Origin of the sequence: Streptomyces ortus (genome assembly GCF_026341275.1) — a bacterium.
Classification (GTDB): Bacteria; Actinomycetota; Actinomycetes; order Streptomycetales; family Streptomycetaceae; genus Streptomyces; species Streptomyces ortus.
This window is the reverse complement of the sequence record NZ_JAIFZO010000002.1, coordinates 306,860-528,950: the sequence shown is the minus strand read 5'-3', so window position 1 is coordinate 528,950 and position 222,091 is coordinate 306,860. Positions and strand designations below refer to the sequence as shown.

251 protein-coding genes, 3 rRNA genes, 6 pseudogenes and 2 riboswitches (1 of these 262 only partly in view) are annotated in these 222,091 nt (G+C 70.5%); of the genes and pseudogenes, 191 read left to right on the top strand and 69 right to left on the bottom strand.

Annotated features, from left to right (window positions below; genetic code table 11):
• From pyrF to K3769_RS05520, 7 genes are all read left to right on the top strand, one after another.
• Positions 1–114, top strand: the final stretch of a protein-coding gene (gene pyrF / locus K3769_RS05550; protein ID WP_267025336.1) for an orotidine-5'-phosphate decarboxylase. Its footprint begins 756 nt before the window's first position; 114 of the gene's 870 nt are visible here — the last part of the coding sequence; its start codon lies beyond the left edge, outside the window; the stop codon is at positions 112–114.
• A 255-nt stretch (positions 115–369) separates the two neighbouring features.
• Positions 370–693, top strand: coding sequence for an integration host factor (locus tag K3769_RS05545; RefSeq protein ID WP_005319887.1), 324 nt, complete (start codon positions 370–372; stop codon positions 691–693).
• A 38-nt stretch (positions 694–731) separates the two neighbouring features.
• Entirely contained in the window at positions 732–1,325 is a 594-nt protein-coding gene (gene gmk, locus K3769_RS05540) for a guanylate kinase (RefSeq protein WP_267025335.1), read from the top strand.
• A gap of 50 nt (positions 1,326–1,375) precedes the next feature.
• Positions 1,376–1,648, top strand: a complete 273-nt coding sequence (rpoZ, locus tag K3769_RS05535) for a DNA-directed RNA polymerase subunit omega (protein WP_005319902.1) — start codon at positions 1,376–1,378, stop codon at positions 1,646–1,648.
• Between the two features lie 136 nt (positions 1,649–1,784).
• Complete coding sequence (gene coaBC / locus K3769_RS05530; protein WP_267025334.1) at positions 1,785–2,987, top strand: bifunctional phosphopantothenoylcysteine decarboxylase/phosphopantothenate--cysteine ligase CoaBC; 1,203 nt, start codon at positions 1,785–1,787, stop codon at positions 2,985–2,987.
• A 258-nt stretch (positions 2,988–3,245) separates the two neighbouring features.
• A complete protein-coding gene (gene metK / locus K3769_RS05525) occupies positions 3,246–4,469 on the top strand; it encodes a methionine adenosyltransferase (protein WP_267025333.1) in 1,224 nt (407 codons plus the stop codon).
• A 275-nt stretch (positions 4,470–4,744) separates the two neighbouring features.
• Complete coding sequence (locus K3769_RS05520; RefSeq protein WP_267025332.1) at positions 4,745–6,982, top strand: primosomal protein N'; 2,238 nt, start codon at positions 4,745–4,747, stop codon at positions 6,980–6,982.
• Between the two features lie 332 nt (positions 6,983–7,314).
• Here the strand turns inward: K3769_RS05520 and K3769_RS05515 are convergent, their stop codons facing one another.
• Positions 7,315–7,872, bottom strand: a complete 558-nt coding sequence (locus tag K3769_RS05515; RefSeq protein ID WP_267025331.1) for a hypothetical protein — start codon at positions 7,870–7,872, stop codon at positions 7,315–7,317.
• Between the two features lie 246 nt (positions 7,873–8,118).
• On the opposite strand from K3769_RS05515, the gene fmt reads away from it, so the two are divergent.
• Both fmt and K3769_RS05505 read left to right on the top strand, forming a co-directional pair.
• Positions 8,119–9,165 (top strand): methionyl-tRNA formyltransferase, encoded by a 1,047-nt coding sequence (gene fmt / locus K3769_RS05510; protein ID WP_267025330.1) that lies wholly within the window; start codon positions 8,119–8,121, stop codon positions 9,163–9,165.
• Between the two features lie 232 nt (positions 9,166–9,397).
• A complete protein-coding gene (locus K3769_RS05505; RefSeq protein WP_267025329.1) occupies positions 9,398–10,822 on the top strand; it encodes an RsmB/NOP family class I SAM-dependent RNA methyltransferase in 1,425 nt (474 codons plus the stop codon).
• Between the two features lie 48 nt (positions 10,823–10,870).
• Here the strand turns inward: K3769_RS05505 and K3769_RS05500 are convergent, their stop codons facing one another.
• Positions 10,871–12,937: an MMPL family transporter gene (locus K3769_RS05500; protein ID WP_314415942.1), complete on the bottom strand. Its 2,067-nt coding sequence runs from the start codon at positions 12,935–12,937 to the stop codon at positions 10,871–10,873.
• 433 nt (positions 12,938–13,370) lie between these two features.
• Here K3769_RS05500 and rpe point away from each other — a divergent pair, with 433 nt between their 5' ends.
• The 9 genes and pseudogenes from rpe (at position 13,371) to K3769_RS05455 (ending at position 22,449) form a co-directional block, all read left to right on the top strand.
• A complete protein-coding gene (gene rpe, locus K3769_RS05495) occupies positions 13,371–14,057 on the top strand; it encodes a ribulose-phosphate 3-epimerase (RefSeq protein ID WP_267025328.1) in 687 nt (228 codons plus the stop codon).
• A 78-nt stretch (positions 14,058–14,135) separates the two neighbouring features.
• Positions 14,136–15,179: a sugar-binding transcriptional regulator gene (locus K3769_RS05490; protein WP_267025327.1), complete on the top strand. Its 1,044-nt coding sequence runs from the start codon at positions 14,136–14,138 to the stop codon at positions 15,177–15,179.
• An 87-nt stretch (positions 15,180–15,266) separates the two neighbouring features.
• The gene (locus K3769_RS05485; RefSeq protein ID WP_267025326.1) at positions 15,267–15,725 is read left to right on the top strand and encodes a guanyl-specific ribonuclease; all 459 of its coding nucleotides are present in this window, start codon (positions 15,267–15,269) and stop codon (positions 15,723–15,725) included.
• Positions 15,722–16,096, top strand: a complete 375-nt coding sequence (locus tag K3769_RS05480) for a barstar family protein (RefSeq protein WP_267025325.1) — start codon at positions 15,722–15,724, stop codon at positions 16,094–16,096. Before K3769_RS05485 ends, K3769_RS05480 begins: the two co-directional genes overlap by 4 nt.
• A gap of 119 nt (positions 16,097–16,215) precedes the next feature.
• Complete coding sequence (locus K3769_RS05475) at positions 16,216–17,658, top strand: GuaB1 family IMP dehydrogenase-related protein (RefSeq protein ID WP_267031253.1); 1,443 nt, start codon at positions 16,216–16,218, stop codon at positions 17,656–17,658.
• A gap of 35 nt (positions 17,659–17,693) precedes the next feature.
• Positions 17,694–18,143 (top strand): Lrp/AsnC family transcriptional regulator, encoded by a 450-nt coding sequence (locus K3769_RS05470; RefSeq protein WP_267025324.1) that lies wholly within the window; start codon positions 17,694–17,696, stop codon positions 18,141–18,143.
• 412 nt (positions 18,144–18,555) lie between these two features.
• Positions 18,556–19,746, top strand: a pseudogene (locus K3769_RS05465) (MFS transporter); the annotation flags it as partial.
• Positions 19,747–19,889: 143 nt separating this feature from the next.
• Positions 19,890–20,678: a carbon-nitrogen hydrolase family protein gene (locus K3769_RS05460; protein WP_267025323.1), complete on the top strand. Its 789-nt coding sequence runs from the start codon at positions 19,890–19,892 to the stop codon at positions 20,676–20,678.
• Between the two features lie 64 nt (positions 20,679–20,742).
• A complete protein-coding gene (locus K3769_RS05455; RefSeq protein ID WP_267025322.1) occupies positions 20,743–22,449 on the top strand; it encodes a flavin monoamine oxidase family protein in 1,707 nt (568 codons plus the stop codon).
• A gap of 22 nt (positions 22,450–22,471) precedes the next feature.
• Here the strand turns inward: K3769_RS05455 and K3769_RS05450 are convergent, their stop codons facing one another.
• Entirely contained in the window at positions 22,472–23,203 is a 732-nt protein-coding gene (locus K3769_RS05450; RefSeq protein ID WP_267025321.1) for a DUF5995 family protein, read from the bottom strand.
• 172 nt (positions 23,204–23,375) lie between these two features.
• Here K3769_RS05450 and K3769_RS05445 point away from each other — a divergent pair, with 172 nt between their 5' ends.
• The gene (locus K3769_RS05445; protein ID WP_267031252.1) at positions 23,376–24,509 is read left to right on the top strand and encodes a glycoside hydrolase family 6 protein; all 1,134 of its coding nucleotides are present in this window, start codon (positions 23,376–23,378) and stop codon (positions 24,507–24,509) included.
• Here the strand turns inward: K3769_RS05445 and K3769_RS05440 are convergent.
• Both K3769_RS05440 and K3769_RS05435 read right to left on the bottom strand, forming a co-directional pair.
• Positions 24,491–25,945 (bottom strand): uracil-xanthine permease family protein, encoded by a 1,455-nt coding sequence (locus K3769_RS05440; protein WP_267025320.1) that lies wholly within the window; start codon positions 25,943–25,945, stop codon positions 24,491–24,493. The two genes, K3769_RS05445 and K3769_RS05440, sit on opposite strands and share 19 nt — an antisense overlap.
• Positions 25,946–26,041: 96 nt before the next feature.
• On the bottom strand, positions 26,042–27,271 hold the full coding sequence (locus K3769_RS05435; RefSeq protein WP_267025319.1) for an MFS transporter: 1,230 nt from the start codon (positions 27,269–27,271) through the stop codon (positions 26,042–26,044).
• A 169-nt stretch (positions 27,272–27,440) separates the two neighbouring features.
• Here K3769_RS05435 and K3769_RS05430 point away from each other — a divergent pair, with 169 nt between their 5' ends.
• From K3769_RS05430 to K3769_RS05385, 10 genes and pseudogenes are all read left to right on the top strand, one after another.
• On the top strand, positions 27,441–28,850 hold the full coding sequence (locus K3769_RS05430) for an ROK family transcriptional regulator (RefSeq protein WP_267025318.1): 1,410 nt from the start codon (positions 27,441–27,443) through the stop codon (positions 28,848–28,850).
• Between the two features lie 324 nt (positions 28,851–29,174).
• Positions 29,175–29,305: riboswitch (FMN riboswitch) on the top strand.
• Positions 29,306–29,458: 153 nt separating this feature from the next.
• Entirely contained in the window at positions 29,459–30,067 is a 609-nt protein-coding gene (locus K3769_RS05425) for a riboflavin synthase (RefSeq protein WP_267025317.1), read from the top strand.
• Positions 30,064–30,708: a nicotinamide mononucleotide transporter family protein gene (locus K3769_RS05420; protein ID WP_267025316.1), complete on the top strand. Its 645-nt coding sequence runs from the start codon at positions 30,064–30,066 to the stop codon at positions 30,706–30,708. The genes K3769_RS05425 and K3769_RS05420 overlap by 4 nt, the downstream gene beginning before the upstream one ends.
• Positions 30,705–32,003, top strand: a complete 1,299-nt coding sequence (locus K3769_RS05415) for a bifunctional 3,4-dihydroxy-2-butanone-4-phosphate synthase/GTP cyclohydrolase II (RefSeq protein ID WP_267025315.1) — start codon at positions 30,705–30,707, stop codon at positions 32,001–32,003. Before K3769_RS05420 ends, K3769_RS05415 begins: the two co-directional genes overlap by 4 nt.
• 28 nt (positions 32,004–32,031) lie before the next feature.
• Complete coding sequence (gene ribH / locus K3769_RS05410) at positions 32,032–32,517, top strand: 6,7-dimethyl-8-ribityllumazine synthase (RefSeq protein WP_267025314.1); 486 nt, start codon at positions 32,032–32,034, stop codon at positions 32,515–32,517.
• 34 nt (positions 32,518–32,551) lie between these two features.
• Positions 32,552–32,824 carry a phosphoribosyl-ATP diphosphatase gene (locus K3769_RS05405; protein ID WP_107019637.1) on the top strand — a complete coding sequence of 91 codons (273 nt, stop codon included), beginning with the start codon at positions 32,552–32,554 and terminating at the stop codon, positions 32,822–32,824.
• An 86-nt stretch (positions 32,825–32,910) separates the two neighbouring features.
• A complete protein-coding gene (gene hisG / locus K3769_RS05400) occupies positions 32,911–33,768 on the top strand; it encodes an ATP phosphoribosyltransferase (RefSeq protein ID WP_267025313.1) in 858 nt (285 codons plus the stop codon).
• Between the two features lie 56 nt (positions 33,769–33,824).
• Positions 33,825–34,313, top strand: a complete 489-nt coding sequence (locus tag K3769_RS05395) for a PH domain-containing protein (RefSeq protein WP_267025312.1) — start codon at positions 33,825–33,827, stop codon at positions 34,311–34,313.
• A 199-nt stretch (positions 34,314–34,512) separates the two neighbouring features.
• On the top strand, positions 34,513–35,883 hold the full coding sequence (locus K3769_RS05390) for a hemolysin family protein (RefSeq protein WP_267025311.1): 1,371 nt from the start codon (positions 34,513–34,515) through the stop codon (positions 35,881–35,883).
• Positions 35,880–36,944 (top strand): annotated as a pseudogene (locus K3769_RS05385) (hemolysin family protein); the annotation flags it as partial. The gene K3769_RS05390 and the pseudogene K3769_RS05385, both read left to right, overlap by 4 nt.
• A 235-nt stretch (positions 36,945–37,179) precedes the next feature.
• On the opposite strand, the pseudogene K3769_RS05380 reads toward K3769_RS05385, so the two are convergent.
• Both K3769_RS05380 and K3769_RS05375 read right to left on the bottom strand, forming a co-directional pair.
• Positions 37,180–39,042: pseudogene (locus K3769_RS05380) on the bottom strand (AAA family ATPase); the annotation flags it as partial.
• Positions 39,043–39,475: 433 nt separating this feature from the next.
• Positions 39,476–40,102: a uridine kinase family protein gene (locus tag K3769_RS05375; protein WP_267031251.1), complete on the bottom strand. Its 627-nt coding sequence runs from the start codon at positions 40,100–40,102 to the stop codon at positions 39,476–39,478.
• Positions 40,103–40,356: 254 nt separating this feature from the next.
• Between K3769_RS05375 and K3769_RS05370 the strand changes: the two genes are divergently transcribed.
• The 3 genes from K3769_RS05370 to K3769_RS05360 all read left to right on the top strand — a co-directional run bounded on the left by K3769_RS05370 (position 40,357) and on the right by K3769_RS05360 (position 42,904).
• Complete coding sequence (locus K3769_RS05370; protein ID WP_267025310.1) at positions 40,357–41,736, top strand: C39 family peptidase; 1,380 nt, start codon at positions 40,357–40,359, stop codon at positions 41,734–41,736.
• Between the two features lie 287 nt (positions 41,737–42,023).
• On the top strand, positions 42,024–42,170 hold the full coding sequence (locus tag K3769_RS05365) for an SCO1431 family membrane protein (RefSeq protein WP_267025309.1): 147 nt from the start codon (positions 42,024–42,026) through the stop codon (positions 42,168–42,170).
• A gap of 74 nt (positions 42,171–42,244) precedes the next feature.
• Positions 42,245–42,904: a TetR/AcrR family transcriptional regulator gene (locus K3769_RS05360; RefSeq protein ID WP_267025308.1), complete on the top strand. Its 660-nt coding sequence runs from the start codon at positions 42,245–42,247 to the stop codon at positions 42,902–42,904.
• Positions 42,905–42,963: 59 nt separating this feature from the next.
• On the opposite strand, the gene K3769_RS05355 is transcribed toward K3769_RS05360, so the two are convergent.
• On the bottom strand, positions 42,964–44,253 hold the full coding sequence (locus K3769_RS05355) for a glycoside hydrolase family 18 protein (RefSeq protein ID WP_267025307.1): 1,290 nt from the start codon (positions 44,251–44,253) through the stop codon (positions 42,964–42,966).
• Between the two features lie 329 nt (positions 44,254–44,582).
• Here K3769_RS05355 and K3769_RS05350 point away from each other — a divergent pair, with 329 nt between their 5' ends.
• The 3 genes from K3769_RS05350 (at position 44,583) to K3769_RS05335 (ending at position 48,622) form a co-directional block, all read left to right on the top strand.
• A complete protein-coding gene (locus K3769_RS05350; RefSeq protein ID WP_267025306.1) occupies positions 44,583–45,755 on the top strand; it encodes an acyl-CoA dehydrogenase family protein in 1,173 nt (390 codons plus the stop codon).
• A 557-nt stretch (positions 45,756–46,312) separates the two neighbouring features.
• Positions 46,313–47,437, top strand: a complete 1,125-nt coding sequence (locus K3769_RS05340; RefSeq protein WP_267025305.1) for an Rv3169 family protein — start codon at positions 46,313–46,315, stop codon at positions 47,435–47,437.
• A 66-nt stretch (positions 47,438–47,503) separates the two neighbouring features.
• Positions 47,504–48,622: a phosphotransferase family protein gene (locus K3769_RS05335; RefSeq protein ID WP_267025304.1), complete on the top strand. Its 1,119-nt coding sequence runs from the start codon at positions 47,504–47,506 to the stop codon at positions 48,620–48,622.
• A 60-nt stretch (positions 48,623–48,682) separates the two neighbouring features.
• Here the strand turns inward: K3769_RS05335 and K3769_RS05330 are convergent, their stop codons facing one another.
• Positions 48,683–49,120 carry a hypothetical protein gene (locus K3769_RS05330; RefSeq protein WP_267025303.1) on the bottom strand — a complete coding sequence of 146 codons (438 nt, stop codon included), beginning with the start codon at positions 49,118–49,120 and terminating at the stop codon, positions 48,683–48,685.
• Positions 49,121–49,384: 264 nt separating this feature from the next.
• Between K3769_RS05330 and K3769_RS05325 the strand changes: the two are divergent.
• From K3769_RS05325 to fxsA, 4 genes and pseudogenes are all read left to right on the top strand, one after another.
• Positions 49,385–49,820 (top strand): annotated as a pseudogene (locus tag K3769_RS05325) (Lrp/AsnC family transcriptional regulator).
• Positions 49,821–49,869: 49 nt separating this feature from the next.
• Positions 49,870–51,558 carry an amidohydrolase gene (locus tag K3769_RS05320; RefSeq protein WP_267025302.1) on the top strand — a complete coding sequence of 563 codons (1,689 nt, stop codon included), beginning with the start codon at positions 49,870–49,872 and terminating at the stop codon, positions 51,556–51,558.
• A gap of 537 nt (positions 51,559–52,095) precedes the next feature.
• Positions 52,096–52,863 (top strand): polyprenol monophosphomannose synthase, encoded by a 768-nt coding sequence (locus tag K3769_RS05315; RefSeq protein ID WP_267025301.1) that lies wholly within the window; start codon positions 52,096–52,098, stop codon positions 52,861–52,863.
• A 97-nt stretch (positions 52,864–52,960) separates the two neighbouring features.
• Positions 52,961–53,557, top strand: coding sequence for an FxsA family membrane protein (gene fxsA / locus K3769_RS05310; protein WP_267025300.1), 597 nt, complete (start codon positions 52,961–52,963; stop codon positions 53,555–53,557).
• Between the two features lie 218 nt (positions 53,558–53,775).
• On the opposite strand, the gene K3769_RS05305 is transcribed toward fxsA, so the two are convergent.
• The 4 genes from K3769_RS05305 to yczE all read right to left on the bottom strand — a co-directional run bounded on the left by K3769_RS05305 (position 53,776) and on the right by yczE (position 57,255).
• A complete protein-coding gene (locus K3769_RS05305) occupies positions 53,776–54,150 on the bottom strand; it encodes an RNA polymerase-binding protein RbpA (protein WP_003977404.1) in 375 nt (124 codons plus the stop codon).
• Between the two features lie 255 nt (positions 54,151–54,405).
• Positions 54,406–55,767: an MFS transporter gene (locus K3769_RS05300; RefSeq protein WP_267025299.1), complete on the bottom strand. Its 1,362-nt coding sequence runs from the start codon at positions 55,765–55,767 to the stop codon at positions 54,406–54,408.
• Between the two features lie 61 nt (positions 55,768–55,828).
• Positions 55,829–56,596, bottom strand: coding sequence for a glycerophosphodiester phosphodiesterase family protein (locus tag K3769_RS05295; RefSeq protein ID WP_267025298.1), 768 nt, complete (start codon positions 56,594–56,596; stop codon positions 55,829–55,831).
• A complete protein-coding gene (gene yczE, locus K3769_RS05290; RefSeq protein WP_442481022.1) occupies positions 56,593–57,255 on the bottom strand; it encodes a membrane protein YczE in 663 nt (220 codons plus the stop codon). Before yczE ends, K3769_RS05295 begins: the two co-directional genes overlap by 4 nt.
• Positions 57,256–57,370: 115 nt before the next feature.
• On the opposite strand from yczE, the gene K3769_RS05285 reads away from it, so the two are divergent.
• Positions 57,371–58,870, top strand: coding sequence for an SCO1417 family PLP biosynthesis transcription factor (locus K3769_RS05285; protein WP_267025296.1), 1,500 nt, complete (start codon positions 57,371–57,373; stop codon positions 58,868–58,870).
• A 153-nt stretch (positions 58,871–59,023) separates the two neighbouring features.
• Here K3769_RS05285 and K3769_RS05280 read toward each other — a convergent pair whose 3' ends face one another.
• On the bottom strand, positions 59,024–60,619 hold the full coding sequence (locus tag K3769_RS05280; protein WP_267025295.1) for a P-loop NTPase family protein: 1,596 nt from the start codon (positions 60,617–60,619) through the stop codon (positions 59,024–59,026).
• 37 nt (positions 60,620–60,656) lie between these two features.
• Positions 60,657–60,851 (bottom strand): hypothetical protein, encoded by a 195-nt coding sequence (locus K3769_RS05275; protein WP_041991757.1) that lies wholly within the window; start codon positions 60,849–60,851, stop codon positions 60,657–60,659.
• Between the two features lie 329 nt (positions 60,852–61,180).
• Here K3769_RS05275 and K3769_RS05270 point away from each other — a divergent pair, with 329 nt between their 5' ends.
• Complete coding sequence (locus K3769_RS05270; protein ID WP_267025294.1) at positions 61,181–61,573, top strand: ankyrin repeat domain-containing protein; 393 nt, start codon at positions 61,181–61,183, stop codon at positions 61,571–61,573.
• Between the two features lie 300 nt (positions 61,574–61,873).
• On the top strand, positions 61,874–63,292 hold the full coding sequence (locus K3769_RS05265) for a HEAT repeat domain-containing protein (protein ID WP_267025293.1): 1,419 nt from the start codon (positions 61,874–61,876) through the stop codon (positions 63,290–63,292).
• A gap of 103 nt (positions 63,293–63,395) precedes the next feature.
• On the opposite strand, the gene K3769_RS05260 is transcribed toward K3769_RS05265, so the two are convergent.
• From K3769_RS05260 to K3769_RS05240, 5 genes are read right to left on the bottom strand one after another with little or no spacing between them, the layout of a single operon-like run.
• Positions 63,396–64,274 carry a 5-oxoprolinase subunit C family protein gene (locus K3769_RS05260; protein WP_267025292.1) on the bottom strand — a complete coding sequence of 293 codons (879 nt, stop codon included), beginning with the start codon at positions 64,272–64,274 and terminating at the stop codon, positions 63,396–63,398.
• Positions 64,274–64,888, bottom strand: a complete 615-nt coding sequence (gene pxpB / locus K3769_RS05255; RefSeq protein ID WP_267025291.1) for a 5-oxoprolinase subunit PxpB — start codon at positions 64,886–64,888, stop codon at positions 64,274–64,276. Before pxpB ends, K3769_RS05260 begins: the two co-directional genes overlap by 1 nt.
• Positions 64,885–65,691, bottom strand: a complete 807-nt coding sequence (locus tag K3769_RS05250) for a LamB/YcsF family protein (RefSeq protein WP_267025290.1) — start codon at positions 65,689–65,691, stop codon at positions 64,885–64,887. The genes pxpB and K3769_RS05250 overlap by 4 nt, the downstream gene beginning before the upstream one ends.
• A 42-nt stretch (positions 65,692–65,733) precedes the next feature.
• The gene (locus tag K3769_RS05245; protein ID WP_267025289.1) at positions 65,734–66,564 is read right to left on the bottom strand and encodes a putative hydro-lyase; all 831 of its coding nucleotides are present in this window, start codon (positions 66,562–66,564) and stop codon (positions 65,734–65,736) included.
• The gene (locus tag K3769_RS05240; protein WP_267025288.1) at positions 66,561–67,880 is read right to left on the bottom strand and encodes an MFS transporter; all 1,320 of its coding nucleotides are present in this window, start codon (positions 67,878–67,880) and stop codon (positions 66,561–66,563) included. Before K3769_RS05240 ends, K3769_RS05245 begins: the two co-directional genes overlap by 4 nt.
• Positions 67,881–68,094: 214 nt before the next feature.
• Here K3769_RS05240 and K3769_RS05235 point away from each other — a divergent pair, with 214 nt between their 5' ends.
• From K3769_RS05235 to K3769_RS05220, 4 genes are all read left to right on the top strand, one after another.
• Positions 68,095–68,787, top strand: coding sequence for a GntR family transcriptional regulator (locus K3769_RS05235; RefSeq protein WP_267025287.1), 693 nt, complete (start codon positions 68,095–68,097; stop codon positions 68,785–68,787).
• 42 nt (positions 68,788–68,829) lie between these two features.
• Positions 68,830–70,356, top strand: coding sequence for a hypothetical protein (locus K3769_RS05230; protein WP_267025286.1), 1,527 nt, complete (start codon positions 68,830–68,832; stop codon positions 70,354–70,356).
• A gap of 100 nt (positions 70,357–70,456) precedes the next feature.
• Positions 70,457–71,335, top strand: a complete 879-nt coding sequence (locus K3769_RS05225; RefSeq protein WP_267025285.1) for a hypothetical protein — start codon at positions 70,457–70,459, stop codon at positions 71,333–71,335.
• 66 nt (positions 71,336–71,401) lie between these two features.
• Complete coding sequence (locus K3769_RS05220) at positions 71,402–76,108, top strand: coiled-coil domain-containing protein (RefSeq protein WP_267025284.1); 4,707 nt, start codon at positions 71,402–71,404, stop codon at positions 76,106–76,108.
• A gap of 55 nt (positions 76,109–76,163) precedes the next feature.
• Here K3769_RS05220 and K3769_RS05215 read toward each other — a convergent pair whose 3' ends face one another.
• The 8 genes from K3769_RS05215 to K3769_RS05180 form a co-directional block, all read right to left on the bottom strand.
• Positions 76,164–77,714: a GMC family oxidoreductase gene (locus K3769_RS05215; protein WP_267025283.1), complete on the bottom strand. Its 1,551-nt coding sequence runs from the start codon at positions 77,712–77,714 to the stop codon at positions 76,164–76,166.
• A 58-nt stretch (positions 77,715–77,772) separates the two neighbouring features.
• Positions 77,773–79,380: an APC family permease gene (locus K3769_RS05210; protein ID WP_267025282.1), complete on the bottom strand. Its 1,608-nt coding sequence runs from the start codon at positions 79,378–79,380 to the stop codon at positions 77,773–77,775.
• Positions 79,381–79,603: 223 nt separating this feature from the next.
• A complete protein-coding gene (locus K3769_RS05205; RefSeq protein WP_267025281.1) occupies positions 79,604–81,070 on the bottom strand; it encodes an aldehyde dehydrogenase family protein in 1,467 nt (488 codons plus the stop codon).
• On the bottom strand, positions 81,012–82,214 hold the full coding sequence (locus K3769_RS05200) for an aromatic ring-hydroxylating oxygenase subunit alpha (RefSeq protein WP_267025280.1): 1,203 nt from the start codon (positions 82,212–82,214) through the stop codon (positions 81,012–81,014). Before K3769_RS05200 ends, K3769_RS05205 begins: the two co-directional genes overlap by 59 nt.
• Before the next feature lie 12 nt (positions 82,215–82,226).
• Complete coding sequence (gene solA / locus K3769_RS05195) at positions 82,227–83,381, bottom strand: N-methyl-L-tryptophan oxidase (RefSeq protein ID WP_267025279.1); 1,155 nt, start codon at positions 83,379–83,381, stop codon at positions 82,227–82,229.
• A gap of 118 nt (positions 83,382–83,499) precedes the next feature.
• The gene (locus K3769_RS05190; protein WP_267025278.1) at positions 83,500–85,947 is read right to left on the bottom strand and encodes a GcvT family protein; all 2,448 of its coding nucleotides are present in this window, start codon (positions 85,945–85,947) and stop codon (positions 83,500–83,502) included.
• Positions 85,944–87,029, bottom strand: coding sequence for an S-(hydroxymethyl)mycothiol dehydrogenase (locus K3769_RS05185; RefSeq protein WP_267025277.1), 1,086 nt, complete (start codon positions 87,027–87,029; stop codon positions 85,944–85,946). The genes K3769_RS05190 and K3769_RS05185 overlap by 4 nt, the downstream gene beginning before the upstream one ends.
• Before the next feature lie 295 nt (positions 87,030–87,324).
• Entirely contained in the window at positions 87,325–88,143 is an 819-nt protein-coding gene (locus tag K3769_RS05180) for an IclR family transcriptional regulator (protein WP_267025276.1), read from the bottom strand.
• Positions 88,144–88,359: 216 nt separating this feature from the next.
• Here K3769_RS05180 and K3769_RS05175 point away from each other — a divergent pair, with 216 nt between their 5' ends.
• Genes K3769_RS05175 through K3769_RS05165 form a run of 3 tightly spaced genes read left to right on the top strand, consistent with a single transcriptional unit; the run spans position 88,360 to position 90,055 of the window.
• Entirely contained in the window at positions 88,360–88,680 is a 321-nt protein-coding gene (locus K3769_RS05175; protein WP_267025275.1) for a bifunctional 3-phenylpropionate/cinnamic acid dioxygenase ferredoxin subunit, read from the top strand.
• A complete protein-coding gene (locus tag K3769_RS05170; protein WP_267025274.1) occupies positions 88,677–88,868 on the top strand; it encodes a hypothetical protein in 192 nt (63 codons plus the stop codon). The genes K3769_RS05175 and K3769_RS05170 overlap by 4 nt, the downstream gene beginning before the upstream one ends.
• Positions 88,865–90,055 carry an NAD(P)/FAD-dependent oxidoreductase gene (locus tag K3769_RS05165; RefSeq protein ID WP_267025273.1) on the top strand — a complete coding sequence of 397 codons (1,191 nt, stop codon included), beginning with the start codon at positions 88,865–88,867 and terminating at the stop codon, positions 90,053–90,055. Before K3769_RS05170 ends, K3769_RS05165 begins: the two co-directional genes overlap by 4 nt.
• 4 nt (positions 90,056–90,059) lie before the next feature.
• Here K3769_RS05165 and K3769_RS05160 read toward each other — a convergent pair whose 3' ends face one another.
• Positions 90,060–90,551, bottom strand: a complete 492-nt coding sequence (locus tag K3769_RS05160) for a hypothetical protein (RefSeq protein WP_372515138.1) — start codon at positions 90,549–90,551, stop codon at positions 90,060–90,062.
• 923 nt (positions 90,552–91,474) lie between these two features.
• On the opposite strand from K3769_RS05160, the gene K3769_RS05155 reads away from it, so the two are divergent.
• The 4 genes from K3769_RS05155 to K3769_RS05140 all read left to right on the top strand — a co-directional run bounded on the left by K3769_RS05155 (position 91,475) and on the right by K3769_RS05140 (position 95,950).
• Positions 91,475–94,441, top strand: a complete 2,967-nt coding sequence (locus tag K3769_RS05155; protein WP_267025272.1) for a sensor histidine kinase — start codon at positions 91,475–91,477, stop codon at positions 94,439–94,441.
• The gene (locus tag K3769_RS05150; protein WP_267025271.1) at positions 94,438–94,878 is read left to right on the top strand and encodes a roadblock/LC7 domain-containing protein; all 441 of its coding nucleotides are present in this window, start codon (positions 94,438–94,440) and stop codon (positions 94,876–94,878) included. The genes K3769_RS05155 and K3769_RS05150 overlap by 4 nt, the downstream gene beginning before the upstream one ends.
• Positions 94,879–94,887: 9 nt before the next feature.
• A complete protein-coding gene (locus K3769_RS05145; RefSeq protein WP_267025270.1) occupies positions 94,888–95,283 on the top strand; it encodes a DUF742 domain-containing protein in 396 nt (131 codons plus the stop codon).
• A 61-nt stretch (positions 95,284–95,344) separates the two neighbouring features.
• A complete protein-coding gene (locus K3769_RS05140; RefSeq protein WP_267025269.1) occupies positions 95,345–95,950 on the top strand; it encodes a GTP-binding protein in 606 nt (201 codons plus the stop codon).
• A gap of 70 nt (positions 95,951–96,020) precedes the next feature.
• Here K3769_RS05140 and glpK read toward each other — a convergent pair whose 3' ends face one another.
• From glpK to K3769_RS05120, 4 genes are all read right to left on the bottom strand, one after another.
• Positions 96,021–97,529: a glycerol kinase GlpK gene (gene glpK / locus K3769_RS05135; RefSeq protein ID WP_267025268.1), complete on the bottom strand. Its 1,509-nt coding sequence runs from the start codon at positions 97,527–97,529 to the stop codon at positions 96,021–96,023.
• 103 nt (positions 97,530–97,632) lie between these two features.
• Positions 97,633–98,358, bottom strand: coding sequence for an MIP/aquaporin family protein (locus K3769_RS05130; protein ID WP_267025267.1), 726 nt, complete (start codon positions 98,356–98,358; stop codon positions 97,633–97,635).
• Positions 98,359–98,808: 450 nt separating this feature from the next.
• Positions 98,809–99,999: a lipid-transfer protein gene (locus K3769_RS05125; RefSeq protein WP_267025266.1), complete on the bottom strand. Its 1,191-nt coding sequence runs from the start codon at positions 99,997–99,999 to the stop codon at positions 98,809–98,811.
• Positions 99,996–100,442, bottom strand: coding sequence for a Zn-ribbon domain-containing OB-fold protein (locus tag K3769_RS05120; protein ID WP_267025265.1), 447 nt, complete (start codon positions 100,440–100,442; stop codon positions 99,996–99,998). Before K3769_RS05120 ends, K3769_RS05125 begins: the two co-directional genes overlap by 4 nt.
• 371 nt (positions 100,443–100,813) lie before the next feature.
• On the opposite strand from K3769_RS05120, the gene K3769_RS05115 reads away from it, so the two are divergent.
• Positions 100,814–101,635: a M15 family metallopeptidase gene (locus K3769_RS05115; protein WP_267025264.1), complete on the top strand. Its 822-nt coding sequence runs from the start codon at positions 100,814–100,816 to the stop codon at positions 101,633–101,635.
• A gap of 58 nt (positions 101,636–101,693) precedes the next feature.
• Positions 101,694–102,230, top strand: a complete 537-nt coding sequence (locus tag K3769_RS05110) for an NUDIX domain-containing protein (protein ID WP_267025263.1) — start codon at positions 101,694–101,696, stop codon at positions 102,228–102,230.
• A gap of 31 nt (positions 102,231–102,261) precedes the next feature.
• On the opposite strand, the gene K3769_RS05105 is transcribed toward K3769_RS05110, so the two are convergent.
• Complete coding sequence (locus K3769_RS05105; protein ID WP_267025262.1) at positions 102,262–104,631, bottom strand: glycoside hydrolase family 31 protein; 2,370 nt, start codon at positions 104,629–104,631, stop codon at positions 102,262–102,264.
• 213 nt (positions 104,632–104,844) lie between these two features.
• Between K3769_RS05105 and K3769_RS05100 the strand changes: the two genes are divergently transcribed.
• Together K3769_RS05100 and K3769_RS05095 are read left to right on the top strand one after the other, a co-directional pair.
• The gene (locus tag K3769_RS05100) at positions 104,845–106,812 is read left to right on the top strand and encodes an acetoacetate--CoA ligase (RefSeq protein ID WP_267025261.1); all 1,968 of its coding nucleotides are present in this window, start codon (positions 104,845–104,847) and stop codon (positions 106,810–106,812) included.
• A gap of 99 nt (positions 106,813–106,911) precedes the next feature.
• Positions 106,912–107,808, top strand: coding sequence for a DUF8829 domain-containing protein (locus K3769_RS05095; protein ID WP_267025260.1), 897 nt, complete (start codon positions 106,912–106,914; stop codon positions 107,806–107,808).
• A gap of 93 nt (positions 107,809–107,901) precedes the next feature.
• On the opposite strand, the gene ptsP is transcribed toward K3769_RS05095, so the two are convergent.
• Both ptsP and K3769_RS05085 read right to left on the bottom strand, forming a co-directional pair.
• Positions 107,902–109,572, bottom strand: a complete 1,671-nt coding sequence (ptsP, locus tag K3769_RS05090) for a phosphoenolpyruvate--protein phosphotransferase (protein ID WP_267025259.1) — start codon at positions 109,570–109,572, stop codon at positions 107,902–107,904.
• Positions 109,573–109,651: 79 nt separating this feature from the next.
• Positions 109,652–110,101: a PTS sugar transporter subunit IIA gene (locus K3769_RS05085; protein WP_267025258.1), complete on the bottom strand. Its 450-nt coding sequence runs from the start codon at positions 110,099–110,101 to the stop codon at positions 109,652–109,654.
• A 584-nt stretch (positions 110,102–110,685) separates the two neighbouring features.
• On the opposite strand from K3769_RS05085, the gene K3769_RS05080 reads away from it, so the two are divergent.
• The 13 genes from K3769_RS05080 (at position 110,686) to K3769_RS05020 (ending at position 126,179) form a co-directional block, all read left to right on the top strand.
• Positions 110,686–112,213: ribosomal RNA gene (locus tag K3769_RS05080) — 16S ribosomal RNA — on the top strand.
• A 319-nt stretch (positions 112,214–112,532) separates the two neighbouring features.
• Positions 112,533–115,655 (top strand): 23S ribosomal RNA (locus K3769_RS05075).
• Between the two features lie 98 nt (positions 115,656–115,753).
• A 5S ribosomal RNA gene (rrf, locus tag K3769_RS05070) occupies positions 115,754–115,870 on the top strand.
• Together the 16S, 23S and 5S rRNA genes form the textbook arrangement of a ribosomal RNA operon.
• A gap of 149 nt (positions 115,871–116,019) precedes the next feature.
• Complete coding sequence (gene clsA, locus K3769_RS05065; RefSeq protein ID WP_107018623.1) at positions 116,020–116,652, top strand: cardiolipin synthase ClsA; 633 nt, start codon at positions 116,020–116,022, stop codon at positions 116,650–116,652.
• Positions 116,653–116,741: 89 nt separating this feature from the next.
• Positions 116,742–119,237, top strand: a complete 2,496-nt coding sequence (locus K3769_RS05060) for a mannose-1-phosphate guanyltransferase (RefSeq protein WP_267025257.1) — start codon at positions 116,742–116,744, stop codon at positions 119,235–119,237.
• Between the two features lie 92 nt (positions 119,238–119,329).
• A complete protein-coding gene (locus tag K3769_RS05055) occupies positions 119,330–120,232 on the top strand; it encodes a DUF881 domain-containing protein (RefSeq protein ID WP_267025256.1) in 903 nt (300 codons plus the stop codon).
• Positions 120,229–120,561, top strand: coding sequence for a small basic family protein (locus K3769_RS05050; protein ID WP_046587749.1), 333 nt, complete (start codon positions 120,229–120,231; stop codon positions 120,559–120,561). Before K3769_RS05055 ends, K3769_RS05050 begins: the two co-directional genes overlap by 4 nt.
• A gap of 5 nt (positions 120,562–120,566) precedes the next feature.
• Complete coding sequence (locus K3769_RS05045; protein ID WP_267025255.1) at positions 120,567–121,445, top strand: DUF881 domain-containing protein; 879 nt, start codon at positions 120,567–120,569, stop codon at positions 121,443–121,445.
• A gap of 61 nt (positions 121,446–121,506) precedes the next feature.
• A complete protein-coding gene (locus K3769_RS05040) occupies positions 121,507–122,478 on the top strand; it encodes a zinc-ribbon and FHA domain-containing protein (RefSeq protein WP_267025254.1) in 972 nt (323 codons plus the stop codon).
• A gap of 43 nt (positions 122,479–122,521) precedes the next feature.
• Positions 122,522–123,256, top strand: coding sequence for a transcriptional regulator FtsR (gene ftsR, locus K3769_RS05035; protein ID WP_267025253.1), 735 nt, complete (start codon positions 122,522–122,524; stop codon positions 123,254–123,256).
• 99 nt (positions 123,257–123,355) lie between these two features.
• The gene (locus K3769_RS05030; RefSeq protein ID WP_006123076.1) at positions 123,356–123,829 is read left to right on the top strand and encodes a bifunctional nuclease family protein; all 474 of its coding nucleotides are present in this window, start codon (positions 123,356–123,358) and stop codon (positions 123,827–123,829) included.
• Between the two features lie 214 nt (positions 123,830–124,043).
• Positions 124,044–124,676, top strand: a complete 633-nt coding sequence (locus tag K3769_RS05025) for a MerR family transcriptional regulator (RefSeq protein ID WP_267025252.1) — start codon at positions 124,044–124,046, stop codon at positions 124,674–124,676.
• Between the two features lie 90 nt (positions 124,677–124,766).
• The gene (locus tag K3769_RS05020) at positions 124,767–126,179 is read left to right on the top strand and encodes a DNA polymerase IV (protein WP_267025251.1); all 1,413 of its coding nucleotides are present in this window, start codon (positions 124,767–124,769) and stop codon (positions 126,177–126,179) included.
• Positions 126,180–126,185: 6 nt separating this feature from the next.
• Here the strand turns inward: K3769_RS05020 and K3769_RS05015 are convergent, their stop codons facing one another.
• Entirely contained in the window at positions 126,186–126,590 is a 405-nt protein-coding gene (locus tag K3769_RS05015) for a PRC-barrel domain-containing protein (RefSeq protein ID WP_267025250.1), read from the bottom strand.
• A gap of 104 nt (positions 126,591–126,694) precedes the next feature.
• Positions 126,695–126,790: riboswitch (glycine riboswitch) on the top strand.
• A 184-nt stretch (positions 126,791–126,974) separates the two neighbouring features.
• Between K3769_RS05015 and gcvP the strand changes: the two genes are divergently transcribed.
• Entirely contained in the window at positions 126,975–129,860 is a 2,886-nt protein-coding gene (gene gcvP / locus K3769_RS05010; RefSeq protein WP_267025249.1) for an aminomethyl-transferring glycine dehydrogenase, read from the top strand.
• A gap of 176 nt (positions 129,861–130,036) precedes the next feature.
• Here gcvP and K3769_RS05005 read toward each other — a convergent pair whose 3' ends face one another.
• Complete coding sequence (locus K3769_RS05005) at positions 130,037–130,240, bottom strand: DUF5999 family protein (RefSeq protein WP_282566107.1); 204 nt, start codon at positions 130,238–130,240, stop codon at positions 130,037–130,039.
• A gap of 400 nt (positions 130,241–130,640) precedes the next feature.
• Entirely contained in the window at positions 130,641–131,231 is a 591-nt protein-coding gene (locus K3769_RS05000) for a hypothetical protein (protein ID WP_267025247.1), read from the bottom strand.
• Positions 131,232–131,906: 675 nt separating this feature from the next.
• Here K3769_RS05000 and K3769_RS04995 point away from each other — a divergent pair.
• Entirely contained in the window at positions 131,907–133,427 is a 1,521-nt protein-coding gene (locus tag K3769_RS04995) for a glutamate-cysteine ligase family protein (protein ID WP_267025246.1), read from the top strand.
• Positions 133,428–133,449: 22 nt separating this feature from the next.
• Here the strand turns inward: K3769_RS04995 and K3769_RS04990 are convergent, their stop codons facing one another.
• Positions 133,450–135,219, bottom strand: coding sequence for a substrate-binding and VWA domain-containing protein (locus K3769_RS04990; protein WP_267025245.1), 1,770 nt, complete (start codon positions 135,217–135,219; stop codon positions 133,450–133,452).
• A 196-nt stretch (positions 135,220–135,415) separates the two neighbouring features.
• On the opposite strand from K3769_RS04990, the gene K3769_RS04985 reads away from it, so the two are divergent.
• Complete coding sequence (locus K3769_RS04985) at positions 135,416–136,240, top strand: CPBP family intramembrane glutamic endopeptidase (RefSeq protein ID WP_372514866.1); 825 nt, start codon at positions 135,416–135,418, stop codon at positions 136,238–136,240.
• Positions 136,241–136,372: 132 nt separating this feature from the next.
• Here K3769_RS04985 and K3769_RS04980 read toward each other — a convergent pair whose 3' ends face one another.
• Entirely contained in the window at positions 136,373–137,191 is an 819-nt protein-coding gene (locus tag K3769_RS04980) for a PhzF family phenazine biosynthesis protein (protein WP_267025244.1), read from the bottom strand.
• Between the two features lie 184 nt (positions 137,192–137,375).
• Here K3769_RS04980 and K3769_RS04975 point away from each other — a divergent pair, with 184 nt between their 5' ends.
• On the top strand, positions 137,376–138,035 hold the full coding sequence (locus K3769_RS04975; RefSeq protein ID WP_267025243.1) for a PadR family transcriptional regulator: 660 nt from the start codon (positions 137,376–137,378) through the stop codon (positions 138,033–138,035).
• Positions 138,036–138,167: 132 nt separating this feature from the next.
• Here K3769_RS04975 and K3769_RS04970 read toward each other — a convergent pair whose 3' ends face one another.
• Both K3769_RS04970 and K3769_RS04965 read right to left on the bottom strand, forming a co-directional pair.
• Complete coding sequence (locus K3769_RS04970) at positions 138,168–138,596, bottom strand: type II toxin-antitoxin system Rv0910 family toxin (RefSeq protein ID WP_267025242.1); 429 nt, start codon at positions 138,594–138,596, stop codon at positions 138,168–138,170.
• A 106-nt stretch (positions 138,597–138,702) separates the two neighbouring features.
• Positions 138,703–138,870, bottom strand: coding sequence for a hypothetical protein (locus tag K3769_RS04965; protein ID WP_267025241.1), 168 nt, complete (start codon positions 138,868–138,870; stop codon positions 138,703–138,705).
• 220 nt (positions 138,871–139,090) lie between these two features.
• Here K3769_RS04965 and K3769_RS04960 point away from each other — a divergent pair, with 220 nt between their 5' ends.
• The gene (locus K3769_RS04960; protein WP_372514865.1) at positions 139,091–139,657 is read left to right on the top strand and encodes a Clp protease N-terminal domain-containing protein; all 567 of its coding nucleotides are present in this window, start codon (positions 139,091–139,093) and stop codon (positions 139,655–139,657) included.
• 125 nt (positions 139,658–139,782) lie between these two features.
• Positions 139,783–140,868: an EamA family transporter gene (locus K3769_RS04955; protein ID WP_267025239.1), complete on the top strand. Its 1,086-nt coding sequence runs from the start codon at positions 139,783–139,785 to the stop codon at positions 140,866–140,868.
• A 77-nt stretch (positions 140,869–140,945) separates the two neighbouring features.
• Here K3769_RS04955 and K3769_RS04950 read toward each other — a convergent pair whose 3' ends face one another.
• Complete coding sequence (locus K3769_RS04950; protein WP_267025238.1) at positions 140,946–141,623, bottom strand: pyridoxamine 5'-phosphate oxidase family protein; 678 nt, start codon at positions 141,621–141,623, stop codon at positions 140,946–140,948.
• A gap of 104 nt (positions 141,624–141,727) precedes the next feature.
• Between K3769_RS04950 and K3769_RS04945 the strand changes: the two genes are divergently transcribed.
• Positions 141,728–143,059, top strand: coding sequence for an aminotransferase class I/II-fold pyridoxal phosphate-dependent enzyme (locus tag K3769_RS04945; RefSeq protein ID WP_267025237.1), 1,332 nt, complete (start codon positions 141,728–141,730; stop codon positions 143,057–143,059).
• A gap of 196 nt (positions 143,060–143,255) precedes the next feature.
• Here K3769_RS04945 and K3769_RS04940 read toward each other — a convergent pair whose 3' ends face one another.
• Positions 143,256–144,227, bottom strand: a complete 972-nt coding sequence (locus K3769_RS04940) for a DMT family transporter (protein WP_267025236.1) — start codon at positions 144,225–144,227, stop codon at positions 143,256–143,258.
• A 74-nt stretch (positions 144,228–144,301) separates the two neighbouring features.
• Here K3769_RS04940 and K3769_RS04935 point away from each other — a divergent pair, with 74 nt between their 5' ends.
• On the top strand, positions 144,302–145,204 hold the full coding sequence (locus K3769_RS04935) for a LysR family transcriptional regulator (RefSeq protein ID WP_267025235.1): 903 nt from the start codon (positions 144,302–144,304) through the stop codon (positions 145,202–145,204).
• Positions 145,205–145,259: 55 nt separating this feature from the next.
• On the opposite strand, the gene K3769_RS04930 is transcribed toward K3769_RS04935, so the two are convergent.
• On the bottom strand, positions 145,260–145,727 hold the full coding sequence (locus K3769_RS04930) for a pyridoxamine 5'-phosphate oxidase family protein (RefSeq protein ID WP_267025234.1): 468 nt from the start codon (positions 145,725–145,727) through the stop codon (positions 145,260–145,262).
• A 175-nt stretch (positions 145,728–145,902) separates the two neighbouring features.
• Between K3769_RS04930 and K3769_RS04925 the strand changes: the two genes are divergently transcribed.
• Positions 145,903–146,553, top strand: a complete 651-nt coding sequence (locus K3769_RS04925) for a cysteine hydrolase family protein (protein ID WP_267025233.1) — start codon at positions 145,903–145,905, stop codon at positions 146,551–146,553.
• Here K3769_RS04925 and K3769_RS04920 read toward each other — a convergent pair.
• Positions 146,540–146,998: a Rieske (2Fe-2S) protein gene (locus tag K3769_RS04920; RefSeq protein WP_267025232.1), complete on the bottom strand. Its 459-nt coding sequence runs from the start codon at positions 146,996–146,998 to the stop codon at positions 146,540–146,542. The genes K3769_RS04925 and K3769_RS04920 overlap by 14 nt on opposite strands.
• A gap of 122 nt (positions 146,999–147,120) precedes the next feature.
• Positions 147,121–149,325, bottom strand: a complete 2,205-nt coding sequence (locus K3769_RS04915; protein WP_267025231.1) for a S9 family peptidase — start codon at positions 149,323–149,325, stop codon at positions 147,121–147,123.
• Between the two features lie 312 nt (positions 149,326–149,637).
• Here K3769_RS04915 and K3769_RS04910 point away from each other — a divergent pair, with 312 nt between their 5' ends.
• From K3769_RS04910 to K3769_RS04880, 7 genes are all read left to right on the top strand, one after another.
• Positions 149,638–150,438: a HipA family kinase gene (locus tag K3769_RS04910; protein WP_267025230.1), complete on the top strand. Its 801-nt coding sequence runs from the start codon at positions 149,638–149,640 to the stop codon at positions 150,436–150,438.
• Positions 150,439–150,491: 53 nt separating this feature from the next.
• Positions 150,492–150,884 carry a DUF3037 domain-containing protein gene (locus K3769_RS04905; protein ID WP_267031247.1) on the top strand — a complete coding sequence of 131 codons (393 nt, stop codon included), beginning with the start codon at positions 150,492–150,494 and terminating at the stop codon, positions 150,882–150,884.
• A 158-nt stretch (positions 150,885–151,042) separates the two neighbouring features.
• Complete coding sequence (gene fabG / locus K3769_RS04900; RefSeq protein ID WP_267025229.1) at positions 151,043–151,804, top strand: 3-oxoacyl-ACP reductase FabG; 762 nt, start codon at positions 151,043–151,045, stop codon at positions 151,802–151,804.
• Between the two features lie 16 nt (positions 151,805–151,820).
• Positions 151,821–152,579: an SDR family oxidoreductase gene (locus tag K3769_RS04895; RefSeq protein ID WP_267025228.1), complete on the top strand. Its 759-nt coding sequence runs from the start codon at positions 151,821–151,823 to the stop codon at positions 152,577–152,579.
• Positions 152,580–152,821: 242 nt separating this feature from the next.
• On the top strand, positions 152,822–154,411 hold the full coding sequence (locus K3769_RS04890) for an ABC transporter substrate-binding protein (protein WP_267025227.1): 1,590 nt from the start codon (positions 152,822–152,824) through the stop codon (positions 154,409–154,411).
• Between the two features lie 89 nt (positions 154,412–154,500).
• Positions 154,501–155,184 (top strand): uracil-DNA glycosylase, encoded by a 684-nt coding sequence (ung, locus tag K3769_RS04885; RefSeq protein WP_267025226.1) that lies wholly within the window; start codon positions 154,501–154,503, stop codon positions 155,182–155,184.
• Positions 155,185–155,431: 247 nt separating this feature from the next.
• Positions 155,432–156,127 (top strand): hypothetical protein, encoded by a 696-nt coding sequence (locus K3769_RS04880; protein WP_372514864.1) that lies wholly within the window; start codon positions 155,432–155,434, stop codon positions 156,125–156,127.
• Between the two features lie 128 nt (positions 156,128–156,255).
• Here K3769_RS04880 and K3769_RS04875 read toward each other — a convergent pair whose 3' ends face one another.
• Both K3769_RS04875 and K3769_RS04870 read right to left on the bottom strand, forming a co-directional pair.
• Complete coding sequence (locus K3769_RS04875; RefSeq protein ID WP_267025225.1) at positions 156,256–156,732, bottom strand: hypothetical protein; 477 nt, start codon at positions 156,730–156,732, stop codon at positions 156,256–156,258.
• 138 nt (positions 156,733–156,870) lie between these two features.
• Positions 156,871–157,383, bottom strand: coding sequence for a DinB family protein (locus tag K3769_RS04870; RefSeq protein WP_267025224.1), 513 nt, complete (start codon positions 157,381–157,383; stop codon positions 156,871–156,873).
• 214 nt (positions 157,384–157,597) lie between these two features.
• On the opposite strand from K3769_RS04870, the gene K3769_RS04865 reads away from it, so the two are divergent.
• The gene (locus tag K3769_RS04865; RefSeq protein ID WP_267031245.1) at positions 157,598–158,521 is read left to right on the top strand and encodes a Gfo/Idh/MocA family protein; all 924 of its coding nucleotides are present in this window, start codon (positions 157,598–157,600) and stop codon (positions 158,519–158,521) included.
• Here K3769_RS04865 and lnt read toward each other — a convergent pair.
• The 3 genes and pseudogenes from lnt to K3769_RS04850 all read right to left on the bottom strand — a co-directional run bounded on the left by lnt (position 158,427) and on the right by K3769_RS04850 (position 161,002).
• Positions 158,427–159,947: an apolipoprotein N-acyltransferase gene (lnt, locus tag K3769_RS04860; protein ID WP_267025223.1), complete on the bottom strand. Its 1,521-nt coding sequence runs from the start codon at positions 159,945–159,947 to the stop codon at positions 158,427–158,429. The two genes, K3769_RS04865 and lnt, sit on opposite strands and share 95 nt — an antisense overlap.
• Positions 159,948–159,966: 19 nt before the next feature.
• A pseudogene (locus tag K3769_RS04855) lies at positions 159,967–160,341 on the bottom strand (nuclear transport factor 2 family protein); the annotation flags it as partial.
• A gap of 52 nt (positions 160,342–160,393) precedes the next feature.
• Positions 160,394–161,002: a TetR/AcrR family transcriptional regulator gene (locus K3769_RS04850; protein WP_267025222.1), complete on the bottom strand. Its 609-nt coding sequence runs from the start codon at positions 161,000–161,002 to the stop codon at positions 160,394–160,396.
• A gap of 220 nt (positions 161,003–161,222) precedes the next feature.
• Between K3769_RS04850 and K3769_RS04845 the strand changes: the two genes are divergently transcribed.
• Positions 161,223–161,603: a nuclear transport factor 2 family protein gene (locus K3769_RS04845; protein WP_369016280.1), complete on the top strand. Its 381-nt coding sequence runs from the start codon at positions 161,223–161,225 to the stop codon at positions 161,601–161,603.
• Positions 161,600–162,481 carry an NmrA family NAD(P)-binding protein gene (locus tag K3769_RS04840; protein WP_267025221.1) on the top strand — a complete coding sequence of 294 codons (882 nt, stop codon included), beginning with the start codon at positions 161,600–161,602 and terminating at the stop codon, positions 162,479–162,481. Before K3769_RS04845 ends, K3769_RS04840 begins: the two co-directional genes overlap by 4 nt.
• 208 nt (positions 162,482–162,689) lie before the next feature.
• Here K3769_RS04840 and K3769_RS04835 read toward each other — a convergent pair whose 3' ends face one another.
• Together K3769_RS04835 and K3769_RS04830 are read right to left on the bottom strand one after the other, a co-directional pair.
• Positions 162,690–162,869, bottom strand: coding sequence for a hypothetical protein (locus K3769_RS04835; RefSeq protein WP_267025220.1), 180 nt, complete (start codon positions 162,867–162,869; stop codon positions 162,690–162,692).
• A gap of 158 nt (positions 162,870–163,027) precedes the next feature.
• Positions 163,028–163,303 carry a winged helix-turn-helix transcriptional regulator gene (locus K3769_RS04830; RefSeq protein WP_267031243.1) on the bottom strand — a complete coding sequence of 92 codons (276 nt, stop codon included), beginning with the start codon at positions 163,301–163,303 and terminating at the stop codon, positions 163,028–163,030.
• Positions 163,304–163,506: 203 nt separating this feature from the next.
• Here K3769_RS04830 and K3769_RS04825 point away from each other — a divergent pair, with 203 nt between their 5' ends.
• Positions 163,507–164,067, top strand: coding sequence for a carboxymuconolactone decarboxylase family protein (locus tag K3769_RS04825; RefSeq protein ID WP_267025219.1), 561 nt, complete (start codon positions 163,507–163,509; stop codon positions 164,065–164,067).
• A 263-nt stretch (positions 164,068–164,330) separates the two neighbouring features.
• Here K3769_RS04825 and K3769_RS04820 read toward each other — a convergent pair.
• From K3769_RS04820 to K3769_RS04810, 3 genes and pseudogenes are all read right to left on the bottom strand, one after another.
• A pseudogene (locus tag K3769_RS04820) lies at positions 164,331–164,462 on the bottom strand (undecaprenyl-diphosphatase); the annotation flags it as partial.
• Positions 164,453–165,862 carry a site-specific integrase gene (locus tag K3769_RS04815; RefSeq protein WP_267025218.1) on the bottom strand — a complete coding sequence of 470 codons (1,410 nt, stop codon included), beginning with the start codon at positions 165,860–165,862 and terminating at the stop codon, positions 164,453–164,455. The pseudogene K3769_RS04820 and the gene K3769_RS04815, both read right to left, overlap by 10 nt.
• A 417-nt stretch (positions 165,863–166,279) precedes the next feature.
• The gene (locus K3769_RS04810; RefSeq protein ID WP_267025217.1) at positions 166,280–166,648 is read right to left on the bottom strand and encodes a hypothetical protein; all 369 of its coding nucleotides are present in this window, start codon (positions 166,646–166,648) and stop codon (positions 166,280–166,282) included.
• Between the two features lie 251 nt (positions 166,649–166,899).
• Here K3769_RS04810 and K3769_RS41075 point away from each other — a divergent pair, with 251 nt between their 5' ends.
• The 25 genes from K3769_RS41075 to K3769_RS04690 all read left to right on the top strand — a co-directional run bounded on the left by K3769_RS41075 (position 166,900) and on the right by K3769_RS04690 (position 179,598).
• Positions 166,900–167,145, top strand: a complete 246-nt coding sequence (locus K3769_RS41075; protein WP_372514863.1) for a helix-turn-helix domain-containing protein — start codon at positions 166,900–166,902, stop codon at positions 167,143–167,145.
• A 2-nt stretch (positions 167,146–167,147) separates the two neighbouring features.
• Positions 167,148–167,429, top strand: a complete 282-nt coding sequence (locus tag K3769_RS04805; RefSeq protein WP_267025216.1) for a hypothetical protein — start codon at positions 167,148–167,150, stop codon at positions 167,427–167,429.
• A gap of 103 nt (positions 167,430–167,532) precedes the next feature.
• Positions 167,533–168,342, top strand: coding sequence for a phage antirepressor N-terminal domain-containing protein (locus K3769_RS04800; RefSeq protein ID WP_267025215.1), 810 nt, complete (start codon positions 167,533–167,535; stop codon positions 168,340–168,342).
• Positions 168,339–168,701 carry a hypothetical protein gene (locus K3769_RS04795; protein WP_267025214.1) on the top strand — a complete coding sequence of 121 codons (363 nt, stop codon included), beginning with the start codon at positions 168,339–168,341 and terminating at the stop codon, positions 168,699–168,701. Before K3769_RS04800 ends, K3769_RS04795 begins: the two co-directional genes overlap by 4 nt.
• Positions 168,698–169,180, top strand: coding sequence for a hypothetical protein (locus tag K3769_RS04790; protein WP_267025213.1), 483 nt, complete (start codon positions 168,698–168,700; stop codon positions 169,178–169,180). Before K3769_RS04795 ends, K3769_RS04790 begins: the two co-directional genes overlap by 4 nt.
• Positions 169,177–169,353 carry a hypothetical protein gene (locus tag K3769_RS04785; protein WP_267025212.1) on the top strand — a complete coding sequence of 59 codons (177 nt, stop codon included), beginning with the start codon at positions 169,177–169,179 and terminating at the stop codon, positions 169,351–169,353. Before K3769_RS04790 ends, K3769_RS04785 begins: the two co-directional genes overlap by 4 nt.
• Positions 169,350–169,685 carry a hypothetical protein gene (locus K3769_RS04780; RefSeq protein ID WP_267025211.1) on the top strand — a complete coding sequence of 112 codons (336 nt, stop codon included), beginning with the start codon at positions 169,350–169,352 and terminating at the stop codon, positions 169,683–169,685. The genes K3769_RS04785 and K3769_RS04780 overlap by 4 nt, the downstream gene beginning before the upstream one ends.
• Positions 169,682–169,873, top strand: a complete 192-nt coding sequence (locus tag K3769_RS04775) for a hypothetical protein (protein ID WP_267025210.1) — start codon at positions 169,682–169,684, stop codon at positions 169,871–169,873. Before K3769_RS04780 ends, K3769_RS04775 begins: the two co-directional genes overlap by 4 nt.
• Positions 169,870–170,079: a hypothetical protein gene (locus tag K3769_RS04770; protein WP_267025209.1), complete on the top strand. Its 210-nt coding sequence runs from the start codon at positions 169,870–169,872 to the stop codon at positions 170,077–170,079. The genes K3769_RS04775 and K3769_RS04770 overlap by 4 nt, the downstream gene beginning before the upstream one ends.
• A gap of 109 nt (positions 170,080–170,188) precedes the next feature.
• Positions 170,189–170,581 carry a hypothetical protein gene (locus K3769_RS04765; protein WP_267025208.1) on the top strand — a complete coding sequence of 131 codons (393 nt, stop codon included), beginning with the start codon at positions 170,189–170,191 and terminating at the stop codon, positions 170,579–170,581.
• A gap of 112 nt (positions 170,582–170,693) precedes the next feature.
• Positions 170,694–171,203 (top strand): hypothetical protein, encoded by a 510-nt coding sequence (locus tag K3769_RS04760; RefSeq protein WP_267025207.1) that lies wholly within the window; start codon positions 170,694–170,696, stop codon positions 171,201–171,203.
• The gene (locus K3769_RS04755; RefSeq protein WP_267025206.1) at positions 171,200–171,607 is read left to right on the top strand and encodes a hypothetical protein; all 408 of its coding nucleotides are present in this window, start codon (positions 171,200–171,202) and stop codon (positions 171,605–171,607) included. The genes K3769_RS04760 and K3769_RS04755 overlap by 4 nt, the downstream gene beginning before the upstream one ends.
• Positions 171,608–171,733: 126 nt before the next feature.
• Complete coding sequence (locus K3769_RS04750) at positions 171,734–172,066, top strand: hypothetical protein (protein ID WP_267025205.1); 333 nt, start codon at positions 171,734–171,736, stop codon at positions 172,064–172,066.
• A complete protein-coding gene (locus K3769_RS04745) occupies positions 172,063–172,917 on the top strand; it encodes a PD-(D/E)XK nuclease-like domain-containing protein (protein ID WP_267025204.1) in 855 nt (284 codons plus the stop codon). The genes K3769_RS04750 and K3769_RS04745 overlap by 4 nt, the downstream gene beginning before the upstream one ends.
• A complete protein-coding gene (locus tag K3769_RS04740) occupies positions 172,914–173,774 on the top strand; it encodes a hypothetical protein (protein ID WP_267025203.1) in 861 nt (286 codons plus the stop codon). Before K3769_RS04745 ends, K3769_RS04740 begins: the two co-directional genes overlap by 4 nt.
• Before the next feature lie 71 nt (positions 173,775–173,845).
• Complete coding sequence (locus tag K3769_RS04735; RefSeq protein ID WP_267025202.1) at positions 173,846–174,088, top strand: hypothetical protein; 243 nt, start codon at positions 173,846–173,848, stop codon at positions 174,086–174,088.
• A gap of 67 nt (positions 174,089–174,155) precedes the next feature.
• Positions 174,156–175,247, top strand: coding sequence for a DUF5131 family protein (locus K3769_RS04730; RefSeq protein WP_267025201.1), 1,092 nt, complete (start codon positions 174,156–174,158; stop codon positions 175,245–175,247).
• A complete protein-coding gene (locus K3769_RS04725) occupies positions 175,244–175,639 on the top strand; it encodes an ASCH domain-containing protein (RefSeq protein ID WP_267025200.1) in 396 nt (131 codons plus the stop codon). The genes K3769_RS04730 and K3769_RS04725 overlap by 4 nt, the downstream gene beginning before the upstream one ends.
• A complete protein-coding gene (locus K3769_RS04720) occupies positions 175,636–176,043 on the top strand; it encodes a hypothetical protein (RefSeq protein ID WP_267025199.1) in 408 nt (135 codons plus the stop codon). Before K3769_RS04725 ends, K3769_RS04720 begins: the two co-directional genes overlap by 4 nt.
• Positions 176,040–176,447: a hypothetical protein gene (locus tag K3769_RS04715; protein WP_267025198.1), complete on the top strand. Its 408-nt coding sequence runs from the start codon at positions 176,040–176,042 to the stop codon at positions 176,445–176,447. Before K3769_RS04720 ends, K3769_RS04715 begins: the two co-directional genes overlap by 4 nt.
• A complete protein-coding gene (locus tag K3769_RS04710; RefSeq protein ID WP_267025197.1) occupies positions 176,447–177,982 on the top strand; it encodes a DNA methyltransferase in 1,536 nt (511 codons plus the stop codon). Before K3769_RS04715 ends, K3769_RS04710 begins: the two co-directional genes overlap by 1 nt.
• Positions 177,979–178,113: a hypothetical protein gene (locus tag K3769_RS04705; protein ID WP_267025196.1), complete on the top strand. Its 135-nt coding sequence runs from the start codon at positions 177,979–177,981 to the stop codon at positions 178,111–178,113. Before K3769_RS04710 ends, K3769_RS04705 begins: the two co-directional genes overlap by 4 nt.
• The gene (locus K3769_RS04700; RefSeq protein ID WP_267025195.1) at positions 178,113–178,331 is read left to right on the top strand and encodes a hypothetical protein; all 219 of its coding nucleotides are present in this window, start codon (positions 178,113–178,115) and stop codon (positions 178,329–178,331) included. Before K3769_RS04705 ends, K3769_RS04700 begins: the two co-directional genes overlap by 1 nt.
• Entirely contained in the window at positions 178,328–179,374 is a 1,047-nt protein-coding gene (locus K3769_RS04695) for a hypothetical protein (protein ID WP_267025194.1), read from the top strand. The genes K3769_RS04700 and K3769_RS04695 overlap by 4 nt, the downstream gene beginning before the upstream one ends.
• On the top strand, positions 179,371–179,598 hold the full coding sequence (locus K3769_RS04690) for a WhiB family transcriptional regulator (protein ID WP_267025193.1): 228 nt from the start codon (positions 179,371–179,373) through the stop codon (positions 179,596–179,598). The genes K3769_RS04695 and K3769_RS04690 overlap by 4 nt, the downstream gene beginning before the upstream one ends.
• A 62-nt stretch (positions 179,599–179,660) precedes the next feature.
• Here the strand turns inward: K3769_RS04690 and K3769_RS04685 are convergent, their stop codons facing one another.
• On the bottom strand, positions 179,661–179,834 hold the full coding sequence (locus K3769_RS04685) for a hypothetical protein (RefSeq protein WP_267025192.1): 174 nt from the start codon (positions 179,832–179,834) through the stop codon (positions 179,661–179,663).
• A gap of 200 nt (positions 179,835–180,034) precedes the next feature.
• On the opposite strand from K3769_RS04685, the gene K3769_RS04680 reads away from it, so the two are divergent.
• The 24 genes from K3769_RS04680 (at position 180,035) to K3769_RS04565 (ending at position 191,348) form a co-directional block, all read left to right on the top strand.
• Entirely contained in the window at positions 180,035–180,739 is a 705-nt protein-coding gene (locus K3769_RS04680; protein WP_267025191.1) for an HNH endonuclease, read from the top strand.
• Positions 180,739–181,887, top strand: a complete 1,149-nt coding sequence (locus tag K3769_RS04675; protein ID WP_267025190.1) for an HNH endonuclease — start codon at positions 180,739–180,741, stop codon at positions 181,885–181,887. Before K3769_RS04680 ends, K3769_RS04675 begins: the two co-directional genes overlap by 1 nt.
• Complete coding sequence (locus K3769_RS04670) at positions 181,884–182,645, top strand: zinc finger domain-containing protein (RefSeq protein ID WP_267025189.1); 762 nt, start codon at positions 181,884–181,886, stop codon at positions 182,643–182,645. Before K3769_RS04675 ends, K3769_RS04670 begins: the two co-directional genes overlap by 4 nt.
• Positions 182,642–182,980, top strand: a complete 339-nt coding sequence (locus K3769_RS04665) for a hypothetical protein (protein WP_267025188.1) — start codon at positions 182,642–182,644, stop codon at positions 182,978–182,980. The genes K3769_RS04670 and K3769_RS04665 overlap by 4 nt, the downstream gene beginning before the upstream one ends.
• On the top strand, positions 182,977–183,264 hold the full coding sequence (locus K3769_RS04660; protein WP_267025187.1) for a hypothetical protein: 288 nt from the start codon (positions 182,977–182,979) through the stop codon (positions 183,262–183,264). Before K3769_RS04665 ends, K3769_RS04660 begins: the two co-directional genes overlap by 4 nt.
• On the top strand, positions 183,261–183,566 hold the full coding sequence (locus tag K3769_RS04655) for a zinc finger domain-containing protein (protein ID WP_267025186.1): 306 nt from the start codon (positions 183,261–183,263) through the stop codon (positions 183,564–183,566). Before K3769_RS04660 ends, K3769_RS04655 begins: the two co-directional genes overlap by 4 nt.
• Positions 183,563–183,796, top strand: coding sequence for a hypothetical protein (locus K3769_RS04650; RefSeq protein WP_267025185.1), 234 nt, complete (start codon positions 183,563–183,565; stop codon positions 183,794–183,796). The genes K3769_RS04655 and K3769_RS04650 overlap by 4 nt, the downstream gene beginning before the upstream one ends.
• The gene (locus K3769_RS04645; protein ID WP_267025184.1) at positions 183,793–184,065 is read left to right on the top strand and encodes a helix-turn-helix domain-containing protein; all 273 of its coding nucleotides are present in this window, start codon (positions 183,793–183,795) and stop codon (positions 184,063–184,065) included. The genes K3769_RS04650 and K3769_RS04645 overlap by 4 nt, the downstream gene beginning before the upstream one ends.
• The gene (locus K3769_RS04640) at positions 184,062–185,015 is read left to right on the top strand and encodes a DNA cytosine methyltransferase (RefSeq protein WP_267025183.1); all 954 of its coding nucleotides are present in this window, start codon (positions 184,062–184,064) and stop codon (positions 185,013–185,015) included. Before K3769_RS04645 ends, K3769_RS04640 begins: the two co-directional genes overlap by 4 nt.
• Positions 185,016–185,114: 99 nt before the next feature.
• On the top strand, positions 185,115–185,474 hold the full coding sequence (locus K3769_RS04635; RefSeq protein ID WP_267025182.1) for a hypothetical protein: 360 nt from the start codon (positions 185,115–185,117) through the stop codon (positions 185,472–185,474).
• A gap of 69 nt (positions 185,475–185,543) precedes the next feature.
• Positions 185,544–185,945, top strand: coding sequence for a hypothetical protein (locus tag K3769_RS04630; protein ID WP_267025181.1), 402 nt, complete (start codon positions 185,544–185,546; stop codon positions 185,943–185,945).
• Positions 185,942–186,472: a DUF1643 domain-containing protein gene (locus tag K3769_RS04625; protein WP_267025180.1), complete on the top strand. Its 531-nt coding sequence runs from the start codon at positions 185,942–185,944 to the stop codon at positions 186,470–186,472. Before K3769_RS04630 ends, K3769_RS04625 begins: the two co-directional genes overlap by 4 nt.
• A 42-nt stretch (positions 186,473–186,514) precedes the next feature.
• The gene (locus tag K3769_RS04620; protein WP_267025179.1) at positions 186,515–186,907 is read left to right on the top strand and encodes a hypothetical protein; all 393 of its coding nucleotides are present in this window, start codon (positions 186,515–186,517) and stop codon (positions 186,905–186,907) included.
• 77 nt (positions 186,908–186,984) lie between these two features.
• Entirely contained in the window at positions 186,985–187,668 is a 684-nt protein-coding gene (locus K3769_RS04615) for a hypothetical protein (protein ID WP_267025178.1), read from the top strand.
• 1 nt (position 187,669) lies between these two features.
• Positions 187,670–187,975 (top strand): hypothetical protein, encoded by a 306-nt coding sequence (locus tag K3769_RS04610; RefSeq protein ID WP_267025177.1) that lies wholly within the window; start codon positions 187,670–187,672, stop codon positions 187,973–187,975.
• Complete coding sequence (locus tag K3769_RS04605) at positions 187,972–188,295, top strand: hypothetical protein (RefSeq protein ID WP_267025176.1); 324 nt, start codon at positions 187,972–187,974, stop codon at positions 188,293–188,295. Before K3769_RS04610 ends, K3769_RS04605 begins: the two co-directional genes overlap by 4 nt.
• Positions 188,296–188,479: 184 nt before the next feature.
• Positions 188,480–188,896 carry a hypothetical protein gene (locus tag K3769_RS04600; RefSeq protein WP_267025175.1) on the top strand — a complete coding sequence of 139 codons (417 nt, stop codon included), beginning with the start codon at positions 188,480–188,482 and terminating at the stop codon, positions 188,894–188,896.
• Between the two features lie 56 nt (positions 188,897–188,952).
• A complete protein-coding gene (locus tag K3769_RS04595; RefSeq protein WP_267025174.1) occupies positions 188,953–189,276 on the top strand; it encodes a hypothetical protein in 324 nt (107 codons plus the stop codon).
• 37 nt (positions 189,277–189,313) lie between these two features.
• Positions 189,314–189,490: a hypothetical protein gene (locus K3769_RS04590; protein ID WP_267025173.1), complete on the top strand. Its 177-nt coding sequence runs from the start codon at positions 189,314–189,316 to the stop codon at positions 189,488–189,490.
• Positions 189,487–189,729 (top strand): helix-turn-helix domain-containing protein, encoded by a 243-nt coding sequence (locus K3769_RS04585; protein WP_267025172.1) that lies wholly within the window; start codon positions 189,487–189,489, stop codon positions 189,727–189,729. Before K3769_RS04590 ends, K3769_RS04585 begins: the two co-directional genes overlap by 4 nt.
• Positions 189,726–190,466 carry a hypothetical protein gene (locus K3769_RS04580; protein WP_267025171.1) on the top strand — a complete coding sequence of 247 codons (741 nt, stop codon included), beginning with the start codon at positions 189,726–189,728 and terminating at the stop codon, positions 190,464–190,466. The genes K3769_RS04585 and K3769_RS04580 overlap by 4 nt, the downstream gene beginning before the upstream one ends.
• A complete protein-coding gene (locus K3769_RS04575; protein ID WP_267025170.1) occupies positions 190,463–190,696 on the top strand; it encodes a helix-turn-helix domain-containing protein in 234 nt (77 codons plus the stop codon). The genes K3769_RS04580 and K3769_RS04575 overlap by 4 nt, the downstream gene beginning before the upstream one ends.
• On the top strand, positions 190,693–191,175 hold the full coding sequence (locus K3769_RS04570) for a hypothetical protein (RefSeq protein ID WP_267025169.1): 483 nt from the start codon (positions 190,693–190,695) through the stop codon (positions 191,173–191,175). Before K3769_RS04575 ends, K3769_RS04570 begins: the two co-directional genes overlap by 4 nt.
• Positions 191,172–191,348 (top strand): hypothetical protein, encoded by a 177-nt coding sequence (locus K3769_RS04565; protein ID WP_267025168.1) that lies wholly within the window; start codon positions 191,172–191,174, stop codon positions 191,346–191,348. The genes K3769_RS04570 and K3769_RS04565 overlap by 4 nt, the downstream gene beginning before the upstream one ends.
• Positions 191,349–191,449: 101 nt before the next feature.
• Here K3769_RS04565 and K3769_RS04560 read toward each other — a convergent pair whose 3' ends face one another.
• Positions 191,450–191,632 carry a hypothetical protein gene (locus K3769_RS04560; protein ID WP_267025167.1) on the bottom strand — a complete coding sequence of 61 codons (183 nt, stop codon included), beginning with the start codon at positions 191,630–191,632 and terminating at the stop codon, positions 191,450–191,452.
• Positions 191,633–191,784: 152 nt separating this feature from the next.
• On the opposite strand from K3769_RS04560, the gene K3769_RS04555 reads away from it, so the two are divergent.
• Positions 191,785–191,985, top strand: coding sequence for a hypothetical protein (locus tag K3769_RS04555; protein ID WP_267025166.1), 201 nt, complete (start codon positions 191,785–191,787; stop codon positions 191,983–191,985).
• Positions 191,986–192,054: 69 nt separating this feature from the next.
• Here the strand turns inward: K3769_RS04555 and K3769_RS41070 are convergent, their stop codons facing one another.
• The 3 genes from K3769_RS41070 to K3769_RS04545 form a co-directional block, all read right to left on the bottom strand.
• On the bottom strand, positions 192,055–192,495 hold the full coding sequence (locus K3769_RS41070) for an HNH endonuclease signature motif containing protein (RefSeq protein WP_372514862.1): 441 nt from the start codon (positions 192,493–192,495) through the stop codon (positions 192,055–192,057).
• A 118-nt stretch (positions 192,496–192,613) separates the two neighbouring features.
• Positions 192,614–192,904 carry a hypothetical protein gene (locus K3769_RS04550; RefSeq protein WP_267025165.1) on the bottom strand — a complete coding sequence of 97 codons (291 nt, stop codon included), beginning with the start codon at positions 192,902–192,904 and terminating at the stop codon, positions 192,614–192,616.
• Between the two features lie 326 nt (positions 192,905–193,230).
• Positions 193,231–194,145 (bottom strand): GntR family transcriptional regulator, encoded by a 915-nt coding sequence (locus K3769_RS04545; protein ID WP_267025164.1) that lies wholly within the window; start codon positions 194,143–194,145, stop codon positions 193,231–193,233.
• Between the two features lie 242 nt (positions 194,146–194,387).
• Between K3769_RS04545 and K3769_RS04540 the strand changes: the two genes are divergently transcribed.
• Positions 194,388–194,642 carry a hypothetical protein gene (locus K3769_RS04540; RefSeq protein WP_267025163.1) on the top strand — a complete coding sequence of 85 codons (255 nt, stop codon included), beginning with the start codon at positions 194,388–194,390 and terminating at the stop codon, positions 194,640–194,642.
• Between the two features lie 45 nt (positions 194,643–194,687).
• Here the strand turns inward: K3769_RS04540 and K3769_RS04535 are convergent, their stop codons facing one another.
• The 3 genes from K3769_RS04535 to K3769_RS04525 all read right to left on the bottom strand — a co-directional run bounded on the left by K3769_RS04535 (position 194,688) and on the right by K3769_RS04525 (position 196,116).
• Positions 194,688–195,107 carry an NUDIX hydrolase gene (locus K3769_RS04535; RefSeq protein WP_267025162.1) on the bottom strand — a complete coding sequence of 140 codons (420 nt, stop codon included), beginning with the start codon at positions 195,105–195,107 and terminating at the stop codon, positions 194,688–194,690.
• Positions 195,104–195,739, bottom strand: coding sequence for an NUDIX hydrolase (locus tag K3769_RS04530; protein WP_267025161.1), 636 nt, complete (start codon positions 195,737–195,739; stop codon positions 195,104–195,106). Before K3769_RS04530 ends, K3769_RS04535 begins: the two co-directional genes overlap by 4 nt.
• A 137-nt stretch (positions 195,740–195,876) precedes the next feature.
• Positions 195,877–196,116, bottom strand: a complete 240-nt coding sequence (locus tag K3769_RS04525; protein WP_267025160.1) for a hypothetical protein — start codon at positions 196,114–196,116, stop codon at positions 195,877–195,879.
• Between the two features lie 240 nt (positions 196,117–196,356).
• Between K3769_RS04525 and K3769_RS04520 the strand changes: the two genes are divergently transcribed.
• The 14 genes from K3769_RS04520 to K3769_RS04455 all read left to right on the top strand — a co-directional run bounded on the left by K3769_RS04520 (position 196,357) and on the right by K3769_RS04455 (position 204,141).
• Positions 196,357–196,833, top strand: a complete 477-nt coding sequence (locus K3769_RS04520; protein ID WP_267025159.1) for a hypothetical protein — start codon at positions 196,357–196,359, stop codon at positions 196,831–196,833.
• Entirely contained in the window at positions 196,833–196,997 is a 165-nt protein-coding gene (locus K3769_RS04515) for a DUF8839 family protein (RefSeq protein ID WP_267025158.1), read from the top strand. The genes K3769_RS04520 and K3769_RS04515 overlap by 1 nt, the downstream gene beginning before the upstream one ends.
• Positions 196,994–197,158, top strand: coding sequence for a hypothetical protein (locus K3769_RS04510; protein WP_267025157.1), 165 nt, complete (start codon positions 196,994–196,996; stop codon positions 197,156–197,158). Before K3769_RS04515 ends, K3769_RS04510 begins: the two co-directional genes overlap by 4 nt.
• Before the next feature lie 124 nt (positions 197,159–197,282).
• A complete protein-coding gene (locus tag K3769_RS04505; RefSeq protein ID WP_267025156.1) occupies positions 197,283–197,546 on the top strand; it encodes a hypothetical protein in 264 nt (87 codons plus the stop codon).
• The gene (locus tag K3769_RS04500; protein ID WP_267025155.1) at positions 197,546–197,683 is read left to right on the top strand and encodes a hypothetical protein; all 138 of its coding nucleotides are present in this window, start codon (positions 197,546–197,548) and stop codon (positions 197,681–197,683) included. Before K3769_RS04505 ends, K3769_RS04500 begins: the two co-directional genes overlap by 1 nt.
• 75 nt (positions 197,684–197,758) lie before the next feature.
• Entirely contained in the window at positions 197,759–197,923 is a 165-nt protein-coding gene (locus K3769_RS04495) for a hypothetical protein (protein WP_267025154.1), read from the top strand.
• 329 nt (positions 197,924–198,252) lie between these two features.
• On the top strand, positions 198,253–198,549 hold the full coding sequence (locus tag K3769_RS04490; RefSeq protein WP_267025153.1) for a hypothetical protein: 297 nt from the start codon (positions 198,253–198,255) through the stop codon (positions 198,547–198,549).
• A 14-nt stretch (positions 198,550–198,563) separates the two neighbouring features.
• The gene (locus tag K3769_RS04485; protein ID WP_267025152.1) at positions 198,564–199,004 is read left to right on the top strand and encodes a hypothetical protein; all 441 of its coding nucleotides are present in this window, start codon (positions 198,564–198,566) and stop codon (positions 199,002–199,004) included.
• Entirely contained in the window at positions 199,004–199,207 is a 204-nt protein-coding gene (locus K3769_RS04480) for a DUF4236 domain-containing protein (protein WP_267025151.1), read from the top strand. The genes K3769_RS04485 and K3769_RS04480 overlap by 1 nt, the downstream gene beginning before the upstream one ends.
• Positions 199,208–199,209: 2 nt before the next feature.
• Positions 199,210–199,419, top strand: coding sequence for a hypothetical protein (locus tag K3769_RS04475; RefSeq protein WP_267025150.1), 210 nt, complete (start codon positions 199,210–199,212; stop codon positions 199,417–199,419).
• Between the two features lie 21 nt (positions 199,420–199,440).
• Complete coding sequence (locus tag K3769_RS04470) at positions 199,441–200,772, top strand: hypothetical protein (RefSeq protein ID WP_267025149.1); 1,332 nt, start codon at positions 199,441–199,443, stop codon at positions 200,770–200,772.
• Positions 200,769–202,772, top strand: coding sequence for a hypothetical protein (locus K3769_RS04465; RefSeq protein WP_267025148.1), 2,004 nt, complete (start codon positions 200,769–200,771; stop codon positions 202,770–202,772). Before K3769_RS04470 ends, K3769_RS04465 begins: the two co-directional genes overlap by 4 nt.
• Positions 202,773–202,981: 209 nt before the next feature.
• Positions 202,982–203,596 carry a hypothetical protein gene (locus tag K3769_RS04460; protein ID WP_267025147.1) on the top strand — a complete coding sequence of 205 codons (615 nt, stop codon included), beginning with the start codon at positions 202,982–202,984 and terminating at the stop codon, positions 203,594–203,596.
• Positions 203,597–203,619: 23 nt separating this feature from the next.
• A complete protein-coding gene (locus K3769_RS04455) occupies positions 203,620–204,141 on the top strand; it encodes a hypothetical protein (protein ID WP_267025146.1) in 522 nt (173 codons plus the stop codon).
• Here the strand turns inward: K3769_RS04455 and K3769_RS04450 are convergent.
• From K3769_RS04450 to K3769_RS04440, 3 genes are read right to left on the bottom strand one after another with little or no spacing between them, the layout of a single operon-like run.
• Positions 204,138–204,338 carry a hypothetical protein gene (locus K3769_RS04450; RefSeq protein ID WP_267025145.1) on the bottom strand — a complete coding sequence of 67 codons (201 nt, stop codon included), beginning with the start codon at positions 204,336–204,338 and terminating at the stop codon, positions 204,138–204,140. The genes K3769_RS04455 and K3769_RS04450 overlap by 4 nt on opposite strands.
• Positions 204,339–204,382: 44 nt before the next feature.
• The gene (locus K3769_RS04445; RefSeq protein WP_267025144.1) at positions 204,383–204,823 is read right to left on the bottom strand and encodes a DUF6221 family protein; all 441 of its coding nucleotides are present in this window, start codon (positions 204,821–204,823) and stop codon (positions 204,383–204,385) included.
• Entirely contained in the window at positions 204,820–205,050 is a 231-nt protein-coding gene (locus K3769_RS04440; RefSeq protein ID WP_267025143.1) for a type II toxin-antitoxin system prevent-host-death family antitoxin, read from the bottom strand. Before K3769_RS04440 ends, K3769_RS04445 begins: the two co-directional genes overlap by 4 nt.
• Before the next feature lie 174 nt (positions 205,051–205,224).
• Here K3769_RS04440 and K3769_RS04435 point away from each other — a divergent pair, with 174 nt between their 5' ends.
• The 36 genes from K3769_RS04435 (at position 205,225) to K3769_RS04260 (ending at position 221,882) form a co-directional block, all read left to right on the top strand.
• The gene (locus K3769_RS04435) at positions 205,225–205,416 is read left to right on the top strand and encodes a hypothetical protein (protein WP_267025142.1); all 192 of its coding nucleotides are present in this window, start codon (positions 205,225–205,227) and stop codon (positions 205,414–205,416) included.
• Between the two features lie 71 nt (positions 205,417–205,487).
• Entirely contained in the window at positions 205,488–205,826 is a 339-nt protein-coding gene (locus K3769_RS04430; RefSeq protein ID WP_267025141.1) for a hypothetical protein, read from the top strand.
• Between the two features lie 28 nt (positions 205,827–205,854).
• Positions 205,855–206,064, top strand: a complete 210-nt coding sequence (locus tag K3769_RS04425; RefSeq protein WP_267025140.1) for a hypothetical protein — start codon at positions 205,855–205,857, stop codon at positions 206,062–206,064.
• Between the two features lie 40 nt (positions 206,065–206,104).
• Positions 206,105–206,353, top strand: a complete 249-nt coding sequence (locus tag K3769_RS04420; RefSeq protein WP_267025139.1) for a hypothetical protein — start codon at positions 206,105–206,107, stop codon at positions 206,351–206,353.
• 18 nt (positions 206,354–206,371) lie between these two features.
• Positions 206,372–206,632: a hypothetical protein gene (locus K3769_RS04415; RefSeq protein ID WP_267025138.1), complete on the top strand. Its 261-nt coding sequence runs from the start codon at positions 206,372–206,374 to the stop codon at positions 206,630–206,632.
• A 9-nt stretch (positions 206,633–206,641) separates the two neighbouring features.
• Entirely contained in the window at positions 206,642–206,956 is a 315-nt protein-coding gene (locus tag K3769_RS04410; RefSeq protein WP_267025137.1) for a hypothetical protein, read from the top strand.
• A complete protein-coding gene (locus tag K3769_RS04405; RefSeq protein WP_267025136.1) occupies positions 206,953–207,354 on the top strand; it encodes a hypothetical protein in 402 nt (133 codons plus the stop codon). The genes K3769_RS04410 and K3769_RS04405 overlap by 4 nt, the downstream gene beginning before the upstream one ends.
• Positions 207,351–208,097: a hypothetical protein gene (locus tag K3769_RS04400; RefSeq protein WP_267025135.1), complete on the top strand. Its 747-nt coding sequence runs from the start codon at positions 207,351–207,353 to the stop codon at positions 208,095–208,097. Before K3769_RS04405 ends, K3769_RS04400 begins: the two co-directional genes overlap by 4 nt.
• 615 nt (positions 208,098–208,712) lie before the next feature.
• Positions 208,713–209,534 carry a hypothetical protein gene (locus tag K3769_RS04395; protein ID WP_267025134.1) on the top strand — a complete coding sequence of 274 codons (822 nt, stop codon included), beginning with the start codon at positions 208,713–208,715 and terminating at the stop codon, positions 209,532–209,534.
• Positions 209,531–209,926 (top strand): hypothetical protein, encoded by a 396-nt coding sequence (locus tag K3769_RS04390; protein ID WP_267025133.1) that lies wholly within the window; start codon positions 209,531–209,533, stop codon positions 209,924–209,926. Before K3769_RS04395 ends, K3769_RS04390 begins: the two co-directional genes overlap by 4 nt.
• Positions 209,923–210,156 (top strand): hypothetical protein, encoded by a 234-nt coding sequence (locus K3769_RS04385; RefSeq protein ID WP_267025132.1) that lies wholly within the window; start codon positions 209,923–209,925, stop codon positions 210,154–210,156. Before K3769_RS04390 ends, K3769_RS04385 begins: the two co-directional genes overlap by 4 nt.
• A complete protein-coding gene (locus tag K3769_RS04380) occupies positions 210,153–210,749 on the top strand; it encodes a DUF6221 family protein (protein ID WP_267025131.1) in 597 nt (198 codons plus the stop codon). The genes K3769_RS04385 and K3769_RS04380 overlap by 4 nt, the downstream gene beginning before the upstream one ends.
• Positions 210,746–210,946 (top strand): hypothetical protein, encoded by a 201-nt coding sequence (locus K3769_RS04375; protein WP_267025130.1) that lies wholly within the window; start codon positions 210,746–210,748, stop codon positions 210,944–210,946. Before K3769_RS04380 ends, K3769_RS04375 begins: the two co-directional genes overlap by 4 nt.
• Complete coding sequence (locus K3769_RS04370) at positions 210,943–211,200, top strand: hypothetical protein (protein ID WP_267025129.1); 258 nt, start codon at positions 210,943–210,945, stop codon at positions 211,198–211,200. Before K3769_RS04375 ends, K3769_RS04370 begins: the two co-directional genes overlap by 4 nt.
• Before the next feature lie 121 nt (positions 211,201–211,321).
• Positions 211,322–211,555 carry a DNA-binding protein gene (locus K3769_RS04365; RefSeq protein ID WP_267025128.1) on the top strand — a complete coding sequence of 78 codons (234 nt, stop codon included), beginning with the start codon at positions 211,322–211,324 and terminating at the stop codon, positions 211,553–211,555.
• A 317-nt stretch (positions 211,556–211,872) separates the two neighbouring features.
• Positions 211,873–212,271, top strand: a complete 399-nt coding sequence (locus K3769_RS04360; RefSeq protein WP_267025127.1) for a phage tail fiber protein — start codon at positions 211,873–211,875, stop codon at positions 212,269–212,271.
• A 20-nt stretch (positions 212,272–212,291) separates the two neighbouring features.
• On the top strand, positions 212,292–213,734 hold the full coding sequence (locus K3769_RS04355) for a hypothetical protein (RefSeq protein WP_267025126.1): 1,443 nt from the start codon (positions 212,292–212,294) through the stop codon (positions 213,732–213,734).
• Positions 213,728–214,015, top strand: coding sequence for a hypothetical protein (locus K3769_RS04350; RefSeq protein WP_267025125.1), 288 nt, complete (start codon positions 213,728–213,730; stop codon positions 214,013–214,015). The genes K3769_RS04355 and K3769_RS04350 overlap by 7 nt, the downstream gene beginning before the upstream one ends.
• Positions 213,946–214,413, top strand: coding sequence for a phage tail fiber protein (locus tag K3769_RS04345; RefSeq protein ID WP_435369363.1), 468 nt, complete (start codon positions 213,946–213,948; stop codon positions 214,411–214,413). Before K3769_RS04350 ends, K3769_RS04345 begins: the two co-directional genes overlap by 70 nt.
• 12 nt (positions 214,414–214,425) lie before the next feature.
• Complete coding sequence (locus K3769_RS04340; protein ID WP_267025123.1) at positions 214,426–215,262, top strand: hypothetical protein; 837 nt, start codon at positions 214,426–214,428, stop codon at positions 215,260–215,262.
• The gene (locus K3769_RS04335; RefSeq protein ID WP_267025122.1) at positions 215,253–215,561 is read left to right on the top strand and encodes a hypothetical protein; all 309 of its coding nucleotides are present in this window, start codon (positions 215,253–215,255) and stop codon (positions 215,559–215,561) included. Before K3769_RS04340 ends, K3769_RS04335 begins: the two co-directional genes overlap by 10 nt.
• 14 nt (positions 215,562–215,575) lie before the next feature.
• Entirely contained in the window at positions 215,576–215,887 is a 312-nt protein-coding gene (locus tag K3769_RS04330) for a hypothetical protein (RefSeq protein WP_267025121.1), read from the top strand.
• 12 nt (positions 215,888–215,899) lie between these two features.
• Entirely contained in the window at positions 215,900–216,610 is a 711-nt protein-coding gene (locus K3769_RS04325) for a glycosyltransferase family 2 protein (protein ID WP_267025120.1), read from the top strand.
• Positions 216,607–216,909, top strand: a complete 303-nt coding sequence (locus K3769_RS04320; protein WP_267025119.1) for a hypothetical protein — start codon at positions 216,607–216,609, stop codon at positions 216,907–216,909. The genes K3769_RS04325 and K3769_RS04320 overlap by 4 nt, the downstream gene beginning before the upstream one ends.
• On the top strand, positions 216,906–217,514 hold the full coding sequence (locus tag K3769_RS04315; RefSeq protein WP_267025118.1) for a class I SAM-dependent methyltransferase: 609 nt from the start codon (positions 216,906–216,908) through the stop codon (positions 217,512–217,514). Before K3769_RS04320 ends, K3769_RS04315 begins: the two co-directional genes overlap by 4 nt.
• A gap of 217 nt (positions 217,515–217,731) precedes the next feature.
• Entirely contained in the window at positions 217,732–218,610 is an 879-nt protein-coding gene (locus K3769_RS04310; protein WP_267025117.1) for an NAD-dependent epimerase/dehydratase family protein, read from the top strand.
• Positions 218,607–218,801, top strand: coding sequence for a hypothetical protein (locus K3769_RS04305; RefSeq protein ID WP_267025116.1), 195 nt, complete (start codon positions 218,607–218,609; stop codon positions 218,799–218,801). Before K3769_RS04310 ends, K3769_RS04305 begins: the two co-directional genes overlap by 4 nt.
• 26 nt (positions 218,802–218,827) lie before the next feature.
• A complete protein-coding gene (locus tag K3769_RS04300) occupies positions 218,828–219,094 on the top strand; it encodes a hypothetical protein (RefSeq protein WP_267025115.1) in 267 nt (88 codons plus the stop codon).
• Complete coding sequence (locus tag K3769_RS04295) at positions 219,091–219,444, top strand: hypothetical protein (protein WP_267025114.1); 354 nt, start codon at positions 219,091–219,093, stop codon at positions 219,442–219,444. The genes K3769_RS04300 and K3769_RS04295 overlap by 4 nt, the downstream gene beginning before the upstream one ends.
• On the top strand, positions 219,441–219,689 hold the full coding sequence (locus K3769_RS04290; RefSeq protein WP_267025113.1) for a hypothetical protein: 249 nt from the start codon (positions 219,441–219,443) through the stop codon (positions 219,687–219,689). The genes K3769_RS04295 and K3769_RS04290 overlap by 4 nt, the downstream gene beginning before the upstream one ends.
• 18 nt (positions 219,690–219,707) lie before the next feature.
• Positions 219,708–220,085, top strand: coding sequence for a hypothetical protein (locus K3769_RS04285; RefSeq protein WP_267025112.1), 378 nt, complete (start codon positions 219,708–219,710; stop codon positions 220,083–220,085).
• Between the two features lie 21 nt (positions 220,086–220,106).
• Complete coding sequence (locus K3769_RS04280; RefSeq protein ID WP_267025111.1) at positions 220,107–220,298, top strand: hypothetical protein; 192 nt, start codon at positions 220,107–220,109, stop codon at positions 220,296–220,298.
• Positions 220,298–220,951: a hypothetical protein gene (locus tag K3769_RS04275; RefSeq protein ID WP_267025110.1), complete on the top strand. Its 654-nt coding sequence runs from the start codon at positions 220,298–220,300 to the stop codon at positions 220,949–220,951. The genes K3769_RS04280 and K3769_RS04275 overlap by 1 nt, the downstream gene beginning before the upstream one ends.
• A complete protein-coding gene (locus K3769_RS04270) occupies positions 220,944–221,147 on the top strand; it encodes a hypothetical protein (RefSeq protein WP_267025109.1) in 204 nt (67 codons plus the stop codon). The genes K3769_RS04275 and K3769_RS04270 overlap by 8 nt, the downstream gene beginning before the upstream one ends.
• A 301-nt stretch (positions 221,148–221,448) precedes the next feature.
• On the top strand, positions 221,449–221,649 hold the full coding sequence (locus K3769_RS04265; RefSeq protein WP_267025108.1) for a hypothetical protein: 201 nt from the start codon (positions 221,449–221,451) through the stop codon (positions 221,647–221,649).
• A gap of 2 nt (positions 221,650–221,651) precedes the next feature.
• On the top strand, positions 221,652–221,882 hold the full coding sequence (locus tag K3769_RS04260; RefSeq protein ID WP_267025107.1) for a hypothetical protein: 231 nt from the start codon (positions 221,652–221,654) through the stop codon (positions 221,880–221,882).
• The last annotated feature ends 209 nt before the right edge of the window (positions 221,883–222,091 follow it).

Here is a 222,091-nt window from a genome sequence, read left to right as displayed (position 1 = left end):
GTGGTGCCGAACGTCAGCCGGGGTGTCCTGCGGCACGGACCGGACCTCGGCGCGCTACGCGCGTCGTCGGACCGCTTCGCGGACGAGGTCAGGGCGGCGGTCGAGGGGGCGTAGCGGCTTCGGCGCGCGTCTTCCGGACGCCCAGCGTCTGAATACATGCTCAAATCCGGGGAGTTTTGTCGTAAATGTCGGACTCGACAGAGGCTGACCAGGACTTTTCCTCTGTTCTCGCTGACTCCGGCGGACTTGCCCGCTAGTCTCCGACCAGAGTCAACGGGCAGAAGTGTTGTTCGTTGCTCGCCAGGTGTGGGGCGATTAGGTTCCTCACCGGTCCGTATCCGACAGTTCGACATCCGAGGTGACGTAGGCGTGGCTCTTCCGCCCCTTACCCCTGAACAGCGCGCAGCCGCGCTCGAAAAGGCCGCCGCGGCTCGCCGGGAGCGGGCCGAGGTCAAGAATCGACTCAAGCACTCCGGCGCCTCGCTCCACGAGGTCATCAAGCAGGGTCAGGAGAACGACGTCATCGGAAAGATGAAGGTCTCCGCTCTCCTGGAGTCCCTGCCGGGCGTGGGCAAGGTCCGCGCCAAGCAGATCATGGAGCGTCTCGGGATCTCCGAGAGCCGCCGTGTGCGAGGTCTTGGCTCCAATCAGATCGCCTCCTTGGAGCGCGAGTTCGGCGGCGGTGCGGCCTGACGTTCTCAGGCACCCCTGAGAACCTGGATAATCACCGCATGGCTGCAACACCCCGGGGGACGACCCCCGTATCCCCGGACGTAGGTCCGCGGCTGACCGTGCTCTCCGGCCCTTCCGGGGTCGGCAAGAGCACGGTCGTCGCTCATATGCGCAAGGAACACCCCGAGGTCTGGCTCTCGGTGTCGGCGACGACCCGCAGGCCGCGCCCCGGGGAGAAGCACGGTGTCCACTACTTCTTCGTCAGTGACGAGGAGATGGACAAGCTCATCGCCAACGGCGAGCTTCTCGAATGGGCGGAGTTCGCGGGCAACCGCTACGGGACACCCCGCGATGCCGTGCTCGAACGGCTGGAGTCGGGCGAGTCGGTCCTCCTGGAGATCGATCTCCAGGGTGCCCGGCAGGTCCGCGAGTCCATGGCCTCCGCCCTGCTGGTGTTCCTGGCTCCCCCTTCCTGGGAGGAGCTGGTGCGTCGGCTCACCGGGCGGGGAACCGAGCCGCCCGAAGTGATCGAGCGCCGGCTGGACGCCGCCAAGACCGAGCTGGCGGCCGAGCCGGAGTTCGACACCACCCTGGTCAACACCTCCGTCGAGGACGTGGCGCGCGAGCTGCTAGCCTTGATGGAAGTTGTTTGATCTTTCAGGATCACCTTTAAGGTCGATTTCCACCTTTCGGAAGGCAGAGCGTGTCCTCTTCCATCACCGCGCCCGAGGGCATCATCAACCCTCCGATCGACGAGCTCCTTGAGGCTACCGACTCGAAGTACAGCCTGGTGATCTACGCGGCCAAGCGTGCCCGCCAGATCAACGCGTACTACTCGCAGCTCGGCGAGGGCCTCCTCGAGTACGTCGGTCCCCTCGTGGACACCCACGTCCACGAGAAGCCGCTGTCGATCGCCCTCCGGGAGATCAACGCGGGTCTGCTGACGTCGGAAGCCATCGAGGGCCCGGCTCAGTAGTATTTTCTGCTTTCAGCTCGTTTATCCACAGGCCCGGCAGCGCCCCTGCCGGGCCTGTGGTGTGTGATGGGGCGTACGGGACGGAGCCGTCAGGCGTCGTCGGTTTTCCGAGGTGCCGGGCGAGACGAGGAGCGACGTGGACAAGCCGAAGGTCGTGCTGGGGGTCAGCGGTGGCATCGCCGCCTACAAGGCGTGCGAGCTGCTGCGCCGACTGACCGAGTCGGGACACGACGTGCGGGTCGTGCCGACCGGGTCCGCGCTGCACTTCGTCGGCGCCGCGACCTGGTCCGCGCTGTCCGGACACCCCGTGTCGACCGAGGTCTGGTCGGACGTGCACGAGGTCCCGCACGTGCGGATCGGCCAGGGGGCCGACCTGGTGGTCGTCGCTCCCGCCACCGCCGATCTGCTGGCGAAGGCCGCGCACGGCCTGGCCGACGACCTCCTGACGAACACCCTGCTCACCGCCCGCTGCCCGGTCGTCTTCGCGCCCGCCATGCACACCGAGATGTGGGAACACCCGGCCACCCAGGAGAACGTGGCGACCCTGCGCCGCCGGGGCGCCGTCGTCATCGAACCCGCCGTGGGCCGGCTGACCGGCGTCGACACCGGCAAGGGCCGGCTGCCCGACCCCACCGAGATCTTCGAGACCTGCCGCCGCGTGCTCGCCAGGGGAGCGGCCGAACCGGACCTCGTCGGCCGCCACGTCCTCGTCAGCGCGGGCGGCACGCGCGAGCCGCTCGACCCCGTCCGCTTCCTGGGCAACCGCTCCTCCGGGAAGCAGGGGTACGCCCTCGCGCGCACCGCCGCCGCCCGGGGCGCCCGGGTCACGCTGATCGCCGCCAACACCGCGATGCCGGACCCGGCGGGCGTGGACGTCGTCCAGGTCGGGACGGCCGTGCAGCTGCGCGAGGCCGTGCTCAAGGCCGCCCCGGACGCCGACGCCGTGGTGATGGCGGCGGCGGTGGCGGACTTCCGGCCCGCCGCATACGCGTCGGGAAAAATCAAGAAGAAGGACGGGCAGGAACCGGAGCCGATCGTTCTCGTTCGTAATCCGGACATCCTCGCGGAGATCTCGGCGGACCGCGCCCGCGCAGATCAGGTCGTCGTGGGCTTCGCCGCGGAGACCGACGACGTACTGGCCAACGGCCGGGCGAAACTCCTGCGCAAGGGCTGCGACCTCCTCGTCGTCAACGAGGTCGGCGAGCGCAAGACCTTCGGCTCCGAGGAGAACGAGGCGGTCGTGCTGGGCGCAGACGGAAGCGAGACCCCGGTGCCGTACGGGCCCAAGGAGGCACTGGCCGAGATCGTGTGGGATCTCGTGGCGCGCCGACTGGGCTGAACGGCCTGGCGACTTCCGGAGACCCCTTTATCACTTCCGCCCACCCCTTTTCACCGGCGCACCCGGGTGTGGGAACCTGGCGGAGACGGTGAATCGTGTCGCAGAATGCCCGTGCCGCAGGTCACAGCGCTTCCGAGAGGCGAGACAGTGACCCCGCGACGGAGTGCGACCGATAAACTGTTCTCGGACGACGCCGGGCGCAGCTCCCGGCCGTCCGCCAATGATCAGCCAGCAGCCGCTGCAACCACAGGGAGCGTTGTGTCCCGTCGCCTGTTCACCTCGGAGTCCGTGACCGAGGGTCACCCCGACAAGATCGCTGACCAGATCAGCGACACCATCCTCGATGCGCTTCTGCGTGAGGACCCGTCGTCCCGGGTCGCCGTCGAGACGCTGATCACGACCGGCCTCGTGCACGTGGCCGGCGAGGTCACGACCAAGGCCTACGCGCCGATCGCGCAGCTCGTGCGCGACAAGATCCTCGAAATCGGCTACGACTCCTCCAAGAAGGGCTTCGACGGCGCCTCCTGTGGCGTGTCCGTGTCGATCGGCTCCCAGTCCCCGGACATCGCGCAGGGCGTGGACACCGCGTACGAGAAGCGGGTCGCGGGTTCCGGCGCGGGTGCGGAAGAGGACGAGCTCGACAAGCAGGGCGCCGGCGACCAGGGCCTGATGTTCGGCTACGCGACGGACGAGACCCCGGAGCTCATGCCGCTCCCGATCCACCTCGCGCACCGGCTCGCGCGCCGCCTCTCCGAGGTCCGCAAGAACGGCACCATCCCGTACCTGCGCCCCGACGGCAAGACCCAGGTCACCATCGAGTACGACGGCGACAAGGCGGTCCGCCTGGACACCGTCGTCGTCTCCTCGCAGCACGCCTCCGACATCGACCTGGACTCGCTGCTCGCGCCCGACATCCGCGAGTTCGTGGTGGAGCCCGAGCTGAAGGCGCTCCTGGACGACGGCATCAAGCTGGAGACCGAGGGCTACCGCCTGCTGGTCAACCCGACCGGCCGCTTCGAGATCGGCGGCCCGATGGGTGACGCCGGTCTGACCGGCCGCAAGATCATCATCGACACCTACGGCGGTATGGCCCGCCACGGTGGCGGCGCGTTCTCCGGCAAGGACCCGTCCAAGGTCGACCGTTCCGCCGCGTACGCCATGCGGTGGGTCGCCAAGAACGTCGTCGCGGCGGGCCTCGCCTCCCGCTGCGAGGTCCAGGTCGCCTACGCGATCGGCAAGGCCGAGCCCGTCGGACTCTTCGTCGAGACCTTCGGCACCGCCAAGGTCGACGCCGAGAAGATCGAGACGGCCATCTCCGAGGTCTTCGACCTCCGCCCGGCCGCGATCATCCGCGACCTCGACCTGCTGCGGCCCATCTACTCCAAGACGGCCGCGTACGGCCACTTCGGGCGCGCGCTCCCCGAGTTCACCTGGGAGAAGACGGACCGGGTGGACGCGCTGCGCAAGGCGGCGGGCCTCTAGCCTCCCGTTCTCGCGCGTTCGCGCATCACGGCGGAGGTCCAGCGCCCCCGCTCCAGCGCACCTACCGAGGCCCGGCCCCCCGTTCATGGGGCGCCGGGCCTCGGCCTTTCACGGTGCGGCGCCGGGGTGGGTTCCCCAGAGGGCCGGGGGTCCGGGGCGTCGTCGGCGGGCCGATGAGCGCCGCGCGACAGCGTGCGGCCGGAGGGGCCGGGCCGAACCAGGCGGGCAGGTCCGGGCGGGCGGCGGTGTCAGTGCGGTCTGGTAGGAATGCTGCTGTGAGCAGCGACGACGGGCAGAGGGGTGGCGGGGCCGACGGGGCGCCGCCCGAGCAGCTCGCCCTGATCCGGGACGCCGTGCGCAAGGCGCCGCGGGCCAAGCCGCGGACCTGGCGCGGGGCCGCGGTCGCCGAGCATCTGCCCGTCGCGCGGGTGCTCGTGGACAAGGGCGTGCTGCACCTCGACCGCTACTTCGACTACGCCGTGCCCGCCGAGCTGGACGCCGACGCCCAGCCCGGGGTGCGGGTGCGCGTACGGTTCGGGGCCGGACGGCACCGGGTGCGGGAGGGGCGGCGCGAGGGCGGCGGGCTGATCGACGGCTTCCTCGTCGAGCGGCTGGCCGAGTCCGACTATTCGGGCCCCCTGGCGGCACTCGCCCAGGTCGTGTCACCCGAGATCGTGTTGAGCGAGGAGCTGCTGGGCCTCGCCCGCGCCGTCGCCGACCGGTACGCGGGAAGTCTGGCCGACGTCCTGCAACTGGCCGTCCCGCCGCGCAACGCCCGCGCCGAAGGAAAGCCGTCCCCCGAGCCGCTGCCCGTGCCTGGCGTGCCGGCCGTGGGGTCCTGGGGCAGGTATCCGCGCGGGCCCGCCTTCATCGAGTCGCTCGCGGGCGGCGGGGCACCCCGGGCCGTGTGGAACGCGCTGCCGGGGCCCGGCTGGGCCGAGGAACTGGCGCGGGCCGTCGCAGCGACGCTCGCCTCGGGGCGCGGCGCGCTCGTCGTCGTGCCCGACGGGCGGGCGGTCAGCCGGGTGGACGCGGCGCTCACCTCGGTGCTGGGGGAGGGGCGGCACGCCGTGCTCACCGCGGAGGCCGGGCCCGAGAAGCGGTACCGGCAGTGGCTGGCCGTGCGGCGCGGGTCCGTACGGGCCGTGGTGGGGACCAGGGCCGCCATGTTCGCACCCGTGCGGGATCTGGGGCTGGTGGCCGTCTGGGACGACGGGGACGGCAGCCACAGCGAACCGCACGCCCCGCAGCCGCATGCCCGCGAGGTGCTGCTGCTGCGGGCCGCCCATGACAAGTGCGCCTTCCTGCTGGGGAGTTGGAGCTGCACCGTCGAGGCCGCCCAGCTCGTCGAGACCGGCTGGGCGGCGCCGCTCGTCGCCGAGCGGGCACAGGTGCGCGCGGCGGCTCCGCTCGTACGGACCGTCGGCGACCAGGATCTCGCGCGTGACGAGGCGGCACGGGCCGCGCGGCTGCCCACCCTCGCCTGGCAGGCCGTGCGCGAAGGGCTGAAGCACGGGCCCGTACTCGTACAGGTTCCGCGGCGGGGTTACGTGCCCCGTATGGCCTGTGCGCGGTGCCGGGCGCCCGCGCGGTGCCTGCACTGCGCCGGGCCGCTGGAGGGGCAGGACGCCGGGGTCCTGCGGTGCGGGTGGTGCGGCCGGGAGGAGGAAAGGTGGCACTGCCCCGAGTGCGGCGGGTTCCGGCTGCGGGCCCAGGTCGTGGGGGCGCGAAGGACCGCCGAGGAGCTGGGGCGCGCGTTCCCGGCCGTCCCCGTGCGGACCTCGGGCCGCGAACAGGTGCTGGACACGGTGCCGGGGTCGCCCGCGCTCGTCGTGAGCACGCCGGGCGCGGAGCCGGTGGCCGAGGGCGGCTACGCGGCGGCGCTGCTACTGGACGGCTGGGCGATGCTCGGTCGGCCGGACCTGCGGGCCGGCGAGGAGTCGCTGCGGCGGTGGATCGACGCGGCGGCGCTGGTGCGGGGGCAGGGGGACGGCGGGACCGTGGTGGTCGTGGCCGAGCCGACGCTGCGGCCCGTGCAGGCGCTGGTGCGCTGGGACCCGGTCGGGCACGCGGTGCGCGAGCTGGCCGAGCGGGCCGAGCTGGGGTTCCCGCCGGTGTCGCGGATGGCGTCCGTGTCCGGGACGGCGGAGGCGCTCGCCGCGTTCCTCGCCACGGTGGAACTGCCCGGCGAGGCCGAGCTGCTGGGACCGGTGCCGGTGCCTCCGGCGGACCCCGGCAGGCCGCGGCGGGCCGGGGCACCGCCTGCGGGCGAGCCGTGGGAGCGGGCGCTCATCCGGGTGCCCCCGGGAAAGGGAGCGGCACTGGCCTCCGCGCTCAAGCATGCGCAGGCTGCGCGGATGGCTCGCGGGGGGAGCGCGCGCGGCGGGAGTGGGGGTGGCGGAGCTGGTGGGGGCGGCCGGGGAGGCCCGGGAGGGCCGGGCGGCCGGGGTGGCCTGGGCGGCGGCGGGGGCGATGCGGTGTGGATTCGGATTGATCCGCCGGATATCGGGTGACCTGCCGGTCCGCTGACCTGCCGATTCGCCGACCCGCCGACCCGCCGACCCGCTGGCCCGTTGACCTGCCGACCTGCCGACCTGCCGACCTGACGACCCGGCGATCTGTCGGCTCAGCGGCTTCCCTGCCCGCTGACCTGCCTGCCCGCTGACCTGCCGGCCGGCCGGCCGATCTGGTCTGCCGACCCGCCGGTCCGGCGATGTGTCGGCCCATCGGCTCTCCGAGCCACCTCCGGAAGGGCGGGGGAGAGTGGCGACCGGAGACGTGCGTCTGCCCCCGACGTTTCTCGGGGGCAGACAAGGAACCGCTTCGGGGCCGCTCGGTGTGGGCGTCAGCCGTTGCGTGGGCCGGGGAACGCGTTCGGCCTGGTCTCCTCGCGGAGGGTGGGGCTGCCCGCCGTCGGCTGGGTCGGCAGCGGCATGGGCATCGGCATCGGCATGGAACGGGCCGCCGGGACCGTGGGGATGCCGGTGTTGACGCCGACCGGCCGGGCTCCCGACGGCTCGGTCGCGCGCTCGGCCTCCGCCGCGGCCTGGGCGGTCGCCCGGCGCGCGCCGTAACGGCGGTGCACCGCCTGCTTGGTGACACCGAGAGCCGAGCCCACCGCGTCCCACGAGAAACCCAACGAGCGGTCGAAGTCCACGGCGGCCGTGACCAGGGTCTCGACGCTGTCCCGCAGCTCCTGGGCGAGGCGGACGGTCGGAGCGGGAGCGCGTCCGTAGACGACGAAGCCCGTGGAGGGGCCCGAGCGGCGCGGGCGGTAGACGTTGCCCAGCTGGGCTGTCAGCGTGCGCAGTGCGTCCACCTGCCGGCGGACCCGCTCGATGTCCCGCACCAGCAAGTGCAGGCTGGCCCGCGCCTGGGCGTCGTGAGTTGCGTGGTCGGCCATGAACAAGCCTCTCGAACCGGCGGTGAAAAGGACCGGGCCGCGAGTGCGGCCCGTTTAGGTCAACTCTTTCTTGACCAACGCGTTTCGCGGTGAGTGGTCACGCATCAGGGGCGTGGAGGTGGATCCGTACGCCCCCGGCGGTCGGGAGGGCGCCACTCCGTGGCCGGCCGGGGAGCCTCCGGGACCGCGCCCCATAGACTGGTGCGCTGCCCGTTGTGAACTCGCCCGAGAGGCCGACTGCCACCCATGAAGCTCGTCTTCGCCGGTACCCCCGAGGTCGCCGTTCCCGCTCTGGACGCCCTGATCGCCTCCGGGCGGCACGAGGTGGCCGCCGTCGTCACGCGGCCCGACGCGCCGGCCGGACGGGGGCGCAGGCTCGTCGCCAGCCCCGTCGCCCAGCGTGCCGAGGAGGCCGGGATCGAGGTGCTCAGGCCGGCCCGGCCGCGCGACGAGGACTTCCTGGCTCGGCTGAGGGAGATCGCCCCGGACTGCTGCCCCGTCGTCGCCTACGGCGCGCTGCTGCCCCGGGTCGCGCTGGACATCCCCGCCCACGGCTGGGTCAACCTGCACTTCTCGCTGCTGCCCGCCTGGCGCGGGGCGGCGCCCGTGCAGCACGCGGTCATGGCGGGGGACGAGATCACCGGCGCGTCCACGTTCCTCATCGAGGAGGGGCTCGACTCCGGGCCGGTGTACGGGACCGTCACCGAGGAGGTGCGGCCCACCGACACCAGCGGGGATCTGCTGACGCGGCTCGCCTTCGCCGGGTCCGGGCTGCTCGCGGCGACCATGGACGGGATCGAGGACGGCACCCTGAAGGCCGTGCCGCAGCCTGCCGACGGTGTCACCCTGGCCCCGAAGATCAGCGTCGAGGACGCGCGGGTGGACTGGGCCGCGCCGGCGCTGCGGGTCGACCGGGTCGTACGGGGGTGCACGCCCTCGCCCGGGGCGTGGACCGTCTTCCGCGGGGAGCGGCTGAAGCTGATCCAGGTCGTGCCGGTTCCCGGGCGGACGGAGCTTGCGCCGGGGGCGCTGGAGGTCGGGAAGAACAACGTGTACGTGGGTACGGGGTCGTACGCCGTCGAGTTGGTGTGGGTGCAGGCGCAGGGGAAGAAGCCGATGCAGGCAGGCCGACTGGGCGCAGGGGTTCGTTGCCTCGGTGGCGAAGGTGGTGGGGGGGGGCTGAGGGGCGTGCGCCTCCGGCGAAGGCCGTCGGGGATGTGGGGCCGAGGCCAGGGCCCCGGGGCCAGGAGTGTGGGGGCCTGCCGTAGCGGACGTGCCGTTGCCCTGGAGTGATGGGGCTGAGGCGGGGTCTGAGGTGTGCGGGTCGCTCGGTGTGGGAGTCGCGCAGTTCCCCGCGCCCCTGGAGGTGGTGGGGGTGGGAGCGGGTCTGAGGGTGTGGGGGCCTGCCGTGGTGGGCGTGCGCAGTTCCCGCGCCCCTGGAAAGTGGGAGTGGGCCCGGGGGCTGGGGGGCGTTAAAGGCGCGTAACCTGGAGGGGTATCTACCTTGAGCCGGAGCACCTTTTTCGTGAGTGAGCAGACTCGTCGGCCCCGTCAGCAGGGCAAGCCCTACCGTCGTCCGAAGCAGGACCCGGTCCGCATGCTTGCCTTCGATGCTTTGCGGGCGGTGGACGAGAGGGACGCGTATGCGAATCTCGTACTGCCGCCCCTCCTGCGCAAGGCGCGGGAGCAGGGCGACTTCGACGGCCGCGACGCCGCGCTGGCCACGGAGCTGGTCTACGGAACACTGCGCAGACAGGGGACGTACGACGCCGTCATCGCCGCCTGCGTGGACCGGCCGCTGCGCGAGGTCGACCCGCCGGTCCTGGACGTCCTGAGCCTGGGCGCGCATCAATTGCTCGGGACACGGATCCCGACGCACGCCGCCGTGTCCGCGACCGTCGACCTCGCGCGGATCGTGCTCGGCGACGGGCGGGCGAAGTTCGTCAACGCCGTGCTCCGCAAGATCTCCCGGCAGGAGCTGGACGCCTGGATCGAGCAGGTCGCCCCGCCCTACGACGAGGACGCCGAGGACCACCTCGCGGTCGTGCACTCGCATCCGCGGTGGATCGTCTCGGCGCTGTGGGACTCGCTCGGCGGCGGACGCGCCGGCATCGAGGATCTGCTGGAGGCCGACAACGAACGGCCAGAGGTGACCCTGGTCGCCAGGCCCGGTCGCGCCACCGCCGACGGGATCCTCGGCGAGGTCGGCGCGGAGGCCGCGCTGCCGGGCCGCTGGTCGCCGTACGCGGTGCGGCTGTCCGAGGGCGGCGAACCGGGCGCCATCGACGCCGTACGCGAAGGACGGGCCGGCGTCCAGGACGAGGGCAGCCAGCTCGTGGCGATCGCTCTCGCGAACGCGCCCCTCGACGGACCCGACCGGGCATGGCTCGACGGATGCGCAGGACCGGGCGGCAAGGCGGCCATGCTCGCCGGGCTCGCCGCCGAGCGTGGGGCCGTGCTGCTCGCCTCCGAGAAGCAACCGCACCGGGCCAAACTGGTCGCGAACGCGCTCGCCGGAAACCCCGGGCCGTACCAGGTGATCGCCGCCGACGGGACCCGGCCGCCGTGGCGCCCGGGGACCTTCGACCGCGTGCTGATGGACGTGCCGTGCACCGGGCTCGGTGCCCTGCGGCGGCGGCCCGAGGCGCGCTGGCGGCGGCGGCCCGCCGACCTGGACGGGTTCGCCCCGTTGCAGCGCGGACTGCTGCGCACCGCGCTCGACTCGGTGCGGGTCGGCGGTGTCGTCGGGTACGCCACCTGCTCGCCGCACCTCGCCGAGACCCGGGCCGTGGTCAACGACGTACTCAAGGAGAAGGACGCCGAACTCATCGACGCCCGCCCGCTCTTCGTGGACGTCCCGTCCCTGGGCGAGGGCCCGGACGTTCAGCTCTGGCCGCATGTGCACGGGACGGACGCCATGTATCTGGCGTTGATCCGCCGGACCGGCTGATCGGCCCGCGGCTTTTATCGCGCGGCCCGCAGGGGGCGGTCGGTCCGGTCAGTCGGAAGGGCCGGCCGCGGGGGTGTGGCCCGTCTCCTGGGACAGTCGGTTCGGCCACCAGATCCTCGGGCCCACGTCCAGGAACAGGGACGTCACGAGGACCGAGCGCACGATGAACGTGTCGAGCAGGACGCCGAGGGCGACCGTGAACCCGATCTCGGCGAAGGCCACCATCGGCAGCGTCCCGAGGACGGCGAACGTGCCCGCCAGGACCAGCCCCGCCGACGTGATGACCGCGCCGGTGGCGGCGAGGCCCGTGACCACCCCCGGGCGCGTGCCCTGTCGGCCGGCCTCCTCGCGGATCCGGGTGGTCAGGAAGATGTTGTAGTCGATGCCCAGCGCCACCAGGAAGACGAAGACGAACAGCGGGAAGTCCGTCGTCTCACCCGCGTAGTCGAAGAGGTGCCGGAACACGAGCGCGCTGATCCCCAGCGCGGCGGCGAAGGACAGCACCACCGTGCCGATCAGGAGCAGCGGGGCGATCAGGGCGCGGAGCAGGGCGCACAGGATCAGCAGCACCACGAGCAGCACCAGCGGGATGATCAGGATGTTGTCGTGGGTCGTCGCCCTGTCCATGTCCAGCAGAGCCGCCGTACCGCCGCCGACCTCGGCGTTCGCGTCCGGGACCGCGTGCACGGCGTCCCGTACCCGCTCCACCGTGCGTTTGGCGGCCTCGCTGTCCGCCGGGGCGGTCATGGTCGCCTCGAAGAGGACCCTGCCCTCGAACTCCGGTTTCGTGCCGGGCGGCAGGCCGAGGGAGTCCGGTACGACGCCCCGGGTGTCCGCGACCGCCCGCCCGACCTCCGTTGCCTGTCCGCGGTCGCTGACGACGACCAGTGGGTCGCCGCTGCCCGCAGGGAAGTACCGTGCGGACACCTCCTGGCCGATGATCGAGTCGGGCTTGTCGGTGAAGGAGTCGGCGTTGCTGATGCCCTCCGCGCGCAGTTGGACGAGGCCCAGCGACAGCAGCGCGAGCGTCGCCGCCGTGATGACCCAGACCAGTCGGGGGCGGTGCGAGAAACGGTTGCCCATTCGGGCCCAGACACCGTGCTCGGTCGGGTCCTCGGAGCCGAAGTGCGGAATCAGCGGCCAGAAGATCCAGCGACCGCAGATCACCAGCAGGGCAGGGAAGAGCGTCAGCATCGCGACCAGCGCCACGGCGACGCCGAGGGCGGCGACCGGGCCGAGGCCGCGCGTCGAGTTCATCTCGGCGGCCAGCAGCACCAGCATGCTCAGGACGACGGTGGCGCCGGACGCGACGACGGCCGGGCCCGCCCGGTGCAGGGCCAGTGCCATGGCCTCGTGGCGGTCCTCGTGGCGGCGCAGCTCCTCCCGGTAACGGGCCACCAGGAGCAGGGCGTAGTCCGTTCCGGCGCCGAAGACGAGGACCGTCAGGATGCCCGCGCTCTGCCCGTTCACGGTCAGCCCCGCGTGCTCCGCGAGGAGATAGACCAGCGCCTGCGCGGTGAACAGCGCGGCGACCACACCGATCAGCGGGACCAGCAGCAGGGTCGGGCTGCGGTAGGTGAGCAGCAGCATCACGACGACGACGGCCATCGCCGAGAGCAGCAGGGTGGAGTCGATGCCCTCGAAGGCCTCGGAGAAGTCGGCCGACGTACCGCCCGGCCCCGTGATGTGCACGGCGAGGCCGTCCCCGCCCTTGCCGACGTCGTCACGGATCGCGTCGACCGCGGGCGCGATGCGCTCCCAGCCCTTCTCGTCCATCGTGATCGGCACGGAGACCTGGGCCGCCCGCGGGGCCGGCCGCCGGTCGAACACGGGGCCGCGGGTCTCCGCACCGCGGATGCCGTGCTCGCTCAGTGCCCTGAGCTCCCGTACGTCCCGGGCGATCCGTGTCCGGTCCTGTGCCGTGAGGCCGTCGGCGCGGGCGTACACGACGATCGCCGGGATCTGTTCCGGCCTGAAGTCCGCGGAACTCTGCAGGACTTGGGTGGACTCGGCGGAACCGGGCAGCCAGGAGGCCGCGTCGTTGTCCTGGGCGTCGGTGAGCTTCTGGGCGAAGGGAGCCATGGCCACGAGCAGCACCAGCCACAGTCCCACCACGAGCCACTTGGACCGCCGGCCGCAGACCAGCCGCCCGAGCCCCCGCCGCCGCGGCCCCCCGGACCCCGACCCCTGAGACCCCTGCGATCCCTGAGGCCTCTGAGAGTCCTGCGATCCCTGGGACGACTGAGAGGTCGGAGAGGTCGGAGAGATCGGAGAGGTCGGAGAGCTTTGAGGTTCTTGCGATCCGTGAGCGTCCCGGGATCCCTGAGATTCCCGAGAGTCCCGAGAGCCTTGAGGTTCCTGTGTTCCCCGCGTTCCCTGTGCGTCCGTCATGGCCATCCCCGTAGCCGTTTATGGAGCCGGTGGGCCGACAAGGATGGCATGGCCGTCCGGCCGGTGCAGCCCCCCGACCCGAACGAGTTGGTACATACCGACCGGTCCGGCCCGGGACCGGGGAGGCAACCGGCTCCGGGCATGGCAGGCTTGTGGCATGGCCGCGCAGATCAACCCCAGCATCCTCTCCGCCGACTTCGCCCGCCTTGCCGAGGAGGCAAAGGCGGTGGAAGGGGCCGACTGGCTGCATGTCGACGTGATGGACAACCACTTCGTCCCCAACCTCACGCTCGGCGTGCCGGTCGTAGAGTCCCTGGCACGGGCGACGGACACCCCGCTGGACTGCCATCTGATGATCGAGGACGCCGACCGGTGGGCGCCCCAGTACGTAGAAGCGGGTGCCGGTTCCGTCACCTTCCACGTCGAGGCCGCCGCGGCACCCGTGCGGCTGGCCCGCGAGATCCGGGCCAAGGGCGCCCGTGCCTCGATGGCGCTGAAGCCCGCGACCCCCATCGAGCCGTACGAGGATCTGCTGCCCGAGCTCGACATGTTGCTGATCATGACCGTCGAGCCGGGCTTCGGGGGCCAGGCGTTCCTCGACATCATGCTTCCGAAGATCCGCCGTACCCGTGAGCTGATCAACAAGCACGGTCTCGAACTGTGGCTGCAGGTCGACGGCGGGGTCTCCGCCTCCACCATCGAGCGCTGCGCCGAGGCGGGAGCCGACGTCTTCGTCGCCGGCTCGGCCGTCTACGGCGCCGCCGACCCCGCCCAGGCGGTACGTGCATTGCGCACGCAGGCCGAGGAGGCGACGGCCCAGGCAGCATGGGCATGCGGCCACTGAGCCAAGGGAACGTGAACGCCGCCCCTCAGGGCTGATCAAGTACGCCGGATCTGCAAGGATGAACGGCGAATCCAGAGTGTGAACAGCAGTGAGGAGATCCCCGTGTCGGGTATGTCGGCGGGCCGGTCAGCCATGCGGATGGGACCCGCTGAGCTGGTGCAGGCGGCGGCCATGGCCCGCCGCTTCTACCTTGAGGGCAAGTCCAAGATCCAGATTGCCGAGGAGTTCGGCGTCAGCCGCTTCAAGGTGGCCCGGGTCCTGGAGACCGCCCTCGAACGGGATCTCGTGAGGATCGAGATCCGTGTCCCCGCGGAGCTGGACGCGGAGCGCTCCGACGCGCTGCGCGCACGCTACGGGCTGCGGCACGCCGTGGTCGTCGAGTCCCCGGCCGAGGCCGAGGAGTCGCCCGACCCGGAGAACCTCGGCGAGGTGGCCGCGGACCTGCTCGGTGAGCTGGTCGCCGAGGGCGATGTGCTGGGTCTCGCCTGGGGCCGCTCCACCATCCACATGGCCGCGGCGCTCGACCGGCTGCCGCCGTGCACGGTGGTGCAGCTGACGGGTGTCTACGACGCGGGGACGGCCGAGCGCGGTTCGGTCGAGGCCGTCCGCCGGGCCGCCCAGGTCTCCGGCGGCGACGCCCACCCCATCTACGCGCCGATGCTCCTGCCGGACGTGGCCACCGCCGCCGCCCTGCGGAGCCAGACGGGGATCGCGCGGGCCTTCGAGTACTTCGACAAGGTCACGGTGGCCTGTGTGTCCATCGGGTCCTGGGAGGCCGGGATCTCCACGGTGCACGACATGCTCACCGAGGAGGAGCGCGCCCACTACGCCTCCCTCGGGGTCGAGGCCGAGATGTCCGCGCACCTCTTCGACGTCGAGGGCCGCAGGGTCGGGCGTGACCTGGGGGAGCGGTGCATCACCGTCGAGGCCGACCGGCTGCGGCGCATCCCCGAGGTCGTCGCGATCGCCGGCGGGCAGCGCAAGTCGGGCGCCATCGACGCGGTGCTGCGGTCGGGGCTCGTGACCAGTTTGGTGACGGACACGGCCGCGGCGGACGCCCTGATGTCGACGGGTCCCGCGCCGCGCCCCGCCCTGGACCGGGCGGACCCCGACGGGCTCTGAGCCACCCCGGCCCAGGTGTCGTCCGGGGTGATCCGCCCGGCGTTCGGCAGCGTGCCGTGAGGGGACGGCCGTGGCAGCATCTACGACATGCCGCTCCGGTCCGTCCCCCGTCCGTTCCACCTGTTCCACCTGTTTCGCGGGCTGCTGGTGTGCCTGGTGGCCCTGCTGGCGGCCGGCTGCTCGTCGGCGGAGACGGCCGGCGGAACGGCCGGGGAGACCGGGAGAGGCACGGCCACCGCGGCGGCCTCCGCACCCGGCTGGGCCGACGGAATGGGCACGGTCCGTCAGGCCGAACTGCCCGCCGAGGCCCGCCGCACGCTCGCCCTCATCGACGCGGGCGGCCCCTTCCCGTACGCCAAGGACGGCAGCGTCTTCGGGAACTTCGAGCGCGAGCTGCCGCGGCGGGAACGCGGGCACTACCACGAGTACACCGTACGGACGCCCGGCGAGCGGGATCGCGGGGCCCGGCGCATTGTCACCGGGCGGGACGGCGAGGTGTACTACACCGATGATCACTACAACTCGTTCAGGGCGGTGCTGAGATGACGCACGACATGCCCGCACGGAACCGCCACGTGGTCACGCTGGACCTCGACGGGGTCACCGGCAAGGCGGACTTCATGGAGCGCTGCGTACGCGCCCTGGACCTGCCGGAGTGGTTCGGCCGGAACTGGGACGCGCTCGCCGACAGCCTCAGCGACCCCTCCGTGTGGCCCGCGGCCGTCGGCGAACGGGGACCGCTGCTGGTCGTCGTCACCGGCTGGCGGGCGTACGCGCGCACGCGGCCCGACGAGTGGGAGACCGCCGAGGACGTCTTCGCCCAGGCGGCCGACCGCACCCCCGCGCTCACCGTGGCACTGGCGCTGGGAACCGAGGGGGCCCACGGCTCTGGGAGGATCCCACCAACGGGCCCCTGACCAGCCTGGATGATCGGCCCAGGGCGTGAACGGCCCCGCACATGGGACAATGAAGTACGTGCTCTCCCTCGGGCTGTCCTGTCCGGGGGCCGCCTCTGATCGACTGGGATGTGCAGCACGTGCGTTTCCTCAACGACATCCAGCCCGCGTACGACCTGACGTACGACGACGTCTTCATGGTGCCGAGCCGTTCCGCGGTCGGCTCGCGGCAGGGCGTCGACCTGGCTTCGCCGGACGGCACCGGCACCACGATTCCCCTGGTGGTCGCCAACATGACCGCGATCGCGGGCCGCCGGATGGCCGAGACCGTGGCCCGCCGCGGCGGGCTCGTCGTCATCCCGCAGGACATCCCGATCGAGGTCGTCACCGAGGTCGTCTCCTGGGTCAAGAGCCGGCACCTCGTGCTGGACACCCCGATCGTCCTCGCCCCGCACCAGACCGTCGCCGACGCGCTGTCCCTGCTGCCCAAGCGCGCGCACAACGCCGGTGTCGTGGTGGACGGCGAGGGCCGGCCCGTCGGCGTGGTCACCGACGCCGACCTGAACGGCGTCGACCGCTTCACCCAGCTGTCCGAGGTCATGGCCCGGGACCTGCTGCTGCTCGACGCGGACATCGAGCCGGGGGAGGCGTTCGACCGGCTCGACCACGCCAACCGCCGGTACGCCCCCGCCGTGGACGAGGAGGGCCGGCTGGCCGGCATCCTCACCCGCAAGGGCGCCCTGCGGGCCACGCTCTACACGCCCGCCACCGACGCGGACGGCAGGCTGCGCATCGCCGCCGCGGTCGGTATCAACGGCGATGTCGCGGGCAAGGCCAAGCAGCTGCTCGCCGCGGGCGTCGACACGCTCGTCGTGGACACCGCGCACGGCCACCAGGAGTCGATGCTCTCCGCGGTGCGGGCCGTCCGCGGGCTCGACCCCCAGGTGCCGATCGTCGCGGGCAACATCGTCGCCGCCGAGGGCGTACGCGATCTGATCGAGGCCGGCGCGGACATCATCAAGGTCGGTGTCGGACCGGGCGCCATGTGCACCACGCGCATGATGACCGGAGTGGGCCGCCCGCAGTTCTCGGCCGTGCTGGAGTGCGCGGCCGAGGCGAAAAAGCACGGCAAGCACGTGTGGGCCGACGGCGGGGTGCGGCACCCGCGCGATGTGGCCATGGCCCTGGCCGCGGGCGCATCGAACGTGATGGTCGGCTCGTGGTTCGCCGGTACGTACGAGTCGCCGGGCGACCTCCAGCAGGACGCGAACGGGCGGCTGTACAAGGAGTCGTTCGGCATGGCGTCCGCGCGCGCGGTGCGCAACCGTACGTCGGAGGAGTCGGCGTACGACCGGGCCCGCAAGGCGCTGTTCGAGGAGGGCATCTCGACGTCCCGGATGTTCCTCGACCCGTCCCGGCCGGGGGTCGAGGACCTGGTCGACTCGATCATCGCGGGCGTGCGGTCCTCGTGCACGTACGCCGGTGCCAACTCTCTCGCGGAGTTCGCGGAGCGGGCGGTCGTCGGGGTGCAGAGTGCCGCGGGCTATGCGGAGGGCCAGCCTCTGCACGCCAGCTGGAGCTGACCGGTGCGAACAGCGAAGAGAGTGATCCACCCGCAGTGCTGAACGATCTCGACGCACGTATCGTGCGCGCCCTCGCCGCGGACGCCCGGCGCTCCTACGCCGACATCGGGCACGAGGTCGGGCTGTCCGCGCCCGCCGTGAAGCGGCGGGTGGACCGGTTGCGGTCCAGTGGGGCCATCACCGGGTTCACCGTGCGGGTGGATCCGGTGGCGCTCGGGTGGGAGACCGAGGGGTTCGTCGAGATCTACTGCCGCCGGAACACCTCGCCGGAGACGATCCAGCGAGGGCTGGAGCGGTATCAGGAGGTGGTGGCCGCTTCCACCGTCACGGGGGAGGCGGATGCGGTGGTGCAGGTGTTCGCCTCCGACATGCGGCACTTCGAGCGGGTGCTTGAGCGGATCGCGGGGGAGGCGTTCGTCGAGCGGACGAAGTCCGTGTTGGTGCTTTCGCCGTTGCTGCGGAGGTTTTCGGCGGGGCGCCCTTGAGAGTGAAAGGACTGCGCCGTTCCCCGCGCCCCTGAAAAGCCAAAACATTGCGCCGTTCCCCGCGCCCCTGGGTGGGTGAAGGGTTGCGTCGTTCGCCGCGCGCCCGGCAGGCGCAAAGACTGCGCCGTTCCCCGCGCCCCTGAAAAGCCAAAAGATTGCGCCGTTCCCCGCGCCCCTGGGTGGGCGGAGGGTTGCGTCGTTCGCCGCGCGCCCGGCAAGCGCAGAGACTGCGCCGTTCCCCGCGCCCCTGGAAGGGCGGCGCCCCGGGAAAGGCTGGTCCCCGGTGGGAGTCGTGGGGTTAGCATTTGGGGGTGAAGTGGCGACATTGAGTTAGACGTTGTGCCTCCCGAGGGCCGCCTCGGATGCCGTGGTTTCGGTGTCCGAGCTCTTGTGGTTCTTTCGGGAAGGCCCCATGACACTCTCCTCCGCGCGGCGGCTGACCGCCGTGCTGTACGGCTACGCGTTCCTCGACGACTTCGTGCTGCTCTATCCCGTGTACGCGCTGCTGTTCGCCGACAGCGGGCTCACGGTCTGGCAGATCTCCTCACTCTTCGCCCTCTGGTCCGTCACCGGCGTCGTGCTGGAGATACCGTCCGGCGCCTGGGCCGACGCCGTCTCACGGCGGCTGCTCCTGTGGGTCGGCCCGCTGCTCACCGCCGCCGGATTCACGCTCTGGGTGCTCGTGCCCTCGTACTGGGCGTTCGCTCTCGGGTTCGTGCTCTGGGGCATCAAGGGAGCGCTCGGGTCCGGCGCGCTGGAGGCGCTGGTGTACGAGGAGCTCGACCGGCTCGGCGCGGCCGACCGCTACGGACGTGCCATGGGCCGGGCCCGGGCGGCGGGCCTCGTGGGGGTGATGGCGGCCATGGGCCTGGCAGGACCGGTCTTCGCGTACGGCGGCTACCCGCTCGTCGGGGCCGCCAGTGTGCTGGCCTGTCTGCTGACGGCCGCCGCCGCGACCCGGTTCCCCGAGCACCGGACGGCGGACGCGGGGGCCGAGCCCGGTGAGGGGTGGGCCGGTCCGTTGCGGGCCGGCCTCGCCGAGGCCCGCGCGGACCGGTCCGTACGCGCCGCCCTGCTGCTCGTACCGGCCGTCACGGCGGTGTGGGGCGCGCTCGACGAGTACACGCCGCTGCTCGTCCGGGACACGGGGGTCGGCGAGAACGCCGTGTCGCACTGGCTGCTGCTGATCTGGGCGGGGGCGACGGCCGGCGGGCTGCTGGCCGGCCCGGCTCAGCGGCTGGGCAGGGGCGGGTTCGCCGGGATCCTGGCGGGCTCCGCGCTGGCGCTCGCCGTGGGCGCGGTGACGCGGACCCCGGCCGGGATCGGCCTGGTCGCCCTCGCCTTCTGCGGGTTCCAGCTGGCGAGCGTCCTGGCCGACGCCCGGCTGCAGGAGAGCATCGAGTCGACCGGCCGGGCCACCCTGACCTCCGTCGCCGGGGTCGGCACCGACCTGGCCACCGTCGCCGTGTTCGGTGCCTACGCGGTGGTCGGGTCGGCGGCCTCGCACGCCACCGCCTTCGCGCTGTCGGCGGCGCCCTACCTGGTCACGGCGCTGCTCCTCGCCAGGGGCGGGAGGGCCTTTCCGGCCCGGAGCGCGCAACGAATCGCCGCCGAAGCGCCGGTGGACGCAATGATTCGCACAGCAGCGCGCAACGGCTCCTCCTTGTCCCCCGATACCCCTGCCCGTACCGTCGATCTGGCCGCCGGTCCGGCCCCCACAGTCCTTCCGCCCGATGAGGAATCCGCATGCGCACCGCCCTGCTCCAGAGCTCCGGCCGCCCCGGATCCGTCGTCGGGAACCTCAAGGTCCTCGACGAGGCCGCGGGCCGCGCCGCCGCCGCGGGCGCCGGGCTGCTGATCGCCCCGGAGCTGTTCCTCACCGGCTACGCGATCGGCGCGGACGTGCGCCGACTCGCCGAACCCGCCGACGGGGACTCCGCGGACGAGATCGCCGAGATCGCCGGCCGGCACGGTCTCGCCGTCGTCTACGGCTACCCGGAACGCGCGTCGGACCTGGTCTTCAACTCCGCGCAGCTCATCTCCGCCGACGGCACGCGCCTCGCGAACTACCGCAAGACCCACCTCTTCGGCCGCTTCGAGCGGGAGTGGTTCACCCCCGGGGACGAGCCGGTCGTCCAGGCCGAGCTGGACGGTCTCCGTGTCGGGCTGATGATCTGCTACGACGTGGAGTTCCCGGAGAACGTCCGCGCGCACGCCCTCGCCGGCACCGACCTGCTCGTGGTGCCCACGGCCCAGATGCACCCGTTCCAGTTCGTCGCCGAGTCCGTCGTACCCGTGCGGGCCTTCGAGAACCAGCTGTACGTCGCGTACGTGAACCGGGTCGGCACGGAAGGGGAGTTCGAGTTCGTCGGGCTCTCCGCCCTGGCAGGACCCGACGGCGGCGCCCGGGCCCGCGCGGGCCGCACCGAGGAACTCGTCCTCGGTGACGTGGACCCCGCGTTCCTCGCCGCCTCGCGCGAGGCCAACCCGTACCTGAGGGACCGCCGCCCCGGCCTCTACGGGTCTCCGGCCTGACACCCCCGCCCCACGAAGAAGTACAAGCCCCGCCCCGAGTTTTCGCGCAAGGAGTCCGTACCCCATGACGTCCACGGTGCCCCCCGCCGTCCCGCACACCGACGCGCAGCCGCCGATCACCATGTTCGGCCCGGACTTCCCGTACGCGTACGACGACTTCCTCGCGCACCCCGCGGGCCTCGGCCAGATACCCGCGACCGAGCTGGGCGCCGAGGTGGCCGTCATCGGCGGTGGCCTCTCCGGCATCGTGGCCGCGTACGAGCTGATGAAGATGGGCCTCAAGCCCGTCGTGTACGAGGCGGACAGGATCGGCGGGCGGTTGCGGACGGTCGGGTTCGAGGGCTGCGACCCCTCGCTCACCGCCGAGATGGGCGCGATGCGCTTTCCGCCGTCCTCCACGGCGCTCCAGCACTACATCGACCTGGTCGGGCTGCGGACCGAGCCGTTCCCCAACCCGCTCTCCGAGTCGACGCCCTCGACCGTCGTCGACCTCAAGGGCGAGTCGCACTACGCGAAGACCCTCGCCGACCTGCCGCAGGTCTACCGGGACGTGGCCGCCGCCTGGAACGCCTGCCTGGAGGAGGGCGCCGACTTCTCCGCCATGAACAGGGCGATGCGCGAGCGCGACGTCCCGCGCATCCGGGAGATCTGGGCGAAGCTCGTCGAGAAGCTCGACGACCAGACCTTCTACGGGTTCCTCTGCGACTCCCCGGCGTTCAAGTCCTTCCGGCACCGCGAGATCTTCGGGCAGGTCGGCTTCGGCACGGGCGGCTGGGACACCGACTTCCCGAACTCCATCCTGGAGATCCTGCGCGTCGTCTACACCGAGGCCGACGACCACCACCGCGGCATCGTCGGCGGCAGCCAGCAACTCCCGCTGCGCCTGTGGGAACGCGAGCCCGAGAAGATCACGCACTGGGCGTACGGGACCTCGCTGGCCACGCTGCACAGCGGTGAGCCCCGGCCGGCCGTGACCCGCCTCCACCGCACCGCGGGCAACCGGATCACCGTGACCGACGCCTCCGGCGACATCCGTACGTACCGGGCGGCGGTCTTCACCGCGCAGTCCTGGATGCTGCTGTCCAAGGTGGCCTGCGACGACGCGCTGTTCCCGATCGACCACTGGACGGCGATCGAGCGCACCCACTACATGGAGAGCTCGAAGCTGTTCGTGCCGGTCGACCGGCCGTTCTGGCTCGACGAAGCCACCGACGACCGAGGCGTTCCCACGGGGCGGGACGTCATGTCGATGACGCTGACGGACCGTATGACGCGGGGTACGTATCTCCTCGACAACGGCCCGGACCGGCCCGCCGTCATCTGCCTCTCCTACACCTGGTGCGACGACAGCCTGAAATGGCTGCCGCTGTCCGCCAACGAACGGATGGAGGTGATGCTGAAGTCGCTCGGCGAGATCTACCCGAAGGTCGACATCAGGAAGCACCTCATCGGCAGTCCGGTCACCGTGTCCTGGGAGAACGAGCCCTACTTCATGGGGGCGTTCAAGGCCAACCTGCCCGGTCACTACCGCTATCAGCGGCGTCTGTTCACGCACTTCATGCAGGACCGGCTGCCCGCGGACAAGCGGGGCATCTTCCTCGCGGGTGACGACATCTCATGGACGGCCGGGTGGGCCGAGGGGGCCGTGCAGACCGCGCTCAACGCCGTGTGGGGCGTCATGCACCACTTCGGCGGCGGGACCGATCCCGCGAACCCCGGCCCCGGTGACGTCTACGACGAGCTCGCTCCGCTGGAACTCCCGGAGGACTGAGGCCGCCCGGCCCGTGGGCGGCTCACCGGCCGGGCGGCGCGGTGTGCCATGGAGGTCCCAGAGGGGTGAGGAGGCAGCGGCCCACCAGACCGACCCCCGAGTCCAGCCGCTCGACGAACTCCCCTGCCAGGTCCGGGAGTCCGCGGAAGGCCCAGAGTCCCCGGGCGGCGGACCACGCCGCGTCCCGGGCCCGTTCCAGACTCCACGCCCCCAGCAGATGCGTCAGCGGATCGGCGATCCGGAGGAGGTCGGGCCCCGGCGTCAGATCCTCGCGGATCCGCTCCTCCAGCGTGATCAGCACCTCGCCCACCCGGTCGAACTCGCCCTCCAGGTCCGCCGGTTCGCAGCCGAGCGTACGACACGCGTCCACCACCGCGAGCGCCAGATCGTGCCCGATGTGCGCGTTGATACCGGCGAGGGCGAACTGCAGCGGACGTACCCCCGGATGTCCCCGCAGCTGGAACAGCGGTCGCCAGCACGCGGGTGGCCGGCGGTCCCGGGCGACCGCGTCGACGGCCCCGAGATAGCGCTCCGCGAACCGCACGTCCAGGGTCGCCGCGGCGCGTACGTCGCTGAAGTGCCCCGCGTCCAGGCCTCTGCCGACCTCCTCGGTGACGGCGAGGTACACCCGGTTGAAGACCGCGACCCCGTCCCGCTCCGGCCAGAGCGCGTCCAGCGCGCGCATACGGCGTACCACCGCGTCGACGCCGTGGACGAGGACCGTGTCTTGCGCGAAGCGCTCCAACCGCACCATGGGGGCAGGTTCCCAGGCCTAGGCTGTGCCGAGGGCCGCCGGGCCGGTCGCTTCCCCAGAACGGGGGACTACGCGGGGCCCGGAGGAGGGGGAGCACCACGTGTCAGTCCGACGTGCCGAGCGCCTGGCCGCCCGCCGTGCGGAGCGCCGACGCGCAGCCCAGCGCGGTGCCATGGTGGCGCTCGCCTCCGTCGTCGTCGCGGCCGGCACCGTGACGGGGGTGCTGTCCGCGCTGGACGACGGCCGGGGCGGCGACGAGGCCCGACCGGACGTGTCCGGCACACCGTTCCCGCAGCCGCTGCCCTACCTCCCCACCCCCTCGTCCTCGCCCTCGGCGACCTCCGGCTCCCCGTCGCCCTCGGCGTCCGCGTCCGCACCGAAGACGAGGCCGAGCCCGACACCGTCGAAGTCCGCGGCAACGAAGCCGAGGACCGGGCCGGCGTCCGTGCGGCTGTACCGCCACGGCGACTCCCAGGTCCTGGACTGGGTCCGGGCCAACCCCGACGACCCGCGCCGCCCGCTCATCGAGTCCCGGATAGCCGACCGGCCCGCCGCGGTCTGGTTCGCGGACTACACCCCGTCGACCATCACGGCCCGGGTCCGGGCGGTCACCTCGGCCGGGGCGGCGAAGGGCGGCGTGCCCGTCGTCGTCCCGTACGCGGTACCGGACCGTGACTGCGGCGGGGCCTCGCAGGGCGGCGCGCCCGACCTCAGCGCGTACGACGGCTGGATCGGGAAGTTCGCCGCGGGCCTCGGCAGCCGCGAGGTCGTGGTGATCCTGGAGCCCGACGCGATCGCCCAGTCGGACTGTCTCTCCGAGGGGGAACGGACGGCCCGGTTCGACGCGTTGGCCCGTGCGGGCCGTGTCCTGAAGGCGGCGAATCCTCAGGCGCGGGTCTACTTCGACGCGGGCCACTCGGACTGGAACGCGCCGCGGAAGCAGGCCGGGCTGCTGCGCCGGGCCGGTGCCGCGTCCGCCGCGTCCTCGGACGGGATCTTCAGCAACGTCTCCAACTTCAACCGCACGGGGGACGAGGTCGCGTACGTCCGCCGGACCCTCGCCGCGCTCGGCGGCCCCGCGAGCCTGGGCGCCGTCATCGACACCAGCCGCAACGGCAAGGGCGCCCCGGCCGACGGCGAGTGGTGCGACCCGGCGGGCCGCAAGCTCGGACAGGCGCCGACCCTGAGCACCGGGGAGGCCCGGATCGACGCCTACCTGTGGGTGAAACTGCCGGGCGAGTCCGACGGCTGCCGGGGCAGGCCGGGGACGTTCACGCCGGACTACGCCTACGACTTGGCGCGCTGACCGCCCGCGGAGCCGTCCGTCCGGCCGCCCGCGGAGTCGCCCGCCGAGTCCAGCTCGGGGGCGCCGTCGGAGGCGTACGAGGACGTGCCCTCGTCCAGCAGCGGTTCCTGCGACTTCAGGTGCGCGGGGGCCATCGCCCGCAGCGCGTGGTAGCCGGTGATGACGACGAGGGTGCCGAGCGCGATACCGCTCAGCGAGAACGTGTCGGTGAACTTCATCGTGACGTCGCCGACGCCGATGATGATGCCCGCCGCGGCCGGTACCAGATTCAGCGGATTGCGCAGGTCCACCCCGGCGTTGAGCCAGATCTGCGCGCCGAGCAGGCCGATCATGCCGTACAGGATGACGGTGATCCCGCCGAGCACCCCGCCCGGGATGGCGGCCACGACCGCGCCGAACTTCGGGCAGAGGCCGAAGAGGAGCGCGAAGCCGGCGGCGGCCCAGTAGGCGGCCGTGGAGTAGACGCGGGTCGCCGCCATGACGCCGATGTTCTCGGAGTACGTGGTGTTGGGCGGGCCGCCCACGGCGGTGGAGAGCATCGAGCCGACCCCGTCCGCCGAGATCGCGGTGCCCAGCTTGTCGTCCAGCGGGTCGCCGGTCATCTCGCCGACGGCCTTCACATGGCCCGCGTTCTCGGCGACCAGGGCGATCACGACGGGCAGGGCAACCAGGATCGCCGACCACTCGAAGGACGGCCCGTGGAACGCCGGCAGCCCGATCCAGTCCGCCGAGCCCACGCCGGAGAGGTCGAGCCGCCAGTGGTCGGTGACCCTGCCGCTCGCGTCGGCCGAGTGGATCCGGCCGAAGGCGAGGTCGAGGAGCCACGAGATCCCGTACCCGAAGACCAGGCCCAGGAAGATCGCGATCCGTGACCAGAAGCCGCGCAGGCACACCACCGCCAGACCGGTGAACAGCATCACGAGCAGCGCCGTCCACTGGTCCTGCGGCCAGTACGTGGCGGCGGTGACCGGGGCCAGGTTGAACCCGATCAGCATGACGACCGCGCCCGTCACGATCGGCGGCATCGCGGCGTGGATGATCCGCGCCCCGAACCGCCGCACCGCGAGGCCGACCAGGAACAGCGCGACGCCCACGACGAACACGGCGCCGGTCACGGTCGCGCTGGAGCCGCCCTGCGCCCGGATCACCGCGGCGACACCCACGAAGGAGAGCGAACAGCCCAGATAGCTGGGCACCCGGCCGCGGGTCGCCAGCAGGAAGATCACCGTCGAGACGCCCGACATCATGATCGCGAGGTTCGGGTCCAGACCCATGAGGACCGGCGCGACGAACGACGCCCCGAACATCGCCACCACGTGCTGGGCACCGAGGCCGGCCGTCCGGGGCCACGAGAGCCGTTCGTCGGGGCGGACGACCGCTCCGGGTGCGGGCGTGCGCCCGTCACCGTGCAGTTTCCAGCGCACGCCGAGGTCCATGGTGGTATCCGCTTTCTCTGCACCTCGGACGCGTGTCCGGGATTCCTTACGTGAAGATCAGCGCCATGGTAGGGGGGAGCCGGGGGAGCGGCCGGTTCAGGGCCGCGAATCGGGGACCTTCGCGTCCGTCACCTCGCCGCGCGCGCCCGGGACCTGGGCACTCGACGTACGGCCGCTGGTCCGCAGGACGCCCGCGAACGCGGCAAGCCCGAAGGCCAGCACGGTCACCAGGACGAAGGACGTCACCAGACTCGTCGCGTCCGCAACGGTTCCGATGGCGGACGGCGCGATCAGCCCCGAGGTGTACGTGATGGTGGCGACGCCCGCGATGGCCTGGGCCGGGTTGGGCCCGCTGCGGCCCGCCGCGGCGAAGCAGAGCGGTACCACGACGGCGATGCCGAGGCCCAGCAGCGCGAAGCCGGTCATGGCCAGGACGGCGTTCTGCGCCAGTACGACGAGCAGGGCGCCGGCGGTGGCGAGGAGGCCGCTGACCCGTACGGTGCGCACCGGGCCGAAGCGGTCGACCACCGCGTCACCGGCGAGCCGCGCGACCGCCATGGTGAGGGTGAAGGCGGTCGTGCACGCGGCGGCGAGCCCCGCCGAGGTGCCGATGACGTCCCGCAGATAGACCGCGGACCAGTCCAGGCTCGCCCCCTCCGCGAACACCGCGCAGAAGCCGATCGCGCCGATGAGCAGCGCCGACCTCGGCGGCAGCGCGAAACGCGGGGGCGCCTCCTCGTCCTCCGTGGCGCGCAGGTCCAGAACGCCCTGGCAGGCCGCCGTCCCGAGCACGGTGAGCGTCAGCGCGGCGAGCGCGTGGTGCAGCCGGGCGTCCGTGCCCAGGTGTGCGGCGAGCGTGCCGGCGGCCGAGCCGATCAGGGCGCCCGCGCTCCACATGCCGTGCAGCCCGGACATGATCGACTTGTCCAGGCGGTTCTCGACCTCGACGCCGAGGGCGTTCATCGCCACGTCGGCCATGCCGGCCGTCGCCCCGTAGACGAAGAGGGCCAGGCACAGGGTGGGCAGGTTCGGGGCGAGCGCCGGGAGGACGAGGGAGAGCGTCCACAGCGCCATGAGCCCGCGCAGCGCCGTGCGGGCGCCGAAGCGGTGGCTGACGCTGCCCGCGAGCGGCATCGCGAGGGAGGCGCCGATGGCGGGGAAGGCGAGTGCCAGGCCGAGTTGGCCCGCGCTCACCGACGCGTGGTCCTGGATCCACGGGACGCGGGTCGCGAACGAGCCGGTGACGGCGCCGTGCACGGCGAACACCGCCGCGACGGCGTACCGGGAGCGCGTCACCTCGCGCCGGTCGTAGACCACTTCGCTCATTCTCCCGGCTCCTGTCCGTCGACCCCGGTGGTCGTGTCGACCCGGTGCTCGTCCGTCGTCTCTGCGTTCTGCGGGCGTAAACTATCAGGCACCCTGCCTGATAGATAGATTGTTTTCGCGCCCGCCGCAGTCGCCGCAGCCGCCTGTTCCGATCTGGAAGGATCCCGGCATGCCCGCATCACCGAGTACCGCCCGGGCCATCAATGACCGGCTCGCCCTGCGGCTGCTGCAGCGGGAAGGCCCTCTGACGGCCGGGCAGTTGAAGAAACTCACCGGACTGTCCCGGCCCTCGGTCGCCGACCTCGTGGAACGCCTCGCCGAGGCCGGGCTGATCGGCGTGGTCGGGGAGTCCGGCGAGCAGCGGCGCGGCCCGAACGCCCGGCTGTACGGGATCGTCGCCGACCGGGCTCATCTGGCCGCCCTCGACGTGCGCACCGAGGGGGTGGCCGTGGTCGTCGCGGACCTGCTGGGCGCGGTGCTGGCCGAGGCGTCGGTGCCGATCGCGGACGAGACGGACACGGTGCCCGCGGTCGAGCGGGCGGTCGCGCTGGTGGAGCACACGGCGAAGGAGGCGGGGGTCGAGCGGCTGCACACCGTCGGGGTGGGGGCTCCCGGGCTGATCGACCCCGCGACGGGTGAACTGCGCGACTCCACGGGGCTGCCCGAATGGCACCGGCGTCTTGCCGCGGCCCTTCAGGAGCGGTTCGCGGCGCGGGTCGTCGTGGAGAACGAGACGAACCTCGCGGCGCTGGCCGAGCAGCGGGAGGGGGCCGCGCGGGATCGCGACACCTTCGTGCTGCTGTGGCTCGGGCACGGGATCGGGGCGGCGGTGGTCCTGGACGGGGTCCTGCGGCGGGGTGCGTCCGGGGGGACCGGGGAGATCGGCTTCCTGCCGGTGCCGGGGACGGGCGGGATGCCGTCCGCGACGGGATGCGAGGGTGGGTTCCACTCGCTCGCGGGGGCGGCGGCGATCGTCGAACTGGCGCGGGAGTACGGGGTGAGTGCTTCGGTGTCGGCGCATGAGCCGTATGCGGCGGCGTTGGTGCGGGAGGCGGTGGCGCGGGTGTCGGGGGCGGCGCGTGGCGCCACCGCGACACCTGTCTCGCCCTCGGCGCCGGCTCCCGCGCTGACGCCCGGGTCGACTCCCGGGCCCCGCTCGGCCCCGGTGGCCCCAGCGCCTGCCGCCGCTTCGGTGTCCGCGTCGGCTCAGGGAGTCGGGGGTCGCGTTGATTCCTCTGCGGGCAGCGAGGGGTACCCGCGCAGTTCCCCGCGCCCCTTCGGGGGCGGGGGAGATCAGGGGGCCTCGGGGTTTCTTGATGTGCTGGCTGATCGGGTGGCTCTCGGGGTTGCGTCCGTGATTGCCGTGTTGGATCCGGGGTGTGTGGTGCTGTCCGGGGAAGTCGGGCGCGCGGGCGGGGAGACGCTTGCCGCCCGGGTGCGGGAGCGGCTCGGGCGGATGACGCCGCTGCCCACCGAGGTGCGGGCCGGGACCCTGGGCGGCGGCGCCGTTCTGCGCGGCGCCCTGCTGATGGCCCGCGACGGCGCCCAGGACGAGCTGTTCGCGCCGCCGGAGCGGTGAACCCGGGCCTGTGACGGGAACGGAGACCCGGCGGCGGGGCAAGGGCCTCCGTCACCGCCGCCGGGTCGATCTGGGCGGGTCGGCGAACGCGGACCCGGAGAGGCGCCGGTGAACGCAGACCCTAGAGAGGACTAGACCAAAGCGTCAATAGGTATGGACCACCAGCGAGACGCTTGATCACCAAGAAGATCCCCAAGAAGTTGATCAAAGCCTGGCGCCTTACGGGTGTCCCGTGAAGTCCATCGGTACACCTTGTGAGCCACCCCACAGAATTCACCCGCATGGGCGCCGATCAGGCGTGGCACACTGAACCTGTACCAGTAGCAGCGCACTCCGGGGTCGGTGAAAGTCCGAACCGGCGGTTACAGTCCGCGACCCGGTCGCTTCCAGCGGCCGGTTGACCAGGTGAAACTCCTGGACCGACGGTTAAAGTCCGGATGGGAGGCAGTGCGCGGCGGGCGAGCATTCGTGCGCGCCGCCGTCTGTTTCGACGTGTCCCACGGACACGTCGTCCCACGCGGCGTCGCCCCCGGTGTTCCGCTCGTTCACCTCTGTCGTCATCGACAGGCCCCGGAGTCCGTGCCCCAAGAGGCAGGAGGACCCGGGAAGTGTTCACCGGAATCGTTGAAGAGCTGGGTGAAGTCACCGCCGTCGAGAACCTCGGCGATGCCTCACGTTTCCGACTCCGTGGCCCTGTGGTCACCGAAGGTGCACGTCACGGGGACTCCATCGCCGTCAACGGCGTCTGTCTGACGGTCGTCGAGCACGCGGACGGCGAGTTCACCGCCGATGTCATGGCGGAGACCCTGAACCGCTCCAGCCTCGGCGCCCTCACCGTCGGCTCCCGCGTCAACCTCGAACGGCCCATGGCCGTCGGCGAACGGCTCGGCGGCCACATCGTGCAGGGCCATGTGGACGGCACGGGCGAGGTCGTCGAGCGCAAGCCGTCCGAGCACTGGGAGATCGTGAAGATCTCGCTGCCCGCTGACCTCGCGCGCTACGTCGTGGAGAAGGGCTCCATCACCGTCGACGGCATCAGCCTGACCGTCGTCGACGCCGGACCCGACTTCTTCACCGTCAGCCTCATCCCGACCACCCTCGACCTGACCACCCTGGGCCGCAAGCAGCCCGGCGACCCGGTCAACCTAGAGGTCGACGTGATCGCCAAGTACGTCGAGCGGCTGCTCGGCCCGCGGAGCCAGGGAGCGACACGGTGAACTGGCTCAACTCCGAGGCGTTCACACTCTTCGGCCAGCACATCAAGTGGGCCGACATGATCGGCAACGTGATCGGGCTGATCGGCCTGGCTCTCGGCTGGCGTCGCTCCATCTGGACCTGGCCCGTCCAGTTCCTGTCCGGCGCCATCCTCCTCGCCGCCTTCGCCACCGCCCATCTCTCGGGCAGCGCGGGCAAGCAGCTGGTGGTCATGGCCGTCGCGGTCTGGGGCTACCGGCAGTGGAACCGCGGCCGGGGCGGCGCGCAGGACGGCTCCATCGCCGTCCGGTTCGCCACCTGGCGCGAACGCGCGTACCTCCTCGGCGCCGCGGCCGTCGGCACCGTCGCGGTCGCGAGCCTGTTCACCGCGTACCCGTCGCTGTCCTGGGACCCCTGGCCCGACGCCTACATCTTCGTCGGCACGGTCGTCGCGATGTACGCCCAGGCGCGCGGCATGGTCGAGTTCTGGTTCGCCTGGCTGCTCGTCGACCTGGTGGGCGTGCCGCTCAACTTCGCCAACGGCTTCGCGTTCTCCGGATTCGTCTACATCATCTACGGCGCGCTCGTCCTGTGGGGCATGCGCGACTGGTGGCTGCGCTCCCGCAAGGCCGGGCAGCCCTTCCTGGAAGGAGCCCCGGCATGACGGCAACACCGGTTTGGTACAGCACGGGTCACGACGAGGACGCCTCGGACTTCGCCCTCGACCCGGTCGAGAAGGCGATCGCGGACATCGCCGCGGGCCGCCCGGTCGTGGTCGTCGACGACGAGGACCGTGAGAACGAGGGCGACCTCGTCATCGCCGCCGAGAAGGCGACCCCCGAGATCATCGCCTTCATGATGAGCGAGTGCCGCGGTCTGATCTGCGCACCCATGGAGGGCGACGAGCTCGACCGCCTCCAGCTCCCGCAGATGGTCGAGAACAACACCGAGTCGATGCGCACCGCCTTCACGGTCTCCGTCGACGCGGGCCCCGCCTCCGGCGTGACCACCGGCATCTCCGCCGCCGACCGCGCCACCACCCTGCGGCTCCTCGCCGGAGGGCAGGCGGGAGCGGCCGACTTCGTACGCCCCGGCCACATCTTCCCGCTGCGCGCCAAGCCCGGCGGTGTGCTCGTCCGCAACGGCCACACCGAGGCCGCCGTCGACCTCGCCCGGCTCGCGGGCCTGCGGCCGGCCGGCGCCATCGTCGAGATCGCCGGCGAGGACGGGCGGATGCTGCGTCTGCCCGAGCTGATCCCGTTCGCCCGCAAGCACGGGCTGACGATCATCTCCATCGAGGACCTGATCGCCCACCGCCGTACCGCCGAGCCCACGGTCCGCCGCGAGGCGAAGACGCAACTGCCCACCGCCTTCGGCGAGTTCACGGCGTACGGCTACCGCTCCACCGTCGACGGCGTCGAGCACGTGGCGCTGGTCCACGGCGAGATCGGCGATGGCGACGACATCGTCGTGCGCATCCACTCCGAATGCCTCACCGGGGACGTCTTCCACTCGCTGCGCTGCGACTGCGGCCCCCAGCTCGAAGCCTCCCTGCGGCGCATCCAGGCCGAGGGCCGCGGCATCGTCGTCTACCTCCGCGGCCACGAGGGGCGCGGCATCGGGCTGCTGTCCAAGCTGCGCGCGTACGAGCTCCAGGAGCGCGGCCGGGACACCCTGGACGCCAACCTCGAACTCGGCCTGCCCGCCGACGCCCGCGACTACGCGGCCGGGGCGCAGATCCTCGAGGACCTCGGGGTGCGCAGCCTGCGGCTGATGACCAACAACCCCGACAAGACCGACGCGCTCGTCCGCCACGGCCTGAAGGTCACCGAGCGCGAGCCGATGCCCGTGACCGCGGGCGAGCACAACCTCCGGTACCTGCGCACCAAGCGGGACCGGATGGGGCACGACCTGCCCTGGCTGGACACGACCGCCGTGTCCGCCTGCGGCAACCAGTAACGGCACAGCACGTCAAGGAGACAAGTACATGAGCGGCAAGGGCGCACCCGAACTGTCCGTACGCAACTGCGGTGACCTGCGGGTCGCCGTCATCGCGGCCCAGTGGCACGAGAAGGTCATGGACGGACTCGTCGACGGCGCGCTGCGCGCCCTGCACGAGCTGGGCATCGACGAGCCGACCCTCCTGCGGGTCCCCGGCAGCTTCGAACTGCCGGTCGTCGCGAAGGTCCTCGCGGGCCGCGGCTACGACGCGATCGTCGCGCTCGGCGTCGTCATCCGCGGCGGCACCCCGCACTTCGAGTACGTGTGCCAGGGCGTCACCCAGGGCCTCACCCAGGTCTCCGTCGAGACCGGGGTCCCCGTCGGCTTCGGCGTGCTGACCGTCGACACCGAGGAGCAGGCGCTGGACCGCGCGGGCATCGAGGGCTCGAACGAGGACAAGGGGCACGAGGCGGTGACGGCGGCCGTGGCGACCGCGGCCACCCTGCGCTCGGTATCCGAACCCTGGCGCTGACGTAGGCCCGCGACCGCGTAGGGTGAGGACCACCATGTCCAAGAAGACTTTCGAGGAGCTCTTCACCGAGCTCCAGCACAAGGCAGCCACCGGCGACCCCGCCACCTCCCGCACCGCGGAACTGGTCGGCAAGGGGGTCCATGCCATCGGCAAGAAGGTCGTCGAAGAGGCCGCCGAGGTCTGGATGGCCGCGGAGCACGAGGGCAAGGAAGCAGCCGCCGAGGAGATCTCGCAGCTGCTCTACCACGTCCAGGTGATGATGGTCGCCCGCGGCATCAGCCTGGACGACGTGTACGCCCACCTCTGAGCCGCCTCCGCGCCCTCACGCCGACCGCCGTATCCGCCACCGCATCCGCACGCACTCGCACCGCACGAACGAAGGAAGCCGACCTCATGCTGCGCATCGCCGTCCCCAACAAGGGTTCCCTGTCAGGCCCCGCGGGGGAGATGCTGCATGAGGCCGGCTACCAGCAGCGCCGGGAGGCCAAGGAGCTGCGGATCGTCGACCCGGAGAACGAGGTCGAGTTCTTCTACCTCCGCCCCCGCGACATCGCGATCTACGTCTCCTCCGGCCGCCTCGACATCGGTATCACCGGCCGTGACCTGCTGATCGACTCCGCGGCCCAGGCGGAGGAGATCCTGCCTCTCGGCTTCGCCCGCTCCACCTTCCGCTTCGCCTCCAAGCCCGGCACGGCCAAGGCACTCGACGACCTCGCGGGCAGGACCGTCGCCACCTCGTACGAGGGCATCGTCGCCAAGTACCTCGCCGACCAGGGCGTCGACGCGTCCGTCGTGCACCTCGACGGCGCGGTCGAGACGGCCATCGAACTCGGTGTCGCCGAGGTCATCGCGGACGTCGTCGAGACCGGTACCTCGCTGCGCAACGCGGGCCTCGAGGTCTTCGGCGACCCGATCATGAAGTCCGAGGCGGTCGTCATCCGCCGTACCGGCGCGGAGACCACCGGGGACGCCGAGCCCAAGATTCAGCAGTTCCTGCGCCGTCTCCAGGGCGTCCTCGTGGCCCGGACCTACGTGATGATGGACTACGACTGCCGCGTCGAGCAGCTGGAGAAGGCCGTCGCGCTCACCCCGGGCCTCGAGTCGCCCACCGTCTCGCCGCTCCACAACGAGGGCTGGGTCGCCGTACGCGCCATGGTCCCGTCCAAGGAGGCCCAGCGGATCATGGACGACCTGTACGAGATCGGCGCGCGGGCCATCCTGACCACGGCCATCCACGCCTGCCGCCTCTGACACCGAGCACACCTCAGACACCGAGGACACCGAGAACTTCGAGGAACCGCTTCGCCATGCCGGACACCACCGAGCCGCCCGCCCTCCCCGTGACCTTCAGGCCCGGGCGCACCCGAGCGGTCCTGCTGACCGCCGGTGCCACGATCTTTGTGGTCATCACCACGGTCGCGCTGCTGCTGGAGAACCTCGGACCGGGGGAGCGCCTCAGCTTCGTCCTCACCGCGGCACTGCTCTTCGGCGTCCTCGTACTGCTGGCCCGCCCGAAGGTCGTCGCCGACGAGTCCGGGGTCACCGTCGTCAACATCGCCAGCAGGCGGCGGCTCGCCTGGGCGGAGATCGTGCAGGTCAACCTCCGTCCGGGAGACCCCTGGGTCTTTCTGAACCTGAGCGACGGCACCAGCCTGCCCGTGCTCGGCATCCAGCCGGGCATCGCCAAGCAGCACGCCATCAGCGACGCCCGCGCGCTGCGCGCGCTCGTCGAGGCCCGCTCCCCCGGCGGGCCGGACGGGCCGTCCGACGGCCCGCACGACGAACATCACGGCTGACTCCCGGCCTTCCACCCTGCCGTACGGGCCCAGGTCTTGATTAATCTGTTGGCGGAGGCGTTTTCGTTGCGCCTCCGCCGCTGACTTCCCACCCGGAACCCGGCGGCCCCCTGCTATTCGAGGAGTGACTCCCTCCAGCGATGGACGGATCGTCCTGTAGTACCTGCGCCGCCCCCTCCCGACCCATCGAGGCGGCGGCATGACCATCCCCCTGCTGCTCCTCGGGGCGGCGTTCCTGTTGATCCTCGCCAACGGCTTCTTCGTGGCGGCCGAGTTCGGCCTCGTCACGGTGGAGCGCCCCGAGGCCGAGAAGGCGGCGGCCGAAGGCGACCGGCGGGCCCGTACCGTCGTCAGTTCCCTCAAGGAACTCTCCTTCCAGCTGTCCGGCACCCAGCTCGGCATCACCATCACCTCGCTGGTCGTCGGCATGCTCGCCGAACCCGCGCTCGCCGAGCTGCTGCACGGCCCGTTCACCGCCGTCGGCGTCCCCGAAGGCGCCGTGTCCGGTGTCGCCGTGATCGTCGGCATGCTGCTGGCCTCGGCCGTGCAGATGGTGATCGGCGAACTCGTGCCCAAGAACTGGGCGGTCTCCAGGCCACTGCAGGTCGCGCGGTTCGTCGCGGGCCCGCAGCACGTCTTCTCGACCCTGTTCCGGCCGGTGATCGCCGCGCTGAACTCCGTCGCCAACCGGCTCGTACGCGCTCTGGGCGTCGAACCCACGGCGGAGCTGGCCTCCGCGCGCACCCCCGGCGAGCTCGTCTCCCTGGCCCGGCACTCGGCCCAGGCCGGCGCGCTGGAGCAGGACACCGCCGACCTCTTCGTCCGTACGCTCTCCCTGGGCGACCTCACCGCGCAGCACGTGATGACCCCCCGGGTGAAGGTCAGCGCCCTCCAGTCCTCCGCGACCGCCGAGGACGTCGTCAACCTCACCCGTGCCACCGGCCTCTCCCGCTTCCCCGTCTACCGGGAGCGGATCGACGAGATCGTCGGCATGGTGCATCTCAAGGACGCCCTCGCGGTGCCCTCGCACGACCGGCTGCGCACGCCGGTCACCCGGATCGCCCAGGCCCCGCTGCTCGTCCCGGAGACACTGCCGGTGCAGCCCCTCCTGGAGCGGCTGCGCAACGAACAGCCCATCGCCGTCGTCGTCGACGAGTACGGCGGCACGGCGGGGGTCGTCACCCTGGAGGACATCGTCGAGGAACTCGTCGGCGAGGTCCGCGACGAGCACGACGGCCAGGACGTGCCGGAGCTCGCCGCCGCGCCGCCCGAGGACGGCCGGCCCGCGTGGGACGCCGACGGCAGCTGCCGCGTCGACATCCTGCGGCGCATCGGCCTGGACGTCCCCGAGGGCCCGTACGAGACGGTCGCCGGCCTCGTCGCCGACCTCCTCGGACGCATCCCGGCCCCCGGTGACCGGGCCGAGCTGCCCGGCTGGCGCCTCTCGGTGCGCCAGGTCGGCCACTACCGCGCGGAGCGGGTCAGGCTGGTCAGAACGGCCGAGGCCGGCACCATCCCTGTCCCGGGTTCCGCTTCCGTCCCCGTCTCCGCGGCGGAGGCCGTCCGATGAGCGTGCTCCAACTCCTGTTCGCCGGCCTGCTCGTGCTCGCCAACGGCTTCTTCGTCGGAGCCGAGTTCGCCCTGGTCTCCGTACGGCGCAGCCAGATCGAGCCGCTCGGCACGGCACGGGCCCGGCAGGTCATGTACGGCCTGGAGAACCTGCCGCACATGATGGCCGCCGCCCAGTTCGGCATCACCATGTGCTCGCTGACCCTGGGCGCGGTCGCCGAGCCCACCGTGGCGCACCTCCTGGAGCCGGTCTTCCACGCCGCGCACCTGCCCGAGGGCATGATCCACCCGCTCGGGTACGTGATAGCGCTCGCCGCTGTCGTCTTCCTCCACCTGGTGGTCGGCGAGATGCTGCCGAAGAACCTGGCGATGGCCGCCCCCGAGAAGACCGCGCTGTGGCTCAGCCCCGGGCTGGTGGCCTTCGCCCGCCTCTGCAAGCCGGTCACCGTGGCCCTCGGTGCCTGCGCCCGCGTCATCCTGAAGCTCTTCGGGGTCGAGCCCAGGGACGAGGTCGAGGCGGTCTTCACCAGCGAGCAGCTCAACCGGCTCGTCGAGGACGCCGGCCAGGCCGGTCTGCTCGACCCCGGTGAGCAGGAGCGCCTGGAGGACGCGCTGGAACTGGGCTCCCGTCCCGTCACGGACGTCCTCCTGGGGCGCGAGTCGCTGATCACCGTGGGCCCCTCGGTCACACCGGGCCAGGTCGTAGCCCTCACCGCCCGCACCGGCTTCTCCCGGTTCCCGGTGGTCGCGGAGAACGGCGCCTTCATGGGCTATCTGCACGTGAAGGACGTACTCGACCTGGAGGAGTCCGAGCGGGCGGTGCCGCAGCAGGTCTGGCGGCCCATGACGACGCTCAGCGCCGAGCTTCCGCTGGACGACGCCCTGACCGTGATGCGCCGCGCCGCGACGCACCTCGCTCAGGTCGCCGACGCGTCCGGCCGGGTCCTGGGCCTGGTGGCCCTGGAGGACGTCCTGGAACTCCTGGTCGGCGAGGTCCGCGACCCGGCCCACCGCAACCGTCCGGCCCCCCGGGTGAACGAGCCCCGCTCACCTCGCCCCGAGCTCGCGGAGCCCCACAGCAGGCCCTGGCGAGCTGAAGGACAAAAGACTGGCAGTTCCCCGCGCCCCCAAGCAGGGCGCGGGTTGACTGTTTCGCTTTCAGGGCGCGGGGAACGGCGCAGTCTTTGCTTTTGGGGCGCGGGGAACCTGCGCGACAAGCCACGACGGCGCCGCACCCGTGACACGTCAGCAACCCACCGAGCCAGTGGGCGCACCCAACCCCGGAGATGCCGGGCGCGGCCGACTGGCCACGCCCCGGACGGCCTGCGCCCCGAGAACCTCTGTACGCCTGCATCAGATCAGCCAACCGAAGCGTCGCCAGATCATCCCGCGTGAGATCTCCCGGATACCCCGAGAGCCGCAGATCCCGATAGGCGCAGCTCTTCTCGTACAACGTACGCAGGAACCGCCCGTTCCCCAGCTCGTCGATCCACCCCTGGTCCACGACGTGCCCACTGATGGAGCGCAGCTCGTCGAGCGCCTCCTCGTCCCACACGTCCCCGTTCTCCCCCGCCAGCACCTCACCGATCGAGGTCAGTTCGAGGGGCCGGTACGAGGGGAAGTCGACCCGGGTCGTGAACCGGGACGACAGCCCGGGATTGGCGGCCAGCAGCCGGTCCATGCCCTCCGGATACCCCGCGAGGATCACCACCAGGTGATCCCGGTTGTCCTCGGCCCGCTTCAGCAGCACCTGCAGCGCCTCGTCCCCGTACGCGTCCCCCTTGCCGTACCCGGAGTTGGACAGCGAATAGGCCTCGTCGACGAAGAGCACCCCGCCGATCGCGGAGTCGATCAGTTCGTTGGCCTTCACCGCGGTCTGGCCGAGATACTCGCCCACCAGATCGGCCCGCTGCGCCTCGACGAGATGGTCGCCGCCGAGCAGCCCGAGCGCGTAGAAGACCCGGCCGAGAATGCGTGCCACGGTGGTCTTGCCGGTGCCGGAGGGCCCGGAGAAGACGAAGTGCCGTTTCGGCGGCTGGACCGGCAGCCCCTGCCCGGCCCGCAGCCGGGCCATGTTCAACTGCGCGGAGAGCGCCTTCACCTGGCGTTTCACCGGTTCGAGGCCGACCATGCCCTCCAGCTCGGCCAACGCCTCTTCGAGGAGCGCGGGATCCGTGGGCCCGGTCGGCAGCTGCGGGGGCAGCACCGGCACGATGGCCTTCTCCCGGACCCGGTCCGACGCGGACGGCAGCGCGCCGGGCGGCGGCTCGGGCTCGGACAGCTTCAGGTCCCGGCCCTCGGTGCCGAACAGCGGATCCACGCCGTCGGGGCCGTCGAGGATGTCCTGCCCGACGCCCGTGAGCGTGATCGCCGCGAGGTCGGCCGTCTCGTCGTACCCGTCGCCCTCGGAGATCGCGGCGAGCCGGGCCGAGGTGTCCATGAACGCGGGATCGACCCGGTGCACCGCCCGGTACAGGGGGAGGGCAGCCGCCGAGCGGCCCGTGCCCTCGTGCGCCCGAGCCAGCCAGTACCGCAGCTCCTTGCGCTGCGGCTGCTCGCTGCGGCAGCGCATCAGGGCGGACGACAGCAGCGGCTCGGCCTGCCCGTACATCTCCAGCCGTACCCGGGCCATCCCGCCGAACAGGCCCGCCTCGATGCCCAGCATCGGATCGTCGGTCAGCGGGTCCGTGTGGCGGACCAACTGCTCCCAGTCCTTGACGAGATAGGCCCGGCAGGCGTGCAGGAACCGGACCTGGGCGTCCGCGTCCACCGGGGGCAGGCCCGCCAACGCCCGGTCGAGCTCCGGGACATGACGTCCGTCGAGCCAGTGCGAGGAGTGCGCGAGCAGCAGATCGCGGGGTGACTCCAGCACCGGCTGCACCCACCAGCCCAGCCAGTACCAGGAGTTGAGCGTGCGTCGATGTCTGGTGCGCTGCTCGCCGAAGCGTTCGCGGTGCCGGAACATCCGCAGCAGCGCGGTCGTCGTGTCGATGCGCAGCGCGTGCAGTCCCAGCCAGCCGTCGGCCATCCCCGGATCCATCCGGACCGCGGCGCGGAACTCCTCCTCCGCCTGCGGATAGGCGCCCATGGTGTAGGCATCCACACCTCGCAGCCAGGCGAGGTCGGCCGGGGCCTCGGGGCCCTGCGTGCCGAAGTCCATCACGTCCCCCACATACCGTGCCCCCGTTGATCACCGGGCGGGCCGGTGCCCGTCGGCAGTCTTCGTCGAACCGCTGTGCCGCGGACGGGAGTTGCGCGCGGTGCGGAGAGCAGCCGTCCGAAGGTCGCACCAAGAGGCATCGTACCTGCGGGGGAGCGCCGGACCGTAGGGTGCCGCACGACGCATTCTTCGAGGTGGGAGCCGACGCGACGCACTCAGGACGGTCACGGAGAGTGAATAAATCGCGCCTCGGGGCGTCCGGAAACCGCTTGAGGACAGAACGAAGCCCCCGATCACGGGGGAACAACCGGGGGCCTCGCGTCCGTGGGGCGGCCCCGAGGGCCGCTTCTTGAGAACGTAAGACCTGTACGGCCCCTCGGTCAAGCCGAGTTGGGACACTCAGGCAACTTCTCGGACACCGGTCTTCACGAGTTCAGCACACAGAAGCAGGGCCGTCACGGTCGGTGACCGAAAGTGTTCCCACCGACGTCTCGGCAGGTCCTGGGAGTACCTCATATCCGTCTGAACACTGTCGTACCAAGAGACCGGCGAACGGCTCCGAAGGGTCCTCGGCGAAGTGCCGGCGCTCCGCGGGGACCCACCCTGCCCAGAAATCGCTCTGCGCCGAACCGTCCCGCTGACGTCCGCGGGCCCACGCGTCCTCGTGGGGCATCTCCATCCACAGCAGTTCCGCCAGTCGCGGCCGGACCGCCCGACGGCCGGCGCCGACGCCCTCGACGAGGATCACCGGGGCTGGCGGCAGGGTGCGGGCCGGCCCGAAGTCGCGCAGCCGCCAGTCGTAGGGGCGGTAGCGCGCGCTCTCCCCGCGGGCCAGCGGCCCGACGACCTCGCGCAGCAGCCGATCCGTCCACGCGAACAGTTCCTCGTGCGTGGCGATGTCGTCCAGGTGCAGGACGGGGGCGCCGTCCAGCGCCCCGGCCAGCCGCTCGGCGAAGGTGGTCTTGCCGGAGCCCGCGTGCCCGTCGACGCCGACGAGCCGGACGGGGCCGCAGGAGGGCGGCAGTCGGCGCAGCCGGTCGGCGAGGGTGCGGAGGTGGATGGGGGTTCCCTTGGTGCGGAGGTGGGCCGGGGCGTGCGTATTCCGGTGGAACACTCTACCGAGACCGATATGGACTGAATCGCGCTGCCCGCCCCATCAGTGGTCTCGACCAATATTGGTCGGCGCCGCGACGTCCGAAGTGCTGGCAGAAGCCGTGATCGCGTTCCATAGTGGGCCCACATGCGCACGTTCGTGCCCACGCCTCACCCACGCACTGGACCAGCCCGTTGCGGACACCTGGGGGTCTTCCGTCCATGACCAGAGCCGAACAGCCGTCCCGCAGAACCCTCCTGGCCGCGGCGGTGGCGGCGGTCGCCGCCGGAGCGGCGAGCCCGGCCGCCGCCGCGAGCCCGCCGGCCCGTACCCCGGCAGGACCGGCCGCCCCTACGCCGAAAGCGCCCTCCGCTCTCGTGGACAACCATGCCTGGACCTCGTACGCCGACTGGCGCGGCGGCACGGCGGAAGGGACCCGTGCCGTGCAGGGGTCCCGCCCCGGCCTGGAGATCCGGACCCCCGAGGGCCGCACCGACTACACGGACCCGCACACGAACACGACCGCCACCTGGGAGTACGCCCGCTGGACCTCCCCGCTGCACCGCCTCGCCGTCCCCTCCACCGAGGTCATCGCCTCCTGGAACGCGCGGACCCCGGCGGGCACCTGGCTGCAGATCGAGCTGACGGGCACGTACTCCGACGGCACGGACACCCCCTGGTACGTGATGGGCCGCTGGGCGGCCGGCGACCAGGACATCCGGCGGACCTCGGTCGACGACCAGAGCGACGGGAAGAGCTCGGTCTGGACCGACACCTTCGCCGTCGACGACGCGGCCTCCGGGCTGCGCCTGGTGTCGTACCGGCTGCGGCTGACCCTCTACCGCAAGCCCGGCACCAAGGCCACGCCGACCGTGTGGCGGCTCGGCGCGATGGGCTCGGACGTCCCCGACCGCTTCACCGTCCCCGCGTCGGCGCCCGGCCTCGCGCGGGAACTGAGGGTGCCGCGCTACTCGCAGGAGATCCACGTCGGCCAGTACCCCGAGTACGACAACGGCGGCGAGGCCTGGTGCAGCCCCACCTCCTCCCAGATGATCATCGAGTACTGGGGGCGGAAACCCACCGCCGAGGCGCTGGCCTGGGTCGATCCCGCATACGCGGACCCGCAGGTATGCCACGCGGCGCGCTACACCTTCGACTACCAGTACGACGGCTGCGGCAACTGGCCCTTCAATGCCGCGTACGCCGCCACGTACAAGGATCTGCAGGGTGTGGTGACGCGGCTCCACTCGCTCACCGACCTGGAGACGCTGATCGCCGCCGGTGTGCCCGCCATCACGTCCCAGTCGTTCCTCGCGTCCGAGCTGACCGGCGCGGGGTACGGCACGGCCGGGCATCTGATGACGGTCATCGGCTTCACCGCCGACGGCGACGTGATCGCCAACGACCCGAACTCGCCCGACAACGACGCGGTACGACGTGTCTACAAGCGGCGTGAGTGGGAGAACATCTGGCTCAGGACGAAGCGGTACAACGCCGCCGGGAAGGTCGTCTCCGGCACCGGCGGGGTCTGCTACCTCTACTTCCCGGCCCGTCCCACGGACACCCAGCGCAAGGCTCTGGCGGCGGTGGGCGTGCGCTGAGCCCGGAGGCCGGTACGGCACAGGCACAGGACCCGGACACCGGTACGGCACAGGACCCGGACATCGGTACGGCACAGGACCCGGACATCGGTACGGCACAGGGGCGGCTCCGCGCGGCGGAGCCGCCCCTGTGGCGCGTGCCACACCGGCCGGCCGCGGGTGACCAAGCTCTCCCCCGCAAAAGCCCGATCCGGTGGCAAGGTGGACGCACCGGGGGGACAAGTCCGTCCGAACCGGCGGGGGAGTCCCTCGCAAGCCGACCGCACACCGACCGTGAGTGAGCCGCCATGACCACGACCACTGCCACCGCCGGACACCTCCGCGCCCGGACGGGCGGTCCCAAGGACGACGGTCCGAAGATCCTTGAGCACGTCATGGGCTGGACCTTCGTGCTGGTGCTCGCGATGTTCGTGACGCAGCTCGGCCTCGTCTGAGACTCGAACAGACTGCTCGTACGGCTCTGCCATACTGCGGAAGTCCCGCTCGCGGTTGGAGACCAGGTCCGCAATTGACTGACAGTCCACAGCGCGGTGCCGACCGCCCCGGAGCGCGCGGCACCGACCGTTCCCTGGCGCGCCGTGCCGAACTCATCGTCATAGGGCGGAAGTTGTTCGCCGACACGTCCTACGACGCCCTGTCGATGGACGACATCGCCAAGCAGGCGCGGGTCGCCAAGGGGCTGATCTACTACTACTTCCGGTCCAAGCGCGGCTACTACCTGGCGATCGTCGAGGACTCGGTGGCCGAACTGGTCTCCCGGGCGGGCAGCGGTCTCGAACTGCCCCCGGAGGAACGGGTGCACCGCACCATCGACGGCTATCTGCGTTACGCCGAGCACAACCAGGCCGCGTACCGGACCATCATCAGCGGCGGTGTCGGCTTCGACGCCGAGGTGCACGCCATCCGCGACGGCGTCCGGGAAGCCATCGTCGAGACGATCGCCGAAGGGGCGTACGGGCGGCGGAAGGTGGGCCCGCTGCCGCGCACGGCACTGCTGGGCTGGCTGTGCAGTGTGGAGGGGGCCACCCTCGACTGGATCGCCCACCGCGGCCTGTCGCGCGATCTGATGCGTGAGCTGCTGGTGAGGATGCTCGGCGGCACGATGCGGGCCGTCGAGGAGCTGGACGTCTCCTACCCGGCCCCGCAGGCCGCGCGCCGCACGACCTGATACGTCGGTCGGGGCGGGACCGTTGCCGGCTGCCCGCCCCGACTGCCTTACCGGCGCGGCTAGTTGATCGCCTTGATCAGTTCGCCGTTCGCCGTGTCACCGCTCAGCTCCCAGAAGAACGTGCCGCCCAGACCCTGCGCGTTCTTGTAGCCCATCTTCCCGGCGATGGTCGACGGGGTGTCGTAACTCCACCAGTCGCTACCGCACTTGGCGTAGGCGGTACCGCCCACCGTGCCGGTGACCGGGCACTTCGTCTTGAGCACCTTGTAGTCGTCGATGCCCTGCTCGTACGTACCCGCCGCCGGTCCGGTGGCCGAGCCGCCGGGCGCCGCCTGGGTGACCCCCGTCCAGCCGCGTCCGTAGAAGCCGATGCCGAGCAGCAGCTTCGAGGCCGGTATGCCCATGCCCTTGAGCTTGGCGATGGTGGCCGAGGTGTGGAACTCCGCCTTCGGGATTCCCGAGTAGGAGTTCAGCGCGGAGTGCGGAGCCGTCGGACCGGTCGCGTCCCAGGCACCGAAGAAGTCGTACGTCATCGGGTTGTACCAGTCGACGTACTGGGCCGCGCCCGCGTAGTCCGCCGCGTCCAGCTTGCCGCCCGCGGTGGCGTCGGCCGGGATCGCCGAAGTGACCAGCGCGGAGCCGCCGAACTTGGCGCGGACGGCCGACATCAGGTTCTTGTACGCGGCCCGCCCGCTGGTGTCACAGCTGAGACCGCAGCTGTTGGGGTACTCCCAGTCGATGTCGATGCCGTCGAAGACGTCGGCCCACTTGGAGTTCTCGACCAGGTCGTAGCAGGACTGGGCGAAGGCCGCGGGATTCCTGGCCGCCTCGGTGAAGCCGCCGGACCAGGTCCAGCCGCCGAAGGACCACAGGATCCTGAGGTTCGGGTGCTTCTTCTTCAGCTCGCGGAGCTGGTTGAAGTTGCCGCGCAGGGGCTGGTCCCAGGTGTCCGCGACGCCGTCGACCGACTCGGCCGCGGTGTGGGTCCGCTCGGTGGCCGCGTAGGAGTCGCCCATCGCGCACTTGCCGCCGGTGACGTTGCCGAAGGCGTAGTTGATGTGCGTCAGCCTGGCCGCGGAGCCGGATGTCTCCACGTTCTTGACCAGGTACTTCCGGTCGTAGGTGCCCCATTCGGTGAAGTAGCCGACGACCTTGGAGCCGGCCGCCGCGGCGGTGGCCGCTGTGGGGGTGGCGGCCTTCCCTGCCGAAGCGGTGGTGGCCGCCGGGGCCGACGTACCGGCCGCGGTGGCGGTGCCCGCGCCGGCGAGCAGCCCCGCGCCGAGGGCGGCGCAGCACGCGGCGGACAGGAGCGCCCGGAAACGGACCCGGGGGCGGAGTGAGCTGAGCATCGGACTCCTCGTGGGGGAGAGGGGACATGCGCCGATTGGCATGAACGCGGTGAAGCGTTGGAGCGAAACAGTAGGAGGACTAGACCAGTCGGTCAATGGTTCGGACCAATTCCCCGCAGGAATTCCATAAGGAGTTCTTTACTCTTGAGTAAGCGGTCGTTAACTGGTGACTCCATGCCTCCGATCGGGCATACTCACAGCGCACAGCCGCTGATCAGGCGCTTCCGCGACCCGGAGACGCGAGCATCACCGGTGCTCAGTGAGACCCGGCGGCGCGGCCCCACCCAGGCGTGCGTCCGCCGATGTGCCCGACAGGGAGGATCGTCGCCATGCCCGACCGCGCGCCGCAGCCGGTGGACCGTCAACTGCCCACGGACGAGGCCCGGGATCTGATCTCGCTCGTCCGCGACATCGCGCAGCGTGAGATCGCCCCGAAGGCGGCCGAGGAGGAGGACGCCGGACGCTTCCCCCGGGAGGTCTTCACCCTGCTCTCGGAGTCGGGACTGCTCGGCCTTCCGTACGACAGCGAGTACGGCGGCGGAGACCAGCCGTACGAGGTCTACCTCCAGGTCCTCGAAGAGCTCGCCGCCGCCCGTCTCACCGTGGGGCTCGGGGTCAGCGTGCACTCGCTCGCCTGCCATGCCCTCGCCAACTACGGCAGCAAGGAGCAGCAGGTCGAGCACCTCCCGGACATGCTCGGCGGCGGCCTCCTGGGGGCCTACTGCCTCTCCGAGCCGGCGTCCGGCTCGGACGCGGCGTCCCTGCGGACGAAGGCCGTGCGGGACGGCGACGACTGGGTGCTCACCGGGACCAAGGCCTGGATCACGCACGGCGGGGTCGCGGACTTCTGCACCGTGCTGGCGCGGACCGGTGCCGAGGGTGCGCGGGGCATCACCGCGTTCCTGGTGCCCGGTGACGCCGAGGGCCTGAGCGCGGCGGCGCCCGAGAAGAAGATGGGCATGAAGGGCTCCCCCACGGCGCAGGTGCACTTCGACGGGGTGCGGATCCCCGACAGCAGGCGTATCGGCGACGAGGGGCAGGGCTTCGCGATCGCGCTGTCGGCGCTGGACTCCGGGCGGCTCGGCATCGCGGCGTGCGCCGTCGGGGTCGCCCAGGCCGCCCTTGACGAGGCGGTCGCCTACGCGACGGGGCGCGAGCAGTTCGGCCGGCCGATCGCGGACTTCCAGGGCCTGCGCTTCATGCTCGCGGACATGGCGACGCGGATCGAGGCGGGCCGTTCGCTCTATCTCACCGCGGCCCGGCTGCGGGACGCGGGACGGCCCTTCGCCCGGCAGGCGGCCATGGCGAAGCTGTTCTGCACCGACACCGCGATGCAGGTCACCGTCGACGCCGTGCAGGTGCTCGGTGGGTACGGCTACACCGCGGACTTCCCCGTGGAGCGGTACATGCGCGAGGCCAAGGTGCTGCAGATCGTCGAGGGCACCAATCAGATCCAGCGGATGGTCATCGCCCGTCACCTCGCGGGTCCCGAGTCGCGCTGAACCGTCCGTACGCGTACATCGCCGAGGGGGCCACCAGCCTGGCCCACTCCGGATCGTGGTGACCGGGCAGGGTCCGGCCGCGGTCGGACCAGGCGCGCATCATGGCGGTGTAGATGGGCGGGTCCACGGGTTGGTGGGGCCCCTGTGGTCCCTGGGATCCCGGATGCCCCTGTGAGTCCTCGGGCATCTGCAGCACGCGCGTCCACCGCGTCTCCTGCTGTGCCGGGCGTTCCTGGGGCTGCTGGCTCCTCTGGATCCCCTGAGCCCGCTGGGTGCCCTGGGGTTGCTGCGCTCCCTGAGTCTCCTGAGTCCCCTGGGGAACCGATTCCGCCGAGGGAGGGAGAAACCCGCGACGACGGCCCGTCTCGGCGTATGTCTCTGCGTACGAAGGGGTCATACCGGGCCAACGCGCACCGGGGCGGGCAGGTCACCGACTGGCGGAATCGCCTGTGCGTTCGCGGGGGTTCCGGAGCGGCGAAGGGCTGCCGTGCCCTGGCCCCCCACGCCCATCTGACGTACCGTCAACTCGCCGCGCCACGCGCCCCGGGAGGCAGCCGATGCCCGACGACCGTCCCGTAGCCCTCGACGAGTACCCCGTGCACCAGGTCCCCCTCTCGATGAAGCACGTGGCCACGGGGGACCGGAACGCCTACGACCGGTGCATCTTCCATGTCTTCGACCACCGGGGCAGGGCGCTGCTCGTCCTGGGGCTCGGGGTGTATCCGAACGTGGGCGTCATCGACGCGTACGCGACCCTGCGCGTCGGGGACACCCTGCACGCCGTGCGCGCCTCGGACGCCCTCGACGACGACGAGCGGATGCGCCTGTCCGTCGGGCCGCTGCGCATCCACGTCGAACGGCCCCTGAAGGACTTCGTCCTGAGCTGCGCGGCCGACCCCGACGATCCGGACGGACTGTCGTACGAGATCAACTGGTCCGCGGCCTTCCCCGCCCTGTGGGAACCGCATCATCTGCAACGCCGGGGCGCCCGCCTCACGTTGGAGGGCCGGCGCTTCGTCCAGGCGGGCCGGTGCGAGGGCTGGATCCGGATCGCGGGGGAGGAGACCCGGCTGTCGGGCGACGGCTGGACCGGCACCCGCGACCGCAGCTGGGGCACCCGTCCGCTGCCCGGCGAGGAGGGCGGCCGGCTGGCCGAGGAACACCGGACCGAGGGCTTCCACTGGCTCTGGTGCCCCGTCCGCTTCGAGGACCGTTTCCTGATGGTCGTCACCCAGGAGGACGCCGACGGCCACCGGACCCTGAACGACGCGACAGTCGTACGGGCCGGGGAGCGCGACCGTCAACTCGGCTGGCCGCGGGCGGAGATCGCCTACCGGAGCGGCACGCGCCACCCGGAGCGTGCGATCGTCCACGTCGGCGACCCTCGCAAGCCGCTCGAACTGGGCGTCGAGATCCTGGCCTCCTCCCCGCTCGCCGTCGGCGCGGGCTACCCGCCCGCCGAGGACTGGCAGCACGGCACCTGGCAGGGCAGGGGCTGGACCGACCGGCGCGTGTACGACCTCTCGGACCCGGCCGCGCTCGGACTCGCCGCGTACGGGGTGACCGACCACGCGGCCCGCTTCACCCTCGACGGGCGTACGGGGTACGGGATCTTCGAGCACGGCTCGTTCGGGCGGCACGACCCGAGCGGGTTCACCGGGTTCGACTCGGTCGCCCCGTGAGGACCGTGCACGTGCCGGCCGCGGAGGAGCGGGCTTCGAAGGGGCGGGCCGCGAGGGAGTGGTGGCATGGCTGAGGCGCCTCGTCCCCGTACGACGACCCGTGACCCCGAGGAGATCGCTCGGCGGCTGACCGCGTGGCTCGCCGCACGGCTGCCCGGCGCCGAGGCGGTCGACGTCCGCGTCCCCACGTCCAACGGAATGTCGAGCGAGACCCTGCTCTTCGACATCGAGCACCCCGAACCACCGCTCCGGGCCTGCGCGTTGAGACTCGCGGCAGACCCGGCGGCGTACACCGTCTTCCCGGTCTACGACCTGCCGCGGCAGTGCCGCACCATGCGGCTGGTCGCGGACCGCACGGACGTCCCGGTGCCCCGCGTGCTGTGGCTGGAGGAGGACCCGGGGCCGCTCGGTGCCCCGTTCTTCGTCATGGAGCGGGTGGAGGGGCGCGTACCGCCCGACGTCATGCCTTACACGTACGAGGGCAACTGGCTGCACGCCGCGAGCGGGGCCGAACGCGAACGGCTGGAGGCGGCGTCGGTCGCCATCCTCGCCCGGCTGCACGACCAGGTCCCGGTGGAGGAGGCCTCGTTCCTCGCGGCGCCCGGCGCGGAGGACCCGTCACACAGCTCTTCGCCGAGCCCCTTGCGGGCCCACGTCGAAGCCCAACGGGCCTACTACGCCTGGGTGGTCGACGGGCTGTCGCGCTCGCCCCTCATCGAGGACGCCTTCGACCGGCTCGACGCGCTCTGGCCGGACGACGAGGGCGCGACGGTGCTCAGCTGGGGCGACGCCCGCATCGGGAACGTCGTCTACGACGGCTTCGAGCCCGCCGCCGTCCTCGACTGGGAGATGGCGGCACTGGGCCCGCGCGAGGTCGACCTCGGCTGGATGATCTATCTGCACCGCTTCTTCCAGGACCTCACGGAGCGCTTCGGGCAGCGCGGACTGCCCGGCCTCCTGCGCAGGGACCGGGTCGAGGCGCGCTACGCCGACCTCACCGGACACACGCCACGCGCCATGGACTTCCACATCCTGTACGCCGCGCTGCGGCACGCCGTCGTCATGCTGCGGGTCGCCTACCGGCAGGTGCACTTCGGCGAGAGCGACGTCCCGGCGGATCCGGACACGCTGATCCTGCACCACGACAGCCTGCGAGCCATGGTGCAGGGCGATTACGGGGATTGAGGACCCCTCGGGCGTTCCGGCGCCCCGGCGGGGTCCGGGCCGTGCTCGACCGGCCGGGTCCTAGGCGGCCAGTCGCCGCAGCACAGGCACCCGCATGGGCCGCGAGCCGGGCCCTCCCACGTGCGAGAAGGGCTGGGTCCGCCAGTCGAGCCCCTGAGGGAGCGTCAGCAGCAGGGCGGTTTCCTGCTCCTGGACCTCCATCGTCTCGTCGGCGGGCTGGGCGTCGGCCGCCGCGCGGCCCGTACCGGCGCAGACCGTGAGCCCGAAGGGGTTCCACGGTGAGGCGCAGAGCGCGTGCTCCGGCAGACGCTCCTCGTCCGCCAGCAGCGCGATGGGCTGCGCGCAGTCCGGGCAGATCACCCGGTACATCTCGAAGGTGTCGTACGCGTCGAGCTCCTCACCGTCCAGGGCGTCCGGTTCGACGCCCTCCGGCTCGGGTTCGAAGACCGACTGCTGCCGCTTGGGCGCGGTACGTCCAAGACGCTTGAGACTCTGCATGGGTTACTCCCCCTCGGATGGGCCGACAAAATGCTGCGACCTCGGCCACAGCAAGCACTTCCCGCCCCGTCTCCGCGGTAATCACGAGAGCATCACGGAAGCGGGCGGTGTCATGTGGCGTTCGTCACATGCTGACCGCAGGTGCCCGACCCGGCCGGTTCGTCCCCCGTCCGCGCCGTCCGGTGGGTCCGGCCGCGGCGCGGGGCGGGTATGACCTGCGCCGCCGGTTCCCGGGGGGATCAAGGGCACTGTAGGTTCTCCGCCATGGAGGAGCTGGACCGCCATCATCGTGCAGCTGCTCGTCGAAGACGCGGATGAGCTACGACCGACCCGCGCGCACGGCCTGTCCACGTCGGCCGTGCACCAGCGGGTGCGCCGGCTGGAACAGCGCGGCGTCATCCGCGGCTATGCCGCGGTCGTCGACCCGGAGGCGGTGGGGCTGCCGCTGACGGCGTTCATCTCGGTGAAACCGTTCGACCCCAGCGCGCCCGACGACATCGCCGAACGGCTGGCGGGCGTGCCGGAGATCGAGGCCTGCCACAGTGTCGCCGGCGACGAGAACTACATCCTGAAGGTCCGCGTCGCGACGCCGCACGAGCTGGAGGAGCTCCTCGCGCGGCTGCGCTCGCTGGCGGGGGTGTCCACACGGACGACGGTGGTGCTGTCCACGCCGTACGAGGCCCGGCCGCCGAAGATCTGACGGCGGGCCCGCGCGGCGGCCGGGACCGGCCAGGGGCGAGACTGGTGGCATGAGCGACAGCACCACCGATTCCGTGCCGAACCGCATCCACTCAGGGACTCCGCGAACGGCACCGCCCGGTCCGGACGGCCCGTCCCGCGACGCGCGGACCTTGCTGCTGCGGGGCGGTGAAGTGCACAGCCCCGCCGACCCGTTCGCCACCGCGATGGTCGTGGAGCGCGGACAGGTCGCCTGGGTCGGTTCGGAGGGCGCCGCCGACGCGTTCTCGGACGGCGTGGACGAGGTGGTCGACCTCCGGGGGGCGCTCGTCACCCCGGCGTTCACCGACGCCCACGTGCACACCACGGCCACCGGCTTCGCGCTCACCGGCCTCGACCTCTCCGCCGCCCGCACCCTCGACGACGCGCTGGCCCGTGTACGGGACTTCGCCGCATCCCGCCCCGGTGACCGGGTGCTCCTCGGCCACGGCTGGGACGCCTCCCGCTGGCCCGGCCGGCGGCCCCCGCGGCGCGACGAGCTGGACGAGGCCACCGGCGGCCGTCCGCTCTACCTCAGCCGGATCGACGTCCACTCCGCCGTCGCCACCACGGCCCTGCTGGACATGGCGCCGGGCGTACGCGGGGCGGCCGGCTTCCAGGACGGCGAACCGCTCACCCGCGACGCCCACCACGCCGTACGCGCCGCCGCCCTCGCGGCCGTGACCCCCTCGCAGCGTACGGAGGCCCAGCGAGCCGCCCTGTGGCACGCCGCCTCGCTGGGCATCGGATCCGTGCACGAGTGCGCGGGCCCCGAGATCTCCTCCGAGGACGACTTCACCGCACTGCTGCGGCTCGCCGCCGAGGAGGCCGGCCCCCGGGTCGTCGGCTACTGGGCCGAGCAGGACGTGGCGAAGGCCCGCGCCCTGGGAGCGGCCGGCGCCGCGGGCGACCTCTTCGTGGACGGCGCCCTCGGTTCGCACACGGCCTGTCTGCACCGGCCGTACGCCGACGCGCGGCACACGGGCACCGCCTACCTGGACACGGCCGCCGTCGCCGCCCACGTCGTGGCGTGCACCGAGGCGGGGCTCCAGGCGGGCTTCCACGCCATCGGGGACGCCGCGGTGGCCTCGGTGGTCGACGGCGTGCGCGCAGCCGCCGAGAAGGTCGGCCTGGCCCGCGTACGAGCCGCCCGGCACCGCGTCGAGCATGCCGAGATGCTGACGCCCGGGACCATCGCCGGATTCGCCGACCTCGGGCTCACCGCCTCCGTCCAGCCGGCCTTCGACGCGCTGTGGGGCGGCGAGGAGGGCATGTACGCCGAACGCCTCGGCGCCGAGCGCGCCCGCACGCTCAACCCCTACGCCGCCCTGCTGCGCGCCGGCGTGCCCCTCGCCTTCGGTTCCGACAGCCCCGTCACCCCGCTCGACCCCTGGGGCACGGTCCGTGCCGCCGCCTTCCACCGGACGCCCGAACACCGGGTGTCCGTCCGCGCCGCCTTCACGGCGCACACGCGGGGCGGGTGGCGGGCGGTCGGCCGGGACGACGCGGGGTCCCTGGTGCCGGGCGCGCCCGCGGACTACGCCGTGTGGCGCACCGAGGAACTCGTGGTCCAGGCCCCGGACGACCGGGTGGCCCGCTGGTCGACCGACCCCCGCTCCGGGACCCCGGGGCTGCCCGACCTGTCACCCGGCGCGGACCTGCCGGTCTGTCTGCGCACCGTGGTGGACGGTCGAACCGTATTCGTACGGCCGGACGAGTGATGTCCCGGGGTGGCGCGGTGAGGATCATGGTCCGACGGGCTGTCGCGCGACCTGCGCATCCTCGGCGCTGACCAGGCGTTTCTTGGAAAACCCGCAGGTGGAACGACTGTTGACAGTGAGCGGCAGGTGGCCGGTAGGTTCGGCCGGGTCCACCACCGGACGTCCGGCCGGTGAACTTCCGCGCAGTCGCCGCAGCGCAGTTGGGTCAGGGGTGGTGTGCCGCACCGGCGCACCACCACTGGGAGCCAGGCCCAGCGTCCGCGCCACGGGGCGAGGGAACGTTCCGGCCGGATGGTGCGACCCGGGTGGGGCCCGGCAGCTCAGTAGACAACGGCTTTCGGTCGACCCGCAGCCAGCGGGTCCCAGGTCGGCCCGAAGGGCGCCGGGCCCCGATCCGCAGTTCCGCTTCCCCCGTGCGACCCCTTTTCCCCTCGTACGACCCCGTTGTGCGACTTTTCAAGTCGGCGCCTTACCTGCGGGAAGAGCGGCGCTCGCTATGGTGGAGCCCCTCTCGCACGGAAGTTTTAAGGGGAAGCTGTGAACGACGGCGTTGAGCGACGGTTCGGTCCGCTCGGCACGACCTTGGTGATCATTCCGACCTTCAACGAGGCGGAGAACATCAAGAGGATCGTCGGCCGGGTGCGGGCGGCCGTACCCGCGGCGCACGTCCTGATCGCCGACGACAACAGCCCCGACGGCACCGGCAAGCTCGCAGACGAGCTGGCCGTCGAGGACGAGCACGTCCACGTACTGCACCGCAAGGGCAAGGAAGGCCTCGGCGCCGCCTACCTCGCCGGTTTCGGCTGGGGCCTGGAACAGGGGTACGGCGTCCTGGTCGAGATGGACGCCGACGGCTCGCACCAGCCCGAGGAGCTGCCCCGGCTGCTGACCGCGCTCAAGGGCGCCGACCTGGTGCTCGGATCCCGCTGGGTGCCGGGCGGCAGGGTGGTGAACTGGCCCAAGTCCCGGGAGTTCCTCTCGCGCGGCGGAAGCCTGTACTCACGTGTCCTGCTCGATGTGCCGATCCGCGACGTCACCGGCGGCTACCGGGCCTTCCGGCGCGAGACCCTGGAGCGCCTCGGCCTCGGAGAGGTCTCCTCGCAGGGGTACTGTTTCCAGGTCGACCTGGCCCGCCGGGCCGTGCGGGCCGGCTGCCACGTGGTCGAGGTGCCGATCACCTTCGTCGAGCGTGAACTGGGCGACTCCAAGATGAGCCGCGACATCCTGGTGGAGGCGCTGTGGCGGGTCACCACGTGGGGTGTGGGGGAGCGGGCGGGGCGCGTGCTGGGGCGCAAGAAGCCCTGAGGCGCTTCCTCGTCGCACAGGGCGCCCCGATCGTCGCTTCCTGATCGCCTCTTTACGCTTTATGTCGTACTGAGCCCTGGCCAGGCACACTGGAGGCATGACGACTGGCGCACCGATCCCGCCCTCCTCCGCCCCCGGTTCCACCTCCCGCCGGCCCCGGCGCTCACGGCTGCTGAGGTTCCTGCCCCTGGGCGTGGCCGCGTGGCTCGTGCTGGAAATCTGGCTGCTGACGGTGGTGGCGGGCGCGGCGAGCGGTTTCGCGGTCGTCCTGCTGCTGATCGGTGGGTTCGTCCTCGGCTCCGTGGTCATCAAGCGGGCCGGCCGCCGGGCCTTCCGTGCGCTGAGCGAGACGCTGCAACAGCAGCAGAGCGGGGCGGGGCCGCAGGGCAGGACCAACTCCGAGGGCAACGGCCTGATGATGCTCGGCGGGCTGCTCCTGATGCTGCCCGGGCTCATCTCCGACGTGCTCGGGCTGCTTCTGCTGGTACCGCCGGTGCAGAAGGCGGTCGGGCGGTATGCGGAGCGGACGTTCGAGCGGAAGGTCCGGGAGGCTTCGGGGTCCTTCGGGAGCGCGTTCCAGCAGGCGCGCATGCAGCGGCCCGACGGGAAGGTCGTGCAGGGTGAGGTCGTCCGCGACGACGCGGCGCGCGACCGCGAGGACGGCCACGGTTCGCGCCCGCCGCTGACCGGCTGAGGCACCTCGGGGGCTCCGCCCACGGCCCCCCGCTCCTCAAACGCCGGAGGGGCTGTGTTTTCAGGGGCGCGAGGAACTGCGCAACCCCAGCCCCAGCGGACCCGCACGACGCAGAAACCCGAGTCCACGTAAACGCACAGAACCGCGGGAACCGTGTCCGAAGACACGGTGCCCGCGGTCGCGTGCGTGCGCTGTATGCCGCCCAGCCCCCGGAGGGGTTACGCGGACTTGCGGCTGTCCCGAGGGTGGACCGCGATGTTCATGGCCCCGGATCGAAGCACGGCCAGGCGCTCTTCGAGGACCTCTTCGAGCTCCTCTCGCGTACGCCGTTCCATCAGCATGTCCCAATGCGTACGCGCGGGCTTGGCCTTCTTCTCTTCAGGGCCGTCGCCGTCCACCAGGAGTGCCTGGGCCCCGCAGACCTTGCACTCCCACTCCGGCGGGATCTCCGCCTCCACCGAGAAGGGCATCTCGAATCGATGGCCCTTCTCGCATGCGTACTCCACGGCCTGGCGCGGGGCCAGGTCGATGCCGCGGTCCGTCTCGTAGCTAGTCACCACGAGGCGCGTGCCGCGAAGAGCTCGCTCACTCATGAATCGTGCCTCCCGGGCTTGTCGCCCACAGGACAGGTGTCGCTGTCGTCGTCATCCGGTCAACGTCCGGTCGGCGGTAAAGATTCCCGCTCCGGGACATGCGTCGCCGTCGTAGCCGCTCGTTGTTGTACCCACCTGCGCCCGGTATGCCACATCTGACAGCAGATGTCACCCGGTGTTGCGGCATCTTTGACGCGCAGTAACGGTACGCCTGGCAGGCCAAACGCGTACACTACCGCCCTTTGGCGCTGAGCGCTAAATCCTCGCCGGAACGGGGTTGCCCGCGTCGCGCACCGCCCGGCGCACCGGGACCCGCGCGAGCAGCACGAATCCCAGCACGAAGAAGGCCACGAGCGAGATGATGGCGTTCCGGTAGCTGCCCGTCAGTTGGTAGGTCACACCGAACAGGAGCGGTCCCAGCCAGCTCATGCCGCGGTCGCTCATCTCGTACGCCGAGAAGTACTCGGCCTCCTTGCCGGGCGGCACCAGATGCGAGAACAGGGACCGGGACAGGGCCTGGCTGCCGCCGAGGACGAGTCCGATGCCCGCGGCGAGGGCGAAGAACCAGCCGGGCGCTCCCGCGGGCAGGAAATATCCGGCGGCCAGCGTGAGGGTCCAGGCGACCAGGGACCCGAGAATGATCCGTTTGGCGCCGTAGGTCCGGGCCAGTCGGCCCATTCCGAGCGCCCCGGCCACCGCGAGGAGCTGGACCAGAAGCACGGCCACGATCAGCGTCGACTGGTCGAGGCCCAGTTCCTCGGACCCGTACACGGAGGCCTGTGAGATGACCGTCTGGATGCCGTCGTTGTAGACGAGGTACGCGAGGAGGAAGGCGAGGGTGAGCGGCTGGCGGCGCATCTCGCGCACGGTCGCCGCCAGCTGCCGCCAGCCGCGTCCGGGCCCGCCCGGCGACCCCGCGGGGGAGTCCGCCGTACGGCGGTCGCGCAGCCGCTTGAGCGGTACGAGGGTGAAGACGCCCCACCAGACGCCCGCCGAGGCCAGGCAGATGCGGACCGCCGTCGCCTCCGAGACACCGAAGCTGTCGTGCGCGCTGTAGAGCACCAGGTTCGCCACGAGGACCAGCGAGCCCGCCGCGTAGCCGAACGCCCAGCCCCGTGACGAGACGGCGTCGCGTTCCTCGGGCGGGGCGATCTGCGGCAGATACGAGTTGTAGAGCACCATCGAGACGGCCAGTGAGGCATTGGCCACGAGGAGCAGCAGGCCGCCCAGCAGATAGCGGTCGCCGTCCAGGAAGAACATTCCCGCCGTGGCCGCGGCGCCCAGGTACGCCGACAGCGCGAGGAGCGGCTTCTTACGGCCGCCGCGGTCGGCCGCCGCGCCCGCCAGGGGCATCACGAAGATCGACAGGATCACGGACGCGGACACGCTGTAGGCGAAGAACGAGCCCGCGCGCACGGGGATCCCCAGCGGGTGCACGAATCCGTCCGCGTCCGCCGCCGCCTTGGCGACCGACGTCAGATAGGGGCCGAGGAACACGGTGAGCACGCTCGTCGAGTAGACGGAGCAGGCCCAGTCGTAGAAGTACCAGCCGCGCTGCTCGCGCCGCCGTTCGGCGGCCCCGTCGGCGGCCCGTTCCCGCACGGTGTCGGTGCCCACCCGTGCCCTCGCTTCCCCGTCGTGTCCCCGCGCGAGGACGCCACGCGGTGCGGCCGGCCCGTCAGGCCCAGGTGCCGCGGTCCCGCAGGACCCCGCGCAGCGTCTCGATGTGATCGGTCATGATGCCATCGACTCCCAGGTCCAGAAGCCGGTGCATCCGCTCGGGTTCGTTGACCGTCCACACGTGGACCTGCAACCCGCGCGCGTGGGCCGCGCTCAGGAACCGGCGGTCCACCACCGGGATCCCCGACTGGGCCTCGGGAACCTGCGCGCAGACCGCCGACTCACGCAGGGCGGCGGGCAGACCCCAGGACCGCAGGCGCAGCCCGAGGACACCCCGGATGCCGTACGAGGTGGCCAGGCGCGGGCCGGCCGCACGCTGGGCCCGGGTGACCCGCGCCTCCGAGAAGGAGCCGACGCAGACACGGTCCCAGGAGCCGGTGCGGCGGATCAGGTCGAGGAGCGGACCCAGCGCGGGCTCCGCCTTGACGTCGACGTTCCAGCGGACATCGGGGAAGGTCTCCAGCAGCTCTTCGAACAGGGGGACCGGTTCGGCGCCCGCCACGCGCGCGTGCCGTACGTCGTCCCAGGGGAGGTCCGCTATCCGGCCCGCCCCGTCGGTCACCCGGTCAAGCGTCGCGTCGTGGAAGGCGGCGAGTTGTCCGTCCTTCGTGGCGTGTACGTCGGTCTCGATGTACCGGTAGCCGGCCTCGACCGCCCGGCGGAACTGGGCCACCGTGTTCTCCAGGCCGTCGGCGGCCCCGCCCCGGTGGGCGAAGGCTATGGGGCCGGGATGGTCGAGGTAGGGGTGGCGTATGCGCGGGATCACTCGCGCAGTATCGCCCGCTCCGGTGGCCCCGCGGCAACCACCGTGCTGCCGCCCGGTGTTCCCCCGGGGACGGCGAACACCCGCAGGAACAGCTGGGCCAGCGGCCCGATGGACAGCGCGTACAGGACCGTACCGGCCCCGACCGTGCCGCCCAGGACGAAGCCCGTCGCCACCACGGTCACTTCCAGGGTCGTGCGCACCAGGCGCACCGAGCGGCCGGTGCGCCGGTGGAATCCCGTCATCAGGCCGTCGCGCGGGCCCGGACCGAGGCGGGCCGCTATGTAGAGGCCGGTCGCCGCACCGTTCAGGAGGATGCCCGCCACCATCAGCGGGACACGGACCGGGAGGCTGTGCGCGGCCGGCAGCAGGGCGAGCACGCCGTCCATGGCGATACCGACCACGAAGACGTTGGACACCGTGCCGAGGCCCGGCCGCTGGCGCAGCGGGATCCACAGAAGGAGGACGACGGCCCCCACGATGATCGACACGACACCGATCGTCAGCCCGGTCCGCTCGGCGAGGCCCTGATGCAGCACGCCCCAGGGCTCAAGACCCAGGCCCGCCGCCACGAGGAGGGCGGAACTCGCCCCGTAGAGGGCCAGCCCCACGTAGAGCTGGAGGAGTCGGCGGGTGAGGTGCCTCGGCGGCGGGCTGGACAAGGTGGCTCCCTGGCGGCGCGGTGGTGCGGTGGTGACGGTGGACTGACTCGTGACACTCTGTGGCGTGGGGAGAAACCTCTTCCATGGCCAATTCGGGGAAGGTGGACTGGTAATCATGGCGCAGTGGACCTCGGCGGTGGGGGCCGCCCAGCTCGCCCGGCTGCTCAACTCCCAGCAGGAGCGCCCCGCAGGCCCCGGCACGCGCCGCCCGCCCGCCTACCGCGCCCTCGCCGACGGTATCCGGCTGCTCGTCCTCGAAGGCCGGGTCCCGGTGGCCGCGCGACTGCCCGCCGAACGCGAACTGGCCCTCTCCCTGTCCGTCAGCCGCACCACCGTGGCCGCCGCCTACGAGGCACTGCGCGCCGAGGGCTTCCTGGAGTCCCGCAGGGGAGCGGGCAGCTGGACCGCCGTCCCGGCCGGGAACCCGCTGCCCGCGCGCGGCCTCGAACCCCTGCCGCCCGAAACCCTCGGCTCCATGATCGACCTGGGCTGCGCGGCCCTGCCCGCCCCCGAGCCCTGGCTCACCCGCGCCGTCCAGGGCGCCCTGGAGGAGCTGCCGCCGTACGCCCACACGCACGGCGACTATCCGGCGGGGCTGCCCGCGCTGCGCCAGACCCTCGCCGACCGGTACACCGCGCGCGGCATTCCCACCATGCCCGAGCAGATCATGGTGACCACCGGGGCCATGGGTGCCATCGACGCCATCTGCCACCTCTTCGCCGGCCGCGGGGAACGCATCGCCGTCGAGTCGCCCTCGTACGCCAACATCCTCCAGCTGATGCGGGAGGCCGGGGCCCGGCTGGTGCCGGTCGCCATGGCCGAGGGGCTGGCGGGCTGGGACGTGGACCGCTGGCGGCAGGTGCTGCGGGACGCGGCGCCCCGGCTCGCCTATGTCGTCGCCGACTTCCACAACCCGACCGGCGCGCTCGCCGACGAGGACCAGCGCCGGCAGCTCGTCGACGCCGCGAGGTCGGCAGGGACCGTGCTGGTCGTGGACGAGACCATGAGCGAGTTGCATCTGGACGAGGGGCTCGACCTGCCGCGGCCGGTCTGCGGGTTCGACCCGGCCGGGTCGACGGTCGTCACGGTCGGTTCGGCCAGCAAGGCCTTCTGGGCCGGCATGCGGATCGGGTGGGTCCGTGCCGCGCCCGACGTGATCCGCAGCCTTGTGGCGGCGCGCGCGTACGCCGACCTCGGCACGCCCGTCCTGGAACAGCTGGCCGTGAACTGGCTGCTCAGCACGGGCGGCTGGGAGCAGGCCGTGGATGTACGGCGCGAGCAGGCCCGGGAGAACCGGGACGCGCTGGTGGGGGCGTTGCGCCGGGAGCTCCCCGACTGGGAGTTCGACGTGCCGCGCGGTGGGCTCACGCTGTGGGTGCGCACGGGGGGTCTGTCCGGGTCGCGGCTGGCGGAGGTGGGCGAGCGGGTGGGGGTGCGGGTGCCGTCCGGGCCCCGGTTCGGGGTGGACGGGGCGTTCGAGGGGTATGTGCGGCTGCCGTTCACCGTCGGCGGTGCGGTGGCGGACGAGGCGGCGGCGCGGTTGGCGGCGGCTGCGCGGTTGGTCGCGTCCGGCGCCAACGGGGGAGCGGAGGCGCCCCGCACGTTCGTGGCGTGACGCCACCCCGTCCGGAGCCGGTCGCGCAGTTCCCCGCGCCCCTTTTAGGGGCGCGGGGAACTGCGCAATCTTTTGTCTTTGGGGGCGCGGGGAACGGCGCAGTCTTTTGGGGCGTGGGGGACCGCCGGGCCGCGCCGTGGTGTCAGGGCGCGCTCAGGCTTCCGCGGTCGCGCCCACCGGACCCGGCGCCGTGACGCGCACCGGGTCCGCCGGTGGCGCCGGCGCCGCCTCCGCGGCGGCAGGCGTGTGGCCGGGAAGCAGCGCCAGCACCGCCCGCCGCTGCGCCTCGCTCGTCGCCTCGTCGTACGGATCCGGCGTCGCCGGCACCTGCAGCCGGTGCACGGGACCCGCGCCCAGCCGCGCATACCCCCGCCCCGCCGGCACCTCGGGCGTGGGCGTCGTGTGCGGCGGCACCCCCAGCACCGCTTCGAGCTGACCCGCCGAAGCCGCCCCGAGCACGACACGCGCGCGTGTGTGCCCCAGTACCGTCTCCCCGAGCGCCTCCACGGCGTCGAACTGCTCAGCCACCACCACCGTCACCCCCGCCGCACGGCCGTGCCGCAACGGCACCTGGAGGAGATCCTGCGGAGTACTGCGGCTGTCGGCCGCCGCGAGGTGGCCGAGCGCGGTCGGCCGGTCCAGCAGGATCCAGAGGGGGCGCCTCGTGTCCTCCGGCGGAGTCAGCCCCGCCTGCCGGGACCGGTTCGCCGCGATGAGGCGCCGCTCCGTCTCGTGCGACGCCCATTCGAGAGCCGCCAGCGCGCCCGACAGACCGCACTCGATGCCCAGGACGCCGTCGCGCCCCGTCAGACACGCGTACTCGCCCGTACCGCCGCCCTCCACGATCAGTACGTCGCCGTGCCGCAGGGCCTGCAGCGCGATCGAGCGCAGGAGTGTGGTCGTGCCGCTGCCGGGGCCGCCGACCGCGAGCAGATGCGGCTCGGTGGAGCGCACGCCCGTGCGCCAGACCACCGGGGGGACGTCCCGCTGTTCCTGGCCGAAGTCGAGGGGGAGCGTGCGCTGGACGCCGGCCGGGTCGGTGAAGCCGAGGACGGTCTCGCCGGGGGCCGTGACGAACCGCTGGGCGGCGATGTCGGTGGGGAGCGGCGGCAGGACGGCGACCGAGAGCTGGTTGCTCTCCTCGTCCCACGCGAAGCGGTACTCCCGGCCGCGGCCCGACTTGGCGTGCAGCAGCTGCTCGATCCGGGCCCGGGAGCCGGCCTCCCCGTCCGGGAAGTAGGCGGGGTAGCGCAGGGACAGCTGCGAGACCCGGCCGGTGTCGTCGAACTCGTACGCGTCGAAGGCCTTGCCCCACTCGCCGCCGTGGGCGTAGAGCGGGGCGGGGTCCTCGGGGACGGAGAAGTACGGGACCAGCGCCTCGTAGAGGGACTCCAGGCGCTTGCTCTGCGCGTCGTCGGGCCCTGTCGGCGCGGCGGGGGTGCGGTCCCTGCCCTGCCACGCGGCCGCCGCCATGAGGGTGATGACGGCGAGCAGCGGCCCGTACGGGACGAGGGCCACGATCAGGACGACCGAGGCCACCAGGAACAGCAGTGGACCGCGCCGGTCCTTGGGGGTGTCCGCCCATTTGCGCCGGCCGGCGGCCGCCAGCCGGCGCAGTCCACGGCTGATGGTGATCAGCGGGTGGAGGACGTCGGTGGCGCTGTCGGCGGCCGTCCGGGCCAGGTCCCGGCTACGGGCGATCTGCGCGCTGCCGGTACTCAGAATGCGGGGGAGGGGGCGCCGGGCCACTGCTGTCTCCTGGAGGTGCGTGCGAACGGGGTGGGGGTCAGAACTTGATCCCGCCGAGCAGCCCGGCGAGGCTCGCGCCGCCCGCCGTGATGCTCGGGGCGATGGCCGTGCCCGCGAGGTAGAACCCGAAGAGGGCGCTGACCATCGCGTGCGAGGCCTTGAGGCCGTCCTTGCGGAAGAAGAGGAAGACGATGATGCCGAGCAGGACCACGCCTGACATGGACAGGATCATGATTGTTTCTCCTGGATCGATGGGGACAGTCACCGTGAGTACTTCCAGGCTCACAGGATGTATCCATACGATAAAAGGTGCAACTGGGTGAAATTCTTCTTATTTCACCCCGATGGGCCCGCTCGGCAGGGCCCCTCGGTGGCCCCGTCGTTGATTTGTCGGTTTCGTGGTGATCTTTGCCTCGGCTGAGCCAGGTCATGTGCCCGCGAAGCCAGTACTCTGGCGATTCACCCGTACGGTCGCACCGCTGACCGCCGCAGGTTCCCGCAGTCCCGTTCGTCACCGCACCGTCCCCGCGGTGCGAGTCCCCCTGAGAGGCGGTCCCGTCGATGAGTGAAGCGCCCGACCCCGAGGTCGTGGAGCTGGCGACCAAGATCTTCGATCTGGCCCGCCAGGGGCAGACCGAAGCGCTCGTGGCGTACGTCGACGCGGGTGTTCCGGCCAACCTCACCAACGACCGCGGCGACTCGCTCGTGATGCTCGCCGCCTACCACGGTCACGCCGACGCCGTCAGCGCCCTCCTGGCGCGCGGCGCGGAGGCGGACCGTATCAACGACCGGGGCCAGACTCCGCTCGCCGGAGCCGTCTTCAAGGGCGAGGACGCCGTCATCCGCGTCCTCCTGGGCGCGGGCGCGGACCCCTCGGCGGGGACGCCCTCCGCCGTCGACACGGCCCGTATGTTCGGCAAGGCCGAACTGCTCGACCTGTTCGGAGCACACTGAACCATCCGCCCTGACCAGGCGAAACAGCTTTTTTGGGGGAGGCGGAACGGGGCCGCCGGAAATGCGGTCGCGGCAGCGAGAACCGCTGGGTCATCATGACGTCGTGATTCACGGACGCGATGGCTGGGCAGGTGTTGCCGCACCGCGCGGACCGTGACACGGCCCGCACGGGCCACCGACGAGAGGCAGAGGAAGATGGTCTACAGCAAGCAGGAAACGGCGGGCGCCCCGACGTGTTGTCACGCGGCCAGGTAGAGCAGGACCCCGGTTGCGTCGACGCTTGATGTGAGGCTGTTTCCCATGTTCGATCCGGTCATAGCGCCCAGCGGTACGCTGCTCGGCCTGCTCCAGAGGGGCCGCGGCGACGGCACGCTGCACGCGCTCACCGCACCGCGGGCCGAAGCGCTCGCGGCACTCAACCACTGTGTGCTGAGCGACCCCCGCCACGACTGGCAGGTGGAGAACCGCTCGCTCTACTACGCCCGTCTCCACCTCGACCTGGGCGGAGGCCTCGACGAGATCGAGGCCCACCTCTTCGACGCGGCGGACGTGCTCGACACCGACGAGTCACGCACGGGCCTCGCGCTCGCCGTCCTCGGCCACCTCGCCTCGTACGGCCGGCGGGACGCCCTGGAGCTGCTGCGGCGGTACGCCGCCCACGGCGCCAACTGGGCCTGGGCCCTCGACGAGCTGGCGCTGCGCGACGACGACGCCGGCCTGCGCGCGCTCGCGGCCCCCGTGCTCGACCGGTTCGCCACCGATCCCGAGGGCGAGGCCGAGCTGGCCGCCGTCGTCCGGGACTCCTTCGAGCCGCGGCCCTGGCGGCTGTGGGCCGACGACCCCCGCGAAACCGTCGGCACGCGGGTGCGTGCCGCCCGGGAAAGCGGTTCCTTCGACCGCTGGCAGCAACAGATGCGGCCGTCCGGGCCCCGCCCCGGATGGAGCGTGCGGGCCGTCTTCGAATGGGCCCAGCAGGGCATCGAGCGCGGAGCCGCGCTCCATGTGCCCGCCGCGCGCTGCCTCACCGCCGTCGCCGGACCCGAGGACCGCCCCGAGATCGTCGAGGCCGCCCGCACCGGGGACGACGGCGCACGCTGTACCGCCCTGCGCTATCTCGCCGACAGCCACGATCCCGACGTACTCGATCTGGTCGAAGCCGCGCAGGACTCCGGCTCGACCCTCGTGGTGGAAGCCGCCGTGGACGCCTTCGAACGGATGCGGAGCGTCGCCGCCGTGCAACGGGCGCGCGGCTGGGCCCACCGGCCCGACGCCCTCGGAGAGGCCGCCGGACGCGTCCTCGCCTGCCGCGGCGGCGCACAGGACAGCGAACTGGTCCTGGCCGCCCTGCGCGAGGCCGTACGGGGCGAGGGGCCCGACGCGCAGACCCTGTGGACCCTCGTCGACGGCGCCGGACGGCTCGGCATCGCGGGGGCGGCACCCGTTCTGCGGCATGTCTACCGCGAGACCGCCTCCTCCCATCTGCGCGGCCGGGCGGCTCGCGCCCTGGCCGCCACCGACCCGTCCTTCGCCGCGGGATTCGCCGTCGAATGCCTGTGGGACTGCGAGGAGACCACCCGCGAAGTGGCCGCACGGCACGCCGAGACGGGGGACGCCCGCGTGGTCGAGCAGCTCCGCCGGCTGGCCGCCGACCCGGCCGAGGAGGCCGACGTGCAGACGGCGGTCCGCAGCCGCATCGGACCGGACGCGTCCGCCGTGTGACACCGCGCGCGGTGAGCCCTGAGCGTGCGGTGTGAGATCGAACTCCTGAGGGTGCCGTTCCCCGCGCCCCTGAAGGGCGGACGGCACGCCGTTCTCCGCGCCGCTAACCGGTTGGTGGCGTGTGGGGCGGTACGAAGCGTACGGGGGTGCCCGGGGTGGCCTGGGCCGTACTGGGGATGTCCTCGGGGTGGACCACTGCGATGACCGGGTAGCCGCCCGTGGTGGGGTGGTCCGCCAGGAAGACCACCGGGCGGCCGTCCGGGGGGACCTGGACCGCGCCCAGGACCATGCCCTCGCTGGGCAGTTCGCCGCCGACCGCCCGCTCCAGGGCGGGCCCCTCCGTGCGCAGGCCGATGCGGTTGCTCGCCGAGGACACCCGGTAGGTGTGCGTGGCGAAGGTACGGAGAGCCGCCGCCGTGAACCAGTCGTCGCGTGGGCCCGGCGTCACCCGCAGGACCAGTTCGGCCGGCGGGGACGGCTGCGGAACGACGTCCACGCGCGCGGGGGCGCCGTACGGCTTACCCAGGGGAAGCACCGTGCCGTCGGTGAGGGGCGGCGGGCCGAGGCCCGACAGCAGGTCCGTCGACCGGCTGCCCAGCACCGGCTCGACGGTCACCCCGCCCGCCACGCCCACGTAGGCGCGTACTCCGGAGACCGCTGTCGCGACCGACAGCAACGCTCCGGCGGGCACGTGCACCGGCGCGCCCCAGGCGGCCGGGCGGCCGTCCACGGAGACGGCGCACGGGGCGCCCCCCACGGCCACCGTGACCGCCGAACGCGGTCGCAGGTCGCAGCCGTTGAGGGTCGTCTCCAGGAGGGCGGCTTCGGGCGGATTGCCGACGAGCCGGTTCATCAGGGCGGCGGCGGGCGCGTCCAGCGCGCCCGAGCGCGGTACGCCCAGGTGCGCGTGGCCCGGCCGCCCCCGGTCCTGCACCGTGGTCAGCGCCCCGGCCCGTACGACGACCAGCGCGCGGTCCGTCATCAGGAGTCCACCGGTACGAAGCGAACCGGTGTGCCGGGCGACAGCAGTGCGGCCGGCACGCGCGCGTGGTCCCACAGGACGGCGTCCGTCGTACCGATCAACTGCCAGCCGCCCGGCGACGAGCGCGGGTACACGCCCGTGTACGGGCCCGCGAGGCCCACGGAACCCGCGGGGACGGTCGTACGGGGTGTCGCGCGCCGTGGCACGCCGTAGCGGGCCGGGAGGCCGGTCAGATAGCCGAAGCCGGGGGCGAACCCGCAGAAGGCGACCCGGAACTCGGCCGCCGCGTGGATCCTCACCACCTCGTCCGGGGACACGCCCCAGAGTCCGGCGACGTCCGCCAGGTCGGGGCCGTCGTAGCGCACGGCGATCTCCACGACCTCCGCGACCGGCGGAGGAAGGGACGGGAGCCGCATGCCGGACAGCTGGGCGGCCAGCCGGGACGGCTCCTCCAGGCCGTCCAGGAGCACCGTGCGGGCCGCGGGGACGATCTCGCGCACGGAGAGTGAGCCCTCCGCGCGACGGCGGAGCAGATCGGCGTGCAGGGCCTGTGCCTCCTCGTCCGTGGACACCTCGACGAGCAGCGCGCGGTCGCCGACCGGCAGTGCCCTCATCCGAACGCCTCCACGCGGACGCCCGCCTCCTCCAGCCGTGCCCGGACCCGGCGGGCCAGGTCCACCGCGCCGGGCGTGTCGCCGTGCAGGCACAGGGAGCGGGCCCGTACGGCGATGTCACGGCCCGAGTGGGACGTGACGACACCAGAACGGGCGAGCCCCAGCGAGCGTTCCACGACGTCGTCCGCACGGGTGATCACCGCCCCCTCCCGGCCACGCGGCACGAGCGTGCCCTCGTCGGTGTACGCGCGGTCCGCGAACGCCTCGGTGACGACCGGCAGCCCGGCCTTCGCGGCCACGGCGAGAAACCGGGAGCCGGGCAGCCCGAGCACCGGCAACGTGGCGTCGGCGAGCCGTACCCCGGCCACGACCGCGCCCGCCTGTTCCTCGTCGTGCACGACGCGGTTGTAGAGCGCGCCGTGCGGTTTGACGTACGCCACGCGCGCCCCCGCCGCGCGCGCGAAGACCTCCAGCGCACCGATCTGGTACGCCACCTCGGCCGCCAGTTCGCCGGACGGCACGTCCATCGCGCGCCGCCCGAAGCCCGCCAGGTCCCGGTAGGAGACCTGGGCGCCGATCCGTACCCCGCGTTCGGCGGCGAGGTCGCACACCCGCCGCATGGTGGCGGCGTCCCCGGCGTGGAAGCCGCAGGCCACGTTGGCGCTGGTGACGACGGACAGCAGCTGTTCGTCGTCGGTCAGGTGCCAGCGGCCGAACCCTTCGCCGAGATCGGCGTTGAGATCGATGGAGGTGCCGCCGGGGGTACGGCCGGGGGTACCGCCGGGGTTACCGGTGGAGGTCATGAAGTGTCCGTTCTCCGGTCGGGCGACGCAGGTGACGGTGGCTCAGGCGACGCGGTACTGCTCGTCGCGGGCGTCGGTGACGAACATCTGGCCGGGCGCGTGGGTGATCGCGAACGGCGGGCGGGAGGCCATCACGGCGGCCTGCGGCGTCACACCGCAGGCCCAGAACACCGGGATGTCGTCCGGCTCGAAGTCCACCGGATCACCGAAGTCGGGGCGGGCCAGGTCCTCGATGCCGAGGGCGCCCGGATCGCCGCAGTACACCGGGCTGCCGTGCACCGCGGGCAGCAGACTGGTCTCCCGGATCGCCACGGGCAGATGCTCGGGCGGCACCGGCCGCATGGACACCACCATCGGCCCGTGCAGCCGTCCGGCGGGCCGGCATTGGCGGCCGGTGACGTACATGGAGACGTTGCGGCCCTGCTCGATGTGGCGCATCGGGACACCCGCCGCGGTCAGCGCCCACTCGAAGGTGAAGCTGCACCCGATGAGGAACGACACGAGGTCGTCGCGCCAGTGCGCCACCACGTCCGTGGGCTCCTCCACCAGCTCGCCGTGCTCCCACACCCGGTAGCGCGGCAGGTCGGTGCGCAGATCGGCGCCGTCGGCCAGGACGGTCGTCCAGGAACCGGCGTCGGTGACGTCGAGCACCGGGCAGGGCTTCGGGTTGCGCTGGCAGAACAGGAGCATGTCGTACGCCCAGTCCGCCGGCACCGAGATCAGGTTCGCCTGGGTGTGGCCCGCCGCGCAGCCCGCGGTGGGACCCGACACGCCCGCACGGAAGCGGGAACGTGCCTCTGCGGGGCTCCACGCGTGCGCGTGGTCGTCGAGGAGGCCGAGCGGGCGGTGCCGTGTGCTCTGGGACCTGGTCACAGGAGTTCCTTCCCACGGGTCTCGGGCAGACCGATCAGGGCCAGTGCCGCGAGGCCGTATCCGATCGCGCCGAAGACCAGCGCGCCCCCGATGCCCCAACTGTCGGCCAGGAAGCCCACCAGGGTCGGGAAGACCGCGCCCACGGCACGGCCCGTGTTGTACGTGAAGCCCTGTCCCGTACCGCGTACCGCCGTCGGATACAGCTCGCTGAGGAACGAGCCGAAGCCGCTGAAGATCGCCGACATGCAGAACCCGAGCGGGAAGCCGAGTACGAGGACGAGGGTGTTGGCGCCGCTCGGGATGTTCGCGTAGGCCAGGATGCAGATCGCCGAGAGGATCGCGAAGAGCAGGATGTTCCGCTTGCGGCCCAGCTTGTCGGTGAGATAACCGCCGGTCAGGTAGCCGATGAAGGCTCCGGAGATCAGGAACGCGAGGTAGCCGCCGGTGCCTACGACGGACAGTCCGCGGTCGGTCTTCAGGTACGTCGGCACCCAGGTGGCCAGCGTGTAGTAGCCGCCCTGGACGCCCGTGGAGAGCAGCACGGCGAAGACCGTCGTCTTCAGGAGGCCGGGTCCGGCGGTCGTGCCCGGCTTGAAGATGGCGGCGAAGGAACCCTTCTCGGGGCTTTCCTTGCGGCGCTCGGCCGCCTCGGGGGCGTCCTTGACCTGACGGCGTACCCAGACGACCAGCAGTGCCGGCAGGGCACCGGTCCAGAACATCACGCGCCAGGCGATGTCGTCGTCGAGGAACTGGAAGACCAGCGTGTAGACGACCACGGCGAGTCCCCACCCGACGGCCCAGGCGCTCTGGACCGCGCCGAGCGTACGGCCGCGGTGCTTGGGGCTCGCGTACTCGGCGACCAGGATCGCGCCGACCGCCCACTCACCGCCGAAGCCGAGGCCCTGAAGGGCGCGGAAGACCAGCAGGGTCTCGTAGTTGGGCGCGAAACCGCAGGCCACGGTGAAGACCGCGTACGTGATGACGGTGATCATCAGGGCCTTGACGCGCCCGATCCGGTCCGCGACGACACCCGCCGCGGCGCCGCCGACGGCGGACACGACGAGCGTGACGGTCGTGAACAGCCCGGTCTGGCCGCTGCTGAGACCGAAGTACGCGGCCAGGGCCACCATGCTCAGCGGCAGGGTGAAGTAGTCGTACGAGTCGAGGCCGTAGCCGCCGAACGCGCCGCCGAAGGCGCGGCGGCCACGCGGTCCGAGGGCCCGCAGCCAGGCGAACGCGCCCTCGTCGGCGGTGGGTCCGCCCGCTCCGGGGCGCGTTTCGGCGGGCGGGGCCTGCGGTGGAGGGGTCGTGCTCATGGGCACCTCGCAGATGAGGGACGGGAGGGTGCTCGGGGAGTGAGCCGTGCCATGCCGTGCGGAGGCAGTGCGGAACCGGTGCGGAAGCCGTCGGCGCCCGGACGAGCGGTTGGTGCCCGACGAGCCCGGCGCCTGATAAGCAAGGTAGAGGATCGTTGAACGATCCTTCAATACCCATGTTGTTTCGTTCTTGTATCTGCGATTGAATTCGGGCGTGGCCGAACTGAACGGACTGGCGGACGACCGCGCGCTGCTGGGCCGCACCAGCACCGCCGAGCGGGTCTCGGACATCCTGCGGAGCCGGATCGCCGACGGGTACTTCCCGCCCGGCAAGCGCCTGTCCGAGGACAGCATCGGTGGCGCGCTCGGCGTCTCCCGCAACACCCTGCGCGAGGCGTTCCGGCTGCTCACCCACGAACGGCTGCTGGTCCACCAGCTCAACCGCGGTGTCTTCGTGCGGGTGCTGACCGTCGAGGACGTCGAGGACATCTACCGCACCCGCAGCCTCGTCGAATGCGCGGTCGTCCGCGGACTCGGCAGGCCGCCGTACGCGGTGGACGGCCTCGCAGGGTCGGTCGCGGACGGACGGCGTTCGGCCCACGAGGGCGACTGGAAGGGCGTGGGCACGGCCAACATCCACTTCCACCAGGAGCTGGTGGCCCTCGCCGCCAGTGCCCGCACCGACGAGCTGATGCGCAGCGTCTTCGCCGAACTCCGCCTCGCCTTCCACCTCGTGGACGACCCGAAGCGCCTCCACGAGCCCTACCTGGCCCGCAACGGCCAGATACTCCAGGCGCTCCAGGACGGCGACCGCGCGGCGGCGGAGAGTCTGCTGGCGGTCTACCTGGACGACTCCCGCAGACGGGTCACGGAGGTCTACGGCAACCGGGTGGCGGAGGAGGCCTAGCGTTTTGGGTGGTTGTCAGACCCAGCGCCTAGTCTGTGCTCCGTGACTTCGCCTGCATCGACGGACAGTGCTCCGCCCCAGCTCAGCGCGGGGCCGCGCCCCGCGACGGGCCCGGCCGCCGACGAGGGCCTGGCGCGGCGGCTGCGCGCGCTCGCCTGCACCGCGCCCCTGCACGACCTCGACGTGCGCAAGGCGAACCTCGCGGGTGAGTACTCGGTGTACGGCATGGCGGAGGTGGCCCTCGCCTCCATCGACCTGATCACCCTGAACATGGACTTCGACACGGGCGCCGACCACGACCAGATAGTGGCCAGGCTCATCCCGCGCATCGCCGCCCAGGCCCCGCGCCGGCCCGTCGCCGAGCACGAGCGGGTGGCCCGCTGGGTCCTGGAGAACCTGATCAACGTCGGCAGCGTCGACCGCGGCTTCCGCGCCGTCTACGGCACCTTCGCGCCCGACGGCTCGTACGTGCGCCGCGACTACGACTTCAAGCTGATCGAGGAGGTCGCGGGCCACGGCGGGAGTGTCTACCTCCGTACGACGGACGAGGCGGTCAACGTCCTCGTGGGCGCCCTGGACACCGACGTCACCAGCGCGCAGATCGCCGCCGAGGTCAAGCTCGAGGTGCTGATCAGCCGGGGCCGCCTCGCGGACGCCCAGCTCGCCGCCGAGCAGGCCCGCTACCGCACCGTGCAGTACTCGGAGACGCTCCGCAGGGCCCTGGACGCGACCCGGCGCAACGTCCGGGCGGTGGACTGGCTGCAGGCCGTGCCCGACATGATCGCCGAGGCCCTGGACCACGTGGCGGACCGCTACCGCCACGAGAACGCGATCCTCACCAACATCCGCAGGGCGCGGGACGAGTCGGAGGACCCCGAGCAGAAGCGCCGGGCCGCCGAGCTCGTCGACATCGTCAAGGACTGCATCCGGCGCCACACGCAGTTGCAGTCCAGGCTGCTGGAGGCCGGGCCGCTGTTCCGCGCCGAGCAGGACCGGCAGGCCTTCGCGACCCCGATGACGACCTCCGGGATAGACCTCTACGGCCATCTCGTGGCCCCCGTGCTGCCGCTGCCCCTGGAGGGGGCGCTGCGGGTGACCGACGCCTTCTTCGCGCGCGGGACGGGACTTCGCACCCCCGCCTCCGTCCGGGTCGGCGACCTGGTCGACCTGCTGCTGACACCGCCGGTCGAGCGCGAGCACCTCGGTGCGGAGATGCCCGAGCCCGACCTGATCGCCACCCCGGACGACAGCCGGTTCAGCGAGGAGCAGCTCGCCGCCGCCATGGAACTGCTCGACCTGCCGGCCGACGCGCCGCGCCGGCTGTCCGGGCTGCTCGCCGACGCGCGGCGGCAGGATCCCGAACTGCCGTATCTGGTCGCCCTGCTGGCGGTCCACGCGGCCAGCCCGCCCGTCGGTACGGCGTACCGGCAGGGCGAGGAGCGGCTGCTGTTCGCCGTGGACGACGGGGTCGAGCTGGACGATCCGGAGTTCGGCGGAGCGGACCTGATCGTGGGAATGGCTCTGCTGGATGTGGTCGGGATGACCGCGGGCCGGTCGGAGGTCGCGTGAGCGGCTGCCCGAGCGGGACGGCGTACCGCGGGCGGGTCGGCGGGGCGCCCGCCTTCGGCCCCGCCCATGAGTCGAATGAGTCGAAGGAGCTGCAGCAGTCGTGAGTGAGCAGGCCGAGTGGAGTGAGCCGGAGGCGGTCGCCGCGGCGGTGAGCGCCCCCGTCACCCCCGCCGACACCGCGGACGCGGCCCGGCTCGTGGCCTTCGGGCTGCAGCCCAGGACGCAGCCCGCGCGGGACCAGGAGTACACCGAACTGCTGCGGCGGTACCGCGAGGATCCCCCCTTCGCGCGGCTCGCCGACGCCGTGGCCACCGGACTCGGACTCGTCGTCCTAGAGGTGTCCCCACGGGCCGGCATGGCGGTGACCGCCGCCGAGGACTCGGTGTTCGCCGTGCGCATGGGCGACTACGCGCGCCGGGCGTCCGCCGACTCGGGTGACCGGTTCCTGCACGGCCTCGCCCACCTCGCCGTCGCCGCGCTGGCCTTCCCGAGACCCGAGGACCTGGCCGACGACGGCTACGTCGGGCGCGTCTCGGTCAACGGCGTCGACGCGTTCGTCCGCCAGGCGTGCCGGCGCCTGGAGGAGCGGGCCGAGCAGCAGGGGGAGAACACCGACCCCGCCACGGACGCGCCCGGGCTTGAGGCCGCCTGGCGGATCTGGGCGCGGCGCAGCTCCGCCGGGGCCACCAAGGACGCGCGCAGACTGGCCGGTTCCACCACCGGCATCGTCGGCAAGGCCGCCGCGTTCCTCACCGAGTCCGGGTTCCTGCAGCGCACCGGGGACGACGCCGGGGGCACGTACCGCACGACCGCCCGCTATCAGCTCCAGGTGCGGGACATGGCGGGCAGCGCCGCCCTGGCCGAGCTGCTGGAGCTGGGGGTCGTGCCGGTGACCGACGGCACCGCGAGCCTGATGCCCGCCGAGGACACCGACGATCTGGAGCTGGTCGCAGACGCCGGGCTGCCGTTCCACTCGTAACCGCCCGACCCCTTTCACGTTCAACCCGTCACCTCCCCCCACCGCTCACGACTACGAGAGTCCGCCATGTACGAGCTGTCCCGGGTCCGCCTCTACTCCATCGGGCCGGCCGGTGCGCGTTACGCCGACACCGTGCTGGACCTGCGCGGAGTCGGCGGGCTCGTGCCCGATCCCGCGCCCACGCAGGCGGAGTTCTTCGAGGAGGAGCCCGTCGGGCCGCCGCGCCGCCCCGCGCCCGCCGGCGTGCTCTTCCTGGAGAACGGCGGCGGCAAGTCCGTACTGCTCAAGCTGATCTTCTCGGTGATGCTGCCCGGCCACCGCAACACCCTCGGCGGCGCCAGCTCCGGTGTGCTGCGCAAGTTCCTGCTCGCGGACGACTGCGGGCATGTGGCGCTGGAGTGGCAGCACACGCTCACCGGCGAGTGCGTCGTGGTCGGCAAGGTCAGCGAGTGGCGCGGGCGGCAGGTCTCCAACGACCCGCGCAAGTTCGCCGAGGCCTGGTACTCCTTCCGGCCGGGACCCGGGCTGAGCCTGGACAACCTGCCGGTCGCCGAGTCCACCGCCGTCCGGCCGCCCGTCGAAGGCGCCTCGGGCGCGCAGGGCCGGCGCCGCACCATGAAGGGCTTCCGGGACGCGCTCACCGACGCGGGCAAGGCGTACCCGCACCTCGAAGTGCACTGGGAGGAGATCCACGACCGGTGGATCGAACACCTCGGCGACCTGGGCCTCGACCCCGAACTCTTCCGCTACCAGCGCGAGATGAACGCCGACGAGGGCGAGGCCGCCGGTCTCTTCGCCGTCAAGAAGGACTCCGACTTCACCGATCTGCTGCTGCGCGCGGTCACCGACACCAGGGACACCGACGGCCTCGCCGACCTGGTGGGCGGCTTCGGCAACAAGCTGGGACGACGGGCCGAACTGATCGCCGAGCGGGAGTTCACCGCGGGATCCGTGGACCTGCTCGGACGGATCGTCGAGGCGGCCGGGGCGCGCTCCCACGCGCGCGACGTCCACACGGCCGCCGAGCGGCGTACGCGCACGCTGGCCAGGCGGCTCTCCGCGCGCGCCGCGCTGGAGCGGGGCCGCACCGGCGACCTGGCCCAGCAGGTCACCGCCGCCGCCCACCGCGCCACCGAGGCGGAGGGCTCCCGGGAGCGCAGTGCGCTGATCGCGGCCGAACTGGCCTACCGGCACGCCTCACTGGCGCTCGCCGCGGCCGAGAAGGGCGCCGCCGCGCAGAAGAAGGAACTCGCCGACGCGCGCACCCTGCACTCCGCGTGGCAGGCCGCGGAAGCCGTGCTGCGCCACCGCGCGGCGGCCGACCGCTCCACCCGTGTGGCCGCCGCGATCCTGGAGGCCGAGCGGGACGCCGCACCCGCGCTCGCCGCCCGGGCCAGGGCCGCCGTCGACCTCGTACGCGCGCTGCACGCCGCCGCCGAAGGGGCCGAGGCGCTCGCCAACGAGCAGGAGGAGCGCTCCAGTTCGCTCCAGGAGGTCGGTGAGGCCGCCCACCGGGACGCGACGTCCGCCGCCACGGAGGCGCAGCGCGCCCGCAGCGAGGTCGGCCATCTGCGCCAGCGGCTCGGCGAGGTCGAGCAGGAGACCGCCGAGGCGGTGCGGGCCGGCTGGCTCGACGACACCGCCCCCGACGCCGACCCGGCCCGCGCCGCGCTCGCCGCCAGCGACGCCGAGAAGACGGCCGTCGCCGCCTGGGACACCGCGCGCGAGGCGTCCCGCCGCACCGCGGACCACGCCCGGGACGCCGCGTCCGCCGAGTCCCGGGCCGAGCTGACGGCGGCCCGCGCGGCCGACGCGGCGACCGCGGCCGAGCACGCGTACGACGCGGAGCGGCGGACCGCCCAGGCCCTGGCGGAGGAGGAGCGGCTCGCCGAACTGCTCGGCCTGCCCGGGAGCTCCGGCGCTCAAGGAGCCTTTGGCGGTCCGGGACGCGCTGGGCGCCCGACGTTGCCCGGGCCCCGGCACTCGGCCCCCACGGACGCGAGCGCCGACGGCAGGGGGATCACCACCACGGCGGATTCCGACGACAGCGCTGCCGACGGCCCCCTCACCCCCCAGCAGCTGGACCACTACGCCGATGAGCTCCGACAGCTCCTCGACGACACCGTCACCTCCGCCGAACGGCAGCTCTTCGAGTTGCGGACCGCCGCGGCCGACGACTCACGGATCCTCGGCGCCCTCGGCGACGGCGGACTGCTGCCGCCCGGCCCCGACGTGCTCGCCACCGTGGAGTACCTGGGCGAGCACGGCATCCCCGCGCTGCCCGGCTGGCGCTACCTCGCACAGGCCGTCGACCCCGTCGACCACGCGCGCGTACTGGCCGCCCGGCCCGAACTGGTCGACGGCGTGATCATCACGGACCCCGACACCCACGCCCGGGCCCGCGACGCACTCACCGACGCCGCGCTGCTCCCGCGCTCCACCGTGGCCGTCGGTACGGCCGCCGCGCTGCTCGCCCCGACCCCGGCCCCCGACGCGGGCGGGGACGACGTCTTCCTCGTACCGCCGAACCCGGCCATGCACGACGAGCACGCCGCCGACGAGGAACGGCAGGCGCTGCGCAGGCGCGCGGCCGAGCGGGACGACGAGATCCGCGAGTCGGCGGCCCGGCTCGCCAAGGACCGGGAACTCGCCGCCCGGCTCGCCTCCTGGCGCACGGGCTGCCCGGCGGGACGCCTCACCGAACTGGCCACGGCGGCCGGCGACGCGCGCGCGTTCGCCGAGGAGGCCGAGGCCGAGCTCGCCGAGGCACGCGCCGTACGCACCGAGGCCGACGAGGCGGCGGCCGAGGCGGCCCTCGTACGCGACGAGCGGCAGGAGGCCGCCCAGCGGGCCCGACGCGCCGCCGACGCACTCGCCGGACTCGCCTTCCGGCTGCGCGAGCGCGCCGGCTGGCAGGTCAAGGTGCGGGAACTCGCCGACGAGGCGGCCGAGTCGGAGGCCCGCGCCCAGGCCTGTCTGGAGCGGGCGCGCGCAGCCGACGAGGACCGGCGCGGCACCCAGCGCGCCGCCGACGACGCCCGGCGCACGGCCCGGGCGCTGCGCGCCGAGCGCGCGGAGATCGCGGGCGCCCCCGACGACCTGCCGGAGGAGGAGCCGGGAGCCGCGAAATCGTCGCTCCCCGCCCTCCGCGAGGCCTACCGGGCCGCCTCCCAGCTCTACGAGAAGGTCGGCGTCGGCGCCGACCTGCGCGCCGAACAGGCCCGCGCCGAGAGCGACGAGAGCACCGCGCTCACGGAGCTGAACCGGCTGACCAACAAGGTGCGCACCCGCGCCGCCCAGCTTTTGGAGTCCACCGACGGCTCCGACGGCCCGTCCCGGCAGGCGGCCGTGGCCCGCGCCGAGGAGTTGGTCCAGCTCCTCGAAGGCCGGGTGTCGACCGCGAGCGAACAGCTCGGCCGGCTGCGCGGCGAGGCCGAGCGGCACGCGCCCGAGGACGCCGACGCCCACACCGAGCTGCCCGACGACCTCGTACCGCGCGACGCCGAGCACGCCCAGGGCCTGCTGCGCACCGCCACCGGGGAACTCGCCACCCGCACCGACGCGCTGGGCCAGGCGCGCGCCGCGCACACCGAACTGCTCGACGCCCACCACGCCGCCGAGGACGCGGCCGGCGGCTTCGACGAGACGGCCGCCCTGCTCCGGGACCTCCTGCGGGAACACACGGACGACGAGCAGGAGGAGACCGAGCCCTACCCCGGCACGCTCGAAGAGGCCAGGCAGTCCGCCGCCGAGACCCGCCGCTCCCTGCGCGGCTGCGCAGCCGACCTCTCCGCCGCCGAGGCGGCCGTGCGCGAGGCGAGCGACATCCTCGTCCGGCACGCCAACTCCACACGCTACGAGCAGGTGCGCACCCCCGCGCGTCAGCAGATCCGGGAGCTGCCCGCCTCCGCGCTGCCCGAACACGCGCAGAAGTGGGCGGACGCCTTCGCACCCCGGCTGCGGGTCCTCACCGACGAGCTGGCACAGCTGGAGCGCAACCGCGACTCGATCGTGGACCGCCTGCGCGGCCTGGTCGAGTCCTCGCTCGCCACGCTGCGCTCGGCCCAGCGGCTGTCCCGGCTCCCCGAAGGGCTGGGGGAGTGGTCAGGGCAGGAATTCCTCCGCATCCGCTTCGAGGAACCCGACCAGGCCAGCCTCGCCGAACGCCTCGGTGAGGTCGTCGACGAGGCGACCAGGGCGGCCGTCAAGAAGAACTCCGACCTGCGCCGCGACGGGATGTCCCTGCTGCTCAGGGGGGTGGCCGCGGCCCTGCAGCCCAAGGGCGTCGCCGTCGAGATCCTCAAGCCGGACGCCGTCCTGCGCGCCGAGCGCGTCCCCGTCGGACAGATGGGCGACGTGTTCTCCGGCGGCCAGCTGCTCACCGCGGCCATCGCGCTGTACTGCACGATGGCGGCCCTCCGGTCGAACGACCGCGGCCGGGACAAGCACCGCCACGCCGGCACGCTGTTCCTGGACAACCCCATCGGGCGCGCCAACGCCACGTATCTGCTGGAGTTGCAGCGGGCCGTCTCCGACGCGCTCGGTGTGCAGCTCCTGTACACCACGGGCCTGTTCGACACGACCGCGCTCGCCGAGTTCCCGCTGGTCATCCGCCTGCGCAACGACGCGGACCTGCGGGCGGGCCTGAAGTACATCAGCGTGGAGGAACACCTCCGGCCGGGCCTCCCGAGAGAGGTCCCGGCCGGGGAGGCGGCCCACACGGAGATCACCGCGACCCGCATGTACAAGAGGCCCGCACCCAGTACCCCTTGAGGGGCGCGCACCGACTGCCCCTGAGGGAGCACGCCCTACCCTGAGGGAGCACCCCCTACGCGTCCTCCCTCAACAGGTCCGCGCACTTCTCGCCGATCATCATCGTCGTGATGCACGGATTCACGCTGATGAGGTCCGGCATCACCGACCCGTCGGCGACCCGCAGCCGCTCCACCCCCTTGACCCGCAACCGCGGGTCGAGCGGAGCGGAGGCGTCCCCCTCCGCACCCATCTTCACCGTGCACGACGGGTGGTAGACGGTGTTGTGGGTCTTGTGGATGTAGTCGAGCAGCTCGTCGTCCGTCCGGACGTCGGGCCCCGGCGCCAGCTCTGCCCCGGCCCAGCCGCTCAGCGCGGGCTGCGCGGCGATCCGCCGGGCCAGCTTCAGCCCGTACGTCATCACGCGCGCGTCGTGCTCGTGCGTGAAGTACCGCGGATCGACCCTCGGCTTGTCCCGGTAGTCCCGGGTGCGCAGCCGCACCGTGCCGCGCGACTTCGCGCGGGTGACGTTCGGCGTGAGACAGAACGCGTTCTCGGAGGTCGGATAGCCCCACCGCGCGGTGTTCATGTCGAACGGCACCGACCCGTAGTGGAACATCAGGTCGGGCCGGTCGAGACCCGGCTCGGTGTCGTAGAAGATGCCGGCCTCCCACCACTGGCTTGAGGTGGTCGTCATGGGCCGCTCGGCATTCCACATGATGACGCCCTCGGGATGGTCCTGGAGGTTCTCGCCCACGCCGGCCGCGTCCACCACCACGTCGACGCCGACCTCGCGCAGATGCCCGGCGGGTCCGATGCCCGACAGCATCAGCAGTTTCGCGCTGTCGATCGAGCCGCAGGACACGATCACCTCGCGCCTGGCCCGTACCGTCCGGGTGTGGATCAGGTCGGGGTCCAGGTACTCGGCGCCCACGCAGCGCCGCCCGTCGAGCACGAGCTTCTTGGCGCGCACCCCGGTCCGTACATCGAGGTTCGGACGCTTGCCGAGGACCGGGTGCAGATACGCGACCGACGAGGACTGCCGGATGTTGTTCTCGTCGGAGTTGATCTGGAACCAGTTGGCGCCCCGGACGACGGTCCTGCCCGAGTTGAAGGGCGTCGTCGGGATGCCCTCCTGGGCGCAGGCCTCCAGCAGGGCGGTGCCGCACGGGTCGTCGCTCTTGAGCGTACGCAGCTTCACCGGGCCGGTGCGGCCGTGGTGCTCACCGGGTGCGTCGTTGTTCTCCAGCCGTCGGTAGAGCGGGAAGAGCTCCGCCGCACTCCACCCCGTACAGCCCGCGGCGGCCCAGTCGTCCAGGTCCTCGGCCGGTGCCCAGAAGGCGATGCAGGAGTTGTGCGAGGAGCAGCCGCCGAGCACCCTGGCGCGGGCGTGCCGCATGAAGCTGTTGCCGCTGACCTGCGGCTCGACCGGATAGTCCCAGTCGTAGCCGGACTCCAGCAGCCCCATCCAGCGCTCCAGCTTCATGACGGCGTCGTCGCCGACATCACTGGGGCCGGCCTCCAGGACGCAGACCGTGACGGCCGGGTCCTCGGAGAGCCGGGCCGCCACCACATTGCCCGCGGTGCCCCCGCCCACCACGACATAGTCGAACTCGTCTTCTCCCATGGTGACTTGACCTCCTTGACGTCCTGGAGCCGGTTGTTTTCCTGACGGTCGCGGGTGTTCAGTCGCCCGTGGGCGTGGCCGCGGGCGATGCGGGCGGAAGCGGCGTGTCGGCGGCCGTGTACCGGTGTTCCGCGAGCACCCCGGTGCGGTGGCGCTGCACGAACCAGTAGTAGGCGAAGCCGCCGCCCATCACGATGCCGACGAACAGGACGGCACCCCACCGCAGATACCAGTGGTACGGGGCGGACGCGTTGTAGACCGCGGCGCGTGGCCAGATCAGGTTGATCATCATGGCCGTGCCCCACACGACGGCGACGATGTTGACGGGCAGTCCCCAGCGGCCGAGCGAGAACCTGCCCTCGCCCGCCGGCTGCCACCGGCCGCGCAGCCTGGCCACCAGCATGGGCCCGGTGACCAGCAGATACGCGAGATAGATCAGGATGATGCCGATACTGGTGACCACGGTGAAGATCTGCGGCTGGCGGATGTTGACCACCAGGATCGCCAGCGCCAGGAAGCCGATGATCACCGCGGGCAGGATCGGGGTCTGGAAGCGCGGATGGACCTTGGCCAGCTTGGCGGAGGCGGGCAGGTTGTTGTCCCGCGCCATCGCGAAGGCCAGCCGGATCGCCGCGGTGTGCACGGCCAGGGCGCACACGGTGACCGCGATGAACACGCACCACAGCATGGCCTTGCCCGCGTCCTCACCGAGCACGTTGAGCACGACGTACTGCAGCCCGTCCGTGGAGAGCCGGTCGCCCTTCAGGCTGGACACGCTCATCAGCGCGAGCAGCAGGACGAGCCCGCCGAGGACGAACGAGGCGACGATGGCGCGGATGATCGCGCGCGGCGCGTTGCGCGACGGGTCCAGGGACTCCTCGCCGAGCGAGGCGGCCGTGTCGAAGCCGTACATCACGTACGCGGACGCCAGTGACGCCACCAGGAACGCGCCGAAGTAGCCGCCGGGCTGGCCCGCGCCCGTGCCGTTCGTCTCCAGCACGACCCCCGGACCACGGGTGATGTGCACGGCGAACAGCACGATCAGGACGACGGTGGCGATCAGCTCGATGAAGACGCCCGCCGTGTTGATGCGGGCCATCAGCTTCACACCGAGGGCGTTCACCAGAGTGGTGAAGACGATCAGTACGGAGGCCAGCAGCACGGCGTTGGTGGCCACGTCGTACTTGCCCGTGCCGTCGCCCACGAACTGGAAGGCGGAGGAGATCTGCGGAAGGGTCAGCTGGTAGGCGAGGGCCACGGCCGCGATCGACACCACCGAGGCGATCAGCATGGTCCAGCCGGCCAGCCAGCCTATGTGCGGATTGCCGATCTTCTTGGACCAGTTGTAGACCGAACCGGCCACCGGGTAGCGGGCGGCGAGTTCGGCGAAGCAGAGCGCGACCATGAACTGGCCGATGAAGACCATGGGCCAGGACCACCAGTAGGCGGGCCCGCCGCTGCCGTAACCGAAGTAGAAGAGCTGGAAGGTGCCGGTGAGGATGGAGATGTAGCTGATGCCGGCGGCGAACGTGTGGAAGTTGCCGAGCGTGCGCTTCAGCTCGGGCTTGTAGCCGAACTCGTTGAGTTCGGTGTCGTCGTGACCATGCTTGTCGTCGTGACCGTGCTGACCGGCCGGTTGCTCCGGTGGTTGCTCGGTGGTGGTCATGAGCGGCCTCCTGGGAAGGGGGAGTTCTCCCGGGCGGGAGGGGGAGTGCGGCTCGTGCGGGGTCGTCGGTGAAGACTGGATCTTATGGCGCCGGAGGCCGGATCCGTACGGTGAAGTGCGGTGGATTCTGCGGTGGTTGTCGGCAGCCCCCTGAGTCGGCCGCGACAGTCGGCCGCGACAGTCCGCTGCGGCAGTCACCCGCAGCCGCGGTCGCCACGTCCCGTCAGGAGAACCAGCCCTGTGGACTCGGGTTCGTGGTCCGCCAGATGTGCTTGGTCTCGCGGTACTCGGCGAGGCCCGCAGGTCCCAGTTCCCGCCCGAACCCGGACTGCTTGTACCCTCCCCACTCGGCCTGCGGGACGTACGGGTGGTAGTCGTTGATCCAGACCGTTCCGACGCGCAGCGCCGACGCGACGCGCTGTGCCCTCGCCTCGTCGGACGTGAAGACACCGCCGGCCAGGCCGTAGATCGTCGCGTTGGCCAGCCGTACCGCCTCCGCCTCGCCGGTGAACCGCTCCACGGTCAGGACGGGCCCGAAGGACTCCTCCTGGACCACGGACATCCCCGCGGAGCACTCGTCGAGCACGGTCGGCGGGTAGTAGAAGCCCTCCGGGTGCGGGGGCTCGGCCGGCCGCGCCCCTCCGCAGCGCAGCACCGCCCCCTCCTCCAGCCCCTTGGCCACGTACGCCTCGACCTTCGCCCGGTGGGCCGCCGAGATCAGCGGCCCGGTCTGCGCCCGCTCGTCGAACGGGCCGCCCAGCCTGATCAGCCGGGCCCTGCGGACGACCTCGTCGACGAACCGGTCGTGCAGGGAGTCCTCGACCAGCAGCCGGGCCCCGGCTGAGCAGACCTGCCCGGAGTGCAGGAAGACGGCGGTCAGCGCCATGTCGACGGCCGTCTCGAAGTCGGCGTCGGCGAAGACGATGTTCGGGTTCTTGCCGCCCAGTTCGAGGGCGACCTTCTTGACCGTGCCGGCCGCCGCGGCCATGAGCCCGCGGCCGGTCCGCAGACCGCCGGTGAAGGAGACCAGGTCCACGTCCGGATGGTCGCCCAGCGGAGCGCCCGCCTCCGGTCCGGCGCCGAGAATCAGGTTCGCCACCCCGGCGGGCAGCCCCGCCTCCTCCAGGAGGCGCGTCAGATGGATCGCCGTGTGCGGGGTCAGCTCGCTCGGCTTGAGGACGAAGGTGTTGCCCGCGGCCAGCGCCGGGGCGACCTTCCAGGCGGTCTGGAGCAGCGGATAGTTCCAGGGGGTGATCAGCGCGCAGACCCCGACCGGTTCGTGTACGACCCGGCTGTCGACGCCCTCCGTGCCCGTCTCCACGACCCGGCCGGACTCGGCGGCGACGAGCCGCCCGAAGTAGCGGAAGCAGTTCTCGATGTCGTCGATGTCGTACTCGCTCTCCACCAGGCGTTTGCCGGTGTCGAGGGACTCCGCCCTGGCGAGTGCGTCCTTGTCGCGGGCGAGCAGGTCGGCGACGCGCAGCAGCAGGTCGCCGCGTTCGTTCACGGGGGTCCGCGGCCAGGGTCCTTCGTCGAAGGCGCGGCGCGCCGCCGCGATCGCGGCGGCGGTGTCCTCGCCGCCCGCCTCGTCGACGACCGCGACGAGCGATCCGTCGGCCGGACAGCGGATCTCACGGGTGCGTTTCTCCCGCGCGCTCGTCCAGGTGCCGCCGATGTAGAGATCCGCCATCCCTGCCTCCCAGCATGCCGATGAGCCACTCGTGGAACATCCCGATGTGGTGCTCGGTGGGCACCAGCACCCCGCCCGCGCGGTAGGCGCGGGACGCCATGGCGGGCTGCGTTCGCTCGCACGCCTCGAAGTCCTGGGTGTTGACCCGGTGGAAGAGTTCCACGGACCTCGACACATCGGCGCCCGACTCGACGACCTCGGGGGCGTAGAGCCAGTCGCACTCCACGATCGTGCGGTCCTCGGCGAGCGGGAACATGCGGTGCAGGATGACATGGTCGGGAACGAGATTGATGAACACCGTGGGTTTGACCGTTATCGCATAATAACGGCGGTCCTGTTCCTCGGCGACCTCGGGCAGCCGCCCGAATCCCTCGCTCCCGTCGACGGTGAACCCCTTGACCTCGTCGCCGAACTCGGCGCCGTGGCCCACGTAGTACTGCGCGGCATAACCGTCCGCGAACTCCGGCAGCACCTCGGTGAGTTCGGGGTGGATCGTCGCGCAGTGGTAGCACTCCATGAAGTTCTCGACGATCAGCTTCCAGTTCGCCCGCACGTCATAGGTGACGCGCCTGCCGAGAGCGAGGTTCTGCGTGCCGTAGTGCTCGATGGCCGCGACGTTCCCGAGCCGTTCGACGGCCGCGCCCATCACCGTCTCCTCGAAGGACGGCGGTTCGTCGGCCAGACACACCCAGGCGTACCCGAGCCACTCCCGCAGCGCGACGGTGACCAGCCCGTACGTCGTGCGGTCGACGTCCGGCATCCTCACCAGGTTCGGTGCCGCGATCAGCTTCCCGTCCAGTCCGTACGTCCACGCGTGGTACGGGCACTGGAGGGTGCGCCGGACCTCGCCGGCCTCCTCGGTGCAGAGCCGGGCCCCGCGGTGCCGGCAGATGTTGAGGAAGGCCCGCAGCTCACCGGTGCGCGTCCGGGTGACCAGGACGTTCTCCCGGCCCACCTGGACCGTGCGGAACGCGCCGGGCCGGGCCAGATCGGCGCCGCGGACCGCGCAGAACCACATCGACTCGAAGACGTGCTCCTGTTCCTGCCGGAAGATCTCCGGATCGGTGTAGTAGCGCCCCGGCAGGGTGCTGATCAGGCTCGGGGACGGCTGGGCGGAGGCGTGGGGCACGGGGGTCGTCGGCACGAGGGGGCCTCCTCAGGCGGGCGCAGCGGCGAGGCGGTGGGGGTCGAACAGGCCGATCGGGTGGGGGGTGGTCCCCGTCAGGGCCAGATCGGCGAGGATCTCGCCGACGACCGGCACGAACTTGAAGCCGTGGCCCGAGAAACCGCAGGCCACGGTCACGGACTCGGGATGCGCGGGATGCCGGGCGATGACGAAGTGTTCGTCGGGGGTGTTGGAGTACATGCAGGTGGCGGCCTTGAGGAAGGCGCCGGGCAGGTCGGGGACACAACGGGCCATGTGATCCGCCATCGCCCGGATCTCGTCCTCGTGGACCGTGCGGTCGATGGTCTCCGGGGTGCACACCTGCCCCTTGCGGAAGAAGGCGACCTTGGCGCCCAGCTCCGGCCCGTCGATGGCCGGGAAGCCGTACACCTGGACGTTGTCCGCGTCCTCCCAGATGTAGATCGGGTGGTTCTCCGGCAGGAAGGGCCGGACCCCGCCCCTGGGCCGGAACCAGTACATGACCTGCCGCTCGATGGTGAACGGCACCCCGAGGTCGGTGAGCAGCCGCGGCGCCCAGGCGCCCGGACAGATCACCAACTGGCCCGCCGTGTAGGTGTCCTCGGCCGTGTGCACGCGTACGCCGTCCCGGTACGGCTCCCAGTGGGTCATCGGCTCGTCGAAGTGCAGGTCCGCGCCCTGCCGGGTGGCGAGCTGGAGATGAGCCGCGACCATGTTCTCGGGTCGGACGAGGCCGGCCTTCCTCTCGAAGAGACCGACCTCGTCGTCCTGCGGAGCGAGGGTGGGGAAACGGCGGCGGATCTCGGCCGCGTCGAGCATGTCGTGCGGCAGGTCCCACTGCGTGGCCGAGCGCAGCGAACCGGAGACGGTCAGCGAGTCGGGCCGGCCGATCATCACACCGCCGCACAGGGTGGCGATGTCCCGCCCGGTGGCCCGCTCCACGTCCTCGTACAGCTCGTAGGCGCGCAGCAGCAGCGGTACGTACGCCGGGTCCTCGAAGTAGGACTGCCGGGTGATCCGCGAGCCCCCGTGACTGGAACCGCGCTGGTGCACGGGCCCGAACTTCTCCAGCCCGAGCACCCGCGCACCGCGCGAGGACAGATGATGAGCGGCGGCACTGCCCATACCGCCGAGACCGATGACGACGACGTCGTAGGTGGGGGACACGGGGACCTCCGTCTTTCTTTCCGGGGGCGCGGTTGCTTGTCGGGGGGGGCGAGGGGAACGGCGCGATCTCGTACTCATCGCGTCTGGCCGCGCCCGGTCGCGTCCGGTCGCGGAGCGATCAACACCGGATGCGGGCCATCTCCGGATCGAAGATCGGCTCGCTCACCACCGTGGCCCCGACCTTCTCCCCGAAGTACTCGACGGAGACCCCCGCACCCACGGGCAGCACCGGCAACCACGCGTACGCGACGCACCGCCCCACCGAGTACCCGTACGCCGCACTGGTGACGTATCCCGCGGGCGAGCCCCCGACGTACACCGGTTCCTTGCCGAGGACGACGGACGAGGGATCGTCGAGCAGCAGCGGGGTGAGCCGACGCGTCGGCTCACCCTTCGCCCGCAAAGCCCCCATCCCGGTGAAGTCCCCCTTGTCCAGCCGCACGGCGAAGCCCACCCCCGCCTCGTACGGATCGTGCTCGTCGGTCATGTCCACGCCCCACGCCCGGTACCCCTTCTCCAGGCGCAGGCTGTTGAACGCGGAGCGCCCGGCCGCGATCACACCGTGCTCCCGGCCCGCCTCCCAGAGCGTGTCCCAGAGGCGGAGCCCGAGGTCGGCGCTGGTGTAGAGCTCCCAGCCCAGCTCGCCGACGTAGCTCAACCGCATGGCGGTGACCGGGACATGCCCGAGGTACGTCTCCTTGGCGCGGAAGTAGCCGAAGCCCTCGTGCGAGAAGTCGTCGCGGGTGAGCGGCTGCACGAGCGCGCGGGCCAGCGGCCCCCAGACCCCGACGCAGCACGTACCGGACGTGATGTCCCGGATGTGTACGCCGTCGGGGGCGTGCCTGGTCAGCCGGTCGAGGTCCGCGGGGGAGTTGGCGCCCACCTGGAACCGGTCGGGGCCGAGGCGCGCGACGGTGAGGTCGGAACGGATACCGCCCGTGCCGTCCAGGAGCAGGGTGTAGGTGACCGCTCCGGGCTTCTTGCGGAGGTTGTTGGTGGTCATGCCGTGCAGGAAGTCGAGGGCTCCGGGGCCGGTGACTTCGAGGCGGCGCAGCGGGGTCATGTCGTAGAGCGCGACCTTCTCCCGGGTCGCCCGCGCCTCGGCCGCCGCGATGGGCGACCAGTACCGCGCCGACCAGGCGTCCCGTGCGGGCAGGTTCAGCCCTGCGGCGAGCGGCGCGTTCGCCTCGTACCAGTGGGGACGCTCCCAGCCGCCGCCCTCCAGGAAGTACGCGCCCAGTTCCCGCTGGCGTGCGTGGAAGGGGCTGACCCGCAGAGGCCGCGGCCGGTCCATCGGCTGGAGCGGATGCAGGACGTCGTACACCTCGGCGAACTGCTGAGAACCGCGCTCCCTGATGTACGAGGGTGAGCGCTGGGCGTCCTCGAAGCGCGTGAGGTCGCACTCGTGGGCGTCGACCCCGGGGCGGCCGTCGACCATCCACTCGGCCACGGCCTTGGCGACACCGGCCGAATGGGTCACCCACACGGCCTCCGCCAGCCAGAACCCCCGCAACGCACGCGATTCGCCCAGGACCGGCATGCCGTCCGGCGTGAAGGAGAAGACGCCGTTGAAGCCCTCCTCGATCGCGCTCCCGCGCAGCGCGGGCAGCAGCCGACGGCAGTCGTCCCAGCTCGGCGCCCAGTCCTCCTCGGTGAAGGGGAACGAGGACGGCATCTCCAGGTCGTTCGCGCGTGCCTCGTCGTAGCCGAGGACCGCGAACGGGTCCACGGGGAGCGGCCGGTGGGCGTAACTGCCGATGCCGATGCGGTCGGTGTGCTCGCGGAAGTAGAGGTCGCGGTCCTGGAAACGGAGGATCGGCCGTGACGCCTCGGTCTCCGCGCCGGCCAGTTCGGGCAGGGGCCGCGTCCGCGCGTACTGGTGGGCGAGCGGCTGCAGGGGTACGTCGATCCCGGCCATGCGGCCGATCACCGGCCCCCAGAACCCGGCCGCCGAGACGACGTGGTCGGCGGGGAAGACGCCGCGATCCGTGACGACGGCGGTGACCCTGCCGGCCTCCTTGTCGATCCCGGTGACGGTGTGCCGGTCCAGGAAGCGGGCGCCGCGGCTCGCGGCCCGTTCCCGCTGGGCGCGGGCCGCGAGCAGTGCGCGGGCCAGACCGTCGTCGGGGGTGTGGAAGCCGCCGAGGACGACCGATTCGTCGATCAGGGGCCAGAGTTCCTTGCAGCGGGCCGCGCCCACGATCTCGCCGCGTACGCCCCAGGAGGCGGCGTAACCGGCTCTGCGGTGCAGTTCGGCGAGGCGCTCGGGCGTGGTCGCGAGTTCCAGACCGCCCACCCGGTTGAAGCAGGAGACCCCGTCCACGCGCAGCGAGCCGAACTTCTCGACCGTGTAGCGGGCGAAGTCGGTGAGGGTCTTGGACGGACTGGTCTGGAAGACGAGGCCCGGCGCGTGCGAGGTGGAGCCGCCGGGAGCGGGCAGCGGTCCCTGTTCGAGGACGGTGACGTCGGTCCAGCCGCGCGCGGTGAGCTCGTCCGCGAGGGAGCAGCCGACGATGCCGGCGCCCACGACGACCACGCGGGGGGCGACGGACCCGTGGCCGCTCACAGGACCACCACCGAGCGCAGTACGTCACCACGGTGCAGGGTGGACAGCGCCTCCTCCACCTCGTCGAGCGCGATGGTCTCCGAGACGAACGCCCCCAGGTCCAGCAGCCCGTAGAGGTACTGGTCGATGAGGAAGGGGAAGTCGCGGCTGGGCAGACAGTCGCCGTACCAGGAGGACTTGATCGCGCCGCCCCGGGAGAACACGTCGATGAGCGGCAGTTCCGTCTTCGTCCCCGGGGTCGGGACGCCGACCTGCACCAGCAGACCCGCGTGATCGCGCATGTAGAAGGCCTGCTCGAAGGTCTCCGGGCGGCCCACGGCGTCGATGGCGATGTCGACGCCGAAGCCGTCGGTGAGGGCGCGTACGGCCTCGACCGGGTCGGTGCCGCGGGAGTTGACCGTGTGCGTGGCACCGAACCGCTCCGCCCGGTCGAGCTTCTTGTCGTCGATGTCGATCGCGATGACCTTCATGGCGCCGTTCAGGCAGGCGCCCGCGACGGCCGCGTCGCCGACCCCGCCGCAGCCGATGACGGCGACCGTGTCACCGCGTCCGACGTTGCCGGTGTTCACCGCCGCGCCGTAGCCGGCCATCACCCCGCAGCCGATCAGACAGGCTGCCTCGGGGCGGGCCGCGGGGTTGATCTTCACGGCCTGGCCCGCCGCGACCAGGGTCTTCTCGGCGAAGGCACCGATACCGAGCGCGTTGCTGAGCGGGGTGCCGTCGAGGAGGGTCATCGGCTGGGTGGCGTTGCGCGAGTCGAAGCAGTACCAGGGGCGGCCACGACGGCAGGAGCGGCAGGAACCACAGGGGGCCCGCCAGGCGAGGACCACGTAGTCGCCGGTCCTGAGGTCGGTGACGCCCTCGCCCACCGCCTCGATCGTGCCGGCCGCCTCGTGTCCCAACAGGAACGGGAAGTCGTCGCTGATCGCGCCCTCGCGATAGTGCAGATCCGTGTGGCAGACCCCGCAGGCCTGGACGGTGACGAGCACCTCGCCCGGACCGGGATCGGGAACGACGATCGTCCGCACCTCCACGGGTGCGCCCTTCTTCACAGCGACTACGGCACGGACCTCGTATGGCACGACCTAGCTCCTCTGCTGTTGCGCAGTGCACTATGGGTTGCGCTATGAGGAACATAGTGAGAACGCCTCAAGGCGGCCGTCAAGAGGTACGGGTTAACCCTTGGCAAAACGAACCGGCGCCCCGAAATCTGTCCGACACACGCGGGCGCGGGGCCAGGTGTTCCCGGCCCCGCGCCCTGTTCCGGCCGGCGGATCGCGTCCTGCTCCGTGCGGGGTCCCGCGTCCGTACGGGGTCGGGGTCCGGCTCCGTCGCGGAGCCGGTTCCGGGTCCGCGGCGCGGGTGCCCGTCCTTCCGTCAGAAGCCGTACCCCATCCGGCGCGAGAGGTCGGCCGCCGCCGCGACCGTGCGCTTGGCGAGCTCCGGCAGCCGGTCGGGCTCCAGCCGGTACACCGGCCCGGACACGCTGATCGCGCCGATCACCTTCCCGTCGTGCGCGCGCACCGGGGAGGCCGTCGCGGCCAGCCCCAGCTCCAGCTCCTCCAGGGCGAACGCGTAACCCTGCTCGACCACGGCCTCCAGCTCGGCGCGCAGCGCGGCCGTGCCGGTGATCGTGCGCTCGGTGAAGCGCGGCAGGGTCCTGGCCAGCAGTCCTTCGCGGAGCGTGGGCGGCAGATGGGCCAGCAGCACCTTGCCGCTGGAGGTGGCGTGCAGCGGGGTGCGTCTGCCCAGCCAGTTCTGCGCGGTGACCGACGCGGCGCCACGGGCCTGCATGATGTTGACCGCCGCGTTGTCGTCGAGGACCGCGATGTTGACGGTCTCGCCCAGCTCGTCCGCGAGTTCGCGGCAGACGGGCACCCCCTCCTGCGAGATGTCCAGACGCACTGCCGCCGCCCCCGCCAGGCGTAGTACGCCGGCCCCCAGGAAGTACTTCCCGCGGTCCTTCGCCTGAGCGACCAGGCCGCGGTTCTCCAGCACCCCGAGGAGCCGGAAGGCCGTGGACTTGTGCACCTCCAGCTCGTCGGCGATCTCGGTGACGCCCGCCTCGCCGAGCCGGGCGAGGATCTCCAGCACGCTCACCGCGCGGTCCACCGACTGGACGGCGCTCCCCGCCCCTCTGCTCTGTTTCTCCGGTGTCTCCCCTGTGCGGTCAGTCTGCTTCTGAGTGCGGGTCATAGCTCAACTCTCACCACCTGGCGGCCCGGTTTGAGCCGCATCTGCCGGAAGCCCTTGACGCGATGGGCATCCCGCGCGGATTCTGTTGCGCATAGCGCTCCCTCGTGCGCCATGCGAAACATCATGTTACCGAAGAGTCCGTGGCCCGGAAGGGTCCCGGACCAGACCGGACCTGTGAGGACCAGGACTGATGGTCCTGGACCGAGAGGGGGGCCCGTGATTCCCGTCTGCCGCCTTGATGACCTCCCCGCGGGCGAATCCGCCCGTGTCGACACCGTGCCGCCGATCGCCGTGTTCAACGCCGACGGCGAGCTGTACGCCGTCGACGACACCTGCACCCATCAGGACGCGTCGCTCTCCGAGGGCTGGTTGGAGGGCTGCCTGATCGAATGCCCCCTGCACGCCGCCTCGTTCGATCTCCGCACGGGCCTGCCGACCTGCCTGCCCGCGCGCCGCCCCGTCCGCACCCACCGTGTCACCGTCGACGACGGCGTCATCCATGTCCACGTGGCAGCGAAGGAGGACACGGCGGCATGACGATCCCCCACGCCAGGGGCGCCACGGCGGGCCCCCAGGGGCCCCACCTTTTCACGGGCCCCGGCCGGCGCGCCGCCGAGCCGGGCGCGGCCTTCGCGGGGCACGCCGCGAAGACACCCGGCCGCACGGTGCCGGTCCACGCGAACGCGCGCTCCGCGCACGCCGTCCGGAAGGAGCCGTCCGGATGAGGACCGTCATCGTCGTCGGCGCCTCGCTCTCCGGTCTCTACGCGGCCCGTGAGCTGCGCGCCCAGGGGTTCGACGGGCGGTTGGTGGTCGTCGGGGACGAGCCGCACCTTCCGTACGACCGCCCGCCCCTGTCCAAGGACTTCCTCACCGGCCGGTCCGGCGAGGAACGGCTGGCCCTCAGTGACACCGAGGAAATGGCCGAACTCGACGCCCGGTGGCTGCTCGGCACCCGCGCCCGCGGCCTCGACACCCGGGGCCGCACCGTCCTCCTGGAGGACGGCCGCACCGTGTCCGGCGACGGCGTCGTCATCGCCACGGGAGCCTCGGCGCGCCGGCTGCCGGGCCCCGGACTCGCCGGAGTCCACACCCTGCGCACCCTCGACGACGCCCGCGCCCTGCGCGCCGAACTGACCGAGGGCGCCCGCCGGGTCGTTGTGATCGGCGGGGGCTTCATCGGCGCCGAGACCGCGTCCTCGTGCGCCGGACTCGGTCACGACGTCACCGTCGTGGAGGCGGCCCCTCTGCCGTTGGTGCCCCAACTGGGCCCCGAGGCGGCGGCCTGGTGCGCCGCGCTGCATCGTCGCGGTGGCGTCGACCTGGTCACGGGCACGGGCGTCGCCGCACTGCGCGGGCGGGGCGCGGTCACCGGGGTGGAACTCTCCGACGGCCGGCTCCTCCCCGCCGATGTCGTGATCGTGGGCATCGGCGCCGTCCCCAACACCGGCTGGCTGGCGGGCTCGCCGCTCGCCCTCCACGACGGCGTGCTGTGCGACGACGGCTGCGCGACGGCCCTGCCCCAGGTGGTCGCCGTCGGAGACGTGGCGCGCGTGGGCGGAACCCGCGCCGAACACTGGACCAGCGCCACCGAGCAGCCCCGGATCGCCGTGCGCAACCTGCTGGCCGGGTACACCGCGGAGACCCTGCGCCCGCTGCCCTACTTCTGGTCCGACCAGTACGGTGCGCGGATCCAGTTCGCCGGACGGCGGCTCGACACCGACACCGTCCGCATCGCGGAGGGCACGGTCACCGACGGAGCACCGGGCGAGGACGGCCTGCTCGCGCTGTACGAGCGCGAGGGCCGGACGACCGCGGTGCTGTCCGTGGACCGCCCCCGTCCGTTCATGCGGGCCCGGCGGGCGCTGGGCCGCGGAGCGGGCGCGCTGGAGGCGGTCTCCCGGGACGCGTGAGGCGTCAGGAGTGCGACAACTGCCCCGCGTGACCGCCCCGTCGGCGTATCCGCTCCTTGGTCCGCTCAGCAGTCCGTTCCTGACGCCGTGCCTTGCGCCGCTCGCGCCGCAGGGCACGGGCCGTGCTGCTCGGCTCCGACACCACGCCGTTGCGCTGGTTCCACACCTGGCGCGTCACCCAGACGTCCAGTGCGCCCCAGGTGGCCACCACCGTGCTCGCCACGCTGCTCAGCACCATGGGGAACGCGAGCCAGGAACCGGCCAGCGTGCACAGGAAGGCGACCATCGCCTGGATCAGCGTGACCGCGATGATGATGACGGCGCGCACCGCCGACGTACGCACGGGATCGGGCAGCCGGCGCCGCGTGGCGGGCTCCTCGACCCACAAGGGCCGGTAGTACACCTGCTCCTCGGCCTCCCGGAGGACTTCCTCCCCGGCCTCGGACACCCGGCCGTACCCATTCCTCGCGACGGACTTGCCCCCGGCTCCCGTCACAGCCCCCGTCCCGTTCCCTCTCCCGACGTCCGTACCGAACTCGGCACCAGACACACCTCTCGTGCTGCTCTCCACGTCAGGCACAGCGCCCGTGCCGGTCTCCACGTCAGGCACAGCGCTCGTCCCGAACTCCGCCGCGGGCATCGCGTTCGTGAACTCCGCCGCGGGCATCGCGTTCGTGCCGGACCGCGCGGCAGGCGCAACGGCCGTGCCCGCTTCCACCGCGGGCAAAGCCCTCGGGCCCGCCGTCGGTGCGGGCATGGCACCCGCCTCCGCCGCCGGCGCGGTTCCGGCTTCCGCCGCGACCGCGATCGCCGCATTCCACCTGGCCTCCGCCACACGGTCGGCTTCCGCCGCCGCGAGGTTCATCGCCGCGAGATCGGCCGCTATGTCAGCAGGCATGTCCCGACGCGGGATCGGTGACCCCCGCTCCGCCTCCGCGATCGTCGGGGCACCCGTACCGCGTGCCCCGTACCGCTCCGCCGTGCCCATCAACCCGTCACTCCCCACCGCCCGACAGCCGCTCGCTCCGGTGTCACGAGACTCCGGCTCCCCATCGGCTGCCCGGCTTGCGCTGTTATACGCCCCCTGGGCGCGGCACCCGGCACCTGCAGCCGATTCCGCCTCCAACTTCCATACAGACAGACGATCGACGTAAGCCGAAGATTCCCGGCGATCGAAAAATTTCGGCCAACCGGTTCCTCGCACCGAACTCGACCCCACTCACTTTCCCGTGTCGGATTCAGGGAGGCAATCTCCCGTAATGAACGGACAACTGCGGATGTCTCGTTCCGCTTACGCGCCGAGTCGGCCCGGACAGGCTCGGACAGGCCTTCGAGATACCTGTGTGTCGGTAGTAGGCTCACGCCGTTTGTTGCCGTACATGTGTGCCCCCGGTCCCGGGGGCCGAGCTGGGGGAGGCCATGCGCTTTCGCGGGAAGTCCATCCGCCGGAAGATCGTGGCGCTGCTTCTCGTGCCGCTGGTCTCCCTGACCGGAATCTGGGGCTTCGCCACGGTACTCACCGGCCGCGAGGTCAACCAGCTGTTCGACACGACCTTCATCGTGCAGGAGATCGGCTATCCCACCGAGGACGTCATCAGCGTCCTGCAGGCCGAGCGCCGTCAGACCCTCGTCTACCTCGCGGACCCCCGGGCGTCCGACGCCCTCACCGACCTGCGCCGTACCAGGAGCGCCACCGACGAGGTCGTCGCGAAGATCCGCAGGAACGCCAGGGACTCCGACGTACGGGACGAGATGGGTTCCGACACCACCGAGCGCCTCACCGCGATCCTGGACGCCTTCGACGGCGTCGAGTCGCTGCGCCAGAGCGTCGAGGACAACACGGTCACCCGCGCCCAAGCCCTGGACCTCTACAACCGCCTGGTGGACCCTTGTTACATCCTCCTGGCCAACGTCCGAATCCTCGACAACGTGGACGTGGACAAGCAGGGCCGCGCCCTCGTCAACATGTCACGCGCCCGTGAACTGCTCGCCCGCGAGGACGCCCTGCTCGGATCCGCCCTCGTCGTCGGCAAGGTCACCCACGACGAGGCACGCGACGTCTCCGACCTCGTCGCCCAGCGCACGATCATGTACGAGATCAACCTCCCGCAGCTGCCCGCCGCGGAGCGTGTCCGCTACGAGCGCTACTGGAAGAACGCCGCCACCGCACCCCTGCGCGTGGCCGAGCAGTCCGTCCTCGCCTCCGCGCCGGGCACCCCGCGCGGCGTCACCGCGAAGAGCTGGGACGGCCTCGCCGACGAGGTCCTCGACGGCCTCGACAAGTACAACACCCAGGCGGGCGACCGCTTCCAGGACCGGGTGCGCCCCGTCGCGGTCGGCGTCATCGTCAAGGCGTCCATCGCCGGCGTGCTCGGCCTGGCCGCGGTGCTCATCTCGCTCTTCATGTCCGTACGCATCGGCCGAAGCCTCATCCGCGACCTGCACCGGCTCCGCCAGGAGGCCCACGAGACCGCCGGCGTCCGGCTGCCCAGCGTGATGCGCCGCCTCTCCGCGGGCGAACAGGTCGACGTCGAGACCGAGGTCCCGCGCCTCGAATACGAGAAGAACGAGATCGGCGAGGTCAGCCAGGCCCTCAACAGCCTCCAGCGGTCCGCCGTCGAGGCCGCGGTGAAGCAGTCCGAACTGCGCAGCGGCGTCTCCGAGGTCTTCGTGAACCTCGCCCGCCGCAGCCAGGTCCTCCTGCACAAGCAGCTCACGCTCCTCGACACGATGGAACGGCGCACGGAGGACACGGACGAACTCGCCGACCTCTTCCGCCTCGACCACCTGACGACCCGTATGCGCCGGCACGCGGAAGGCCTGGTGATCCTCTCCGGAGCGGCCCCCTCCCGCCAGTGGCGCAAGCCCGTCCAACTGATGGACGTCGTACGCGCCGCCGTCGCCGAGGTCGAGGACTACGAGCGCATCGAGGTCCGGCGGCTGCCGCGGATGGCGGTCACCGGATCCGCCGTCGCGGACCTCACCCACCTGGTGGCCGAACTCCTGGAGAACGCCACGGTGTTCTCGCCGCCGCACACGGCCGTACAGGTGCTCGGCGAGCGCGTCGCCAACGGCTTCACCCTGGAGATCCACGACCGCGGCCTCGGAATGGCCGCCGAGGCGCTCCTCGACGCCAATCTCCGACTGGCCGAGACCCCCGAGTTCGAGCTCTCCGACACCGACCGGCTCGGGCTCTTCGTGGTCAGCCGGCTCGCCCAGCGGCAGAACGTACGCGTCTCCCTGCAGCCGTCCCCGTACGGCGGGACCACCGCGGTGGTCTTCGTGCCCGACGCGCTGCTCACGGACGACGTGCCCGACACCAACGGCGTCGGGTTCCGGCTCGACCGGGCCGGCCCCTCCAGGAGCACGAAGAACGAGGCCGACGAAGGCCGCAGAGCCGCCCTGTCGCAGGTGCCGGTCACGCTGCCCGGCCTGTCGGCGTCGATCCTCGACGGACCGGTCGAACTGGAGGCGCCCGTCGGCCTGGACCCCCTCGGAGACTTCCCCGGCGCCCTCGACGACGAGGACGGCGAACACGGCGGCATCTTCCGCCCGCGCCGCTCCGTCGCCGGCACGGCGGGGGAGGAGGCGCGCGAGGCACCGCGTGAGCCGTCGCCCTCCTCCGAGGACGACGAGCGGTCCGGTGTCTCGCTGTCCCGCCGCCGCACGCCCAAGCTGGTCAGCTCGCACGGCCGCCCCGTGACCCACGGCAGAGCGCGGCGCGACGAGCTGACGGACCGCCCGGACGACGGTGAGGTCGCGGACCTGCCCCAGTCGGCCCAGGCCCAGTCCCAGCCCCAGGAGTCGTCCGAGCGTTCGGGAGTGCTCGAAGAGCTGCCGAAGCGGTCGAGGGGCGCCAGGCGCGGGCCGGGACGCCGTGAGGCCGGGGACCCGCTCGCCGTCCGCGGGGGCGAGGCCGACGACCGGCCCACGGGCTCCGGTGTCGCCCCGGCCGACCGCGAGCGCCGCCCGGCCCTCGACCGCGGCACGGACCGCGGCGGTGAGCCGGGCGGAGCCGGTGAGGCCCCGGCCCTGCCGCAGCGGGGATCGCGCCGCGGGCTCGAACCGAACGGCACGCACCCCGGCAGTCCGGCACCCGGCCTCGCGGGCGCCCGCACCGCCGGACCGGCCGGAGGCCCCGCTTCCGGCCTGCCCCGCCGGGTACGGCAGGCCAACCTGGCCCCCCAGTTGAAGGCAGGCCCCGATCCGCGCACCGCGCGCGACCCGGCCCGTACGACCCACCCCTCGGAGCGTGACGCGGACGAGGTACGCAACCGGATGGCCTCGCTCCAGCGGGGCTGGCGGCGCGGACGCGAGGAGAACGCCGCGGGCGACGAGGCCCAGGACGGCACAGCACCAGGAACGATCAAGGGAGACGGCCGATGACCGTACCGAAGGCCGCCGGCCACACCACGACCACCACGTCGACGGGGGAGCTCAACTGGCTCCTCGACGACCTGGTGGCGCGTGTCGCCAGCATCCGCAAAGCGCTCGTGCTCTCCGGAGACGGCCTCCCCACAGGGGTCTCGACCGATCTGACGAGGGAGGACAGCGAACATCTCGCGGCCGTCGCCTCCGGATTCCACAGCCTCGCCAAGGGGGTCGGCCGGCACTTCGACGCGGGCAGCGTCCGGCAGACGGTGGTCGAACTGGACGAGGCGTTCCTGTTCGTCACGGCCGCCGGTGACGGCAGCTGCCTCGCCGTCCTGTCCGACGCCGACTCCGACGTCGGGCAGGTCGCGTACGAGATGACGCTGCTGGTGAAGCGGGTCGGCGTACATCTCGCCGCCGCTCCCCGCACCGAACCGTCCGCGGGCGGGTAGTGAGTCGGCATGAGCGCAGACGGGCAGGAGCTGTCCCACTGGTTCGACGACGAGGCCGGACCGGTGGTCCGTCCGTATGCCATGACACGGGGTCGCACCACCAGCCCCGGCCAGCACCGCCTCGACCTGATCGCGGTGGTGGTGGCGGAGGAGTACGCCTCCGACCCCGAGGCGGACAACTCCCTGTCCCCGGAACACGTGGACATCGTCGAACTCTGCCGTGACGCCCCCCAGTCGGTCGCCGAACTGGCCGCCGAACTCGACCTGCCCATCGGGGTCGTACGGGTTCTCATCGGCGACCTCGTCCAGGACGAACTGGTCCATGTGACCCGTCCGGTCCCCCCGGCGGAGCTGCCGGACGAAAGCATTCTGCGAGACGTGATCAGCGGCCTCAGGGCCCTGTGACCCCTGTGCCGGCACAGAGGCCACGAGACACCACCCGAACGAGAAGCGAGAGAAGAGACCGATGATCTTCGGGCGCACTGAACGCGGCAAGGCCCCGGTCGAGCCCGTCACTCTCAAGATCCTCGTGGCGGGCGGCTTCGGCGTCGGCAAGACCACCCTGGTCGGGGCCGTCAGCGAGATCAAGCCGCTGCGCACCGAGGAGCTGCTGACCGAGGCGGGCCGTCCCGTCGACGACACCAGCGGTGTGGAGGGCAAGCACACCACCACGGTGGCCATGGACTTCGGCCGCATCACGCTGCGCGAGGACCTCGTGCTGTATATCTTCGGCACCCCCGGCCAGGACCGCTTCTGGTTCCTGTGGGACGAGCTGGCGACCGGTGCCCTGGGCGCGATCGTGCTCGCCGACACCCGCCGCCTGGAGGACTGCTTCGCCGCGGTCGACTACTTCGAGCGGCGCTCCATCCCCTTCGTGGTGGGCGTCAACTGCTTCGAGGGCGCCTCCCGGTACCCCGTCGAGGACGTCCGGCAGGCCCTCGACCTGGACTCCGCGGTCCCTGTCGTCCTGTGCGACGCACGCGGCCGGGAGTCGGTCAAGGAGGTCCTCATCGAGGTCGTCCAGCACGCGATGGCGTACGCGGCGGAACGCCGGCACACGGTCACCGGCTGACACGCTTTTCGTGCCCCACGCACGCGTGGGGCACGAAAAGCGAAACGGTACGCGACGGGTCTCCGCGGACTCAGTTCGCGTCGTCGTGCCAGCCGAAGCTCTTCTCCACCGCCTTGCGCCAGTTGCCGTACTCGCGGTCACGGACCGACGCCTCCATGGACGGCGTCCACTCGACGTCCTTCTGCCAGTGCGACTTCAGCTCGTCGAGGTCGTTCCACACCCCGGTCGCCAGCCCGGCCGCGTACGCCGCTCCCAGGCACGTCGTCTCGGAGACCTTCGGGCGGATCACCGGTACGTCGAGCACGTCCGCCTGGTGCTGCATGAGCAGGTTGTTCTTGGTCATGCCGCCGTCGACCTTCAGGGTGGTGATCTGCACCCCGGAGTCCTGGAACATCGCGTCCACGACTTCACGCGTCTGCCAGCTCGTCGCCTCCAGGACCGCCCGCGCCAGATGCCCCTTCGTGACGTACCGGGTCAGCCCCGTGACGACGCCGCGCGCGTCGGAGCGCCAGTACGGCGCGAACAGACCCGAGAACGCGGGCACGATGTACGCGCCTCCGTTGTCGTCGACACTCGTCGCCAGGGTCTCGATCTCGTCGGCGTTGCGGATGATGCCGAGCTGGTCGCGGAACCACTGCACCAGCGCGCCCGTGATGGCGATGGCCCCCTCCAGGCAGTAGACCGGCGCCTCCGTGCCGATCTTGTACCCCATGGTGGTCAGCAGCCCGTTCTTCGAGGGAACGGGCCGGTTCCCGGTGTTGAGCAGCAGGAAGCTGCCCGTTCCGTAGGTGTTCTTGGCCGTGCCCACGTCGTAGCAGGCCTGCCCGAACACCGCCGCCTGCTGGTCGCCCAGCGCGGAGGCGACCGGAACCCCGGCCAGCTGCCCCACGGCGGTGCCGTACACCTCGGAGGAGGACCTGATCTCGGGCAGGACCGCTTCGGGGACGTTCATCGCGGAGAGGATGGACCGGTCCCACTGGAGCGTTTCGAGGTTCATCAGCATGGTGCGGCCGGCGTTGGTGACGTCGGTGACGTGCCGGCCGCCGTCGGTGCCACCGGTGAGGTTCCAGATGAGCCAGGAGTCGATCGTGCCGAAGGCGATCTCGCCGCGTTCGGCACGGGCCCGCAGACCCGGCACGTTGTCCAGCAGCCAGGCCACCTTGGGCCCGGAGAAGTAGCTGGCCAGCGGCAGGCCCGTCTGCTCGCGGAAACGGTCCTGCCCGTCCGCGCCGCCGAGTTCGGCGCAGAGCGCGGAGGTACGGGTGTCCTGCCAGACGATCGCGTTGTGTACGGGCTTGCCGGTGGACCGGTCCCACAGAACCGTCGTCTCCCGCTGGTTGGTGATGCCCAGCGCGCTGAGCTGGTCGGCGCGCAGCCCGGCCTTGGCGATCGCGCCCGCGACCACGGCCTGCACCTTCGACCAGATCTCGGTGGCGTCGTGCTCCACCCAGCCGGGTTTGGGGAAGATCTGGCGGTGCTCACGCTGGTCGACGGCGACGATCGCGCCGTCCTGGTTGAAGACGATGCAACGGCTCGACGTGGTGCCCTGGTCGATCGCGGCGACGAACTTGTCCGTCATGACGTCCCCTTCGTCGGATTCTGCGTAGGGCGGCAGTGGAACCCGGCGTCACCTTCCCGCTGCCCGTCGTCCGTCCGGGCAGCGGGAAGGGCGACGACAGGGTTCAGAAGGCCGCGTTGAAGACGACCCCGGCCAGCGCTCCGCCGATCAGCGGCCCCACCACCGGGATCCACGAGTAACTCCAGTCCGAGGTGCCCTTGTTGGGGATCGGCAGGATGGCGTGGGCGATCCGCGGGCCCAGGTCGCGGGCCGGGTTGATGGCGTACCCCGTCGGCCCGCCGAGCGACAGACCGATGCCGACCACCAGGAACGCGACGATCAGGATCGCGGTGCCGGACTGGCCGAGCCCCTCGGTGAGCCCGAACGCCAGGATCGGCAGGACCAGACCGACGGTCGCGATGATCTCGGTGATGAGGTTCGCCACGGGATGGCGTATCTCGGGCGCGGTGGAGAAGATCCCGAGCGTCGGCTGCGCGATCTCGTCGTCGGCGTTGGCCTGGAACTGCGCGTAGTACACCAGCCAGCACAGCACCGCGCCGAGGAACGCGCCGACCATCTGCCCGGCGATGTAGATGTGGACCTGGTCCCAGTCGCCGGTGTCGATCGCGATGCCGAGCGTCACCGCCGGGTTGAGATGCCCGCCGGACAGCGGTGCGGCGGTGTACGCGCCTGCCAGCACGCCGAAGCCCCAGCCGAAGGCGATGACTATCCAGCCGGCGTCCTTCGCCTTGGAGTAGTTGAGAACGACAGCGGCGACCACTCCGGCGCCGAAGAGGATGAGGATCGCTGTGCCGATGACCTCACCGACGAAAACATCTCCGTTGCTCATGGCGGCTCCTAGGCCCAAACCGGGGGCCGATCCGCCCCGGTCCACCGTGCAGGGTGCGTTCCCATGGCTGCGTCAGCCGAGGGCGGGGAGGTCCCGCACCCCGCCCGGCCTCCGCGACGAGCGTGCCGTAGCAGTCGAATCGCCGGTGGGGAACGGCCCGTTGGCGCGAACGAGGGCCCGCGCGGAGCTGTGCCTGAATACGCCGAATTGCGACGACGCCGACTGACACCGGAAGTGTTCACCGGCACTGTGGGAGCGTCAAGGTCGCGGGCGAGAACGGTTCGCACCCACCGCTCCCGCCCGACCGCGGGACTCCGCACGTCCGTGCGCCGCCGTAAGTCCGTTGATACGCACCCCCGTTGGCGCGTACGGCCGTTGACGGTGCGAGGCGTGAGAAGCACACCCGAACCACCGACCCCGGCGGACACCGGCGGGGAGCGGTCCGCCGCCTCATCTGACGGCGATCACCGCCGACCCGTGCCCGAACAGCCCTTGGTTCGCGGTGACGCCGACCCGCGCGCCCGCCACCTGCCGGGCGCCCGCCGTGCCCCGCAACTGCCGGGTGAGCTCGCAGACCTGGGCGATGGCCTGGGCAGGAACGGCCTCTCCGAAAGAGGAGAGCCCGCCGCTCATGTTCACGGGTATGCGTCCGCCCGGTGCCGTGGCGCCCTCCGCGAGGAGCTTGGCCGCGCCGCCCTCACCGCACAGTCCCAGGTCCTCGTACCACTGCAGCTCCAGAGCCGTGGACAGGTCGTAGACCTCGGCGAGCGAGAGGTCCCGCGGACCGACCCCCGCCTCCTCGTAGGCGGCCCGCGCGATCGACGCGCGGAACGTCTCGGCGGCGGGCTCCACCGCGAGCGCCGAGTCCGTCGCGATGTCGGGCAGGTCCAGCACGGTGGTGGGATAGCGGGGCGTCACCGTGGACACCGCGCGGATCCGCACCGGATCCGCGGCCCCGTGCCGACGCGCGAACTCCATGCTGGACAGCACCAGCGCCGCCCCGCCGTCCGAGGTGGCACAGATGTCGAGCAGCCGCAGCGGATCGGCGACCACGGCCGACGCAGCGACCTCCTCGGCGGTGACCCGCTTGCGGTAGCGGGCGTTCGGATTGAGCGCCCCCATGGCCGCGTTCTTCACCTTGACCTGTGCGAAGTCCTCCAGGGTGTCCCCGTGGACGGCCATCCGCCGACGCGCGTACAGCCCGAAGTACGTCGGATTCGTCGCTCCGAGGACCCGGAACCGCAGCCAGTCCGGATCGTCGTGCCTGTCCCCGCCGGCGGGCCGGAAGAACCCCTTCGGCGCCGCGTCCGCGCCCACCACGAGCACCACGTCCGCGAGCCCCGACAGGATCTGTGCCCGCGCGGTGTCGACCGCCTGCGCCCCCGACGCGCACGCCGCGTACACACTCGCCACCCGGGCCCCCTGCCAGCCCAGCGCCTTGGCGAACGTCGCCCCCGCCACGTATCCCGGATAGCCGCCACGCACCGTGTCCGCGCCGACGATCGAGCCGACCTGACGCCAGTCCAGGCCGGCGTCGGACAGCGCCTCGCGCGCCGCCGCCGTCCCGTACTCGACGAACGACCGCCCCCATTTGCCCCACGGGTGCATGCCCGCGCCGAGCACCGCCACCTCACCCGTCATGCCGTCACCCCCGTCGGCCGCCAGTGCCAGGTCGTCCAGGTCGTCTCCGCGTCCTCGTTCAGCACGCCCGGGACGACCTCCACCTCCATGCCCACCGCCAGATCGGCGACGGTGACGCCGGGAACCGTCTGCCCGAGCACCACGAGACGCTCGGCCGCCAGCTCCACAGCGATCAACGCGTAGGGCTGCCATTTGAGTTCCCGGTCGGACACGTAGGGTGACGGCGGTCGGTACCGGCTGTCCGTGTACGACCAGACGCGGCCCCGTCTCGACAGCGATACCTCGATCAGTTCGCCGCCGGAGCAACCCGGATTGCGGCAGGCGGCGTCTTCACGGGGGAAGAACACGGACGCGCAGACCGAGCAGCGCGTGCCGAGGAGCCGGAAGTCGTCTCCCTCGCCGGCGAACCAGCCGGTGACGACGGGTGTACGGGTGCGCGACAAGGTTCCTCCACCACACTGGATCGGCTGGCAGGCTGGCAGGCCGGCAGGCCGGACAACGGGACAGGCCAGATCTGACGGAACGTCAGAAGTCTGCCACGGGTCACGCCGATTGGGCAGTGTGCACGGGGTGGCCGCCCGGCACGGGAAACCGCGGATGTCCGCGGAGAACCGCCGGGGGCCTCCTGGGCGTCCGGTTATCGGTGGGGACGACCGGAGCCCACGGGGGTGGTCCCGGTCGTCCCGCACCCGGAGCCACCCGCTCCGGCCCCCCGGATTCCACGCCTCCGGAGCCCGCCCCGGCCGGCCGATCCGACGCGGACCGTATGCGATCACTTCCCTCGGGGAACCCGCGCCTGATAGACGCATGGGTCATGACCCGACTCACCACAGCGGTACGCGGTCTCGTCACCGCGCTCGTCACCGCGCTCGCCGCCCTGCTCGCCGCCAGCGCCGCCTCCGCCACCGCGACGGCGACACCCGGACCGAAGGCCCCCGAGGACTTCGTGTCCCTCCGTTCGGTGGACCGCACGATCATCCAGGAGATCCGCTACTTCACCCCGCACAACTTCGTGGGCGAGCGCGTCGACGGTTACCGCCAGCCGCTGTGCATCCTCACCAGACCCGCCGCCGAAGCCCTCCACGAGGCCCAGCGGCAACTCCTGCCCCAGGGCTACTCCCTCAAGGTGTACGACTGCTACCGGCCCCAGCGAGCCGTCGACCACTTCGTCCGCTGGGCCAAGGACCTCGACGACCAGGCCATGAAGGACGAGTTCTACCCGAACGTCGACAAGACCCGGCTTTTCGAGGACGGTTACATCGCCGAGAAGTCCGGCCACAGCCGCGGCTCGACCATGGACCTCACGATCGTGCGGCTTCCCGCGAAACCGACCCGGCCGTACGTCCCCGGAGAACCCCTCGTGCCCTGCTTCGCACCCCGGGGCGAGCGCTTCCCGGACAACTCGGTGGACATGGGTACGGGCTACGACTGCTTCGACACCCTGTCGCACACACTCGACCCGCGCGTCCAGGGACAGCAGCGCGCCAACAGGCTCCTTCTCAAGGACACGCTCGAAAACCTCGGCTTCGTGAATCTCGCGGAGGAATGGTGGCACTACACCTTCAAACCCGAGGCCTACCCCGACACCTACTTCGACTTCCCGGTCTCGGCCCACTCCCTCGTCACGCCCCACTGAGCAGGCACTGCGGCGGCCAGCCGAAACAACTTTCTGATCATCGGATACAGTCCCGGGCGTGTCTCCATCCCAAATCCCGTCCGCCAACTCCGCGCCGGGCACCCACTGTTCGAGCTGCGGCGCACCCTACGGAGAAGGCGTCTCCGGCTGGCCCCGTACCTGCGCCTCCTGCGGGGGTGTGGCCTACCGCAACCCGTTGCCGGTCGCGGTGGCCCTGCAGCCCGTGTACGACACCAAGGGCGCGGCCCTGGTCGTCATCACCAGAACCATCGCCCCCGCACGCGGGGGCGTCGCTCTGCCCGGAGGCTTCATCGACCACCGGGAGGACTGGCGGCAGGCCGTCGTCCGTGAGCTCAAGGAGGAGACGGGCATCGTCGCGGCGAGCCGCGACGTACGCCTCGTCGACGCGCTGAGCTCACCCGACGGGCACCTGCTGCTCTTCGGCGCCCTCCCGGAGCGTCCCGTCGACGACCTGCCGCCGTCCGCCGCGACGGACGAGACAGAGGGCTGGCACCTCCTGCGCAGGTCGGCCGAACTCGCCTTCCCGCTGCACACCATGGCGGCCAGGGCATGGTTCGAGGGCCGGTACGTCTGAGAGACCCCCGAGGGCTCCCGGAGCCCGCCCATCAGGGCCTCGGCCCCAGGCCCCGCACCCGTACGGGAAGGGACGGCTCGGCCGGGCCGTCCTCGCCCTCCCGCTCCACGACCACGCGCGCGCCCTGCCGACGCGTCACATAACGCTCGATCTCCGGTTCCTCCCGGCCGTCCCCGGAGTCGGTGACCACCAGCCCGCCCCCGGTCCGTCCGTGGGCGGGCGCCCACACCTCCAGCTCCAGCGAGCCGTCGTCGCCGCGTACGGGCAGCACCGCACCCGCGCGGACCAGTACCGGAATCCGTGACAGCGGCGCGTCGACCAGCACCTGGGCGGGGCCTTCGTACACCCTCTCGGTCGCCACGTCGTACCAGCGGCCCCGCGGCAACCGCACGGCACGCCGGTCCGCCCCCGAATCGAGCACCGGGGCCACCAGGAGACAGTCACCGAGCAGGAAGGCGTCCTCGCAGTCGCGCAACGCCCGGTCCTCCGGAACGCCCCACCACAGCGGCCGGACATAGGGCGCACCCGTACGCCGTGCCAGATGCGCCAGCGTCATGAAGTACGGCAGCAGCCGCCGCCGCCCGACGAGCGCCACGCGCGCGTGCTCCAGCACCTCCGCACCGAACTCCCAGGGCTCACCTTGCCCGGGCCGCGGACCCGCGTGCGTACGGAAGAACGGCAGATACGCGGCCAGTTGGACCCACCGGAGATACAGCTCGCGGGAGGGGTCCTCGTCGACACCGCCCGCGTCCGGCCCCGAGTACGGCACTCCGCACAAGCCCAGTCCCAGCACCAGCGACAGCGACGCCCGCAGACCGGGCCAGCCCGGGGCCGCCTCTCCCAGCCAGACCCCTCCGTAGCGCTGCGTCCCGGCCCACCCGGCACGCGAGACCAGGAACGGCCGCTCCTCGGGCGCCAGTTCGCCCAACCCCTCGTACGCGGCGCGGGCCATGGTGAGGGCGTACACGTTGTGCGCCTCGCGATGGTCGCCGCCACGGCCCTCCAGGTCGTGCCGCGCCGAACGGGGCAGCGTGGCCTCACCGAAAGCGGCCAGGGACACGGGTTCGTCCAGGTCGTGCCAGAAGCCGGCGAATCCCTGGGACAACCGCTCCTCGTAGAGGCCGCCCCACCACCGGCGCGTACGCGCGCGCGTGAAGTCGGGATAGACCGCCTCGCCCGACCGGACCACACCGCGCACCACCTCCCCGGCGGAGTCCCGCACGAAGACGCCCTCGGCGGCCCCGACGTCGTACACCGGGTTGCCGGGTTCGGCCCTGATGGCCGGTTCCACGACCGACACCAGCCGGATCCCGTCCCGGCGCAGTTCCTCCGCGAGCACCGGCAGCTTGGGAAAACGGTCCTGGTCGGCCGTGAACGTCCGGTGCGCCTCGAAGTGGTCGGCACCCAGGTGCACGGCGTCCAGCGGCAGTCCGTGCTCGTGATAACCGCCCACGATCCGCCGCACCTCCTGCTCGCTCCCGGAGCGCCGCCGCACGTGGTGGTGCCCCAGGGCCCAGGGCGGCGGCAGTGCGGCGGCACCGGTCAGGGACGCCCAGTTCTGCAGCACGCGCGCGGGAGTGCCCACCATCACCCAGCAGCGCAGCGGCCCGCCGTCCATGCGCAGATCGCTCGCCCCGGCCCGGTCATGCCCCGACCCGGCACCCTCCTCGCCCTCGCGCAGGGTCACGCTGCCGTCCCAGGAACTGTCGTGGAACACCAGGTGCGTCGCCGCGTCCGCCACCACCATCTGCACCGGCATGGTGAGGTACAGCGGATCGTCACCGGGACCGAAGGCGTGCCCGGGGCCGGTGTTCCACAGCCGGTACGTCCCGTCCCGCAGCCGGGGCCCCGAAGCCCGCCCGCCGAGGCCGAAGAACCGCGCGTCCGCGGCCACTTCGGAGCGCTGCATCCAGCGAGCCCCGCCCCCACCGGCCGACTCCCACCAGCGCGGCGGCAACTCGCGCCGCAGGATCACCCCGCCGGGCGTACGCACCTCCACGGCGCCGAGCCGCGACACGACCACCGTCATCCGCTCCGCCACCACCCGCCAGGCGCCGTCCTTGTCCGGCTCCAGCACGGCCCTGAGATCCGGCTCGGGAGCACCGCCCGCGAGCGCGTACGACGGCTCGGGCCCCGCCCCGTCCCAGCCCCAGAAGACCGCTCCACCGGCCGTGACGGTGATCCGCAGCTCCGAGCGGGTGAACCGGACGACGCCGCCGCCGGGCGAGGGCTCGGCGGACAGCAGGGGCCCGGGGACCCGTGCGCGTTCGGCACCCCGCACCGGCAGCCCGACGGCGTCGATACGCCTCCTGCGCCACGCGGCGCGCACGGTGAGCAGCCTCTGGCCCGCCCCCGCCGAACCGACCGCCTTTATCGAACGCACCAGGTCACGACCGTTCATGCTGCTCAGCCTGCCACCCGAATGGAGCCATGAGCGTTCCGTTCAACTTCCGTTCATCCATGGCGCCACCACATGTTCACGGGGCGGACCATGTGGGGCCAACCCTGGTGTCAAAGTCGATCACATGGCATCGTCCGTCTCAGCCGCGTGACCCGCACACCCCAGTTCGTGCGTGGTACACGCACACGACGCGCGCAGTCCGGGAGCCGACCCATGACCTCATCGAACCCCTCGCCGCTCTGGCAGCCCGACCTGGAGCACATCGCCCGGGCGCGGATCACCCGATTCCAGGCATGGGCGGCCGAGCACCACGGAGCCCCCGCGGAGGGCGGCTACACCGACCTGCACCGGTGGTCCGTGGACGAACTCGACACCTTCTGGAAAGCCGTCACCGATTTCTTCGACGTACGGTTCTCCACCCCCTACGCGCGCGTGCTCGGCGACCGCTCGATGCCGGGAGCCCAGTGGTTCCCCGGAGCCACCCTCAACTACGCCGAGCACGCACTGCGGGCGGCCGGCACCCGAGCGGACGAACCGGCCCTCCTCTACGTCGACGAGACCCATGAGCCCCGTCCCGTGAGCTGGTCCGAACTACGCAGGCAGGTCGGCTCCCTGGCCGCCGAGCTGCGTGCCCTCGGCGTACGCCCCGGAGACCGTGTCAGCGGCTACCTCCCGAACATCCCGCAGGCCGTGGCCGCCCTCCTCGCCACCGCCGCCGTCGGCGCGGTGTGGACGTCCTGCGCCCCGGACTTCGGCGCCCGCAGCGTCCTCGACCGCTTCCAGCAGGTCGAACCCGTCGTCCTCTTCGCGGTCGACGGCTACCGCTACGGAGGCAAGGAACACGACCGCCGCGACACCGTCGCCGAACTGCGCCGCGAACTGCCCACCCTGCGCGCCGTCGTCCACATCCCGCTGCTCGGCACCGAGGCCCCCGAAGGCGCCCTGGAATGGTCCGCCCTCACCTCGTCGGACGTCACACCCGTCTACGAAGAGGTGCCCTTCGACCACCCGCTCTGGGTGCTCTACTCCTCCGGCACGACCGGCCTGCCCAAGGCCATCGTCCAGTCGCAGGGCGGCATCCTCGTCGAGCACCTCAAACAACTCGGCCTGCACTGCGACCTGGGACCCGACGACCGCTTCTTCTGGTACACGTCCACCGGCTGGATGATGTGGAACTTCCTCGTCTCCGGCCTCCTCACCGGCACCACGATCGTCCTGTACGACGGAAGCCCCGGCTACCCGGACACCGGCGCCCAGTGGCGCATCGCCGAACGCACCGGCGCCACCCTGTACGGCACCTCGGCGGCCTACGTCATGGCGTGCCGCAAAGCGGACGTGCACCCCTCCCGCGACTTCGACCTCTCCCGGATCAAGTGCGTCGCCACCACGGGCTCGCCCCTGCCGCCCGACGGGTTCCGCTGGCTGCACGACGAGGTGCGCGACGACCTGTGGATCGCCTCCGTCAGCGGCGGCACCGACGTGTGCTCCTGCTTCGCGGGCGCGGTCCCCACCCTCCCCGTCCACATCGGCGAACTCCAGGCCCCGAGCCTCGGCACCGACCTCCAGTCCTGGGACCCGAGCGGCAAACCCCTCATCGACGAGGTCGGCGAACTCGTCGTCACCAACCCCATGCCGTCCATGCCGATCCGCTTCTGGAACGACCCCGACGGCAGCCGCTACCACGACAGTTACTTCGACACGTACCCCGGCGTCTGGCGCCACGGCGACTGGATCACCCTCACCTCACGCGGCTCCGTCGTCATCCACGGCCGCTCGGACTCCACCCTCAACCGCCAGGGCGTACGCATGGGGTCGGCCGACATCTACGAGGCGGTCGAACGCCTCCCGGAGATCCGCGAATCCCTCGTCATCGGCGTCGAACAGCCCGACGGCGGCTACTGGATGCCGCTCTTCGTCCACCTGGCACCCGAAGCCGAACTCGACGAAGCCCTCCTCGGCCGCATCAAGCGGACCATCAGGGAACAGCTCTCACCCCGCCACATCCCCGACGAGGTCATCGAAGTCCCCGGCATCCCCCACACCCTGACGGGCAAACGCATCGAGGTCCCGGTCAAACGCCTCCTCCAGGGCACGCCCCTCGAAAAGGCCGTCAACCCCGGCTCCGTCGACAACCTCGACCTGCTCGGCTTCTACGAGCAACTGGCCCGCGACCGCGCCTGACCGGCCCCCGCCGCGACCGCCTCGGACACCCCGAGGCGGATTGTCAGTGCCTTCGGTTACGGTGAGTGAGCATTGATCACCGCGCACAGGGGGAAAAAGATGGCGCACACCCAGCACCGGACCATGCGACGCGTCCTGCGCCGCGAAGTCGCCGGAACGATCGGCCTGCTCACCGACGAGCAGGACTTCACCGCCATGCGACGCCGCTACCGCACCTTCGCCTTCGACGACCACACGAGCTACCTCCGACAAGTGGAGACCCTCCTCAGGACACTCGCCTCCGAGGGCGGCCACACCACGGTGGCTCTCTTCGACCCCGAGGAGTACGCGGAGTTCTGCGCCGAGCACGCACTCGACCCCGACTCCGCGTCCAGCCGCACCCGCTTCACGGCGGAGCTCGCCACGACAGGCGCGACCGTCCCCTACGAAGGCCAGACCCTCGACACCCTCGTCCCCGACCTCATCGACGAAGCGGTCCGCCGCGCCACCTGGGAGTACGCGACCACGCTCCTGTCCCAGATCGGCACGTGCGCGTCCTGCGGCGAGGACATCGGCCGAGCGGCCTTCCAACGGGCCTCGGACCTGCTCGTCCGCATCCTGCACGTCTCGGGCCCCGGACAACGGCACCTCGTGTGCAGTGTCTCCACGGAGCCCGAGGCACTGGTCGCTGTCCTGCGCACCGACGACGACCAGCACGGAACACCACACCTGGACGAGTCCGAGGCACTCGAATTCACCACCGTGCTCGCCCTGGGCATCGCCACCCGCAGCGCCGGCGGCCTCGTCATGCGCACCACCACATCCGAGGCCACCGACCAGGTCTACGGCTGGCGTCTGCGAGGCGAGGGACTGGAACCCCTCACCGCGGGAGAAGTCTTCGACGCCTACTGCACGGACGTCGAATCGGGCGACCTCGTCTCCCCGGAGTCGGGCGTCGACTACTGCGCGCCACCGGACCTGGGCGACGACGGGCATCCGACGGCGCACACGCACTGACCACACACACGCACACGCACACGCACACGAAAAGCGAGTGGCGCCCCACCTCGCGGTGGAGCGCCATTCGATCACGGACGACCGCTCGCCCGGCTACTCCCCGGACAGCACCGCCTGAGCCGCGGCGCGCGCCTCGTCGGCGCTGTCACAGGCACGCGCCGCCGCCGCGGCCCGCTCGCACTGCGCCAGCGTGTACTTGGCCAGCGTCGCGCGGACGTAGGGAATCGACGCCGCACCCATGGAAAGAGAGGTGACACCCAGACCGGTCAGCACACACGCGAGCAGCGGGTCCGAAGCGGCCTCGCCACAGACGCCACAGCTCTTGCCCTCGGCCCGCGCCGCCTCGGCGGACATCGCGACCAGGTCGAGCAGCGCCGGCTGCCACGGATCCTGCAGCCGGGACACGGCGCCCACCTGACGGTCGGCGGCGAAGGTGTACTGCGCGAGGTCGTTGGTCCCCAGCGACAGGAACTCGACCTCCCGCAGGATCGAGCGCGCCCGCAGAGAGGCGGAAGGGATCTCGACCATGGCGCCGAACTTCGCCTGCAGACCCGCGGCACGGCACGCGTCGGCGAACGCCTTGGCGTCCGCACGGTCGGCGACCATCGGCGCCATGACCTCAAGGTGGACGGGCAGCCCCTCGGAAGCCTTCGACAGCGCCGTCAGCTGCGTGCGCAGTACGTCGGGGTGGTCGAGCAGCGATCGCAGACCGCGGACGCCGAGCGCCGGGTTCGGCTCGTCGGCGGGCGTCAGGAAGTCGAGCGGTTTGTCGGCGCCCGCGTCGAGCACGCGCACCACGACCCGCCCCTCGGGGAAGGCTTCGAGCACCGTGCGGTACGCCTCGACCTGCTTCGCCTCGGACGGCGCGTTCTTGCTGTCGTCGAGGAAGAGGAACTCGGTACGGAACAGACCCACACCCTCGGCACCGGCCTCGACCGCCGCCGGAACGTCCGCCGGGCCGCCGATGTTGACCAGCAGCGGAACCTTGTGTCCGTCGGAGGTCGCACCGGGCCCGGTCGACCCGGCGAGCGCCGCCTTGCGCGCGGCCGCCGCGGCCTCCATCTCGGCCTTCTTCTCCGCACTCGGGTTCACGAAGATCTCACCGGTGCTGCCGTCGACGGCGACCATCGTGCCCTCGGCCAGCTCACCGGCTCCCGGCAGCGCCACCACGGCGGGCACACCGAGAGCCCGCGCCAGGATCGCGCTGTGGCTCGTCGGCCCGCCCTCCTCGGTGACGAAGCCGAGCACGAGCGTCGGGTCCAGCAGCGCCGTGTCGGCCGGAGCGAGATCACGAGCGATCAGGACGTACGGCTCGTCGCTGTCGGGAACGCCCGGCATCGGCACACCGAGCAGCCGCGCGACGATACGGTTCCGCACGTCGTCGAGGTCCGCCACCCGCCCCGCGAGGTACTCACCGGCATTCGCCAGGAGGGCACGGTACGAGGCGAACGCGTCGTACACCCCGCGCTCCGCCGTGCTCCCGACGGCGATACGCCGCTCGACGTCGGCCATGAGTTCCGGGTCCTGGGCCATCATGGCCTGGGCCTCGAGCACGCCCTGGGCCTCGCCGCCCGCCAGATTGCCGCGCGCCATCAGGTCGGCGGCCACGGCTTCCACGGCCTTGCGGGCGCGCCCCTGTTCGCGCTCCGCGTCCTGCACCGGTATCTGCTTGGCAGGCGGTTCGAGCACCGCCGTTCCCATGTGCCGAACTTCGCCGATCGCCACACCGTGGCTCACGCCGACGCCTCGCAGCGTTGTCTCCATGTCACCCGTCTCCGATAGAGCGGCGGGCCCTTGCCGCCGTGATGTCGTGCCGTGCTTGCCGTCGTGGACGGCGATGAGGTCAGTGCCAGCTGAAGAGAGCGTCGCCAGCCTTCACTTCGCCGTCAACGCTGACGTCGGAAAGGGATTCGGCCGTGGCTTCGAGTGCCACGATGGGACAGATGGGGGACTTGCCGGCCGCTTCGACGGCGGCAGGGTCCCAGCGCACCACGGACTGTCCACGCCGTACGGTGTCGCCCTTGTTGACGAGCAGCTCGAAACCCTCGCCGTTGAGCTGCACGGTGTCGATACCCAGGTGCGTCAGCACTCCATGACCTTCGTCGTCGACCACGACGAAGGCGTGCGGGTGCAGGGAGACGATCACGCCGTCGATGGGCGATACCGCCTCCGAGGCCTCCCTCACGGGGTCGATCGCGGTCCCGGGGCCCACCATGGCCCCGGAGAAGACCGGGTCGGGTACAGCGGTGAGTCCGATGGTGCGTCCTGCAAGAGGGGACGTCACGGTGGTCATGGGAAGCCTCCCGGGGGCGGGGATTCATCTGGGCCGTCACTGCCTGTCCCGGACGGCGCACTGTTGAGCAGCGTAAGTCATGAGAAGTGACGGTTCCGCGCCAGAGCAGCCGGTTGGCGGTCGTCGTGCCCAGCGGAAACGATTTGCGCCCGCTCCGAGGCCCCGTGTACTGTCGTACTCCTGCTTGAGGCCGAGCGACGCGAAAGTGTCCGTGCCTGGCAGCACCCAAACTTGTCAGATCCTTTCTCGGGGTCTGGTTCTGCATGTTCGCAGAATCGGTGGTCAGAGAGACGGAAATACACTGATAGAGTTTGGGAACACGAAGGGAAGCGCCCGGAGGAAAGCCCGAGAGGGTGAGTACGAAGGAAGCGTCCGTTCCTTGAGAACTCAACAGCGTGCCAAAAATCAACGCCAGATATGTTGATACCCCGTCCATCACCGCAGGGTGGTGGGTGGAGGTTCCTTTGAAAAAGTCCTGCCGGGCGCAAGCACGGCAGGCGCATCAGCGAGGACGCTGTGAACGGCCTTCCTTATTCCGGTTGGTCGTTCCGCTCTCATGATGTGAACCGGATTACCGGTAAACATTCACGGAGAGTTTGATCCTGGCTCAGGACGAACGCTGGCGGCGTGCTTAACACATGCAAGTCGAACGATGAACCATTTCGGTGGGGATTAGTGGCGAACGGGTGAGTAACACGTGGGCAATCTGCCCTTCACTCTGGGACAAGCCCTGGAAACGGGGTCTAATACCGGATGATACTTCTGCAGGCATCTGTGGGGGTTGAAAGCTCCGGCGGTGAAGGATGAGCCCGCGGCCTATCAGCTTGTTGGTGAGGTAGTGGCTCACCAAGGCGACGACGGGTAGCCGGCCTGAGAGGGCGACCGGCCACACTGGGACTGAGACACGGCCCAGACTCCTACGGGAGGCAGCAGTGGGGAATATTGCACAATGGGCGAAAGCCTGATGCAGCGACGCCGCGTGAGGGATGACGGCCTTCGGGTTGTAAACCTCTTTCAGCAGGGAAGAAGCGAAAGTGACGGTACCTGCAGAAGAAGCGCCGGCTAACTACGTGCCAGCAGCCGCGGTAATACGTAGGGCGCAAGCGTTGTCCGGAATTATTGGGCGTAAAGAGCTCGTAGGCGGTCTGTCGCGTCGGATGTGAAAGCCCGGGGCTTAACCCCGGGTCTGCATTCGATACGGGCAGACTAGAGTGTGGTAGGGGAGATCGGAATTCCTGGTGTAGCGGTGAAATGCGCAGATATCAGGAGGAACACCGGTGGCGAAGGCGGATCTCTGGGCCATTACTGACGCTGAGGAGCGAAAGCGTGGGGAGCGAACAGGATTAGATACCCTGGTAGTCCACGCCGTAAACGGTGGGAACTAGGTGTTGGCGACATTCCACGTCGTCGGTGCCGCAGCTAACGCATTAAGTTCCCCGCCTGGGGAGTACGGCCGCAAGGCTAAAACTCAAAGGAATTGACGGGGGCCCGCACAAGCAGCGGAGCATGTGGCTTAATTCGACGCAACGCGAAGAACCTTACCAAGGCTTGACATCGCCCGGAAAGCATCAGAGATGGTGCCCCCCTTGTGGTCGGGTGACAGGTGGTGCATGGCTGTCGTCAGCTCGTGTCGTGAGATGTTGGGTTAAGTCCCGCAACGAGCGCAACCCTTGTTCTGTGTTGCCAGCATGCCCTTCGGGGTGATGGGGACTCACAGGAGACTGCCGGGGTCAACTCGGAGGAAGGTGGGGACGACGTCAAGTCATCATGCCCCTTATGTCTTGGGCTGCACACGTGCTACAATGGCAGGTACAATGAGCTGCGATACCGCAAGGTGGAGCGAATCTCAAAAAGCCTGTCTCAGTTCGGATTGGGGTCTGCAACTCGACCCCATGAAGTCGGAGTTGCTAGTAATCGCAGATCAGCATTGCTGCGGTGAATACGTTCCCGGGCCTTGTACACACCGCCCGTCACGTCACGAAAGTCGGTAACACCCGAAGCCGGTGGCCCAACCCCCTTGTGGGGAGGGAGCTGTCGAAGGTGGGACTGGCGATTGGGACGAAGTCGTAACAAGGTAGCCGTACCGGAAGGTGCGGCTGGATCACCTCCTTTCTAAGGAGCACTTCTTGGCTGTCAGGTTCTGCCTGATGGTCCAGAGGCCAGTTCATCGGCGAACGTCCGGTGCTGGTTGCTCAAGGGTGGAACGTTGATTATTCGGCACACTCAGCCTTCTTCGGCTGTAAGTACTGTCCTTCGGGGCGTGGAAAGCAGACCTGAAGGGGTGGGGGTGTCGGGCACGCTGTTGGGTGTCTGAGGGTACGGACTTCAAGTCTGGATCTTCAGTGCCGGCCCCGGTAAAGCATCGCGTAAGTGGTGTGTGATGGGTGGTTGGTCGTTGTTTGAGAACTGCACAGTGGACGCGAGCATCTGTGGCCAAGTTTTTAAGGGCGCACGGTGGATGCCTTGGTACCAGGAACCGATGAAGGACGTGGGAGGCCACGATAGTCCCCGGGGAGCCGTCAACCAGGCTTTGATCCGGGGGTTTCCGAATGGGGAAACCCGGCAGTCGTCATGGGCTGTCACCCACATCTGAACACATAGGGTGTGTGGAGGGAACGCGGGGAAGTGAAACATCTCAGTACCCGCAGGAAGAGAAAACAACCGTGATTCCGGGAGTAGTGGCGAGCGAAACCGGATGAGGCCAAACCGTATGTGTGTGAGACCCGGCAGGGGTTGCGCATGCGGGGTTGTGGGATCTCTCTTTCACAGTCTGCCGGCTGTGAGGCGAGTCAGAAACCGTTGGTGTAGGCGAAGGACATGCGAAAGGTCCGGCGTAGAGGGTAAGACCCCCGTAGTCGAAACATCAACGGCTCGTTTGAGAGACACCCAAGTAGCACGGGGCCCGAGAAATCCCGTGTGAATCTGGCGGGACCACCCGCTAAGCCTAAATATTCCCTGGTGACCGATAGCGGATAGTACCGTGAGGGAATGGTGAAAAGTACCGCGGGAGCGGAGTGAAATAGTACCTGAAACCGTGTGCCTACAAGCCGTGGGAGCGTCGCGCATCAAGTTTACTTGGTGCGTCGTGACTGCGTGCCTTTTGAAGAATGAGCCTGCGAGTTTGCGGTGTGTTGCGAGGTTAACCCGTGTGGGGAAGCCGTAGCGAAAGCGAGTCCGAATAGGGCGGTATAGTAGCGCGCTCAAGACCCGAAGCGGAGTGATCTAGCCATGGGCAGGTTGAAGCGGCTGTAAGAGGTCGTGGAGGACCGAACCCACCAGGGTTGAAAACCTGGGGGATGACCTGTGGTTAGGGGTGAAAGGCCAATCAAACTCCGTGATAGCTGGTTCTCCCCGAAATGCATTTAGGTGCAGCGTCGTGTGTTTCTTGCCGGAGGTAGAGCACTGGATAGGCGATGGGCCCTACCGGGTTACTGACCTTAGCCAAACTCCGAATGCCGGTAAGTGAGAGCGCGGCAGTGAGACTGTGGGGGATAAGCTCCATGGTCGAGAGGGAAACAGCCCAGAGCATCGACTAAGGCCCCTAAGCGTACGCTAAGTGGGAAAGGATGTGGAGTCGCACAGACAACCAGGAGGTTGGCTTAGAAGCAGCCACCCTTGAAAGAGTGCGTAATAGCTCACTGGTCTAGTGATTCCGCGCCGACAATGTAGCGGGGCTCAAGCGTACCGCCGAAGTCGTGTCATTCATACACATATCCCCAACGGGAGTATGGATGGGTAGGGGAGCGTCGTGTGCCGGGTGAAGCCGCGCCGGAAGGCAGTGGTGGACGGTTCACGAGTGAGAATGCAGGCATGAGTAGCGATACACACGTGAGAAACGTGTGCGCCGATTGACTAAGGGTTCCTGGGTCAAGCTGATCTGCCCAGGGTAAGTCGGGACCTAAGGCGAGGCCGACAGGCGTAGTCGATGGATAACCGGTTGATATTCCGGTACCCGCTGTGAAGCGTCAAACATCGAACCAGGCGATGCTAAGTCCGTGAAGCCGTTCCGGACCCTTCGGGGAATGGAAAGTGGTGGAGCCGACGGACCAGACCTGTAGTAGGTGAGTGATGGGGTGACGCAGGAAGGTAGTCCAGCCCGGGCGGTGGTTGTCCCGGGGTAAGGGTGTAGGACGTGATCCAGGTAAATCCGGTTCACATAAGTCTGAGACCTGATGCCGAGCCGATTGTGGTGAAGTGGATGATCCTATGCTGTCGAGAAAAGCCTCTAGCGAGTTTCATGGCGGCCCGTACCCTAAACCGACTCAGGTGGTCAGGTAGAGAATACCGAGGCGTTCGGGTGAACTATGGTTAAGGAACTCGGCAAAATGCCCCCGTAACTTCGGGAGAAGGGGGGCCATCACTGGTGATCCGATTTACTCGGTGAGCTGGGGGTGGCCGCAGAGACCAGCGAGAAGCGACTGTTTACTAAAAACACAGGTCCGTGCGAAGCCGTAAGGCGATGTATACGGACTGACGCCTGCCCGGTGCTGGAACGTTAAGGGGACCGGTTAGTCAAACTTCGGTTTGGCGAAGCTGAGAACTTAAGCGCCAGTAAACGGCGGTGGTAACTATAACCATCCTAAGGTAGCGAAATTCCTTGTCGGGTAAGTTCCGACCTGCACGAATGGCGTAACGACTTCTCGACTGTCTCAACCATAGGCCCGGTGAAATTGCACTACGAGTAAAGATGCTCGTTTCGCGCAGCAGGACGGAAAGACCCCGGGACCTTTACTATAGTTTGATATTGGTGTTCGGTTCGGCTTGTGTAGGATAGCTGGGAGACTGTGAAGCTTGAGCGCCAGCTCGGGTGGAGTCGTCGTTGAAATACCAGTCTGGTCGTGCTGGATGTCTAACCTGGGTCCGTGATCCGGATCAGGGACAGTGTCTGATGGGTAGTTTAACTGGGGCGGTTGCCTCCTAAAGAGTAACGGAGGCGCCCAAAGGTTCCCTCAGCCTGGTTGGCAATCAGGTGTTGAGTGTAAGTGCACAAGGGAGCTTGACTGTGAGACCGACGGGTCGAGCAGGGACGAAAGTCGGGACTAGTGATCCGGCGGTGGCTTGTGGAAGCGCCGTCGCTCAACGGATAAAAGGTACCCCGGGGATAACAGGCTGATCTTCCCCAAGAGTCCATATCGACGGGATGGTTTGGCACCTCGATGTCGGCTCGTCGCATCCTGGGGCTGGAGTCGGTCCCAAGGGTTGGGCTGTTCGCCCATTAAAGCGGTACGCGAGCTGGGTTTAGAACGTCGTGAGACAGTTCGGTCCCTATCCGCTGTGCGCGTAGGAATATTGAGAAGGGCTGTCCCTAGTACGAGAGGACCGGGACGGACGAACCTCTGGTGTGCCAGTTGTCCTGCCAAGGGCATGGCTGGTTGGCTACGTTCGGGAGGGATAACCGCTGAAAGCATCTAAGCGGGAAGCCTACTTCGAGATGAGTATTCCCACCAACTTGATTGGTTAAGGCTCCCAGTAGACGACTGGGTTGATAGGCCGGATGTGGAAGCCCTGTAAGGGGTGGAGCTGACCGGTACTAATAGGCCGAGGGCTTGTCCTCAGTTGCTCGCGTCCACTGTGTTGGTTCTGAAACCACGAACAATCCCATACCCGTGTGGCCACGGGGTGTGGTGCCGCAGTTTGAGAGTTTCATAGTGTTTCGGTGGTCATAGCGTGAGGGAAACGCCCGGTTACATTCCGAACCCGGAAGCTAAGCCTTACAGCGCCGATGGTACTGCAGGGGGGACCCTGTGGGAGAGTAGGACGCCGCCGAACAAATATTACGGAAAAGCCCCCGCACTTCGGTGCGGGGGCTTTTTTGCGTTCCGGGTGCGGGATCACCCGGAACCCCTCCGCGCTCGGGGCCGATGCCTGAGGGTAAGGTCAGGGGGCAACGTTGGCTCGTTCCCACAGGAGGCCCCCGGGTGGAGGTCCAGGAGACCCGCGTCCAGACAGACCGGGTCCTCACCATCCCGAACATCCTCAGCATGGCGCGCCTCGCGGGCGTACCGCTCTTTCTGTGGCTGATCCTCAGGCCGGAGTTCGGTGGGCCCAACAGCGACGGCTGGGCGCTTCTGGTGCTCATGCTGAGCGGTATCAGCGACTATCTGGACGGCAAGCTCGCCCGTCGCTGGAACCAGATCAGCGGCCTCGGCCGGCTGCTGGACCCCGCCGCCGACCGCCTCTACATCCTCTCGACCCTGCTCGGGCTCACCTGGCGCGAGATCCTGCCCCTGTGGCTGACCAGTGTGCTGCTGGCGCGCGAGCTCGTTCTGCTCGTGATGGTGGGCATCCTCAGGCGGCACGGCTATCCGCCGCCACAGGTGAACTTCCTCGGGAAGGCTGCAACGTTCAACTTGATGTACGCCTTCCCGTTGTTGCTGCTCAGTGACGGAAGTGGCTGGCTTGCGTCACTCGCTGCTATTTTCGGATGGGCGTTCGCCGGATGGGGTACAACTCTGTATTGGTGGGCAGGGATCCTCTACGTGGTTCAGGTCCGCCGCCTTGTTCGTGCGGACAACCATGGCCGACTGAGCCCGCCCAATGGGCGGCCGTAGAGGTCTCTGATGGCCCGCAACGAGAATGTGCGGGACAATCTGACGGGTGAAGTCGGCTAGACCGTCTCTTCAAGGAGGACGCTTCCGACATGAAGGCCGTCGTGATGGCCGGCGGCGAAGGCACACGCCTTCGCCCCATGACCTCAAGCATGCCCAAGCCGCTCCTGCCTGTGGCCAACCGCCCGATCATGGAGCACGTGCTGCGGCTGCTCAAGCGGCATGGGCTAAACGAAACCGTCGTCACCGTCCAGTTCCTGGCCTCGCTGGTCAAGAACTACTTCGGTGACGGTGAAGAGCTCGGTATGGAGCTCACCTATGCCAACGAGGAGAAGCCACTCGGTACTGCCGGCAGTGTCAAGAACGCCGAAGAGGCACTGAAGGACGACACGTTCCTCGTGATCTCCGGCGATGCTCTGACCGACTTCGACCTCACCGACCTCATCAACTTCCACAAGGAAAAGGGTGGGCTCGTAACGGTCTGCTTGACCCGCGTTCCCAATCCTCTTGAATTCGGCATCACCATTGTCGATGACGAGGGAAAGGTCGAGCGTTTTCTTGAGAAGCCGACCTGGGGTCAGGTCTTCTCGGACACGGTGAACACCGGCATCTATGTCATGGAGCCCGAGGTCTTCGACTATGTCGATGCCGATGTCTCCGTCGACTGGTCCGGCGATGTCTTCCCTCAGCTGATGAAGGAGGGCAAGCCGATCTACGGCTATGTCGCCGAGGGCTACTGGGAAGATGTCGGCACGCACGAAAGCTATGTGAAGGCGCAGGCCGATGTCCTGGAGGGCAAGGTCGACGTCGAGCTGGACGGCTTCGAGATATCGCCCGGCGTCTGGGTCGCCGAGGGCGCCGAGGTCCACCCCGACGCGGTGCTGCGGGGGCCGCTCTACATCGGGGACTACGCCAAGGTCGAAGCCGACGTCGAAATCCGCGAGCACACCGTGGTGGGCTCCAACGTCGTCGTCAAGACCGGCGCGTTCCTGCACAAGGCCGTACTGCACGACAACGTGTACATCGGTCAGCACAGCAATCTGCGCGGCTGTGTCGTCGGCAAGAACACCGACATCATGCGGGCGGCGCGTATCGAGGACGGCGCCGTCATTGGGGACGAGTGCCTCGTCGGCGAGGAATCGATCGTCCAGGGCAACGTCCGGGTGTACCCGTTCAAGACCATCGAGGCCGGCGCGTTTGTCAACACGTCGGTCATTTGGGAGTCCAGGGGCCAGGCGCATCTCTTCGGGGCCCGTGGAGTGACCGGGATCCTCAACGTGGAGATCACACCCGAGCTGGCGGTCCGCCTGGCGGGCGCGTACGCGACGACCCTCAAGAAGGGGTCCACCGTCACGACGGCCCGTGACCACTCCAGGGGTGCCCGTGCCCTCAAGAGGGCCGTCATCTCCGCTCTTCAGGCCAGCGCCATGGACGTACGGGACCTGGAGAACGTACCGCTGCCGGTGGCGCGGCAGCAGACCGCGCGGGGCAGTGCCGGCGGAATCATGATCCGTACGACGCCCGGAGTTCCCGACTCGGTGGACATCATGTTCTTCGACGGGAACGGGGCGGACCTGTCCCAGGGGAGTCAGCGCAAGCTCGACCGCGTGTTCGCGCGGCAGGAGTACCGGCGTGCGTTCCCCGGTGAGATCGGGGACCTGCACTTCCCGGCCAGCGTCTTCGACTCGTACACCGGCTCTCTGCTCAGGAACGTCGATACGAGTGGGATCGCCGACGCCGGGCTCAAGGTGGTCGTGGACGCGTCGAACGGCAGTGCCGGACTGGTGCTGCCCAGCCTCCTCGGCAAGCTCGGGGTCGACGCGCTGACCATCAACCCGGGTCTCGACGAGTCACGTCCCACGGAGACGGCGGACACCCGCCGGTCCGGGATGGTCCGGCTCGGCGAGATCGTGGCTTCGGCGCGGGCCGCGTTCGGCGTGCGGTTCGACCCGGTGGGCGAGCGGCTGTCGCTCGTCGACGAGAAGGGCCGGATCATCGAGGACGACCGGGCACTGCTCGTCCTGCTCGACCTGGTGGCGGCCGAACGGCGCAGCGGACGTGTGGCGTTGCCGGTGACCACCACGCGGATCGCCGAGCAGGTGGCGGCGTACCACGGGACGCAGGTCGACTGGACGACGACGTCTCCCGACGATCTGACGCGCGTCGGGCGCGAGGAGTCGACGATCTTCGGCGGCGACGCGCGCGGCGGGTTCATCGTGCCCGAGTTCAGCAGTGTGTTCGACGGCACGGCCGCCTTCGTCCGGCTCCTCGGTCTGGTGGCACGGACGCAGCTCACGCTCAGTCAGATCGACGCGCGCATTCCGAAGGCGCACGTCCTCAAGCGCGATCTCGCGACTCCCTGGGCGGTCAAGGGGCTGGTGATGCGGCGCGTCGTGGAGGCGGCCGGTGACCGGTTCGTCGACACGACCGACGGTGTGCGTGTCGTGGAGACCGACGGACGCTGGGTGATGGTTCTGCCCGATCCGGCGGAGGCGGTCACCCACCTGTGGGCCGAAGGGCCCGACGACGCCTCGGCGCAGGCACTGCTCGACGAGTGGTCGTCGGTGGTGGACAGCGCCGGTCGCTGAGTACCACGCGCGCGTGCCGGACAATGCCCCGAAAGGGGCCTGTCCGGCACGTCGGTGGGGCCGTTCGGAGCTACAGGTCGCGACGTGCGACGATGTGCGGCATGCCGCAGCAGCCCCCCGTTCGGAGCACCCCCACGCGCCCCCCGCGCCCGGACGCGTCCATGTCGCTGCTCACCAACGTCATGGACCACAGTCTCGACGAGGGGTACGCCGAGGCGGCTGCCCGGCGGAAGGCCGACGGCACGGGCGGGATGCCCAAGAAGCTGTCGGCGAAGCTCGGTCTCGCGGCCGGTCTGGTGCTCGCGGCCCTGTTGGTGACCGTGGGCGCGGCGCAGGCGCGGATAGCGGCTCCGGTCGTCGCCAAGGAGCGCGAGGAGCTCATCGACCGCATCGACAGCGAGACGTCGGCGGCCGAAGACCTCGAGGACGCCATCGACGAACTGCGCGACGATGTCGGGGCCCGGCAGCGCGAGGCGCTGAAGAAGCACGGCGGTGACCAGGGCGAGCTGGTGGGCATCCTGGCGGGCGCCCTCGAAGTGCACGGTCCCGGTGTGAAACTCGTCGTGGACGACGCGAAGGAAGCCGATCACGCCGGCGCCGGGGACGCGCGGGAGACCTCGGGCTTCTCCGACACCGGACGCGTACGCGACCGCGACATGCAGCGGGTCATCAACGGACTCTGGGAGTCGGGCGCCGAAGCCGTCACGATCAACGGCCAGCGGCTGACCGCCCTGTCCGCGATCAGGGCCGCGGGTGACGCGATACTGGTCGACAACAAGCCGTTGGTGCCGCCGTACACGGTGTTGGCCGTGGGGGACGGGGACCGCTTGCGCACCAGGTTCCAGAACAGCGGTGACGGCCAGTATCTGCAGGCTCTGCACAAGAACTTCGGGATCAGGACCAGCATCTCCGCCGAGGACGAGGTCCGGCTGCCCGCAGCACCGAGTGTGATCGTACGAACAGCTCAACCGAGCACAGAGAAAGGCACATCGTGATCGCCGTACTGGGCCTCGTCGTGGGAGTCGTGGCTGGATTGCTGGTCCGGCCCGAGGTACCGGCGATGGTCGAGCCCTATCTTCCGATCGCCGTCGTCGCGGCGCTCGACGCCGTGTTCGGTGGGCTGCGGGCGATGCTCGACGGCATCTTCGACGACAAGGTCTTCGTGGTGTCGTTCCTGTCCAACGTCGTGGTGGCCGCGCTGATCGTCTTCCTGGGTGACAAGTTGGGCGTGGGCGCCCAGCTGTCCACGGGTGTCGTGGTCGTCCTGGGCATTCGCATCTTCTCCAACGCCGCGGCGATCCGCCGGCACGTCTTCCGGGCGTGAGGCCGATGAGCAGCAACGACGAGACGCCGCGCACCCCCGGGAACCCGCTGCGCGAGGAACTGCCCGAAGAGGTGGAGGCGAGGACTCCCCGGAACGCTCCCGAGGAGGCGGCCGGGACCCGCACACCGCAGGCCGGGCCCGAGCGGAGCGGACCGGCAGCCCCGACCGGCCGGCAGCGGCTGGTGGCGGGCCTGTGGCCGCCGCGGGTGTCCCGCGCGCAACTGATCGTCGCGCTGCTGCTGTTCGGCCTCGGGTTCGGCCTCGCCGTCCAGGTCGCGTCCAACAGCGACAGCGACGGGGCCCTGCGCGGCGCACGCCAGGAGGACCTCGTACGCATCCTCGATGAACTCGATGACCGCACACAGCGTCTGGAGGAGGAGAAGCAGGGGCTGGAGGATCAGCGCACCGAGCTGGAGAACAGCTCGGACCAGGCCGAGGAGGCCCGCAAGCAGACGGTCGAGAAGGAGAAGCAACTCGGCATTCTGGCGGGCACCGTGGCGGCGCAGGGCCCCGGCATCACGCTGACCATCGCCGACGGGAAGGGAACGGTCGAGGCCGACATGCTGCTCGACGCGGTCCAGGAGCTCCGTGCGGCGGGCGCGGAGGCCATCCAGGTCAATGGCGTACGGATCGTCGCGGGCACCTATCTGACGGATAAGAGCGGGGGAGTCGCGGTGGACGGGAACAAGATCGGCTCCCCGTATCGTTTCAAGGTCATCGGGAAACCCCAGGACCTCGAACCGGCGCTCAACATCCCTGGCGGCGTGGTGCAGACTTTGGAGAAGGAGCAGGCCACCGTCACGGTGGAGCGGTCCGACAAGATCGTCGTGGACGCCTTGCGACCCGCAGAGCGGCCTGACTACGCTCGGTCGTCCTCCCAGTGAACCTGCGGCGCTTGGAGGCGGCTCTCCGAGGGCATGAGCTTGCGGGGGGTCGACGCACCGAATGGCTGGTGCGTGGTGGAAACTGTCTGGTGGATACGGACGTTGTGAGGGTGTCCGGCTCGACCGGTGTGTGCAATCAGGGTTCGTCCTGCCCCACGGGCGGGTCTGTTTCGGTCAAGGGGAATCGCCCGTGAAGTTGTTTGCGAAGTTGTTCGGCAAGAGCGCACGAGAGGGCGGCGACAACGCCACCGCCCGCCATCGCGCACCGCGCCCCTCGGAAGGCGAGGAGCAGGGGGACCGCCCGCTGTTCCGCGACCAGGTGGGTGGGCCGCCCGGTGACATTTCCGGTGGTCAGGGCGCGCCGTCTGTTGACCCTGCCCAGTCGGGGCGCATAGGTTTCGGGGATCCGTCAACCTCAGGTGCGGGTGGAGGATTCGGCTCCGACCCGTACGCGTCCAATACCCCGGCGGGGCAGCCGCGGCAGGAGGATCCGTCCATGTCGGCCCTGGTGTGTACGAGGTGCGGTAACCGCAACGCGGAAGCGAGTCGCTTCTGCTCGAACTGTGGTGCGCCGTTGCGGGCCGGGGCGACCCCCGAGCGTCCGTCGGAGACCACCTCGACGATCTCCATCTCCGGTCTTGAGGCCTACGACGCCGAGGCCACCGGTCAGACGCAGATGCCGATGCTGTCGCCCGAGGCGCAGGCCGCCGTGGACGCCCTGCCGCTCGGCTCGGCGCTCCTTGTGGTGCGGCGGGGGCCCAACTCGGGCAGCCGCTTCCTGCTGGACGGTGATCTGACGACCGCCGGCCGTCATCCGCAGAGCGACATCTTCCTGGACGACGTGACCGTGTCGCGCCGCCATGTGGAGTTCCGCCGGGAGCCCGACGGTTCGTTCACGGTGGCGGACGTCGGCAGCCTCAACGGCACGTACGTCAACCGGGAGCGCATCGACCGGGTCCCCCTGGCGAACGGTGACGAGGTGCAGATCGGCAAGTACCGGCTGGTCTTCTACGCGAGCCAGCGGGGCATCTGACCCTCCCCCAGACTTTGTCCGGGGAGACCCCCAGGGAAGGTCCATGCTTCGAACACCGAGCGGCGGTGCCGGTCACGGCGCCGCCGCCACGGACCACGGGCTGATGAGCATCGGCACGGTGCTGACCGTGCTGCGTGACGAATTCCCCGAGGTCACCGTCTCCAAGATCCGTTTCCTGGAGTCCGAGGGCCTCATCGAGCCGCAGCGCACCCCCTCGGGATACCGCAAGTTCAGCGAGGACGACGTCGAACGCCTCGGACACGTCCTGAGGATGCAGCGGGACCACTATCTGCCCCTGAAGGTCATCCGGGAGCATCTGGACGCCATGGGGCGCGGAGAGGCGGCCCCGCTGCCCTCCGTGGGGCGTCAGCGCGACGGGGAGGCCCTGAGTGAGCCCGAGGAGCCCGTCGTCGCCCGTATCGGGCGCGACGAGCTGCTGGCCGCCGCCGAGATCGGTGAGCGGCAGCTCGACGAGTGGGAGTCGTACGGGCTCATCACCCCGCTGCCGGACGGCGTGTACGACGCCGAAGCGGTGACCGTCGCCGGACTGGTGCTCGAACTGGGGCGGTTCGGGATCGAGCCGCGCCATCTGCGCGCCGTGAAGGCCGCCGCCGACCGCGAGGCCGGCCTGGTGGACCAGGTCGTGGCACCCCTGCGGCTCCACCGCAACCCGCAGACCAGGGCACACGCCCAGGCGCGCACCAAGGAGCTGGCGGGGCTCGCGGTGAGGCTGCACGCCGCCCTGGTGCAGTCGGCCCTCGGGGTGCGGCTTCCCTGACCCGGCGACCCGCCCGGACGCGGGGCGTGGAACGTGGGATAGGGCACCCATTCCGTGCTCGACTACCCAAAGGTGCCGGGCACGGCCTAGGGTTGCTGTGTGAACGAGCTCGACGTCGTAGGTGTCCGGGTCGAAATGCCCTCCAACCAACCGATCGTGCTCCTGCGTGAAGTGGGAGGCGACCGCTACCTCCCCATCTGGATCGGGCCGGGGGAGGCGACGGCGATCGCCTTCGCTCAGCAGGGCATGGCTCCCGCGCGACCGCTGACCCACGACCTGTTCAAGGACGTGCTGGAAGCCGTCGGCCAGGAGCTGACCGAAGTGCGCATCACCGACCTGCGGGAGGGCGTCTTCTACGCGGAGCTGGTGTTCGCCAGCGGGGTCGAGGTGAGTGCGCGGCCGTCCGACGCCATAGCGCTCGCCCTGCGCACCGGGACGCCCATCTACGGCAGCGACGGTGTCCTGGACGACGCCGGCATCGCGATCCCGGACGAGCAGGAGGACGAGGTGGAGAAGTTCCGCGAGTTCCTCGACCAGATCTCGCCCGAGGACTTCGGGACCAACAGCCAGTGACGGTGCCGGAGACCGGTCCGTGACCCTCCGGGACCGCCGGACGACGCGCCGTACGGCGGTCGTCCCGAGCGCATTCGGCTAGCCTTTCCCCGCAGTGGGGCACGGGAAACCACTCTTAGGGTGATTATCACCCGGCGTGCCGAGTGTGGCGATCGTTGACGAGCCCCTGGTGACTGCCTACCGTCGAGAAGGCAGGTCTAGGACGGAGGTCGGCGTGAGAAGCAGCGGCGACGGTACGGCTGGGGGTGCCTCCGGACGCGGTCTGGGGGACAGTGGCCCGTACCCGCTTCACAGCAGCGCGGCCGATCACGTACAGCGGCCGAAAGTGGTGCCGAGGGACGGCGAGGTGGCGTCCGAGGAGATCGGTTATCGCGGGCCCACGGCCTGCGCGGCCGCGGGGATCACCTATCGGCAGCTGGACTACTGGGCCAGGACCGCTCTGGTCGAGCCGAGCGTGCGGCCCGCTCACGGGTCGGGGACGCAGCGGCTCTACAGCTTCCGTGACGTGGTCGTCCTGAAGATCGTGAAGCGGTTCCTGGACACGGGGGTCTCGCTGCAGAACATCCGCACCACGGTCCAGCATCTCAAGGAGCGGGGCTCCTGCGACCTGGAGCGGATGACGCTGATGAGCGACGGCGCGACGGTCTACGAATGTTCCTCGCCCGACGAGGTCCACGCCCTTCTCCAGGGCGGCCAGGGCATCTTCGGCATCGCCGTGGGCGTCGTGTGGCGGGACGTGCGCAGCGCGCTCTCGCAGCTGCACGGAGAGCGTGTGGACACGGGTGAGACGCTCGTCGGGGCCAATCCGGCGGACGAGCTGGCCCGGCGCCGCAACCGCGCGGTCTGAGACGGCCGCGCAGGGCGGGCCGGCGGTTCCGCGGCGCTCCGTGGGCGGTGGCCCGGGGCATTGTCAGTGGCGTAGGGCAGCATCGGACATGTGAGAACCGCGCCCACGATCCTGCATCTCGACATGGATGCCTTCTTCGCCTCGGCGGAGCAGGCGTCCAAGCCGAGCCTGCGCGGGAAGGCGGTCGTCGTGGGCGGCCTCGGACCGCGTGGCGTGGTCTCCACCTGCTCGTACGAGGCGCGGGTCTTCGGGGTTCATTCGGCGATGCCGATGGCGCAGGCCCGCCGCCTGGCGCCGAACGCCGCGTATCTCGTACCGCGCTTCGGTCTGTACCGGCAGATCAGCGAGCAGGTGATGGGGCTGCTGCGGGAGTTGTCGCCGCTGGTGGAGCCGTTGAGCCTGGACGAGGCGTTCGTGGATCTGGAGGCCGGGGGGACCGCCTGGGACGAGGCGTCGGCGTTGCTGGCCGGGAAGAGACTGCGCGACGACATCCGGGCCGTCACCGGGCTGACCGGGTCCGTGGGGCTCGCGGCCTGCAAGATGCTCGCGAAGATCGCCTCCGAGCAGGCCAAGCCGGACGGGCTCGTGCTCATAGAGCCGGGCACCGAGCGGGCGCTGCTCGCGCCGATGCCGGTGCGGATCCTGCCGGGTGTGGGGCCGGCCACCGGCGACCATCTGCGGCGGGGCGGGATCAACACCGTGGGGGAGATCGCGGAGGCGGGCGAGGACGAGCTCGTACGGCTGCTGGGGAAGGCCCATGGCCTCGCCCTGTACGCGATGGCGCTGGCCCATGACGAGCGGCCCGTGGTGGCCGAGCGGGACACCAAGTCGGTGTCCGTCGAGGACACGTACGACGTGGACATCCATGACCGGGTGCGGGTGCGCATGGAGGTGCAGCGGCTCGCGGACCGGTGTGTCCAGCGGTTGCGGGGGGCGCAGCTGTCCGGGCGGACGATCGTGCTCAAGGTGCGGCGGTACGACTTCTCGACGCTGACGCGGTCGGAGACGTTGCGGGGGCCGACGGACGACCCGGCCGTGGTGCGGGAGGCCGCGGCGCGGCTGCTGGAGGCGGTGGACACCACGGGGGGTGTGCGGTTGCTGGGGGTCGGGGTGACCGGGCTCGCCGACTACACGCAGGAGGACCTCTTCGCGCAGGCCCAGGCCCAGGCCCAGGCTGAGGCCGAGGCGCAGGCCGCTGCCGATGGGGAGCCGGAGGGGCTCGGGGCGGAGCCGGTGGCGGCGGAGGAGGCGGTCGAGGAGCCGGAGCCGGTGGTGGAGCGGCAGTGGCGGGCGGGGCACGATGTTCGGCATGTCGAGTTCGGGCACGGGTGGGTGCAGGGGAGCGGGCTGGGGAGGGTGACCGTGCGGTTCGAGACACCGGATTCCGCGCCGGGGCGGGTGAAGACGTTTCGGGTCGACGATCCCGGGTTGGAGGGGGCGGAGCCGTTGCCTCTGGTTGCGCCCCCTGTGGGTGAAGGGTTGCGCCGTTCCCCGCGCCCCTGAAAGACCTTAAAGATCGCGCCGTTCCCCGCGCCCCTTGAGGGTGGGGTCCTCCTTCGTGGCCAGGCGGCCGAAGTCCCTGTCCGGGAAAGGGGGCGGGGGCGCGACGTCCAGGCCGTAGTGGTGGTAGAGCTGCAGTTCTTGCTCGGGGGAGAGGTGGCGGCCTACGCCGAAGTCGGGGGCGTCCTTGATCAGGGAGCGTTCGAAGGGGACGTGCAGGGATTCGGCGATCACTTCGCTGGGCTCCAGGGGGACGAAGGCGTCCCGGCTGAACAGACCGGTTCGTATGGCGGCCCACTCCGGTGCGCCGGTCGCGTCGTCGAGGTAGACCTCGTCGACGGTGCCGATCCTCGTGCCGTTGCGGTCGAACGCCTTGCGGCCTATCAGGTTGCGCGGATCGATGTCGGTCTGCACGGGCCCTCCAGCTGCTCGCAACTCATCCGTAAGCACTACGAAAGAGCACTTTGAGGTGACCGGCCACTTGAGGGAACCCCGCTGGTAGGCTGGGCGACGGCTGCTGACCCCGTGCGGGAGAGTCCTCCAGGCTTCATCGGAGGCGCCGAAGGAGCAAATCCTCCCCGGAATCTCTCAGGCACACGTACCGCATGGACGAGGTCACTCTGGAAAGCAGAGGGGTGTTCGAGTATTCGACGGGCTCCGCTCTCACCGACGGTGAAAGCCGGTGCGCCCTCACGGCGGACCGGTGAAGCTCTCAGGTCGAGATGACAGAGGGGGAGGCCGTTCGGGCACCCGCACTGTGGTGCCCCTCGAAGGTCGTCAGACCAGGAGGCCTCCGCAATGACCGCCCAACGTATTCCGCTCTCCGAGCTCGAACAGGGAATCCCCTTCGAGCAGCGTCACATCGGGCCCGACTCCGAGGCCCGCGCCAAGATGCTCGCGCAGGTGGGGTACGGCTCGCTCGACGAGCTGACGGCCGCCGCGGTACCGGATGTGATCAAGAACGCCGACGCGCTCGAACTGCCGGGCGCCCGCACCGAGGCCGAGGTACAGGCCGAGCTGCGTTCCCTCGCGGATCGCAACGAGGTGCTGGGCTCGATGATCGGGCTCGGCTACTACGGCACATTCACGCCGCCCGTCATTCTGCGCAATGTCATGGAGAGCCCGGCCTGGTACACGGCGTACACGCCCTATCAGCCCGAGATCTCGCAGGGGCGCCTCGAGGCCCTGCTGAACTTCCAGACCATGGTCGCCGAGCTGACCGGACTGCCGACCTCCGGGGCCTCGCTGCTCGACGAGGGCACGGCCGCCGCCGAGGCCATGGCGCTGTCGCGGCGCATGGGGAAGAACAAGAAGGGCCTCTTCCTGATCGACGCGGACACCATGCCGCAGACGATCGCGGTGATACGGACCCGTGCCGAGCCCACCGGCGTCGAGGTCGTCGTCGCCGACCTCGCCGAGGGCATCCCCGAGGAGCTCGCCGGGCGTGAGATCAACGGCGTGCTCGTCCAGTACCCCGGTGCCTCCGGTGCCGTACGGGACCTGAAGCCCGTGATCGAGCGCGCGCACGAGCTGGGCGCGGTCGTCACCGTCGCCGCCGACCTGCTCGCCCTGACGCTGCTCACCTCGCCCGGCGAGCTGGGCGCCGACATCGCCGTCGGTACGACCCAGCGCTTCGGTGTGCCGATGGGCTTCGGCGGGCCGCACGCCGGATACATGGCCGTACGGGAGAACTTCGCGCGCAGCCTGCCCGGGCGGCTCGTCGGTGTCTCGGTCGACGCCGACGGCAACAAGGCGTACCGCCTGGCCCTGCAGACGCGTGAGCAGCACATCCGCCGTGAGAAGGCGACCAGCAACATCTGCACGGCCCAGGTCCTGCTCGCCGTGATGGCCGGGATGTACGCCGTCTATCACGGCCCCGAGGGACTGAAGGGCATCGCCCGGCGTACCCACCGGTACGCCACGATCCTCGCCGCGGGTCTGACGGCGGGCGGGGTCGAGGTCGTCCACGAGGCGTACTTCGACACCCTCACCGTGCGGGTGCCGGGCCGGGCAGCGGAGGTGCTGGCCGCCGCCCGTCAGGGTGGGGTCAACCTCCACCTCGTGGACGCGGACCACCTCTCCCTCTCCTGCGACGAGACGACCACGCGGGCCCAGCTGGGTGTCGTCTGGTCGGCGTTCGGCGTCGACGGCGATGTGACCGCGCTGGACGGAACGGCCGAGGACACGCTGCCGGCCGCGCTGCTGCGCACGGACGAGTACCTCACGCACCCGGTCTTCCACCAGTACCGCTCGGAGACCGCGATGCTGCGCTACCTGCGCCGGCTCGCCGACCGCGACTACGCGCTCGACCGGGGCATGATCCCGCTCGGCTCGTGCACCATGAAGCTGAACGCGACGACCGAGATGGAGCCGGTCACCTGGCCCGAGTTCGGGCAGCTGCACCCCTTCGCGCCCGCCGAGCAGGCACAGGGCTACCTCACGCTCATCCGTGAGCTGGAGGAGCGGCTCGCCGAGGTGACGGGCTACGACAACGTCTCGCTCCAGCCCAACGCCGGTTCGCAGGGCGAGCTGGCCGGGCTGCTGGCCGTCCGCGGATACCACCGGGCCAACGGCGACGAGCAGCGCACGGTCTGCCTCATCCCGTCGTCCGCGCACGGCACGAACGCCGCGAGCGCGGTGATGGCGGGGATGAAGGTCGTCGTCGTGAAGACCGCCGAGGACGGCGAGATCGACGTCGAGGACCTGCGGGCCAAGATCGAGCAGCACCGTGACGAGCTGTCCGTGCTGATGATCACGTACCCCTCGACCCATGGGGTGTTCGAGGAGCACGTCGCCGACATCTGCGCGCAGGTGCACGAGGCGGGCGGGCAGGTCTACGTGGACGGCGCCAACCTCAACGCGCTGGTGGGGCTCGCCAAGCCGGGGCACTTCGGTGGCGACGTCTCGCACCTCAACCTGCACAAGACCTTCTGCATCCCGCACGGCGGCGGCGGTCCGGGCGTCGGCCCGGTCGGAGTGCGCGCGCACCTGGCGCCGTACCTGCCGAACCACCCGCTGCAGCCCGCCGCGGGGCCGGAGACGGGCGTGGGCCCGGTCTCGGCGGCTCCCTGGGGCTCCGCGGGCATCCTGCCCATCTCATGGGCGTACGTCAGGCTCATGGGCGGCGAAGGGCTCAAGCGGGCCACGCAGGTCGCCGTGCTCAGCGCCAACTACGTGGCCAAGCGGCTGGAGCCGCACTTCCCGGTCCTCTACACCGGTCCCGGCGGGCTCGTGGCGCACGAGTGCATCATCGACCTCCGGCCGCTCACCAAGGCGACCGGTGTAAGCGTCGACGACGTCGCCAAGCGGCTCATCGACTACGGCTTCCACGCGCCGACGATGTCGTTCCCGGTGGCCGGCACGCTGATGATCGAGCCCACCGAGAGCGAGGACCTGGCCGAACTCGACCGGTTCTGCGACGCGATGATCGCCGTTCGCGCGGAGATCGAGAAGGTCGGCTCGGGCGAGTGGGCCGCGGACGACAACCCGCTGCGCAACGCCCCGCACACGGCGGGCGCGCTCGGCGGCACGTGGGAGCACGGGTACAGCCGCGAGGAGGCCGTGTTCCCGGCCGGGGTCTCGGCCGCCGACAAGTACTGGCCGCCGGTGCGGCGGATCGACCAGGCGTACGGCGACCGCAACCTGGTCTGCTCGTGCCCGCCGTTGGACGCTTACGAGGACTGATGGACGCTTACGAGGACTGATGGACGCTTACGAGGACTGATGGACGCCTACGAGGACTGAGGCGCGGGCAGCGGTCGCCGTCGGACATGCGTCGGGGCCGGTTCCGGGAGTGCTTCCCGGAACCGGCCCCGCTGCCGTTCCCGTTCTCCGTGCCGAGCCGTGCCGAGCCGTGCCGCTCAGGCCGCGGTCATCACATCAAGGGCCGGCGGCCGGTGCGGCGCGATGATCCGGCCGTCCGGCAGAAGCTCACCGGTGTCCTCGAAGAGCAGGACGCCGTTGCACAGCAGGCTCCATCCCTGTTCCGGGTGGTGCGCCACGAGGAGCGCTGCCTCCCGGTCGGCGGAGTCGGCTGTCGGGCACGGTCGCTGGTGCTGGCACATTGATGGGATCTTTCGCTTCGGTGTGAGGTCGGTGTTCGATGTGTTGTCTGTTCCGCGGCTCGAACCGGTGTCCATGGCCGCCCCCCGTTTGTCAGATGGTCCGGAACCCAGTGTTGCCCTATGGGCGTCAATCCGCAGGGATTTGGCGCCAGCGCTCCTCACAGGTTGATGACGCATCACCCGTGCGGACGGTTCATCCCAACTGGGGTGTCCCTTCGGGTGGTTCGCAATGGTCGGATGGGGCTAGTCCGGACGGGCCGGGAGTGCGCTGCGCTGCGCACGTGTCACTCCGAGCGACGCCCTCCCCGCGTACTCCCGTGCCCTCTTCACTGGTCGGCGCGCACAGCGATGTGCCCCGCGGCCGGGATGGTGGCCGCGGGGCAGGAGGAGAGGGGTGCGCTCAGGCGGGTGAGCCGAGCAGCGGAGTGGCCGCGGGTGCCAGCCGGTGGGTCAGTACGGGCAGCAGTTCGGCCACGCGGTGCGGGCGGTGGGCGGCGATTCCGGGCGGGGCGGGGGCCAGTGGCACCAGCAGGTCGGTGGCGGCGAGGTGCCCCTGGGTGCCGTCGGTGCTGAAGTCGCCGTGCAGCCAGAGTGTGAGCATGTAGAGCTCGGGTACCGAGAGCAGGCGTGGCTGGTACGACCCCGGCATCGTCTCCGCCTGGCGCAGGGCTCGTTCGGTGGCGGTGACGTACGGCCCTTCGAAGAAGTGGGAGAAAGCCCAGCCGTCGGGCGTCAGCCTGGTCTCGGCCGCCGCCACCGCGCGTTCGTGGCAGCGAATGAGGAAGCGCCATCCGGCGAGCCGGGTGGCCGAGGTGCCCGCCGGGGTGATTCGGTCGAGTACGTGGACGGGCAGGGGGAGTTCGGCGGTGAGGGGTCCCTGTGTGTCGCGGAGGGACGGGGTACGGGCTTCACGGACCGCGGTCGGGGAACCGAGGGCTGTGAGGACGGCGCGAGATGCCGGCGCGGGAGCCGGAGGGATGTGCAGCGGCATGGTGGATCGCCTCTCATTCGACAGGCATGGTGGCGCAGGGGCGGGGGCGGACGGCGTTGTCAGCTCTCGGGGTCAAAGGTGCGGGGGCACAGTGCCTGTCGCCGAAGTGATGCCTGCCGCGCGGTGTCCGGCACGCATGCTCGCCGAGAGGCCGGAGGGGTCCCGTAACCTCGCCCGGCTACAGGATCCTTCCGGTGACTTTGCGATCGCACGCACAGGACGCCGCACGGGCCGCCCTTCGGGATGACGCCGTCACCTCGACGACAGGCCCTGCGACCACGAGCGCCAACTCTCTGCCTCGTTCGCGGAGTTTATACGACACGTGTTCAGGCCGTGTTTCGGCTAGCTGCTCCACGCATTAAGCGCAAGAGACAATTAGGTCGCCGATACGTGTGTTTCATCCTGGTTCTCGGCGGGTACCCGATCGTGACCTCGGAATACTCTTCCGGAGTGGACGGCCGGTTCTCGTCGGCGTTTTTTACGACTGGATCGACCGTCAAGAAAAATTCGGTGCCTCATGCCTAGTGAATGTGCCCGAAGAGAGCTGAGTCCAGAGTAGAGCCCGGGGGGGCAGGTCCGGGGCGTTATCGATCACATTGCCTGGGCATCATCCCTCGTGACCCGGGACACCAGCGGCCGGTTCTTCGGGCGGCCCAGTCGAGGAAGGAAGCTTCGATGGGGGAGAAGGTCGTGGCGGGGACAATCGGGTTGTCCGACCGCCGACGGTACCGAGAGAAGCATCAGCAGTGCCTGGAGGGGCTGGCGCGGTTGCTGGCGGAGGAGCGGTTCGACCGCCCCAAGAATCTCATGGGTCTGGAGATCGAGCTGAATCTCGCAGGACCCGACGGCATGCCGCGAATGATGAATGCGCAAGTACTCGAACGTATCGCCAGTCGCGATTTCCAAACAGAACTCGCCATGTTCAATCTGGAAGTCAACATCGCTCCCCACCGGCTCGAAGGAAGGGTATTCGACCGGCTCGCGGAGGAACTGCGCACCTCTCTCGCATACGCCCACCGGAAGGCTAACGAGGTCGATGCCGGAATCGTGATGATCGGTATTCTGCCGACACTGGCCCGTGACGACCTGGTTTCCGCGAACCTTTCGGACGCGGACCGCTACACACTGCTCAACGACCAGATCGTCGCGGCCCGCGGTGAGGACTTCACCCTCGACATCGAGGGCGTGGAGCGGCTCAGGTGCACGTCGGCGTCCATCGCGCCCGAAGCGGCCTGTACGTCTGTGCAGTTGCATTTGCAGGTCACACCGGACCGGTTCGCCGATGTGTGGAACGCCGCGCAGACCGCGGCGGCCGCACAGATCGTCGTGGGCGCCAATTCGCCGTTCCTCTTCGGCCGTGAGCTGTGGCGCGAGTCCCGGCCGCCGCTGTTCCAGCAGTCCACCGACACGCGCCCGCCCGAGCTGCAGGCGCAGGGGGTCCGGCCGCGTACCTGGTTCGGCGAACGGTGGATCTCCTCGGCGTACGACCTCTTCGAGGAGAATCTGCGTTTCTTTCCTCCCCTGTTGCCGTTGCGGGACGAGGAGGATCCGCTGCGCGTCCTCGACGAGGGCGGCATACCGAAGCTCGCCGAACTCGTGCTCCACAACGGCACCGTCTACCGCTGGAACCGCCCGGTGTACGGCATCGACGACGGCGTGCCGCATCTGCGGGTCGAGAACCGTGTGCTGCCCGCGGGTCCCACGGTGGTCGACGTCGTCGCCAACACGGTCTTCTACTACGGGCTCGTGCGCGCCCTCGCCGCGGAGGCGCGGCCGGTCTGGACACGGCTGCCCTTCGAGGCCGCCGCCGCCAACTTCGACCAGGCCTGCCGGTACGGCATCGACGCACAGCTGGAATGGCCGCGGCACGGCAGGTACGGCGGGGTCACGCGCGTACCCGGGGTGCAGCTGGTGCGCGACGAACTGCTGCCGCTCGCGGCGGCGGGGCTGGACGCGTGGGGTATCGAACCGGCCGACCGGGATTTCTACCTCGGCGTGATCGAGGAGCGGTGCAAGCGGGGCGTCAACGGCGCTTCCTGGCAGTCCCGTACGTTCCACAAGGCTCTGGAGAGCAACATGGGGCGGGACGAGGCGCTGGCCGCCACGACGAAGCGGTACAGCGAGTTGATGCACCTCGGTGAGCCGGTGCACACCTGGCCGGTCGGACTGCCGGAGCCGGCGGTTCCGCTGGGCTGAGGTCCGTCGGGGTGAGGGCGGGTCAGCTCACGTCGCCCGCCTTCACCACCGCCTTCAGGATCACCGCGTGGATCTGGGACGGGTCGGTGACCAGGTGTCCCGAGCCGCCGGTCGCCTCCGCGATCTCGTTCAGCTCCTTCTTGTCGGCCTCCGGGCCCACGGCGATCGCGATCAGGGGCACGGGGCGCTCCGGATCGGCGATCTTGCGCAGTTCGTCCACCAGGTCGGCGCGCGAGATGCTCCCGGGGTCCTGGTTCACCCCGTCGGTCAGCAGCACCAGCGCGTTGAACTTGCCCTTCGTGTAGGAGGCCGCGGCCTCCTTGTACGCGGCCAGCGTGGTGTCGTACAGGCCGGTCGAGCCGTCCTTGACCGGCTTGAGGTCGCTGAAGGCCGCCGACAGCCGGTCGCGTTGTGTGCTGCCGCCCACCTGGTCACCGAGCCGGTCGGTCGGTACGAGGACGCGGTAGTCGCGTTTGCCGTCGATCTTCCTGGAGAACTTCCACAGCCCGATCTCGTCCTCCGGGGTGAACGTGGCCAGGGCCTGGAGCAGCGCCGCCTTGGTCACGTCCATCCGGGACTCGCTGGTGCCCGGCACCGGGTCCGACATGGACGAGGAGGCGTCGACGACCGTGGTGAGGCGGGCACTCTGCACGGTGATGGTCCACATGCCGAGGGCTTCCTCGACCTCCTTGTCCGTGGCCGGCTTCTCGGGCACCTCGCGGTAGGGCTGCGGGGCACGGCCGCCGGCCTCGGCCACCAGCGCGGCCGGGATCTCGTCCTCATCCGTACGGAAGCCGTGCTTCTCCAGGATCCTGCGCCCGTCCCGCTCACCGAGGAGCGTCATGAACCGCAGCGCGGCCCGGCTCTCGTCCGTGGTCAGGTGGGGCTCGTCGACCAGGGCGAACGGATGGTCGAGCCGGGGCGCGCCGTCCTTCGGATAGAAGAGGTCGAGATCGTCGCCGCTGTCCGCCGACTCGTTGTACGCGAACGCCGCCTGCTCGGAGAGGATCAGCGCCTGGTTGCGCTTCGGGTTGCCCTGCTCGGTGCCGGAGAGGTCGCGCGGCAGGGTGTCCAGGACCTGCCTGTCGCTGTCGGAGGTGCGCTGCGAGAGGGCCTTCGCGGTGGCCGCCGCCACGGTGTCGCCGTCCTTCGACCTGCCCGCTGTCTGCGCCAGCTGGGTCAGCGCGAGCAGCCCCGTGGCGCTGCGCGAGGGGTCGCCGCCGCCGAGCTTGAGGCGCTCGCTCGCCATGGTGGCCCCGGCCAGTTCGGTCCACGAGTACGTCTTCCGGGGCCAGCCGAGGGACTTCGCGGCTGACGGGACCATGGCGACACCGATGGGCGAGGAGGCGACGTTGCCCGCCGGTGTCACCGAGATCGACTGGTTGTCGGCCATGACCCGGTCCACCCACACGCCGGAGTCCGGTACCCACGCCTCGAAGTCGGTCGCGCTCCTGCGCTTCGACCGGAGGGCGTCGGCGACCTTGTACGTGTCCTGGGCGGTCACCTGGACGTCGAGACAGCTGCCGTCGGACGTCACGTCGTTGTCCCGGGCGTATGCGGCCGCTTCCTTGAGCGCGGGTGCGATGCCGGGAGCCGCGGCGATCCTCAGCCGTACGGTGCTGTCCCAGCAGGACGAGCCGAAGGAGAGCAGGCCGCCGTCGATCGCGGCCACCGTGCCGCCGGCCAGGATCGTCACCAGGGCGGTCGCGAGCGCCACGTTGCGGTTCCGCATGTGTGACCGGGGGCCGGTGCCGCCCCTGCGCAGCCCGTCGGGCAAGCTGTGACGTCCCATGGCGGTGGTGCCCCTCCCTGATCGAGCCCGGAGCCGTTGAAAGGGTGAGACGGCCGGTCGGAATGGCACAAGGAGAGTGCACTCCGCATGGCGTCCGTCCCTTGACGGCCTGTCACGCACGATCTTCGCAACTTCTTTCGAGACCCTAGCGGGGCGAAGATGGGGATGAGACGGGATTACGGAACTGGAGGCAGGAGTGCAGGTGGGGCAGGGACCGGTGGCCGATTCATTTCCCGGGGGACAACCCGAGGGACAGCCCGACGGACAACCCGGGCGGCGTATCCTCCGCGACGAGACGCTGCTCGTCCTGGGAGTCTCGCTCGGAGCCAGCGGGGTCTCGGCGCTGATCAGCTTCGTCGGCTCGGTCACCAGACCGGGAGGCCTGAAGGACCAGGCGGCCACGCTCAACGCCTCGGCCGCCCCGGGCCGTCCCTGGCTCGATCTGGCGTGGCAGCTCTTCGGGATCGCGTCCGCGCTGGTGCCGGTCGCCCTCGTCGCGCACTTCTTGATCCGTGAGGGCAAGGGGCTGCGCACACTCGGCTTCGACCGTATGCGCCCGTGGTTCGACCTCGCCCGCGGAGCGGGGGTCGCCGCCGTCATCGGCAGCACGGGCATCGCCTTCTATCTGGCGGCGCGCGGCCTCGGGTTCAACCTCACCGTGGTGCCCGAGGCGCTGCCCGAGGTGTGGTGGAAGTACCCGGTACTGATCCTCTCCGCGCTCCAGAACTCGATCCTGGAGGAAGTCATCGTCGTCGGGTACCTGCTGCGCCGCCTCGGCCAGCTGGGCTGGACTCCGCTCACCGCCCTGGTGGCCAGCTCGGTGCTGCGCGGCTCGTACCACCTCTACCAGGGCATCGGCGGCTTCATCGGCAACATGGTGATGGGCGTGGTCTTCGTCTACCTCTACCGCCGGTGGGGGCGGATCGGGCCGCTGGTGGTCGCCCACTCGCTCCTCGACATCGGGGCTTTCGTGGGCTACGCGCTCCTGGCGGGCAAGGTGGGGTGGCTGCCGACGGCTTGAGCGGGGCGTGAGCCCATGCGGGCGGCCCCAGGGGGACAGGGAGGTGCGTACAGGGGGCGTACGTGGCCAGGTGCGGGTATGTCGTGGCTGGCTGCGCAGTTCCCCGCGCCCCTGAGAGGGCGGGTGTGCCGTTCACGCGAGCAGGTTGCCCTCGATCACTGTGACCGCGTGGCCCGAGAGCAGGGTGCGGGTGCCCCGGAGCTGCGTACGGACGTGTCCGGAGCGGGCCGAGGCCTGGCGGCCGGTGAGTTCGGTCCGGCCCAGGCGCTCGGACCAGAACGGGGCGAGGGCCGTGTGGGCGCTGCCGGTGACCGGGTCCTCGTCGATGCCGATGTTCGGGAAGAAGCAGCGGGACACGAAGTCGTAGCCGCGGGAGGCGTCCTCGGCGCGGGCCGTGGCGATGATGCCGCGCTCGGAGTAGCGGCCCAGGGACACGGTGTCCGGGTCCAGGCCCAGGACCGTCTTCTCGTCGGCGAGTTCGACGAGCAGGTCACCGAGGTCCGGGCCGGTGTCATGGACGGAGAGGGGCTCGGCGCCCAGGGCCTCGGCCACACCCGCCGGGGCCTCGACCGCGGTGAGCCGGGCGGTCGGGAAGTCCAGCGTGAGGGAGCCGTCGTCCTCCGGGGTCGCGATGAGCACACCGCTCTTCGTCGCGAACCGTACGGGCCCCTGCACGGCCCCTGTGGAGACCAGCACATGGGCGGTGGCCAGCGTGGCGTGGCCGCACAGCGCGACCTCGGCGGCGGGGGTGAACCAGCGCAGCGCCCAGTCGGCCTCACCTCCCTCGGGAAGTGGGTGGGCGAAGGCCGTCTCGGCGTGGTTGACCTCCAGGGCCACGTTCTGCAGCCAGGCGTCGTCCGGGAAGGACGACGAGGCGTCGAGGAGGAGGACCCCGGCCGGATTGCCGGCGAAGGGGCGGTCGGTGAAGGCGTCGACGATACGAATCCGCATGCGCCAGACGGTAGGCGCTGCTCACGGGCGTGGGCCAAGGCCAATCCGGGGCGGGCGGCCCCTCTTCCGCCGGTCCGCTGGTGGCTCACCGCCGGTCTTCTGTCGGTCGGGCCTTGCCGAACGAACACTTCCGATATATCGTTGACGCATCGCGACAGATCAACGATGGAATGGAGTGATGGCGATGCGTTCCCATGGAGAGGAATACGGACCGGGGTTCGGCCCCGGTCATGGATACGGCCGTGGACGCGGCAGGGGTGGCCCCGGCGGCCCCGGCGGTCCCGGTGAAGGCGGCTTCGAAGGCCGCCGTGGGGCTTTCGGTCCCTTCGGCCCCGGCTTCGGTGGTCCCGGCTTCGGTCCCGGCCCCTGGGGCGGGCGCGGAGGCCGGGGCGGACCGCGCGGCAGGGCGCGCCGCGGCGATGTGCGCGCCTCGATCCTCGCTCTGCTCAAGGACCGTCCCATGCACGGCTACGAGATGATCCAGGAGATCGCCGAGCGCAGCGGCGGGGCGTGGAAGCCCAGTCCCGGCTCGGTCTACCCCACCCTCCAGCTACTGGAGGACGAGGGCCTGATCAGCAGTGCGACCGAGGGCGGCAAGAAGCTGTTCTCGCTGACCGAGGAAGGCCGCGTCGCCGCCGACGAGGGCGCGGACGCGCCCTGGGAGGACGCGGGGCGCGGGGTCGACTGGGAGGCGCTGAGCGACATCCGGCAGGCCGGCTTCGGTCTGATGGAGGCGTTCGGGCAGGTCTGGAAGACCGGCAGCAAGGAGCAGCGCGAGAAGGCGCTGGCCGTCATCAACGAATCGCGCAAGAAGCTGTATCTGATCCTCGCCGACGAGGACTGATGCGACATCCGGCCGAACGGGCCGTGACAAGGGGGGTGCCTCGACTTCGAGGTACCCCCCACCCAGGTGGCGGGGGGACCGAGTGGGGGCTGCGTGCGTGTGGAAATGTGTGTGGGGCTGGCGGGGGGTCCTTCAGGAGACGAGCCCGCTGAGTTTGCGCAGGGACTCGTTGAGGGCCGCGGTCGCCGAGTCCTTGAGCTTGCCCGCCATCAGTGAGACGGCGGCGCCCGTGAACTCGCCGTCGATACGGACCGTGGTGGCCTCCCCTTCCGGGCGCAGGGTGTAGCGCGTGGCGACCGTCACGGACATGGGCCCCTTGCCGCGGATCGCGAACGTACGGGCCGTCTCCAGCTCCTCGATGGTCCAGTTGACCTCGGCCGGGAAACCCATGAGCCTCATGTTCTCCTCGAAGGTGCCGCCTACTTCGAGGGTCTCGGGGCCGCCCTTGGGGAAGCTGGTGTGGGTGGAGTTCCACTCGCCGTACGAGGAGAAGTCCGTGAGCTGCGCCCAGACCTTCTCGGCGGGCGCCTCGATCCGTGCTTCCGCGCTGACTTCGGCCATGCGGCCACCCCCTGGTCTCGGGCGCTGCGCCGGGCGCAGCTGGCTACGGTGTCGCGGAACGTAGCCGCAGAGCCGTGAACATTCAATACTGATGAACCGTCAGGTCTCAGCCCGGCCGCCATATCACCGCCGCGTCGAACAGGTCCCACGCGCGCGGGAAGGGCCCTTCGTCGTGGCAGTGCCACGCCTCCCAGAACAGGTCGGCGAGCAGTGCGTCCTCGGGTGCGTGCACCCGGTACACATACTGTCTGCCGTCCACCGACGGCAGAGCCACCAGCCAGCACCTGCTCTCCATGCTTCTGGGGACGAGCGCCGGAGCGCCGCGGTTGCGCAAGGGGCGCGGGGCAAAGCGGCGCGCGCTCCTCCTTACGGAAGACAGGGTGATGTCATCCGTAAGGAGGAGGAGCCGGACAGCGGTGCCCACCCTGTGTCGGACGCGGAAATGCTTCCCCGCGCGGATGACCGGATGCCGACGGGCTGATGAGGTGGGAGACGTGCAACACCGTATTCCCCACAGTCCCCACCAGCAGGCCGCCGAGCGCGGTCCGGTGGGCCCCGATGCCGAGGCCCACCTCAGTGCCGAGCTGGCGGCGATGGTCGCGAGCGCGCGCAGAAGGGCGGTGCGGGACGGTGACCGGCAGATCGACACGGCGCACCTGCTGCATACGCTCCTGGAGTCGGACCCCGAGGTGCGTGAGGCCTTCGGGAGCGGTCCCCAGGTCGCCCGGCTGCTCGGCTACCTCGTCCAGCGCAGCATCGGCTACGGGCTCCGGTGGCAGAGTTCCGTCGAGGACTCCGGTGCCCTGCCGACGGTGACCGGAGAGGGGTGGTCGCCGGTGGCGGCCGGCGTCATGGAGACCGCGTACGAACGTGCCGTGCGGCGGGGTGACGCGTTCGCGGACGGCGTCGACCTGCTCGCCGCACTCGCCTCCGAACCCGGGTCACGGGCCGTGGAAGTGCTGGGGCGCGCTGGGGTCGAGGTGCGGGAGCTGCTGGAGAGCCTGGAACGCCTGGAGCGCCCGAGGGGTTTGGCGGAGCGGGGCCGGGGGCTCGAAGCCTGAGCGCGGTGCTGTGAAGGGCTCGGCGCGCGGAACGCGGCTGCGAACGGGCGTGCGGTCGTTGAGGCGGTCCAGTCGTTGAGACAGGTGTCAACGGGGGTGACGCTCATGTCGTCGCCTGTCATCATGTGCCGGTGCATACGTCAGAGATCAGCAGGGGCAACCGTGGCAGAGGCGTCGGGCTGGGGCTCGCGCTCGGGTCGGCGGTCGCCTTCGGGGGTTCGGGCGTCGCCGCCAAACCGCTGATCGAGGCAGGCCTCGATCCCCTGCACGTAGTCTGGCTGCGTGTCGCGGGCGCCGCACTGGTCATGCTGCCGCTGGCCGTACGCCACCGGCGTCTCGTGCGTGAGCGCCCCGCGCTGCTCGCCGGGTTCGGACTGCTGGCCGTCGCCGGCGTCCAGGCCTGCTACTTCGCCTCCATCTCCCGCATACCCGTCGGCGTCGCACTGCTCGTCGAGTACCTCGCGCCCGCGCTGGTCCTCGGCTGGGTGCGGTTCGTGCAGCGCCGGCCCGTCACCCGTGCCGCGGCCCTCGGAGTCGTCCTCGCCGTCGGCGGTCTCGCCTGCGTCGTCGAAGTGTGGGCGGGGCTGAGCTTCGACGTCCTCGGACTGCTGCTGGCGCTCGGCGCCGCGTGCTGCCAGGTGGGTTACTTCGTCCTGTCCGACCAGGGCGGCGACGCGGGGGAGGCGGCGCCGGCGCCGCTCGGCGTCATCGCGTACGGGTTGCTCGTCGGCGCGTTCGTCCTGACGCTCGTGGCGCGGCCCTGGGGCATGGACTGGTCGGTCCTCGGAGGCGGTGCGGACCTGGATGGGACGACCGTGGCCGCCTCGCTGCTCCTGGGGTGGATCGTGTTGATCGCGACGGTCGTCGCCTACGTGACCGGCGTCCTCTCGGTGCGCAGGCTCTCGCCCCAGGTGGCCGGGGTCGTGGCATGCCTGGAGGCGGTCATCGCGACCGTGCTCGCCTGGGTGCTGCTCGGGGAGCATCTCTCGGCGCCCCAGATCATCGGCGGGGCGGTGGTGCTGTGCGGCGCCTTCATCGCGCAGACGTCCGCGCCCGCCAAGGGGTCACAGACTCCGGTGGCGCACGGAGTGGGCGGAGTGGACGGAAGGGATGGCAGGGGCGGAGCCGATCGAGCGGGTGGCTCGGGCGGCTCGGGTGACTCGCACGGTGTCGAGGGGGAGCGGCTGTCCGGGCGGGGTACCGCCGGTTAGAGGGGCTGTCCGGAGTGACGCGGCCGGCCGTGCGGACCCACCCCTCGTCGTGGGGCGGGTCCCGGGACGTACGGGTGTCAGAGGGACGTCAGGTAGGCCGGTACCGCTATGCCCGGAGCCAGGTCGTCGGCGGGGACGGGGGTTCCGTGGCTCGTGCGGACGGGGAGCACTCCGGTCCAGTGGGGCAGGCCGAGGTCCTCGGGCTCGTCGTTCGGGCCGCCGGTGCGCAGCTTGGCCGAGACCTCGTCCAGGTCGAGCCGCAGTACGGAGGTCGCGGCCAGCTCCTTGGCGTTGGCGGCCCGGGAGTCGTGCGAGCGGCCGGGCACCACGTGGTCGACCAGCGCGTCCAGGGCCCGCCGCTTCTCCTCGGGGTCCGTCACCTGCCGGGCCACGCCGTGCACCACCACCGACCGGTAGTTGATCGAGTGGTGGAAGGCCGAGCGGGCCAGCACCAGACCGTCCACGTGGGTGACCGTGAGGCAGACCGGCAGGCCCGGATCGGTCTGCCCCGCCATGCGCAGCGGGCGCGACCCCGTCGAACCGTGCACGTAGAGCCGCTCACCGACCCGTCCGTACAGCGTGGGCAGCACTACGGGTGCCCCGTCGCGGATGAATCCGAGGTGGCAGACGTACCCCTCGTCGAGGATCGAGTGGACCATCTCGTGGTCGTACGCGGCGCGGTCCCGGGAGCGGGTGGGGACCGTGCGGTCGGTCGGGGTGTAGGCGGCGGGGCGCGGGGCGGCCGTCTCCGTCATGGTGCTCTCCAGGTGGGCGTCGTCGGTGCTCGTGCGTCCGCAGGGCGGTGGCGTTCGCCGTGTTCGCCTTGCATTGGGTATTGCACTAGTGCATAGTGTGCTTTGTGCTAGGAGAGTATCGGATCGAAGGCAGGCGTGCAGCCGAGATCGCTGCCAGCGTCGAACGCGCGGTGGGTTCGGGGGAGCTGGAGCCCGGCCAACTGCTGCCCCCTATGAGGGAGTTGGCGTCCCGGCTTGAGGTGAATCCCAATACCGTCGCAGCCGCCTACCGCACCCTGCGCGAACGCGGAGTCATCGAGACCGCGGGCCGGCGCGGCAGCCGGGTGCGTTCCAAGCCTGTGACGACCGCGCGCGAGCTGTCCCGGCCGGACGTCCCGCCCGGCGTACGGAACCTGTCGGACGGCAATCCGGATCCGGCTCTGCTGCCCTCTCTGCGTGCGGCGTTCGCTGCCGCCGCCGAGCTCTCGGACCGCGTACCGACGCTCTACGGAGAGGCCTCCGTGGACCCGGAACTGGCCCGGCTCGCCCGCGCCGACCTGGCCGCGGACGGGGTGCCGGACGGGCCGGTCGTGGTCACCTCGGGCTCACTCGACGGCATCGAGCGGGTACTGGCCGCGCACCTCAGGCCGGGGGACGCGGTCGCGGTGGAGGACCCCGGCTGGCACAGCGTGCTCGACCTCGTCCCGGCGCTGGGGCTGCGGGCCGTGCCCGTGGGGGTCGACGCCGACGGCCCGCTCCCCGACGCCGTACGGGCCGCCCTGGCGGGTGGGGCGCGGGCGCTGATCGTCACCGACCGCGCGCAGAACCCCACCGGCGCCGCGGTGAGTGCCACGCGCGCGCGTGCCCTGCGGGCCGTGCTGGAGCAGTACCCGGAGACCCTGCTCGTCGAGGACGACCACGGGCACCGGATCGTCGACCTGCCCCTGCATCCGCTGGCCGGAGTGACCCGGCACTGGGCCTTCACCCGCTCGGTCGCCAAGGCCTACGGGCCCGATCTGCGGCTGGCCGTGCTGACCGGCGACCCGGTCACCATGGACCGGGTGCAGGGGCGTCAGCGGCTGGGGCCCGGCTGGGTCAGCAGGTTGCTGCAAGGGGCCGTGGTGCGGCTGTGGTCGAGCGGGGCGGTGGACGCCGCGGCCGTCGCGTCGGCGTACGGGCTTCGGCGGGACGCGCTGATCGGTGCGCTCGCGGCGCGGGGGCTTCAGGCGCAGGGGCGCAGCGGGATGAATGTGTGGGTGCCTGTGCCGGACGAGACCGGGGCCGTGGCGCGGTTGCTGCACAGTGGGTGGGCTGTGGCGGCGGGGGCGCGGTTTCGGGTGGACGCGCCGCCGGGGGTGCGGATCACTGTGTCGACGCTTGCGTTGGGTGAGGTGGGGGTGGTGGCGGATGCGGTTGCGGGGGCGGTGGGGGTGGGGCCTGCGCGGCGGTACGTTTGAGGTGGTGCCGGTGTGCGGGCTTTTCTCGCCCCCGCCGCCCCTACCCTTCCCGTCACTGCATGGGGGCTGCGCCCCCTCGCCCCCTGATCGCGCTGCGCGCTCGTCCTCAAACGCCGGACGGGCTGAGAGGTGTCGCGGACGGGCTGAAGGTGTTACGTACGCACGGGCTGAAGGTGTTGTGGGCGGGCTGAAGGTGTTACGGACAGGCTGAGGTGTTCTGGACAGGCTGAGACTTTCTGGACTGCGACAGTGCGGCGCCCGCCAGCACTATCGCCGCGCCCGCCGGTGTGGACCACGTCAGGGATTCGCCCAGGATTGTTACGCCCGCTGTGGTGGCGATGATCGGGATGAAGTAGGTGACCGTCTGGGCCGTGGTCGGGCCCACCTCGGAGACCAGGCCGTACTGGATGAGGAAGGCGAAGCCCGTGCCTAGCGTGCCCAGGGCGATCACCGCGAGAAGTGGTACGGGTGCGAAGCGGGTCGGGGATGACGTGAACAGTGCGGTGACCACGGCCAGTTGCGCCGTGGCGAGGAACAACTGCGTGCCGGTCAGCGACAAGTTGGAGTGGCTGGAGCCGGCCAGTGTGCGACGGACGTAGATCCAGCCGATCGGGTAGCTGAGCGAGGCCAGCAGCGCCATCGTGGTGCCCGCGGCGTCCAGGCCGTGGAAGCCCTGCCAGGCGCCGAGCACCGTCAGGACGCCGAGGAATCCGATACCGAGGCCGGCCACCCGGCGGCGGGTCGGCCGGTCCTCGGAGAGGGCCACCATCGACAGCGCCATGCCCCACAGGGGCGAGGTCGCGTTGCAGATGCCCGCCAGGGTCGACGGGATCGTCAGTTCGGAGTACGCGAACAACGAGAACGGCAGGGCGTTGAGGAGCAGGGCCGCCACCGCCAGATGTCCCCAGGTACGCACCCCGCGCGGCAGACGCTCGCGCTTCCAGGCCATCGCCGCGGCGAGCACCAGCGCGCCGAAGAGCAGTCGGCCGAACGTCACCTGGAGCGGGGCGTAGCCGTCGGTGCCCACCTTGATCAGAAGGAAGCTGAAACCCCAGACGAGGGAGAGAGCGCCGAAGCGCAGACGCCAGCCGAGAGCCGGGCGGAGCGGGGCCGGCGAGGTGGTCGGTGAGGTGTGGGGAGGCGTGCGGGGTTCGGTGGGGGCGCTCATGCGGCTCACTCTCGCCGCCACAACCTATTAGAACAAGCGAGACTTTTACTTCGGTATCGCGTAGCATCGCTTACATGTTGAATCTGGAGCGGCTGCGTACTCTCGACGCCCTCGCCCGCCACGGCTCGGTCGGTGGCGCGGCCGACGGGCTGCATGTGACGACCTCGGCGGTCTCCCAGCAGATGTCCAAGCTGGAGCGCGAAGTGGGACAGCAGCTGCTCGCCAAGAACGGGCGGGGGGTGCGGCTCACCGACGCCGGGCGGCTCCTCGCCGACCACGCCGCCCGGATCCTGTCCCAGGTCGAGCTCGCCCAGTCCGATCTGGAGGCACAGCGCGGGCAGGTGGTGGGGGAGTTGCGGCTGGCCGCGTTCCCGACGGCCGCGCGCGGGCTGTTCCCGGTGGCCCTGGCCGCGCTGCGCACCGGGCATCCCGGACTGCGCGTCCGCTCACGCGAGCTGGAGCCGGAGGACGGAGTGGCCGGGGTGCAGCGCGGCGACATCGATCTGGCGGTGGTGCTCGACTGGTACAACAGACCGCTGCCCCTGACGGAGGGACTGGTCAAGGCCTCGCTCCTCGACGACCCCGCCGATGTGGCGATGCCCGAGGATCACCGCCTCGCCGACCGCACGGAGGTGGATCTGGAGGACTTCGCCGACGACGAGTGGATCGCCTGGGAGGAGGGCGAGTTCTGTCATGAGTGGCTGCTCTTCACCTTGCGGGGCAAGGGGATCGAGCCGGTGATCGCCCACCGCGCGGAGGAGCACCACACGCAGCTCGCCCTGGTCGCTGCGGGGCTCGGCGTGTGTGTCGCGCCCAGACTCGGGCGCGGACCGGTGCCGGCGGGTGTGCGGACGGTCCCGATGCGGCACCGGGTCACCAGACATGTGTACGCCGTGTGGCGGGCGGACGCCGACCGCCGACCGTCGATCAGGGCGGTGGCGGACGCGTTGCGGACGGCGGGAGCGGCGTACGGGTGACACGGTCCGTCCGCACTCGGTCAACTGTCACGGGGGGGGGTGCCGCAGGGGGGTGTCACAGATCGGCGAGTTTGCGGAAGTCCCAGGAAGCCGTCGCCTCGGGCGTCAGGCGCATCCAGGCGTGTCTGCCGTCGTGCGGCAGCTCGTCGATGCCGAAGTTCTTGCGGGCGAACAGCCGCTCCACGGAGTCGAGTTCGGGGCAGGGATCGCCGGTGCGCGGCACCTCACCGACGAACTCGACCGAGCCCGACACCTCGACGCCCCGCAACTGGTCGTACTCCTCCCCGGCGTCGATGACCACGGCCACCCGTGGATCGCGGCGCAGGTCCGCCCAGCGCTTGCTGCGGGTGATCGAGTACAGCCAGAGCGACTTGCCGTCCCAGACGAACCAGAGTGTGCTGACGTGCGGGGCGCCGTCGGCGGAGACGGTCGCGACGCGGCAGGTGCGCTGGGTGGTCAGGAACTCGTCCAGCTCCTCGGGCGTCATCATGATCTTTCGTCCCCGACGCTGAGTGGCGGCCATACGGTTCCCTCTTCTCCGGCTGTGACGACATCTCCCGAGCGGTGCCTGATGCCGCGTCAGGAAATCATGGGTCGTCTTCCCTCCGTACGCAATGGTGGTTACGCTCGCCCGCCACCGCCGGTCGGACCGAGCCGGTCCGGGCGGTCCGGGAAGACCGTTCGCGACAGGGGAAGCCATGCCGTCGTACGAAGCGCTCAGCGAACTGCTCGATCCCGCGACCACGGTGCTGCTGACCGTCGAATGCCAGCAGGGTGTCGTCGGTCCGGACAGCGCACTGCCGGAACTCGCCCGCGAGGCCCGTTCGTCGGGCGTGCTCGACCGGGTCGCACGTCTGGTGGCAGCGGCCCATGAGAGCGGTGTACAGGTGATGCACGCGATCGCCGAGCGCCGCCCGGACGGCCGCGGCGCGAATCACAACGCCCGGCTGTTCCGCGCGGCCGAACGGCTGCCGGTGCAGCAACTGGCCGGCAGCACGGCGGTCCGTGTCGCCCCGCCCGTGGAGGTCGCCGCCGAGGATCTCGTCGTACGCCGTCTGCACGGCCTGTCGCCCCTCGCGGGCACCGACGTCGACGCGCTGCTGCGCAATCTGGGATGCCGCACGCTGATCGTGACGGGGGTCTCCGCCAACGTGGCCGTACCCAACACGGTGTTCGACGCCGTGAACCGCGGCTACACCGCCGTGGTCCCGGGGGACGCCATCGCGGGTGTGCCCTCGGAGTACACCCCCGCGATGATCCGCAACACGCTCGCCCTGGTGGCCACCATCACCACCACGGACGACGTGCTGACCTGCTTCAAACGACCCCGCGGGGTCAGGCGAGGGTGATCGAGTCCCCGCTCACCTTGATGTTGGCGGCCGTGAGTCCGCTGGTCGCGGGACCCTTCTTGACGGCGCCGTCCGTGACGCTGAACTGGCTGCCGTGGGCGGGGCAGGTGATGACGCCGTTGTCGACGCTGTTCACGCGCTGCTGCTGGTGCGGGCACACCGTGGAGAAGGCCTTGAACTCGCCGGCCGTCGGCTGGGTGACGACCACGGACTGGTCGGCGAAGATCTTGCCGCCGCCCTCCGGGATGTCGGTGGTCTTGGCGAGTGCCGCGCCGCCGGCGGATCCGGTCGAGGCATCTGAGGAGGAGTTCGAGGAGGAGTCGGACGACTTGTCGTCGGATCCCCCGCAGGCGGTCAGCGTGGCCGCGAGCCCGGCCCCGCCCAATGCCGCAAGGAGGGTGCGGCGGCAGAGCGCCGGAGCGGGCTGAAGCGATTCGCTGGACATGGTGGCGGTCCCTTCCACAGATGTGCAGGTGTGCGGATGTACAAGTGTGCACATGCATAGACGTGCGTTTGCGGGGGTGAGCGTCGATCCGACAAGGGGTACGGGCACGTCACCCGCATGGTTCAGATGGTCCGGAGATGCAGCGACTTCTTGATGAAATCGAGATCCATTCGGAGAAGGTTGTCCATCACGCCTTCCTGCGTCACCAGATGGGTCGCGCCTGCCAAGGGGAGCACGGTGTGCGGTCGGCCCGCCGCCAACAGGGCCGCCGAGAACCGCAGCATGTGTGCCGGGAACACATTGTCGTCGGCCATCCCGTGGACGAGCATCAGGGGCCGGGTGAGTCGGTGGGCGTGCGCCACCAGCGAGCACCGCTCGTAATGGTCCGGCTGTACGTCGGGATGCCCGAGGTAGCGCTCCTTCCAGTGCGTGTCGTACAGCCGCAGATCGGTCGGCGCCGCGCCCGCGACGGCCGCGCGGAACACATCGGGCCGGTGCAGTACGGCACCCGCAGCGAGGTAGCCGCCGAAGGACCAGCCGCGGATGGCCACCCGGCCGGTGTCCAGTTCGGGGAAGACCTCCGCGGCGGCGCGTACGGCGTCGGCCTGGTCCTCGACGACCGGCATCAGCTGGTCGCCGTGGATGGCCCTCTCCCAGGCCCGGTCGCGCCCCGGAGTGCCGCGCCCGTCGACCGACAGCACGGCGAAACCCTGATCTGCGAACCACTGGTTCACGGCGTGCTGCCACGTGGCCGCCTTCACGACCGTCTGCCCGCCCGGCCCGGAGTAGGAGTGCACGATCACCGGAAGGCGGCCCCGCCGGCCCGAGCCCGAGTCCGAGGTGGAACCCGATCCCGGGTTCGGGTCCGACGGCCCCGGCTCGTACGACGTCGGCAGATACAGCGCCGCCCGCAGTTCGCGTGCGCCGAGCGTCAGGAAGCGGGGGCGCGGCCGGGTCACCGGACGCTCGGCGAGCACCTGGATCCGCCCGGCCCGGACACCGTCGCGCAGCACGGTCACCGTCCGCCCGTCGAGCGTCGAACTGTCCAGCACGACGGTGCCGCCCCCGACGGCGGCGTGGTGCACACCCGGCTCATCCGTCAGCCGGGTGAAACCGTTCTCCGTGTCGTACGACCAGACGTGCGCCTCGGTCGGCTCCTCGGCCGCCATGAGATAGAGCCGGTCACCCGCCGCGCCGAGCAGTTCGTGGACGTACATGCCCTCCGGCGTACGGACCCCGGTCGCGGTCATCAGCAGGCCGCGCGTGCCCTCCTGGGTGGTGAGGACGAGACCGGTGCCCGCGGTGGAGGCGGGGGTTCCGGGTACGAACTCCAGCCAGGCGGGGTCCGTCAGATGGTGCAGCGTCGTGCTCGCGCCGGTCGCCGCGTCGACGCGCAGCACATACGCCGAACGCTGGTCCCGGGTCTGTACGACGGCGAGGGGCCCGGCCTCGTCCCAGTCCGCCTGCGCGACGTACTCGAAGGCCGGATCGGTCCACTCCCCGCCCGGATGCGACACGGCCTCCTTGGGCAGGTCCACGTCGACGCGACCGCCGTCGAGGTCCACGACGTGCAGGGACAGCCGTGCGTTGGCCGTCCCGGCGGCCGGGTACCGGATCGCGCGCGGGGGACGCTCCGGGTGCGCCGGATCGCCGATGTACCACTGCTGGACCGGCGAGTTGTCGACCCGCACCACCAGCAGGGCGGCACCGCCCGGCGACCACCAGAACGACCGGGCACGCTCCAGCGACTCGGCCGACACATGGTCGGAGAGCCCGTAGGTGACCTCCGGCCCCTCCGGCTCGGCCAGTGCGCGATCACCGGTGCCGTCGGCGCGTACGACACGCAGGGCGCCCCCGCTGACGTACGCGATGTGGGTGCCGTCGGGACTGGGACGCGGGGTGACGGCCGGACCCGCCGTGGGGATCCGGCGGGTGACGCCCTCGTCGGTGCGCACGGTCCACAGGGTGCCCGAGAGGGCGAAGACGACCAGGCGGACGGCCGCGTCGGTCGCGTACGAGACGATTCCGGCGCTGGTCTCGCGGGCCCGTTCGCGGCGGATCCGCTCGGCCTCCGGGACCTCGCCGCCGTCGCCGAGGGCGAACGGGTCCGCGAGCGGCTGCTCCCCGCCGTTCTCGTACAGCCAGAGCAGACTCGTGGTGGAACGGCCGCTCGCGGTGCGCAGGAAGAGCACGCGGTCACCGTCGGGCGAGACGGTGTAACCGCGCGGCACACCGAGGGAGAAGCGCTTGGTCCGGGCGAACTGCAGGGGCAGGTCTTCCGCGGTCACGGGGGTCCCTTCGGGAGATCCGGAGAAGGATGGTTGCATGCGGCCGGGCGACGGCTCGAACCCCGGCCGGTTCCGTGTCCCGCGGCACGCCGGGAGAGATGTTTCCGCCGCCCGGCGGCGGGGCCCGTGCGGTCGCGTCATCGTGCCGACGTGGCGAGGACGGTGCGCGTCACAACCCGGACGCCGGACCCGCCGCTTCAGCGGCGTCGTGCACAGGAGAGGCCGGCCGGGGTCTGCGCCGAGAGCATGGTAATCGTCGAACATCCCGTAGCCACCGGGTTTTTCCGACCGCCGGCCCGCGCGCGGGGAGCCTGCGGAGGACGGCCGCCGCAGCCCCTATAACCTGGGGAAATGCTGAGAGAAGTCACCGCGACCCGCTACATCACGCCCCTGCGTGAGGGCGGCTCGCTGCCGGGGCTCGTCGAGGCCGACGACCTCGGTACGTACGTCATGAAGTTCACCGGCGCCGGACAGGGCCGCAAGACCCTCGTCGCGGAGGTCGTCTGCGGTGAACTGGCCCGGCGGCTGGGCCTGCGCGTACCGGGACTGGCGGCGATCGGGCTCGATCCGGTCATCGGCCTCGGTGAACCGGACCAGCAGGTGCAGGAGTTGCTCAAGTCGAGCGGCGGGCTGAACCTCGCCATGGACTTCCTCTCCCGGGCGATCGGATTCGACTCCCTCGTCCACGAGGTGAGCCCGGCGGAAGCCGGGAAGGTCGTCTGGTTCGACGCGCTGGTCAACAACGTCGACCGGTCGTGGCGCAACCCCAACATGCTGTTCCGGGACGGCGAGCTGTGGCTCATCGACCACGGCGCCACCATGATCTGGCACCACAACTGGCCGGGAGCGCAGGCCTCGGCGGCCAAGCCGTACGACGCGACCGACCACGCCCTTGCGCCCTTCGGCCCCGATGTCCTCGGAGCCGCCGCCGAGTTGGGCCCGCGCGTCACGGAGGAACTGCTCGCCGAGGTGACCGCCGCGATCCCCGGCGAGTGGCTGAAGGACGAGCCGGGCTTCGACTCGGCCGACGCGCTCCGGCAGGCGTACGCGAGGCCGCTTCTCGCCCGTGCCGCCACGATCCACGAGCGCATCCGCCTCCAGGGCGACACCAGTGACACCAGCGGCATCGGCAACCGGAAGGGCACGAAGTGAACGAGCGCGACCACCGGGACGGCCGAGTCGTCGACGGGGGCGATGAGGGCAACGTGGTCGACGCCGTCGAACGTGTGGTCTACGAGTACGCGGTGCTGCGTGTCGTGCCGCGCGTCGAGCGGGGGGAGTACTTCAACGCGGGAGTGCTCGTGTACTGCCGCGCGCACTCCTTCGTGGCCGCCCGCACCCATCTCGACGAGACCAAGCTGCTCGCGCTCGACCCGGCCGCGGACGCCTCGGCCGTACGGGCCGCGCTGCGGGCCGTCGAGGGGGTCTGCGCCGGGGGCGCGGCGGCCGGGCAGGCCGCGGGGGACGACGCCGGACGGCGTTTCCGCTGGCTGATCGCGCCCCGCTCCACGGTGGTGCAGCCGGGGCCCGTCCACACCGGTCTCACGGTGGATCCCGCGGCCGAGACGGCGCGCCTGCTCGACCTGCTGGTCAGGTAATGGATCACATGGGCGCCGCTTGCCGTTGACACTGGGTGCCAAGGCTTCTAGCGTCTCGTCCGTTGAAGGTACTAAGCGGTCGCTCACCAGTGGGGCGTACCGTGAGAGCCGCAGGTCCGGTCTTTCAAGGGCTTCCCCAAGGGCGAGGAGAACCAGCAATGTCCACCACTGAGCAGCGCGTCGCCGTAGTCACCGGTGCCGCGCGCGGCATCGGCGCCGCGACCGCCGTACGACTGGCCGCCGAGGGCCGTGCCGTCGCGGTGATCGACCTCGACGAGGCCGCGTGCAAGGACACCGTGGAGAAGATCACCGCCGCCGGCGGCAGGGCGATCGCGGTGGGCGCCGACGTCTCCGACGAGGCGCAGGTCGAGGCCGCCGTGGCGCGGGTCGCCCAGGAGCTCGGGGCGCCGACGATCCTGGTGAACAACGCGGGCGTGCTCCGCGACAACCTGCTGTTCAAGATGAGCGTGTCCGACTGGGACACGGTCCTGAACGTGCACCTGCGCGGCTCCTTCCTGATGACGCGGGCCGTCCAGAAGCACATGGTGGAGGCCCGGTTCGGCCGGGTCGTCAACCTCTCCTCGTCCTCGGCGCTCGGCAACCGCGGCCAGGTCAACTACTCCGCCGCCAAGGCCGGTCTGCAGGGCTTCACCAAGACCCTCGCGTTCGAGCTGGGCAAGTTCGGCGTCACCGCGAACGCCGTGGCGCCCGGCTTCATCGTGACGGACATGACCGCCGCGACCGCCGAGCGCGTCGGCATGGGCTTCGAGGAGTTCCAGGCCGCCGCCGCCACCCAGATCCCGGTCCAGCGCGTGGGCAACCCGGACGACATCGCCAACGCGATCGCCTTCTTCACGGGCGACGACGCCGGATTCGTCTCCGGCCAGGTGCTGTACGTGGCCGGCGGACCGCTCAACTAGGACTGGGGACAGGGACATGACCACTGTGGAACTCTCGGGCAAGGTCGCCCTCGTCACCGGTGCCAGCCGCGGCATCGGCTACGGCGTCGCACAGGCGCTGCTCGCGCGCGGCGACCGGGTGTGCATCACCGGCCGCAACGAGGACGCGCTCAAGGAGGCCGTCGAGCAGCTCGGCGCCGACCGCGTCATCGGTGTCGCGGGCAAGGCCCACGACGAAACCCACCAGGCCGTCGCCGTCGAGCGCACCATGGAGGCGTTCGGCCGCGTCGACTTCCTGGTCAACAACGCCGGTACGAACCCGGTGTTCGGGCCGATCGCCGACCTCGACCTCAACGTGGCGCGGAAGGTGTTCGAGACCAACGTCGTCTCCGCGCTCGGCTTCGCCCAGCAGACGTGGAAGGCGTGGCAGAGCGCGAACGGCGGCGCGATCGTCAACATCGCCTCGCTCGCGGGGGTCTCGGCCTCGCCGTTCATCGGCGCGTACGGCATGAGCAAGGCCGCGATGATCAACCTGTCCCTCCAGCTGGCGCACGAGTTCGCCCCGCTGGTGCGGGTCAACTCGATCGCGCCCGCCGTGGTCAAGACCAAGTTCGCGCAGGCCCTGTACGAGGGGCGCGAGGCGGAGGCCGCTGCGGCGTACCCGCTGGGCAGGCTCGGGGTGCCCTCCGACATCGGGGGCGCCGCCGCCTTCCTCACCTCGGAGCAGTCGGACTGGATCACCGGGCAGACGCTCGTGGTCGACGGCGGGATCTTCCTCAACGCCGGCGTGTCCTGACCGGTACCGACAGGAAATTCGGTGTTTTAAACCCTGCGTCGTACACGGGTTTTCCACACGGAAAATTCGTGCGGAAAGCGGATATGTTCCGCACAGATTCCAAACAAGAGTCGCAGAGCCAAAAAGAACCGAACAAATGATGTTCGTGCACGTCAAGTGCCCCGTCGGCAGCGCCGGTTGACGGGCGGGGCACTGCGATATGGTCCTGCCCACTTTGGCGGGGCTCATCGAGGAGCGTGCGCGTGTTGAAGCGGAACCGATCTCTGCGGCACTTGTCGGTGATCGCGTCCATCACCTCCATATCCCTGGTCACCGGGTGCGGAGCGTTCTCCTCGGACACCTCCGAGGGCGAGGGCCCGATCGTCGTGGGCACCACCAGCGCACCCAGCACCCTCGACCCGGCCGCGTCCTGGGACGGGTCGTGGGAGCTGTTCCGCAACATTTACCAGACCCTTCTCAACTACCCGGCCGGAGCGTCCGCGCCCGAGCCCGACGCCGCCGAGAGCTGCCGCTTCACCGACGACTCCAACCGCACGTACACCTGCACGCTGCGGGAGGGGATGTCCTTCTCCGACGGGCACGATCTCGACGCCGAGGCCGTGAAGCACTCCATCGACCGCATCCGGAAGATCGCCGTGGACGGTGGCCCGGCGGGCCTGCTCGGCAGTCTCGCGCGGGTCGAGACGAAGGGGGACCGCGAGGTCGTCTTCCGCCTCAACAAGCCGGACGCCACCTTCCCGTTCGTGCTCGCCACACCCGCCATGTCGATCGTCGACCCCGAGGAGTACCCGGCCGACGCCCTGCGCGAGGGCGGCGAGGTCACCGGATCGGGACCGTACGACCTGGAGTCCTACAAGGAGGGGCGGGAGGCCCGGCTCGCCCGCAACGACAAGTACAAGGGCTCCGCCGACCGCCAGAACAACGCCGTCACCATCCGGTACTTCCAGGACTCGGACGACATGGTCGGCTCCCTGAAGGACCACAAGATCGACGTCACCCTGCGCGGACTCGCCGCCGAGGACGTCGTCGCCCTGGAGGACCGGCGCGGCGAGGGCGAGATCCAGCTGGTGGAGGGCGCGGGCACTGAGATCCGCTACCTGGTGTTCAACCCGAAGGACCCGTGGGCCAGGAAGGCGGCGGTCCGCAGGGCCGTCGCGCAGGTCGTCGACCGGCCGGCCATCGCCCACAGCGTCTACAAGGACACCGTCGAACCACTTTACTCCATGGTTCCGAGCGGACTGGCCGGCCACACCACCGGCTTCTTCGACGACTACGGAAGCCCCAGCACCTCCAAGGCCCGGCAGATCCTCCTGGAGGCGGGCATCTCCGAACGGGTGCCGCTCACCCTCTGGTACACCACGGACCGGTACGGCTCCACGACCAAGCCCGAGTTCGAGGAGCTGAGGCGGCAGCTCAACGAGACCGGCCTGTTCAGCGTCACCGTCAAGGGCCGCCCCTGGAAGACGTACGAGGCCGGCTACCGCAAGGGCGAGTACCCCGTGTTCGGCCGTGGCTGGTTCCCCGACTTCCCGGACGCCGAGAACTTCATCGCCCCGTTCGTGGGCGAACAGAACGCGCTCGGTACGCCCTACGAGTCCCACGAGATCACGGACGTCCTGCTGCCCGAGTCGCGCCGCCGGAGCGACCGGGGGGACGTGGTCGAGCAGTTCGAGAAGGCCCAGGACATCCTGGTGGACGACGTGCGGCTGCTCCCCCTGTGGCAGGGCAAGCAGTACATCGCCGCCAGTGAGGAGATCTCCGGCGTCGAGCGCTCGCTCGACCCGTCGACGATCATGATGGTGTGGGAGTTGTCCCGCAAGCCCAGCTGGTGACGGGGGAGTCTTCGGCATCCCGGCCGATTGTCAGTGGGCGGCGGTAGGTTCTGAGGACCGGAAACAACCGCACCTGTAAGGAAGTTCACGTGACCGACACCGCCATGCTGCCCGAGTCCTGGCGCGGCGTCCTGGGCGAAGAGCTGCAGAAGCCGTACTTCAAGGAGCTCACCGAGTTCGTCGAGGAGGAGCGCGAGAAGGGGGCCGTCTACCCGCCGCGCGACGAGGTCTTCGCCGCACTCGACGCGACTCCCTACGACCGCGTGAAGGTGCTCGTCCTCGGACAGGACCCGTACCACGGCGAGGGTCAGGGCCACGGCCTGTGCTTCTCGGTGCGGCCCGGGGTGAAGACGCCGCCCTCCTTGCGCAACATCTACAAGGAGATGAAGGAGGAGCTGGGCCACCCGGTGCCGGACAACGGCTATCTGATGCCGTGGGCCGAGCAGGGCGTCCTGCTGCTCAACGCGGTGCTGACGGTCCGCTCCGGAGAGGCCAACTCGCACAAGGGCAAGGGCTGGGAGAAGTTCACGGACGCGGTGATCCGGGCCGTGGCCGACCGGCCCGACCCGGCGGTGTTCGTCCTGTGGGGCAACTACGCGCAGAAGAAGCTCCCGCTCATCGACGAGGAGCGGCACATCGTCGTCAAGGGTGCGCATCCCTCGCCGCTGTCCGCGAAGAAGTTCTTCGGCTCGCGTCCGTTCACGCAGATCGACGAGGCGGTGGCGAAGCAGGGCCACGAGCCGATCGACTGGCGCATCCCGAACGTCGGCTGACGGCGGCCTGCCCCTGGCCGGAGCGGGACGTTACCCCTGGCCGGGGTGGGACGGGCCGCCCTGCTCCTGCCGGTCCGGTCCCGGCGGGGTGGGAGAGCGGCCCCCACGGGGGTGGGATGGGGAGCCGCGCGTCGAGGCCGGGCGGGCCGACCCCTGGCGGATGGGGTAGCCCGCTCGTTGGCCGGGGCGGGGCGGTTGCCGGTGCGTCGGTCCAGTTCCGTACGGGGCCGCCTCAGCTTGATTGTCGGTGCCTGCCGTTAGCGTCGGAGGCAGGTGGCAACGGCAGGCGCGGGTGCGCCCGCCGGCGGACGAGCGGGTGGAGGGCGACGCGGTGGCGGAGCAGCAGGAGCAGGCGGCGGCGGACGCGATGATGACCAGGATCGGGCAGGTCATCATGCTTCTCCACGGCGGCGACCGGGAGGAGGCCCAGGGCCGCTTCCTGGACCTGTGGGCCGAGATCGGCGAGGAGGGCGACGCCCTCCACCGCTGCACACTCGCGCACTACATGGCCGACACGCAGGACGACCCCTCGGACGAACTCGCCTGGGACCTGAGGGCCCTGTCCGCGGCGGACGAACTCACCGACGAGCGGGTCGCCGAGCACCACCAGTCCCTCGCGGTACGCGCGTTCTACCCGTCCCTGCATCTGAACCTCGCCGCGGACTATGTGAAGCTCGGCCGCTCCGAGGCGGCCCGGGGCCACCTGGGAGCGGCGCGGGCCGGCGTGGGCGTCCTCGGCGACGACGCCTATGGGGACGGGATCCGGGCCGGCATCGGCCGCCTGGAGTCGCGGCTGGACCGGGAGGGCCCCGACGGCCCACCCGAACCCACGCCGAGGCGGCCGGGCCAGGGGAGAGCCCCTGGAGCGGCGGAAGCGGCAGGAGGGGCTGGTGGGACGGGAGGCGAGACGCTGGGGCCGCCGCGTGGGGAGCCGGAGCCCTAGGACACCTCCGACACCCTCCGACACCTCCGATATCTCCGCAGACTCCTGCCTTACCTGCCTGCCTGCCTGCCTGACGCCCCCGGTCCCGTCCCCCAGTGCTTCCACCACCGCCGGAGGCGGCAACGGCGTCAACCGCCGTACATGTCCTGGCAGATGGCCGCCTGTGGGCTGTCCGCCCGCCAGCCGCCGTACGTCCGGCCCAGGGCGCACACGTCCGTGCCCGTCGACGGCACGGACGCGGGCAGTCGCGGCACCGCCCGGTGGTCGGGGTGCCGGGGTGCCGGGCGCCGGGGAGGTTCGGCGGGGGCCTGCCGAGGCCGGGCCACCGGAGCGGCGGCGGGGCCGGCAGGGGGCGTACGGGCCGGTGCGGACGTCGATGCCGAAGGGCGGCGGGACGGGCCGATGAGCTCCAGGGCCTCGCGGGCCGGGGCCTGCACGACGCGTTGCTCGGCCCTGCCGTCCGGGCGTGGCTCCGACACCGGGGGCGGGGCGGACGGCGGGGCGGGCGAAGGCGTTCGCTGGACGGTCACACAGCCCGAGACGGCTGAGACCGCCGAGACGGCCATGGTGACCAGAAGCGCTGCGGTGGTCGCGGATCGATGCACCCGCGCAACTCTGCTGGTTCCGCCGTGATTTGGGGAGCCGACAAGCGGAGTGTGCCCCGCACGGGTGAAGGCCCGGTGGCCGATGCCGCCCCCGTTGCCCTCAGCCGAACGGCCTCAACCGCACGTCTTCCGTCGCCCTCACTCGCCGGTCGCCCCGTCGATGCGCTCGCGGATCAGATCGGCGTGGCCGTTGTGGCGCGCGTACTCCTCGATCATGTGTGTGTAGATCCACCGCAGGTTGAAGGGCTTGTCGGAGAATCTGCTCCGGCCCTCGGACAGGTCGTCCAGGCCGAGCGGCGCCGCGTTGCGGCGGGCGACCGCGATCTCGCCCTGCCAGGTGGCGTACGCCTCCTTCCAGGTGTCCGCCTCGGTGAGATGGAACTCGCCGTCCCGGTCCTCGTCGCTGTAGTGGAGCGGCCCGGCGTCGTCGCCCACCAGGACCCTGCGGAACCAGCTGCGTTCCACGTCCGCCATGTGCCGGACGAGACCGAGCAGGGACAGCTCGGAGGGCGGCACCGCGGCCGTCCTGAGCTGGGAGTCGTCCAGGCCCTCGCACTTCCATGCGAGGGTCTCCCGGTGGTAGTCCAGCCAGCCCTCCAGCATGGCTCGCTCACCGGCGTCCGTGGCGGGTCCCCTGCGTTCGATCGTCATGACCGCATCATCGCGGACAACCGATGCCCCGGCCCACTCGATTTCGCGCCCGCGCCTGCGCCCCGCGCCGTTCCGTCCACGTGACTCCCGCCGAGCCGCCCCTCGTGCGAAGAACGCCCTGGCCATGGGGTCGGCGCCGTCATCGTCGCCGTATGCTTCCGACGACGTGGGCGTGAGCGTGCCCCGGACCCGTGATCCCCCGGAGGAGATCCTCGTGAAGGTCGGCTGCATCGGACTCGGCGACATCGCGCTGAAGGCATACCTGCCGGTGCTCGCCACCCGCCCCGGACTCGAACTGCACCTGCACACACGCACGCCCGCGACCCTCACCAGGGTCGCCGACAGCCTGCACGTACCGGCCGCGCGGCGGCACACGGACCTCGACCACCTGCTCGCGCAGGACCTCGACGCGGCGTTCGTGCACGCCCCCACCCACGCCCACCCCGAGATCGTGGGGCGGCTGCTCGAAGCGGGCGTCCCCACCTACGTCGACAAGCCGATCGCGTACGAACTCGCCGACTCCGAGCGCCTGGTGCGGCTCGCGGAGGAGCGGAACACCAGTCTGGCCGTCGGTTTCAACCGGCGTCACGCCCCCGGATACGCGCAGTGCGTCGAGCACCCGCGCGAGTTGATCCTGATGCAGAAGAACCGCGTCGGCCTGCCGGAACAGCCCCGCACGATGATCCTCGACGACTTCATCCACGTCGTGGACACCCTGCGGTTCCTGGTGCCCGGACCGGTCGACGACGTGACCGTGCGGGCCCGGGTCGAGGACGGGCTGCTGCACCACGTCGTACTGCAACTGGCCGGGGACGGGTTCACGGCACTCGGGGTGATGAACCGGCTGAGCGGCTCCGCCGAGGAGATCCTGGAGGTGTCCGGGCAGGACACCAAGCGTCAGGTGGTCAACCTCTCCGAGATCATCGACCACAAGGGGCAACCGACGGTCAGGCGGCGCGGCGACTGGGTTCCGGTGGCCCGCCAGCGCGGCATCGAGCAGGCCGTACTCGCCTTCCTCGACGCCGTGCGCGCGGGCAAGGTCCTCAGCGCCCGGGACGCGCTGGAGACTCACGAACTGTGCGAGCGGGTGGTGCGTGCGGTGACGGAGCGCTCGCCCCGAGGCGACTCGACCGCCTGAGCCGCAGCGACCGTACGCCCTCGGTGGCGCCCAGTGCGGCCAGGATCAGCAGGGCCAGATACACCGGCCACTCGCCGAAGCGCGCGTACGGGGTGACACCGTGCGCCAGCGGCACCTCGTACACGGCGGACGTGCTCGCGTCGGTGCCGAGCCAGGAGCCGACGCGTTCGCCGCCCGGACCGTAGACCGCCGAGACGCCGGTGAGCGTCGCGTGGACCATCGGGCGGCCCGTCTCCGCGGCCCGCAGCGCCGCCAGCGAGGCGTGCTGCTCGGGGGCCCAGCTGCTCTGGAACGACGAGGTCGACGACTGCGCGAGCAGCACGTCGGCGCCGTCACGGGCGAGATGGCGGCTGATGTCGGGGAACGCCGACTCGAAGCAGACCATCGGGCCCACCCGCAGTCCGTCGCCGACGTTCATCACGACCTGCCGGGTGCCGCGCATACGGTCCTCGCCCGCCGCCTTGCCCACGGAGGTCGCCCAGCCGAGGAGCGAGCGCGCCGGGACGTACTCGCCGAAGGGCACCAGCCGCATCTTGTCGTAGCGGTCGCCGGTCGGGCCCTGCGGACCCACGAGCACGGAACTCTTGTAGATGCCCGGCCGGTCCGAGCGGCGCGCGTCGACGTTCACCATGATGTCGGCGTCGACCTCGCGGGACAGCGCGGCGAGCCGGTCGGCCAGGTCGGCACGGTCGGCGAGGTCGAAACCGACACTGCTCTCGCCCCACACGACCAGGTCGACGTCCCGCCCTGCCAGCTTCCGGGTGAGCGCCTCCTCGCGTGCGAACCGCCTCTCCGGAGCGCCCGCCCCGTCGATCACGCCGGGCTGCACGACGGCGATCCGGGCCCGTCCGCCGTCCTCCGCCGGCCGGGGGGACCAGACCCAGACCGCCGAGGTGGCCGCGGCCGTCGCGACGAGCCCGGCCACCGCCGGGACCCGGGAGGACCGCACGGCGACGAGGACGGCGACCGCCACGTTCACCGCCACGAGCAGGAAGCTCAGCAGCCACACCCCGCCGACCGAGGCGAGCCGCAGAGCGGGCGCCACCTCCCACTGGCTCGACCCGAGCAGGCCCCAGGGGCCGCCCAACCCCTCCCAGGAGCGTACGAGTTCGACCATCAGCCAGCCGGAGGGCAGCACGAACAGGGCGGCCAGCACGCGCCCCGCCGAGGGCGCCCCGGCCAGGAACCGGCGTACCAGCCAGCCCCACGGCGCCCACAGCGCGCCCAGCAGCGCCGCTATCACGACGGTGAAGACATGCAGGCTCGGCAGCAGCCAGTGGTGCACGGCCAGCATGAAACCGAGCCCGCCGAGCCAGCCGTCGTACGCCGCGCGCCGCCCGGTCGGGGCCGAGCGCACGAGCAGGATCCACGGCACCAGTGCCACGTACGCGAACCACCACAGGGACGGGGCGGGGAAGCTCAGCATCGGCAGCGCGCCGGCGAGCGCGGCCGTCGCAGACGAAGTCGGGCTCGGTGGATCCGCCGTCCTGTCCCGCGAAGCGCATCGGGTTGACGTAGTCGGCCTGGACCCGGGCGGTGTCGCCGCTGTCCTGTTCCAGCAGGCCGAAGCGCACCCGCCGGTTGACGATCAGATGCTGTCGCATCGGGAACAGCTCCATGGTCTGCGAGAGCCACGCGGCGATCTCCCCGGCGTCCCCCTCGACACCGCCCGCGGACCGGTAGTCCGCCCGTCCGTCCGGCGTGAACAGCCGCCGGTACGCCTCCCAGTTCCCGTCGTCGACTGCCACCGCGTACTCGGTGACCACCTCGTCCACCGCGAGCCGGTCCATCACCGTCGCCAGTTCCACGCGCTGCGTCATCGGCTCAGTGTTGGCCACGGGGAGGAGTGCGCCAAGGGGCGTGCAGGGATATTCACCCGGCGTGCGTGGTGCGGACGTCGTGGGCGCCGGTCAGGAGTTTCGCGGTGAAGGCGGCCAGCTCCGCCCGGAGTTGTTCCCGGGACTTGCCGTGGCGGTCGACCAGGTGGTCGACGAGGTCGGCGCGGACCGCGGCGAGCAGCGCGTGGGCGGCGAAGGCGCCGTCGCCGAAACCGGGAAGGTCCTCCAGGACCCCTCGGAGTGTGCCGTGCCACCAGTCGTAGTGCCCGGCGCCGTAGGGGCTGCCGCTGCCCGCCTCCTCCAGGGCCAGCGAGAGGTGCCGGTGGTCGAACTTGAAGCACAGGAGGGCGTCCAGCAGCGCGGGCGCGCGCTCGGCCGGCGGGGTGCCGGGCCCGAGGGGGTGCGGGCCGTCCACGACGGCCCGGCGGATCGGTTCCAGCCGGGTCTCGTGGAGCGCCAGGATCAGACCGGTGCGGTCGCCGAAGCCGCGGAACAGCGTCCCCTTGCCGACGCCCGCCTCGGCCGCGATGTCGGCCATGGACACGTGCTGGGGACTGTCGCTCCGGGCGAAGAGCCGGTCGGCCGCGGCGAGTACTGCTTCCCGGTTGCGTACGGCGTCCGCACGGGGCTTGCGTTCGGGCACGGGTTCCTCCGGGAGCCGAGGGTCGTACGGGCGTCACGGTTGCTTAAGCGGACCGCGGGTCCGTATAGTCGGCTCCAAGCGGACCGACGGTCCGTATCGTATCGGAGGAAGCCTTATGACCACGAGTTCCACGAGTTCCACGAGTTCCGTGAGTCCCGTGAGTTCCGTGAGTACGGCCGCGAGCGCTGGACCTGCGGACCTGTTCCGGCGGGGCCTGCGGATGCTGATCGACAAGGACATCCGGGCCTGGGTCGGCCTCTGGAGCGAGGAGGGTGTTCTTGAGTTCCCCTTCGCCCCCGCAGGATGGCCGAAGCGGCTGGAGGGCAAGGCCGCCGTCGCCGACTACATGCGCCACTATCCCGACCACATCGACCTCCACGACTTCCCCGACGTGAAGGTCCACGAGACCAGCGAGCGCGGGACGATCGTGGTGGAGATGCGCGGGGTCGGGCGGGTGGTGGAGACCGGTGAGCCCTTTGACATGACCTACGTCGCCGTCGTGACGGTCTCCGGCGGACTCATCACGCACTACCGCGACTACTGGAACCCCCTCGCCGTCTCCCCGGGCGGCGCGACCGACTTCACGCGGGGCGACCGATGAGCGCCGTGACCGCCCCCGCGGCCGTCCTCGTGCTCGGCGCCACGGGCACCACCGGCAGCCGTGTGGTCTCCCGTCTCGTAAGGGAGGGGCACCGGGTGAAGGCGGCCGGGCGCCGGGCCACGCCCGTCGCCGGCGCGGAGGCCGTCCGCTTCGACTGGTACGACCCGGCGACGTACGAGGGCGCGCTGGCCGGCGCGGACCGTGTGTATCTCGTCGCGCCCCTTGACTCCGCCACCCCGGCCGACGTCATGCTGCCCTTCCTGGCGCAGGCACGTGCGTCGGGAGTGCGCCGGGCGGTGCTTCTCAGTTCGTCCGCGATCTCAGCGGGAGGCCCGGTCGTCGGGCAGGTGCACCGGGCTCTGCCCGGTCTGTTCGACGAGTGGGCGGTGCTGCGGCCCTCCTGGTTCATGCAGAACTTCACCGGCGACCACATGCACGCGCGGAGCATCCGCCAGGACGGGGTCATCCTGACGGCCGCGGGCGAGGGCCGGGTGGCGTTCGTCGACGCCGACGACATCGCGGCCGTCGCCGTGCACGCGCTGACCGACGTGCGGGCCCCCGGCACCGACCTGGTCGTCACCGGCCCGGAAGCGCTGAGTCACGCCGAGGTCGCGGCCGTTCTCACCGAGGTGACCGGGCGTACGGTCGCTCACCGGCCGCTGGCCTACGAGGAGATGAGGGATCACCTGGTCGCTTCGATGCCGCTGGAGTACGCCGCGATGCTCGCCGGCCTGGACCGCGCGAACGCGGAGGGGGCCGAGGACCGCACCACCGGCACGGTCCGCCGCCTCACCGGCCGCGCGCCGCGCACCTTCCGCGACCACGTGCTTGCCGCGCTCGGCGATACGGAAACGGCACCGCCGACGCGCGTGTCATGACGACGGCCGGTCGTGCGCGGGCGGCGCGCCTGGGGCTGAGGTGGGCGGACTGAACGCTGACCGCCGACAACCGAAGTGGCGGGGTACGGGCGGCTGTTGAGCGCAGGGCCCGGCGGAGAGGCCCTACGGCCAGGTGGGTCGGACGGGTCGGGCGCGCCGGGTCGGTAGGAGGGGGCGGGGCTCCGTCACGGAGGCCGCGCCCCGGAGGTCACGCCGCTTCGACTATCTCTGCGCGCACCGCGGCGGCCCACTGCACGACCAGCAGCTCGTACTCGACGCGCTCCTGGGGCGAGAGGTAACCGCCCGCACGTATCCATAACGCTCGGATCTGCTCATTCAGTGCGGCCGCTGACCGCACGGAACCAGGGCTCGGAGAATGGGTGGACATGCGCATCAGCGTAAGGCCAAGGACTGACAGTGCGCTACCAGATGACTACCCATGCCGTATGCGCTTGGTCACGCAATAAACGTTTCAGGGCCACCGAGTGGGGAGAGGGGGCGATGTGCGTCACCTCACTGGCGCATCACTGCCGCCTCTCGGACGTCTTACCGTCGCTCCGCCCACGTGTGTGACCAGTCGAGCAGAGGGCCCATCGCGGTCACGAGGTCGTCGCCCAGCGGGGTGAGGTGCCAGGCCGCCCCGTCCGTGGGGGTGGCGATCCCCGCCTCGCGGAGTTCGCCGAGCCGGGCGGACAGCACGCTGGAGGACATGGCGTCGCAGCGCCGCTGGAGATCGCGGAAACCGACCGGCGCGCCGCCCCGGTGAAGTTCCCAGATCACCCGGAGCGTCCAGCGGCGGCCGAGGAGATCCAGCGCGGCCATCACGGGACGACCGGTGTCCGAACCGCGCACCGGCCGACCGTGACGAGGTGTCGTGCCCAAACCCTCTCCTCCCCGCGCCGGTCGACTCATCACCCCGATCGACTCGCCACCCCGATCGACTCACCGAACCGACAACTCGCCGCGCTGTCCTTGTGTGTGACGACTCTTGCGCTTCTAAAACAGAAGCGCAAGAGTCGGCAGGCATGAAGCAGCGCATCGACGGCATCACGCCGCCCTACGATCCCGAGTCCGAGCGCGCCTTACGCCGCTGGATGCCACCCGGCGTCACCCAGGAACCCCTGATGCTCTTCAAGGTCCTGGAACGCCATCCCGACCTCGCCTCCCGTATGCGGGAACTCGGCGCGAGCCTCCTCGCCCACGGCCTGCTGCCCGATGCCGACCGCGAACTGGTCATCTTCCGGGTGGCGGCCCGCTGCGACTGCGCCTACGAGTGGGGCGCCCACGCGGTGGCGTACGCCGAGGCCGCGGACCTGACCGCGGAGCAGCTCACCCTGACCGTCACCGGCACCCCGCACGACCCGGCGTGGACGCCCCGTCAGAGCGCCCTCCTGGCGGCCGTCGACCAGCTCCACGACACGGCCCGCCTCGACGACGAGGCCTGGACCGCGCTCCGGGCGCACCTCGGGGAAGAGGAAGCCCTTGAGGTCCTGGTCCTGGCGGGCTGGTACCGCACCATCGCGTACGTGCTCAACGGACTGGGGATCGCACGCGAACCCTGGGCGAAGCCGTTCCCGACCGGCTGACCGGCTGACCGGCGTCCACCGGCCGCCCCGGTTTTATTCGGGTGCCCGCGGGAGCCGTAGCCGCTACCGTCGTGCACGTCCAGGTGCGAAGGCGGCTGTCACCTCTCCCGCGGAGACGGTGACGCGGACGCGAATCCCGCCGCCGAGTCGGATCTCAGGACACCGAGCGCGAAGCCGCCCGCCACGGGGGAACCATGCGGGCGGCTTCGTTCTGTCCGGAACCTCACCCGGACTTCTGTACCTCGGTACGTGGTCCGGGGGCGTCAGCCCGAAGACTCCGCCGCGTGCGGGCTCAGCGCACCCATGCTGACCAGCACGATGATCAGGATGCCGAGCGCGATGCGGTAGTAGACGAACGGCATGAAGCTCTTCGTCGTGATGAACTTCATGAACCAGTGCATCGATGGGCAGCTCTGGCGGCTGTGACCTGCCGGTTCCACCACTCGGCGAGACCATCTGGGAGAGAGCTGGGAGAACTCGCTGCCGTCTCCCATTCCGCCTCCCGCACGAAGCACTCGAAGCGCTCCTGCAGCGAATCCATCATCCGCTGCTCCATCGCCGTTGTCACGTTCGCATACAACCCCTCCACGCCCGCGACCTCGTGTCCCATCCGCGTCTCCACGGCGATACGGGAGTGCACCCCACCCGCCTCGTCGATCCACTCCTTGTGGCCGTGGCGGAGCAGGTACAGCCGCTTGCCTGCATAGGCCGTCGCAGGGATCGCGGCGACCGGACGACGTGAAGTCACAGTCTGCTGCTGCCCCAGCCGCACCCGCTCGAACTCTGCCGATGCGTCACGGCCGTCGGCGATCGGGCGCCAGTAGTGGTAGGTGAAGTTGGCATTCGCCAGTAGACCGCCAGAGATCGACCGGAACACGTGATCCCCGTCGTGGCTTTTCAGAAGCAGCTCCAGCAGTTCCACGAGGAACGGCGGGATCACCAGGGTGCGCTGCGACTCGTACTTCGGCGGGAACTCCTTCAGTGCACCCCCCTCGCGCTGGTGCTGCCACTGCACGCGAACCGCTGGCATCAGGTTCGCGCCATAGCGCAGGAGATCCTCGGCGTGCCGCTCCTCCCGGTCTTCCTCCTCTGGGTCATCGAGCGGGTCAGAGTCCGGCCAGGCAGGGTGGCAGTAGACGCGACGTAGGGCGTACAGCTCCGCCGGCCGCATGCCGGTCGTGGTCATCGTCCACACGAAGACGAAGCCGTCGAGTCCCCAGAAGGCCAGAGCGTTGCACGCCAGCTGGTGCACGTCCTCGATGTGCATCTCGCGTTTGCGCTCCCGCGGCTTTTTCTTGTACCGGCCGCGGCGCTGCTTCTTCCCCTTCGGCACTGGGGACGCCTTGCGCAGCCCGTCGTCCACTGCGTCGTCCATGAGCATCGAGAAGATGGTGAGGATCTCCTCGCCGTACTTCAGTCCGACGTTGGGCATGTCCTTGAGCTGCTTCTTCCACGCCTTGTAGGCGGACGGCAGGATGTCTCCGACTGCGGTATCACCCCACCGGGGAACGATGTAGAGGCGCAGCATCGACCGGATCGCCTTCTCGCGCAGGTGCCCCACGTCGAGGGTGGCGGGCCAGGTCTTGGCGTACTCCGCGACGGTCGTGGCGCCGTCACGGCGGGAAATGTAGTCGTCGGCACGGATCTCGGCTTCACGGTCGAGGCCGTAGTTCTTGGCCTCCGCCTCGTCGGTGAAGCCGCCCTTCTGGTCATAGATCCACTTGCCGCGGTCATCCTTCTTGCGCGTGTTCCATACGACTCGACAGGTGTTTCCGCGCCACTCGACGTAGGCCATCTGCTGCCCCTTGGGTGCTGGTGCGGGTGGCCGGCTGGCACCCCTGCCGCCGGCCCCTCCGCCGCGGCTGCGCTACTCGTGCTGGCCGATGATGCAGGCCTGACAAGCGGCGCAGTCGCCTCCTTGACGCTTGATCAGGTCTCGCACGGTGCGTCTGGCTTGTGCGTCGTGCTCGACCCGGGGCGTCGCGACACACACGATTCTCCCAGCTATTCGACCTTGAAAGCCGTAGAAGTCGGACCCCAGGTCGGCAGTGAGCAGTTCGTGCATGGGCTCCCCCTTTCGGGTGAGAGGGAACCTCCCAAGTACTCAGGGATGGTGCCACGTTGGCGAACTGTTGTGACCGGGTTCGTCCCAAGTGGCGCCGGTTTCGAGGTAACAAAAAGGTAAAGTCAAAAGGTTGTACGTGGCCCGTGATCAGTTGTGGTCAATACCGCGCTTTTTCCATCGGTTGAGCACCTCATCGACTACCTGTCGCTTCAACTCGCGGATCTGCGAGGCCGTCAGGTCGTCACTTACGGCGATGAGTGCATCCTGCACGGCGTCGCCCACATCGGCCGCGAGGTCTCCCGGTCGCACGGGTGAGACGACCGCGCCGCTGGGCCTGTCCTCCACCGGGGTGGGCGGAATGTTCTGGCGGAGGAAGTCGTCGCAGCTGCCCCGCGCCCAGTGAATGACTGTCTCGATCTTCTCGTAAGTGAGTGGTCGTACCGACTTGCCGCCTTCGACCTTGTCGTAGGTGTTGATCTGGATTTCGGCAGCTCGGGCGACATCGATCTTGCTCATCTTCAGCTCCACGCGCCGACGCATCACGAGTGTCGCCAGCCTCTGAAGTGCACTTTCGTCATATGGGGGTGCCATGACGCACATCATCGCAGGGGCTCTCAGGAACAGCTAGGAACACCCCCTTTTCTGGCCTGAACCTTGACGCTGAAGTGACGCTCGAACGCGCGTTCGCCGCCTCGATCCTGCGTGTATCTACATGTTACTGCGTGGTAGCAGTAGCGTGAACACGCAGAAACTCGTAGGTTCTACTCATGGCAAGAACCCCAGCCACCTACACGGTGCATGGGCCATCGCTCCGCAAAGAGCGCATGCGCCAAGGCCTCTCAGTCAGACAGGCGGCAGCAGCAGCACGCATCAGCCGCAGCTACCTGCAGCGCCTGGAAACCGGCACCCGGGAGCACATGGGGGCGCCGAGATACACCCGGCTCCGCAAAGCACTCAAGTCCACCGACGAACAGCTCCTCGCCCCAGCCGAGGACCCCCCAGAAACGAGGTGACCATGTCGGCCCCCGACACCCCCACCGTGGACATCGACTCGCTCATGTACCGCGACGGCTACATGAAGCCCCGCCAAGCAGCCGCGGCACTCGGCTGCGGCGAACGCTGGCTACTGGATGGCCTGAACCATCACGGCTTCCCCCACACCCGGCTCGGCCGCGCCAAGTGGCTCTCCGAGGACAACCTCCGCGAGATCCGCACGCTCTGCCAGATCCCCGCCGACCGGTCCAGGATCGCCCGGCTCCGCCGCAGCTCCACGAAGCCGGCCCGCGCTGCCGCGTAACCCCCGCGGCCCCAACCGCCGGAGTCGACCGGCAGCCGGGGCCACTGCGGCCCTCGGGCCGCGCGATCCACCCACACATCCCGCTAGAGAACAGGAGTGGACCTTGTCCACATCGTCGCACGAGGTCGTGAAACTCGATCTCACCGCTGGCTCCATCCACACCGTGCTGGTCGACGGGCAGCCGCACATCGCACTGAAGCCCGCCATCGAGGACTTGGGCCTCAGCTACGCCGCGCAGTACCGCAAGCTGCAGACCCGGTCGTGGGCCTCCATTGCTCAGACGGCAATGCAGATGCCCGACGACGACCAGGTGCGCAACCACCTGACCGTCCCGGTCCGCACCTTCCTGATGCTCCTCGCGAACGTCAACGAGAACCGCGTCGCCGAGAGCATCCGCCCGACCCTGGTCGCCTTCCAGAACGAGACTGCGGACGCGATCGAGGCGTACTGGACGCAGGGCGGCGCGATCAACCCGCGGGCCTCCGGGGATCAGCTGGACTCGCTGATCTCCCGTGCGAAGCAGCAGGCCGAGGTGCTGTCGATCCTCGCGCCGATCGTCTCCCGGGAGTGGCTGGAGACGAAGGGCCGCCTCGTGGCAGCCCGCGCGCTGGGCGAGGAGCCGGAGGTCGACCCGCTCGATGTCCCTCTGTACGTCCCGGACTTCCTGAAGGCCAAGGGTCTGAAGCGCGCGGACATCGAGTCGGTGCAGTCGTGGTTCGGCCGGCGTGCGGCCGGGATCTACACGGCGCAGACCGGCGAGGACATCGGCACCCGCCAGACGGATCTGCCGAACGGGTCGGTCCGTAAGACGAAGGCGTGGACGGAGCGACACCGGCCGGTCTTCGACGAGACGTGGGACCGCTACTACGCCGACCAGTACCCCCAGCAGCTCGGACTCGGGGGTGCGGCATGAACTGGTACGACAAGGGCGGCGCCCTCATCGACGTCGCGACCGCCAGCGAGCTTCTGGGCAACGCGGAGTACAAGCGGGTCGGCCTGACTGAGGTCGCGTCGGGTGACCGGTCTGCGGTGCACATCGTGTCGACGGTGTGGCTGGGCCTCGATCACAACTACGGCGATGGGCCGCCACTCCTATTCGAGACGATGGTGTTCGGCGAGGGTTCCTGGGCTGAACAGGATTGCCAGCGCTACAGCACGGAGCTTGAGGCGCGCATCGGCCACACCGAGATGGTCGCGCTGGTGGCGGCCACCGTGCCCGACGAGGCCATTACCGAGCTTCCGGCGTGGCCTGAGATGGGCGGTGCCGCGTGAACGCCGCCGAGTTCAACGCCCGCTACCCGGTCGGCACGCCGGTGTTCGCCTACCCGGGCGCCCGGCCGGAGGACATCCCGTCAACGCGCCGCCTCGTGACCCGTACCCGCACGGTAGCGACGACGTCGGCGAGCGGCGACCCGGTCGTCTGGGTCGACGGCGAGGGCTCATATATCTGCCTCACGCACGTCGACCCGGTGTCGGAGAGCGAATGGCAGGCCGCCGCTCCCGAGGCTGCCCGCAAGCGGATCTCCGACCTGTTGTGGTGGAGCGTTCCGAGCAGCAACGACACGGACGCCAAGGCCAAGACCGAGGCGCTGCTGGACGCTTTCGCTGCCGCAGTGCGGGATGCAGCCTTCCGTGAGGCTGTCGATCTGGTCGCCGCCGACACGGACATCCACATCCGATACGGGTCGGCCACGGACTACGCCGAGCGTCACGCTGACCTGCTGCGACGCAAGGCCGGTGAGGGCCGGTGACCCGCCCGATCCGCGACCTGGACACGCCGCTGGACCGCCTGGAGCAGCAGGTCGCCGACCTGGTGGCCCGCCAGAACGAGCAGCGCGCCGACGAGTCCGCCGAGCGACTGCGGGGCTTCTTCGCCGGCCAGCCGCTGCCTACACGCCGAACCGCAACCGAGGAGACCCCGTGACTGCTCTGACCATGGCCGACATGACCCCGGCGATCACCGCGCTGGAGTCCCTCACCGTCAACCACCCGCAGCTGCCCGCCGCCCTCCTCCACATCCGCGGCACGACCCTCGGCGCCGAGCAGGTAATCGACGTCCAGTTCAACCACGAAGCCGACGCGTTCGCCGCCTGGTGCGAGGCCCTGGACATCGATACGGGCGGGCTGGAGTCCCGCGAGGGCACCTTCAACTGGCACACCACCGCGGTCACCCGCTACGGCGGCGTCACCTTCGTCCTCTACCTCAACCACCGCACCGCCGCCTGGCGCGCCGAATCGCTGAAGGTCGCAGCATGAGCGCCGCGGTCCGGCCGCTCGCAGACGCGGCAGAGGAAGCCCTGGTCCGTCTCGACGGGGAGTTCGCGCGGCGCGCCCTGGGCGCCCGGCCGTGGACGGTCGCCGACTACTACGTGCGGGTCGAGCGCATCAAGGCCCAGTACACGCTCTGCCGTGAAGGGCAGCGGCGGGCGGAGGCGGCGTCATGACGGCCCCGGCGCCTGCCCTGTCGCCTGCTGCGGGCTTCGTGAACGCGATGGCCCGACATGCGATCCGCGGCCTGGACGCCCGGGTCCGTGAGCTGGAGGCGGATGTCGCAGGTGCCAGGGAGGTCGGCCACGCCCTGCGTACCGCCCGGGACTTCGCCGCCAGCCAGACCGCCGGATACGTCGACCGCAGCGGGCTCGACGGCTGATGGGCGCCGCCATATGGGCCGCCACCGCGGTCGCCTGCTGCGCCTGGACAGCCTTCGTGGCCCGCGTCATCCGAGACCTGTACCGCACCGACAGCACCGAGGGGGAGCAGTGACCTTCACCGACCTGATGCCCATCCGCATCGCCAGGCGCGAACGGCCCGTCCGCAGGCACCGGGCCCCTGACGAGTGTGCGCGGCTGCGCTTCCTCCTCTTCGGAGCCAACCTCTGCATCCGCGGCCTGCGCCTCCAGCTCGACGACCAGGACCGCGACCACGCCGCGACGATCGCACGCATCGATGAACGGCATGCCGAGGTGGTGACCGGCCTGGAGAGCGAGGTCGCAGAACTGCAGCGCCGACTCGACATCGCCTGCCGGGCAGAGACCGCGGTCACCAGGACGCAGGAGATCAGCCTCGACGAGATCCGGCGGCACTGCGTCAAGCCGCTGCACCAGGCGCCGTTCGCCACCGCCGCCCCCGGATGGGCGCCGACCGCCATCTGACTCCCGACTGCCTGCCGGATGACACCGGCCGGCAGTCGGCGGGCCAACGCAAGAACCCCGCCGGGGTCCAGCCGACGGGGGTCCACCACTCACCATCCCATGGAGGGATCCCATGACGACCACAACGACCGAGACCTTGAAGCAGGAGTACGACCGCCTCTGCGACGAGGAGGACGAGCTCCGCGCCGCCGCCCGCAAGGACGGGTGGAGCGAGTGGGCGAAGGAGCGGCAGCGGGCGATCAGTCTGCGTCTGCGGGAGATTCTCACCATCCCGCCCGCCGGGTACGCGCTGCCGGCCGCGGCGTCCGGGCTGATCGCCCACGCCGAGGCGCACGGGTGGCTGGCCCTCGCGCAGTGGACGTCCATCGACTTCGACGGTGACCCGTTCGTGACGGTGCAGGTGGGCCGCCAGCTCGCCGACGGGGAGATGCCCGACGCCCGCGGACGCAAGTGGATCTACAAGCTGACCTGGCACTCCCGTGACTGCGCCCCCGGCAAGGTCCGCCTGTTCGGCAACGGTCACGCCGTCACCCCGGACAGCCCGGCCGGGAACTACGCGCCCTCCGTCAAGGCGATCCGCGCGGTCATCGAGCAGCACCCGGCGCCGGAGGCGATCTCATGACCGTCCGCCCACCGATAGTCGGCGCCGCCCTGTGGACCGCCGTGATGAAGAACGCCGAGCACCGCTGCGAGTGCCGCGGGGCCTGCGGCAAGAAGCACGACCCGGACCGCAAGCGGGTGCAGGGCCGGTGCGACCTGGAGAACGGCAAGCGCATCTCGAAGGTCGGCCAGGTCGTCCTCATCGCGACGCCCCGCGACCCGATCAACGAGGGCGACTTCGTGACGGCGGCCACCCTGCCGGCCAAGCGTCTCGCCGCGATGTGCCGCCCCTGCTACGACGCGGTCCGCCGGAAGATCAACGCCGCCGTGAAGCAGCTCCCGCCGCAGGAAGAAGGGCTGTTCGCCGTCGACGAGTACGTCGTCAGCAAGGGCAGCACGGAGCAGGCCGACGTCGGCGCCGCCTGATCCACAACTCCAGACCTGCCGCCGGCGCACCCCCCTTGGCGCCGTGGCTTCCGAGGCGGCCCGTCCCGCATCCACCCCCCGGTCGGGACGGGCCGTCGTCCAACCGCACACCCGAAAGCGAGACCCATGAGCACCGAAAGCACCACAGAAACCGCGCGCCACGTGCTGTGGCACTACGGCCACCGCGGCGGATACCAGCCCGGCCGCTTCACCCAACTACTGATGCAGACCATCGACGCCGCTGACATCACCCACACCGCCTGCCTTGCCGGCGCCTACCCCGAGCTCGTCGAAGCCATGAACCTCGCCGCCAACCGCGAGGACGGCATCGCCCAGCTGAAGAAAGCCGCGGGCCTCGCCTGCATCCGCTGCGGCGACGAGGACGGCCCCTTCGCCGGAGCACCCCGCCAGCCACTGTGCGAGCCCTGCGCCCGGCCCATGCCCCTGGACGCCGCATGACCGCCGCCGTGGAGGTTGAGGCGCCGAAGGTCGTCGACGGCCTGTCCGCCGAGGCGTACCACGCCGACAAGAAGTCGATCTCCTCGTCCGGCCTGCGGGCCCTGCTGAACCCGGGCTGCCCCGCCCAGTTCAAGTACGACCGCGACCACCCGCAGGCGCCGAAGAAGGAGTTTGACCTCGGGCACGCCGCCCACCTGTACGTGCTCGGCGAGGGCCCGGAACTGGAGGTCATCGACTTCCCGGACTGGCGGAAGAAGGACGCCCAGATCCAGCGCGACGAGGCCTACCTCGCCGGCAAGGTCCCGCTCCTCACCAAGGACCACGACATGGTCGTGGCGATGGCGGAAGCGATCCGCCAGCACCCGATCGCCGGCCCGCTGTTTACGCCCGGTTCGGGCAAGGCCGAGCAGTCGATCTACTGGACGGATTCGGCGACCGGGGTGCGCTGTCGGGTGCGCCCGGACTGGCGGCGCGAGTCGATCGTCTGCGACTACAAGACGATCAAGGATGCGGCGCCGGACACCATCAGCCGCGCCATCAAGGACCGGGCCTACCACCAGCAGGACGCCTTCTACATCGACGGCGTCGAAGCCGCAGGTCTCGCCCCCGACGGCGCCCGGTTCGTCTTCGTCTTCCAGTCGAAGATCGCGCCCTACCTGATCACGGTCCGGGAGCTCACCGACCAGGACCGGGACATCGGCCGCGCCCGCAACGAACGCGCCCTTCGGCTCTACGCCGAGTGCGAGACCACCGGCAACTGGCCCGACTGGACCGGGCCCGTCACCGAAATCCCCCAGATCGGAATGCCGAGCTGGGACACCCTCCGCCAAGCCGAGGAGTACCTGAAGTGAGCAACGAAATTGCCACCCGCGACGAGCAGCAGGGCGTCGCCGTACCGACGCCGCCCGCCACGCAGGGCGAGCAGTCGGCCCTCATGAAGTGGGCCGAAGAAGCAAAGGTCATCTCCAACCTCGCCGTCTCCATCTCCAAGACATCCTTCGCCGGCCAGCTCCGCGGCCAGCCGGAAGAGGTCACCGCCGTCATCCTCGCCGGGCACGAGCTGGGGCTGAAGCCGATGGCCTCCCTGAAGGCGATGGACATCATCCAGGGGACACCGGCACTGCGGGCCCACGCCATGCGCGGCCTGGTCATGTCCCACGGCCACAAGGTGCGGCTCGTCGAGTCCACGCAAGAAAAGTGCGTGTACACCGGGCGCCGGGCCGACGAGGGCGAAGACGCCTGGCAGACCGTCACCTGGACGCTGGATCGCGCCGGGCAGCTCGGTCTCCTGGAGAAGAAGGAGTGGAAGAAGCAGCCGCAGACCATGCTCGTCGCCCGCGCCACCGGCGAGATCTGCCGGCTCATCGCAAGTGACGTCCTGCACGGAGTGCCCTACGCGGCCGAGGAACTCGACGGCTACGTCCACGGCGAGGCCGTCCAGCCCAAGCGGGCCCCGCTGTCCGTCGCCTCCCTCACCGCCCCCGCGGCGGCCCCGGAGCCCCAGCCGGCCGCCTCAGACGTAGTGGACGTCGACACCGACGACGAGCACACCGCCGCCGTCCAGGCCCTCCGCGACTTCGCCCAGCGGCACGGCGTCGACGACATCGAGGCCCTCGCCCACGAAGAACTCGGTGCGCCCGTCGAGCACGTTGGCGCGCAGGCCATCCGCGAACTTGTCGCCCGCCTCAACGCCGCAACCGCCGCCTGACCCATCCCCGTTACGGCCGACCCGCCCGCCGATAACAGGCGGGTCGGCCTCCCAGAAGGAGACCACGAACCATGACCACCGACCAGACCAGCACCGTCCACACCGAGCCGGCGGATCCGATGCCCGAGCGGATCAAGGAGGCGCTCGTCGCCCACATCTGCGACCTGATCCTCGGCCGCGACTCGCAGGCCGCCACCCACGGCCGCGCCCTCGTGTGGGAGCTGCGCCGCGAGGGCCTCGACCTCGCCGAGCCGGTCAAGACCCGGCTCACCGACCACCTGCTCGGCAGCGCGAACCCCGACGTTCCGTTCTAGCCCGCCTCGTCCGGTGGCCGGCCGCACCCGTAATGCGGCCGGCCCCGGCTCACCCAGGAGACCACAGATGAGCGACACGACAACGATCGAGTGGACCGATTCCACCTGGAACCCGGTCACCGGATGCACGAAGGTCACACCCGGCTGCGACAACTGCTACGCCGAGACGTTCGCCGAGCGGTTCCGCGGCACGCCCGGCCACCACTTCGAGAACGGCTTCGACCTCACGCTGCGCCCCAACGCACTGATCATGCCGCTGCGCTGGAAGAAGCCCCGCAAGGTCTTCGTCAACAGCATGTCTGACCTGTTCCACAAGGACATCCCCGACGAGTACATCGCCCGCGTCTTCGCGGTCATGGCGCTGACCCCGCAGCACACCTACCAGGTGCTGACGAAGCGCCACGGCCGGATGCGCGCCCTCCTCGGAAGCCAGGACTTCATCCGTCTCGTCGACGACCACCGCGAGCAGACCCGGCCCGGCTGCGGCGACTTCACCTGGCCCCTGCCGAACGTGTGGCTCGGTGTCAGCGTCGAGGACCAGAAGCGCGCCGACCTCCGCATCCCCGCCCTCCTCGACACCCCGGCCGCGGTGCGGTTCCTGTCGTGCGAGCCGCTCCTCGGACCCGTCGACCTGGACGGGCCGATCATTCCCGGGCGCGGACGGCCGAAGCTCACCTACTGGCTGACCGGCCGCCCCTACTGGGACGAGACGAAGGCCACGACCACCGGCACCGGCCTCACGATGGCCCCCATCTCGACCGGCCCGCACATCGACTGGGTGATCGTCGGCGGGGAGTCCGGCCGCGGCGCCCGCCCCATGCACCCCGACTGGGCTCGCGCCCTCCGCAACCAGTGCGTGAGCTCGGGCGTTCCGTTCCTGTTCAAGCAGTGGGGCGAGTGGGGCGTCGACTGGGTCAAGGGCCCCGACGGGAAGATCGGCCCGCGCGGCAAGGACATCACCGTTGCCGACGACGGCACCGTCTACGAGCCCGGCGACCTCGCCTACCCCGACGGCCCCCGCTACGGCGAAGCGGTCCGCGCCGACCACGGGCGAGCTCACCTGACCGCCATGTACCGCCTCGGCAAGAAGCGCGCCGGCCGCGAACTCGACGGCCGCACCTGGGACCAGTTCCCCGTCGTAACGGGAGCCGCAGCATGAGGGCCCTAACGATCAGGCAGCCCTGGGCGGGCGCGATCGCCCACCAGTCGAAGCGCGTCGAGAACCGCACGTGGAAGCTGCCCGCGAAGCACGAGGGCGCCCGCATCCTCATCCACGCCGGCGCCCAGCCCGACCGGAACGCCGAAGTGTTCGGCGAGCACTTGGATGTGTACTCCGCGGTCGTCGCCGTCGCCACGATCACCGGCTGCCACTGGTCGAACGAGTGGCAGTGCTGCGGCTACTGGGCGTTCGAGGAGACCTACCACTGGGTCCTCGCCGACGTGATCGCCCTGCCGGAGCCGGTGCCCGCGAAGGGCGCCCTCGGGTTCTGGACGCCCGACGAGGCGATCGTCAACGCCGTACTCCGACAGGACACGGGGGTGGCGTGGTGACCGCCGAACTTCCCGAGTCGACGCTGCTGGTTTGGTACTGCGGACGGTGCCGCAAGTCGTGCAAGGTCCAGCCGCCGGACCCCGAGCAGGTCGCCTGCCGGTGCGACAACCCGGTGCCCGGCCTGCGGCCCACCCGCGTCACCGTCCTGCACCCGCCGAAGCAGCGCCCCATGCGCGCCCTCTCCGACGAGGAGGGCCGCCTTCGCGCGCTGGCCCGTAAGGGCACGAAGGTCCGCGTCACGTTCGAGGCCGAGATCACCGACGCCCTGCAGTGGTCGGGAGCCGGACGGCGCGGCATCGACTTCGTCGTCACCAGCTCCGACGGCTGCCGCCACACCGTCAACGGCTCGCAACCCGGCCTCCGCATCGAAGCCATCCCCGCCGACGAGGAGAACGCCTCATGACCCACATCCAGCCGGCTTTCGACGGCACGAAGATGATCGCCGCCGCCCCCGCGGTCTCCCGCCGGATCGTCGACGACTACGAGGCCTGGGTCGACGAGGTGTGGCCCGCGTTCGTGGCCGCCGCCGACACCGGCCAGCCGTTCACGATCGACGAGGTGGCCCGCAAGAACAAGCTGCCCGACCCGCCGCGGCCGAAGAGCATGTGGGGCAGCCTGCCGATCCGCCTGCAGAACGCCGGGATCGTCCGCCACCACGGGGCCGCCACCTCCGCCCGCGCCGGCCACTCCATGGTCCACCAGTGGATCGGCGTCCCCGCCTGGCAGCGCGAAACCGTCGCCAAGCGGCGGCGCGAAGACCGGGCCGCGGCACGCCAGCAGCGCGCAGCCGAAAGGCGGGCCGCGTGATGGACGTCTACTACCAGGACGATGCGGTCACCCTCCACCACGGCGACAGCCTCACCGTGCTTCCCACCCTGCCCGACGCGTCCGTCGACGCCATCGTCTGCGACCCGCCCTACGAATTGGGCTTCATGGGGAAAGCGTGGGACGCCTCCGGGATCGCCTACAACGTCGACCTGTGGCGCCAGTGCTGGCGCGTCCTCAAGCCCGGCGGCCATCTCCTGGCCTTCGGCGGCACCCGCACCTACCACCGCATGACCGTCGCCATCGAAGACGCCGGCTTCGAGATCCGCGACTCCCTCCACTGGATCTACGGAAGCGGCTTCCCTAAGGGCCAGGACATCGCCAAGTCCATCGACAAGCGGCGCGACGACCGCCAGCAAGTGCTGCAGGTGACTGCCTGGCTTGCTGCGGCCCGTGACGCAGCCGGCTGGACGAACCGGCAGATCGACGCCCTGTGGGGCTACAGCGGAATGGCCGGCCTGTGGACCACTCAGGGTAAGGCGGCGATCGTTCCGCAGCCTGAACAGTGGGACCGGCTCCGTAACGAACTCGGCTTCGACGACACTCAGATCCGCCCGGTCGTTGCAGACCTGAATGGACGCAAGGGAACTACGGGCGAGGCCTGGTCCCTGCGCGAGGTCATCGGAACCCGCAACGCCCCCACACGCAAGAGCGATCACCTGTTCGGCGATTACAGCGGGGACGACCGCGTTACCGCTCCATCATCCGACGCAGCCCGCCAGTGGCAGGGCTGGAACACCGCGCTCAAGCCCGCGCATGAGCCGATCGTCCTGGCCCGCAAATCGACCGGCTACGAATCGACCGTCGCGAATGTACTGCTTCACGGCACCGGCGGCCTCAACATCGACGGCTGCCGCACTGCGGCCGGGCAGGACTACCGCGACAAGTGCGCATCCGTCGTCGGGCTCGACTCCAACCGCAACGGCGACGCCTACGGCGAGTGGACCGGAACGCGCGAAGACTCTGCGCACGTCGCGGGCCGCTGGCCGACGAACGTGCTCCTCACCCACCCGCCGCTCCTCGACGACCACGGCCAGCCCGACGGTGACGCCTGCTCCGACGGATGCGTACCCGGCTGCCCGATCGCCGACATGGACCGGCAAAGCGGGATCACGGGCAGTAACGCTCGCGCCAGCAAGGGACGAGGAATGGGCTACCACGGCGCCGACGGCGAACGCGGAGCCTGGACGGGCGGCGACACCGGCGGCGCCTCCCGGTTCTTCCCCGTCTTCCGCTACGAGGCCAAAGCCCCCGCATCCGAACGGCCACGGCTCGCGGACGGCGCCGCACACCCCACAGTGAAGCCGCTGACCCTCATGCAGTGGCTGGTCCGCCTCGTCACCCCGCCCGGCGGCATCGTGCTGGACCCGTTCGCCGGATCGGGCACCACCCTCGAAGCTGCACGGCTGGAGAACTTCTCCGCCATCGGCATCGAGCAGCACGAACCCCACGCGCAGCTCGTCGTGCAACGCCTCGCGAAGCCGTACATGACCGGCCTGTTCGGAGAGGCGTCATGATCCCTCGCCTGCTCGACGAGTTCCGCTGGCTGTGGCTGTTCTTCGGCCTGATCGCCACCGGGGCCGCGATCGGCGCCAGCTACGTCGCCGCGTCCATCGCCATCGAACGGATCCGCGGGAGGAACAACTGATGGGCCCGACACCCCTCGACGTCGCCAACACGCTGGTGACCGGCGGCGACCTCATCGACCGCCACTGGCCGATCTTCGCCCTACTCGCCGCCGCCATAGTCCTCGCCCTCGCCTGGCGGGCACTCCGCCGGGCCTCCCGCTACATCGACGACCTCGCCGACGAACAGCAGGCCGCCGCCGACAGCACCGACACCGAACAGCGAGAGGAGACGCCGTGACCACCGCCGTCCGCAACCTGCCGAACCGCCCGACCCGCGGCAAGCGCAGCCCGCTCCCGCCCCACGGAACCCCCGCCCGCGGCGTCGGCCGGCCCGGACAGGGCATCCCCGGATGCAAATGCCAGCCCTGCCGCGACGCCAAGAACAAGGCCGACACCATGCGCGCCCTCGCCAACCTCTCCGGCAGGCCCGTCCGCGTCCCCGCCGAACCCGTCGCCGCCCACCTCCGCACACTCCTCGACGCAGGCATGGGCTGGGTCCGCATCGGGCGCGCCGCCCACAGCTCCAGTTGCACCATCGCCCGCATCCTCAACGGCCAGCAGCTCATCCGCCGCACAGCCGCCGAACGCCTCCTCGCCGTGAAGTACCGGCCCGCCCCCGGCAGGACCGTCAACGCCACCGGCACCCGGCGCCGCATCCAAGCCCTCATCGCTATCGGCCACACCGTCGAAGGTGTCGCCGCCGAGTCCGGGGTCGACCACAGCGTCATCCACGACGTCCTCGGCGGTGCCGCCAACGTCCGCGGCATGACCTGCGACCGGATCGCCGCCGCCTACGACTGGCTCAGCGGACACCCGCCCACCGACATCCGGCCGTCCGCCGCCACCACCTCCCGCAACCGGGCTGCCCGGCAAGGGTGGGCGCCGCCGATCGCCTGGGATGACGACCGCATCGACGACCCGACCGCACACCCGGACTGGACGGGCTGCTGCGGGACGGACCGCGGATGGTGGACGCACAACCTCAACGACATCCCCGTCTGCCCTCGATGCGTGTCCGCCCACCGGGCCTGGCTCGACGAGCGCAGTGACCTGCCTAAGACCGAACGGTTCCGGCAGCTCGCGCAGGCCCGCGCCGCAGCCTCTTCCCGCGGTGCCGCTCTCGCCCACGACGCACGCGAACTGATGCGGGTCTCCGGCCTCGACATCGAACAGACCGCGGAACGGCTCGGCGTCACCCGCAACTACGTGCAGCAGGAGATGTTGCGCCACCCGGAGCCGGACACGGGCCTGAGCCCGCGCCCCGAGGCGGTCGCCGCGTGAGCGCCTACGCCTGGATGGATCAGGCGCTGTGCGCCCAGACCGACCCCGACCTGTTCCACCCCGAGAAGGCGGGCGACCACTACCGCAACGCCCGCCGCATCTGCGGTAACTGCCCCGTTCAGCAGCAGTGCCGCGACTTCGCCGACCGGGTCGAAGACGACGCCGGCGAAGGCCGCCGCTGGGGGCTGTGGGCGTCACAGACGCCCCGGCAGCGAGCCGCATAACCGCACACGACAAAGCCCCGCCGGAAGGCGGGGCCGGAGGAGAGAGGGGAGGGGCTGTGAGGTCAGTCGGAGGCAGCTTCGCGGAGCCGGCGCTTGTGCGCGGCGATCTCGCGGTTGATGTAGACGCGCAGGTCGGCGGCACGCGACAGGCCCTTGGCCGCGCACGCCTCGGCGTACTCGTCCCACGTCTCCTTCTCGACGCGGACCACGCGTCCGGTCGTTCCCTTCGTCGTCATATGCACAGCGTAGCTGACCGTGCGATCGATGGGCACCCTGCCGCTTTCGGGTGCCCATCGGGTGCCCATCGCAATGATGGGCACCAAGGGGTAGTGTGGAGGCGTGCCAAGGCGGCACCCGATCAGCAAATGAAGCCGCCCTAAGGGCTTGGTTCCGTGCGCCCAAAAGCCCCCGACCAGCCTTCACCGAAAGAAGACCAATGGCCGTCTCGAAGCGCCTCCGGTACGAGATCCTCCGGCGCGACCGGTACACCTGCCGGTACTGCGGCGCGAGTGCCCCTGAGGCTCCGCTGCGGGTGGACCACGTCACACCCGTTGCGCTCGGCGGTACCGACCATCCGAGCAACCTCGTAGCGGCGTGCGAACCCTGCAACAGCGGGAAGACCTCTGCGATCGAGGGCTTCGTCGAAGACGTACAGAGCGACACCGTTCCCCCGTCGCTGGAGACGCTCGCAAGCGAAGCCGAGCGCTTGTGGACCGAGGCCTACGCGAGCATCTACGCCAGCGACGAGATCACTCTCGCCCAGCTCGAAGAGGTTCGAAGCGGCACCCGCGACATGTACCGGATGGGGATGTCTGCCGACATCATCAGGCGTTCGGCCACCGTCGCCGGCTTCAAGGGCGACACGTTTATCTGCCTCACCGAGATCAGCGACCCCAACTGGCTGGCAGTCACGAATGAGGCCTTCCGCGTCTGGCGGTCCCTCTGGTTTCTCAGCACCGGCCGTAAGGGCTGGCCCGAGATGGAGGAGGTTCTCCTCTTCGAGTGCAGCGTCGAGCAAGCCATCAATGCAGGTCTCGACCGGCTGACCATTCTCAGGGCGGTAACGCTCACGGCTCAAGCAAGGGGCGTCTACATCGAGGACCATCTCGATGCCTCGGTGCGCGAGAGGTGTGGTCTCTGATGCCGCGCATCCGCACCGTGAAGCCCGAGCTGTGGGAAGACGAACTCCTCGGCACCATCCCGCGGGACGCCCGGCTGCTGTTCATCGCCACGTTCAACATGGCCGACGACGAGGGGATCCTGCGCTGGACGCCGGCCTACATCAAGGCGCAGGCGTTCATGTACGACGACGACTTGGGCCCCAAGGAAGTCGACCAGCTCATGCGATGCCTCACCGACACCGGGCTCGTCTTTCCGTTCATCGGCGGCGTGGCCAAGCAGCAGATGGCGGTGGTCGTCAACTTCCGCAAGCACCAGCGGATCAACCGGCCGCAGAGGAGCAAGCTGCCGCCGCCGTCGACGAGCGCCTGGCAGGTGCGGGAGATGTACGCCCGCCGTGACGGCTGGGTCTGCCAGCTGTGCGGAGGCGAGATTCCGCGCCGCCTCGTCGTGAATGACGACCACAACCTCTGGATCGATCATGTCCGACCGGTGCCCGCGGGGGGCACCGATCACCCGTCCAACGTCCGTGCCGTGCATCGGGTGTGTGGCCGCAGTCGGGGCTCCGGTGACGAGGAAGGCTTCATTCCGCCCGCCGGACTCGCAGGCATTGAGGATTCACTGAACGATTCACTGAACCGTTCAGTGAATGACTCAGTGAACGATTCTTACGCTCCGTCCAACTCGCAGCCCCATACGAGTACCGACGGTGACTTTTCTTCCATGAACCATTCACTGACGGAAGGGAAGGGAAAGGAAGGGAACAGGGAAAGGAAGGGAACCCCCCCTACCCCCCGGCAGTCACCCGGCAGCCCCGCCGTCGCACAGACGGGCGAGAGGGCCATCGAAGACCGGATGACCGACGCCTTCCTTGAGCGGTACGCCCGCGGCAACGCCTACAGCCAGCGCCAGGTGCGCAAGGTCGTCGCCGACACCCTCGCCAACGGCACCGACTCCGGAGAGCTCTGGAAAGCCCTTGAGCGCCTCGGCTCTCTCTCGAAGCCAGTCAGCGCCGGAACTCTCCAGTTCGCCTTCTCCGAGATCCGCCAGGCGCAGAGCGCCAGCAACGTCATCACCCTCCACAACGGCCAGACCCTCACCGGCACCGACGCCAAGGTCGCCGGCTGGGCTGCCATTGCCGCCTCTTTCGACGACGAGGACTCCGCATGAACCGAAAGGAAGCCGCCGAGCTGCTCGGCCACTGCACGGCCTTCGATAATCGGCAGCCGTCCGCAGCCGCCGCAACTGCCTGGGCCGCCGCTCTGCATGACGTGCCGTTCGACAACGACACCAAGGCCGCTGTCGCCAGCTACTACACGACCCCGCCGAAGGACCCGGACGCGAAGCTGTGGATCCTGCCGCATCACGTCCGCACCCTGCGTAGCAAGATCCGGTCGGCGCGGCTGGAGAACTTCCAGTACGAGCCGCTGCCCGACGAGACGCCTGCCGAGTTCCTGGCCCGCTACAAGGGCCAGGTGCAGGCCATCGCCTCCGGTCGTGTCGCTGCCCCGTCCGGGCTGCTGGCTCTGGAGGGCGGTCCGTCGCGGGAGTTCATGGCCGAGTTGGAGGCGCGCGGCTGGGAGGGCAACCGCACGGTCGGCGACGAGGGCGTCGTCGAGGCCGAGCTGATCGACACGGTGCGCCGGTCGGGCCCGCTGGGCATCGAGTGCCCGGTGGATGCCTGCCGTGCGGCGATAGGCAGGCCGTGCAAGGGCCCCGGCGGCTCCGAGAAGCAGCCGATGGGCAAACCGCGCCTCAACCCTCACCGGGCCCGCGTTCGGGCCGCTGACGGCGAAGCAGAGCTTTCCGTCGAGGAGCGCCTCGCCCAGGAGAAGGCGATCAAGGCCCGGTCCGAGCAGTTCCTCGCCCGCCAGGCGGAGACCGCGACCGAGGACGCCGTGCCTGCCGGCGAGGGGGCCGCCTCGTGAACGATCACGTGATCCCGGACGACGACGGCATTCAGGTCGACGACGTGAAGGCGATCCACCGCGAGGGCCCCGGCGAGCTGCGGGCCCTACTGCGGGCGCAGATCGCGATCGGCCGCTCCCGCCGCGAGGACGCGCCGAAGCCCGTAGCCCCGCCGAAGCCGCCCGGCCACCGGCCCGGCGCCTGGCCGACCGGGTCGTCCCCGCCGGGCCCGCCGCCGGAGTGGTCGATCCCCAAGCACGTCTGGGATGCCGCAGTCCGGCACTACAGCAACGAAGAACACCGACCCGACCAGCCCTGCGACTGCGGCAACTGCCCACCCGAGGAGACCCGATGACCGGCCTTGACCCCCGCATTCCGACCTTCCGGTGGGCCGCGGTCGACCGCTACCGCAAGGCCCATATCTGGCTCGGCGACGCCACCGCCTGCGGGCTCGACATGCGCTACACGCTCCAGACCTGGAAGCCCGACGCCGACCAGATGTGCCCTACCTGCCGCGGCTACGTCCAGGGCTGGCTCGACCGCCACGACCACGGCCGTAACCCGAAGCCCGGCACCGGGATCCCCGTTCCGACCGGCTACCGCACCGAGACCGACATCGCCCAGGAGGCAACCCGATGACGCTTCACGCCGGTGCCCCGATGCCCGACAGCCTGCGCCACTTCATGCGCGCCAGCCAGGACCCCGCCCGCTCCGTGCCCTGCCCACACTGCGGGGTCGCCGCCCACAAGCCGTGCCGGCTGCGCACCACCGGCCGGATCCTCCCCGAAGTGCACCCGCAGCGGCGCTCCGAATGGGCGCAAACCGTCGCCTGCTGCCCCGACTGCCAGGTCACCCCCGCCGTGCCCTGCCACGAAGACGGGCGTGCCCGCCAGACCGTCCACGCCCGCCGCTACCAGGAAGCCGAGGTCACCGCCGCGTGAACGCCTACCCGCCTGTCGATGACCGGCTCCGCCACCTGCTCGCGCAGGAGATCAACACCCGGGTCGACACCTGGAAGCTCGCCTTCCTGATCGCCGACGACATCGTCAAGTCTCCGGAGATCCGCCGCGAACTCGCGCGCATCGTCTCCGCGCACACCCTCGGCAAGCCCTGTGGTGACCGCAACTGCCAGCACTGCTTCGACGCCCGCCTGACGGGAGCCGAGTCATGAGGGTCCGTGCCGACATTGCCGCCCTGATCCGTGAGGGCCACAGCAACGCGTCGATCGCCCGCCGCCTGTACTGCCACGAAATGACGGTGGCCCGGGTCCGCCGCGCACTGCGGATGCCGCCCGCCGACAAGCTCGGCCGGCTGTACGCCGAAGCCGTGCCGTCCGGGAAAGTCCGTGACTACCGGCCCGACGGACGGCTGCCCCTGTCGCCCGCCCAGCAGGCCGCCAACCGGAATCGTCTCCTCGCCGCACTCAAGGAGTCCGCGTGATCGTCCACGGTTTCGCCGGCATCGGCTGGTCCGAGGGTCTCGCCGAGCTCGGCATGCGCGACATCGGCCTCGAACTCGACGCCGCCGCCTGCCGCACCCGGGTCGGCGCCGGGCACGCGACGGTCCGCTGCGACGTCACCCAGTACCCGACGTGGATGTTCAAGGTCCGCACGACGGGCGGCATCTGGTCGCCGCCGTGCCCCGGGTTCGGCAAGTCGGGCAAGAAGCTCGGCCTGCAGGATCTGCCGCTGGTGCACCAGGCGATCGAAGACCTGTCCCGCGGCAAGGACACCCGGGCTGCGATCGGGGCGGCCTGCGTCGACGAGCGGTCGGTCCTCACGGCGGAACCGATGCGGTGGATGTACGACCTGATGCCGGAGTGGATCTGCCTGGAGCAGGTGCCGTCGGTGCTTCCCGTCTGGCAGCAGTACGCCGCCGTTCTCCAGAGGTGGGGCTACAGCGCCTCCACGGGCGTTGTGGACGCTGCGGGCTACGGGCTGGGCCAGAACCGCAAGCGGGCCGTCCTCGTCGCCTCCAGGGCCCGTGAGGCGCTTCTGCCCGCACCGACGCACGGAGGGCTCGGGCAGCCGCCGCAAGTCGCCATGGCCGACGTCATCGGCTGGGGCTACACCCAGCGGCCCGCCCCCGCAGTCACCGGCGGCGGCACCTACACAGGCGGCGCCGAACCGTTCGGCAACGGCACCCGGCAGGCCATGAAGCGCCACATCGGCACGCCGGCCTGGCGCGACCGGGATCTTCCGCACCTGCGGCCCACCGTCGCCGAATGCGCCACGCTGCAGGGCTTCCGGCCCGGCTTCCAGTTCCACGGCCGTGCCGGTGAGCAGCACCTGCAGGTTGGCAACGCCGTCGCCGTCGCCGTCGCCGTCGCCGTCGCCCTGGTCCGGGCCGCAGCCGACATTCCCGCCCGAGTTCTAGCCGCAGCCGCCTGACCTGCCGGTTTACCGCCCCGAGCGGGGACCGGTCCGGGATGCAACAACCCAAACCGGTGCAAACCGGCAGCGATCACCCACACCCCAGGAGAAACCACCATGACCCAGACCGACACCACCCTCCCGATCGCCGACCCCGAGACCGAGGACACCCACTACGGCATCCCCGTCTGCCACATCGGCGAGGACGGCGACATGCTCGCCCTCGGCCACCCCGGAACCCGCCGCGCCTTCGCCGCCTTCAACCGGCACGCCCGCGTCTTCGTCGGCATCGCCAACCTCGCCGACGACCGCACTGCCCGCCTCGACGACTGGTACGACCGCGTCACCGAGGAGTGGGTGATCTTCCGCAAGCCCGACCCGGAGCAGGGCGAGGACCCCGACTACGAGTGGGTCACCGAGCAGGTCGACGCGAGCGAGCCCGGGGCGCAGCCGGTCACCGTCCTCGACGTCTACTGACCGGCGCCCGGCCTGCCTTCCGCCCCCTGACCAACACCTCACCCAACCCAGCGATCAAGGAGCCCCGCCGTGACCTACCCCGAACTCCTCACCCCGGAAGAGAAGCTTGCCGACGGCAAGACCCGCCTCGGCATCCGCGACGTCGTCGTCCTGTGCGGATCCATGCGGTTCGCCGACCAGATGACCGAAGCCGCCATCGTCGAGTCCGTCGCTGGCGCCCTCGTCCTGAAGCCCGACTGCAACATGAAGATCGCGCACCGCCTGTGGGCCGACCCCGCCGAAGCAGAGGCGCTGAAGGTGCGCCTCGACGAGCAGCACCGGCAGAAGATCCGCCTCGCCGACCGGGTGCTCGTCGTCGGGGATTACGTCGGGGACTCCACCCGCGCCGAGATCGCCTACGCCCGCGAGCTGGGCAAGCCGGTGCGGTTCACGCACCCCGAGGTCGACCCCGTGCGGTTGGAGGCGGCGTGACGAACGACCTGATCCTGTTCGACATGGAGGAGCGGCCCCTGGGCTCCGCGATCCTGTCTGACTGCGACCGCTACCGGTATCTCCTCGGCCGCGAATGGGCCGACGGGCCGACCGCCGTGTTCGTGATGCTCAACCCGTCCACCGCAGACGCCCTTCGTGACGACCCGACGATCCGCCGGTGCATCGGCTACGCCCGCTCCTGGGGCTGCGGCGCCCTCATGGTCGCCAACCTGTACGCCTGGCGGGCCACCGACCCGAACGAACTGTGGTGCGCAGCCGATCCGGTCGGCCCGGACAACGACGCGCACCTCTACGCCGCCGCCACGATCGCCGCCGAGTCGAAAGGCCCGCTGGTCGGAGCGTGGGGCGTCAACGCCCGCCTCGACCGGATAGCCGCCGTTCTTGCCCTGCCCGGCATGGACCGGCTGACGGCGCTCGCGGTGACGAAAGCGGGGCAGCCCAGGCACCCGCTGTACCTGCCCTCGGCGCTCACCCCGCAGCCGTGGACCCAGCCCGCCCCCGCCTGACCTGCCCGTCCGGATATCCGCCCGACCACGAAAGGCCACACCATGACCGACCAGACCCCGCTCACCGAACAGCGGCTGTGGGCGATCGACCACCCGTACTACTGCGCCGAAGGGAACTTCTTCAAGAACGGCCAGCACACCGTCTTCGCCTCGTGGCAGGAGTTCGCCGACGAGACCCTGTTCGTCACCGGCGACCGCGACCTCAACCTGCTGTTCCGCTGGGACTGGCGCAAGCCCGGCTTCCACGACTGGGACGGCGACGAGTACCTGCTGCTGTTCTTCGTCCTCCAGCGCAAGAGCTTCAACTGCTCACAGCAGGTCACCGTCACCGAGGCCGACGAGCCCGCAGTGCGCGCCTTCCTGGAGGACTGCGCCCGGACGATGCGAGCCACCTGGGAGTCGATCCTCGACGCCCCGCCTGCCACATCCGTCTGATGTTCCCCGCCCGCAGGCCGGCCGCCGCGCTCGAACCGCGGCGGCCGGTGCCCCGAACCCTCTCACCTGGAGTACTCGTGAACCAGCCCGACCCGACCACCGACCCTGAGACCGCCCGCGACTTCGACGGGTGCCGTCGCGACTGCCGCCTCGCGCAAGCCCACACGCTCGTCTGGGGGGAGTGCGAGCATGCGCCGAAGCCCGAGCCCACCGTGAACATGTCCGTGGTTTACACGGCCGCTGACGGCCATCCGTCGATCGGCTTCGACACGTACACCGTGCCGGAGCTGGCCCGCCTGATCGAGCCTGCTGCTGGTGATGCGCTGCGTGCTGCTGCTGTGGCCCGCGCGATCGTGCACCGGAACGACGAACAGCCTCCCGCGCCCGCCGCCCCCGCCGTGCCGTCTGCGCCCGCCAGCCGGGCCGCTCATCTGTCTGCTGCCGGGGAGCGCCGGGCCGCGCTGCGGGAGCGTCTGGCCGCCGTGCCTGCCGCCGAGGAGCAGCCCGACAACGAGACGCCGGACGAGGCACGCCAGTCGTGTGCCTGCGGCCAAGACGGGTGCGAGCACTGCGACACCGACGAGGAGCCGCTGCTCTGCCCGCGCTGCGGCGACGACATCAGCGACTACGGCGAGGACGACTTCGTGTTCCGCACCGGCGACGACCGCCCGTACTGCTCCGGCGAATGCGTCGTCGCCGCGCACCGGGCCGCACTGAAGGCCGCCCCGCCCGCCGTCGTGCCGCAGCCCGAGGAGGCCTGACATGGCCGACACCGCGCCACCCACCCAGGCCGAGACCGACCTCGCCCGCCGCCTCGCCCACAACGACGGATGGCTCCACGACGACGACTCCTGGGACCACGCGAACCGCGACCTGCGCAAGGACTATCTCGACCTCGCCCGCACCACCCTCGCCGTGCTCGGCGGTCCGACCGAGGCGCAGCAGCAGGTTGCCGCCTTGGCCACGGAGGTCCGCGAGCTGAGGCGCAGCCGGGACCGGTACCGGGAGGCGTGGCTGAGCGCACGGGCCCGGGTCCGCAAGGCGCGGCGACAGGGAGGCGCCTCGTGATCCTCAACCTGCTGTACGCCGCCGTGCTCCTGGCCGCAGGGTTCGCCCTCGGCCGGGCCCGGCTCGGACACCGCGCCTCCGACTGGGCGCACTGGCAGACCACCGGAACGCCGCCGGATCGGCGGACCGCGCGCTGGTGGGCGGTCTTCGCCGTCCTGTCCGCCGAAAACCTGGCGTGGATCGTCGCCCACCCGGTGCAGGCCCGGCACGCGTGGCGGCACCGCAACGACCCGCCTCCGCCTCGCGGACCCGCGCCGAAGATCGACCCGAACTGGGCGGAGAACCGGCGGGCACGCCTCACGGAGGAGGGGCAGCAGTGATCGCCGCCGGGGCCGCGCTCGTGACGGTGGTGCTGTGCGCCACGGTGTGGGCCGGGCGGGGCCTGTGGCGGCGCCTCACGGGGGCCAGGAGGGGCGCAGACGGGTTGGAGGCAGACCGGGAGCCCTACGGCGCTCCTGAGCCCTCACAGCCCCCGGCAAGCGATTCCAGCTACCAGGAGGCAGCGTGACCACCCCAGCGCCCATCGAGTACCTGTACGGCGTCGACAGCAGCGTCGCCGACGACAACCGGTTCTACGAGCCGCCCCGAGTCGTGAAGTTCCAGATCACGAAGAAGACGGCGAAGCGGATCTACTACGTCGCCAGCGAGGACTGGGAGGCCCGCCGCCGGACCGGGTTCGTGAACCGGCAGCGCATCGAAGCCGACGGCGAGGTCTACCAGCGCAACCGGCACTGGTCCGCCCCGGACTTCCACCTGTACCTGAACCCGCCGGAACTCCAGCAGCACGCCAAGCCGGACCTTGCCGCCCTGCGCGCCGCGATGGCCGCCGCGCACCCCGACCGAGGCGGCAGCAACGAAGCGTTCATCGCCGCCCGCCAGCGCTACGAGAAGGCCCGCACCGAGCAGCCCGCCGCCGCCTGACCACCGCCCCCGGCCGGGTGTGCCCCGACACACCCGGCCCCCACGAAAGGACACCCGTGAACCCCGCCGAAGAACTCACCGCCGCAGCCGACAAACTGACGCCCCTCGCCGAAGCAGCCCAGAAGGAACTGGAGACCGGCGACTACTGGGGCAGCTATCCCAAGGAATCCGCCTGGCGCGACGGCCTCACCAACGGCATGGGCGGCGCCAGCGGCGACCTCGCCGGAGCGCTACCCCCGCCCGCCGTCCGTGAACTCGCCCGCTGGCTGCGCGCCGAAGCCCGACGCCTCACCAGCACTGCACACCCCGACTGGCACGACACCATCGTCAACCCGCACGCCCTCGCCGTCGCCCGGCAGATCCTCGGGAGCCAGCCGTGACCGAACTCCTTGCCGCCGGTGGAGAGCAGGCCGAGCGATGACCGATCAGCCGGCCCGCCCCGGCCCCGCGCCGAGATACATCACCGATCGAGCCCGCGAACTCCTCAACCGCTGCTTCCCCGGACTCATCCCCGCCCGCGTGATCGAAGAGGCCCTGCAACAGAAGGCCCTGCGGGAAGGCCGACTCGCACCGAAGCCCGGGAGGCAGCCGTGAGGCCGCTGACAGCCAGGCAGCGGCAGATCCTCCTCCTCGCCGCGAACGGCAACACCAACACGGCCATCGCCGCCTGGCTCGACGTCACCCCGAACTCGGTAGCTGAAGTCCTGGCCAACGCCTACCGCCGGCTCGGAGCCACCGACCGCGCCCAAGCCGTCGCCATCGCGCTCGCCGTCGGCGAACTCGGCATCCACGACATTCACGTCCCCGACCAGCAGCGAGAGGCAGCCGCATGACCGACAAGATCCGCGCCCCGTGGACGCCTGAGCAGGTGGCTGCGCTCAGCCGCTTCCAGCACGAGAGCGGAATTCACCCGTTCACCTGCGTCCACGAGCACCCGGCCCACCCGAACGCGATCCTCGAAGCCACAGTGAAGGGCTGGCGGTGCTTCGTCCTCGACTGCGGCTACGAGCAGGACTGGGCGCACGCCTTCATGGCCGACCCGGACGCCTGGCCGAAGTGGCCGTTCGGGGAGCGGCACGGGCCGACGCCTCAAGAAGTTCGCGACGCAGTTCGCGGGGCGGTGGCCGAGGATCTGACGGGCTACTACGCCCCGGATCCGCCGATCCGCTGCGCTGCCCTCGTCGACGCCGGGCCGCAGGACGAGCCTGGCGGGGGTCAGGACGTCCGGGAGGGGGTGTCGGCGGGCCCGGAGTCGTCCGAGGGCGTGACAGGGGCGCAGGCGGGCGCTGGCAGCCTTCACGCACGGCTCGCCGCCATCCTCCACGCCAACCACGGCCGCTACCCCGACGACGTGGTCACCGCGCTCCTGCCCGTCATCGAGTGGGAGACCGCTCAGCTACAACGGGAACGCGACATGGCGCTCGCCACCGCCCGCGACAACCACGCCGCCGCCGCACGAGTCCGCGCCTACGCCCAACACGCCCTCACCGCAGGCCACAACGGACCCGGCGTCACACTCGGCCAGATCCTCCTCGGACTCCTCGACGGCGCAGGAAAAGAGGCAGCGTGAGCACCCACCTCCTCGACGTCCCCGAACTTCACCGCCGCCTTGATGAGAGACGCCGCCGACAGGGTCTCTCCTGGCGGCAGCTCGCCGACACCGTCGACATCTCCCCGTCCACCCTGTCCCGGCTCGCCGACGACAAGCGGCCCGACGCCGACGCACTCGTCTCCCTCCTCGTCTGGCTCGACCTCGACGACGGAGTAGCCCACATGATCAAACCGAAGGAGACGCCGTGACCAGCGCAGACGACATCCTTGCCCAGATCGACCACGCCGTTGAGGACTGGGCGGTCAGCGAAGACGCCATGCGCAGCCAGCCCGAGCCCGAACCGTTCCACTTCGGCGGCGCCACCCCCACCCTGTACATCGCAGACGAGGTGGGGGAGTGGCAGCAGGTCGAAGGCGTGACCTCCATCGAGGTCTGCGTCGAGCTGCCCGTCATCGACCCCGAGGTCACGGCATCCTGGGCGCGTCTCGTCGACCGCATCCGCGAAGCGGAACTCGAACGCGTCCGCCGCACCCAGGCCGCACTCGTGGCCTTCATGCAGGCCGTCAAGGACACGCTGGCGCCCGTCGTCGAACAAGCTGGCCGCGACCCTGGCGAAGCCTTCCGCCACCTCCCCGAAGCCGAAGGCTGCAACCAGTGCACGCCCCCGCCGCGGCGCGACCGGCCCGCCTGGCAGAGCCCCTACGGACCCGCACGGAGGCGACGATGAAACAGCGGTACGACGACTCGCAGGAAGCTGGCCGGGCCTGGATGCGTGGCGAGCTTTCCAGCGAGGAGTACTTCGCCATGGCCCGCCGGCAGGCCGTCCGCGGGCGCAGGCTGCCCGCGCTGTGGTGGCGGATCCGGCAGGCGCTCCGGCGGTCGGGTCGCCGGGTACGGTGAGGATTCGCCTGGGGAGCAGGAGCGGCCCGCCGGTTATCCGGCGGGCCGTCTTCTTGCGCTGCGCCGATTTCATGGGCAGGCCAGGCAGATCCGGGAACTGTTTACTTCGCGACCTTCGCCCGTGACTCTTCGAACATGGCCTGTTCTGCGGCTTCCGCGTTGTAGCAGCAGCCGGGCGTGGTCGGCGTCGCGCGGGACCCACTGTCCGCCTGATCCGGGCTGCAGCGTGTGCGGCCGTCGGGGATGTGGACCCAGCGGACCTCGTCCTGTCCGTCGGTGCCCACCTCACCCCGGTCCTCGATCTCCAGGCCGCAGTGCGCACACCAGTCGCGCCACTCGGCCGCAGGAAAGCTCGCCCGATCGTTCGGGCGGTGGCCTCGCGCTTCCTTCGCCAGCCACCCCGGAGGTCGAAGATTCCGCCACGTAAGATCCGCCAGTGACCACCGAACTCCCGCCCGAACTGATCGCCGCCGAAACCGCCGCCTGGACCGAGATCCAAACCGGCACCCTCACCGTGCCCACCGCGCTCGCCGTACACCAAGCCGTCACCGCGCACGCCACAGCCAGCGGGACGCCGCGGCTCGCCGTCGAGGAAGCCGTCAAACGGGCCGTGCGGCACCCGGAGCCGGCCGCGTAGGGGCAATTCCGCGACAGTGGGCCCGCACCCCGCAGGTGCGGGCCCACTGTCATTGCGAGTTGCGATCTACTATTCGTCCGGCTTCCCGTTTGATGCCCGCCTCTTCCGGTAGGCCGCCGTGTAAGCGCGGACGCAGGCTCGACACTTACGCGCGCCGTCCGTTCCGATTCGGGTGTTCTGTTCATCGTAAGGATGCCCATTTGAGCAGTGTGTTCGCGTGCTCCAGTGGGCACCCGTGAGGCCACGCCGGGTGTTTTCAGCTGGCGTTACGGGTTCCAGGTGATCCGGATTTACGCAGTTCCGGACGCGGCACAGGTGGTCTAGCTGGAGCCCGTCAGGGATGTCGCCCTTGACCAGCTCATAGGCTACGCGATGAGCCTGGCAGGTCCGATATCCGGCACTGTAGATTCCGTACCCCTTCTTGCTAAGGCTTCCTTGCCAAAGCCAGCAATCGGGGGTCTTCTGGACTCGGGTCCAAAACAGCTCCTCATACTTGGGCTGCCTGGGCACATGAGTGGGATCGCCGTAGGTGGACCACCGTCGGTAGTGTGATTTGCACCAGCCTCGCGCCACTACCGGCTGCTTGCCGCAAATTGAGCATGGAATGTCTGCTACCACCTGAGCTCCCTTAAGCCTGATCCGTCGTGAACGGCGGCGGCAGCTTCGGCAGATCCACGTCGAAGACCTGGGCGAGCAGGTAGCGCGCCATCGTGTCGTGCTCGCGCTCGCTGCGGCCCGTCGGCATGGCGAGGACGATCTCGCCCGTCTTCCGCTCGATCACCGCACCGAAGAACGTGGCGTCCGCGATCGACGAGTCGAACAGCTCGACGCCCCAGCCGCCCAGCAGATCAGGCAGCGGGGTGTCCAGGATCTCGTCAGCCGACGGGCGACGGTCGGGGGTGGCGCAGGCTACAGTCATGGAGACCTCTTCTCAGGGATGGGATGGGTTGAGCGGCGAGGTAGGACTCGCCGTGTTGAACTGGCCGGGCGTTGGTAGCGCCCGGCCGTTCGCGTTCCTGGGACGGTACAGATTTTCCAGCGAGGCCGACGGTGGGGGCTGCAATTCGCGGCCACGGCGATCAGTCTTGCGGCCGGCCCGCACCCCGACAGGTGAAACCAGCCCACCACCACACCGCCACCCACCAGCCGAAACGCGCGACTTGGCAGAGCCGATAGGATGCGCTACCCGTACCAGTCCGCGAAGACCCGAGACGCAGGCTGGCAGGACGGCCAGAAACGGGCGGGCTAGAACTCGTACTGCGTGGCGAGCAGATCGCCGTTCTTAACGATCTCGTACAGCCCCAGCGGGCTCTGGCTTTCGGAGTAGGTCACCCTGCGGGTGATCAGCAGGGGCACGACTCCGAACACCTTCACGGCCTCGGCGATAGGGGGAGCCGCAGTGACGAGGTCTGTCGTCCGGTGGATCGCCTCGTCGACCGGGGCGTCGGGGTAGCGGTAGAAGTTCACGAGCTCCACCGGTTGGCCGTCGATCACGCGCACCCATCTCTTCGCGTCGAGCTCCGTCCCTGGCTCTACCCCAAGGGCCGTGCAGGACCGCAGAGATGGAGCAGCCCGGTACGCCGTCATCTGCTCGAGCACGCCCTCCGCGCCCTCGCCGCCCGCAGTCTCAGAGCGAAGCCCCGGTGGGACCACCGCGACAACGCCGAAGCCCTGCCGGCCGACTGCGAATCCCTGAGTCTTGAGCAGGTTCAGAGCGCGCTGGATGGTGAGCGACGCGACGCCGTAGACCTCCATCAGCGTCCGAACCGTGGGGAACCGGTCGCCAGCCCGCATGGAGCCCGACTGGATGAACCCCTTCAGCTCGTGGGCGATGAACTCGTAGGGGCTCCAGGTCCCACCGGGGACCCCGCTCGGACCCCACGGGGTGATCTCGCCAATGATCGACGACGGTTTGTTCTGGTGGTTGTGGAGCGGCTTCTCGGTACGGATCGCAATGCGCTCGGCATCGAGCGCCTCGGCCCGGCTGCCGAGCCACTCGGTCGTCTTGTCTGCAACGTCAGACCACCAAGGCTTGGACTCTGCGTGCTGGCGCCAGCGAGCTTCAGTGTTCCCACTGACGCCGACGTAGAGCAGGTTCCCTGCGGCGTCGAAGAACCGGTAGAGCGCGGTGCGTTCGGACGGTTCGGGTTCCGTTGTCATCACTTCCCCTCGTCTTCGTGCATCGTGCTGCGCCCAGCGTTTGCGGGCGATGCAAGCACGGTGCAGATGGGATGCAGGTCACCGTGGACGACTGCACCCGACAACCTCTACAGTACCCATGACGGGAACATTTTCAAGTCCTGGGTTGAAGGGGAGGTGGATTGGATTTGGAGGAGGGTGCAGTGATCAGCTACGCACCTGTTCCGGTACCTTGGTGCCCGCCGCGGGTACAAGGAGGAGCAGTGACGGATCGGGACGAGGATCCCTACCTGGACACCGAAGCGGTGTCGGAACAGGCGGGTGTCGCTGCCGAGACGATCCGCATCTACCTCAAACGATCCCGTAAGCGGGTGGCCGACGGTGATGAGCTACGCCCTCAGGACCTGCCTCTTCCTGACATGACCATCGGCCGCTCGCCGGCCTGGCGGCAGTCCACGATCACCGCCTGGCTGGCTAATCGAGTAGGTCGCGGCAGGCCGAGATCCGAGGACGTGTAAGGCCGATGGCCCCCACTTCGGTGGGGGCCATCGCTGCGTATGGGGCTACGCGGAGGCGGGCAGTACCTCGTCGAGATATTGCTGGACGGGCTCGAAGAGGCCGTAGGGGACGTAGTCGGGAATCTCGGTGCGGCTCACCCAGGCGACAGCGTCCAGTTCGTCACCGTCGGCGACGTGAGCCTCTCCGGAGACGATCGCGCAGGCCGTGTAGGACATGCGGCGGCCAGTCTTCGGGTGCACGCGCTCACCGAGGAGCTTCAACGGTTCGACCTGGAGTCCGGTCTCCTCTTCAGTCTCCCGAGCGGCAGCCTCCTGTGGGCTCTCGCCGGCTTCGATGCCCCCTGCCGGGAACTGCCAGAGCAGCTCACCTTCGCCGATCCGGCGCCGGACCATGAGTACGCGCCCCTCCTGAGTGATGATCGCCGCAGAGATTCCGGGCTTGTCGTCGCTGGTCTGGTCGGTCACGCATCCTCCAAGGCGGCCATGATCGGCGAGTAGATCTTTTCTGCTGGGATGAAGCGGGTGAGTGATGCGCGAGGCACCCAGGTCACGTCGACGTTCTCCAGTGGGTCCCGGTTGACGGCTTCACCCGCGAGATAGTCGCAGAGGTAGTACGTAGCGATCACCCCGGTTATCGGATGCAGACGGCTCCCGAGGCGTTCGCGAACCGCACAGTGAATGCCGGTCTCGCTATGCGTCTCCTGGATGGCGACCGCGTCGGCAGACGCATCTGGCTTGACCATGCCCGCCGGAAACTGCCAGGTCAGAAAGTCACTGCCGCGTCGGCAGACGAGGAGGACTTCGGCGCCGCGGATCACCACTGCGATCGCTACGGTGAGGGCCTGCGGCTGGACGGCCGGGGGAGTGGGGCGCGAAAGGGCGCCGAAGCGCAGCCGCACCGCCTCACCCGCCCTCTCAAGACTCGTATCCAGGGCCGACTGGATTTCGCTGCGCGGCACGATCTCCGGCTCGGCGTGCCAGCTGGCCACGGTTCGCACGGCCACGCCGAGGTGGCCGGCGAAGGACTCGTTCGTCATGCGGAGAGCGGCTTGCAGGCTGCACGCCCGCTGTCCGGTCCACTGGTCGACGACATCCACTATCAGGCTCCCGCCGCGTCATCGTCGGGGAGGTGCACTGTCACTGCATTGCTGGTGCGTTCCTGCGTCACGACTGAATCGGTGATGCGTCGCCAGGAGGTGCTGTGACGCCTTCACTCGACGGTATGGAGATCAGCTCACGCGCCGCGAGAGACCTGCTCGGCTCTCTGCGCGGACACGCCGCCCATCACTTCACCGACCTGCCGCCATGTCATCTGGTCTTTGAGCTGGAGCGCGATGCGCTGCCGTATGACTTTCACGGCCGCGTCGAAGTGTTTCTCTACGTCACGGGTCGCCTGGAAGCGCTCTGCCGGGTCGGCGATGTCGTCGAGCTGGGTGACGAGGACGTCGACTGTGGCTTCCGGGGATTCCGTCATGCATTGAGCGTAGAGGCGAAGTTCGCGCGCTTCAAGGTGGAGCTTGACGCCGGTCCAGCCGTCCCCTACGGTTCTCGTATCGGTACCCGTCGCGGGGACATTTTCCGCAACGGTGTCGTGCGGCTCACTCTCACCGGACCTGGTCCGTCGAGCTGCTCACAAATGAAGACGGGCCGGACACCGCGACTCTCACATCGCAGGCCGGCCCTCACCACGAGGAATCTCTGAAGGGTCCCCCTCATGGCTACGAAGCAGTTTACCGGTGCGCCCGAGCGCGCCGATCACGACCGCCCGACCGCCCCGCTCCCCACCCCGGCCGATGCCGCCGCCCTGGCCCGTCTGGAGCGCGCTCTGTCCCCGGCTTCGTCGTCGTGTCCTGCGGTAACTCCGCGCGGGACCCGTACTCCGACGGGCGCGCCGATTGCTTGTGCTGGCGGTCATACGCCCGGCGATCCGCACGGTGGCTCGTTCGGTAGGGCGGGCTGGCATACGTGGACGGACGGGACGCCTGCTGCCCCGTCGCCGGAGTTGCTGGCCCTGGCGGACGCTTACCGTTCGCACGCCGCGCATGTCGCCGAGCTGGCGCAGCTGGCGGCGTCGGGCCGCATGTCGGATCTGGATGCGGATGCTCTGGTGGCGACGGAGGATTTGGCCGCGGGCACCCTGGCCGCTCTGGCGCAGGCCGGTCGGCTGGACTTGATCGTCGGCGGTGCGTGATGGGCCGCGAGATCCTCGCCGAAACGTCGGCTTCCCACCCGCGCGGGTCCTGGCCGGCGGAGGAGCAGGCGCAGCAGTTCCGTGATCAGGGCATTCCGGCAGCCGTCGTGATGGACATGGAGTCGGACCGCTTCCTCGTCGTCCCGGACGGGGAGCAGCGGTGAGCGCCCCGGAGCCGTCGGCCGATCTGGTCGCGGACGTCGACGACATCTTCCTCGGCCACTGGTCGGACGACTTGATGGCGATCGTGCGGGCCCCGTACTCGCCGAACGTCCTGCTCGCCTACGCGTACCGGGACAACGCCCGGCACATCCCGGCCGACTAGCCCGGCCCCCAAGTCGCCGCGCTGGCGGGGTTGACGTTCCCCCGCGGCCCCCGTCAGCGCGGCTTTCCACCCCGAACTTCCGCCCCACCCCAACTCGAACTCTGCGTCCTGAAAGGACCCCGCCATGTCTCCGCTCGCCCTCTTCAACGCCGATCTGGCCGCCAAGACGCCGTTGGCGCGGCTGCGCCGGGAGCGCACCACGGTCGCCGAGGCGTCCGCCGCCGCGCTGGCCGACCTGTTCGGCGACACGTTCTCCCGCGCCCTGTACCGGGAGACCACCTACCAGGTGCCGGACTCGGAGCGGCAGACGTGCCCGACGCATCAGGACTGGCGGGCCGACTGCATCGACCTGCACGTCGACCGGCCCGCACGTTCGGCCGCCGCCTGATGGCGCGCCGCGAGGGCGAGCAGACGCCCGGCCCCGTGTGGGAGCCGACCCCGCGCGGCGAGGTCCGCGACCCGGAGGCGATGGAGGACACGCCGTCGCAGATCTGGGGGCCAGGCGAGGACGACGGCGACGGCTAGCCCCGCACCCCCGAGAGGGGCGGCCCCGAGCACGACCAGCACCACACCCCAACCCGACCGATCGAGAGGAATCCCATGGCGAGGAACAACGACAAGGGCGACTACGAGAAGGGCGCCGCCGCTTCCCGCGCCGCCCAACTGAAGGCGCAGGCCGCCGGGAACGCCGAGGCCGCCCGTGTTGCGGCCGAGTCTGCGGACGCCAACCTCGACCGCATCAACCAGCTGACGGGAAAAGCCTGAGGGGTCTGGTCTTCGGGTTCCGCGATGGGGAGATCGTCACCCCGCAGGAGCAGGGCCTGGATGTCGAAGAAACGTTCACCGTCGAGTCCGGCCAGACCGTCGCCGACGACAACGGCGACACCTACACCGCAACCGGCGAATAACCGACACCCCCAACCCTCCACCGAAAGGAGCCCCGCAGTGGGCAAGCAGACCAACCCGCAGACCGGCAGCGAGATCGAGGTAGAGGAAGACGGCGACTTCACCGTCACCTTCCCGATGCGGCTGCCGACCCGGAACCCCGCCGACGACGAGAACTGACCACCTCGATCCCTTGAAAGGAGCCCGTAGTGCACGCCTATCTGATCACCGCGAAGCCTGGCCGGCTGCATCGTGCGGCCCGGTTCGCGGGCCGGTGGGCGCTGCGGGCCCTCGCCTTGGCGGTGATGGTCGGGCTGGGTGCGGTCGTGTTCCCGCTGCGGTGCGCCCGCCCGGTCCTCAACTACATCGCCACCCGGGCCGCCTGGCTGGAGCTGTGGGCGGCCTCCGTCACCGGGATCGGCCCGGTCGGGGCGGCGCTCGGCGCCGGACTGACCGACGAGTTCGTCACCGAATTCCACAAGGCGCGCACCGGCGCGCCCACCTAGAGAGGAAGACCCGCATGTCCCGTAAGCCCCGCTGGTCGGTTACCTGGCCGACCCGCCCGAACGGCGTCTACACCCAACTGGTCCGCGCCGACAACCCGACCGAAGCGGTCCGGGTGGCGGCAGAGATGGACGTCGTGCCGAACAGCAACTACGCGCTGGCGTTCGACTACGAGCCGGAGGTGTGGCGGATACGGCGCCCCTACCGGTGGCTCTCGCACCACATCGCGGGCCCCGACTACGGCGGTGCCGGCGCGGACGCTGAGACGTTCGTGCCGATTCCGCTGGACACGCGACAGATCGCGAAGCAGGTCCTGTCCGCTGTCCGCGCCGGTGATGCCCGTGGTCGCACGGTGGGTCAGATCGTTAGCTGGATGCGCCCGGAGGACGTCGAGGCTGTCCTGTTCTACGTCGCCGCAGAGGCCTGCGGGATCGATGCGCGCACGGCGGCCGTCTGATGTCGCTCACGTTCCGCAAGTCCTTCCGGGTCCTGCCCGGCGTCCGCCTGAACATCAACCGGCGGTCGTGGTCGATCACGGTCGGGCCGCGCAACGGGCCCAAGCGCACCTGGTCCAGCACCGGCCGCACCACCACCTCCGTCGACCTGCCTGGGCCTTTCGGTTACAGGGCCACCCGTACCCGCCGCAACCGAGAGGACTGACCATGCGCATCCTCGCCCTCCTCAACGATCCCCGTCCGCCCGTCCAGAAGCTGATGGTCCTGCTCCCGGCGGTCGTCGTCACCGCGACCGCGGTCAAGGCGGCCGGCGCGCTCGACGTCGACCGCCTCGCTGCCTCCCTGGCCGCCGTGGTCCTCGGCTTCGGCTGCGCCCTCGTTCTCGCCGCCCTCATCGACCGCCGCACCCGCGGCTGAGCCGAAAGGAACCGTTCCGTCATGACCGCCAGCCCGCCCCAGGTCAACGGCAGCACCCGGCCGACCATGCCCGCCATCGGGGACTGGCGGCCCATCACCCCTGAGCCCGTCGAGGAACAGAGCAGCCCCCAGCCGGCCGCCGTCGAGACCGCCGACGAGGTGGCCAAGGCGCAGGCCGAAGCGATCCGCGCCCAGGCGTGGGCCGACGCCGAAGCCAAGCGGATTGCCGCCGAAGCCGCAGCGAAAGCCGAACTGGTGAAGGCGGAGGAGGAGGCGCGGAAGCTGCGCCTCGCCAACGACCGCGCCGAACGCAAGGCCCGCGAGGAGCAGGCCGCATCCGAAGCCCGCATCGCCGACCACCAGCGGCGCCGCGAAGACGCCGAACGAGCCCGACGCGACGCCGTCCGCCAGGATGTGGAGCAGCAGCGAGACGAGGCCGAGCAGACGAAGGCCGTCGAGAAGTCCGGCAAGCGGTGGCGGCGGGTTGCCCTCGGCTTCTACGCCCTGTGCGCGGCCGTCGCCCTGCCCGTGCAGATGAACGCCTTCTACGACCCGAACGCCAAGTATCTGCTGATCGCCCCCGTGTTCATCGAGGTGATCGCGCTCGTCGCACTCGTCGGCGCCGCCGCCGCGGTGACTGCCGGGCGCCCGCACTGGCACTACCGGCTCGTCGCCTGGGCCGGGGCGCTCACCGCGGCCAGCATCAACATCGTTCACGGGCTCGCCGAGTACGACGCGGCGACCGCGTTTGGCACCGCTCTTGCTTCGATCGCGGGCCCCGGCATGTGGGACCTCCACGAGCACGGCCGCATCCGCAAGCGCGACGGGAAGCCGTCACGGCGGCAGCGGCGCGCGGAGCGGAGGGCGGCGCGCAAGGAGGCCGCCCGGCAGACCGCAGAGAAGAAGCGGCAGGCCGCCGAACGGAAGATCGCCGAGAAGGCTGCGAAGGCGGAGCGCGCGAAGCTCGCCGAGGACCGCCGAAGGGAGTTCGAGGACGTGTGGAAGGAGGCCGTGAGGATCGCCGCGGCGGTCGGATCGGACCCCAACGACGACGACGTCTGGGCACGCGCCTACCGCAACATCAACGGCTGCGACCCGGGCGAATCCATCGAGTCCATCACCGCCCGCCGGGCCGCTGAGAAGCGCGTCGAATCCGCCCTCACCGGCACCCCCGTGAACACCCTCAGCAAGACCACAAACGCACAGCGTGCTGCTCAAATGCCCCCAGGTCCGAACAGGGTGCTGAAGACACGCGCCACGCGTCGTCCTGGAGACACCCAGAAGTACTCCGACGCCGCCCGCAAGCAGGCCGCCATCACCGCGAAGAACGCCGCCAAGAAGGACGCCCGATGAGCCTCGATCAGCAGCCCGAGTTCCCCGCCGACTGGGACACGTCGAAGGTGATCCCCGGCGAGCTCCACATCCCCGACGACCTGTCCGGCGAAGACATCGACATCGCGCCCGGCATCATCGTCCCCTACGAGCCGCGCACGCCCGTCCTCGCCAAGACCGGGACCGCGGCAATGACCGTCGCCGCAGTCACCGGCCGGGCCTGCGGGCTGTCCGCGCGCTGGTTCTTCACCGGCGCCCGCGCGGTCGGCTTCCTCGGCTGGCGGTACGTGCGCGCCCACGACCTACAGGAAACCCTCGGCGGCATGTCGTCGGGCGCCCACTGGAACAAGGTCAAAATGGAGCGGCACTCCCGGTGGCGGTTCCTCGGCTGGACGTCCGCCGTCACCGCCGGCCTGAACCTGGCCGGCTGGTGGGCGCTGGTGAAGTTCGGCGGGATGACCGCCCTCGACCTCTCGTGGAAGATCCCGCCCGCACTCACCGCCGCCGTAGCTGTCGCCGCGGTCACCTGGTACGGGCGCTACAGGGCCAACAGTCCCGGCCTCGCCCCGCAGATGCTCATGGCCGAGCAGGACAACCCCGAGTCCGACGAGCCGTTCCCGCTCGCCATGTGCCGGACCGCCGACCAGGTCGAGGAGTGCGTGTCCCGCGCCCTGGCCTGGGAAGGCATCGGCACCCGCACGGTCCGGGCGTTGGGCCACCGCGAGTGGGGCTGGGAAGTCGACGTGGTCCTCAAGGGCTCCAAGGTCGCAAGAGTCAACGAGAAGGCCGACGACCTCGATTCCCACTTCAACGTCAAGCACGGCGGCACCCTCATCGACCCGGACCCGCGGGAGTCGGCGCACCTCGTGCTGCGTCTCGTCACCGCGAACCCGTTCGAGAACATGCCGCAGCCCGCCATCCACGCCCCGAACAGCCTCGACATCGCCGACCCGCACAACTTCGGCCGCTGCATGGACGGTTCGCCGCTCGACCTCGTCCTCGAAGGGCAGCGCATCCTCGTCATTGGCGTGTCCGGATCCGCCAAGTCCACCGGCGTGCTGCGGGACCTGGCCGAGGTCATCACCGCCTGCCACAACGCGATCGCCATTGAAATGGACCCGATCAAGGACGGGCTGCGCGAGTTCGAAGGCGCCATGGCCGTCCCGCCGATCCGCGGCAACCGGTCCTGCGAGCAGTGGCTTGACCACCTCGTGAAGATGGCCAGCGGACGCAACGCCGTCCGGAACCGGCTCGGCATGGGAGACACCTGGATCGCCACCAAGGAACACCCGGCGATCTTCGCCCTGGTCGACGAGTTCATCTTCCTCAGCAAGACCGCCAAGGAGAAGTTCATCGAACTCCTGCGCATCGGCAAGCAGTCCGGCATCTACGTCGTCGCCGCAGGCCAGGACGCAACCAGCGACGCCATGGGGGACGCGATCGCCGACACGTTCACCCTGCGGATCATGCTGGCGGCCCGGCACGCCGACATCCCCCTCGTCCTCGGCTCGGGCGCCATCAACGCCGGCTACCGGCCCGACCGGCTCGTGCCCGCCCAGAACAAGCATCTGAAGAACGACGCCGGCCAGTCCTACATCAAGGGCCCCGGTCTCGACCGGCCGCTGCTGTACGGCTGGAATGAGCACGGCAACGAGCCGATCAAGCGGGCGGTCGCCGACCGCGTCGCTGCGGGCCGGCCGTGGTTCGACCGCGACACCCTCGCCGCGGCTGGGCTCCTTCACCTCGCCGACACAGGGGTGGTGTCGCGAGTGTCCGGCGACCGCAAGATCGCCCAGGATGCAGCCTTCGTGATGACGAATGGGGCGGTCGATCGCATGAGGACCGAGACGCTGACCAAGGCCCTCGTCGATGCGTTCCCGGATGCCTACGAAGACCTGACCGTGGCCGAACTGCGCACGCTACTCAAAGACGCCGGCGCCGGGCCCCCTATGCAGTTGGGGCCGTGCGAAGGCGAGCAGAACCCCCGCGGGTTCACGATCGAGACCTTGACCGCTTTGTAGTCATTCGTCCACTGCTAGACGAGTGCTACGCCCTGCTAACTCGCAGGTCGCAGCTGCTACCGCCCCTGCTAGACGCCCTGCTAAGCGAAACCCTTAGCACCTCCCATAGCAGCAGTCATAGCGGCTGTGACCTGCGCCTTAGCGGCGCCTAGCAGGCGCATAGCACCTCACAAACCACCACGAAACGATCACCCGCCCGAGGAGTCTCCATGCCGCCCGCGAAGCGCAAGCCGGCCCGCCGAACCACCGCACCGAAGCGCCGCCGCACGTCCGCCCGCAAGCATCCCGCCCGCCGCGTCAAGATCCCCCGCGGTGGCCCGATCCACGCCCGCATCGGGGCTCGTATGGTCCTGTTCGCCGTCTCCCACCTCGACACCCACGGCGACACCGTCCGCTCCCGCAAGGACGCCGCAATCCTCCGCCGCACCCACAAGGGATGCCCCACCTGCAAGGGCAACGGGCAGATCTTCACCAAGGGCAAAGACGGCTCGTTCACCGGCTCCAAGCCCTGCCCCGCCAAGCCCACCCAGCAGAAAGTGTCCAAGTGGGCCGTCTACAAGGCATCCCGGTTCGGCGCCGACAAGCGCACCGGCCTCGTCGGCTGGACCTGCCCCTGCGGCAAGAAAGAGAAGCCGCGCTTCCGGGACGCACGCGAGGCCACCAAGGCCTTGCGGGCGCACGAGAAGCAGAAGCACGGCGGGAAATCCGTCGGCGGCGCCTGGTACGCCCAGCAGACCGCGGCGGCAGCCCTCGCCCCATCCCAGCCCACACCAGCCCCCAAGGCCGGCGCCCGCAAGGCGTCGGCGAAAGCCGCCATGCCGTAACTGCCAGCCGAAGGAGACCCGCCATGTACGACCTGCCCGAGCCGAAGCCCACCGCTGCTGCGGCCGGGCAGGCTGCCCCTACCGACGCCGACCGCGACACCATCCGCCGCCTGATGGCCGCCGTCGACGAACTCGCCGCCGAGAAGCCCACCGCGATCCGCATCGACGATCCGTCCGTGCCGTCGTGGGAGGACGGCTCCCGTATCGGAACCACCCCGCCTGTGGATCAGCCCGGACGGTCGTCAATGAGTTCGAAGGCTGTCGACGACAGCGTCCGCATGTGGTCGTTCGGCGGGACGGCGGTCCTCGTCTGCGGCGGCGTCTCCCTCGTCATGGTCGCGTCCGAGAAGGCGGATCCGACCGTGATCGGCGTGTTCTTCGGCGGTCTCGCCGTACTCGCGCTCGCCATTGCCCGGCTCCTGCGCCGCGCCGGGCAAGCCGCACCCGCCGAGACCCACAACCACATCAGCGGCGACGTCCACGTCGACCGACGCGAGGTGAAGAACAAGAACACCGGCATCTGGGTCAAGAACACCAACGACTAGCCAGACACGCCAGGGCCCCGGCCGGCACCCTCCCCGGCCGGGGCCTCACTCATGCGCGGTACGGCCCGCGCCATCCACCGATCATCGGTGAGCAGCCGCGGTTCCATGCGGGTCACCAGACCCAGCGTGTGCAGCAACTCCAGGCCGGCCGCGCACTCCTGCTCCGTGTCAGCCTGCACCGCGAAACGAAGAGCCATGACCGCAGTCTGCCCGGCCGGTGGGGGGGACGGGGCGGAACGGGCTACATCGCCCAGTGCCCCTTGAAGTCCGGGTGCCTGATGTAGGACTGCAAGTCGCCCTGAATGACGACCTCCAGGGTGGTGACCTTGATGCGCAGGCCCTCGCCGGCGATCGTGGCGCGCTCATCGCGAGGCAGGTCGTTCCAGCGCTGGAGTGCGTTCTCGTAGAGGGCGAGCCGGCCCCGCTTCACGTACACCTCGCGGAGGACGCGGGCCGGATCGTGGCACGCAATGTGTTCGGCCTGCTCCTCGGTCGGGGAGCCCTCATTGAAGACCACCGTCTCGTCGAAGGCGTCGGCGTCTGGCGGTAGGCCGCCGCTCACCTCGACCGATGCTCCGTTGGCCCGCCACTCGGAACCCTTGCGCTCATCGACGGCATTGAAGGCGAGCTGCTCGTCCTCGTCGAGGCGCGCCCGCAGGAAGGGGATCTTGTCGTCTGTCACGCGGACTCCTGGAGTGCGGCTTCCAGCTCGGCGATCCGGCGGCGCGCCTGCTTGAGCTCCTCGTGTTCCGTGATGGATGCGTCGTACCAGTCGGGCGGTACAAGGACGCCGGAGCGCTTGTTGCGGCGGGTGATCTCGGTGAACTCGCCTTTGTGCTGGGTCCCGTCCAGGAGGTCGGCGAACTCCTTCCTGGCCTGCTCTGCGGGGAGGCTCTGCGGCTTCTTCATGTGAGGAGTGTAAGGCGCGTCAGGTCCGTAAGGAATGCCAGGATCGAACCTTACGAAGATCACGAACCGTAAGGTCTGCAAGAACCTTGCGAACATCACGGATTGAACTGTAAGGTTCGTAAGGAAGGTGAAGCCCGAGGGGCATCACCAGGGAGACCAGCAGGGGGAGACGGAATGAAGATCGGGAAGCGCGAAGAGCTCACTCTCGACGAGAAGCGGCACCACATCTGGGACCGCCGGATCAATGGAGTCGACTACCGCTTCGTGCACGTTTGGGAGTCCCGGACCTGCGAGCAGCGCCTCAGCGTCCACCGTCTCGATGTGACAGCCGACGCCTGGACCGAAGTCCACTGCTTCACGCGCTGACCCACCCCGCGGCCCGGCCTTCACCGGCCGGGCCCGCCGATCCACCGCACATCCGCACCAAGGGGGAAACCGTGATCCGCTCGAACCGCACCCGCAGGGCCACCGTCCGGGCCCGCATCCTGACCACCCGCGCAGCCGCCCGCATCCGCCGCAACGGCGCCGGGACATTGGCCAGCCACGCCATGGCGCAGGGGCTGTCCCACCGGGACGCGGCCAGCATGGTCGGCACACTCCGCAAGGTCGCCGTCAAGCTCGGCATCGTCGGCACCGCCGGCCGGACCCATGCCGGGCGCCGCATGCGGGACTGCGCAAGGTTCACCCCGCAGCAAGTCGCGGTCATCGCCCTCGCCTACCGTCCGCGCCGGCTGGAGTTCAAGCTCGCCGCAGCCCGCCTCGCGCTCGCCGCCTGACCCAACCCCTGCTCCCGAAAGGACCGCCATGGCGAACAGTCGCCCCACGCCCACCATCAGCGCATACGCATCCGACGAGCAGGTCAGGTCCTTCACCGCGAACCTCGGCGACGCCGACCTGTCGGAGTGGGCCCGCCAGCAGAAGCTCGGCGCCACGCGTGCCCGCCTCGCCGAAGACCGCGCCTCCTGTGCCCGAGGCGCCGAAATCGCCCGCCAGGAAATCCAGCGCCGCAGCTGACCCACCAGCACCGGCCCCACCGAAGATCCGGAGACGCCACATGGCCACCGACCACTGCACGAACTGCACCGAACTGCAGCGCCAACTCGCCACCCCCACCGACGACTACAAGGGCCTCAAGGCGGGCGACGAGATCACCGTGCAGTGGACGGACAACACCGCCATCCCCGGCGCGATCGTGACCGCCACCTGCGAGTACGGGGCCCGCGTCCGCTGCCCCAAACCGGTCACCGGCACGTTCGACATGTACGTCCGCCACCAGAACGAGCACGGCAACTGGCACCCGTAGGAGGAGAGGAAACCCGACATGATCGCCCTCCCGCCGCGCACGGTCCCCATCCCGGATGCGGTGGCCACCCTGTCCGCCTCCCAACTCCCGGCCCGGGTGCAGGCTGCGGTCACCGAGGCGGCCGACGCGGTCCGCCTGTACGTGACCTGCCGGGGCCCGCAGTACACGGAAGCCCGGCAGGGGCTCGAAGCCCGCATCGCGCGGGCGAACCGGACCCTGGCCGCCTGCAATCCGGGGCTCATCGCCGGACCCGGCGACCTGCCCGCACTCAACCGATAGGAGCACTTGATGGCCAGTACGATCTACGAAGAGGTCATCGACGAACTCGTCCAGCATCACGTCCGCGTCGGCGAGACCGAGTACGGCCGCATTGCGAACCCGGGCTTCGTCGTGGTCGTCGGGCCTGAGGGTAAGGCGCGGGTCTCCCACATGACCCCGGCGCCCGACCTCCTCGACCCGGACCGGATCAGCGACGACGAACTCGCCGCCGAACGCCACCGGATGGTCGACGCCTACGCTGCGACGCTGACCGCAGCCGGATGGCGAGTCGACCGTCGCGGACCCCGCTCCCGGCACCCGTACCTCCTTGTGGGGCACGGATGACGACCGCCGCGATCCGGGCCCGTCTCGCCGCCCGAGGCATCACCGACACGCCGCCCTACGGCTGCACCTGGTGCGGCGACGAGCAGCACCACCACGGCAGCCAGTGGGCGCCCATCATCCAACTGCACCAGTGGGAGCAGCCCAGCCTCGACGTGATCTGGGAACGGATGATGCGGCGTCGGGCCGACCGGGTCACGCGACCGGCCACGACCGAAGAGCGACGCCTGGCAGTACACGCCGACGCGTACACGTCCTGGCCAGACGGAGACCCGACCTGCGCCACCTGCCATCGCGTCGACTGCGCCCGCTACTGGCGAATCCAGCGGCACCTCGACAGCCGGGAAGCCCAACGCCGGGCGGAACTGCCGCCCTCCGTCTACGACGAGGAGCCCTGGTGAACCGCCCCGCCGTGACGGTTCCGGCCGCCGTCCCCGAGTCCGCAGGCTGGCACGTCGTCACAGACCCTGACGGCCAGCCCTACCCCACCCGCCATCATGCCGACGTCGACGACGTCACCCTCATCGACGTCACCGACGCCCAACTCAACTATCTGCGCGCCATCCACGAAGCCGGGCATGCCGTAGCGGTACTGCTCGGAGGCGGCCACCTCCACTCCGCCGAGATCGCTATCGGCGAGGCGGATGGCGATCATGGCGGAGTCGTCCACGCCTGCAACCTCGCAGACGGACACGCCTACGCCGCCTACTCCGCAGCCGGAGAACGGGCCGCCGACCGGTGGATGCGCGAAGCCGGGCTATGGACGCCGAAGCGGGCAGTCATCAACGAAGTTGCAGCGCGCGGCGACCGGCGCCAGTTCCTCACCATCAACCCGCACGTCGGATTCGGCGACCGTGAAGTCGACTACCTCGTGGTGCACGACCTCGCCGACGCTGCCCTCGACCGGCACTGGGCGGCAGTCGTCCGAGTTGCCGACCGGCTCGTCCAGGAACCGCGACTCGACGCCGACACCATCGTCGGCATCAGCGGCATCCCTAACGGCCCCGCGTCCGACGTCTGCCCGACCAAGCCAGCTGCCGTCCCCCACGCCCGCGACTGGTGGGAGGAAACACCCGCCGAAGCCGCCAGGTACGACCGGGCCTGGGACGCCGACGACCACGACATCCACCGAGACGAGGAGTAGCACGTGCTCAGCACCACCTACCGGGGGCGGAGGGGTCAGGCGCCGCGTCCGAGGCAAGCCCCACCAGCGGAAACTCGTCATCAACGGCCAGACCATCCACCACGGATGGCAAGGAGACGACGCCCAAGCCCTCGACTGGTTCCGGACGGTCATCGACCGCTTGGACGCGGAAGGGCCCAAGTGCCCGGCAGACGAGCACCCGCACTGGTGGCCTTCCCCCACGAACACCGAGCAAGCCCGATGAAGCCGAACCCAATGGGCTGCCGCTGGTGCGGGGGCGACCAGCGACCCCACGCGCAGCGATGGAAACCCCCAGTCGGCTGGCATAAGTGGGAACAGCCCACCCAGCAGCAGATTAAGGACCGGATGCTCGCACGGCGGGTCGAAAGGCAGACGCCGTGACCGACGTCGACTTCCCGTGCCGGGTGCGGTTCAAGCAGGGCCGCGTCCAGCACCGGACGCGGCAGCCCGACGGGCACGACTGAGGCCCGCTCCCGCCGACCGGAGCGGGCCTTCCGCATGCCCTTGCTGTACCAATGGCCCGCGTTGTCAACCCTATGGGGCACCATTGCCTCAAGAGTCGCCCTGCTTCCCGTACCACCCGAGGAGCCTGCCGTGCACGACCACCCCGCCACGCTGGACGAATACTCCTGGCCCGTCTGCGTAACCCCCCGCTGCGGACGGCAGCTGTGGGTGGCCGAAGCTGGACGATGGGCGTGCCGGCCCTGCGAGGACGTCACCGCGGCCCGCATCGCCGAACTTCCGGGCCTGTTCCGGCAGCTGGATACGACTGCGGCGCTGATGCGTGGGGCGCGCCGTCCAGGCGGCGGCTCGTCGGGTAGTCGGGTGCCGCCGATTCCGCCCCGGCTGGAAGTTCTCGCCCTGGTCGGTCCGGGTGGTGTGGCGGCCCGGCTGCAGGCGATCGAAGATGCGTGGCGGCAGGCCCTCGGCTGGCCTACTCCGCCTACCGTCGAGCATCGCACCACGTATCCGGTACACCGCGGCGCCGACGGCACCATGCGCCTCGGGCAGCCGCAACACGGCGACCGCGTCTATCCCCACTGGCGCACGCAACGCCCCGCGGTCTCCGTTGCGAAGCGTGTCACGTTCCTTGCGAACAACCTGCCCTGGGCCTGCGAGCGTTACGAGTCGGTCGGCCAGGACATCGACGACCTGCGGCGCCTGCACGGCGAATGCAGCGCGATCGACAGCGACGAACGCAAGCCCGGCCGCGTCCAGATCGGCAACTGTCCTGCCCGCTACGACGACGACAGCCTGTGCGGGCAGCCGCTCACCGCCACCGCCGCAAGCCACCGGGTCCGATGCGGGGCGTGCGGGACACGGTGGGAGACGCTGGGGGATTGGCGGCAACTCCGGGCCGCACAGGAAGCCGTGGCCGCCGAAGAACAGCAGCGGCAGGAAGGGGTGGCGGCGTGAACGCGAACGAAGCGACCCGCGACCACCTCTACAAGGTCTTCTACGAGGGCCTCGGCCTGTGTGGCTGCGGAAGCCCTGATGACGCCTACGCACTGGTCCGTGACCTGCTGGCGCTCGCTCCGTTCTACGAGGACGAGCGCTGGCGCCTCGCCGAAGTCCTTACCGGAGGAGGAGCCGCGCACCACATCATCATGTCCGTCCTCGACTCGGCAGGGCTCACTGAACACGGGTCCACCATCAACGGATCGTGGCTCACCGAAAAGGGTGCATGGTGCCTGCAAGCCATGAAGTCCGTGCCCTTCGAGCAGATGGACAGCGCCGCTTTGCCTCACGACGGAGGCGACTGCACCAGCGCGTGCTGGCAACTTCCAGCGGATGGGCAAGCAGCGTGACCGCCCCGCTCGCGCACGCCGCCGACAGCCTGCCAATGGTGACGGCCAACACCGGGCAGCCGTTCATGCCGCGTGACGCCGTCCTCGCCCTCCTCCGCGCCATCGCCGAATCCTGCCGCAACCTCGCCGACGACCCTGACTGCGACCTCCACACCGCCGCAGCCGCCATCGACATCGAAACCGACGCCCTCGAAAGCCGGGCCATCGGACACACCACGGAGGCAGCATGAGCGACATCGCCGACTTCCTGCGGGCTCGATACGCGGAGGCGCGAACGAAGGCGGAAGGCTGGCGCCGCCAGATCCCTAGCGTCTTCGACGGGCGCGATGTGGAGATCGTTCACGAATCAGGGAACTCAACCCTCCTGGTGGACGGGCACCCCTATCCTGCGGACAAGTACTACGAGGTCGCCACCGTGCCCGCGCCGGACCCGGACGTCATCGCCGACTTGGACGCCAAACTCGCCCTCGTCGACGAGCTGGACTACGAGCCCCCGGCCGCCGAATCCGAGGCCGACCCGGAACTGCACGCCCGTCGCGCGCACCCGGCATGGGAGTACGCGACCACCGAAGGACCCCGCAAGCAGTGGGACGACGTTGACGTGCCGCCCCACGACGACTACGGCAACCTCGAACCCGGCTGGGAACGCAACACCGACGCAGGCCGCGAAGGCTGGGAACGTTTCGACTACACCGAAGAATCCTACTGGCGGCGCCCCCGACCCGGCGGGCCACGCCCCACGCACATCCCGCGAGCACTGAAGATCCTCGCGCAGCCGTTCGCCGGGCACCCGGACCACAAAGGGGAGGAGTGGGCGCCGTGAGCGAAGCAACTGTGCTCACGTCGGCCGATCCGGAGCCGCCGCCTGGTACGCGAGTTCTCGATGACTGCGGCATCACCTGGATCAACTCCGGCTACTACCCGGTCGCCTGGATGCCCTACAGGGGCGACGGGGATCCCGAGTCCTGGACCAAGGTCGCGGGCAACTACGGGCCGGTGCGGGTCGTGGTCGCACCGTGACCGCCCCGCCGTGGGGCCACAAGCCGCCACCCGTCGACGACGCCACCACCTACTGGAACCAGCCGCCGCCCGTCATGTCCCCGCGCTGTACCTACTGGTTCAACCGTCACGCCGCCGGAACGTGGCGGCCGAACCGGCGAATCCGCACCGAGGGCTACCACGCCGCCGCCGAACAGCTTGGCGTCTGGATCTGGGAGTACCTCCACGTCATCCGGCCGCTGTTCGACGACGACGAGCAGAGTCCGACCACTTGACATGCGCCACACGAATGACTTGACACGACCCCAGAACCGAAGCGATCATCTGCTTAGATCGCACGACTTTCGCGCTAAGGCCACCCCTGTCGGGTGGCCTTTGTCGTTCCCGGAGGTGACCATGCCCTCCGTCGCACTCGCCACAGCAGCCGATATGGCCTATTGGGCCGGACGCCCCGTAGGCACCATCTGGCGGTGGGCCTCCGAGGGGCGCATCTCGGTCTACGGCAAGGGCAAGGCGGCCCGCTACGACCTGATGGAAGTCGAGCCCGCCAAACGGGACAGCGACACCCGCGAACTGATCTCCCCTACCCCGGCACCACCCATACGCGAGACGGCCTTACTCGCCGCCTGAAGCCCCCTGCGCGGTGGTCGACGCAGGGCCGGGTCTTGTAGCGCCCCCAGCGCTCGGCCCACCGTCCGCCCGAACCCGGTGGGGGTTCGGGCGGACGAAAACCTCAAGCCGGGGCGCCTGCTCACCGCCCCGGCGTCCCGCCGCCCAACTTCACCCATGCCGGGCGGCGGGACACCCCCAATCGCGCCACAGCGGCGCTGCACAGGAAGGCGCGTCGCTGTGGCCGACACCTATGTGATCACCGTGGAAGCGTCCGGCGAAGTCACCCCCGCACCGCCCGACGACACCGAAACCCCCGACACCGACGAGGTGGAGCAGTGACCGCAGGACTCGCCCCCAGCCTCGTCTCCAACTGGCTCAACACACTTCGCACCGCAGGCGCCGCCTACGGGCCGGTAGCCGGAACGTTCGCCCAACTGCACACCGGCGACCCCGGCGCCGCAGGGACCGCCAACGTCAGCGTCGGCTCGACGACCCGCAACACCTTCACCTTCGCCGCCTCCGCGTCCGGGTCCGCCCTCGCGCTCAGCGGCGCGCCCGCGGCGTGGACCAACGGCGGCACCAGCGAGACCCTCACCCACATTTCCGTGTGGACCGCCAGCTCCGCCGGAACGCTCCTGTTCTCGGTGGCGCTGACCGCCTCCAAGGCGTGGGCGTCCGCCGACCAGTTCACGCTGTCCACGCTCACGGCGGCCCTCACTCCGCAGGCTGCATGACCGCCTGATCAGGAGGGGTCATGGCGACCTTCACCGACGACTTCAACCGCGCCGACTCCACGAGCCTCGGCGCCGGATGGGTCGAGGTCTCCGGCGACTGGTCGATCATCACCAACCGGCTGTCGGCAGGCTCAGCGGGCGGCACGATCATCCTCCGGGCCGCCGGAGCGATGGCCAGCAACGACCACTCCGCGCAGGTCACCATCGCCACCACGGCATCCGTCAGCCACGGCATCTGGTGCCGCGGCAACACCAACATCACCAGCGGCTACCTGTGGCGCAACGACGGATCGAACTGGACCCTCTTCGCCGTCGTTGGCGGATCGTTCATCAGTATCGGCAGCTACACCGCGGCAGCCGTCGCAGGCGACGTCGCGAAAGTCCAGGCCGTCGGATCGACGATCAAAGGCTTCGTCAACGGCATCCAGCGCGTCTCTGTCACCGACACCAACGTCGCCACCGGCACCAGCGTCGGGCTGCGTGCAGAGAGCGTGGCCGCGCTCCGCTTCGACGACTTCACCGCGGCAGACGTCGTCTCCGGAACCACAGGCGACGCGGCACTCACCGGCACCGCCGCACTTGCGGCGGCCGGCCAGCGGGCGACAGCAGGCGCTTCCGCCCTCGCCGAAACCGCAGCCCTGTTCGCATCGGGCCAGCGCGCCACGGCAGGCAGCGCGGCGCTCACAGGAACAGCCGGCCTGACGTCGACCGGCACCCGTGGAGCGTCCACGGCGGCCGGCCTCACAGTTTCGGCGGCCCTGACGGCAGCCGGCACGGTCACCGTCGTCGGTGCCAGCAGTGCCGCGACGTCCGCCGTCCTGGCTGCCGCCGGACTCACGGACCACCCGGCGGACGCAGCGCTCGACGCATCCGCCGGCCTCGCCGCAGACGGAGTACGCGCTACCGCAACCGGCTCGGCACTCGCCGCAACCGCACTCCTGGCCGCAGCCGGACAGACCGATACCGTCGGTGACGCTGGACTCGCGGGTGCTGCGGTCCTCGCGGCGGCCGGACAGCGCAGCGCCGTAGCCGGTTCGAGCCTCGCCGCGGCGGCCACCCTGGCAGCTCAGGGACAGGTCGCCCACGACGGCACGGCCGCACTCGCCGCCACAGCCACGCTGACGGCCGCCGGGGCTATAGGCACGCCGCCCGTCATCGGCGCCGCAGCCCTGAACGCGGCCAGCCTCCTTACGGCTGCGGGCCGCCGCGACACGAACGCCGCAGCCAGCCTGGCCGCCACAGCACTGCTTGCCGCGGCAGGAACCACGACCGCCACCCGCGGTGCGGCGCTCACCGCGACGGCAACCCTCACGGCCGCCGGAACGATCCTGTCCACCCGCGACGACGTCACCGTCACCGTCGGCGCCCCCTACAGCCCGTGGACGGCAGGACTGCCGCACGTGCCCGCCTGGAGTACACAGACGGCCCGAACCGCCGGCTGGGAGGTGGGCGCCCCATGGTGATCCCCGCCTCGAGCACCGAATACCTGCACGTCCCCGTCACCGCACCCACCGGAACCGACCTCGCCGGCATGCCCGTCCGCCTGGCCGTCGTCGCCCACCGGGCCAGCCCGGCCGACTCGGAGTGGCGCACCGCCGCCTGGTCCGGCGCGAACGCCCGCCTCCTCATCGGCCCCGACACCGACACCGTCCTCGTGGCGGGCGACTACCGGGTGTGGATCAACATCGACCCGCCAGGCAGCGAAGACATCGTCCGGCCCGCCGGAATCCTCACCGTCACCTGAAGGGGGCGAGTCCGATAGCCGATAACCTTTCGAACACGGCCGAGAACCGGTGCCTCGACTTCATCATGGGCAACAGCGCCACGGCGCCGACCACCCCGCTGAAGGTCGCCCTCGTCACCGCGAACGGCTCCGACACCAGCGCCGGGACCGAAGTCGCCGGCGGATCCTACGCACGCAAGAACATGACCGTCGCCGCCGCCACTAACGGCGCCACCAGCAACTCGGCCGACCTGACCTGGACCGGCATGCCCGCCGCGACTGTCGTCGGCGTCGAAGTGTGGGACAACGCCGGGGCGCCGGTCCGCCTCTGGTACGGGGCGCTCGGCGCCTCCCGCACCGTCGGATCCGGGGACGAGCTGAAGATCGTGGCTGGTGCACTCTCGTTTGCTTTGGCCTGATAGGGGGCCCGCATGCCGAGCCTCTCCAGCCTCGTCGACAACTTCAACGACAACATCATCGGGCCCGAGTGGGGCGACTCCTACGGGGGCGTCACAGAGACCGGGGGCCGCGCCCGCATTCCGCTGGTCGCAGCCACCTATGCCGGCTACCAGACGGGCCGCGCCTGGACGTTCGCCGGTGCCGCCGTCTACCTGAAACTCGTCACCCGGCCGGTCGCGTCCATCGGCACCGACGTGTCCGTGAACTTCCTGGTCACCAGCAACGTCGACGGCACCAGCATCGGCTTCAAGTACAACGCCGTCACCAACGTGCTGCGCATGCAGAGCAACGTCGCCTACTTCGACGGCGCCGCCGTCGAGATCGCCTACAACGCGACGACGCACCTGTGGCTGCGGCTGCGGGAGACCGGCGGCAACGTCCTGTGGGACACCAGCCCGGACGGCACGACGTGGACGAACCGGCGCACACTGGCGACCCCGGCGTGGGTGACGTCCAGCGTCGACACGACGGCCCTCGACCTGTACGGATACCGCAACACCGGCACGACGGACTACGCCGAGTTCGACAACGTCAACACCCTGTCCGACGGGGCGGTGTGGACGGCGACCGCAGCCCTGACCGCGGACAGCACCCAGACCGCGGCGGCGACTGCGATCACCGTTGTTGGTGCCGGCCTCACCGCAGACGCCGCCCTCGGCTCGGCCGCCGTCCTCACCGCGCACGCAGACGCGGTCCTCGACGCGGACTCCAACCTGTCCGCGGACCTGTCCGGCGCCGACCAGTCCGACGTCGACACGCTCGTCGGGCGGGCCCACAGCGGATGGGCGGTGAGCGGCCCATGGCGATGAAACTCGCGGCCAGCAGCACCGAGTACGTGCGGGTGACCGCGGTGTCGAAGGTGGCGGGCGTCAGCATCAACGTCGCCTCGCCGCCGAAGTTCGCGTTCCTGCCCGCCTCCAGCACCGGCAATCCGGAGGTCGGCGACTGGGTGACGGGGGAGTGGGCGGCTCCTGCGGCCCGCATCCTGATCGGCCCCAACGGCGGCACCACCACGCTCGAACCGGGCGAGTACCGGGTGTGGCTGTCGTGGGCTGCCGGTTCCGAAAACCCGGTGTACCTCACCGGGGACCCGCTGATCGTCTACTGACCGGAGCCCGCGCCATGGCCCGCTACCGCAAGCTGCCCGTCGAGATCGAAGCCGTCCAGTGGGACGGCACTGCCGACGGAGCCACGCCCATCATCGACTGGATCCTCAGCAGCGGTTCGACCGCGACCTACACGTGCTCGAACCCCGACCGCTGCCAGGAGAACGACGGCGACACGCCGCACTCGATCAGCATCCGCACCCTCGAAGGCGACATGCGCGCAGACCTCGACGACTGGATTATCCGGGGAGTACAGAACGAGTTCTATCCCTGCAAGCCGGACATCTTCGCTGCCACCTACGAGCCGGTCGAGGCGGACCCGCAGTAAGGAGCCCGCGCCATGGCCGACGACCTGCTCGTCATCATCCCCACCCGAGGCCGCCCCGGTGCTGTGCGCGAGATCGTGCAGGCGTGGGACGACACCGGTGCGACCGCCGATCTGCTGTTCTGTGTCGACAAGGACGATCCGGAGCTGGCCGCGTACAAGGCGGTGGCGAAGGAGCTGTCCGGCGACGTGCGGGTGCGGTTCGTGTTCTGGGCGCGGAAGCGGCTGTGCGGCACGTTGAACCAGGCGGCGGTGAAGAACGCGCCCAACTACCGGTTCCTCGCGTTCATGGGCGACGACCACCGGCCCCGGCCCGCTGCGATGGCGTGGGACGCCCGCATCCGCGAGTGCCTGTCCGGCGGGCCCGGCATCGTATACGGCAACGACCTGCTGCAAGGCGAAGCCATGGCGACCGCTGTCGCGATGACCTCCGACATCGTCGAGGCGCTGGGGTATTTCGCGCCTGACTGCCTGGTGCATCTCTGTCTCGATCTGTGCTGGGTCGAGTGGGGTCGCGGCATGGGCCGCATCACCTATCTCGACGACATGGTCATCGAGCACCTACATCCGGCGGCGGGCAAGGCGGCGTTTGATCAGGTCTACGAGGACTGCAACAGCCCCGAACGGGCGTCTGCCGACGGCGCCGCCTACATCGACTACCGCGACAACGGCGGGCTCGAAGCCGACCTCGCCAAACTGCGGGCGCTCGTCGAGGAGGCGTCGTGAAACCTCACCTCGGCGACCAAGTCCACTACGTCGAGCGAGATCGTCGCACGGACCAGCCGCTTCCATGTCGGCTTGCCTTCATCAGCGAAGTCCCGCGATTCCTGAACCGAGAGCCGCTGGACGGCTGCCCGAACGGCACCGACGGTGAGTGGATAGCGAGCCTGGTCGTGGTCGGCCGGACCGGCTTCGCCTTCGCGGGCGACGCCGACTACCTCACCCCTCACGGGTCGAACGCCCCGTGGGCCGAGGACGCCGCCACTTCGTGGCACGTCGCTGCGGATTGCGAGGAGGCCTCGTGACCGCCGAAGCCGTCATCCAAGCGTGGGACGTCGCCGACCCCGAGGCGATTCACCCGCTGCGTCGCGTCTCCGAGGATGCCTACTGGGAGTCGGGCCGCGCGCAGGCCGACATGCTCGCCACCGTCATCCCCGACGGGGCGAAGGTCATGGACTTCGGCTGCGGAGACGGACGGGTCGCCATCCCCATGGCTATCCGTGGCTACGAAGTCACCGCTGCTGACAGCTCGCAGAACATGCTGGACCGGTTCGATGAACGCATCTTCCAGCGCGACAGGATCACACTCGTTCAGGCGTCCGCCGACGGCATCGCCGGACACCTCGGGCGCCGCCGCATGGACGCCGTTTACAGCCTCGCCGTACTGATCCACCACAGCTACACCGACTGCCTGCACATCATCGAACGCCTGCGGGCCGCCACCAAACTCGGCGGGATCCTCGTCCTCGACTGGCCCGTCTCCGAGGCGCCCGAAGAGGCCGACTCGTGGATCGGCGTCACCACCTGGTCCCCGCAGCAGCAGGCCGACGCCTGCGCGCGCATCGGGCTCGAACCCGTCGACAGCAAACTGCCGTGGGGGGTCTACCGGGCCGTGAAGGCGGGCGGCTGATGCGTGAAGCGCTCGCGCCCCGGCAGGCTTCGCCACGTCGCCGCTGGGAGTACCGAGGGCGAAGCGAGTGCCGCAACGCGGCCACCTACTGGCTCCGGTACGCGCTCACGGAGCCGTGGGACTTCGCCTACTGCGCCCCGCGCCGGATTGCCTGCCGCCTGTTCGGGCGCCACAACGTCACCTGCCGAGGACGGCTCGACCACCCCCGGAGGTGACCATGCGCGTCCTCCTCTCCGGTGCGTCCGGCTTCGTCGGCCGCCACCTGCACCGCGCGCTCCTCGACCGTGGCGACCTCGTCCTCGGTATCGACCTCAACGCCACCCCCCTCGCCCGCAGCGGCGACGCCCTCGACTTCTTCCGCACCGATGACCGCCGCTGGGACCTCGCCATCCACGCGGCTGCGATCGTCGGCGGCCGGGCCAGCATCGACGGCAGCCCGCTCGGAGTCGCCACCAACCTGGCCTTGGACTCCTGGTACTTCCGGTGGCTCGTCCGCACCGGCACCCCGCGCGCCGTGTACTTCAGCTCGTCTGCCGCCTATCCGGTCGCGCTTCAGCAGCCGGGCCCGGTCCGCCGGCTCGTCGAGACGGACATCGACTACGAGCAGCCCGGCCGGCCCGACGCGACGTATGGGCTCGTGAAGCTCGCCGGCGAGCAGCTCGCGCAGTACGCCGAAGCTGAGGGCTGCCGGGTGCACGTCCTCCGGCCATTCTCTGGCTACGGCACCGACCAGGACGACGTGTACCCGTTCCCGGCGTTCATCCGCCGGGCCCGCGAGCGGCAGGACCCGTTCGAAATCTGGGGCGACGGCAGCTCGACGAGAGACTGGGTCCACATTGACGATCTCGTTGGCGCGACGCTCGCGGCCGTCGACCAGGACGCCACCGGGCCGATCAACGTGGGCTGGGGCCGGGCGGCCAGCTTCGACGAACTCGCTGGGCTCGTCACCGCCGAAGCCGGATACCGGCCCGAGTTCAAGCACCTGCCCGCCGCACCGCAAGGCGTCCACCACCGCGTCTGTGATCCGAAGCGGATGCTCGACGTCTACCAGCCGACCGTGACCCTCGAAGAGGGCGTGCGGCGGGCACTCGCATGACCGGCCGCTTCCTCGCCTTCGAACTCGCAGGACTCGGAGAAGCGCCGGACCCCGACGACGCGCTCGCCTACGGGCGCACGCTCGTCGAACGCGGCGGCGCAACCGTCCCTGCGGATGCTCGACCCCGGATTACTCAACGCGCCGACGGCAGCGACTGCTACCGCGTGGAGATCCCCGCAAGTTTCGCCTGACCACCCCACCCGGAAGGCCCGCGCCCATGGCTTCCCCCGACCTGCCCTTGTGGGCATGGAATCTGATCATCGCCGTGCAAGGTCACGAAGACCAGCACGCCTCCAGCGACCCGTGCCTGAAGGGCGTCCTCAACGCCGTCCCCGCCGAAGTCCGCTCGCAGGCTGAGGCGATCGCCGCCTACGTGCAGCAGGCGCGTGGCAACGAGGTCGCCGACAAGGCAGCCAAGGCGTGGGACTACCTCATGGCCGAGTTCTTCCCCAAGGCGGACGACGAGCCGGAGGCGACGTCATGACTGACCATGTCCTGACTTCCCTCGCCTGGCTCGCCGCGATCACCACGGCCGTCATCTACTGGGCGGGGCGGCCGAAGAAGAAGGCCAGCAAGAAGGCCGCCGCGAAGACCAGCGGTCCGCAGGCTGCCGTCATTGAGGTCGTCGAGAAGGGGCGCGCCACCGACAGCACCAGCGGCGGCAGCGTCATCACCCCCAACGACGTCCGCATCAACGGACAGTCGCTCCTCATTCCGCGCGACGCCGAGATCACCGTCCACGAGATCACCAGCCGCGACGACGAACTCGTCACCGTCACCCTCACTCTCTTCGCCCGCCGCGTCGTCATCGCAGCCGAACAGGACCTGACGTGAGCGAGACCCGCGTCGAACTCCGCGTCGCCCCGGAACGCGAAGCCGACTTCGACAAGCACAAGCACCTGCTGCCCGGCAGTGAAGAATCCCGGCGCCGCGACGGCGAGCACGTCATCCTCACCTGGATCGCCCCCGACGCCCCGCCCGACGCGGCCGTCATGAGCCCCTACTTCACGCACGTCGGCGACCGGATCGAACTCGGCGGCATCGACTACTACGACACCGCCGGATATCACCTCACCTGACCCACGGAGCCCGCGCCAATGGACCTCCACGCCTGGATCACCCAGCAAGTCGACGCCGTTGAGCGGTCGATCGAAGACGACTGCATCCCGAGCGGCGAAGCCGCACCCATCCTGCGCCGCTGCGAGGCGGACCGCCGCATCCTCGCCCGACACGCGCCGCAGCCGAACGGGACCGGCTTTGATGACGGCTGGCAGTGCCGGACGTGCAGCGAAGACGGCGGCGACGGCTACCAGTACCTCGTGCCCTACCCGTGCCCGACCGTCACCGATCTCGCGCACGCCCACGACATCACCCCCGAGACCCTCGCTGGACTCGACCACCCACGGCCGCCCACCCCGCCCATCACCACCAGCGACGTGCCCGAAGCGCTACGCGGGCCGCACTGGAAGCCGTAACCCACCACAGGAGCCCGCGCCATGGCCCGCTACACGATCAACTACCTCACCGGTCACGAAGAGACCATCGAGGCGAAATACATCGAACCGTCCGGCAGCCAGTACATCGGCTGGGCCGGAGACGGATCCGCCTGCGCCTACATCCCCATCGCCAACGTCCTCAGCGTCGTCCGCCTCGCCGACGAGACCACAACCAAGGCGGTGGGCGCCTGATGGCCCGCCTGCAGATCCTCGAACTCCCCGAAGTCTTCGTCGGCGAAGCCAGCGAGACGCCCTTCGTGCTCGTCCTCGACCAAGTCGACGACGAACTCGCCGAAGACATCACCCGCTGGCCCGAAGACGTCGCCACACGGATCGGTGCCCGGCAAGTCCTCTGCTTCCCCGGAACCATCGACATCCCCGCCAACGACACCACCGCGTACCTCGACGCGGCACGCGGCGCCCTCCCGGCGGACGCCCACTACGAGATGACCATCGGCGGAAAGCCCGTCGACTGGACCCGCGCCGACGAGCCGCGTGCCCGTGCCGTCGACGCCGTCCAGGAGCGGACCGACATCGCCAGCGACGCTGACAGGCTCGCCCGGTGGAGGATCGCACTCGCCGACGCCCTCGGCATGGACCGACTCCGCGACTGGGACGACATCCGCAACGCCGCTGCTGGTCTCCGCAAGGAACGCGACGCGCGGGCCGCAGCAACGGAGGCTGTCCGCAACCTGCACCGCCCGGTCGAGCACCGAGGTCAGATCATCTGCTGGGAATGCTCCGCCTACGACCTTGCGGGACTCTCCACGGACAACGCGCCCGTAGCCCACGACCAGTGCGGCACCCTCCGCGCACTGAAGAGCGACCAATCCGCCGATGCCTGACGTGACGGTGAAGTTGTCCGACGGCGTCCGAGAAGTCACCGTCGAAGTGACCGGCGCCGACGACGCACTCCGGCGAGCCGAAGAAACCGCCGTCCGGCTCTACGGGATCGCCGCCGCCAACAGCCCGGCCGACCGACGCGCCGGATTCGCAGGCTGGTCACCCGGCAGCAGCACCGAACGCAGCGGTGAGGAATAGGAGACGGCTGTGAGCGGAGGGTGGGCCAACTCGGACAGGAAAGGCCGCCTGCCCAGCAACTGGTCTCGCCTGCGCGCCGAGACGCTCGCCAAGCATCCGACCTGCGTCCTGTGCGGCGTTCGACCGAGTACGCACTGCGACCACATCAAGGCCAAGACCGACGACCACACGCAGCTCCAGGGAGTTTGCGAGCCCTGTCACCTGCAGAAATCGTCACGCGAGGGCAACGAGGCGCAGCGCGCCAACCCCCGGCCCGGACGGACGAGACCGCAGGAACCACACCCCGGGATGAGGTGAGCGCATGAAGATCTGGCCCGGCTGGCAGCTCGTCGTGAAGCTCGAACCCTCCACCCCACGCCGCTGCCGCCACATCGTGAAGACCGCAGGCCAGCCCATGCGCTGCATCTTCAACGCCGGACACCCGCCACACGGACACACCGGCAGCGCCGACCTCCACGCCCCCGCCATCCCGTCACCCGGCACTCTCGCGGACAGGCGGTGACCATGACGCGCTACCTGATCGTCCACGCCGAACGGCGCGGCGACGACACCGTCATCGAAGACCCCGACCTCACCGTCGAGTTCATCGACGGCTGGGTCCTCTTCAAAGACCGCGACCTCATCCAACCCAACCGCGTCGTCCTCGCCATCCCAGCAGTGCAAGTCGCACGCGTCGAACGGGTAGACGACGAGCAGAACACCGAAGGCACAGAGCTCGCGCCACGCAAGGAGTAGAGCTGTGGCCAGTCGCGCCAAGTCCAACCGTCGCATCGTCCGCGAAGGCCGCCGCTACTGGAGCGACCGGCCGACCAGTGGGGGCAAAGCAGCCGGCATCGGATACGGGATGCGCAACGGATCGTTCACCCGCTGCGTGTCTCGCGTGCAGCGCTTCATGGGACCCCGGGCGCGCGGGTACTGCGCCCTCAGGTTCCACGAGGCGACCG

Coding starts and splice junctions, on each gene's coding strand:
- gmk (WP_267025335.1), top strand. CDS start 732: ATGGCTGCAACACCCCGGGGGACGACCCCCGTATCCCCGGACGTAGGT.
- K3769_RS05515 (WP_267025331.1), bottom strand. CDS start 7,872: ATGGCCGACCACGCAACTCACGACGCCCAGGCGCGGGCCAGCCTGCAC.
- fmt (WP_267025330.1), top strand. CDS start 8,119: ATGAAGCTCGTCTTCGCCGGTACCCCCGAGGTCGCCGTTCCCGCTCTG.
- rpe (WP_267025328.1), top strand. CDS start 13,371: ATGGCCGCGCAGATCAACCCCAGCATCCTCTCCGCCGACTTCGCCCGC.
- K3769_RS05485 (WP_267025326.1), top strand. CDS start 15,267: ATGCCGCTCCGGTCCGTCCCCCGTCCGTTCCACCTGTTCCACCTGTTT.
- K3769_RS05480 (WP_267025325.1), top strand. CDS start 15,722: ATGACGCACGACATGCCCGCACGGAACCGCCACGTGGTCACGCTGGAC.
- K3769_RS05460 (WP_267025323.1), top strand. CDS start 19,890: ATGCGCACCGCCCTGCTCCAGAGCTCCGGCCGCCCCGGATCCGTCGTC.
- K3769_RS05455 (WP_267025322.1), top strand. CDS start 20,743: ATGACGTCCACGGTGCCCCCCGCCGTCCCGCACACCGACGCGCAGCCG.
- K3769_RS05450 (WP_267025321.1), bottom strand. CDS start 23,203: ATGGTGCGGTTGGAGCGCTTCGCGCAAGACACGGTCCTCGTCCACGGC.
- K3769_RS05445 (WP_267031252.1), top strand. CDS start 23,376: ATGGTGGCGCTCGCCTCCGTCGTCGTCGCGGCCGGCACCGTGACGGGG.
- K3769_RS05440 (WP_267025320.1), bottom strand. CDS start 25,945: ATGGACCTCGGCGTGCGCTGGAAACTGCACGGTGACGGGCGCACGCCC.
- K3769_RS05435 (WP_267025319.1), bottom strand. CDS start 27,271: ATGAGCGAAGTGGTCTACGACCGGCGCGAGGTGACGCGCTCCCGGTAC.
- K3769_RS05430 (WP_267025318.1), top strand. CDS start 27,441: ATGCCCGCATCACCGAGTACCGCCCGGGCCATCAATGACCGGCTCGCC.
- K3769_RS05415 (WP_267025315.1), top strand. CDS start 30,705: ATGACGGCAACACCGGTTTGGTACAGCACGGGTCACGACGAGGACGCC.
- ribH (WP_267025314.1), top strand. CDS start 32,032: ATGAGCGGCAAGGGCGCACCCGAACTGTCCGTACGCAACTGCGGTGAC.
- K3769_RS05405 (WP_107019637.1), top strand. CDS start 32,552: ATGTCCAAGAAGACTTTCGAGGAGCTCTTCACCGAGCTCCAGCACAAG.
- hisG (WP_267025313.1), top strand. CDS start 32,911: ATGCTGCGCATCGCCGTCCCCAACAAGGGTTCCCTGTCAGGCCCCGCG.
- K3769_RS05395 (WP_267025312.1), top strand. CDS start 33,825: ATGCCGGACACCACCGAGCCGCCCGCCCTCCCCGTGACCTTCAGGCCC.
- K3769_RS05390 (WP_267025311.1), top strand. CDS start 34,513: ATGACCATCCCCCTGCTGCTCCTCGGGGCGGCGTTCCTGTTGATCCTC.
- K3769_RS05370 (WP_267025310.1), top strand. CDS start 40,357: ATGACCAGAGCCGAACAGCCGTCCCGCAGAACCCTCCTGGCCGCGGCG.
- K3769_RS05365 (WP_267025309.1), top strand. CDS start 42,024: ATGACCACGACCACTGCCACCGCCGGACACCTCCGCGCCCGGACGGGC.
- K3769_RS05355 (WP_267025307.1), bottom strand. CDS start 44,253: ATGCTCAGCTCACTCCGCCCCCGGGTCCGTTTCCGGGCGCTCCTGTCC.
- K3769_RS05350 (WP_267025306.1), top strand. CDS start 44,583: ATGCCCGACCGCGCGCCGCAGCCGGTGGACCGTCAACTGCCCACGGAC.
- K3769_RS05340 (WP_267025305.1), top strand. CDS start 46,313: ATGCCCGACGACCGTCCCGTAGCCCTCGACGAGTACCCCGTGCACCAG.
- K3769_RS05335 (WP_267025304.1), top strand. CDS start 47,504: ATGGCTGAGGCGCCTCGTCCCCGTACGACGACCCGTGACCCCGAGGAG.
- K3769_RS05330 (WP_267025303.1), bottom strand. CDS start 49,120: ATGCAGAGTCTCAAGCGTCTTGGACGTACCGCGCCCAAGCGGCAGCAG.
- K3769_RS05320 (WP_267025302.1), top strand. CDS start 49,870: ATGAGCGACAGCACCACCGATTCCGTGCCGAACCGCATCCACTCAGGG.
- fxsA (WP_267025300.1), top strand. CDS start 52,961: ATGACGACTGGCGCACCGATCCCGCCCTCCTCCGCCCCCGGTTCCACC.
- K3769_RS05305 (WP_003977404.1), bottom strand. CDS start 54,150: ATGAGTGAGCGAGCTCTTCGCGGCACGCGCCTCGTGGTGACTAGCTAC.
- K3769_RS05285 (WP_267025296.1), top strand. CDS start 57,371: ATGGCGCAGTGGACCTCGGCGGTGGGGGCCGCCCAGCTCGCCCGGCTG.
- K3769_RS05275 (WP_041991757.1), bottom strand. CDS start 60,851: ATGATCCTGTCCATGTCAGGCGTGGTCCTGCTCGGCATCATCGTCTTC.
- K3769_RS05270 (WP_267025294.1), top strand. CDS start 61,181: ATGAGTGAAGCGCCCGACCCCGAGGTCGTGGAGCTGGCGACCAAGATC.
- K3769_RS05265 (WP_267025293.1), top strand. CDS start 61,874: ATGTTCGATCCGGTCATAGCGCCCAGCGGTACGCTGCTCGGCCTGCTC.
- K3769_RS05260 (WP_267025292.1), bottom strand. CDS start 64,274: ATGACGGACCGCGCGCTGGTCGTCGTACGGGCCGGGGCGCTGACCACG.
- pxpB (WP_267025291.1), bottom strand. CDS start 64,888: ATGAGGGCACTGCCGGTCGGCGACCGCGCGCTGCTCGTCGAGGTGTCC.
- K3769_RS05250 (WP_267025290.1), bottom strand. CDS start 65,691: ATGACCTCCACCGGTAACCCCGGCGGTACCCCCGGCCGTACCCCCGGC.
- K3769_RS05240 (WP_267025288.1), bottom strand. CDS start 67,880: ATGAGCACGACCCCTCCACCGCAGGCCCCGCCCGCCGAAACGCGCCCC.
- K3769_RS05220 (WP_267025284.1), top strand. CDS start 71,402: ATGTACGAGCTGTCCCGGGTCCGCCTCTACTCCATCGGGCCGGCCGGT.
- K3769_RS05215 (WP_267025283.1), bottom strand. CDS start 77,714: ATGGGAGAAGACGAGTTCGACTATGTCGTGGTGGGCGGGGGCACCGCG.
- K3769_RS05210 (WP_267025282.1), bottom strand. CDS start 79,380: ATGACCACCACCGAGCAACCACCGGAGCAACCGGCCGGTCAGCACGGT.
- K3769_RS05205 (WP_267025281.1), bottom strand. CDS start 81,070: ATGGCGGATCTCTACATCGGCGGCACCTGGACGAGCGCGCGGGAGAAA.
- K3769_RS05180 (WP_267025276.1), bottom strand. CDS start 88,143: ATGACCCGCACTCAGAAGCAGACTGACCGCACAGGGGAGACACCGGAG.
- K3769_RS05170 (WP_267025274.1), top strand. CDS start 88,677: ATGACGATCCCCCACGCCAGGGGCGCCACGGCGGGCCCCCAGGGGCCC.
- K3769_RS05165 (WP_267025273.1), top strand. CDS start 88,865: ATGAGGACCGTCATCGTCGTCGGCGCCTCGCTCTCCGGTCTCTACGCG.
- K3769_RS05155 (WP_267025272.1), top strand. CDS start 91,475: ATGCGCTTTCGCGGGAAGTCCATCCGCCGGAAGATCGTGGCGCTGCTT.
- K3769_RS05150 (WP_267025271.1), top strand. CDS start 94,438: ATGACCGTACCGAAGGCCGCCGGCCACACCACGACCACCACGTCGACG.
- K3769_RS05145 (WP_267025270.1), top strand. CDS start 94,888: ATGAGCGCAGACGGGCAGGAGCTGTCCCACTGGTTCGACGACGAGGCC.
- K3769_RS05140 (WP_267025269.1), top strand. CDS start 95,345: ATGATCTTCGGGCGCACTGAACGCGGCAAGGCCCCGGTCGAGCCCGTC.
- glpK (WP_267025268.1), bottom strand. CDS start 97,529: ATGACGGACAAGTTCGTCGCCGCGATCGACCAGGGCACCACGTCGAGC.
- K3769_RS05130 (WP_267025267.1), bottom strand. CDS start 98,358: ATGAGCAACGGAGATGTTTTCGTCGGTGAGGTCATCGGCACAGCGATC.
- K3769_RS05125 (WP_267025266.1), bottom strand. CDS start 99,999: ATGACGGGTGAGGTGGCGGTGCTCGGCGCGGGCATGCACCCGTGGGGC.
- K3769_RS05115 (WP_267025264.1), top strand. CDS start 100,814: ATGACCCGACTCACCACAGCGGTACGCGGTCTCGTCACCGCGCTCGTC.
- K3769_RS05105 (WP_267025262.1), bottom strand. CDS start 104,631: ATGAACGGTCGTGACCTGGTGCGTTCGATAAAGGCGGTCGGTTCGGCG.
- K3769_RS05100 (WP_267025261.1), top strand. CDS start 104,845: ATGACCTCATCGAACCCCTCGCCGCTCTGGCAGCCCGACCTGGAGCAC.
- K3769_RS05095 (WP_267025260.1), top strand. CDS start 106,912: ATGGCGCACACCCAGCACCGGACCATGCGACGCGTCCTGCGCCGCGAA.
- ptsP (WP_267025259.1), bottom strand. CDS start 109,572: ATGGAGACAACGCTGCGAGGCGTCGGCGTGAGCCACGGTGTGGCGATC.
- K3769_RS05085 (WP_267025258.1), bottom strand. CDS start 110,101: ATGACCACCGTGACGTCCCCTCTTGCAGGACGCACCATCGGACTCACC.
- K3769_RS05060 (WP_267025257.1), top strand. CDS start 116,742: ATGAAGGCCGTCGTGATGGCCGGCGGCGAAGGCACACGCCTTCGCCCC.
- K3769_RS05055 (WP_267025256.1), top strand. CDS start 119,330: ATGTGCGGCATGCCGCAGCAGCCCCCCGTTCGGAGCACCCCCACGCGC.
- K3769_RS05045 (WP_267025255.1), top strand. CDS start 120,567: ATGAGCAGCAACGACGAGACGCCGCGCACCCCCGGGAACCCGCTGCGC.
- K3769_RS05040 (WP_267025254.1), top strand. CDS start 121,507: ATGGCTGGTGCGTGGTGGAAACTGTCTGGTGGATACGGACGTTGTGAG.
- ftsR (WP_267025253.1), top strand. CDS start 122,522: ATGCTTCGAACACCGAGCGGCGGTGCCGGTCACGGCGCCGCCGCCACG.
- gcvP (WP_267025249.1), top strand. CDS start 126,975: ATGACCGCCCAACGTATTCCGCTCTCCGAGCTCGAACAGGGAATCCCC.
- K3769_RS05005 (WP_282566107.1), bottom strand. CDS start 130,240: ATGTGCCAGCACCAGCGACCGTGCCCGACAGCCGACTCCGCCGACCGG.
- K3769_RS05000 (WP_267025247.1), bottom strand. CDS start 131,231: ATGCCGCTGCACATCCCTCCGGCTCCCGCGCCGGCATCTCGCGCCGTC.
- K3769_RS04995 (WP_267025246.1), top strand. CDS start 131,907: ATGGGGGAGAAGGTCGTGGCGGGGACAATCGGGTTGTCCGACCGCCGA.
- K3769_RS04990 (WP_267025245.1), bottom strand. CDS start 135,219: ATGGGACGTCACAGCTTGCCCGACGGGCTGCGCAGGGGCGGCACCGGC.
- K3769_RS04980 (WP_267025244.1), bottom strand. CDS start 137,191: ATGCGGATTCGTATCGTCGACGCCTTCACCGACCGCCCCTTCGCCGGC.
- K3769_RS04975 (WP_267025243.1), top strand. CDS start 137,376: ATGCGTTCCCATGGAGAGGAATACGGACCGGGGTTCGGCCCCGGTCAT.
- K3769_RS04970 (WP_267025242.1), bottom strand. CDS start 138,596: ATGGCCGAAGTCAGCGCGGAAGCACGGATCGAGGCGCCCGCCGAGAAG.
- K3769_RS04950 (WP_267025238.1), bottom strand. CDS start 141,623: ATGACGGAGACGGCCGCCCCGCGCCCCGCCGCCTACACCCCGACCGAC.
- K3769_RS04940 (WP_267025236.1), bottom strand. CDS start 144,227: ATGAGCGCCCCCACCGAACCCCGCACGCCTCCCCACACCTCACCGACC.
- K3769_RS04935 (WP_267025235.1), top strand. CDS start 144,302: ATGTTGAATCTGGAGCGGCTGCGTACTCTCGACGCCCTCGCCCGCCAC.
- K3769_RS04930 (WP_267025234.1), bottom strand. CDS start 145,727: ATGGCCGCCACTCAGCGTCGGGGACGAAAGATCATGATGACGCCCGAG.
- K3769_RS04925 (WP_267025233.1), top strand. CDS start 145,903: ATGCCGTCGTACGAAGCGCTCAGCGAACTGCTCGATCCCGCGACCACG.
- K3769_RS04920 (WP_267025232.1), bottom strand. CDS start 146,998: ATGTCCAGCGAATCGCTTCAGCCCGCTCCGGCGCTCTGCCGCCGCACC.
- K3769_RS04915 (WP_267025231.1), bottom strand. CDS start 149,325: ATGCAACCATCCTTCTCCGGATCTCCCGAAGGGACCCCCGTGACCGCG.
- K3769_RS04910 (WP_267025230.1), top strand. CDS start 149,638: ATGCTGAGAGAAGTCACCGCGACCCGCTACATCACGCCCCTGCGTGAG.
- fabG (WP_267025229.1), top strand. CDS start 151,043: ATGTCCACCACTGAGCAGCGCGTCGCCGTAGTCACCGGTGCCGCGCGC.
- K3769_RS04895 (WP_267025228.1), top strand. CDS start 151,821: ATGACCACTGTGGAACTCTCGGGCAAGGTCGCCCTCGTCACCGGTGCC.
- K3769_RS04870 (WP_267025224.1), bottom strand. CDS start 157,383: ATGACGATCGAACGCAGGGGACCCGCCACGGACGCCGGTGAGCGAGCC.
- lnt (WP_267025223.1), bottom strand. CDS start 159,947: ATGCTGAGCTTCCCCGCCCCGTCCCTGTGGTGGTTCGCGTACGTGGCA.
- K3769_RS04845 (WP_369016280.1), top strand. CDS start 161,223: ATGCTGATCGACAAGGACATCCGGGCCTGGGTCGGCCTCTGGAGCGAG.
- K3769_RS04840 (WP_267025221.1), top strand. CDS start 161,600: ATGAGCGCCGTGACCGCCCCCGCGGCCGTCCTCGTGCTCGGCGCCACG.
- K3769_RS04835 (WP_267025220.1), bottom strand. CDS start 162,869: ATGTCCACCCATTCTCCGAGCCCTGGTTCCGTGCGGTCAGCGGCCGCA.
- K3769_RS04830 (WP_267031243.1), bottom strand. CDS start 163,303: ATGGCCGCGCTGGATCTCCTCGGCCGCCGCTGGACGCTCCGGGTGATC.
- K3769_RS04825 (WP_267025219.1), top strand. CDS start 163,507: ATGAAGCAGCGCATCGACGGCATCACGCCGCCCTACGATCCCGAGTCC.
- K3769_RS04815 (WP_267025218.1), bottom strand. CDS start 165,862: ATGGCCTACGTCGAGTGGCGCGGAAACACCTGTCGAGTCGTATGGAAC.
- K3769_RS04810 (WP_267025217.1), bottom strand. CDS start 166,648: ATGAGCAAGATCGATGTCGCCCGAGCTGCCGAAATCCAGATCAACACC.
- K3769_RS41075 (WP_372514863.1), top strand. CDS start 166,900: ATGGCAAGAACCCCAGCCACCTACACGGTGCATGGGCCATCGCTCCGC.
- K3769_RS04805 (WP_267025216.1), top strand. CDS start 167,148: ATGTCGGCCCCCGACACCCCCACCGTGGACATCGACTCGCTCATGTAC.
- K3769_RS04795 (WP_267025214.1), top strand. CDS start 168,339: ATGAACTGGTACGACAAGGGCGGCGCCCTCATCGACGTCGCGACCGCC.
- K3769_RS04775 (WP_267025210.1), top strand. CDS start 169,682: ATGAGCGCCGCGGTCCGGCCGCTCGCAGACGCGGCAGAGGAAGCCCTG.
- K3769_RS04770 (WP_267025209.1), top strand. CDS start 169,870: ATGACGGCCCCGGCGCCTGCCCTGTCGCCTGCTGCGGGCTTCGTGAAC.
- K3769_RS04760 (WP_267025207.1), top strand. CDS start 170,694: ATGACGACCACAACGACCGAGACCTTGAAGCAGGAGTACGACCGCCTC.
- K3769_RS04755 (WP_267025206.1), top strand. CDS start 171,200: ATGACCGTCCGCCCACCGATAGTCGGCGCCGCCCTGTGGACCGCCGTG.
- K3769_RS04750 (WP_267025205.1), top strand. CDS start 171,734: ATGAGCACCGAAAGCACCACAGAAACCGCGCGCCACGTGCTGTGGCAC.
- K3769_RS04745 (WP_267025204.1), top strand. CDS start 172,063: ATGACCGCCGCCGTGGAGGTTGAGGCGCCGAAGGTCGTCGACGGCCTG.
- K3769_RS04735 (WP_267025202.1), top strand. CDS start 173,846: ATGACCACCGACCAGACCAGCACCGTCCACACCGAGCCGGCGGATCCG.
- K3769_RS04730 (WP_267025201.1), top strand. CDS start 174,156: ATGAGCGACACGACAACGATCGAGTGGACCGATTCCACCTGGAACCCG.
- K3769_RS04725 (WP_267025200.1), top strand. CDS start 175,244: ATGAGGGCCCTAACGATCAGGCAGCCCTGGGCGGGCGCGATCGCCCAC.
- K3769_RS04715 (WP_267025198.1), top strand. CDS start 176,040: ATGACCCACATCCAGCCGGCTTTCGACGGCACGAAGATGATCGCCGCC.
- K3769_RS04710 (WP_267025197.1), top strand. CDS start 176,447: ATGGACGTCTACTACCAGGACGATGCGGTCACCCTCCACCACGGCGAC.
- K3769_RS04705 (WP_267025196.1), top strand. CDS start 177,979: ATGATCCCTCGCCTGCTCGACGAGTTCCGCTGGCTGTGGCTGTTCTTC.
- K3769_RS04700 (WP_267025195.1), top strand. CDS start 178,113: ATGGGCCCGACACCCCTCGACGTCGCCAACACGCTGGTGACCGGCGGC.
- K3769_RS04685 (WP_267025192.1), bottom strand. CDS start 179,834: ATGACGACGAAGGGAACGACCGGACGCGTGGTCCGCGTCGAGAAGGAG.
- K3769_RS04680 (WP_267025191.1), top strand. CDS start 180,035: ATGGCCGTCTCGAAGCGCCTCCGGTACGAGATCCTCCGGCGCGACCGG.
- K3769_RS04675 (WP_267025190.1), top strand. CDS start 180,739: ATGCCGCGCATCCGCACCGTGAAGCCCGAGCTGTGGGAAGACGAACTC.
- K3769_RS04670 (WP_267025189.1), top strand. CDS start 181,884: ATGAACCGAAAGGAAGCCGCCGAGCTGCTCGGCCACTGCACGGCCTTC.
- K3769_RS04660 (WP_267025187.1), top strand. CDS start 182,977: ATGACCGGCCTTGACCCCCGCATTCCGACCTTCCGGTGGGCCGCGGTC.
- K3769_RS04655 (WP_267025186.1), top strand. CDS start 183,261: ATGACGCTTCACGCCGGTGCCCCGATGCCCGACAGCCTGCGCCACTTC.
- K3769_RS04645 (WP_267025184.1), top strand. CDS start 183,793: ATGAGGGTCCGTGCCGACATTGCCGCCCTGATCCGTGAGGGCCACAGC.
- K3769_RS04635 (WP_267025182.1), top strand. CDS start 185,115: ATGACCCAGACCGACACCACCCTCCCGATCGCCGACCCCGAGACCGAG.
- K3769_RS04620 (WP_267025179.1), top strand. CDS start 186,515: ATGACCGACCAGACCCCGCTCACCGAACAGCGGCTGTGGGCGATCGAC.
- K3769_RS04610 (WP_267025177.1), top strand. CDS start 187,670: ATGGCCGACACCGCGCCACCCACCCAGGCCGAGACCGACCTCGCCCGC.
- K3769_RS04590 (WP_267025173.1), top strand. CDS start 189,314: ATGACCGATCAGCCGGCCCGCCCCGGCCCCGCGCCGAGATACATCACC.
- K3769_RS04580 (WP_267025171.1), top strand. CDS start 189,726: ATGACCGACAAGATCCGCGCCCCGTGGACGCCTGAGCAGGTGGCTGCG.
- K3769_RS04565 (WP_267025168.1), top strand. CDS start 191,172: ATGAAACAGCGGTACGACGACTCGCAGGAAGCTGGCCGGGCCTGGATG.
- K3769_RS04550 (WP_267025165.1), bottom strand. CDS start 192,904: ATGACTGTAGCCTGCGCCACCCCCGACCGTCGCCCGTCGGCTGACGAG.
- K3769_RS04545 (WP_267025164.1), bottom strand. CDS start 194,145: ATGACAACGGAACCCGAACCGTCCGAACGCACCGCGCTCTACCGGTTC.
- K3769_RS04525 (WP_267025160.1), bottom strand. CDS start 196,116: ATGACGGAATCCCCGGAAGCCACAGTCGACGTCCTCGTCACCCAGCTC.
- K3769_RS04520 (WP_267025159.1), top strand. CDS start 196,357: ATGGCTACGAAGCAGTTTACCGGTGCGCCCGAGCGCGCCGATCACGAC.
- K3769_RS04515 (WP_267025158.1), top strand. CDS start 196,833: ATGGGCCGCGAGATCCTCGCCGAAACGTCGGCTTCCCACCCGCGCGGG.
- K3769_RS04505 (WP_267025156.1), top strand. CDS start 197,283: ATGTCTCCGCTCGCCCTCTTCAACGCCGATCTGGCCGCCAAGACGCCG.
- K3769_RS04500 (WP_267025155.1), top strand. CDS start 197,546: ATGGCGCGCCGCGAGGGCGAGCAGACGCCCGGCCCCGTGTGGGAGCCG.
- K3769_RS04495 (WP_267025154.1), top strand. CDS start 197,759: ATGGCGAGGAACAACGACAAGGGCGACTACGAGAAGGGCGCCGCCGCT.
- K3769_RS04485 (WP_267025152.1), top strand. CDS start 198,564: ATGTCCCGTAAGCCCCGCTGGTCGGTTACCTGGCCGACCCGCCCGAAC.
- K3769_RS04480 (WP_267025151.1), top strand. CDS start 199,004: ATGTCGCTCACGTTCCGCAAGTCCTTCCGGGTCCTGCCCGGCGTCCGC.
- K3769_RS04475 (WP_267025150.1), top strand. CDS start 199,210: ATGCGCATCCTCGCCCTCCTCAACGATCCCCGTCCGCCCGTCCAGAAG.
- K3769_RS04470 (WP_267025149.1), top strand. CDS start 199,441: ATGACCGCCAGCCCGCCCCAGGTCAACGGCAGCACCCGGCCGACCATG.
- K3769_RS04465 (WP_267025148.1), top strand. CDS start 200,769: ATGAGCCTCGATCAGCAGCCCGAGTTCCCCGCCGACTGGGACACGTCG.
- K3769_RS04460 (WP_267025147.1), top strand. CDS start 202,982: ATGCCGCCCGCGAAGCGCAAGCCGGCCCGCCGAACCACCGCACCGAAG.
- K3769_RS04455 (WP_267025146.1), top strand. CDS start 203,620: ATGTACGACCTGCCCGAGCCGAAGCCCACCGCTGCTGCGGCCGGGCAG.
- K3769_RS04450 (WP_267025145.1), bottom strand. CDS start 204,338: ATGGCTCTTCGTTTCGCGGTGCAGGCTGACACGGAGCAGGAGTGCGCG.
- K3769_RS04440 (WP_267025143.1), bottom strand. CDS start 205,050: ATGAAGAAGCCGCAGAGCCTCCCCGCAGAGCAGGCCAGGAAGGAGTTC.
- K3769_RS04435 (WP_267025142.1), top strand. CDS start 205,225: ATGAAGATCGGGAAGCGCGAAGAGCTCACTCTCGACGAGAAGCGGCAC.
- K3769_RS04425 (WP_267025140.1), top strand. CDS start 205,855: ATGGCGAACAGTCGCCCCACGCCCACCATCAGCGCATACGCATCCGAC.
- K3769_RS04420 (WP_267025139.1), top strand. CDS start 206,105: ATGGCCACCGACCACTGCACGAACTGCACCGAACTGCAGCGCCAACTC.
- K3769_RS04415 (WP_267025138.1), top strand. CDS start 206,372: ATGATCGCCCTCCCGCCGCGCACGGTCCCCATCCCGGATGCGGTGGCC.
- K3769_RS04410 (WP_267025137.1), top strand. CDS start 206,642: ATGGCCAGTACGATCTACGAAGAGGTCATCGACGAACTCGTCCAGCAT.
- K3769_RS04405 (WP_267025136.1), top strand. CDS start 206,953: ATGACGACCGCCGCGATCCGGGCCCGTCTCGCCGCCCGAGGCATCACC.
- K3769_RS04380 (WP_267025131.1), top strand. CDS start 210,153: ATGAGCGACATCGCCGACTTCCTGCGGGCTCGATACGCGGAGGCGCGA.
- K3769_RS04365 (WP_267025128.1), top strand. CDS start 211,322: ATGCCCTCCGTCGCACTCGCCACAGCAGCCGATATGGCCTATTGGGCC.
- K3769_RS04355 (WP_267025126.1), top strand. CDS start 212,292: ATGGCGACCTTCACCGACGACTTCAACCGCGCCGACTCCACGAGCCTC.
- K3769_RS04350 (WP_267025125.1), top strand. CDS start 213,728: ATGGTGATCCCCGCCTCGAGCACCGAATACCTGCACGTCCCCGTCACC.
- K3769_RS04340 (WP_267025123.1), top strand. CDS start 214,426: ATGCCGAGCCTCTCCAGCCTCGTCGACAACTTCAACGACAACATCATC.
- K3769_RS04335 (WP_267025122.1), top strand. CDS start 215,253: ATGGCGATGAAACTCGCGGCCAGCAGCACCGAGTACGTGCGGGTGACC.
- K3769_RS04330 (WP_267025121.1), top strand. CDS start 215,576: ATGGCCCGCTACCGCAAGCTGCCCGTCGAGATCGAAGCCGTCCAGTGG.
- K3769_RS04325 (WP_267025120.1), top strand. CDS start 215,900: ATGGCCGACGACCTGCTCGTCATCATCCCCACCCGAGGCCGCCCCGGT.
- K3769_RS04310 (WP_267025117.1), top strand. CDS start 217,732: ATGCGCGTCCTCCTCTCCGGTGCGTCCGGCTTCGTCGGCCGCCACCTG.
- K3769_RS04305 (WP_267025116.1), top strand. CDS start 218,607: ATGACCGGCCGCTTCCTCGCCTTCGAACTCGCAGGACTCGGAGAAGCG.
- K3769_RS04300 (WP_267025115.1), top strand. CDS start 218,828: ATGGCTTCCCCCGACCTGCCCTTGTGGGCATGGAATCTGATCATCGCC.
- K3769_RS04295 (WP_267025114.1), top strand. CDS start 219,091: ATGACTGACCATGTCCTGACTTCCCTCGCCTGGCTCGCCGCGATCACC.
- K3769_RS04285 (WP_267025112.1), top strand. CDS start 219,708: ATGGACCTCCACGCCTGGATCACCCAGCAAGTCGACGCCGTTGAGCGG.
- K3769_RS04280 (WP_267025111.1), top strand. CDS start 220,107: ATGGCCCGCTACACGATCAACTACCTCACCGGTCACGAAGAGACCATC.
- K3769_RS04275 (WP_267025110.1), top strand. CDS start 220,298: ATGGCCCGCCTGCAGATCCTCGAACTCCCCGAAGTCTTCGTCGGCGAA.
- K3769_RS04270 (WP_267025109.1), top strand. CDS start 220,944: ATGCCTGACGTGACGGTGAAGTTGTCCGACGGCGTCCGAGAAGTCACC.
- K3769_RS04265 (WP_267025108.1), top strand. CDS start 221,449: ATGAAGATCTGGCCCGGCTGGCAGCTCGTCGTGAAGCTCGAACCCTCC.
- K3769_RS04260 (WP_267025107.1), top strand. CDS start 221,652: ATGACGCGCTACCTGATCGTCCACGCCGAACGGCGCGGCGACGACACC.